Source organism: Pseudarthrobacter sp. H2 (genome assembly GCF_050157045.1).
In the GTDB taxonomy this organism is placed as follows: domain Bacteria; phylum Actinomycetota; class Actinomycetes; order Actinomycetales; family Micrococcaceae; genus Arthrobacter.
This window is the reverse complement of sequence record NZ_CP189594.1, coordinates 1701414-1927694: the sequence shown is the minus strand read 5'-3', so window position 1 is coordinate 1927694 and position 226281 is coordinate 1701414. Positions and strand designations below refer to the sequence as shown.

Genomic DNA, 226281 nt, shown 5'->3' with positions numbered 1-226281 from the left:
GGCACCGCGACGACGGAGTACTGGAACCGCCTGCTGTCCGGCCTCGCCGCTGAGCTTGATTTCTCCATGACGACCCCCTGGCAGAAGCTCTCCGCCGAGGTCCGGCAGACCGTCCTGCACGGCAAGGACCACAAAGTCGTGGTGCAGTACCGCAACCGGTTCGGCCGGGAGCGCAAGTACAGCACCGGCTTCGAGGGCGTTATCCAGTACGTGCACCGCAAGCACACCGAAACCGACTCGGACTCCGCGCGTGACCGCTACGAGGAGTACATGCGGCAGATCCCGTGCCCGGCCTGTAACGGTGCCCGGCTGAACCCGGCGTCGCTCTCCGTGCTGATCAACGGCAAGTCCATCGCGCAGGTTGCAGCGATGCCGATGCGTGAATGTGCGCACTTCCTGGACACCCTCGTGCTGACCGGCCGCGAGGCCCAGATCGCCCACCAGGTCCTGAAGGAGATCCAGGCCCGCCTGACCTTCCTCCTCGACGTCGGCCTCGAATACCTGAACCTCGAACGCCCCTCCGGCACCCTGTCCGGGGGCGAAGCCCAGCGCATCCGGCTGGCCACCCAGATCGGTTCCGGCCTCGTGGGCGTGCTCTATGTCCTCGACGAGCCCTCCATCGGCCTGCACCAGCGGGACAACCGCCGGCTGATCGAGACGCTGACCCGGCTGCGGGACCTCGGCAACACCCTGATCGTCGTCGAGCATGACGAGGACACCATCCAGGAAGCCGACTGGGTGGTGGACATCGGACCGGGCGCCGGCGAGCACGGCGGGCAGGTGGTCCACTCCGGCTCCTACGCGGACCTGCTGGAGAACACCGCCTCCCTGACCGGCGACTACCTCTCCGGCCGCAAGAAGATCGACATCCCCACGAAGCGCCGCAAGTACGACAAGAAGCGGGAGCTGAAGGTGGTCGGCGCCAAGGAGAACAACCTCCTGAACGTCGACGCGGCCTTCCCGCTGGGCCTCTTCACGGCCGTGACCGGGGTCAGCGGCTCCGGAAAGTCGACCCTCGTCAACGAGATCCTCTACAAGGTCCTCGCCAACAAGCTCAACGGCGCCAAGCAGGTCGCCGGCCGGCACAAGGCCGTCCAGGGCCTGGAGCACCTGGACAAGGTGGTGCACGTCGACCAGAGCCCGATCGGCCGCACCCCGCGGTCTAACCCTGCCACCTACACGGGGGTCTTCGACCACATCCGCAAGCTCTTCGCCGAGACCACGGAGGCGAAGGTCCGCGGCTACCAGCCCGGGCGGTTCTCCTTCAACGTCAAGGGCGGCCGCTGCGAGGCCTGCTCGGGTGACGGCACGCTGAAGATCGAAATGAACTTCCTGCCGGACGTGTACGTGCCCTGCGAGGTGTGCCACGGCGCCCGCTACAACCGGGAAACGCTTGAGGTGCACTACAAGGGCAAGACCATCGCGGACGTGCTGAACATGCCCATCGAGGAAGGCGCGGAATTCTTCGCGGCCTTCTCGCCGATCGCGCGGCACCTCAACACGCTCGTCGACGTCGGACTCGGCTACGTCCGGCTGGGCCAGCCCGCCACGACGCTCTCCGGCGGCGAAGCCCAGCGCGTGAAGCTCGCGGCCGAACTCCAGAAGCGCTCCAACGGCCGCAGTGTCTACGTCCTCGACGAGCCCACCACGGGCCTGCACTTCGAGGACATCCGGAAGCTGCTGATGGTCCTCCAGGGCCTCGTGGACAAGGGCAACACGGTCATCACGATCGAGCACAACCTCGACGTCATCAAGAGCGCGGACTGGATCGTGGACCTGGGACCCGACGGCGGCTCCGGCGGCGGCAGGATCATTGCGTCCGGCACGCCGGAGCAGGTCGCCAAGTCGACCGAGAGCTACACGGCGTCCTTCCTGGCCGACATCCTCGCCTGACGCGCGACACGCATTCTGCCCTGCGACGCGAAAATGCCCTGGCGCTACCGAAATCCGGGTAGCGCCAGGGCATTTTCGCGTCGCCAGGCGAAAACCGGCGCGGGAGGATGTATTCCCTTCGGGGCATGCGAGTTTCTGGCATCCGTGCACTCGTGAGAAACTAAGCCGGTGACCCATACAACAGTGCCCGTGATCTTTGACCTGGACGGCACTCTTGTCGATCCGGCCGGCGGAATATCGGACGGAATCGCGGCGGCCCTCACGGAACTCGGAATCGCCGTTCCCGGCCAGGCCAGGCTGGACGCGATGATCGGCCCGAAGCTCAGCCACTCGCTCGTGGACATCGCGGGCGTCCCGGCGGAGCAACTCGAAGAGGCCATCCGGCTCTACCGGGCACACTACCTTTCCACCGGGATCGCCCAGAGCCGGCTCTACCCCGGGATCCGGGCCCTGCTGGACTCCTTTGTCGACGCGGGGCGGCCGATCGCCGTCGCCACCCAGAAGCCCGAGCATCTGGCCCGCATCGTCCTGGCGCACCACGGCATCGACGCCTGCTTCGGCTTCATCCGCGGCTCGGCCGCCGACGAGGCCGGCGCCGCCTCGGGGCCGTCCGGGAAGGCCGGCATCGTCGCCGCCGCCCTGGCCGACCTCGGGACGCAGCACGCCGTGATGGTGGGGGACCGCGCCCAGGACGTGGCCGGGGCCGCCGCCAACGGCCTGGACTGCATCGGCGTCGCCTGGGGCTTTGCGCTCGACGGCGAACTGCGCGAGGCGGGCGCCGTCGAGATCGTGCACAGCACCTCGGCCCTCCATGACGCCATTGGCAGGCTGGACACCGTCCGGACCGGTGCCCTCGCGGCGAGTGCCCTGCCTGCGGGTGCCCTGCCTGCGGGTGCCCTGACTGCGAGTGCCCTGACTGCGAGTGCCCTGGCGGGCAGGGCCGTGATGGCCGAAGACGCGAAGGTGGTGCGCATCGATGGCAATGTTTGAGGCAATCCGCTGGACCACCCGGGGGCTGGTTTCCTCGACCTGCCGGCCCACGGTCATCGGCCTCGACAACGTGCCCAAGGAAGGCCCGTTCATTGTGGCGCCCAACCACCTTTCCTTCCTGGACAGCGTGATCGTCCAGGCCCTCATGCCCCGCCCCGTGGCGTTCTTCGCGAAAGCCGAATATTTCACCACCGGCGGCGTCAAGGGCAAGGTCATGAAGTCCTTCTTCGAAGCCGTGGGTTCCATTCCGGTCGAGCGCGGCGAGCAGGCGGCCAGCGTCCAGGCGCTGAAGACCCTGCTGGACATCCTCGACGCCGGCAAGGGCGTCGGGATCTACCCCGAAGGCACGCGCTCCCGCGACGGCATCCTGTACCGCGGCCGGACCGGCGTCGGCTGGCTCGCCCTCACCACGGGCGCACCCGTCATTCCGGTCGGCCTGATCGGAACGGAAAACCTGCAGCCCGCGGACAGCAAGGCCGTCAAACCGCAGCACTTCACGGTCAAGGTGGGCGAACCGCTCTACTTCGAGAAGACCGGACCGGACCATTCGCTGCCCGCACGCCGCCAGGCCACCGACAGGATCATGGACGCCATCGCGGACCTGACCGGCCAGGAACGCTCCACCAGCTACAACCAGAGCAAGAGCGTCGACTGATAGGCATTTTCGTTAGTTCGTCGGGGGTTCAGGTCCACGCGGTGGGGTGGCCGGGCTCAAGGACATGTCCCGCGCAGGGGCCGGCGGATGGGCATATTCCGGTTATATCCGGTCGCGGGCGCGGCGAGTGGACATGTCCCCCCGGCGAGTAACAGATTCCCGCAGCGGAGCCACCCGGACATGCCCCCGGATCCGGACATGCCCTCCGCCGGGGCCGACGCGTGGACATATTCCGGTTGTGCCCGGTCGCGGGCGCGGCGAGTGGGCATGTCCTCCCGGCGCGAAGAGGTCCTGGCCCCTCGAACCCCCGACGAACTAACCAAAATGACCACTGACGCCGCCGGAACGCCGGTGCCAGGACGGAACCGGCAGGTTCACGGCGGCAGGCTCAGTAGACTGGAAGAGTGGCAGATCCAGCGAGTTACCGTCCCCAGACGGGTGAGATTCCGACCAACCCGGGCGTGTACCGCTTCCGCGACCCGCACGGGCGGGTCATCTATGTCGGCAAGGCCAAGAACCTCCGTTCCCGGCTGAACTCCTACTTCGCCAATCCGGCCGGGCTGCTGCCCAAGACGTACGCCATGGTCCACACGGCCAGCAGCGTCGAGTGGACCGTCGTCGGCAGCGAACTCGAGTCCCTGCAGCTCGAATACACCTGGATCAAGGAGTTCACCCCCCGGTTCAACGTCATGTTCCGGGACGACAAGACCTACCCCTACCTCGCCGTGACGATGGGCGAGAAGTATCCCCGCGTCCAGGTGCTCCGCGGCGAACGCCGGAAGGGCACCCGCTATTTCGGTCCGTACACCGCCGGCGCCATCCGCGACACCCTGGACACCCTGCTCCGGGTCTTCCCGGTCCGCAGCTGCAGCGCCGGGGTGCTGAAACGGGCCGAGGCCAGCGGCCGGCCCTGCCTGCTCGGCTACATCGACAAGTGCTCGGCGCCCTGCGTCGGCCGCATCTCGCCGGCGGACCACCGGGCCCTGGCCGAGGACTTCTGCGCCTTCATGGGCGGGGAGGCCAGGCCGTTCGTCACGCGGCTGGAAAAGGAAATGGCAGCCGCCGTCGCGGAACTGGACTACGAACGGGCAGCCCGCCTCCGGGACGACATCGTGGCGCTCAAGAAGGTCTTCGAACGCAACGCCGTCGTCCTGTCGGAGGACACCGACGCCGATGTCTTCGCCCTGCACGAGGATGAGCTGGAAGCGGCGGTCCAGGTCTTCCACGTCCGCGGCGGCCGGATCCGCGGCCAGCGCGGCTGGGTGGTGGAAAAAGTCGAGGACTCGGCCACCCCGGACCTCGTCGAGCATCTGCTCCTGCAGGTCTACGGCGACGAGGCCGGGATCCAGGGCCGGCTGCCCCGCGAGGTCCTCGTCCCCGCCGAACCCAGCAACGCGGCCGAACTCACGCAGTGGCTCAGCGGCCTGCGCGGCGCGAGGGTCGACGTCCGGGTCCCGCAGCGCGGCGACAAGGCCGCCCTGATGTCCACGGTCCGGGACAACGCCGAGCATGCCCTGAAGCTGCACAAGACCCGCCGCGCAGGCGACCTCACCGTCCGGTCCCAGGCCCTCCAGGAGCTCCAGGAGGCCCTGGACCTGCCGGTGGCGCTGCTGCGGATCGAATGCTACGACATCTCCCACGTCCAGGGCACCAACGTGGTCGGCTCCATGGTGGTGGTCGAGGACGGACTGCCGAAGAAGTCCGACTACCGGAAGTTCTCCGTCACCGGTGCCGCCGCCGCCGACGACACCGCGGCCATGCACGACGTCCTGACCCGCCGCTTCCGTCACTATCTCGACGACCAGGCGGCCCAGGCGGAGGCGGTCCGGCAGGCGGGCCAGCCCGGCCGCGTGGCCGGCGCCGCCGCCGCCGCAGCGGGTGCGGCTGCCGCGGTCGCCGTGCAGGACACCACGACGCCGGCGCCGCGGGCGAAGTTCGCCTACCCGCCGAACCTCGTGGTGGTCGACGGCGGCAAGCCCCAGGTCAATGCGGCGGCCCGGGCGCTGGCCGGACTGGGGATTGAGGACGTCTACGTCGTCGGCCTCGCCAAACGGCTCGAGGAAGTCTGGCTGCCGGACAGCGACTTCCCGGTGGTCCTGCCCCGCGCCTCGGCCGGGCTCTACCTGCTGCAGCGCATCCGCGACGAGGCCCACCGCTTCGCGATCTCCTTCCACCGGCAGAAGCGCGGCAAGGCCATGACCGTGTCCGCGCTCGACGGCGTGCCCGGCCTCGGCGCGTCCAAGCGGAAGGCCCTGCTGGCCCGGTTCGGATCGGTCAGGACCATCAAGGCGGCCACGGTCCAGGAACTGACGTCGGCCAAGGGGATCGGGCCGTCCCTGGCCGAGGCGATCCTCCGGCACTTCGGCGCGGACGGCGCCGCGGAGGCCGGAAGCGTGCCTGCCATCAACATGACCACCGGGGAAATCCTCGAAACTTAGCTAGCACCGGCAAACTTGGTTAGGGTAAGGACTTGGACACGGCACGCGCGGGCGCAGCTGAACGATGCAGGAAACACCGCGCGGCGCCCCCAAACAGAGACATAGCAGCGACACAGCGGAACCGCACAGCAGAATGGGGCTTCACAGATGGCAGACTCGACGGCGGAATCCGGACCGGAGACGGACGGCATGACGCCGGTCAAACCCGTTGAGGCGGAACTGCTCGTGGTGACGGGGATGTCGGGAGCCGGCCGGAGCACCGCCTCGGACGCCCTCGAGGACCACGGCTGGTACGTCGTGGAAAACCTTCCGCCGCAGATGCTCGGCACCCTGGCCGAAATCGTCTCCCATGCGCCAGGCTCCATCTCCAAGCTCGCCGTCGTGATGGATGTCCGCAGCAAGGACCTTTTCGCGGACATCCGCACCGCCCTGCGCAACCTTGAGGCGAGCGGCGCCACCTTCCGGGTGCTCTTCCTCGACGCCAACGACGACGTCCTGGTCCGCCGCTTCGAGCAGGGCCGGCGCCCCCACCCGCTGCAGGGCGGCGGCCGGATCCTCGACGGCATCGGGGCCGAACGCGAGCTGGTACGCGAACTCCGGGACTACGCCGACATCGTCCTGGACACGTCGGCGCTGAACGTCCACGGCCTCGCGACCGCCATCACGGAACTGTTCAGCGAAACCGGACCGGTGGCCCTGCGCCTGAACGTCATGAGCTTCGGCTTCAAGTACGGGCTTCCCGTCGATGCCAACTTCGTGGCCGACGCCCGCTTTATCCCCAACCCGCACTGGGTGCCGCAGCTGCGCCCCCACACCGGCATGGACAAGGACGTCAGCGACTACGTGCTGGAGGCCCAGGGCGTGAAGGAGTTCGTGGAGCGCTATGTCCTGGCCCTGGAGCCAGTCCTGGACGGCTACCGGCGCGAGAACAAGCATTACGCCACGATCGCCGTCGGCTGCACGGGCGGCAAGCACCGCTCGGTGGCGGTCGCCGTCGAGCTGTCCCGGCGGCTGGCGCAGTACCCGCGCGTCACCGTGACCACCACGCACCGCGACCTGGGCAGGGAATAATGGCGCTCCTCACCGGTCCGCTGCCCCTGGTCCCGCCGGCCAGCGCGGCGTTCGCCAGCCAGCAGGACAAGGGCCCCTCCGTCGTGGCCCTCGGCGGCGGCCACGGCCTGTCCGCCTCGCTGTCCGCCCTGCGCCTGCTCACCTCCGAACTGACCGCGATCGTCACCGTCGCGGACGACGGCGGTTCCTCCGGCCGGCTCCGCGAGGAGTACGGCGTCCTCCCGCCCGGAGACCTGCGCATGGCGCTGTCGGCGTTGTGCGACGACACGGACTGGGGCCGCACCTGGCGCGATGTCATGCAGCACCGCTTCAAGCCGGGAAAGGGCCGCGGCGGGTCCCTCGACGAGCACGCCATGGGGAACCTGCTGATCGTGACCCTGTGGGAGCTCCTGGGGGACACCGTGGCCGGCCTCAAATGGGCCGGCGCCCTGCTGGGCGCCCGCGGCGAGGTGCTGCCGATGTCCAGCGTCCCGCTGACCATCGAGGGCCAGGTCCGCGTCACGGCGCCGGACGGCACCTCGGTGCTGCAGACCCTGCGCGGGCAGGCGAAGTGCGCGGTGGCCGGGTCCCTGGAGCAAGTCCGGCTGCTGCCCGAGGACGCGCCGGCCTGCATCGAGGCGCTCACCGCGATCGAACTGGCCGACTGGGTGATCCTGGGCCCGGGCTCCTGGTACACGTCCGTGCTGCCGCACCTGCTGCTGCCGGAGATCCGCGAGGCGCTCTGCAACACGGCGGCCAGGCGCTGCCTCACGATGAACCTGGCCACGGACACCAAGGAGACCTCGGGCATGTCCGCGGCGGACCATCTGCGCGTGCTGCGGGAGTACGCGCCGGAGTTCAGCATCGACGTCGTCCTGGCGGATCCGGCGTCGGTGCCGGACCTGCCCGATTTCCAGCGGGCGGCCGCGATGCTGGGTGCCGAGGTCGTGTTGGGTAAAGTAGGGGCGTCGAGCCGCCGTCCGATCCACGACCCACTGCGTCTGGCAACGGCGTACCACGACATTTTCGGGAACAGTTAGGAAAGGTGCCATGGCACTGACAGCATCAGTCAAGGAAGAACTTTCCCGTCTGGATATCAAGAAGTCCTCGGTCCGCAAGGCCGAAGTGTCGGCGATGCTCCGCTTCGCCGGCGGCCTGCACATCATCTCCGGCCGGATCGTGATCGAAGCCGAAGTCGACCTCGCCTCCACCGCGCGCCGGCTACGCGCCGCCATCGCCGAGGTCTACGGGCACCAGAGCGAGATCATCGTCGTCTCCGGCGGCGGCCTGCGCCGCGGCAGCCGCTACGTCATCCGGGTGGTGCGCGACGGCGAAGCCCTCGCCCGCCAGACCGGCCTCCTCGACGCCCGGGGGCGTCCGGTCCGCGGCCTCCCCTCGGTGGTGGTCAACGGATCCGCCGCCGACGCCGAAGCAGTCTGGCGCGGCGCGTTCCTGGCGCACGGTTCCCTCACGGAGCCCGGCCGTTCCTCCGCGATGGAAGTCACCTGCCCCGGCCCCGAATCCGCCCTGGCCCTCGTCGGCGCTGCCCGCCGCATCGGCATCCAGGCGAAGGCCCGCGAGGTCAGGGGAGTGGACCGCGTCGTGATCCGCGACGGCGACACCATCGCCGCGCTGCTGACCCGGATGGGCGCCCACGACGCCCTGATGGTCTGGGAGGAACGCCGCATGCGCAAGGAAGTCCGCGCCACGGCCAACCGGCTCGCAAACTTCGACGACGCCAACCTGCGCCGCTCCGCGCAGGCCGCCGTCGCCGCCGGCGCCCGCGTTGACCGGGCCCTGGAGATCCTCGGCGACGACGTCCCCCGCCACCTCAAGTACGCCGGTGAGCTGCGGGTGGCCCACAAGCAGGCCAGCCTGGACGAGCTGGGCCGCCTCGCGGATCCGGTCATGACCAAGGACGCCATCGCCGGCCGGATCCGCCGGCTCCTGGCCATGGCGGACAAACGGGCACAGGACCTCGGCATCCCCGGCACGGAAGCCAATGTGACGCCGGAAATGCTCGACGACTGACCGCCCCCTAGAATCGACAAGAAACTTCCGGATGCCCAACCATCCGGATGCACAATCCGAGAGTTACCAACCCCGGACAGCCGTCCACGACATTGGAGGATTTTGTGACCGAGTACGTACTGCCAGACCTCGATTATGACTATGCAGCGCTGGAGCCCCACATTTCCGCGAGGATCATGGAGCTGCACCACAGCAAGCACCACGCCGCCTACGTGGCCGGCGCCAACAATGCCCTGAAGCAGCTGGCCGAGGCCCGCGAAAAGGGCGATTTCGCGAACATCAACCGGCTGTCCAAGGACCTGGCGTTCCACACCGGCGGCCACATCAACCACTCGGTGTTCTGGAAGAACCTCTCCCCGGACGGCGGCGACAAGCCTGAAGGCGAGCTGGCGGCCGCGATCGACGACGCGTTCGGCTCCTTCGACGCCTTCCGCGCCCAGTTCAGCGCGGCGGCACTGGGCCTGCAGGGCTCCGGCTGGGGCTTCCTGGCCTACGAGCCGATCGGCGGAAACCTCGTGATCGAGCAGCTCTACGACCAGCAGGGCAACGTGGCACTGGGCACCACCCCGCTGCTGATGCTGGACATGTGGGAGCACGCCTTCTACCTGGACTACGTCAACGTCAAGGCCGACTACGTCAAGGCCTTCTGGAACATCGTCAACTGGGCCGACGTCGCCAAGCGCTTCGACGCGGCCCGCAAAAACGCGAGCGGCCTCATTACCCTCTAAGGGTGATGCAGCGCACATCCGCCTGTAACAAACTTCACATTCGCGGCTTTTGACGCCGAATCGTGGAGGGTCTGCCCCCGCACTTGCGGGGGCAGACCCCGTTAAACGTAAGATAGGTCACGGAAGGCGGTTAGCCTTCAGCAATGTGGCTGGTCGCCCTCCGATCTGTTAATCATCTCTGCCCAATGGCGTGCGGGATCTGTTAGTTGGCTTGAACGCCCGACTCAACTAGTCGTGTTCGCAAGAGCACCAAGGAGACTGAAAACGTGACCACCCGTATTGGTATCAATGGCTTCGGCCGCATCGGCCGCAACTACTTCCGCGCCGCCCTCGCGCAAGGCGCGGACCTTGAGATCGTCGCTGTCAACGACCTCACCAGCCCGGAAGCCCTCGCCCACCTGCTCAAGTACGACTCCGTGGGCGGGCGCCTGGCGGAGTCCATCGAGGTCAAAGAGGGAAACCTCGTCGTCGGCGGCAGCATCATCAAGGTCCTCGCCGAGCGCGATCCGGCCAAGCTCCCGTGGGGTGAGCTCGGCGTCGACATCGTCATCGAGTCCACCGGCTTCTTCACCAAGGCTTCCGACGCGCAGAAGCACATCGACGCCGGCGCCAAAAAAGTGCTGATCTCGGCTCCGGCCTCGGACGAGGACATCACGATCGTGATGGGCGTCAACCACGGGCTGTACGACCCGGCCGCGCACCACATCATTTCCAACGCCTCGTGTACCACCAACTGCCTCGGCCCGCTGGCCAAGGTCATCAACGACACCTTCGGCATCGAACGCGGCCTGATGACCACCATCCACGCGTACACCGCCGACCAGAACCTGCAGGACGGCCCGCATAAGGACCTCCGCCGCGCCCGCGCCGCCGCCATCAACATGGTCCCCACCTCCACGGGTGCGGCCAAGGCAATCGGCCTGGTCCTGCCGGAGCTCAAGGGCAAGCTGGACGGCTACGCCATCCGCGTCCCGGTCCCGACCGGTTCGGCCACGGACCTGACCGTCACGGTCTCCCGCGAGACCACCGTCGCGGAAGTCAACGCGGCGCTCAAGGCGGCATCCGAGTCGAAGGAGCTCAAAGGCTTCCTGACCTACACCGAGGACCCGATCGTCTCCTCGGACATCGTCGGGGACCCCGCGTCGTCCATTTTTGACTCCGGCCTGACAAAGGTGATCGGCAACCAGGTCAAGGTTGTTGCCTGGTATGACAACGAATGGGGTTACTCCAACCGTCTTGTGGACCTCACGGAGCTCGTCGCAGCCAAGCTGGGCTAGGGTAAGACACATGACATTCCACACCCTCGACGAACTGATCGCTGATGGTGTCCGCGGGCGGTACGTTCTGGTCAGAAGTGACCTGAACGTGCCGCTCGACGGCTCTACAGTGACTGACGATGGCCGCATCAAGGCCTCCCTGCCAGTGCTGGCGAAGCTGACGGACGCCGGTGCCCGTGTGCTGGTCACAGCACACCTCGGCCGCCCCAAGGGCGCCCCCGAGGACAAGTACTCGCTCCGGCCCGCCGTCGCGCGGCTGGCCGAACTCGCCCCGTTCAAGGTTTCCCGCGCGGAAGACACTGCCGGTGCGTCGGCGAAGGAACTCGCCGCCGGACTGCAGGACGGCGAAGCCGTCGTGCTGGAGAACGTGCGGTTCGATGCCCGTGAGACGTCCAAGGACGACGCCGAACGCGGCGCCTTCGCGGACGAACTGGTGGCGCTGACGGGCTCCAACGGGGCGTTCGTGGACGACGCCTTCGGCGCCGTGCACCGCAAGCATGCCAGCGTCTACGACGTCGCCACCCGGCTGCCGTCCTACCAGGGGGATCTGGTGCGCACCGAGGTGGAGGTGCTGCGCAAGCTCACCACGGACACCCAGCGCCCCTACGCCGTCGTGCTCGGCGGCTCCAAGGTCTCGGACAAGCTCGCCGTCATCGACAACCTGATCGGCAAGGCTGACACGATCCTGGTGGGCGGCGGCATGCTGTTCACCTTCCTCGCAGCCGCCGGCCATAAGGTCGCCGGAAGCCTGCTGGAAGCAGACCAGATCCCTGTCGTCCAGGACTACCTCAAGCGGGCCGCGGACGCCGGGACCGAATTCGTGGTGCCCACCGACGTCGTGGTGGCCAGCAGGTTCGCCGCCGACGCCGACCACGAGACGGTCCGTGCCGACGCGATCGAAGGCAGCAGTTTCGGCGCCCAGGGCATCGGACTGGACATCGGGCCGGAATCGGCAGCGGCCTTCGCGGACCGGATCAAGGGCGCCAAAACGGTGTTCTGGAACGGCCCCATGGGCGTGTTCGAGTTCGCCGCCTTCGCCGCCGGCACCCGGGCCATCGCCCAGGCGCTCACGGAGACCGGGGCGTTCACCGTCGTGGGCGGCGGCGACTCCGCCGCAGCGGTCCGGACCCTCGGCTTCGCCGATGACCAGTTCGGCCACATCTCCACCGGCGGCGGCGCCAGCCTCGAGTACCTCGAAGGCAAGGAACTTCCGGGCCTGAGCGTCCTGGACCGCTAAGTCCACCGGCCGGCAGGGTGCCTCCACAACGATGGGGGCGCCCTGCCGGCTGTCCACCGCACGGGCGGTTCCATCCCCACACCTTTTTGCAAGCATTCCGGTAGCAGCATTCCTGACCGGCACCTTATGGAGATCACGTGACAACGTCAACCAACGGCACCTTCGACCGCACGCCCTTCATCGCAGGCAACTGGAAGATGAACATGGACCATGTCCAGGGCATCACCCTCCTGCAGAAGCTGGCCTGGACCCTGTCCGACGCCAAGCACGACTACAGCCGGGTGGAGGTCGCCGTCTTCCCGCCGTTCACGGATCTCCGCGGCGTCCAGACGCTGGTCCAGGGCGACGAGCTGAAGCTTGTCTACGGCGGCCAGGACCTCTCCCAGTTCGACTCCGGCGCCTACACCGGCGACATCTCCGGACAGTTCCTGGGCAAGCTCGGCTGCACGTACGTCCTCGTCGGCCACAGCGAACGCCGCACCATCCACAACGAGTCCGACGGCGTGCTCAACGCCAAGGCCAAGGCCGCGTTCCGCCACGGCCTCACCCCCATCCTGTGCGTCGGCGAAGGCCTCGAAATCCGCCAGGCCGGAACCCACGTCGAACATACGCTCGCCCAGCTGCGTGCCGGCGTCGAGGGCCTCACCGCCGGGCAGGCCGCCGGACTGGTCGTCGCGTACGAGCCCGTCTGGGCCATCGGCACCGGCGAAGTCGCGGGCCCCCAGGACGCCCAGGAAATGTGCGCCGCCCTCCGCGCCGAGCTCTCCTCCCTCTTCGGCGCGGACATTGCCGGCAAGACCCGCCTCCTCTACGGCGGTTCGGTCAAGGCCAACAACGCCGCCTCCATCCTCAAGGAACGCGACGTGGACGGACTGCTGGTCGGCGGTGCCAGCCTGGACGCCGCCGAGTTTGCTAATATTGTCAGGTTCGAGAGTCACCTGTTGACGGATTAGTCCGGACACAGCGTGGCCCCCGCAATCCAAATCTTCTGAAAGGCCGTCGTGGACGTTCTTCATGTGATCCTCCAGGTGCTCCTGGGCATCACCAGCCTCCTGCTGACCCTGCTCATCCTGCTGCATAAGGGACGTGGAGGCGGCCTGTCCGACATGTTCGGCGGCGGCATGAGCTCCGGGTTGAGCTCCTCCGGCGTTGCCGAGCGGAACCTCAACCGGTTCACGATCATCCTGGGCATCACCTGGGGCGTGGTCATCATCGGACTGGGCCTGCTCATGCGGTTCAGCACCGGCGGCGATTCCTAGGAGGACGCTGATTAATCCGGCACCTTAAGGCGCGCCTTCGGGCGGATGCCCGGGGATGGTTAAGACTTGGTGCATGCAGGGTCGTGATGATGGTCAGCGTCAGCTTTTGGATGTCGATGCTCTGGCGGGGCATATGCTCCCGGCCGGGTCGGTGTTCAGGTTTCTCGCCGAGCACCGGCACGAACTGTTCCCGGATGACGCGTTCGCGGACCTGTTTGCCTCCGGTCGGGGCCGCCCGTCGACCCCGGCGGACGTGATCGCTTCGGTCATGGTCCTGCAGACCCTGCACAATCTTTCGGACCGGGAAACGGCCGAGGCCTTGACGTTTGACCTGCGGTGGAAGGCGGCGTGCGGGTTCGGCCTGGATCAGGGCGCGTTCCACCCGACGGTGTTAACGTATTGGCGCCGGCGCCTGGCGGAAAGTGACCGTCCGCACCGGATTTTCGAGGCCGTCAGGGAGGTCATCGCCGGCTCGGGTGCGCTCTCCGGGCGCAGGCGCCGGGCCATTGATTCGACAATCCTTGAGGACGCGGTGGCCCGGCAGGACACGGTCACCCAGCTGATCGCGCAGATCCGCCGGGTCGGCCGGGAAATCCCCGGCGCGGACCTGGTGGTAGCGGGTCTGGCCGGCCATGATTATGCCAAACCGGGAAAACCGGATATCGCCTGGGATGACAAGGGTGCCCGTGATGATCTCGTATCACGGCTGGTCACAGACGCGCTGGTGCTGCTGTCGACCATTGATGCGGAGTCCCTCGAGGAGGCGCAGCAGGAAACGGTGGCGTTGCTGGCCTTGGTTGCCGGGCAGGACGTCGAGCCGGCCGAAGGGTCCGATGGCACGGACGGGCGGTGGAGAATCGCCCGCAAGGTCGCCCCGGACCGGGTCATCTCCACCGTTGACCCGGAAGCCCGGCACGCGCATAAGAGCCGGCAGAAGAAGATCGACGGGTTCAAAAGCCACATCGTGATCGAGCCCGAGACCGGCCTGGTCACCGCCGCGGCCCTGACGAAAGCGGCCGGCCCGGACAACAGCGACGCGGCCCGCGGTGCCGAACTCATTGCCGCCGACACCAGCATCGGAAACGGACAGGTCGACGTTTTGGGTGATTCGGCGTATGGCAGCGGTGATTTGCTGGCCGCTCTCACGGCCGCCGGGCACGCCCCGATCATCAAACCGATGCCCCTTGGCCGTGCCGTCCCCGACGGGTTCACCGTCGATGACTTCACCATCGACGATGCCGCGAACACCGTGACGTGTCCGGCGAAGATCACCCGCCCGATCAGTGCGAAAGGACGGGCAAGTTTCGGCAGTGCCTGCCCGTCGTGCCCCTTGATGGAGCAGTGCACGACGGCGAAGACCGGGCGGAAAATGCTGATCCACCCCCACGACCGGCTCCGCCGTGAACACCGGGCCAAGGCTACTGACCCGGAGTTCCTGGCGGACTACCGGCAACACCGGCCCATGGTCGAACGCTCGATCGCGTGGATGACCCGCGGAGCCAGACGCGTCCCTTACCGCGGGGTCACCAAGAATAATGCCTGGTGGATCACCCATGCTGCCGCAATCAACCTCAAACGACTCCTCAACCTCGGATTGACCGGCCGGAACGGGACGTGGGCACTTGGATAACACCCCGGACCAGGACCGCCACGCAGAGACCGGCCTGAACGGCGGCCAGAAGCCCCGCGAGCGCCCAGGACCGGCGACGGACCAGGATTTCAGCCCCGCAGCGCCCCAACCGGCGTCCGGCTCCGGCGCAAAAAATGGCCCTCCGGAAAACCCGGGCGTCATAGATCCGCCTAAATCAGCAGGCTCCTAGGCATTTCTTCCAAAACTTCATACAGCCGCTGCGGCGGCACTCCCGGCATCGGGAACTCCGAACTAGACTGTCGCTGATGGCCTGCACCATTCCACCAGCTACGTAGCCAGGAGTTCCCGATGCTGCATTCTGCTTCCGGATTCAAGGGTGTCCGTGTAGGAGCCACCCAGGGGGCATCGCCCGGGCGCGAGCCGCTGAAGGGCACGGTCCTGCGCCAGCCCCGGATCCAAGTCGCTTACCGGTGCTCGAAGGGCCACGAGACGGCGCTGGTGTTCGCCCGGCTGCCCGAGGACCAGATCCCCGGCGTCTGGGACTGCCGCCGCTGCGGCGGTACGGCCACGCGCGACGAGGCGCAGTTCGCCCTTGAGGACATTCCCGGCGAGGGCTACAAAAGCCATCTGGAGTACGTTAAGGAACGGCGCTCCAGCCAGGACGCCGAAGACGCGCTGGCCGGAGCGCTCGAGCGGCTACGCGCCCGAGGGACCCTTCCGGACGAGCTGCTCCGGGACCCGTGAGGCGGCGTTTTCGTCGATCAGCCACAGCGTCTGGTTCCGGCCGCGCGGGCCCGCCGCGGGAACCTGCACCGGATTGGCTCCGGCCAGGGCCAGCCCCACGGCGCCGGCCTTGTCATCACCGGCCACCACCATCCAGACTTCCGCGGCCGTGTTGATCGCCGGCAGCGTCAGCGAGACCCTGCCGGGCGGGGGCTTGGGCGAATTCCGGACCCCCACCACCGTGAGTTCCTTCTCCCGGATGCCGGCCTGCTCGGGGAACAGGGACGCCACATGGGCGTCCGGGCCCACGCCCAGCAGGACGATGTCGAAGCGGGGGAGCCGGCCCGGGTTCTCCGTGCGCCCGTCGGACATGTCCGCGGCGTGCTCGGCGGCGGCCGCCTCGACGAGCCGCCGGGCGTAGTCGGCGGCGGCCTCCTCGGGCGTGTCAAAGTCATCGGCTGATCCCGGCTCATGGACCCGGGCCGGGTCCACGTCGATGTGCGAGAGCAGCGCCTCGGACGCCTGCCGGGCGTTGCGGTCGGCGTCGTCCGCGGCCAGGAAGCGCTCATCACCCCACCAGAAATTCACCTTGGACCAGTTGACGGCGGGCGCCGCCGGTGACTGGGCCACGGCCTTGAGCGAGCCGATTCCCACCGAGCCCCCGGTCAGCACCACCGTTGCCTCGCCGTGTTTGTCCTGGATGTCCACCAGCTTGGTGATCAGCCGGGCCGCGATCGCAGCCAGGAGGACGGTCGAGTCAGGATGGATGCTTACTCTGGGGTCAGCGCTCACTGGGACGGACACTCCTTAGGTTGGTACGTGGCAGTCCAATGGTAATCACTTCGCCGAACACCTCGTCGGGGTCGAGCCGGCGCAGTTCTTCGGCCAGGCAGTCCTTGAGGCTGCGGCGCGGCAGGGAGATCCGCTGCGCGGGCTGCCCGGGCTGGGTCAGTTCCGCGACGGTGAGGCCGGGCCGGAACAGCTGGATGTCGCCGCTGCTCCGGGACAGGCGCACGCGCCGGATCCCGGTGCCGGCGGGGTCCGCGACGATCGTGACGGGAGCGTCCAGGGCCATGGTGAGCCAGGCGGCGAGCAAGATGGTGCTGGGGGAGTCGGAGGCGCCTTCGACGGCGACGGCCGTGACGGGGGAGCCGTCGGCCTGGTCCAGGACTGCGGCGAGCTGGATGCGCCAGTTGGTCAGGCGCGTCCAGGCCAGGTCCGTGTCGCCGGCCTTGTAGGTTTGTCGGATGGTGTCCAGTGCCGCCTGGGGGTCGGCCTCGTTGGCCGAGTCCGTGATCCGGCGGTGCGCGATACGCCCGATGGAGGTCTGGCAGGCGTTGTCCGGGGCGCCGTGCGGCCACCACGCCACGATCGGGGCGTCCGGCAGCAGCAGGGCCGCGACGAGGGATTCGCTTTCCCGGGCGAGTTCACCGTAGCCGCGGAGCAGGATCACCTCGGAGGCGCCGGCGTCCCCGCCGACGCGGATCTGGGCGTCCAGCCGCGTCGGGGCCGAGGCGCCGGCGTCGGCGAGCACGATGATCCGGCAGGGGTGCTCCCGGCTGGCCTCGTTGGCGGCCTCGATGGCCTCCTCTTCCAGCCCCGATTTGGTCACGACCACAAGGGTCAGGACCCGGCCCAAGGCGATCACGCCGCCCGCCTCGCGCAGGGCCATGATCTTCTTGGAGATCTTCGAGGTCGTGGTGTCGGGCAGGTCTACGATCATGGCCTTCTCCAGGTTCGTCCGTCACGGGTCAGCAGCTCGTCGGCGGAGGCGGGGCCCCAGCTGCCGGGGGCGTAGGGTTCGGGCTGTCCGGGCAGCGAGGCCCAGTAGTCCTCGAAGGGGTCCAGGATCTTCCAGGACAGTTCCACTTCCGCGTGGCGGGGGAACAGCGGCGGTTCGCCGAGCAGCACATCCAGGATGAGCCGTTCGTAGGCCTCCGGGCTGGATTCGGTGAAGGAGTGGCCGTAGCCGAAGTCCATCGTGACGTCGCGGACTTCCATCTGGGTGCCCGGGACCTTGGACCCGAAGCGGATGGTGGCGCCCTCGTCGGGCTGGACCCGGATCACCACGGCGTTCTGGCCGAAGTCGTCCTCGGCGTGGTCACGGAACAGCAGGTTCGGTGCCCGCTTGAATACCACCGCGATCTCCGTCACCCGGCGGCCGAGCCGCTTGCCGGCACGGAGGTAGAACGGCACCCCGGACCAGCGGCGGGTGTGGATGTCCACCCGGATCGCGGCGAACGTCTCGGTGGTCGAATCGGCCGGAATGCCGTCCTCCTCCAGGTAACCGAGCACCTGCTCGCCGCCCTGCCAGCCGCCGGCGAACTGCCCGCGGGCCGAGTGGGCGGACAGGTCCTCGGGGAGCCGGACCGCGGCGAGGACTTTTTCCTTCTCCGCGCGCAGGTCATCGGCGTTGAAGGAAATGGGTTCCTCCATCGCGGTCAGCGCGAGCAGCTGCAGGAGGTGGTTCTGGATGACGTCGCGGGCCGCGCCCACGCCGTCGTAGTACCCGGCGCGGCCGCCGGTGCCGATGTCCTCGGCCATGGTGATCTGGACGTGGTCCACATAGTTCGCGTTCCACAACGGCTCGAACAGCTGGTTCGCAAAACGCAGCGCCAGGATGTTCTGCACCGTCTCCTTGCCCAGATAATGGTCGATCCGGAACACCGCGTCCGGCGGGAAGACCGACTCGACGATGTCGTTCAGCTGCCGGGCCGATGCCAGGTCATGCCCGAACGGCTTCTCGATCACCACCCGCCGCCACTTATCCCCCTCGGCCTGGGCCAGGCCGTGCTTCGAGAGCTGCCGGCAGACCAGTTCGAAGGCCTTCGGCGGGATCGACAGGTAGAACGCGTGGTTCCCCCGCGTTCCCCGGGTTTCGTCGAGTTCCTTGATCGTGTCGCCGAGCCGCTCGAAGGCGGCGTCGTCGTCGAACTCGCCCTGGACGAACCGGATGCCCTGGGACAGCTGCTTCCACACCATGTCATCGAACGGGGTGCGGGCGTAGGCCCGGACCGCGGCCTCGACCTCGGCGGCGAAGTCCTCGTTGTCCCAGTCCCGCCGGGCAAAGCCGACCAGGGCGAAGCTCGGGGGCAGCAGCCCCCGGTTCGCCAGGTCGTACACGGCGGGCATGAGCTTCTTGCGGGCAAGGTCGCCCGTGACCCCGAAGAGGACCAGGGACGACGGACCGGCGATACGGTTCAGCCGCCGGTCGCGCGGATCCCGGAGCGGATTACGCCCTGATTGTCCGGAACGCGTCCCGGGCCGGCTGGCGTTCTGGGTTTCTGGCATGGTGGGGTGCGTGCCTTAGCTTTCGGGGGTGGGCGCTGCCTGGCCGGCCAGCGTCGTGACGAGGTCCTGCAGCTGCTTGACGCCGGCCGCCCGGTCCGTGAGGTGCAGCCGGAGGACGGGCCGGCCGTGTTCGGACAGGACCTGGGCGTCCCCGGCGGCCTGTGCCGAGATCAGCTCCCCGAAGGTGAAGGGGCGGTCCGGGATCGCGAGATCCGTTGGTGACGCGGCGGTGACCTGCAGGAAGGCGCCGATGGCCGGTCCGCCCTTGTGGAACTGCCCGGTGGAGTGCAGGAAGCGCGGGCCCCAGCCGAAGGTGACGGGCCGGCCCGTGATGGCGGCCAGCTGGTCCCGGACGCCTTCCAGCGGGGCGTACGCGAGGCGGTCCAGGTAGGCCTGGACGCTGAGGTAGCCGTCCGGCCCGAGTTCGGCGAGCAGGGCGCTGACCGCTTCCGCTGCGGTGGCCGGGCTGCCGAGCCAGTCGCCGCCGCGGACCTCGATGGCGCCGTCGGTGAAGGCCGCCGGCACCGGTTCCGGCTGGGCGTCGAGCAGGCCGCGGGCGGCCACCTTGGCGGCCTCGACGTCGGGCTGGTCGAAGGGGTTGATGCCGAGCAGGCGCCCGGCGACGGCGGTGGCGAATTCCCACGCCATCATCTGGGTGGGCAGGCCGCCGGCGATCGCGACCTCGTGTTCGCCAAGCTCGATGTCGGCGTCCGCGGCGACGAGCCGGATGACCAGCACATCCGGTGCGCCGAGGGTGGCCTCCGGCGAGGCCGGCCCGGCGACGACCGGCAGCACGCCGGTGCCCAGCTTGCCCGTTGATTCGGCGATGAGCTGCTCGGCCCAGTCCGCGAAGCCCACGATCCCCGAGCCGTCCTCGGCGATCACGATCTTGTTGCGCAGCGGGTTGGTGCCGCCCAGGGCGGCGCCCAGGGCGAGGCCGATGTTCTCGCCGGAGTCATCGTTGAGGACCTCGGCGGCTTCTTCGGCCTCGTCCAGGAAGGCCTGGATGTCGACGCCGGCCAGGCCGCAGGGGACGAGCCCGAACGCGGTGAGGGCGGAGTAGCGTCCGCCGACGTTCGGGTCCGCGTTGAACACGGCACGGTAGCCTGCCTCGCGGGACGCGTTATCCAGCGGCGACCCCGGATCCGTGACGATGATGATCCGGCTCTTCGCGTCGACACCGGCTTCGGTGAAGGCGTGCTCGAAGATCCGCCGCTGGGAATCCGTTTCCAGGGTGGAGCCGGACTTCGAGGACACCACGATGGCCGTCTCCGTGAGCCGGTCCGCCAGGGCGGCGGCGACCTGTTCGGGGTCGGTGCTGTCCAGCACCGTCAGGTCGACGCCGGCGGTCCCGGCGATGACCTCGGGGGCCAGGGACGAGCCGCCCATGCCGCAGAGGACGATCCGGGTGACGCCCTCGTTCCGCAGCGCGTCGCGGAGCGCGAGGATGTCAGCCACGAGCGGCGCGGAGACGGTGGCCGCCTCCACCCAGCCGAGCCGGACGGAGGCCTCAGCCTCGGCGTCGGGACCCCACAGGGTGGCGTCCTTGGCGAAGATCCGGGTGGCGACCTTGTCCTCGAGCAGGGCGGGCAGGTGCTGGTCGAGCGCCTGGCGGGCTGCGCCGGAGGCGTCGTAGCTGAGAGTCGTCATGTGGTTCAGGCGTCCTTCCGTGCGGCGGCAAGGGCTGCCTCGACGTCGCCCAGCAGTTCCTTCCAGCTGGCGACGAACTTGTCCAGGCCCTCGGACTCGAGCACCGCGACAACGTCGTTGTACGAGATGCCGAGCGCGTCGAGGGCGTTGAGGGTGGCGTTCGCGTCGTCGTAGCCGCGGGTGATGGTGTTCCCCGTGACGGCACCGTGGTCGAACGTCGCGTCCAGGGTCTTCTCCGGCATGGTGTTCACGACGCCGGGGGCGACGAGTTCCGTGACGTACAGGGTGTCCGGGTACGCCGGATCCTTCACGCCGGTGGAGGCCCACAGCGGGCGCTGGGGGAGGGCGCCGGCGTCGGCGAGCAGGCCCCAGCGTTCGGTGGAGAAGAGCTCCTCGTAGATCTGGTACGCCAGGCGGGCGTTGGCGACGCCGGCCTTGCCCTTCAGGGCGCGGGCCTCGTCGGTGCCGATCGCGTCGAGCCGCTTGTCGATTTCGGTGTCCACGCGGGAGACGAAGAAGGATGCCACGGAGTGGATCCTGGAGAGGTCGTGGCCGTTCTCCTTGGCCTGCTCGAGGCCGCCCTGGAAGGCGTTGATGACGGCGCGGTACCGCTCGAGGGAGAAGATCAGGGTCACGTTCACGCTGATGCCGGCCGACAGGGTGGCGGTGATGGCTTCGAGGCCTTCAATGGTGGCGGGGATCTTGATGTGGACGTTTTCCTTGTTGACCTGGCCGTACAGTTCCTTGGCCTCGGTGATGGTGGCGGCGGTGTCCCAGGCGAGACGGGGGTCCACCTCGATGGAAACGCGGCCGTCGACGCCCTTCGTGGCGGCGGCCACCGGGGCGAAGAGATCGCAGGCATCGGCGACGTCGGCCGTCGTGATCGCGAAGACAGCCTCCTCGACGCCGGCACCGGCTGCTGCCAGTTCCTTGATCTTGGCGTCGTAGTCGTGGCCGGTGGTGATGGCGGCGTGGAAGATGCTCGGGTTCGTGGTGACGCCGACGACGTTCTTCTCTTCGATCAGCTTGCGCAGGCTGCCGGTGTTAAGGCGGTTGCGGGAGAGGTCATCGAGCCAGATGGAGACACCGGCGTCGGACAGCTGCTGGGTGGGGGTGGTAGTCATTTCACAACTCCTGGAAGTCTGGGTCCTTGAACGTGAGTCCGTGGGCCCGCGGGGGGATCGGGTGGATCAGGCCGTGAGGGTGGCGAGGGATTCCTTGGCGGCGGCGGTGACGGCTTCGGCGGTGATGCCGAATTCCTGGAAGAGCCGCTTGTAGTCGGCCGAGGCGCCGAAGTGCTCGAGGCTGATGGAACGGCCGGCGTCGCCGACGAATTCCTTCCAGCCCAGGGCGAGCCCGGCTTCGACCGAGACGCGTGCCTTGACCGCGGCGGGCAGGACCGCTTCGCGGTAGGCGGCGTCCTGCTTGTTGAACCATTCCACGCAGGGCATGGACACGACCCGGGTCGGGATGCCTTCGGCCTGCAGGGCTTCGCGGGCATGGACGGCGAGCTGGACCTCGGAGCCGGTGCCGATCAGGATGACCCGGGCTTCGGCGGTCCTGCCGTCCTTCGATGCCTCGGCGAGGACGTAGCCGCCCCTGGCGACGCCGGAAACCGAGCCGAAGGTGTCGCCGTCGGCGTCGCCGGTGCCGCGGGCGTAGGTGGGGATGTTCTGGCGGGTCAGCACGATGCCGGCGGGGTTCCCGTGGTTTTCGAGCATGACCTTCCAGGCTGCGGCGACCTCGTTGGCGTCGCCGGGGCGGACGACGTCCAGGCCCGGGATGGCGCGGAGGCTGGCGAGCTGCTCCACCGGCTGGTGGGTGGGGCCGTCCTCGCCGAGGCCGATGGAGTCGTGCGTCCAGACGTACAGGGACGGGACGCCCATCAGGGCGCCGAGGCGGATGGCCGGGCGCTGGTAGTCGCTGAAGATCAGGAACGTGCCGGAGAACGCCCGGGTCGCCCCGTGCAGGCTGATGCCGTTCACGATCGCCGCCGCGGCGTGCTCGCGGATGCCGAAGTGCAGCACCCGGCCGTAGGGGTTGCCCTTCCAGGCGTCCGTCTGCTTGGACGCGGGAACGAACGAGGCCGATCCTTCGATGGTGGTGTTGTTGGACTCGGCGAGGTCGGCGGAGCCGCCCCACAGCTCCGGCATGACCGGGCCCATGGCGTTCAGGACCTTGCCGGAGGCGGCGCGGGTGGAGACGTCCTTGCCGGCCGGGAAGACCGGCAGCGCGGCGTCGAGCCCGGCCGGAAGCTTGCGGGCCTCGACACGTTCCAGCAGCGCGGCACCCTCGGGGTTGCCGGCCTGCCAGGCCTCGAAGCTCTCCTGCCATGCGCGGCGGGTGTCCGCGCCGCGTTCCTGCACTGCCCGGGTGTGGGCGAGGACGTCGTCGTCGACCTGGAAAGCCCGCTCCGGGTCGAACCCGAGGATCTCCTTGACGCCCTTGACTTCCTCGGCGCCGAGCGCGGAGCCGTGGATCTTGCCGGTGTTCTGCTTCTTCGGTGCCGGGTAGCCGATGATGGTGCGCAGCGAGATGATGGACGGCTTGCCCGTCTCCGCCCTGGCGGCGACGAGGGCGGCGTGCAGTTCCTGCACGTCCTCCTTGTACTCCCCCGTCCTGGTCCAGTCCACGCGCCGGGTGTGCCAGCCGTAGGCCTCGTAGCGGGCCAGGACGTCCTCGGTGAAGGCGATGTCGGTGTCGTCCTCGATGGAGATGTGGTTCTCGTCGTAGATGACCACGAGGTTCCCGAGCTCCTGGTGCCCGGCGAGGGAGGAGGCCTCGGAGGTGACGCCTTCCTGCAGGTCGCCGTCGGAGGCGATCACCCAGATGGTGTGGTCGAACGGGCTGGCGCCCGGCGCGGCGTCGGCGTCGAACAGGCCGCGCATCCGGCGCTGGGAGTACGCGAACCCGACGGCGGAGGCCAGGCCCTGGCCCAGCGGGCCGGTGGTGATCTCCACGCCGGCGGTGTGCCGGTATTCCGGGTGGCCCGGGGTCAGCGAGCCCCAGGTCCGCAGCGCCTCCAGGTCCTTCAGCTCCAGGCCGTAGCCGGAGAGGAACAGCTGGATGTACAGCGTGAGCGAGGTGTGGCCGGGGGACAGGATGAACCGGTCCCGTCCCAGCCAGTCCGGGTTCGCCGGGTCATGCCGCATCATCTTCTGGAAGAGGAGGTACGCGGCCGGAGCCAGGCTCATCGCGGTGCCGGGGTGGCCGTTGCCGACCTTCTCCACCGCGTCCGCGGCCAGCACGCGGACAGTGTCCACCGCGCGCTGGTCCAAGGTGGTCCATGACAGTTCTTGCTCTTCCAAATGTGGCACGAAAACCGGGCCCCTCTCTGTGCTGACGGCGAGTGGTACGGCCGGTCCTGCCCCGGGCACAGTTCGGTGCCCGCTGCGGTTCGTACCAGCCGTTCACCATCGAAACGTTGATCTATCATTCAGTCGCACGCGCAAAGGCACATGTGCACATGCAGGGCCGCCGATTCCGGCAATCGCCCGTGTGCGCTGATCTGCAGATAGCTTAGCCCTTTTCCACTATCCGGGCAGCGCATATCTCACCTATTGGACCGGATTTTCGCTTATATGAATCACTGACCGCCGCGGCTGCGGTGAGCCCGCGTTAACCTGGCGGAATCACGGCACCCGTCTCCCGTTGTCCTGCGGACGGTTCTCCCGGCTGTTATGCGGGCGGTCATGCGGGCTGTCATGCGGCTCCGCCGGCTGCGGCACCACGGTATGATGGGTGGTGGCTTCCGACGGCGGCGAGGACACCCGCGCGCAGTGAGCGTGGACGCCCGGCCGCTGCGAAACCAGCCGGACTGAACAGCCAGACAGAACAGAGTGACTGCCACCGTGAGCACAACAGATACGCCGCTGAACGCCTCCCCTGTCCCGGGAAGAACCGGCTTCGCCCGCAAAGCCAAGGCGTATCTGGCGCTGACAAAACCCCGGGTCATCGAACTCCTGCTGGTCAGCACGCTGCCCACCATGATCTACGCGCAGCGCGGCTTCCCCTCGGTCGGGCTGATCTTGGCGACGCTCGTGGGCGGGGCCTTCGCGGCCGGCAGCGCCGGTGCCTTCAACTGCTACCTGGACCGCGACATCGACAAGCTCATGCACCGCACCGAGAACCGGCCGCTGGTCACCGGCGAGGTCACGCCGCGCGAAGCCCTCGTCTTCTCCTGGCTGCTGGGCGCCGCGGCAATCGCGATCCTCTGGTTCGGCGCCAATCCGCTCTCGGCCTGGCTGGGGCTCGGCGCCATCGTCTTCTACGTCGTCATCTACACGATGATCCTCAAGCGCCGCACCGCCCAGAACATCGTCTGGGGCGGAGCCGCCGGCTGCTTCCCCGTGCTGATTGCCTGGGCCGCCGTGACCAACACGGTTGAGTGGCCCGCCGTCGTGCTGTTCATGGTGATCTTCCTGTGGACGCCGCCGCACTACTGGCCGCTCTCCATGCGCTACGGCGAGGACTACCGCAACGCCAACGTGCCGATGCTCGGGGCGATCGCCGGCGCCAAGGTGGTCTCGGTGCAGGTGGTCCTTTACGCGTGGGCCATGGTGGCGTGCTCGCTGCTGCTGGTTCCGGCCGGCGGCGCGGGCTGGGTCTACACCGTCACCGCCGTCGCCGCCGGTGCCTGGTTCCTCTACGAATCCCACGCGCTGCACACCCGCGCCCAGGGCGGGGACGTCTCCGACAAGGGCGCCATGAAGGTCTTCCACGGCTCCATCAGCTACCTGACGTTGCTGTTCATCGCCCTGGCCGTGGACCCGTTCGTGGGTCCGGCCGTCATGGGCCGCTAGCGGTCCTCCGCCGTCCCCGGGACGCTGGCGACGCGAAACCCGCCCCACGAGGCGCCGCGCCGGAGGCCCGGGCCACAAGGTTCCGCACCGAAACCATTGACGCTCCCGCAGATCCTGCCTATTGCGGATCCGCCGCAGCGCCCCGCCGTCGCCCTTCCCGGTTCCCGCGCCGGGCCTTGCGGATCCGCCAGACCACGACGGCGGCCAGGGCGGCCAGCACGACGCCGGCGGTGACGTCCCGCCCGGCGGCCTTCGCCACGGCCTCGTAGGAATTGCCGGCAAAGAACCCGAGCAGGACACAGCCGGCCCCCCAGACCAGGCCCCCGGCGGCATTGAAGGCCAGGAACCGCGGATAGTGCATCCGTGAGCTCCCGGCCAGCGCCGGCATGACGGCCCGGAAAAAGGCCACGAAGCGGCCGAGGAAGACGGCGGATCCGCCGCGGCGCCGCAGGAAGTCCTGGGCCGCCTCCAGTTTCGCCCGGCGTTTCCGCAGGGCCCGGGAATCAAGGAAGCGCGGCCCGAGGTGCTTGCCCACCTCGTAGCCGACGGTGTCGCCGGTCACCGCGGCCAGGACCACGACCAGCATCATGGCCCAGAGGGCGGCCTCCCCGCGGCTGGCGACCACGCCGCCCAGGACCGCGGCGGTCTCGCCCGGGATCAGGAATCCGATGAAGAGGGCGTCCTCGGCGAAGACCAGGCATCCCACGATCGTGAAGGCCAGGCCGGGGCTGATGTTCAGCACGCCTTCCAGGAACGCGTTCACCGTCAGCGCCCTCCTCTGCCCATGGCTCCGGGTCCGGGGCCGGGCCCGGCGGCCGTGCCGCGGCAGTGCTGCCTCAGCGGCCGTCCGCCGGCTACCAGGCTATTTCACAAATCTATTCCACCGGGCTGGAACGGGCGAGGTCTGCGGTGTTGGTCGCGGCGCTCATCAGCAGTGCGGCGCCGAGCATGTGGGCCCCGACGAGCAACGCCGGGATGCCGTTGTAATACTGGGTGAAGCCGATGGCGGCCTGCAGCACGGTGACGCCGAGCAGCAGGAACACGGCGGTGCGGAACGGTCCCGCAATCCGGCCGCGGAGCACCAGGAACACGCCGAACAGCGCCCCGGCGGTGACCAGGTAGGCCGGCACGGCATGGATGTGCGAGAAAAGGTCCCAGTCCAGGTCGTTGCGCGGCGCATCGGCGTCGCCCGCGTGGGGGCCCGCCCCGGTCACGACGACACCGAGGCACACCGCCACGGCGGAGATGAGCGCGACGGCGGCCATCACCGGACGCGCGGCGCCCGGCAGTGCCGGCAGCGGCTGTTCCCGGAACCTGCCGGTCCGGCCGTAGGCCCGGTTGACGAGCAGCGTGGCGAGGACCACGAGCGCCATGGAGACCAGGAAGTGCAGTCCCACCACCCACGGGTTGAGTCCGGTGAGCACCGTGATGCCGCCGAGGACGGCCTGGGCCGGGATGCTCGCGAGCAGGCCGAAGGCGAGCAGGAAGAGGTCGCGGCGTTCCCTGCGGAGATTCCAGAGGTACACCAGCATCATCACCGCGACGACGGCGAGGGCGAACGTGAGCAGCCGGTTCCCGAATTCGATGAATCCGTGGATGCCCATTTCCGGGGTGTTGACGAGGGAAGTGTCGGTGCAGCGCGGCCACGTGGGGCAGCCCAGGCCCGAGGCGGTGAGCCGGACGGCGCCGCCGGTCACGACGAGGACGGTCTGGCCGGTCAGGGACAGCACCGCCAGCCGTTTCACCGTCTTGTCGACGGTCAGGGGCAACCGGGACGTGATCCGGGAGACGATCCGGGGAGGGCGGGACGCCGTGCTCACAGTTTTCTCAATTCCACTTGAACCAACGGGTTGCTGCGCCGCCGGCAAGCGCCGTCCAGAGCAGCAGGACAATGACGGAACCGGCGTTGATGCTGCCGTGCAGGAAGGCATCCCTCAGCGCCTGTCCGAGCGCGCCCGAAGGCAGGAAATGCACCACGGCCTGGGCGAGGGCGGGCAGCCGTTCGGAGGGGATGACGATGCCGCCGAGGGCCCCGAGCAGGATCCACAGCAGGTTGGTGATCGCCAGCGTCGCCTCCGGCCGGACGGTGCCTGCCACGAGCAGCCCCAGCGCCGTGAAGGACGCAGCGCCCAGCACCAGCAGCGCCAGCCCGGGCAGCCAGCCCAGCGGGTCCGGCCGCCAGCCCAGCGGCAGGGCCACGGCGGTGACCACGAGGACCTGCAGGAGCAGGACCGCCAGCACGGCGAGCACCTTGCCGGCGATGAGTCCGGTGCGGCCCAGCGGGGTCGTGGAGAGGAAACGGAGGACGCCGTACCGGCGGTCAAAGCCGGTGGAGATGCCCTGGCCCGTGAAGGCGGTGGACATGGCGCAGAGGGCCAGGATGCCCGGGACGGCGACGTTGATCCGGCTGGCACCGAGCCCGTCCAGCAGCGGCGTCACGGTCAGCCCCACCATGGCCAGCAGCGGCAGGACGACGGCGAGGATCAGCTGTTCGCCGTTCCGCAGCATCGTGATGGTCTCGTACCGGCCCTGCAGCAGGATCCGGCGCAGGAGCGGGGCCGGGGCACCGCCCGGTGACGGGCTGCCCGGTGAGGTGGTGTCCGCTGAAGAACGGCCAGGGACGGGGTTCATCGGATTTCCCTTCCGGAGATGTCCAGGAAGACGTCTTCCAGGCTGCGGGCCTCGAGGCTCATGGAGCCGGGCATGATGCCGCGCGCCGCCCACCAGGCGGTGAGGGCGGCCAGATCGGCCGGGGTGAGGGCGCCGGTGGCCGCGTAGCTTCCGGCGCGGGATTCCTTGACGTCGACGGCGTCGGGCAGCACGCCGGTGAAGTCCAGTCCCGGGTCGGCGTCGAACAGGAGGGTCCTGACGTGCTGTTCGCCGGCACCGGGCTGCAGCTCGTGCGCCAGCAGCTGCGCCACGGTGCCCTCGGCCACGTTCCGGCCGGCGTCGATGATGTAGACGTAGTCGGCGAGGCGCTGGGCGTCGTCCATGAGGTGGGTGGTGAGGATGATCCCCATGCCGCGGTCGCGGAGTTCGGCGATGAGCTCGAACACGAGCTGGCGTGACTGCGGGTCCAGGCCGGCGCTCGGTTCGTCCAGGAAGAGCACCTCGGGGTTGCCGGCCAGGGCCGCGGCGAGGGCGAGCCGCTGCTTCTGCCCGCCGGACAGGCGGCGGACCGAGGTCCGGCTGAAGCTGTCGATGCCCAGGCGCCGGATCAGGTCCGCCACCGGCCACGGGTCCTGGTACATGCCGGCGATGTGCTCAAGCAGCGGAACCGGGCGGGCCGACGGCGGGAGCCCGCCGTCCTGGAGCATCACGCCGACGCGTGCCCGGAGTCCGGCGCCGGCCGTATCCGGATCCTGGCCGAGCAGGCTGATGCTGCCGGCGGTGCGTTTCTGCAGGCCCTGGGCGCACTCGATGGTGGTCGTCTTGCCGGCACCGTTGGCCCCCAGCAGCGCGGTGATCTGCCCGCGTTCGGCAACGAGGGAAATGCCGCTGACCACCCGCAGCATCTTGCCGTCGAGGGTGGGCAGTGGACCTACATCCTTGACTAGCCCGCTGATGGACAGGACGGGGGATTCGGGGGATCGCACCAAAGCATTCTACGTGATGTAGTACGCGGCAGGCCGGGGCCGGGGGCCGCGGCCGAATTTCCCGCGTCGCTTCCCGCCGCTCTTCCCGGCCGCTCTTCCGGCGGAAGGAGGGAAGCCATGCCTTACTGGATCGCGGGAGTAAATTACGACATGATTGTGTTGTGTATTCCATGAGCCCCTCTACTTCCGGCGCCCTCGCCGGGCGCGGTGATCTGCGCGTTGTGCCGGACGCCGGCCCGCGCGGCGACCCGCGCGGCGCCCTGTCCGGCGCCACCATGGCAGCACCGGCGGCAGTTTCCGCCCCGGCCGGCTTTCCCGCGGCCGACGTCGAGGAGCGCACCAAGGACCGCGTCCTCAATGCCGTCCTGGAGCACGGCCCCATCAGCGCCGCCGAACTCGGCGACCTGCTCGGCTTCACGCCCGCGGCGGTGCGCCGCCACCTCGACCACCTCTCCCGCGACGGCGTGATCGAGGTCAAGCGGGTTGCCCGCGCCGGTGCCGGAGCGGGACGCCCGGCCCGCCGCTACGTCCTCAGTTCGCAGGGCCAGTCGTCGCTGGGCGACGACTACCTGGACATCGCCGCCTCCGCGCTGCGGCGGCTGGCCGAGATGGCCGGCCCGGAATCGGTCCGGCAGTTCGCCGTCGAGCGTTTCGCCACGATGGAACGCCGCTACGCCCCGGAAATCGAGGCGGCAGGCGCGGACATCACCGCACGCGCCCAGGCACTGTCCGAGGCACTGAGCCGCGACGGGTTCGTCGCCTCCGCGGCCTCCATCGCCGCCAAGGCCCCGCTCCCGGCGGCGCTCTCCAGCGTCCAGCTCTGCCAGGGACACTGCCCGATCCAGCAGCTGGCCGCGGAATTCCCGGTGTTCTGCGATGTGGAGACCGAACTGTTCTCCCGGCTGGTCGGCGTCGACGTGCGCAGGCTGTCCACCCTGGCGCGCGGCGGCCACGTCTGCACCACCCACATACCCACAGGCCGTCCGGCTGCCAGGGGGCCCCACGGCCCCGCAGCTGCCCCCGACCGCCTGGATGAAGTATCCAACCATCTGCAAGAAAGGCCGTGATGACGGACCAACTATCAGAGAACAAGGTTGCTGACTCTACTGTGATTTCGGAGATTCTGGAAAAGAATCCCGAACTCCACGGAATCGGCACCTACGAGTACGGCTGGGCCGACAAGAACGACGCCGGCGCGAACGCCCGCCGCGGCATCAATGAGGACGTCGTCCGCGACATCTCGGCCAAGAAGAGCGAGCCGGAATGGATGCTTGACCTCCGCCTCAAGGGCCTGAAGTACTTCGACCGCAAGCCCATGCCGACGTGGGGTGCCGACCTGTCCGGCATCGACTTCGACAACATCAAGTACTTCGTGCGGTCCACCGAGAAGCAGGCCGCCACCTGGGAAGACCTTCCCGAGGACATCCGGAACACGTATGAGAAGCTCGGCATCCCGGAAGCCGAGCGCAGCCGCCTCGTCTCCGGCGTCGCGGCACAGTATGAGTCCGAGGTTGTCTACCACCAGATCCGCGAGGACCTGGAACAACAGGGTGTCATCTTCCTGGACACCGACACCGCCCTGCGCGAGCACCCGGAGATCTTCCAGGAGTACTTCGGCACGATCATCCCGGTGGGCGACAACAAGTTCGCGTCGCTGAACACGGCCGTCTGGTCCGGCGGTTCCTTCGTCTACGTCCCCAAGGGCGTCCACGTGGACATCCCGCTGCAGGCCTACTTCCGCATCAACACGGAAAACATGGGCCAGTTCGAGCGCACCCTGATCATCGCGGACGAGGACTCCTACGTCCACTACATCGAGGGCTGCACCGCGCCGATCTACACCTCGGACTCGCTGCACTCCGCGGTCGTGGAAATCATCGTGAAGAAGGGCGCCCGCGTCCGCTACACGACCATCCAGAACTGGTCCACCAACGTGTACAACCTGGTCACCAAGCGCGCCATCTGCGAAGAGAACGCCACCATGGAGTGGGTCGACGGCAACATCGGCTCGAAGGTCACCATGAAGTACCCGGCCGTCTACCTCGTGGGCGAAGGAGCCAAGGGCGAGACCCTCTCCATCGCGTTCGCCGGGGCAGGCCAGCACCAGGACACCGGCTCCAAGATGGTCCACATCGCGCCCAACACCAAGAGCTCGATCATCTCCAAATCCGTGGCCCGCGGCGGCGGCCGCGCCGCCTACCGCGGCCTGGTCCAGGTCCGGGAAGGCGCCAAGCACTCCGCCAACACGGTCCGCTGCGACGCCCTCCTGGTGGACACCATCAGCCGTTCGGACACCTACCCCTACATCGACATCCGCGAGGATGACGTCACCATGGGGCACGAGGCCACGGTCTCGCGCGTCAGCGAAGAGCAGCTGTTCTACCTGATGTCCCGCGGCATGCGCGAAGACGAGGCCATGGCGATGATCGTCCGCGGCTTCATCGAGCCCATTGCCCGCGAGCTGCCGATGGAATACGCCCTCGAGCTGAACCGACTGATTGAACTGCAGATGGAAGGATCGGTCGGTTAATGACTGACATCACTACTGAAAAGGCCCGCATCGGCGCGCCCTCAGCCCAGCCGTTCATTAACGGTTTCACCGAGGAAGGCGAAAGCCTCTCGCCCGTGAACGCCGCGGAGTCCAAGGCACCGCTCGCGGGCGACGCCGTCAAGCGCCACTCGCACGGCGGCGGCGTCGGCATTCCGGACAGTTCCCGCGCCGGCCGCCTGACCTCCTACCAGCTGGCGGACTTCAAGCCGCTGACCGGCATGGAGGAAGACTGGCGGTTCACCCCGCTCAAGCGCCTCCGCGGACTGCACACCGACGTCCTCAACGGCGCCGCTCCGTCCGTGGCCGTCACCGCGCCGGAGCACGTCACGGTGGAAACCGTGGGACGCGATGACCGCCGGATCGGATCCGCCGGGATCCCCGAGGACCGCGTCTCCGCGAACGCCTGGGAGAACTTCTCCGAGGCCACGGTCATCACCGTTCCCGCCGAGGTCCAGGCCGACGGCGAAATCAGCGTCGTGCTGACCGGCCAGGGCACCGAGGCTTCCGCGCAGCACCTCGTCATCGTGGCGGAAAAGTACTCCAAGGCCGTCGTCGTCCTGGACCACCAGGGCACCGCCGTCGTCTCCGAGAACGTGGAGATCGTCGTCGGGGAGGGCGCTCAGCTGACCGTCATCTCGCTCCAGGAATGGAACGACGACGCCGTACACGCCTCCTCCCAGCAGGTGAAACTCGGCCGCGACTCACGGTTCAAGCACATCGTCGTCAGCCTCGGCGGCGACCTCGTGCGCGTCACGCCGTCGGCCCGCTTCACCGCCCCCGGTGCGGAAGTCGAACTGTTCGGACTGTACTTCGCCGACGCCGGCCAGCACCTCGAGCAGCGGCTGTTCGTGGACCACGCCGTGGCCAACTGCAAGTCCAACGTGCTGTACAAGGGAGCCCTGCAGGGCCGCAATGCGCACACCGTGTGGGTGGGTGACGTCCTGATCCGCAAGGAGGCAGAGGGCACCGACACCTACGAGGCCAACCGCAACCTGGTCCTGACCGACGGCGCCCGCGCGGACTCCGTGCCGAACCTCGAAATCGAGACCGGCCTGATCGCCGGTGCCGGCCACGCAAGCGCCACCGGGCGCTTCGACGACCAGCACCTGTTCTACCTGATGGCCCGCGGCATCCCTGAAGAGGTGGCCCGCCGGCTGGTGGTCCGCGGCTTCCTGAACGAGATCATCCAGCAGATCAAGGTTCCCGCCATCGAGGAGCGCCTCACGGCCGCCGTCGAGCGCGAACTCGCGGCAACGAACCACTAGTGCGCAGCACCAGAGGACACAGGAAAGCATCAGATGACTGAACAGCCAAAGGGCGAGCTGGTCTGCAACGCCAGCGAGATCCAGCTCAAGCAGGCGCTGCGGATCCTGATCGACGACTACCCGGTAGCGATCGTGAAGGACTCGATGGGGGAGATCCACGCCATCGGCGACACCTGCTCGCATGCGGACATCTCCCTTGCCGAAGGCGAGGTTGAAGGCTGCCTGATCGAGTGCTGGGGGCACGGCTCCCAGTTCGACCTGCGCAGCGGGGAGCCGCTCCAGCTGCCGGCCTATGATCCCGTTCCTGTGTTTGCCGTGACCATCCAGGGCGACGACGTCTACGTTGACGTCACCAACGTCCTGAACGGTGCCGAAGCCCCGACCTTCAGCTGACCGCCCGGGCTTCAGCTGACCGCGCTGATCAGCAGATCAAACCGGCCAGCACCGCTTAGAAAACTCAACGCCAAGAAACCGCACAGTGCCGGAGCGCACGGTGCAGAGGAGAACAAGATACATGTCGACTCTTGAGATCAAGGACCTGCACGTCAGCATTGACACCGAGCAGGGCGTCAAGGAAATCCTGAAGGGCGTCAGCCTGACCATCAGGACCGGTGAAACGCACGCCATCATGGGCCCCAACGGCTCCGGCAAGTCCACCCTGGCGTCCACCATCGCCGGCCACCCGCGCTACAACGTCACCTCCGGCACCATCACGCTGGACGGCGAGGACGTCCTCGCGATGACCGTCGACGCCCGCGCCCGCGCCGGCCTCTTCCTGGCCATGCAGTACCCCGTCGAGGTTCCGGGCGTGAGCATGACCAACTTCCTGCGCACCGCCAAGACGGCCATCGACGGCAAGGCCCCGGCCCTGCGCACCTGGACGAAGGAAGTCAAGGCCGCCATGGCGGAGCTGCGCATCGACGCCGACTTCACCCAGCGCAACGTCAACGAAGGATTCTCCGGCGGCGAGAAGAAGCGCGTCGAGATCCTCCAGCTGGAGCTCTTCAAGCCGAAGTTCGCCATCCTGGACGAGACCGACTCCGGGCTGGACGTCGACGCACTGAAGGTTGTCTCCGAGGGCGTCAACCGCGCCCAGGCCGAGGGCAACATGGGCACCCTGCTCATCACCCACTACACCCGGATCCTGCGCTACATCAAGCCGGAATTCGTGCACGTGTTCGTTGACGGCCAGGTTGTCGAAGAGGGCGGCCCGGAGCTTGCCGACCGCCTCGAAGAAGAAGGCTACGACCGCTACGCCACCGGCGCCGGGGCAGCCACGATCGCTGCCGCCACCGCGGCAGCACAGGCCTAGTTAGGACTCTGCCATGACGGAAATCAAGGAGGCCCGCACGGGCCTCGAGGATGTCGAAGAGGCGCTCAAGGATGTGATTGACCCGGAACTCGGGGTCAACATCGTTGATCTGGGCCTGCTGTACGGCCTGAAGTATTCGGACGACGACGGCGCCCTGCTGATCGACATGACGCTCACCACGGCCGCGTGCCCGCTCACCGACGTGATCGAGGAGCAGGTCGGCAAGGCCCTGGACGGGATCGTCGACGACTGGCGGCTCAACTGGGTGTGGATGCCGCCGTGGGGCCCCGAGAGGATCACCGAAGACGGCCGCGACCAGATGCGCGCCCTGGGCTTCAACATCTAAATCCCCACCGCCTCCCTAGCCTCGCTTCGCTTCGGCCAGGGAACCCTCGGCGGCGGAGGCCCCATTTAGTACGACGGCGGCCGGCCACCTTCCCTGGAAGGTGGCCGGCCGCCCGTGGTGCAGGCGGGCAGCCGATTGCCGGATATGGCCGGAATGCGGGCCCGATTGCGGCCATTTCCGTCATATGGCCGGAGTGAGAGCACGGCGCCGGTCTGGAACAGCCTCGAAACCCCATCGGTTGCTCCGCAGCTGCCCTTCTGGAGCGCCAAAACGGCACTTGTGGAGCAGTCGATCGGGCTGCTACGGCGTGGCGACGCCGAACGTGTCGCACTGGTTGATGTCGCCGGTGGTGTAGCCCCGGTTGAACCACTTCTGCCGCTGCGAGCTGGAGCCATGGGTCCAGGACTCGGGTGAGACGCGGCCGGTCGCGGCCTTCTGGATGCGGTCGTCGCCCACGGCCGAGGCGGCGGACAGCGCGTCCTGCAGATCCTTTTCCTTGAGCGGATCCAGGAACGGCTGCCCGGTCTTGGGATCCTTCGTGGTGGTGGCGTAGTGGGCCCACAGGCCGGCGTAGCAGTCGGCCTGGAGTTCCACCCGCACGGCACCGGACTGCGGTCCCTGCGGATCCTGCTGGGCACGGTCCAGGTTACCCAGCAGGTTCTGGACATGATGGCCGAATTCGTGGGCCACCACATACTCCTGCGCCAGCGGTCCGCCGGAGGACCCGAAGCGGTCCACAAGTTCCTGGAAGAAGCCCGGATCGAAGTACGCCGTGGTGTCGGCCGGGCAGTAGAACGGACCCACCTCCGAGGTCGCGGCGCCGCAGCCGGTGTTGGTTCCGCCGGTGAAGATCACGGTCTCCGGGCGGGGGTACTTCTTGTTGTACTTGGCCAGATAGTCCGGCCAGAACGCGTTGAGGCTGTTGACGGTCCCGACGATCCGGCAATCCAGGCGGGCGTCGGCATCGGCGCCGGTGCCGCAGGCCGGGGCCGTGCTTTGGCTTTGCCCCTGGTCCGCGGTGGTGCCGGTCAGTCCTTCGAGGAGCTGGGGATTGATGCCGAACAGGGCGGCGAGGAGCAGGATGACTCCGCCGCCGATGCCGCCGCCGATCTTGGTTCCGCGGCCCATGCCGCGCCGGTCCTGCACCTGTGACGGGTCCAGCTGGGCGTTGTCGTTGAAACTCATAAGGTCACAATAACCCGCACCGGCACCGCCGGCGCCCCCGGCCGGTAAAGTTGGTCCGATGCCTTTTCTCGACAGATTACAGCGCTGGGCCGACGAGCTCCCCGACGGCACCGCCGTCGCCGCGGCCGGGCAGCGCCTGGGCTGGGCGGAGCTCCGGGACGCCGCCGCTGCGCTGGTACCCGCGGCACAGATTCCCACGGTGCTGGTTCCCGCGGCACAGATTCCCGCGGCGCCCGCGGTCACCGTCCTGTCGGAACAGAACCCCCTGCGCTTCGCCGTCGCCTTCGCGGCGGCCGTGGCCGGGGAAGGCCGTTGCGCCGTGCTGGATCCGGCCTGGCCGCAGCCGCTGCGGGACGGGATCGCGGAGCGGATCGCGGAAACGTTTCGGCCCGCGGGGCGCGTGGCGGGATCCGGGGCATCCGGGCGCCCGGCGGGATCCGGGGCGGGGCCGGTCCAGGCCCGGGCGCAGGATCTGGCCGACGGACCGCCCGATTCGCCGTTCCTGATCGGCCTGACCTCCGGCACCACCTCGGTCCCGAAGGCCTTCACCCGGTCCCGGCGCTCCTGGCAGCAGTCGTTCGACGCCTCGATCGAGTTCTTCGGCCTCACCCGGGAGGACAGGACCCTGGCTCCGGGCCCGCTGGCCGCCAGCCTGAACCTGTATGCCCTGGCCGAATGCCTCTATGCCGGTGCCGAGTTCCACACCCTGGAGCAGTTCGACGTCGGCGCCGCGCACGCCGCGGTCAGCCACGACGGCATCACCCGGCTGGTCCTGGTCCCCACCATGCTCAGGCTGCTCAGCGAACGCGGCCTCACCGGCGGCGTCGACGGCTCGGGGCTCCGCAGCATCATCTGCGCCGGCTCCAAACTGGACGCACGGACCCTCGAAGCGGCACGCCGCTGGGCGCCCAACGCCACCATCTTCGAGTACTACGGCGCCTCGGAGCTCAGCTTCGTCTCCGGCTCCGGCCTGCGCCCGGGCGAGTCCCCGGAGCTGGGCGGCACCGGCATCGGGGGGCCGTTCCCCGGCGTCGAGATCCGGATCCTGGACGACACCGGCACGCAGCTGCCGGACGGACGCGACGGGAACATCTGCGTCCGCAGCGGCATGGTCAGCGACGGCTACCTCTGGGGCGACGACGGGCAGGCGCTGCGCTGCTTCGACGGCTGGTTCACCGTGGGGGACCAGGGCTACCTGTCCGGCGGGACGCTGCACATGCTGGGCCGGCGCTCGGACATGATCATCACGGCCGGCACAAACGTCTACCCGCACGAGATCGAGCTGGCCCTGGCGTCAGTCCCCGGCGTCGCGGCTGCCGTCGCCGCCGGCATGCCCGACGACGTCCGCGGCCAGCGCGTCATTGCCGGGGTGGTGCCGTCCCACGGCGCCCTGAGCGCCACCGCGCTGAAAGCCGGCGTCGAGGACGTGCTGGCACGGAACAAGCGGCCGCTGGAGTATTTCACGCTGGCCGAGCTTCCCCTGACGGACCGGGGCAAGGTCAGCAGGCAGCTCCTGCTCGACTGGGTCGCCGGCAATGACACCCGGATCCGGCGCCTTGCCTAGGCTTGGGGCCCAACCCGCATCGGGCGCCCCGCAGCTCCTCCCCGAGGACCGGCAGCCGGTGATCATCGCCGCCCGCAGGACTCCGCTCCGCCGCGCCCACGGCGCGCTGAAAGGGCTCCGCGCCCACGAACTGCTGGCCCCCGTGCTGCGCAGCCTGCTGGAAAGTGCCGGCGTGGCCCCGGAAGGGGTGGCCGACGTCGTGATCGGGAACGCCGTCGGCGGAGGCGGCAACGTGGCCCGGCTCGCGGCGCTGGAGGCCGGCCTGCCCGTCAGCGTTCCCGGCGTCACGGTGGACCGGCAGTGCGGTTCCGGACTGGATGCGATCGTGCTGGCCTCCCGGCTGGTGGCGGCCGGCGGCGGCGGCATCTACCTCGCCGGCGGGGTGGAGAGCATCAGCACCGCGCCGCTCCGGGCACACCGCGGCGGCGACGGCGCACCGGAGTTCTTCGCCCGCGCCCAGTTCACGCCGCCTGCCCACGGCGATCCGGACATGGGAGTGGCGGCTGAGAACGTGGCCGGCCGCTTCGGGATCAGCAGGGAACGGCAGGACGCCTTCGCGCTCCGCAGCCACCAGCGGGCGCTGTCCGCCGCGGCCGCCGGCGTGTTCGAGGGAGAGATCGTACCGCTGCCCGGTCCGGCGGCCGCCGGTTCCGGCGCTGTCCGGGACGCCGGGGACGCCGGGTCGGGCGTCGTCGGGGACGCCTTCCGCGACGACGACGGCCCCCGCCCGCGGCTCACTGCTGCGCTGCTGGCGCGGTTCCCGGCCGCGTTCGTGGCGGGCGGTACCGTCACGGCGGGCAACTCCTGCTTTGACGCGGACGGGGCCGCCGCCGTCGTGATCACCTCGGTGGAACGGGCGCGCGGACTCGGCGCCCGCGACGGGCTCCTGGTGCTGGGCACCGACACCGCCGGGGTGGACCCGGAACTGCTGGGCATCGGCGCGGCGGCGGCCGGGGAACGGTTGCTCGCGGTACAGGGCCTGTCCGCGGGGGATATCGGGCTGGTGGAGTTCAATGAGGCCTTCGCCTCCCAGGCCCTCGCGTGCCTGGACCGGCTGGGCATCGACCCGGGACGCGCAAACCTCGACGGCGGCGCCCTGGCCCTGGGCCACGCCTACGGGGCCTCCGGCGCGGTGCTGGTGACCCGTCTGCTGGCCCAGGCGCGCCGCGACCCCGTGGAAGGGCAGCTTGCCCTGGCCCTGATCAGCATCGCCGGCGGAATGGGCACAGCCGCGCTCCTGGGCTACCGCACGTTCCGTTAGGTTCCCGTGTGCCCACCCGGCAGCTCCGGGGGACATGCCCATTCCTTGGTGCAAGGACAGGGCATGGTGGGATTATGCCCAGTGGCCGCGGCCACGGGAGGGCATGTCCCGTGTCCCCGCAGGGCAGCTCCGGGGGACATGCCCATTCTTTGGTGCAAGGACCGGACATGGTGGGATTATGCCCAGTGGCCGCGGCCAGGGGAGGGCATGCCACGTGTGCACGTGGGCCCGCGCCCCCGCGTCCCCGCGGCCGGAAGGGCGGGCTGTCACTCGTCGAAGTCGTCGGCTTCGCCCAGTCCGCGGGCGGCGAGGGCTTCCCCGGTCTGCCGGGCGAAGGCCACCGTGGTGATGAAAACGGGCAGCACGAGCGCACGGGGGTTCCGTTCCAGCCCCCGGGCCCGGGCGGAATCCCGGACACCCGCATAGGCCCCGGCGATGAAGGGAATACTCCGCAGCATGATGGCAATGGTCAGGGCGAAGCGTTCCGGATCCGCGCCGAAACGCCGGAACGGCCGGGCCAGCGACGCCACCCCGTCCAGCAGGGCCTGCACCGGGGTGGTCGCGGTCAGGATCGACGCCGCCACCACGCAGACCAGCACGTTCAGCACGATCCGGGCCGCGGTCGGGGCTCCCAGCTGCCACCACTGGAACAGGCCGATCGCCAGGAGCACGGGCAGCAGGGGCCGGACCGCGCGGACCAGCCGGGCAGCTCCGGCTCCGCTGAGCAGGAACACCCCGCTCATCAGCGCCAGCACCCCGGCAGCGACGCCCCAATCCGCGATCAGGAAGGACGCCATGCCGCACCCGAGGACCAGCAGGAACTTCAGCCACAGCGGCGAGCGGTGGATCAGGGACTTGCCCGGCACATAACTGGCCAGCAGGAGGCTGTGGCCGCTCACCGCTGCCCCTGGCGGCGGGGCTCCGGCCGCCCCGCCTCCGGCCCGGCCGACGCAAGCCCCGGCTCCGGCCCGGCCGGCGGGAGCCCCGCCGCGGAGAGCGCCCGGTAATGGTCGACGGCGGCGGCGGCCCCGCCGTCGAACACCACTTGCCCTGCGTCCGCCACCAGGACCCGGTCCATGTCCAACGCCAGGTCGAGGTCGTGGGTGGAGAGGATGACCTGCTGGCTGAGCCCGGCCAGGGTCCGGCGCAGCAGTTCCCGGTTGCGGAGATCCAGCAGGGTGGAGGGCTCATCCAGCACCAGCACCTGCGGATCCACGGCCAGGACGGCGGCAAGAGCCAGGAGCTGGCGTTCCCCGCCGGAGAGCTCGTAGATGCTCTGGTCCGCGAGCGGCCGGAGCCCGAAGCGGTCCAGCGCCGCCTCCGCGAGGGCGCGGCGCTCGATGGCGTTCCGGACGGAGCGGCGCAGGGACAGCTCCACGTCCTCGCGGCCGGTGGGCATCACCAGCTGGGACAGCGGATCGGTGAAGACGAACCCGACGCGGCGGCGGACCTCCCGCACGGCGCGGACGGTGTCCGCACCGTTGACGGTGACCGTGCCAGCGCTCGGCGCCACGAGCCCGTTGAGCAGCCGCAGCAGGGTGGACTTGCCGGAGCCGTTGGCGCCGATGACCCCGATCCGCCGCTCCGTTAGCTCAAGCGAAAACTCTTGAAGCAGGGTCTTGGGTGCGGGGCGTCCGTCAACCGCAACACGCACGGCCACCCGGTCCAGGACGATGCTCACAGCCGGACGTCTGCCTTCCGGACACGGCGGAGCAGCAGGTCCGGGAACGCCTTGTGCAGGGACAACGCCACGGTCACGGCGAGTGCGTTCTTGATCACATCGCCGGGGTAGTAGGCGAGGTCGGCCAGGAAAGCGGCAGACAGGCTCAGCTTGGCGTTCACCATCATGCCGAGGACCCCGAGCGTGTGGACGAAGATGATGCTGCTCACCATCGCAGCGGCGAACAGCAGAACGCCCAGGATCTTCCCGGAGCGGGCCGCGGTGCGCCGGAGCACGACGACGGCCAGCCAGCCGGCGGCCGCGGCGGCCAGCGGGAAGGCGATGATGTAGCCGGCGGACGGGCCGGCCAGGACGCCGAGCCCGCTGCGTCCCCCGCTGAAGATCGGCAGCCCGGCCAGTCCCAGGAGCACATAGAGCCCGACGGCGGCGAAGGCCCGGCCCGGGCCCAGCGCCAGCCCGGTGAGCATGACGGCGAGCGTCTGGACCGTGATGGGGACGCCGAGGCCGCCGACCGGGATCGCGGCGATCAGCGCCGACGCTGCCACGAGGGCGGCAAAGACGGCGATCAGTCCAAGGTCGGTGGCGTTCCAGCGGGTCCGCCGCGGGTTCCGGGCGGTGACGGCGTTGTCGGTCTGGGTCATGGTGGATCCTGTCGCGTGAAATCGGTGGACATCGGCTCTTGTTTCCGACTGTACGGCTGGAGCAGACCGGCTTTTTTGTGGCAGGCCCACAAAACGGGGGCCGGGATGCTGGAGGGCACCGCCAAGCCCACCGGGGACGGGGATGCCGGCGCGCCGGGCGCGCCGCCGTCGTCATTCCACCTGCCCCTTGTCATCCGGCGGACGCAGGGCCGGTAGACTGGTAGAGGCCGTTCTCTCGGCCGCACTGTCCCGGCCCCCTCCAGATTCCATCCGTTGTGCCGCGGCGTTCCCTGTTGTGAAAGGCCTTAGCTGCATTGATTACCGTCCAGGATCTCGAACTGCGCGCCGGCGCCCGCCTCCTCATGGACCAGGTGAGCTTCCGGATCGACAAGGGAGACAAGATCGGCCTGGTCGGCCGTAACGGTGCAGGCAAGACCACGCTGACCCGGGTGCTCGCGGGCGAGGGCCTGCCCGCCGGCGGCAAAGTCACCCGCAGCGGCGAGATCGGCTACCTGCCGCAGGACCCCCGGACCCCGGACATGGAGCAGCTCGCCCGCGACCGGATCCTGTCCGCCCGCGGCCTGGACATCGCCGTCAACAAGCTCAAGCAGACCCATGAGGACATGGCCAGCGAGGACGCCGAGGTCCAGCGCAAGGCCATGAACCGCTACGACCGGCTGGAATCCGAGTTCCTGGCCGCCGGCGGCTACGCGGCCGAGGCCGAGGCCGCCGCGATCTGCTCCAACCTCGCCCTGCCGGACCGGCTGCTGAACCAGCCGCTGAAGACGCTGTCCGGCGGCCAGCGCCGCCGCGTGGAGCTCGCCCGCATCCTGTACTCCGGTGCCGAGACCATGCTCCTCGATGAGCCCACCAACCACCTCGACGCCGACTCCATTTCCTGGCTGCGCGAGTTCCTCAAGAACCACCAGGGCGGCCTGATCGTGATCAGCCACGACACGGAACTGCTCGAAGCCACCGTGAACAAGGTGTTCCTGCTCGACGCCAACCGCGCGCAGATCGACTTCTACAACATGGACTGGAAGCGCTACCTCCAGCAGCGCGAAACGGACGAGCGGGCACGCAAGCGGGAGCGTGCGAACGCGGAGAAGAAGGCCCAGGTCCTCTTCGACCAGGCCAACAAGATGCGCGCCAAGGCCACCAAGGCCGTCGCCGCGCAGAACATGGCCAAGCGCGCCGAACGCCTGCTCGGCGGCCTCGAGGCGGTCCGCGAGACCGACCGCGTGGCAGCCCTGCGCTTCCCGGATCCGTCGCCCTGCGGCAAGACCCCGCTCACCGCGGACGGCCTCAGCAAGTCCTACGGCTCGCTGGAAATCTTCACCGACGTGGACCTTGCCATCGACCGCGGCTCCAAGGTGGTCATCCTCGGCCTCAACGGCGCCGGCAAGACCACCCTCCTGCGCATGCTCGCCGGCGTCGACAAGCCGGACACCGGCGAGGTGATTCCCGGCCACGGCCTGAAGGTGGGCTACTACGCCCAGGAGCATGAGACGCTCGACGTCGACCGCACCGTCCTGCAGAACATGCGCTCCTCCGCCCCGGACATGAACGACGCCGAAGTGCGCGGCATCCTGGGCTCGTTCCTGTTCTCCGGCGACGACGTCGACAAGCCCGCCGGCGTCCTGTCCGGCGGCGAGAAGACCCGCCTGGCGCTGGCCACGATCGTGGCCTCGAGTGCGAACGTGCTGCTCCTGGATGAGCCCACCAACAACCTCGACCCGGCCAGCCGCGCCGAAATCCTCGGGGCCCTGAGCAACTACACCGGCGCCGTCGTCCTGGTCAGCCACGATGAAGGTGCCGTCGAGGCGCTGAACCCGGAGCGGGTCGTGCTGCTGCCCGACGGCGTCGAGGACCTCTGGAACGAGGACTACCTGGACCTGATCACGCTGGCGTAAGCCTCCGCGCCCCCACCCAAGTAGCTCGCACTTGTTGCCGTTCTGAGCGCTCAAAACGGCAACAACTGCGAGCTACTTGGGTTAATCGGCGGGTTACCGGACGGTCGTCTCTTCGGCATCCGTGATCCTGCGGAGTTCGTCGTAGCTGATGGAGAACATCGAGTTGTGGTCTCCGGCTCCGGCCCAGAGGACGGGGTGCTGGCGCAGCGAGCTGTCCAGGAGCGTGCGGATCTTCTCGGGGTGGCCCACGGGCGCCACTCCGCCGACGCGCTGGCCGGTGTGCGCCAGCACGAAATCGGCGCTGGCGCGGCGGATCGCTCCTTCCCCCAGCCCCGCCGCGACCTTGCCGACGTCGACCCTGGCGGCGCCGCTGGCCAGGATGAGCAGGGGAGCGCCCGCGAGCTCGAAGACGAGGCTGTTCGTGATCCCCGCGATGTCACAACCGAGCGTGGCGGCCGCCGCGGCCGCCGTCGGGACCGCTGCGTCAAATACCGTCACCGTGTCCTCGGCGCCTGCCGCGGTGAGCGCCCTCTTCACATTCGCTACCGGCTCAGGGTACATGCGGCCTCCTTCAGTAGCCCTGGGCGTCCAGGATCGCGTCTTCCTCTTCCTCGGCCGTGGCGTTCTTCCGTTTCCGGGGAACGGGGCGCCGGCGGCTAAGAACATCGGCCGGCCCGCTGGAGTGCAGGTAGCCGCCGTCCTCGGCCTGCGCTGCCTCGTCCTCGGCGTCGATGGCCGCGTTGCGGGCCTGCTGCCGGGCGGCGTAGCCGAAGCCGACGAACATCAGCACGCCGAACGCAAACCACTGCAGCGAGTAGGACAGGTGCGTGCCCTCCTCGGTCGAAGGCTTGGGGAACGCGACGGGCATCGCAGCCACGGAGGGACTCTCGGAGGCCAGCTGGCCGTACGCGCCGGCCAGCAGGGGGTAGCCCAGCTGGGCGGAATAGGCCGCCAGGTCGATCGAGGCCAGCTGGCCGTCCGGGGCCCCGCGCTGGAGCTCGGGTTCGGCGGGTTTGAGGCGGGCAATGACGGTCACCTGGCCCTGCGGCGGCGCCGGGACCGAGTCGGGATAGCCGGGGTTGTCGTTGCCGATCGGCAGCCAGCCGCGGTCGATCACCACCGTCTCGCCGTTGTCCAGCTTGAAGGGGACCACCACCTCGTAGCCGGGCTGGCCGTTGAGCGGCCGGTTGCGGACGACCCGCTGGCCCGCGGTGTCGTAGCTGCCCCGGAGTTCAACCTGGGTCCATTCGCGCTCGGCGTCGAGGCGGATGAACTCGTCCCGGGCCTGGGCGAACGTGACCGGGGCGGCCGAATAGTTGCTCAGGACACGGTTGATTCCGGCGAGAGTCTCGGCGCGGCGGTCCATCTGCCAGCGGCCCAGCCCCACACAGGCCGCCGCGAAAATCGCGGCCAGCAACAGATACCCCAGCCACTTACTGGAGAAAAGAAACCGGTACATTCAGCTGACCCCGTCCGGCAGCGCGTCCGGCGCCGCGGCGTCGAGGGAGAGCGTTTCCTTCCAGAGCCCGCGGGTCTGCAGGTAGTCTTCGAGCCAGGCCCGGTGCCCGCCGCACGCGAGCCAGATCTTGCGGCGCTCCGGGGTGTGGATCTTCGGGTTGTTCCACAGCAGCTGCCACTGCGCCCCGGCCCGGCAGGCCTTCCGTGAGCACACGGCACCGGCGGTCTCGACGGCGCCGCCGCCGTTTCCGGCGAGGTCAAAAAGGTTCATGAAGCGGCCCGTCCCTGTTCGCCGTTGTCCTCAATCGGTCCGTCGTCATCCTCGATCAGCTCCCCCTGCAGAAGCGTCATCGAGGCGTCTTCCTCGGCGCTCATCCCGGATCCCGAAGCAGCGCCGGAAGCAGTTCCTGTAGCGGTGCCGGCCCCGGCCTCCGGGGCGTCCAGTTCGCCCATCGGGACGTAATCCAGCAGCGCATCGCTGTGGATCTCCGCCTTGTCGCTGCCGTTGGCAATCACCACGGCGACCCAGGGGAGGAAGACGGCACCCAGGACGGGAAGGACCTTGAACCAGCCATCAACCACAAAAATCAGGATGAGGCACACCATGCGGATGCCCATCGCCACGGCGTACTTGATCATCCGCTCGCGCATCTCTTCCGAGTGCGCGGCGGCGGCGTCCGTAATGCTGTGCACCTCGGCGTCGCCGGACAGCGGCTCCGGAGTCCCGGGCGCGGACGCACCGGGTCGGTTTTTGAGTGTCAAGGCTGTCAGATCACCCTCCCAAGGCTTCCTTCAATTCTCTCACCATAGGCGGAGCCGCCCAAACGGACGCGTGCCGGGCGCTAAGATCGGAGGCAGGAAAATCCACCCCCCAGCGCGGCGTCGACCCGCCGCAGAATCCCGGAGAACCACATGTCTGAAGCATTGACCACCGGCCGCAGCGTCCTGATCACCGGCGGAAACCGCGGCATCGGCCTGGCCATCGCCGAATCCTTCCTCGCCAACGGGGACAAGGTGGCGGTCACCTACCGCAGCGAAGCCACACTGCCCGAGGGCATCCTCGGGGTCAAGGCTGATGTCACCGACGAATCCTCCGTGGACGCCGCCTTCGCCGAAGTCGAAGCCGCCCATGGCCCGGTGGAGGTGCTGGTCGCCAACGCCGGGATCACCAAGGACACCCTGCTGATGCGCATGAGCGAGGAGGACTTCACCTCGGTCATCGACACCAACCTCACGGGAGCCTTCCGCGTCATCAAGCGGGCTTCCAAGGGGATGATCCGGGCGCGCAAGGGCCGGGTGGTGCTGATTTCGTCCGTCTCGGGCCTCTACGGCGCCCCCGGCCAGGTCAACTACTCCGCCTCCAAGGCAGGCCTGGTCGGGATCGCCCGTTCGCTGACCCGCGAACTGGGAGGGCGCGGCATCACCGCGAACGTCGTGGCGCCGGGCTTCATCAACACGGACATGACGGCGGAGCTGCCCGAGGCAACCCAGAAGGACTACCTCTCCAAGGTCCCCGCCGGCCGCTTCGCCGAAGCCTCCGAGGTCGCCGACGTCGTCCGTTGGATCGCCAGCGACGAAGCCGCCTACATCTCGGGCGCGGTCATCCCGGTCGACGGCGGCCTCGGGATGGGCCACTGACCCAGGGCCCATTTGCCCTTTGCGCTTCCGCCCGGGGGAGCGTGTACTGGAGTTACAGCCCCGGACTGCGCAAGGGCAGGGGCATGGAATCAGGAGGATTATCATGGCTGACCTCAGCAAGTTTTCTCCCTCGGAAGTGCTGGAGCCGATCCGCCGCTTCCTCGAGGGCGAGCTGCCGATGACGCCGTCGATGAAGGTGGAACAGTTCCTGGACGGCAGCACCCTGGTGGTCCGGGCCGAGGTGCCCGGGATCGATCCCGACCAGGACGTCGACGTCTCCGTCAGCGAAGGCATGCTGCACATCAAAGCGGAACGCCAAGAGAAATCCGAGCACAAGAGCAAGTCAGGCTACCGCTCCGAGTTCCGCTATGGCTCCTTCTCGCGCAGCATCGCGCTGCCGGCCGGGGCAAAGGAAGAGGACGTCACGGCCACTTATAAGGACGGGGTCCTGGAGGTCCGGGCCCCGGCTCCCACGACGGCGCCGGACGCGACCGCGAAGAAGATCAGGATCGAACACGGCTGAGGCAGCGGCCCCGGCCGCCCCGGCGCCCACGTCTCACTAACGCCTGGTACCGGCGGCGGATCGCGGCAAGCGAAGCATGGCCGCCGATGTCAGGGGACTCAAGACCGATATGAGGAGACCTATCCGCTCTTCGCCGGGCAGCCCATAAACGGGACGATCAGCGGGACGGCATCCTTTGCGGCGGAACGGGTGTTCCAAGGGCCGGGTCTTACTATTGGGCGTATGAAGGTTAGTAACGTTCGGGGACGCTCAGGGCGGAAACTGCAATGACTGGTGACAGGGATCGGGATGCTTCAAGGCGCCCGCGGCAGGCCCGGCCACGTGACGCTCTTGGGCGGCCGCTGCCGTACGGAAGTGCCGGCGTCGAGCCGGTCTCGGAGGAGCCGCTGCCGCCGGCCCAGACGTTGGTCTCGGCCCGGAGCCTGGTCGAAGCCGGCCGGCCCTTCGCCGCCCATGAGGTACTCGAGGCCCGCTGGAAAGCCGGGCCGGCCGAAGAACGCGACCTTTGGCAAGGTCTCGCCCAGATCTGCGTCGGGCTCACCCACGCCGCCCGGGGGAACAGCGTTGGCGCGCTCCGGCTCTTCGAGCGCGGTGCGGCCCGACTCGAGGAGTACGGTTCCGGCGAAGGGCCGGCCTACGGGCTCGACTTGTCCGCCGTTGTGGGTTGCGCACGTGATCGGATGCGAACCGGCCGCTGAGCCGGCGGCCAGCGGCCAGCGTCCGCGCGGCCAGCGGCGGAGCGACTATTTCCGGGGGACTGCTGAAGTGGCGCGCTCTGCTGCACCACTTCTACGATCCCGTCCCGTCGTGGAGCACTACCAGAACGTCCTGTAAGTGGTCGGCCCATGCGACGGATCAGGGACTAATTCGCGCAATGGCAGCGCTGTGGGAGGGCAGCTGCGGCAACGTTCTCACCGTCCGGAGCGGTGATTGCTTCCGCAGGAGGCCCACCCTGACGTTCTGATTCGGCGATTGAACCGGGCTCGACTGAGCATCCGGATAGCACCGCTGACATGCCTACTAGGACGATTTGACGCCGTTCAGGGATCTGAACCCGCCGCCGAGTTCTTTCGCCAGTCCCTTCAGGTCCTTACCGCTTGGAGGCTCCTGAAGCGCCTCGGACATGTCCACGACCATCCAGTTTTTGCCCTCCACGATGGCCAAAGGCTGGGTGGAGTCGCTGTACAGCTGGTGCTCGGCATTTCGCGCTTCTTCGGTCTTGAACCATTCGACCTGGACACGGTTTGCACATACGGCGTAATCGGCTGTGTAACCTGCCAGTTCCGGGTTGATGATTGGGTCCGTCTTGGGCTCTTCCTCGCAGCCAATGACTTTGGCAACGGCTCGACGGGCATCGTCGATAGAGCCGAATACGGTGAGTTGCGAGGCTGCTGAAGACTGCGTGGTGGCGGACTGCTGCGTGTCCACGCCACAGGCTGTTAGGACGCAGAGCGGCCCGAGCATTGCGGTAGTTGCTGTGTATTTGAGCTTGCCTGTGATCATCATCGATACCCCATCCCCCCGGAGGTTAATTTCCCCATCCTTGCATACGACGGACGGAGCGTATAGGGATCGGCAACTAAATCCCCACCTGATTCATGCCTTAGGGTCTCTAGCAGAGACCCATTTCCAAAGAAGTGACACCCCACCATGTTGCCTAACTTGCCCATTGCCGGGTGTCAGGGACCTTGAAGTGGCTCGCCGTCGATCAGGTCAAGGGCGTGATCGTAGTTCATCACGAGGGTCGGTATGCCCACGTTCGGCCGTCTTTGAGCGACATGGATGACCGAGGCGCTTGTGTTCCTGCTTTTCCGGACGTTCGGAAAGCCTTCTTCGATGACTTCCCAGTGGGCGCCCGGGATGGTGTGCGTCAGGACGTCTCCGTAGAACATTCCGATAGCTCTGGAGAGTGCCGTCAAATCCATTTTGTCCTCTGAGCCCTCGATCAGAGAATCAAGTGCGGTGAGTCCCTGTCGCGAACGAGAAAGGGACACCCCCTTCGCCTGGGAGCGACTCATTGCTATCGACTCCCCGTCTAACGCCGCCCTAATTGTTGCCTCCGCAACAGAATGGGCATCCAGCGAAGCCCTTCGTGACACCTGGTCTCCGTCCACCGGGCCGGGACACACACAACGGTGGAACTTGCCGGACTCTTCGCGGTAGCGCGCTCAACCATCTGCCGTGCCATCAAACGCGCAGACGACGCCGCATGACCGCTGAGCGTGAATTGCCGTACCGGTTCTCCTCGGACCCTGCTTTTTTGTGGATCCCGGACAACTGAAAAGTCTCGGCCCGCTGGCATGATGGACTGCAGACCTACAGTATTTGGATGTTTGGAACAAAGGAGCTCGAATGGGACTGCTGGACAACAAGACCGCGATCGTAACCGGTTCATCGCGGGGAATCGGCGCGGAAGTCGCCAAATTCCTCGCCGCCGAGGGTGCCGCCGTCGTCGTGAACTACCGCCAGAAGGCGCCGCGGGCCAACAAGGTGGTTGCGGAGATCGAAGCCAACGGCGGCCGCGCCGTCGCTGTCGGCGCCGACCTCACCACCCAGGAGGGCGTGCAGGCACTGGCCAGCGCCGCCATGGAGAACTTCGGCTCGCTCGACGTCCTGGTGCTCAACGCCTCCGGCGGCATGGAATCGGGCATGGAAGAGGGCTACGCCCTGAAGCTCAACCGCGACGCCCAGGTCAACATGCTCAACGCCGCCGTGCCGCTCATGCCCGAAGGCTCCCGCGTGGTCTTCGTGACCAGTCACCAGGCCCACTTCATCAACACGGTGCCCACCATGCCGGAGTACGAGCCGGTGGCCCGCAGCAAGCGTGCCGGTGAGGACGCCCTCCGCGGGCTGGTGCCGGACCTCGCCGAGAAGGGCATCTCGCTGGTCGTGGTCTCCGGCGACATGATCGAGGGAACGGTCACGGCGACCCTCCTGGACCGCTCCAACCCCGGTGCCATCGAGGCCCGCCGCGCCGAAGCCGGCCGGCTCTACTCGGTGTCCGAGTTCGGAGCGGAGGTCGCCAAAATGGTGACGGCCGACGTCGCCACCGGCCACACCGAATACGTCGGCGGCGGCGACTACTTCGGCAAAAACGCCGAATAAGTTGGGCTGACCCGGTCAGCAGAACCGGCAAAGGCCGGGGCGGTTGCCCCGGCCTTTGCAGTATCCAAACGTTCAGGAAGCGCGGTCACACCCCGGCGATGTGCCGCACGGCGTCGAGGTAGGGCAGGTTCACGGCGGCGTCCGCCGCGGCGCGGACCGCGGGCTTGGCGTTGAAGGCAATGCCGATTCCGGCGGCCCCCAGCATGTCCAGGTCATTGGCGCCGTCGCCCACGGCGATGGTGTGCTCCATCGGAATGCCTTCCGCGGCGGCCCACTCGCGCAGGTACTTCTCCTTCGCCGCACGGTCGACGACGTCGCCGAGCACCTTGCCGGTCAGCGCGCCGTCGACGATCTCGAGCTCGTTGGCGATCCAGTAGTGCAGCCCGAGGCCCTCGGCGATGGGGCGGAGGATCTGGTTGAAGCCGCCGGACACCACGGCCACCGCGTGTCCGGCCGCCTTGAACGCCGCGACGAGCTCCGCCGCGCCGTCGGTGAGCCTGACCTCGGCACGGACCGCATCCACGACGCCGGCCGGCAGCCCGGCAAGCACCGCCACCCGGGCGTGGAGGCTCTGGGCGAAGTCCAGTTCGCCGCGCATGGCCGCCTCGGTCACGGCCGCCACTTCCTCCCGCTTGCCGGCATGGGCCGCCAGCAGTTCGATGACCTCCTGCTGGATCAGGGTCGAGTCGACGTCCATGATCAGGAATTTCCGCGGCGCGTTCCGCAGGGCGGCAGGAACAAGCGCGACGTCGACGCCGTCGACCCCGCTGTCCGCCACGGCCCGGCGGAGCCCCGCCAGCGCAGCGCCGTTAAGTGCGGTGCCGGACGATCCGGCGCCGGACTCCAGCGCGCAGTCCGCGGTATGCACCTCGAAGCGGCCGTCCCCGGTGCGTGTTTCCGCGTCGCAGGCAAGCCCCGCTGAGGCGAGCAGCGCGCGCAGGCGCTGCACTTCGGGAAGGGAAAGTTTCAGGCCATAGCTGACCGCGGTCACGTGCGAACTCATGGCTGCAATCCTAGCGAGCGGGCACGGGCGGCCCGAATTCGTTGCGCTTCGGGGCCGGCTGCGTGACGCTGCGGGGGCGCTGCTGCGCCTGCCCGGGGGCGGCCGCGGAACCCGCGGACGACGCCGGACTGCCGGGCCGGCGGTCCGGTTATCAGTCGTCCGCTCTTTTGTCCTAGTGTCTACTCCTATGAGTGATGTTTTGGAAATGGCCGCAGTCAGCGTTGTGCGTGGGGCAAAGACCCTCCTGGACAAGGTGGACTGGCAGGTCAAAGAGGGCGAGCGTTGGGTGATCCTGGGCCCCAACGGCGCAGGCAAGACCACTCTGCTGCAGATCGCCGCGGCGCGGCTCCACCCCACGAGCGGCATGGCCGGCATCCTGGAGGAAGTCCTCGGCGCCGTCGACGTCTTCGAACTGCGGCCCCGGATCGGCCTGTCCTCGGCTGCCCTGGCCAACCAGATCCCGGAGCAGGAAAAGGTCCTCAACGTCGTCGTGACCGCAGCCTACGGCGTCACCGGCCGCTGGCGGGAGGGCTATGAGAAGGACGACGAACGCCGCGCCTTCGGCCTCCTCAACGAATGGGGGATGGGCCCGCTGCTCAACCGGCCGTTCGCGTCGCTGTCCGAAGGCGAGCGCAAGCGCGTCCAGATCGCCCGCGCCCTCATGACGGACCCGGAACTGCTGCTGCTCGACGAGCCCGGCGCCGGGCTGGACCTGGGCGGACGCGAGGACCTCGTCCACCGGCTCAGCGAACTCGCCCTGGACGACTCCGCCCCGGCGATCGTCCTGGTCACCCACCACCTTGAAGAGGTCCCGCCCGGCTTCACCCACGCGATGCTGATGCGCGACGGCGGCGTGGTGGCCTCCGGCCCCATCGCCAAGGTCCTCAGCGCCGAAAACCTGAGCGAAACCTTCGGCCTGCCGCTGGACGTCAGCGAGGCCGCCGGGCGGTACACCGCCACCGCCCGCCGCTGACGGGCCGCTGAGCGCGTGGAGTACCTCAACAGCGTCTTCATTTTCTTCGCCGGGCTGTGGGCGGGCACCATCAACTCCGTGGTGGGTTCCGGCACGCTCGTGACCTTCCCGGTGCTGATCGCGCTCGGCTACGCGCCCGTCACTGCCTCCATCAGCAACGCCATGGGCCTCGTGGCCGGCAACGCCGCCGGGGCCTGGGGCTACCGCAAGGAACTCGCGGGACGCGGCAGGGCGCTGCTCCGGCTGCTGCCGGCCTCGCTGCTGGGCGGCATCACCGGCGCCTACCTGCTGTTGCACCTGCCCGAGAAGGTCTTCGGCTACGCGGCTCCCGTGCTGATCATCGTGGCCCTGCTGATGGTGGTCTTCCAGCCGCGGCTCCAGCAATGGGTCCGGAACCGGGAGCAGAACCCCGAGCACGCCCTCCGCGACCGCAGCCACGGCATCCTGCTCGTGGTGCTCGTCTACCTGGCCGGCGTCTATGGCGGGTACTTCGTCGCGGCCCAGGGGATCCTGCTGGTCGGCATCCTCGGTGTCTTCATGGCCGGGACCATCCAGAACGCGAACGCCATGAAGAACATCCTGGTGCTCGGCGTGAATATCGTGGCCGCCGCCTCCTACCTGCTCTTCGCCTTCGGCCGGATCAGCTGGGCGGCGGTGGGGCTGATCGCCGTCAGCTCCCTGATCGGCGGGGTAATCGGTTCCAAGGTCGGCCGGCGGCTCTCACCGGCGGTCCTGCGCGGGGTCATCTTCACGCTGGGCATTGTGGCTCTGGGCTTCATGATCGCCAACCTCTTCAAATGACGTGCCCAAACGACCTGCCCAAATAATAACGTGCTGAAATGACCTGCCCATGACCTTCCACTACCTCGACTCCGCCGACGATCCGCGGGTCTCCGACTACACGCAGCTGACGGATGTGCACCTGCGCAAGCTCAGGGAACCCGTGGAAGGGCTGTACATAGCAGAGTCCTCCCGGGTGCTGCGCCGCGCCCTCGCAGCCGGGCACCGGCCGCGGTCCTTCTTCCTGGCCGAAAAGTGGCGGGAGGACCTGGCGGACATCTTCGCGCAGTACCCGGACGTGCCGGCCTACATCGGCTCCGCGGCCCTCCTCGAGGAAATCACCGGCTTCCATCTGCACCGCGGCGCGATGGCCGCCATGCACCGCCCGGCCCCTGTCCCGCTGCCGGACCTCCTCGCCGGGGCCCGGCGGGTGGCCGTGCTGGAGGACATCGTGGACCACACCAACGTCGGCGCGATCTTCCGCTCCGCGGCGGCCCTGGGCGTGGACGCCGTCCTCGTCTCGCCGCGCTGCGGGGACCCGTTGTACCGGCGCAGTGTCCGGGTCAGCATGGGCACCGTGTTCCAGGTGCCGTGGGCGCGGCTCCAGGACTGGCCCGGGGACCTGGCGGTGCTCCGCCGGCATGGCTTCACGGTGGCGGCCCTGGAGCTGACCGGAGACGCCGTCGGCCTCGACGACCTCGCCGCCCGCCAGCCGGAACGGCTGGCCCTGGTGCTCGGCACGGAAGGCGCCGGGATGAGCGAAGGGACCCTGGCCGCCGTCGACCTCGCCGTGAAGATCCCGATGCGCGCGGGCGTCGACTCGCTCAACGTCGCGGCCGCGTCGGCCGTCGCCTTCTGGGAACTGCGGCCCCGGGACTGACGGAACGCCGGGGTGGTCGTCCGCGCTGCGGAAATCCGCTAGAATAGGTAGCTGGCTGCAACGTGCCCCCGGGCACCGAACCGCCATCCCATTCATACCTGGCAGCTGGCAAAATCCAGTTGTGCGAACAAAGGTCCCATTATGAAGTCTGATACCCACCCGAAGTACGAAGCTGTTGTTTTCAACGACCTGGCTTCCGGCGTCAAGTTCCTGACCAAGTCCACCGTGTCTTCCAAGAAGACCATCGAGTGGGAAGACGGAAACACCTACCCGGTCATCGACGTCGAAATCTCGTCCGAGTCCCACCCGTTCTACACGGGCAAGCAGCGCATCATGGACTCTGCAGGCCGCGTCGAGCGCTTCAACGCTCGCTTCAAGGGCTTCGGCGGCAAGAAGTAACATTCTTCCCCAAGGTCTTTTGCAAAGAAGCCCGCACCGTTACGGTGCGGGCTTCTTTGCGTCTGTGTTGTGCGCTGGGCGCGGCGGCTGCGCGGCGGCAGAGTGGCAGGATTGAGGGCATGACATCCCTTCCCCCGCCCCAGGACTTCCGCGGCGCTGACGACGGCGGCAGCCGCCACCACGGTGAGTACAAGGTCCCGGGCGGCAAGCTGGTGGTGGTGGACTTCGACGTCGTGGACGGGCACCTGGCCCGCGTCTCGCTCAGCGGTGACTTCTTCCTCGAACCCGACGAGGCGCTGCCGGAGATCAACCGGGCGCTCACGGGGCTGCCGGAGGGCTCAAGCGCCGCGGAGATCGCCGACGCGGTGGCCGCGGCCCTGCCTCCCGAAGCGGTCCTGTTCGGCTTCTCCGCCGACGCCGTGGCGGTCACCGTCCGCCGCGCCCTCGCGAAGGCCACCGGCTGGCACGACCACCACTGGAACATCATCGCCCCCTCGGTCCTGCCCACCCACGTCAACGTCGCCCTGGATGAGGTCCTCACCGAGGAGGTCGGCGCCGGGCGGCGCAACCCCACCCTGCGCTTCTGGGACTGGGAGGAGCCGTCCGTGGTGATCGGCAGCTTCCAGTCGGTCCGCAACGAACTCCACCCCGAGGGCGTGGCCCGGCACGGCATCAGCGTGGTCCGCCGGATCAGCGGCGGCGGCGCGATGTTCATGGAGGCCGGCAACTGCATCACCTACTCCCTCTACCTGCCGCAGACCCTCGTGGACGGCATCAGCTTCGCCGACTCCTACGCCTTCCTGGACGCCTGGGTGATGGCGGCGCTGGCGAAGGTCGGCATCAGCGCCTTCTATGTGCCGCTCAACGACATCGCCACGGAGCAGGGAAAGATCGGGGGAGCCGCGCAGAAGCGCCTCGCCAACGGCGGGATGCTGCACCACGTCACGATGAGCTACGACATCGACGCCGAGAAGATGGTCGAGGTGCTGCGGATCGGCAAGGAGAAGCTCTCGGACAAGGGCACCCGGAGCGCGAAGAAGCGGGTGGACCCGCTGCGGCGCCAGACCGGCCTGGCCCGCACCGAGATCGTCGCGGCGATGATGGACGTCTTCACCGAACGCTACGCCGCGACGCCGTCGGAACTGACCGGGGCCGAACTCGATGCCGCGCGGGCCCGGGTGGAGTCAAAGTTCGGCACCGCGGAATGGCTGCACCGGGTTCCCTAGCACCTGGACGGGAAGCCCCGGATCGTGCCGCGTTATACCCAATGCCGTTCGGTTAGGCGTTCGGGTCCAGGGTCAAGTCCCGTCGAATCGGCGTGTCCGTGGGGATATGGGTGTGGCTCCTGCTTGAGTAGTTCGGTCCACCAAGACTGATCCACCCCCACGGGAGCCACTATGCCCGATTCTGCCATCAATCACGCTCCGGGGGTATTCGCACCCGGGCATCTGGGCGAGCTGACCCGTGTCGTTCCCTTCGACATGGTTGATGCCGCGCTCGAGGCCGCCGGAGGCCGGGAACGCCGGGTGCGCAGGCTGCCCTCACGGGTGGTGATCTACCTGCTGCTCGCCGGGGTCCTGTTCGCCGACCAGGGCTGGAAGCAGGTCTTTTCACGCCTGGTCACGGGGCCGCCGGCACCGGTGAAGACACCTTCGGCCTCATCCTTGAGCCAGGCCATGCGCCGGGTGGGAACGGCCCCGCTGCGTGAGCTGTTCACCCTTCTCAAGGGCCCTGCGGTGTGCGGGTCCCGGCAGGTGACCCGGTTCGCTGGCCGGCTGGTCGTGGCCATCGACGGCACGCAGATGGCCGTGGCCGATACCGAGGCCAACCGGGCCAGGTACCCCAAGCCGCGCGGCGGCGTCAACGGGGAGGCCGGGTACCCGATGATCCGGCTGGTTGCGATCCTCACGGCCGGGACCCGTTCGGTGATCGACGCGGCCTTCGGCACCGACGCCGTGGGCGAGCTGACCTACGCCCGGCAGCTCATCTCCTGCCTGCAACCGGGCATGGTGCTGCTCGGGGACCGGAACTTCGCCACCTACGGCTTCTTCCGTGAAGTGGCCGAAACGGGCGCGGACTTCCTTTTCCGCGCCAGGACCGGTCTCAGCGCCATGAAACTGCCGGTCCTTCAGCAGCTGGCCGACGGTTCCTACCTCTCCCATGCCGCCGGCCAACGCGTACGGGTCATCGACGCCGAACTCACGGTCACCACCGAGGCCAAAACGCTCACCGCCGAATACCGGCTGGTCACCACGTTGCTCGACCCGATCCAGGCTCCCGCCCTGGGACTGGTCAGGCTCTACCATGAGCGTTGGGAGATCGAAACGGCCTACTGCGAATTGAAATCACGCATCCTGAACGGCCGGGTGCTGCGCGGCCGGCACCCTGCCGCGGTCATCCAGGAGACCTGGGCGCTGCTGTCCTGCTACCAGGTGTTGCGCACCGCGATGACCGATGTGACGCTGCGGCATCCCGAGATCGATCCGGACCGCCTGTCCTTCACCATCGGACTGAGGTCCGCCCGCGACCAGGTGGTCCAGGCCCGCGGGATCCTCAGCGGAACCGTGGTGGACCTGGTCGGTCGCATCGGGGCGGCCATGCTGGCCGAACCGTTGCCCGCCCGCCGCATCCGCTCCCGGCCCCGGGTGGTCAAACGCGCGATCTCCAAGTACCGCGCCAAGGAACGGGATGTCGACCGTCGGACCTATCCCGCGACACTCGACACCAGGATCTTGACACCGGATCCCGGCCCCTAACCGAACGGCATTGGCGTTATACCGCCGAAGGCCAGAACCTGGAGAACGGGAGTAGCGAAATGCATGTGTTGTTGTCGACGTATGGGTCGCGCGGGGACGTCGGACCCGTGGTGGGACCCGCGGTGCAGCGGCGATGACCGGGCATGCGGTGGTGATCGCCGGCGGAGGCCCGACAGGGCTGATGCTGGCGGGCGAGCTGGCGCTGGCGGGCGTCGACGTCGCCATTGTCGAGCGGCGCGCCAGCCAGGACCTCCCCGGCTCGCGCGCAGGCGGTCTGCACTCACGCACCATCGAGGTCCTCGATCAGCGCGGAATCGCCGATCGGTTCCTCTCGCAGGGACAGGTGGCCCAGGTCGCGGGCTTCGCATCGGTCCGTCTGGACATCAGCGACTTTCCCACCCGGCACCCCTACGGGCTCGGGCTGTGGCAGAACCACATCGAGCGCATCCTGGCTGGCTGGGTCGAAGAACTGCCGGTGACGATCTACCGCGGACGTGAAGTCACCGGCATCGCGCAGGACGGCACCGGCGTCGACGTCGGGCTGTCCGACGGCCGGTCGCTGCGGGCGGACTATCTCGCCGGGTGCGACGGCGGCCGCAGCCTGGTCCGCAAGGCAGCCGGCATCGGGTTCCCCGGGTGGGATCCGACCACCAGCAGCCTGATCGCCCAGGTCGAGATGACCGAGGAGCCGGAATTGGGAATCCGCCGCACTCCCTCGGGCATGCACGCCCTCGGCAAGGTCGAGTACGAGATCAAAGACGGCGAGGTCGCCTACAAGCCAGGGGGGACGGTTGGGGTCATGCTGACCGAGTCGCACGTCGACACGGGCGAGCCCACCCTGCGCGATCTCAGCGAGGGCCTCATCGCCGTCTACGGGACCGACTACGGGATCCACAGTCCCACCTGGATCTCCAGGTTCACCGACATGACCCGGCAGGCCGCGGCCTACCGCGAGGGGCGCGTCCTGCTGGCCGGCGACGCGGCGCACGTGCATTCCCCAGTCGGCGGACAGGGCCTCAACACCGGCGTACAGGATGCGGTGAACCTGGGCTGGAAGCTGGCCCAGGTGGTCAACCGGACGTCGCCGGAGAGCCTCCTGGACACCTACCACGCCGAGCGCCACCCGGTCGCCGCCCGCGTGCTGCGCAACACGATGGCGCAGGTCGCGCTCATGCGCGCCGACGACCGCATCGAGGCGTTGCGCGACACCGTCGCCGAGCTGCTCAGCATGGAGGAGCCGCGCAAGCGGTTTGCCGCGATGCAGTCCGGTCTGGACATCCACTACGACGTCGGCCATTACGACGGCGGCGAGGGTCACCCGCTGCTCGGACGCCGCATGCCCGATCTCGACCTCGTCACCCCGGGCGGTCCGCTGCGGGTCTTCACCCTGCTGCACGACGCACGGCCCGTCCTGCTCAACCTCGGTGAGCCCGGCGGCTTCGACACCACTCCGCGGCCGGACCGGGTCCAGCTGATCGACGCCCGATACGGTGGTACGTGGGAGCTTCCGGCACTCGGGGAGGTCGCTGCTCCCACCGCCGTGCTGATCCGTCCCGACGGATATGTGGCCTGGGTGGGAGACCGGGACCAGCCGGGGCTCGCAGACGCGCTCACCACCTGGTTCGGACCGCCTGCCGCGGCGTAGCGCACCGGCTTCCGAGGTCATGCTGTTAGCTGGGAGACACGTCCCAGGCCCGGCGCTGCGCGAGTGGCTGCTCCGTCAGCGGCTGTGCTGTGAGGGCCTGTGCTGTGAGGGCCTGTGCTGTGAGGGCCCGGTGCAGCATGCTGCGCTGTTCGATGATGATGCGCCGCAGGGCCCGCGGGGCGTCGGGGTGCTCCGCCAGCCACTGGTCGGTCCGGACGATCACGGCGTGCGCGTCCGGAGTCCCGCCCTGCCCGGCAAGGTCCTGCCCGGCAAGGTCCTGCCCGGCCGGGTAGAGGCCGCGGACGATCCGGCTGGCGATCTCGATGCTGCGCCCCGCCCAGACCTGCTCCAGGCACTCGAAATAGGGGTCGATGAAAGCGGCCAGCAGTGCGGCCGCCCCGGTGCTGAACCCGGCGATGGTGGCGCTGAGCAGCTGGTTGGACAGGGCCGTCCCGTGCACGGCGGCGTCCCACGCGGCGGCCTTGACCGCGGCGTCGGGGCGGGCGGCGAGGGCCGTGGCGTGGCCGGACTTGCCGGCGGCGGTGTTGTCCCGGGCGAGCTCCGCGTCGAGCTGCCCGGGGCCGGCCTGGCCGTGGGCGGCGAGCGCATGCCAGAGGTTCCAGCGGAGTTCCGCGTCCACCGCGAGCCCCTCGATCACGGTGCTGCCGTCCAGGAGGCCGCGGACCAGGTCCAGGGCGCCGGCGTCGTAGCGGCTCGTGGCGGCCAGGGTCCGCGCCCACGCCAGCTGCCGGTCCGAGCCCGGCCCGGCGGCCTCCAGCTCGGTGGCCGCCGTGGTGAGGAACCCGTGCCGCACAGCGTCGCGTTCCGCCGCGGGAACGTACCGTTCGATCGCGGTGGAGGCGTTGCCGAGGACGGTGAGCAGCACGCCGATACCCGTTTCGGCCGGGCTGAAACGTTCCACGGCGTCCACGTAGCGGGCCGCCGGCGTGACGGCGTCGCGGGCGGAGTCCCACAGCGCGGTCCAGCACAGGGCCCTGGCCATCGGGTCGCTGAGCTCATCGAGGGAACTGCGCACCGTGGCTTCGGAGTGCGGGTCCAGCCGGACCTTGGCATAGCTGAGGTCGTCGTCGTTCACCAGCAGCAGGGCCGGCCGTGGCATCCCCGCCAGCTCCGGGACGGCGGTGCGGGCGCCGTCGAGATCGGTCTCGACACTGCCGGTGCGGACCAGGGCGCCCGCGGCGTCGCGGTTGTAGAGCCCGATCCGGAGCCGGTGCGGCCGTGGTTCCTGCGCTCCGGTGACGGGGTCCTCGGCGTCCTGCACCACCGTCACGGTGCCCAGCACGGGGCCCGTGCCGCCGCCGTCGTACTCCTCGATCTCAGCGGAGAGTGTTGAGATGCCGGAGGTCTGCAGCCACTGGCGGGCCCAGCCGGCGAGGTCCCGGCCGGAGGAGGCGCCGAGGGCGGCGAGCAGCTCGGCCAGGGTGGTGTTGGAGTAGGCGTGGTCCTTGAAATACTGCCGGGAGCCGGCGATGAACGCCTCGAACCCCACATAGGCCACCAGCTGCTTGAGTACGGCGGCGCCCTTGGCGTAGGTGATGCCGTCGAAGTTCTGCTTTGCGGCCTCGAGGTCCGGGACGTCGGCGACGATCGGGTGCGTCGTGGGCAGCTGGTCCTGCACATAGGCCCAGGCCTTGCGGCTGCTGGCGAAGTTCACCCACGCGGTGTCCCAGCCGGTGGTCCGGTCCACGCCCAGCGTGCCCATGTAGTCGGCGAAGGATTCCTTGAGCCACAGATCGTCCCACCACGCCATCGTGACGAGGTCGCCGAACCACATGTGCGCCATCTCGTGCAGGAGCGTGTTGGCGCGGGCCTGGTACTGGGAGTCGGCGGCACGGGACGTGAAGACGTAGCTTTCCGTGAAGGTCACCAGGCCCGGGTTTTCCATCGCGCCCAGGTTGTACTCCGGCACGAAGGCCTGCTCGTATTTGCCCCAGGGGTAGGGGAAGTCGAAGAGGTCATTGAAGAAGTCCAGGCCGTTCCTGGTCAGCGTGAACAGCGCCCCGGCGTCGAAGGAAGCCGCCATGGACGCCCGGCAGTACAGTGCCAGCGGCACGTCCAGGGTGCTCCCGTCCTTCAGCGTGCGGCTCCAGGCGTCCTCCGCCTTGAAGTAGGGCCCGGCGAGGACGGTGGTGATGTAGGTGGACATGGCCGGGGTGGGGGCGAAGTCCCAGCGGCTGGTGGCCGGGTCGCCGGCCAGCCCGGTGCGGAGCGTCTCGGCACCGTTGGAGGACACCTGCCAGTGCGAGGGGGCCAGCACATGGAAGGTGAATCCGGCCTTGAGGTCGGGCTGCTCGAAGTTCGCGAAGACCCGGCGTGCGTCGGCGGGCTCGTACTGGGTGTAGAGGTAGCACTGGCCGTCGGCCGGGTCGAAGAACCGGTGCATGCCCTCCCCGGAGGTGCTGAAGAGCGCGGTGCCGGTGACGGTGACCTGGTTCTCGGCCTGCAGGTTGTCGAGCCGGATCCGGGAGCCGTCCACGACGTCGGCGACCGGCAGTTCCCTGCCGTTGAGGAAGACGCTGTGCACCTCGGCGGCGATGAAGTCCAGGAAGGTGGAGGCACCGGGCTCGGCGGCGGAGAAGGTGATGGCGCTGCGGCTCGGGTAGCCGGCGGTTTCCGGGTCCGCGGCGTGCCGGACGTCCAGGGAGACGTCGTAGCTGTGGGTGGTGATGAGGGCGGAGCGTGCTGCGGCTTCATCCCGGCGCAGGTTCTGGTTCGACACCCCGCTATCTAACCATGCACGCCTGCGGTCAGCGCGCCGGGAACATCAGCGCGGCTGCCGCCAGGCCCAGCACGGCAATGAGCAGCCAGGAAGCCAGCGCGGCCAGCAGCGCCCGGGCGCCGGTGTGCAGCAGCGCACCGACCCTGACGGCCGAGCCGAGGCCGAACAGTGCCATCCCCAGCAGGAGGTCCTGCAGGACGGCGGCCGCGTCCAGCACCGGCAGGGGAAGCCAGCCGGTGGAGCGCAGCGCCGCCAGGGCGACGAAGCCGACGACGAAGAGGGGCACGACCGGCGGAAGCGCGGCGCCGTCGTCGGCGGAGCGGCGGTGGTGCAGGCCCGCGGCGGCGACCATCGGCGCCAGCAGGATCACCCGGGTGAGCTTGACGACGACGGCGACGGCCAGCGCCGAGGCGCCGGCGGTCTGGGCGGTGGCGACCACCTGGCCGACGTCGTGGACCGAGGCACCGGCCCACGCCCCGAATACCTCCGGGCTGAGCCCCAGCGGCTGCACGAGCAGGGGCAGCACCCCGATGGCGAGGGTGCCGCAGAGGGTCACGAGAGCCACCGGGAGCACCGTCTCGGGCTGCCGGATCCGGCGCACGGCGGCCATCGCCCCGATGGCCGAGGCCCCGCAGATCGAAAAGCCCGTGGCGATCAGCAGCGACACCCGGGGCGGAAGCCGGAAGAGCCGGCTGATGGCGTAGGTGCCGGCGAAGGCCGCGAGGACCACGCCGGTGATCAGCAGCAGGGCCTGCCAGCCCAGGCCCAGCACGTCCACGAGGCTGACCTTCAGGCCCAGCACCACGATTCCGGCCCGCATCAGGTGTTTACCCGCGAAGTCCAGCCCCGGCCGGGCCGCACCGGCCGTCCACGCGCCCACCCCCGGCAGGTTGGCGGCCAGCAGCCCGAGCAGCACGGCAAGGGTCATCGCCGGCAGCACGGGAACCAGCGCATGGACGGCGAGGGCAAGCCCGACGGCGGCCGCGGCGGCCAGCAGGCCCGGGGCGTCGGCCAGCAGGCGCGCGGCGGCTGTCACCAGGCGCGGGGCGCCGGGCCCGGACGCTCCTGCGGGTTTCGGACTGAACGGAGGCACCTGCCTACCTTGCCGTACGCGCACGCGGAAACCGAAACGCGGCACCGCGGCGGCACCGGCGCGGCACGCGCACCCGCCGGGATGGCGCCGCCGGTCCCTCGAAATGATTTAGAAACAAAAAGATGGTTGGCTAGAACCCATGTCTGACCTTTTCCAGGATTACTCGGAGGCCGCCGGCCGCACCGGCGCCTACGACGAGATGTTCACCCCGGGGCAACAGGCCCGGGAGTCCTACGGGCAGCTTGCCGGGGCCCTTCGTGAACTCTCGCTCGCGGATGTGACCGCCCGCGCAGACTCCATGGCGCGGACCTTCCTGGACCGCGGCGTCACCTTCGACTTCGCGGGGGAGGAGCGCCCGTTCCCGCTGGACATCGTGCCCCGGGTGATTCCGGCGCACGAATGGACCGTCCTGGAGAAGGGCGTGGCCCAGCGGGTCCGGGCGCTCGAGGCGTTCCTCAACGACGTCTACGACAAGATGACGGTGGTCTCCGACGGCGTCATCCCGCGCCAGCTCGTCACCACCAGCGCCCACTTCCACCGCCAGGTGCACGGCTTCGAGCCCGCCGGCGGCGTCCGGGTCCATGTCTCCGGGATCGACGTCGTCCGGGACGCCGCGGGCACCTTCCGGGTGCTGGAGGACAACGTCCGGGTCCCCTCCGGCGTCAGCTACGTCCTGGAGAACCGCCGGGCCATGGCCAAGGGACTGCCCGAGGCGTTCGGCCAGCAGCTCATCCGGCCGGTCGAAGAGTACCCCCGGCGGCTGCTGTCCGCCCTGCGCAAGACGGCCCCCTCCGGCGTCGACGACCCCACCGTGGTGGTCCTGACCCCCGGGGTCTACAACAGCGCCTACTTCGAGCACACACTCCTCGCCGGGCTGATGGGCGTGGAACTCGTCGAGGGCCGGGACCTCATCTGCCGCGGCAACCGCGTCTACATGCGCACCACGGCGGGCGAACAGCGCGTCGATGTCATCTACAAGCGGATCGACGACGAGTTCCTGGACCCGCTGCAGTTCCGCGCCGATTCCATGCTCGGCTGCCCGGGCCTGGTCAACGCCGCCCGCGCCGGCGGCGTCACCATCGCCAACGCCGTGGGCAACGGCGTCGCCGACGACAAACTCGTCTACAGCTACGTGCCCGAGCTGATCCGGTACTACCTGGGCGAGGAGCCAGTCATCGCCAACGTGGACACCTTCCGGCTCGAGGAGAAGGAAGCCCGGGAACATGTCCTGGACCGGCTGGAGGAACTCGTGGTCAAGCCGGTGGACGGCTCCGGCGGCAAGGGCCTCGTGATCGGCCCGGACGCGTCCAGGGAGGAGCTGGAGGCGCTGCGCAAACGCGTCATCGCCGACCCCCGCGGCTGGATCGCGCAGCCCGTCCTGCAGCTGTCCACCGTCCCCACGCTCAGCGGCGACAAGTTCGGCCCCCGCCACGTGGACCTGCGGCCCTTCGCCGTGAACGACGGCGACGACGTCTGGGTCCTGCCCGGCGGCCTGACCCGCGTGGCGCTCAAGGAGGGCTCACTGATCGTGAACTCCAGCCAGGGCGGCGGTTCCAAGGACACCTGGGTGCTCGCGGACTCCCCGCAGGTGCCGGTGGAAGCACTGCCGCGCGAGGCCATCACGGTCCGCGAGCGGGTCTCGGTCTGGCCCGTGGAGAGCAACTGGCGCGACCGCCAGGCGGAGCAGCAGCAGTGACCGGCCGCACGGCGTCGTACTTTCCCCTCTTGACCCCAATGACTTCGGACGCGCAGGAGATAACCGCGAATGCTTAGCCGTATTGCCGAGTCCCTTTTCTGGATCGGCCGTTATGTGGAACGTGCCGACGGCACCGCCCGCATCCTGGACGTCCACCTGGAACGGCTCAACCATTTGCCCATGGAAGAGCAGCGCAGCGTCGCCCAGGAGCTCCTCGCCGTCATGGGCGCACGCCCGCAAAGCGAGGAGTTCGGCCTGCCCGAGCTGCTGAACGCCCTGGCGTATGACAAGGGGAGCGCCACCTCCATCGCCGGTTCCCTCGGCGCCGCCCGGGAAAACGCCCGGCGCGCCCGGGAAACGGTGTCCTCCGGGCTCTGGGAGAGCCTGAACACCACCTATTACGGGCTGAACCAGCACCGGAAGGACGTGGTGGGGACCTACCGTTTCTGCAACTGGGTGCTGGAACGCACGGCCATGGTCAGCGGGCTGGCAGACACCACCGTCAGCCACGACGAAAGCTGGCTCTTCCTGGTCCTGGGCCGGTCCCTGGAAAGGGCCGACATGACGGCGCGCATGCTCTCCACCCGCGATGTGCTCTCCGCGGGCATGTCCTGGGTGAACATGCTCCGTTGCGCCGGCGCGTACGAATCCTTCCTGCGCACCCGGCGGGCCGCCTTCGGGGACCAGCACGCCGCCGAGTTCCTGCTCCTGGACCCGCTGTTCCCGCGGTCCATCGTGTACGCCCTGCGCGACGCCGACGAATGCCTGGCCAAGCTGGACCCGTCGGCGCAGCGCGTCGGCTTCATCAACGACGCCCGCCGGATCGTCGGCCAGGCCCGGACGTTCCTGGAGTTCCACCGCACCGACGATCTGATGTCGGAACTGCCGGAGCACATGGAACGGGTGCAGAAAGCCGTTTCCCAGGCCTCGGACGCCATTTCCCGTAAGTACTTCAATCAGGCCGACGAACTCGCCTGGGTGGGAGAAGTTTCATGACCCGGCTGAGCATCATCCACAGGACGGCGTACAAGTACAACAAGCGCGTGACGCTCTCGTACAACGAGGCCCGCATGACGCCGCTGACGGATCCCCAGCAGGTAGTGCTGGAATCGTCCATGAAGGTCTCGCCCGCGCAGGCGGCGGTCAGCAGCTACCGGGACTTCTGGGACACCCGGGTGACGGCCTTCGACATGCAGATGCCGCATGAGCACCTTGAAGTGCTGTCCACCACCACCGTCGAGGTGCACCGGGTCGAGAGGATCCCGGCCGAGGCGGACATCGTCGGCTGGGACGTGCTGGCTGCTCCGGAGACCCTGAGTCAGTTCAGCGACTGGATTCCCCAGTCGCAGCTCACAGGCCCGGGCGCCGAGGTGCTGGGCATCATCCCGGGCGTCGTCGGGGACCGGAACCCGCATGAGGCCGCCCTGGCGGTCTTTGACTGGATGCGCGGCGAAATGACCTACATGCCGGGCTCCACGGGCGTCACCACCAACGCCGAGCAGGCCTGGAGCCAGCGCCAGGGCGTGTGCCAGGACCTGGCCCATCTGGCGATCGGCGCGCTGCGCAGCTGCGGCATCCCGTCCCGCTACGTTTCCGGCTACCTCCACCCGCGCTCGACGGCGGAACTCGGCGAGACGGTGGCCGGGCAGTCGCACGCGTGGCTGGAATGGTGGGACGGCGAATGGCGGAGCTGGGACCCGACGAACCACAAGCCCGCCGGCGACTTCCATGTCACCGTGGCGAGGGGCCGGGACTACCGCGACGTTCCGCCGCTCAAGGGCATCCTGTCCGGCGGCGGCGGCTCCGCCCTCAGCGTGAGCGTGGAAATCACCCGCCTCGCCTGAGCCCAACTAACTCGCAATTGTTGCCGTTTTGGACGCTGAAAACGACAACTACTGCGAGCCAGTTGGGGGTCTTCGGGATTTATTCGAGTCCGGAACGGGTGGCGTCATCCAGCGGCGTCCACCAGGTCAGGGGCGGCACCACCTTGAAGCGCCGGCCGGTGACAATGTCGGGGGTGATCCGGACGAAGTGCTCCTTCTTGCCCCCCTGCCAGGGGAACAGCAGCAGGCCCACGGTGTCCAGGAGTTCCTGCTGGTTCCGGACCGCGGCGGCCTGGCCCTTGACCACGACGCTCCAGGCGACGCCGCCGTCGGGGTCCACCCCGTCCGCTTCCACGGCGACGGGCGTATCGCCCGTGGCGGCCTGCAGCTTGGTGCCCTCTGCCGTGCGGAAAACGAGGGTCCCGTGGTCCACCTTGTAGTTGACCGGGAAGATGTCCGGATGATCGTCAACCCAGACCGCCAGCCTGCCCACCGTGACGCTGCGCAGCAGCCTCCAGCATTCCTGGTGGTCAAGGATTTCAACCTCGTGCGGCTGCTGGTCTTGTGCGCCGTGCTTCGGATCAATGCTCATGGCACCGAGCCTACGCCGCTCCGGCTCCGCAGGGCCAGCGCACCTGGATGACGCGTCTGTGCACCATGGCGGTGTCCAGTGTGTTGCCGCCGTGTGGAATGAATGCGGCACGACGGCGGGTGGAACAGGCCGACCTTATCGGGACGTGATTGGACTCGAGCTTCGGACGACATGGACGAGGACCCCGGTGGGGAGCGCCCCCTGGTTCACGGAAAGCGAGGGCAACATTCTCAACATCTTCCAGCGCCAGTAGCCGCATCATCCCGCGTCCACCGCACAGTTGAGGCTTGAGTCGACCGGGCTTGGCTTCTCCCCGTCGTTGCGGCATCCGGACTTTGGGTGTAGCAACGACCGTGTCACGTTAAAGGACAAATAGCCGGGAACACCTACCTGCAGGGGGAAGCTATGCCTACGCCGCCGTCCGTCATTGTGTTCGACGTTAATGGAACGCTCTCCGACATGTCTCCCATGGGGGCACGGTTCGCCGAAGTCGGTGCCGCTCCGCCGCTGGCCACGCTGTGGTTCGCCATGCTGCTGAGGGACGGGTTCGCGCTCACCGCGGCCGGAGACAACGGCCGGTTCGCCGACATCGGGGCCGAGGTCCTGCGCGGGCTCCTCGGCGGGGTGGCCCTGGATCGGGGCCTGGACGAGGCGGTGGACCACGTCATGGCCGGCATGGCCGGACTCGGGCTGCACCCGGACGTACCCGAGGGCGTCCGGGCACTCGAAAATGCCGGATACCGGCTGATTACCCTTACCAACGGGTCCACCACGGTTGCTGAAACCCTGTTCACCCCGGCCGGGATCCGTGACGCGTTCGACCTCCTGCTCTCGGTCGAAGACGCTCCGGCCTGGAAACCCGCCCGGCATCCTACGAGTACGCGGCCGCCGCCTGCGGGGTGGAACCGGGGCAGATGATGCTGGTCGCGGTCCACCCGTGGGACATTCACGGCGCCGCACGAGCCGGCCTTGCCACCGCGTGGATCAACCGGGCCGGGGGTGCCTACCCGACCCACTTCACGGGACCGGACCACACCGTGGAGTCCCTCGGCGACCTTGCCGTGGTTCTGGCGCGGATGTCCATGCCGTAATCCGCGCGCAATACGCCATTGTAGACGGTGCTGGCCCGGGACTTTGGAGCATGGGCCGGCCCACTCGTGGACGGCCCCGCCGGCCCGGTGGAGCCGACATCACGGCGCGTCCCTGGCGGGCAGTGGAAGAGGACTGCGCCGCCGTCATCAGCCTCGCCGCCCCTGGCGGACATGGGGGAGCCGAAGTGTTGTTCGTCCGCGCCCGGTCAGAGGCGGCGGGAAGCGCCCGGATCGAGAGCGTGCAGCGTGGCGCCTGTCACGATGCCGTAGGCCAGGTGCGGGATGATGTCGCTGGCCCAGTCTGCAGGCGACCAGGTGCGGGGGTCTGTGATGCCGAGGACGGTCATGGGGCCGTTGCTGCCAATCAGTGCGCCGGCCGCCGCGGTCAGGGCGGAACCGAGGAGTCCGGGCCGGTATCCGGCCTCCCGGGCAAGCGCGAGGACCGCGCCGACGCCGGCGCCGACGACAAGTCCTGTCAACGGGCCGAGGCCGGCTATCCGGTTCGTGCGTTCTTCCTCATTGCCGGGGATCATCACGCCGGAGACGTCGGCCAGTTTTTCCACGGTGGCCTCGGGGGTGCTGCTGGCGGGGCGGGCCCGCCAGACCATATCCAGGTAGGTGAGGGTGTTCAGTGCTGTGGTCCCGGCGGCGCCGGCTGCGGCCCCGGTGGCCAGTGCGCGGACGATTCTCATGGCTGCGGGGCCAGTCCGAGTTGGGTGAGCATGCCCAGCTGGTCGCTGCTGCCCCAGCGTTCGACGAGTTTGCCGTCTTCGAAGCGTCCGATCTGCATACCCCGGATTGTGGAGCTCCGGCCGGTGGGCGGTTGGCCCAGCAGCGGTCCCTGGGCGTGGAAATTGGCGTCCCTGGTCATGAATCCTCCGATTGTGGTTGTCAGGCCGGTCCGTGCGCAACGGTCCTAATTGTCATCTGTAATCGTGCGCGCTGGTCTGCCCGGGAGCAAGGGGAGCGGGTTCGGCCGGGCCTGCCGGAGTCCGGGACTCCAAGCCGATGGGCCCGGCGGCACGGGTGGACGTGTAGCCGGGCAGGTCGCTGCGGGTTCGCCCGGGGATTGTCAGCGCCGCGGCTGTCAGGAGCGCCGCGGCTGCTTTGGCGAGGGCGGTGAGGTTTTTGTCGAAGAACCAGACGAGTTCGTACGTGCCGGGAAAGGAACCGAACGCGGGGATCTGCAGATGCCCGCCAAGGCCATCTCCGATGCCCGGGACAGCCTCGGCGGATCCACCGACCTCGACCAGGGCATCGGCACCAAAGACACTGCCAACCTCGTCCCCACGGACGGAACGGCATCGCCTTCAGCCGCAGCGCCGGACAGGTTCTGAATATCGCTTACCTGACCCCAAGGCAGTGGGCGAAGGCGGGTTCTTCCCCAAGGGCGTCAACGGCGACATCAATACCAGCGCCGCCAGCTCATAACACCGACACCCACAAAAGAATCGCCGGGATCAGGGGTAGGCAGGCGCCCAGGGACTCAGACTTCCCCTGACCCGGTAGTCCGCTGGGCACCGCGGCCCTGGCGGTCGCCCGTTCCCAAACGACCTACCTCGGAGCCAAATACCGGCGCATCAGATCCCGCCACAGTCCGATGAAAGCCCTCGTCGCCGTGGAACATTCAATGCTCACCGCAATCTGGCACATGCTCAGCACCGGAGAATGCTATGCCGGGCCCGATTACTACACCTGCGCAGCAAAGACCAAGCCGTCCGGCAACTCGAAGCCCTCGGCTACGACGTGACCCTTCAACCGCTGAAGGCCGCAATGACGACTTCATTGCGGCCATATTCGTCAATCGGGCGTCCGCCTGGCTGCCGCGTGGCTACCGATCTAAGGGCTGGCGGGATCCGTTGCGGTTTCAGCGACTTCAACCGCCCGGGCTGCCTCAGTCGCCGGCGATCTGACGAATATGGCCGCAATGGAGTCCCTCTTAGCGGCCATATTCGGCAATAGGGCGTCGGTGGCGAGCCCAGGCCCTAATCCGCGGTGGTTTCGACGGGCTCAATCTCCGACCATGGGCTCAGTAACCGGCGATCTGACGAATATGGCCGCAAACGCAACACCCCACAGACTGCCACGAACAGCCCACCTATTTTCACCTCATTCCCGTTCGAAGTCGCCGTCGTGACCATCGCCGAAACCGGTGCGGACATGCCCGGCTCGAGACACCGGGCCGGCTCTCGTCCTGGACCGGTGTCTGTCCCGGCTTCGACGTCACCATCACCCCGGCCGCCGCAGCCTGACGCGCCTTACTTTCGTACCAGTGCCCCAGGCCGCGCCCGGATGGCACGGAGCTCCGGCTTCCAGGGTGCTGACAGCGGGACCGGGGTATGGTGGCAGCACGTCATCGGCGCGGATGTACGTCGTGAGGAACTGGGGCCATGAAGATGATTTCAATGGATGAGAGTCCGGAATTACCCGCCACCGGGCCGCAGTCCGGCACTGACCGGGACCTGTTGGGGTTTGTCTCCCGGGCCGAGGCCCTGCTTCAGTCCAAGGAGCGCATGGGCGCCCTGCTGGAAGCCGTGGTGGCGGTGGCGGAAGACCTGAGCCTGGACGCCGTCCTCGAACGCGTGGTCCAGTCCGCCTGCCGTCTGGTGCATGCAGGATACGGCGCCCTGGGCGTGATCGGCGATGACCGCGCGCTGAGCCACTTCATCACCGTCGGCATTGGCGGCGAGCTGGAACGCGAGATCGGCCCGTTGCCCACCGGACACGGGGTGCTGGGCCTGCTGATCACGGATCCCCGGCCGCTGCGGCTGCGCGACCTGCGCGAACATCCGGAGGCCAACGGCTTTCCCGCCCACCACCCGCCCATGCGGTCCTTCCTCGGAGTCCCCATCCGCGTCCGGGAGGTGGTCTTTGGAATCCTGTACCTGACGGAGAAGGATGATGGCCGCGATTTCACCGATGAGGACGAGGGCCTGGCGGTGGCGTTGGCGGCTGCGGCCGGCGTCGCGATCGAAAACGCCCGCCTCTATGACGACGCCCGGCGCCGCGCCCGGTGGCTGGAAGCCTGCATGGACGTCTCCGGGCTGATGCTCAGCAGCGCCCGCGACTACACCTCGGGCGGGCTGGACCCGATCGCCGGCCGGGCGCTGCAGGAGTCCGAGTCCGCGCTGGCGCTGATCGTTGCACCCTCCGTCACGGGCCCCGGGTACATCGTCGCGGGAGCCGCCGGCGAGCGCGGCAAGCTGTTCTCGGGCAGGTCCCTGGTCCTGGACCTGCCCGATCTCCAGGACGTCCTGGCCGGCGGTGAGCCTGTCCTCTTCGAGGACGCTTCGGTACTTTTTTCGGGACCCGACGGCGGCAGCGGCCCGGTCCTGGCGGTGGCGCTGAGCACCCAGGGAGCCCATCACGGCCTCCTGCTGCTGGTCCGTGACCACGGCTCCGTCCGCTACGCCCGCACCGACATCGAAATGGGCGCCGTGTTCGGCTCCCATGTGGCCCTCGCCCTGGAGCTGGCCCGGGTGCACAGGCTGCGCGAAGAGCTGCTCGTCTTCACGGACCGGGACCGGATCGCGCGGGACCTGCACGACCTCGTCATCCAGCGGCTGTTCGCGGCCGGGCTGAGCGTGCAGAGCCTGACCCGCTTCACCAGGGACGAACTGGCGTTCGAGCGCATCCGCCTCATCACGGGCGAGCTCGACGAAGCGATCCGGAGCCTGCGGGACACCATCTACTCGCTCAAGAGCAGCAGCGGCGAAACCGAACTGCTCAGCGGCCGGATCCGGCGCGTGACCCGCAGCTCCGCAAAATCCATGCCGTTCACGCCGCGGCTGACCATCACAGGCCCGGTGGACGCTGTCACTCCGGACAAGGCCGACAACGTGGTGGCCGTGGTGTCCGAGGGGCTCAGCAACGCCATCCGGCATTCCGGCGCCGATTCCATCTCCGTCTCGGTGGCCGTGATCAAGGGCCACGTCAGCGTGGTCATCACGGACAACGGCTCCGGCTTCACGGAGCCGGATAAGCGCAACGGCCTGGCGAACCTCGAGGACCGGGCGCGGATGCTCGATGGCGAGTGCACCATCACAAGCCAGCCCGACGCCGGCACCAGCCTCGAGTGGTCCGTTCCGCTCTAGCGACGCGACCTTGCAGGGGAGTTGCCAGCGGCCGGACTTTCCAGCGGATGGATTTTTAGCGGACGGACTTTTAGCGGACCCTGTGCGGCCGTCCGCTTTCGACGCTTGTGCTGGCGGCGGGCAGGACCGGCGCCGCGGGGCTGGCGATGAAGACCGCCGCCTGGGTGCGCCGCTCGAAGCCGAGCTTGGCCAGCAGCGACGAGACATAGTTCTTCACGGTTTTCTCGGCGAGGAACATCTCGGCGGCAATCTGCCGGTTGGTGAGCCCCCCGCCCACGAGCACGAGCACCCGGCGTTCCTGGGGGGTCAGCGACGAGGTACGCGGATCCACCTCTTCGGCTTCCACCAGGCTCTCGACGATGCCCGCAGCGACGCCCTCCTCGAACAGGGATTCTCCCGCCGCAGCGCGACGGAGCGCGCCGATCAGGTCCGTGCCGCCGATCTCCTTCAGGACGTAGCCGCAGGCTCCGGCCAGCACCGCGCCGCGCAGGGCCTGTTCGTCGTCGAAGCTGGTGAGAATGATGCAGTTCAGCAGCGGATCCACGGAGCGCACGTCCCGGCAGACTTCGATCCCGGTCCCGTCCGGGAGCCGGGCGTCCAGCACGCAGACATCCGGATGCAGGGCCGGGATCCGGCGGGTCGCCTCCACCGCGGATCCGGAGCTGCCCACCACCACGAAGCCCTCGCCCTCGAGGAGTTCCTGCAGCCCGCGCCGGACGAGTTCATGGTCATCGAGAATGAAGACGCGGAGGAGCGCCGGAATGCCGTCGGGTGCAGAGCGGCCTGCGTCTGCCCAGGCAATCATGGTTCTCCCGTCCGGCCGCTGACGCTGCCTCGTATGGTGTGCTGCCCTGCCATTCTTCTGCACACCCCTGTCCGGTACAAGGGTCCTAGGACCCGACGCGGGCCGGCGCGGCTGTTCAGTCCTTATTCGAAGGAGGCCCGGCGCGGATCCGCCAGGCGCGTGTTCCAGAGATCCGGCCTGGTGACGGTGAAACGGCGTCCGGTCAATGCCTTCGGGGCCAGGCGCACGTAGAAGTCCTTGTCGCCCGGCTGCCACGGCTCCAGGAGCCGGGCGTCCGCCGCCTCCTTCTCCGCCTGGCTTTCCATGAGCTGGGCCTCGCCGCGGGCAACCACACTCCACGCCTGCTGTTCGCGGGCGTCATAGCCGTCGATTTCGAAGGCGGCGGGTTTGGACGTCATCGCACCCCACAGCTTGGTGCCGCCCGCGGTGCGGAACACGATCGAACGGCGCTCCAGCACGAAATTGACGGGGAATATTTCCGGATGGCCGTCCACGATGAGCGCAAGCCGGCCGACGACTTCCCGGTCCAGCAGCTCCCAGCATTCGTCGATGGACAGCCGGTCATCCGCCGGAGGCGTCGTCTCTGTAGTCATGTGGACCTACACTACCCCTGCCGGAGGGTGACGCAGCGCGGTACTTACCAGGGGCTGGGCCTGTAGTCCTTGAGGAAGACGCCGTACTGGTCCTCGCCGGCCTCGCCCATGACGATCGGGTCGTAGACCCGGGCGGCACCGTCGACGAGGTCCAGCGGCGCGTGGAAGCCTTCCTCCATCAGGCGGACCTTGGTGTAGTGCGGGCGTTCGTCGGTGATCCAGCCGGTGTCGACGGCGGTCATCAGGATCCCGTCGGCGTCCAGCATCTCCTGCGCGCTGGTCCGGGTCATCATGTTCAGCGCGGCCTTGGCCATGTTGGTGTGCGGGTGCCCGGGGCCCTTGTAGGCCCGGGAGAACTGGCCCTCCATGGCGCTCACGTTCACGATGTACTTGCGCCTGGCGGTGGAACGCTTCATGGCCCCCCGCAGCCGGCTGACCAGCAGGAACGGCGCGGTCACGTTGCACAGCTGGACCTCCAGCATCTCGAGCGGGTCCACCTCGTCCACCACCTGCGTCCAGCTGTTGATGGTGGCAAGGTCCGGAACCAGGCCGCCGGCGTCGATGGCGGTGCCGGCGGCGATGCGCTCCAGCGAGGCGGAGCCGGTGGACAGGGCGAGCGCACTGACGGTGTCCCCGGCGAGGACGGGGTGTTCCAGGACCGTGCTGGCCAGGGCCAGCGGGTGCTTGTCGTGGGCGTGGCCGAAGGTGACGAGCTCAGGGCCGCCGTTGGCCGCCTGGAGCGCCGCGGGCAGGGGCTCGTCCTCGGCGTCGACGAGGGGCTTGTAGGCGTTGCCGGAGCGGCGGACGGTCTGGGCGGCGTTGTTGATGATGATGTCCAGCGGCCCGGCGGCATCCAACGAGTCCGTCAGGGCCATGACCTGGGACGGGTCGCGCAGGTCGATGCCCACGATCCGCAGCCGGTGCAGCCACTCGCCGCTGTCCTCCATGGCGGCGAAGCGCCGGGCGGCGTCCTTGGGGAAGCGGGTGGTGATGGTGGTGTGGGCGCCGTCGCGGAGGAGCCGGAGCGCGATGTACATGCCGATCTTCGCCCGGCCGCCGGTCAGGAGTGCCCGGCGTCCGGTCAGGTCCGTGCGGGCGTCCCGCTTGCTGTGGCTGAAGGCCGCGCACTCGGGGCAGAGCTGGTGGTAGAAGGCGTCCACCTGGGTGAAGTGCTGCTTGCAGACGTAGCAGGGCCGGGACTTGATCAGGTGTCCGGCAATCTCTCCTGTGGCGGAGGGCGCGAGCTTGTTGCCGCGGGTCTCGTCGTCGATCCGGTCCGGGGCCGCCGTCGCGGTCTGTGAGATCACGGCACGGTCAGCTTCGGCGATCAGGTCCCTCTTGCTGACCCGCCGGTGCCGCTTCACGGCCTTGAACATTTTTCCCGTGGCGCGGCGCACCGAGACGTAGTCCGGGTGTTCCTCGTCGTATGCGTGGATGCTGTCCAGGACCTTGAGGCAGGCCTGGATGTCCGCTGCGGTCAATCCAGCAGGGATCAGGTCGGAAGGCAGATCGGGGGAGCTCATTGCCCCAATTTTACAGCCTGCAGGGAGCCCGGTCCGACGCCGGGCTCCCTGTCCTCCCGATGCCTGTCAGGCCGTGGGGCGCTCCGCCGGAGCTTCAACGCCCACCGCGGCCGCGTGGGCCCTGACGGCCCGCTCCGCGGGCTCCCGCAGCTCGGGCCAGTTCTCCGTGGCCGCCCTGACGGCATCCGGCACGAGGTGCAGGTTGGCCGCCGAGAGGGCACGCTCCGCATCGCCGGGCTCAGGCACTGCCTGGCCCTTGGCCAGGACGGTGATGCCGGACTCGGTGACCTTGAAGCCGCGGGCCCGGTCCAGTTCAGGGTCCAGGCCGATGGCCGCGCCGGCAGGGATCTTCACGTTCTTGTCGATGATGGCGCGCTTGATGACGGCGCCCTCGCCGACGTTGACCTTGTCCATCAGGACCGAATCGAGCACCCGGCTGGACGTGCCGATGTACACGTCGTTGGAGAGAACGGAGCCTTCGACGATGCCGCCGGAAACCACGACGCCGCTGGCCACGATCGAATCCAGTGCCGTACCCACGGTGTTCCCCTTCCCGCGGACGAATTTGGCCGGCGGCGAGATGCTCTGCCGCGTGTAGATGGGCCACTCCGAGTTGTACAGGTTGAATACCGGCACGGGGGAGATGAGGTCCATGTGGGCGTCGTAGAAGGAATCGATGGTGCCGACGTCGCGCCAGTAGGTGCGGTCCCGCTCGGTGGAACCGGGGATCTCGTTCAGGGTGAAGTCGTAGACGCCGGCCTCGCCCTGGCCGACGAAGTAGGGAATGATGTCCCCGCCCATGTCGTGCTTGGTGTCCAGCCGTTCGGCGTCGACGTGCAGCGCCTCGACCAGCGCATCGGCGTCGAACACGTAGTTGCCCATGGACGCCAGGAACTGGGTCGGGTCCGCGGCCAGCCCGGGGGTCGAGGAAGGCTTCTCCACGAACGCAGCGATCTTCTGCGGATCGTCCTGGTCCACCTCGATCACGCCGAACTGGTCGGCCATGTGCAGGGGCTGGCGCACGGCGGCGACCGTCGCCTTGGCGCCGCTGGCCACGTGCTGCTGAACCATCTGTGCGAAGTCCATCCGGTAGACGTGGTCCGCGCCGACGACGACGACGATGTCCGGGTTGGCGTCGTGGATGAGGTTCAGGGACTGGTAGATGGCGTTGGCGCTGCCGAGGAACCAGCTCTTGCCCACGCGCTGCTGTGCCGGGACCGAGGCCACGTAGTTGCCCAGCTGCGTGGACATCCGCCAGGTTTCGGAGATATGTCGGTCCAGGCTGTGCGACTTGTACTGCGTCAGGACCACGATCTGCAGGTACCGGGAATTGACCAGGTTGGACAACGCAAAGTCTATGAGCCGGTAACTTCCGGCAAACGGCACGCCGGGCTTGGCCCGGTCCGCCGTCAACGGCATCAGCCGGTTTCCCTCCCCGCCTGCGAGGACAATGGCCAGAACCTTTTTTTGATGCGGCATAAGTGATCGCTCCTGAAACGCCTTTGTAGCTCCCCAAACAGTCCGGCACGCCCGAACGTCTTCACACTAGATCAGTTCCACCGTAACGACTACCTTGGGGTTTGTGCGTATAGACATAGTGACGAAAGAATTCCCGCCTGAAATCTATGGCGGCGCCGGGGTCCATGTGGCCGAACTGAGCAGGGTGCTGGCCCAGCACGTGGATCTGCAGGTGCGTGCCTTCGGCGCGCCCCGTGAACCCGGGTACCACGGAGCGACGGTCACGTCCTACGCGGTGCCCGGGGATCTGGGCGGGGCGAACGCCGCCGTCCAGACCCTGGGGGTGGATTTGCGGATCGTCCCGGACATTGCCGGTGCGGACCTTGTGCATTCGCACACCTGGTACGCGAACATGGCCGGGCACCTCGCATCACTGCTGCACGGGATTCCCCATGTGCTCAGCGCCCACAGCCTGGAGCCGCTGCGTCCGTGGAAGGCCGAGCAGCTCGGAGGCGGCTACGCCGTATCCTCCTGGGTTGAAAAGACCGCGTACGAGGCCGCCGCGGCCATCATCGCCGTCTCCGAAGGCATGCGCCAGGACATCCTGCGCAGCTACCCGGAGGTTGACCCGGCCAAGGTCAAGGTGGTCCACAACGGCATTGACGTGAGCCTCTGGAACCGGGACGAGGGCGAGGACGCCGTCCGTGCCCTCGGGATCGATCCGGAGCGGCCCAGCGTCGTCTTCGTCGGCCGCAACACCCGCCAGAAGGGCGTCCCCTACCTGCTGCGTGCCGCCGCCAAGCTGCCGGCGGACGTGCAGCTGGTGCTCTGCCTTGGCGCCGCGGACACCCCGGAGCTGGCGGCGGAGACGTCACGGTTGATCGAGCAGCTGCAGGGCCAGCGCAGCGGCGTCGTCGTGGTCGAGCGGATGCTGCCGCGCGACGAACTCGTCCAGGTGCTCAGCCACGCGACCGCGTTCGCCTGCCCGTCCATCTACGAGCCGCTCGGCATCGTGAACCTCGAGGCGATGGCCTGCGGCGCCGCCGTCGTGGCCAGCGCCACCGGCGGGATCCCGGAAGTCGTCCAGCACGGAGAGACCGGGCTGCTGGTGCAGATCGAGCAGGTCACCGACGGGACCGGCACGCCGCTGGATCCGGAGAAGTTCGTCACCGAGTTCGCCGCCGCCCTGACCGAGGTGGTGTCCGATCCCGCCCGGGCGCGCGCCATGGGCCAGGCCGGCCGGCGGCGGGCCGAGGAGCACTTCTCCTGGGAATCCATCACGGAAACCACCCTAGAGGTCTACCGCTCCGTCCTGCCTCCGGGCGTTTCCTGACGCCTCAGCCCCGGGGCGTTTCCTGACCGCGAGGCGCGGTGCGGGCAGGCAGGTTCTTCTCCTCCACGGGGGCCTGCCCGCCCGCGCGCTGGGCGCGGACGTAGTCCCGGGCCTCGTCCTGGCGGGCCTTTTCGGCGCCGGTGGCGATTTCGGCCCGGAGATGTTCCGGCCCGTAGCCGAAGGCATCCACCAGATCGAGGGCGTGCGGCCGGATCTTGGCCAGGAGCCGGTTGATGTACCGGCCCACGGTGCGTCCGCGCTGCATGGAAAGCCGGCCGTTCATGAGGTACCAGGACAGGTTCTTCTCGATCAGGGACAGCCCGAACAGGTCGCGCAGCCAGGTCAGGACCACCCTGGTGCCCGGGTCGGCGACCTTTCCGAGGGCCTCGGTGAAGGCCTCCCACTGCAGCAGCTCGGCGTGCGCCTGTGCGGCTTCGATGAGTTCGTTCTGGTGGCTGTTGAACAGGGCGGCGCCCTGTTCCCGCGGCAGCCTGCCGGCGCCCTTGAGGGCTGAGCCGACCTCGGCGACCATGGTCTGGACACGGTCGGTCAGCAGGGCGCGCTGGCTTGCTTCGTCACGGATGGCGAGGGCGGCCTTCTGCGCCGACCCGGAGTCGGCCACGAACTGCGCGACGCCGCGGAGTCCCGTGCGGTGGATGGCCGCCCCGGTGGCCTGGCCGACCACGTAGCGGGCCAGCACGCCGAAGTTGACGTTGCGGAATTCCTTGGCGTAATCGGCCAGCAGGCGCTTGGCGACGAGCTGCAGCAGGACCGTGTTGTCGCCTTCGAAGGTGGCGTAGACGTCGAGGTCGGCGCGCAGCGAGGCGAAGCGGTTCTCGATCAGGAAGCCGGCGCCGCCGCAGGCCTCGCGGCATTCCTGCAGCGTGTCCAGCGCGTGCCAGGTGCTGAGCGGCTTGAGGGCCGCGGCCAGGGTCTCGAGGTCCTGCCGGTCCGCGTCGGTGTCGTGCCGGCCGGAGAAGACGTCGTCGAACTTCTGCAGCAGCTGCTCGCTGGCGAAGCTTGCCGCGTAGGTGGTGGCCAGCCGGGTGAACAGCCGGCGCTGGTGGCGCTGGTAGTCCAGCAGCACCTCTTCCTCGGTCCGGGAGGAGGCGCTGAACTGCCGCCGCTCGGTGGCGTACTGGATGGCGGTCTTCAGGGCCAGCTTCGACGCCGTCACGGCGGCGCCGTCGAGGGATACCCGGCCCTGGACGAGGGTGCCCAGCATCGTGAAGAATCGGCGGCCCGGGCTGGCGATGGGGGAGCTGTAGGTCCCGTCGGCGGCCACGTCGCCGTAGCGGTTGAGCAGGTTCGTGCGGGGGATCCGGACGTTGGTGAAGTGCAGCCGGCCGTTGTCGATGCCGTTCAGCCCGCCCTTGACGCCGTCGTCCTCGCCGCCGATGCCGGGCAGGAATTCCCTGGTTTCCGGGTCGCGCAGGTCCACGTAGAAGGCATGGACACCGTGGTTGACGCCCCGGGTGACGAGCTGGGCGAAGACGACGGCGGCGAGGCCGTCGGCGGCGGCGTTGCCGATGTAGTCCTTCCACGCGGCGCGGTAGGGGGTGTGCACGACGAATTCGCCGGCGGCCGGGTCATAGGTGGCGGTCGTGGCAATGCTGGCCACGTCCGAGCCGTGTCCGGTCTCCGTCATGGCGAAGCAGCCCGGAATGTCCAGGCTCATGATGCCCGGCAGCCACCTGGTGTGGTGTTCCCCGGTGCCGAGGTGGTTCACGGCCGAGCCGAACAGGCCCCACTGGACGCCCGCCTTGATCTGCAGCGAGGGGTCCGCGATGACCAGCTCCTGGAAACCGGCCACGTTGCCGCCGTGATCGTCCGAGCCCCCGACGGAGGCCGGGAAGGCGCGGTGGACGGCGTCGTTCTCCACCAGGACCTTGAGCTGGCCGAAGGTGCGGGTGCGGTGCTCCGTGTGGGTCAGTCCCTCGATCTTGTGCAGTTCCGGGCGGGCGGCCAGGGCCCGGGCGTGCCGGCGGATGTCTGCCCACCGGCCCAGCAGCTGCTCGCCGAGCGCGGCCACGTCGACGGCGGGATGTACCGCACCTGCGGGTGCGGCGGACGGGGCCTGCGCCGCTGCGGAGGCCGCGGCTGCTGTCGTCCTGGTCTGGCCCGCGGCGCGGTCCGCTAGTTCAGTCATGTCGTTTCCTTCGTTGGTTCGGACAGTAGGGGCGCGTTCCTGAGCTCGGGGGCAATCCCGAAGCAGAGCCAGTCGGTGATCTGGCGGGCCATCGCTGCCTGGTCGGGCTTGTCCGCCGAGGCCGGGCTGGCGAGCCACTGTTCGCCCGCGTTCCGGACCAGCCCGATCGCGGCGTTGGGCCAATAGCCGATCACCGCCTCCTTGCCGGGACCGGCGCCGAGGTAGCTGCGCATGGGGCGGGCAATCATGTCGCTGATGGCCGCAAAAAAGTGCCCGAGGGCCCCGGCCGTGGTGCCGCCGGTGCCGGCCGTGGTGCCGCCGGCGCCGTCGGGCTCGCCGGAGTAGCGCGTGACGAAGGTGTAGACGTTCGGGCTGGTCCCGGCCATCTGCAGGTACGCGGACACCATGGCGAACAGTCCCTCGCGGGGGGTCTGGGCCGCCTGGGCTGCCTCCTGGATGCGGCGTTGCATCTGGTTCAGCACCACTTCCCCCACCGCCTGCTGGAGCCCGGCCTTGTCGCCGAAGTAGCGGTAAAACACGGACTTGGAGGTTCCGGCCGCGGCGGCGATGTCCTCCATGGACGCGTCACTGCCGAGCGCATGCACAGCCTTGCGGGCGGCCTTGATGAGTTCCCGCCGCCGCTCCGCACGATGGGCCTGCCAGCGGGAGTCGCGGCCGTCGACGGCGCCGCCGCCCGGCGCGCCGGCAGGGGACGCGAGGGAACCGGAGGGGCCGGTGGGTGGATTGTTCACGATACCGAGCGTATCAGCTACGCTGGGTATCGATAACCCGCTTTGTTCAGAAGGAGACAGCCATGTCCGTCAACGGAGAATCCGCATCCGGGCCACAGGAATCGGCCCCGGCCGCCGCGGCAGATGCGCCGTCCCCGGCACAGGGCACAGTGGAGTCCGCCGGGCAGTCCGCAGGACCGGCACCGGTGCTCCGCAAAGCCGTGGTGGTGGGCGGCAACCGGATTCCGTTCGCCCGGACCGGGGGCGCCTACACCAGGTCCTCCAACCAGGACATGCTCGGTGCGGCCCTCGAGGGTCTCATCGCCCGCTTCGGGCTGCAGGACGAGCGCATCGGCGAGGTCGCGGCAGGCGCCGTGCTCAAGCACTCGCGCGACTTCAACCTGACCCGCGAAGTGGTGCTCGGCTCCGCGCTCGCCGCCGAAACCCCGGCGTATGACCTGCAGCAGGCCTGCGCCACCGGCCTGGAAGCCGTGCTCGGGCTCGCCAACAAAATCAAACTGGGCCAGATCGATTCGGCCATCGCCGGCGGGGTCGACTCCGCCTCGGACGCCCCCATCGCCGTCAGCGAGGGCCTCCGCGAGGTGCTGCTGGACCTGAACCGCGCCAAGACGCTGCCCCAGCGGCTCCGGATCCTCAGCCGGCTCCGGCCCAAGGACCTGGCCCCGGACGCCCCGAACACCGGCGAGCCGCGGACCGGCCTGTCCATGGGCGAACACCAGGCGCTCACCACGACGCAGTGGAAGATCACCCGTGAGGCCCAGGACGAGCTGGCCCTCAACAGCCACCGGAACCTCGCCGCCGCCTATGACGCCGGCTTCTTCGATGACCTGATCACCCCCTACCGCGGCCTGGCCAAGGACGCCAACCTCCGTGCGGACACGAGCATCGAGAAGCTGGCCACGCTCAAGCCCGTCTTCGGCAGGAACCTCGGCGCCCAGGCGACCATGACGGCAGGCAACTCCACCCCGCTGACCGACGGCGCCTCGACGGTGCTGCTCGCCTCCGAGGAATGGGCCGACGCCCACGGCCTGCCCAAGCTCGCCACGGTGCTCGACGGCGAAGCCGCCGCCGTGGACTTCGTCCACGGCAAGGACGGCCTCCTGATGGCACCGGCCTTCGCCGTGCCCCGGCTGCTCGCCCGCAACGGACTCACCCTGGCGGATATCGATTTCTTCGAGATCCACGAGGCCTTCGCCGGCACCGTGCTGAGCACCCTGGCCGCGTGGGAGGACGAGGAATTCGGCCGCACCCGCCTCGGCCTGGCGGGCGCCTTCGGCAGCATCGACCGGTCCAGGCTCAACGTCAACGGATCCTCGCTCGCCGCCGGCCACCCCTTCGCCGCCACCGGCGGACGGATCGTGGCCTCGCTGGCGAAGATGCTGCACGCGAAGGGCCGGGCGGGCGGGCGTCCGGCCCGCGGGCTGGTCTCGGTCTGCGCAGCCGGGGGCCAGGGCGTCGTCGCTGTCCTTGAAGCACGCTAGGGGGAACGGATGACGGACAAATACACCCAATTCGTAAGCCGGGGCGCCGGCAGGGACATCGCACGGAAGCTCGGACTGCCGCAGCCGGTGGTCCTCCGGCGGCACGCGCCGGGCCGGCCCCTCGTCGAGGGTCCGGTGCTGGTCCAGGGGTCCGGCGCCGGGGCCGACGAACTGGCCTCCGTCCTGCTGTCCTGGCACCTGGACGTCCGGCGGCACGCCGTTCCCAAGGAAAGGCTCGGCGCGATCATCCTGGTCCTGGACGAACTCGCACACCCGGAGGACCTGGAAAAGCCGGTCCTTGGCGCCGCGGCCTCGCTGCGTGACCTGGCACCGAACGCCCGCGTGGTCACGATCTCCCGGTCCGCTGCCGGCGCCCCGGATCCGGCGGTTGCCGCGGCCCGGCAGGGGGTGGACGGGCTGCTGCGGTCCCTGGCCAAGGAACTCCGCGCCGGCGCCACGGGCAACGGCATCCTGCTCACCGCCGCTGCCGTCACCACCAGCCCCGGCACGCTGGGGGCGCTGCGGTTCTTCCTGTCGGGCCGTTCCGCGTTCGTTGACGGGCAGTTCCTGACCGTCACCTCCGGACTGGGGCAGCTGCCGGACGACGCCGGGAAGCCCCTGGCGGGGAAGGTCGCCGTCGTGACCGGAGCGGCGCGCGGGATCGGCGCCGCGATTGCCCGCACCCTGTACCGTGACGGCGCGACGCTGGTCGTCGTCGACGTCCCGGCAGCCGGCGGGGACCTGGCAAAGGTGGCCAACGAGGTGCATGGAACGGCGCTGCAGCTGGACATCAGCCGCGAGGACGCCGGGCAGCGGATCATCGGGCACGCCATGGAACGCCACGGACGCCTGGACATCGTGGTCCACAACGCCGGCATCACCCGGGACAAGCTGCTCGCCAACATGGACCAGGACCGGTGGAACGCCGTCATCGCCGTGAACCTTGCCGCCCAGCTGCGCATCAACGCGTCGCTGCTGGCCTCGGTGCACTTCCGGAACTCGCCGCGGATCGTGTCCGTGGCGTCCACGAGCGGCATCGCCGGCAACCGCGGACAGGCCAACTACGCCGCGTCCAAGGCCGGTGTCATCGGCATGGTCCGGGCCACGGCACCCCTGCTCGCGGCGTACGGCGGCTCGATCAACGCCGTCGCTCCGGGCTTCATCGAGACCGCGATGACGGCGCGGATGCCGTTCGCCACCCGGGAAGTCGCCCGCCGGCTCAACTCGCTGCGGCAGGGCGGGGAGCCGGGAGATGTCGCCGAGGCGGTCGCCTTCCTGGCCAGCGACGCCGCGGGCGGCATCTCCGGCGAGGTGCTGCGCGTCTGCGGGCAGAACCTGGTCGGAGCATGACCGGGTCCCAGCCCGTCATCCTGGGCGAGATGCCGTCCCTCGCAAAGCTGTACGTCAACGCGGCCGCCACCGCCGCGCGGCGCCGGGTCCTCGGCACCCATACGGGCACCGCACTCCCGGAGTGCAGCCACGAGGTCCGCGGCGTGAAGGCCGAGGTGACCAATCTCACGGCCTACCAGCACCTGGTCGGCGAGACGGCGAGCGACGTCCTGCCGGCCGGGTTCCTCCACGCGCTGGCCTTTCCGCTGGCCATGAGCGTGATGAACCGGGATGACTTCCCGCTGCCCCTGCCGGGCATGATCCACCTGGGCAACAGCGTCCTGCAGTACGCCCCGCTCCGATTCACCGAGGCCCTGGATCTCCGGGCGCGGGTGGAAAAGCTGCGCGGGCACCGGGCGGGGACCGCGTTCGATGTGGTGGCCGAGGTCCGCGCGGCCGGGCAGGACGCCCTGCGCTGGCGCGGTGTGTCGACGTACCTGTCCAAGGGCGTGTTCCTGCCGGGGATCGACAAGCCCACAGCGCCCACGGTGCCGGCTGCCTTCTCCGCTCCGGATCCGACGGCGCTCTGGCAGCTGGGCGTCGACACGGGGCGGGCCTATGCCGCCGTGTCCGGCGACTTCAACCCCATCCACCTGAGCGTCCTGACGGCCAAGGCGCTGGGCCTGCGCCGGTCCGTCGCGCACGGGATGTACCTTGCGTCCAGGGCGCTCGCGGACGTGGGCGCGGTGAAGGGGGACTCGTTCAGCTGGGACGTGGCCTTCGAGGCGCCGGTGTTCCTGCCCGCTCATGTGGCCCTGGACATCAGCACCGTGCAGGACAACGACGGCGGGTGGCGGCGCTCGGACTATGTCGCCTGGAACGCGCGCTCGGGACGCAAGCACTTCAGCGGATCGGTGGCGGCACTTTAGCGCCGGGATCCGGCGCGGACGACGGCGGCGGCGGGCTTCCCGGCCGCCGCCGCCGGTTCACGCGTGGGCGGATTTGATCACCCGCAGCATGCGGTGCAGGCTCAGCAGGACGGACTCGGCCGCGCTGGCGGAGGCGGTGGCAACCTCGCGGGCGGCAATGCGGGCGGTGAGATCCGTGAGGGCGGCATCCGCGGCCGCGGTCAGCTCCGCCTGTTCCGGGGCAGCCTCCTCGATGGACCGAAGAATGTCCCCCACGGCTGCCATGGCGTCGGCGAGGGGCGCCGTGTCCTCGTCCGGTATGACGAAGGGCGTGTCCGTGGCCCAGATGACGTCCGAGAGCACCTGGGTCACATCCTGGATGTGGAAGGTGATCCGCTCGAGGTCCCGGAGGTTGCGGTAGTCCAGGTCCACGTCCCGTGGGTGGAGCCGCCGCCGGGGATTTGCCCGCCGGCTGGCGTCCGCTTTTTCCACGGCCAGCCGCACCGAGCGGGCCGAAGCTGCGAGCGCATCCGACCGGCGGGACCAGTCCTCGTGCTCGGGCGGCCAGTTCTCTTTCAGTGCCTTGCCCATGTCCTCCAGTTGCCGGGCGAGCGCCAGGCGCAGCCCGGCGATGCTGAGGGCCGCGGCTTTGAAGTGCAGCGGCGGGAAGACCAGAAGATTGACCACTATGCCCACGGTGACACCGGCGCCCATCTGGACCAGGTAGCCGAAGGAGAACTCGTCCGGGTTGTGGCCGCCGACCAGCAGGACCAGGAGCGCCGCCGTCGGAATCCAGTCGCTGCCGGAGCCGATCCCGGGCAGGCCCGCGAGGATGACACCGAGCCCCATGACGATTGCGACCGTCACCGGGCTCGGGTTCCCCAGGCTGAAGAGCATGAAGGCCAGGCCGATTCCGATCGCCAGGCCCACGAGCGTCTGCGCTCCCTGGCGCATGGAGCCGGAAACGTTCTCGTACATGGCTACCAGGGCGCCGAGCGGGGCGTAGTAGGGGTAGTCGGCCGCGGATCCGGGCATGAAGGGGGCAATGTAAAAGGCGATGCCTGCGGCGAGCGCCGCCTTCACGGCCAGCTGCAGCCGGGGCCAGACAAGCGACGGGGACACGCTGCCCACAACGATCCGCCAGAGTTTTTGGACCGGTGACGGGTGTCTGCCGGTTGCCTCTTTATCGCTGCTCATCCCGGCCCACCCTAGGTGCGGTATATTGCTGCCACAAGTGGAGGAACCCCGCCGTCCGGATTTGACCTTCCGGTCAGGCCGCCCCGTGCCCCGGGGCGACCTCCTCGCCGGCCCGGACCGGTCCGGGCGGTGTTCCGTCGCCGAACGGCCGGCCGCCGAGCGCTTCCCGGCCGTGGGCGGTCAGCCAGTTGCCCAGCTCTGGCCCCTTCGGGACGATTCCGGTGGGATTGATGTCCTCGTGGACGATGTAGTAGTGCTGCTTGATCTGGACGAAGTCGATCGTGTCGCCGAACCCCGGGGTCTGGAACAGGTCGCGGGCGTAGGCCCACAGCACCGGCATCCCGCTGAGCTTCTGCCGGTTGCACTTGAAGTGCCCGTGGTAGACGGCGTCAAAGCGGGCGAGCGTGGTGAACAGCCGGACATCGGCCTCGGTGATCGTGTCGCCCACGAGGTAGCGCCGGGCGGCGAGCCGTTCCTCCAGCCAGTCCAGGGCGGTCCAGAGCCGGTCATAGGCGGCGTCGTAGGCCGCCTGGGAGCCGGCGAAGCCGCAGCGGTAGACGCCGTTGTTGACCTCGGTGAAGACCCGCTTGTTGACGGCGTCGATCTCTTCCCGCAGGTGCTCCGGGTAGAGGTCCGGGGCGCCGGGCCGGTGGTAGGCGGTCCACTCCGTGGAGAAGTCCAGGGTGATCTGCGGGAAGTTGTTGGTGACCACCCTGCCGGTGGGGACATCAACCACGGCCGGCACCGTGATCCCGCGCGGATAGTCCGGGAAGCGGCGGAAGTAGGCGTCCTGGATCCTTTCGATGCCCAGGACGGGATCCTTGCCGCCGGGATCGAGGTCAAAGGTCCAGGAGCGGGCGTCGTGGGTGGGGCCGGGCTGGCCGAGGGAGATCACGTCCTCCAGGCCCAGCAGCCGCCGCACGATCACAGTCCGGTTGGCCCAGGGGCAGGCGCGGGCGGCGACCAGCCGGTAGCGGCCCGGTTCCACCGGCCAGCCGGGTTCGCCGTTGCGGCCCGGGGCGCCGTCCCGGGTGATCCGGTCCTCGATGTAATGGGTGTCCCGGGTGAATTCCTCCCCGCCCGTGACATAGGCGCCCTTGGTGGAGTATCCGGGATCATCAGTGTGGTCTGTGCTGGTGGATGTCTGGCTCATGGTCCCAGCCTATGCCGGGAGTGGACCATGACTGGGAAGTGTTCCGAGGACCTGCGCCATCGGCTGCCAGGCGAACCACCACGAGGCCGCCACCACGGCGGCAAACAGCAGGATCCAGACCGCCGCGGGCACCCGCGTCGCGCGGTACAGCAGGTAGGCGTCCGACGTCGGCAGCTGGTCCCTGCGCCGCAAGTGCACGGTGAGCAGCTTGCCCAGGTCCCGGACGGCGGCGACCAGGAGGGCCAGGCCCAGCACGATCATCACGTGCCCGTTGAATTCCGGCGGGACGAACAGCACCAGCAGCACGGCGGCCAGCACCGCGGCGGCGGTGATCAGCAGGCCGATGCCGTTTCGCAGGAACAGGAACGATGCCAGCAGCACCAGGGTCCCGGCCGACATCGCGGCGGGTCCCCAGCCGTTGAAGCCGCACCAGACCATCGTGGCGCCGACGACGGCCGGCACCGGATAGCCCCAGAACGTGGACCAGACGGCGCGCAGGTGGCCCCGGCTGTAGGTGGTGGTGGTGCCGGAGTGGTCCAGGCTCAGCCGGATCCCGCCCAGCCGCTGGCCCGTCATGAGGGCGGCGAAGGCATGGCCGAGCTCGTGCGTGACAGTGGCGAGCAGCCCGAAGTACCGCCAGGTGGCGCGGGGGAGGGACACCGCGACGGCGAGGAGGACCACCACGGCCAGTTCCGTGGCCGTGACGTGGGGGATGGGCGACTGGGTGAACCCGGCAACGATCCGGTCCCACCAGGCCGCGGCAAGGTTGTCCGGCGCAGCGCCGGTCGCCATCGGCGGGCTCATGCGTTCCCGTTTGCGTGCCGGAGGGCGGGAAGGAGGGCGGGTTTCCGCTCGCGCTCCTCGGGAAGGAGTATCCGGAACCGTTCGACGTCAACCATAGGCTGCAAGGCTAGCGCGGACGGCCTGCCGCGTCGAAACGGCAGGGGTCAGCGTCTACAGTGGGGCCATGGCGGACGCTACGAACCACGAAAACGAGACCATCGAAGACCAGCTGCTCCGGGAACTGGCAGCAGCCCACGGCATCGGGACAGCGTTCCGCGGCTGGGACGGCGTCGAACGCGCCGTGTCCGGCACCACCCTGTACGGAGTCCTCGCGGCCCTCGGGGTCCCGGCGAACGGGCCCGACGAACTGCAGCGCTCGCTGGGCGAGACCCGGATCGCGCCGTGGCGGCGCATCCTGCCGCCGGTCGTCGTCGGACGGGAAGGGCAGGAAGTCCACGTCGACGTCCACGTGCCGCACGGCAGTCCGGTCAGCGTCTGGATCGTGGCCGAGGACGGCAGCAGGCACGACGCGGTCCGACGCGACAACGGGGACGGTCCGGTCGACGTCGACGGCGTCCTTACCGGCCGCGCGACGTTCGCCGTCCCGGACCACCTGGCCCTCGGCTGGCACACCCTGGTTGCGGACGCGGACGGCGCCACGGCCGAGTGTCCGCTCGTGGTCACGCCGCAGCGGCTGCATACCACCGGGCTGCTGGCGGGGCGGCGGAACTGGGGGCTGACGGCGCAGCTCTACTCCGTGCGGTCCTCGCGCTCCTGGGGGATCGGCGACTTCGCCGACCTCGCCGACCTCGCCACGGTTTCGGGCCGGGAGGGTGCCGGTTTCCTCCTCGTCAATCCGCTGCACGCCGCCGAACCCCGGCCGCCGGTCGAGAATTCCCCGTACCTGCCCACCACGAGGCGGTTCTTCAACCCGCTGTACCTCCGGGTGGAGGAGATTCCCGAATACGGATACCTGGACGCGGCGGGGCTGGCCGAGGTGGAACGGCACGCCGGGCGGCTGCACACGGCCAACCGCTCCGCCGGGCTGCTGGACCGCAATGCCAGCTACGACGCGAAGCTCGCCGCCCTGGAACTGGTGTTCACGGTCCGGCGCAGCCCGGCCCGCGCACGCCAGTTCGCGGACTTCTGCACGGATCAGGGGCAGGGAATGGACGACTTCGCCCTCTGGTGCGCGCTCGCCGAACGGCTGGCGCCGTCGGCCCCGGAGTGGGCGGGGGAGGCGGCTGATCCGGGAACACCGTACTGCGCGGAACAGCGGATCCGGCTCGCCGGACGGATCGAGTTCCACCGCTGGCTGCAGTGGAACTGCGACCAGCAGCTGGAGGCGGCGCAGCGCGCGGCACGGCAGGCCGGCATGGAGATCGGCGTCATCCACGACCTCGCCGTCGGGGTGAAGCTGGGAGGCTCGGACGCGTGGACGCTCGACGGTGTGCTCGCGCGGGGCGTCACGGTGGGGGCACCGCCGGACGTGTTCAACCAGCAGGGCCAGAACTGGACCCAGCCGCCTTGGCACCCCGCGCGGCTCGCCGAATCCGGCTATGCCGCCTACCGCGACATGCTGCGGACCGTGCTCCGCCATGCCGGCGGCATCCGGGTGGACCACATCCTGGGCCTGTTCCGGCTGTGGTGGATTCCGGCGGGGGCGGGCCCGGAGGACGGCACCTACGTCTACTACGACCACGAGGCGCTCATCGGCATCCTTGCACTGGAGGCACAACGCGCCGGGGCGGTCGTGATCGGCGAGGACCTGGGCGTGTTCGAGCCCTGGGTCCGTGACTATCTCGCCGAGCGGGGGATCTTCGGCACCTCGATCCTCTGGTTCGAGCACGACGCCGGCGGACCGATTCCGCCGGAACAGTACCGCCAGCAGTGTCTCACCAGCGTCAACACCCACGATCTGCCGCCGACGGCGGGCTATCTGGCCGGCGAACACGTGACCCTGCGCGAGTCGCTGGGGCTGCTGCAGCGCCCGGTGGAGGAGGAACGCGCCGCGGCTGCCGCCGAGCAGGAAGCGGTGCTGGCCCTGGTGCGGCAGCGCGGGCTGCTGCCGGCCGGGAGCCCGGATGGCCTCACAGATGTGCAGGCCACCGTCGGGGCACTGTACGCGTTCACCGCGCTGTCGCCGTCGTCCCTGCTGGGCGTGGCCCTCGTGGATGCCGTCGGCGAGACCCGGACCCAGAACCAGCCCGGGACGAGCACGCAGTACCCGAACTGGTGCATTCCGCTGGCCGGGCCCAACGGCACGGTCCTCATTGACGAGCTGGCTGCCGACCCGGGTTTCCATTCCCTCGTCGGGACTGTCCGGCATGCCCTGCATCCGGAGGCCTGAGGGAGGCGGGGGAGCCGACGACGAACTTCGCGGGAGCCATGGCCTGCCATGGCTCCTGCCGCTACCATGATCCGATGATGCCAATCGGCACACGCCCTCTTGCTGCCGGCTTTGCGCTGGCCCTATTGCTTGCGGGCTGCACGCCACCACCGGCCCCCACCCAGCCGGCGTCGTCCCCGGCGCAGACGCCGCCGCCCTCGGTTTCCAGCCAGCCGCCGTCGCCCCCGGCCCCGACCCAGCCGCCGTCGCCGCCTTCCAGCCAGCCGCCGCCGCCCGCTGCTTCCGCCCCGGGGAACAGCGGCGGGATCGAACACATCGTCATCATCGTCCAGGAAAACAAGCCCTCCTCGCAGATCATGGGTTCCGGCGACGCCGCCTATTTCAACAAGCTGGCGGACGAATATGCGGTGGCCACCAATTACCAGGCAATCATGCACCCGAGTCTGCCCAACTACCTCGCGCTGACCAGCGGAACCAACGCCGGGATCACCAGCAACTGCAAGCCAAAGGAATGCCGGGCCGACGTGCGCAGCATCGCCGATGAGGTCTCGGAGTCCGGCCGGAGCTGGAAAATGTACGCCGAGGGCATGCCTGCGCCGTGCTCTGCGGAGAACTCCGGGCGGTACGCGGTCAGGCACAACCCGTTCATGTATTACCCCTCGGTCACGGCGGACAAGAACTCCTGCGCCGCGCACGTCGTGCCGCTCACCCAGCTGGACCAGGACCTGGCGTCCGCGTCCAGCCTTCCGAACTACCTCTTCATCAGCCCGGACCTGTGCAACGACACCCACGACTGCCCGATCCGGACGGGAGACGAGTGGCTCGCCCGGCTGGTCCCCAGGATCCTCGGCTCGCCGGCGTTCACCACCCGGAACTCCCTGCTGGTGGTCACGTGGGACGAGGGCAGCGACGGCGACAACCGGGTGGCCACGGTCTTCGCCGGGCCGGCGGCCAGGAACGGGTACACCTCCGATGCGGCGTACACCCACTACTCATTGCTCCACACGATCGAGGAAGCCTGGGGGCTGCAGCCGCTGACGGGCAACGACAGGAACGCTCCCAGCATGGCCGGACTCCTCAAATAGCCGGCCAGTCCCAATCGACGGATTGCTCCACGTGCACCCCCTGGCACGCCCAAGTAGCGGCTACTCGTTCCCTGGCGGAACCTTCGCGCTACCCTGACCGGCAAAGCGCCAGCAGCCTCCGCTGCGGACGCCCGTCCGGTGCCATGGGAGAAGTCAGATGAAAACAACTGCACGCTTGGTGGGGGCCGGCCTGGTCCTTGCTGTCGGCATTTCGGGAAGTGTGGCCGGCAATGCCGGCGCCGCCACGAGTTACAGCTTCGCGGTGATCGGCGATCTTCCCTACGGCAGCACGGAACTGGGTCTGTTTCCCGGGAAAATCAAGCAGATCAACGCGGACCCTGATGTGCGCATGGTCGGCCATCTGGGTGACATCGGCACGGGCAACTGCGCCACGAGCTACTACCAGAAGATCCTGGCGAACTTCGAGACGTTTGTGGACCCGCTCGTCTACACCCCGGGGGACAACGAATGGGCCGACTGCCACCGGGCGAGCGTCGGCAAAGCGAATCCCCTGGAACGGTTGTCCGCCGTCCGCTCCGTCTTCTTCCCCACCGCCGGACGGACCCTGGGGCAGAACAAGCTGTCCGTGACGGCGCAGTCGGGCTACAAGGAGAACGTGTCCTTCGCCGCCGGCGGGCTGACCGTTGCCACGCTGCACGTTGTCGGTTCGGAAAACGATCTGCGGCCCTGGAACGGGTTGGGCTTCACGAAGGCGACCACCGCCCAGGTTACCGAGGTAACCGAGCGGGTGGCCGCCGACGCCGCCCAGATCCGCAGCGTGTTCGCCTCGGCAAAGGCGGCCAACAGCCGCGCCGTCGTCCTGATGACCCAGGCCGACATGTTTGCACCGGGCACCCAGAATGCGGGCTACCGCAACGCGTTCCAAAGCATCGTGCGCACCATCGCGAGCGAAAGCAAGAGCTTCCAGCGCCCCGTGTTCCTGTTCAACGGCGACACCCATAGTTTCGTGCAGGACCGGCCGCTGACGAGTTCAAAATGGCTGTCCTTCTACGGTGTGTCGGGGAGCGTGCCGAACCTCACCCGGGTGACCGTCAAAGGTGCAGCCGGCGTGAACGAATGGGTCAAGGCGAACGTGGTGCCAGGCCCCGAGGTGCTGCAGATCCAGCGCGTGGCGTACCGGTAGCCGGCACGTGCAGGACAACGGGGCTGAACCACCCGGCCTCCGCTATCCCGTGGAGACGGGCGTGTCCGGCGCGGGAACCGCCATGACGTTCTGGATATGTTGCCCCCGCGCTAACATGGGCGGATGAGGCGATTAGGCAGCCGCTCTGTCATTGGATGCATCGCCGTTGGCTGGCTCCTGGCGGGGTGCGGTTCGCCGCCGGCCGCGCAAGGCACAGGCGCGATCGATCATGTCGTGATCATCGTCGAGGAGAACAAACCCGCCAGCAGTATTCTCGGCGGAAGTTCCGCCCCGTACCTCAACAAGCTGGCCAACGAATACGCCCTGGCCGCCAACTACGCTGGAATTACGCATCCAAGCCTGCCGAATTATCTGGCTCTGACCGGCGGCACCACCGCGGGCATCACGGGTGACTGCAGCCCCAAGGACTCCGGTTGCACAGCAAATGTGAAGAGCATCGCCGAGGCAGTGACACAGTCCGGACGAAGCTGGAAAAGCTATGCCGAAGGCATGCCTGCGCCCTGCCGGGCAGAGAACTCCGGACGGTACGCGGTGCGGCACAACCCCTTCATGTACTACCCCGGTGTCACTGCGGACCAGGGCTCCTGCGCCGCCCATGTGGTGCCGTTTACGCAACTGGAGGCGGACCTGAAATCCGCTTCGACCCTTCCCAGTTTCGTGCTCATCAGTCCGGACCTGTGCAACGACATGCACGACTGCCCGGTGAGGACGGGGGATGATTGGTTGTCCCGGGAGGTCCCGAAAATCCTCGGGTCCCCGGCCTTTACGACGCAGAACTCGCTCCTGGTCATTACGTGGGACGAGGGCGACGACTCCACCAACCAGTCCCTCACGATATTTGCCGGTCCGGCGGCGCGGACAGCCGTCCGATCCGATGCACCATACAACCACTATTCGTTGCTGCACACGATCGAAAACGTCTGGGGGTTGCCGCCCCTGACCGAGAACGACAGAAGCGCCCCGGTCATGGCCGATCTGCTGAAGTAGCCCCTCCGCACAGGATCGGGCGGGCGCGGCAGGATTCCGGGATCCGGACCGGGCACTAGGCAAGCGGTTGCCATCCAAGAGATGAACAGTGGATTAAATCCCCTCAGCGTGGTCGTTTCCGGTTGAAATGGTGAGTGGGCGGCTGTCATTGTGGATGCTGTTCCCAACACTTGGGAACGTTCCCAATTCTGATGGATTTCTGATGTCTTCTGAATCAACTACCGTTCAACTCCGTGCCCGAGAGCACGGTCCGGCCTCCGGCCCGGGGCGGGGGGCGGCGCGAGGCGAGGCGCGGAGGCCGCAAGATGCCGGACCTGCGGCAGTCCGCGGCAGGCGCCGCCAGCTGTGGCCGGTCCTGTGCCTGGTGCCTGCGCTGGCCTTCGTTCTCGCCTTCGACTACTGGCCGTTGTTGCGCACCATCTACATGTCTACCCAGGGCACCAACATCTTCGGTCAGGCCACCGGCTTTGTGGGCCTGAAAAACTACGCGGTGATGTTCGCGTCCGCGGATTTCCAGCACACGCTCTGGGTGACGCTGGTATTCACCGTTGCATCGGTGGCTGCCAAGCTTGTCATCGGGCTGGCGATCGCGCTTCCCCTGGCGCAGCGATTGCGCGGCACCGGGATCCTCAGGGCTGCGGTGCTGGTGCCCATGGCCGTCTCGGTGGCAGTAGCGGGACTCATCTTCAAAGCGATTTACCAGCCGCAGCTCGGGGCTGGAGACCGGGTCGCGTCCTTTCTTGGCGGCGCGGAAGTCGGCTGGCTGACCAGTCCGGACATGGCCATGGTGTCCGTGGTCGCCCTGGATGCGTGGACCGGCATCGGATTCACGGTGCTGCTGCTGCTGGCCGCGCTGGATGGCGTGCCTGAGGACGTGCTGGAGGCGGCAAGCCTGGACGGGGCCGGTCCGGTCCGCAAGGCCTGCCACATCACGCTTCCACTGATCAGCCCCACGCTTTTCTTCATTGTGGTGACCCAGTCCATCAGCGGGCTGCGCGAGTTCACTGCCATCCAGATCCTCACGGGCGGCGGGCCCGCCAACGCCACGCACACACTCGTGATCGACATCTACCGCACTGCCTTTGGCGGCGGAACGGCCGACTATGGTGCCTCCTCGGCGCGCGGCGTCGTGCTGCTGCTGATCATCCTGGCGATTTCGATCGTTCAGTTCCGTGTCCTGGAGAAGAAGGTCAATTACTCATGAAGACGGCACCCTTCAAGGCGGCGCCCCGGATTGCGCTGTACACGTATGTCGTCATCATCGCGATCCTCGTGGTGTTCCCGGTGGCCTACGCCGCTGCCGGCGCCTTCCATACTGTCCCTGCCGCCGGTAACGCAGGCCAAGGGAAATGGGGTCTGGAAAACTTCGCCACGGCACTTGATCGTGCACCGCTGCTGAAACAGGGCCTCAACTCGGCACTGGTGACGCTGGCCCAGACAGGCCTTCAGCTCCTGACAGCCATGCTTGCGGCCTACGCCCTGGTCTTCGGCCAGCTGAAGCGCCCCGGGCTGTGGTTCGGCATCTTCCTGGTGACCCTCATGATTCCGGGAGAGACGAATGTGGTCGCCAACTACCTGACCATCCGCTCCGCCGGCCTGTTCGATACCCTCGTGGCGGTATTCCTGCCGTTCGGTGCCTCCGGCTACGCGATTTTCCTGCTGCGCCAGGCGTTCCTCAATTTCCCCAAGGAGATCCACGAAGCCGCCGTCCTGGACGGATGCTCGCCCCTCGGGTTCCTGTTCCGCTTTCTGCTCCCGCTGTGCCGGCCGGCCATCATGACGGTCGCCCTGACCAGTGCGATCGCGGCTTGGAACGGATATATGTGGCCGCTGATCGTCACCGAATCACCGGAGGTCCGAACCATCCAGGTCGGAGTGTCCAGCCTCGCCGATGAAGCCAGCGTTGACGTCGGATCCGTCCTGGCCGGCCTCATGCTCGTTTCAATTCCAACAATTCTTCTCGTCATTTTCGGACAAAAATTCCTCGCAAAAGGACTTACCCAAGGAGCAGGTCGATGAACTTCAAAACCAGGCACAACCAGCCCAGACGCCGGGCAGCCGCGGCCGCGGTGCTCGCCGCAGTAGCCCTCGCCGTGGCCGGCTGCGGCACGGGGAGTGGACCCGGTGCCGGGACCCCCGCCGCGTCCGCCCCCGCAGCCAGCGACGGACCCGTCGAAATCAGCTTCTGGCATTCGGCGTCAGGTGCCGCTGCCAAGGTGGTCGACGACCTCGTGGCGAAGTACAACGCCGGAAACGACGACGGCGTCACCGTCAAGGCGGTCTACCAGGGCAGCTACGAGGACGCCATCTCCAAGTTCACCAACGCCGTGACCTCGGGAGGAACGCCGGACCTCATGCAGGCCAGCGACGTCAACACCATGTTCATGGTGGATTCGGGCCTCGTCACGCCGGCACAGGATGCCATCGCCGCCTACCAGGTGCCTTACGCGGCGGACAAGCTGTCTCCGGCCGTGAAAAACTACTACACGATCGACGGCAAGCTGTGGTCCGTTCCCTTCCAGGTCTCCCAGCCCATGGTGTACTTCAACCCGGAGCTCATCAAGAAGGCCGGGCTTGATACCAACCGGCTGCCTGCCACCACGGCCGAGCTGTTCAGCTGGGCGCAGACCATCAAGGACAAGACCGGGGTATCGGGACTGACGTTCCACCTCAACCCCTGGTGGAACGAACAGTTTGCCGCCAGTGCCGGCGTCGAATACTGCACCCCGGAGAACGGCACCAAGAGCTCAAAGGTGGATGCCATCCGCTACACCGAGCCCAGCCAGCTGGGCGTGTGGAACAAGATCCAGGAACTCTACGGCTCGAAGGCCATCTTCAATGTGGGCAAGGACGGCACTGCAGCGCAGAACGCCTTCACGGGCGGCAGCGCTGCCATGCTGCTGGCATCATCGGGCACCCTGGGCAACGTGGCCAAGGCCAAGGGGGCCGACATTATTACGGCGCCGTTCCCGGTGGATGATGCCGGCAAGGGCGGCAGCGTTCCCGGCGGCAACTCGCTGTGGATCGTAGGCAAGGACAAGAGCGGGGCCAAACAGCGGGCCGCTGCCCGGTTTGCGGCGTTCCTTGCATCCCCGGAAAGCCAGGTGGCCAGCTTCCAGGGATCCGGCTTCCTGCCCGCGTCCACGGATGCCCAGGCGTCAGCGGCGAGCTCGGCAACCCCGGCACAGCAGGTGCTCCTTGACCAGGTGGCCGGCACCAAGTCCAACACGGTCACCGCGGGATGCCACAGCGGCGCCTTGAACAGCACCCGGCTGGAACTGCAGCCGGTGCTCGAACAGATTGCGGCCGGCGCACCGGCCGAGGCCGCCTTCAATCAGGCTGAAACCAAGGCGAAGGAAGCCATCGAGTCCTACAACATGCGGGCCGGAAAATGACGGCCGCAACGGCAGGAGCCGTGGAGGTGCCGGAGATGGTGGAGGAATTCGCGGACCCCTACCGGTATGGCGTTTTTCTTCGGCCGTCGGCCGAGCTGGGCAGTGCGGCCCTTGCCGCGTACGACGTCGTCACCCGCCAGTTCGGCTTCACGGCAGCGGCCGCCTACCCGCCTCATATGACGCTCGTGGGCAATTTCGCCGTCGATCCCGCACACGGCGAAGACGGCCTCGTGGCCGTGCTGAACGGCGTTCTGGAGGGGGCCCCGGCCCTGGCCATCCACAACTCCGGGCTGGGCCTGCAGTTCGGAACCTCCATCGGCTACCAGGTGGACGGCGACGGGCACGGGGGTATCAACACCGGGCTCCATGCCCTGGTCGGACGGCTCTTCGACGGCATTTCGCGCGTCCGCGTCTTCCCGGCGTCGGACCGGCGCATGGCGCAGCGGAGGCTGGAAGGCGGACACACGTTCCAGGGACACGTGACGGTCCTGGGGCACGACGGGTCCCGCAACCCGGAACTGGTCCGGGAAGTGCTGGACTACCTGGCCCCGCTCGGGCTCGACGGGCCCGCGAGCTACCGCGGGGACACCGTGACCCTGTACCGGTTCAACTCGGACAACTGGTCGGGAGACTATTGGGAGACCATGGACTGGGAAGTCATCCGCAGCTGGGCACTCAGCTGACGGCTGTGCCCGCTGTGGCTCCGGCATGGAAGCTCAGCGGGGCCAGCCTGGTTTCCGGGGCCGCAGCCGGATCCGCGAAGCGCCGGGTCAGCGCGGCCCAGGTGAGGCGGGCAATCCCACGGACATCCGTCACATAGCCCGTGAGATCCCACCGCAGCGGCACAACGGATTCATTCATGTCCAGTGCCAGGACGGTCAGCGCGGCTGGAACTGCCAGTCCGCTCGACTCGGCTGCCGCCACAGCCGCCAGCGCCGCCTCCTGGCTCAGGGCAACGACGGCCGTCGCGGCGCCCGGTCCGCACAACCGGGGGATGGCTTCGGACGCGGCCTGCAGACTGGGTCCGAAGTCATAGCCGGTCTCCACCAGATCCGTCCGGATTCCTGCCGCCGCAGCAGCATCGAGAAAAGCCGTGCGCCTGGGCAGCGCGGAGTAGCTTGACGTTGAGTCGAAGAGCAGGATCCGCCGGTGGCCTGTGGCGGACAGCAGGCGGACAGCCTCCAGTGCGGTGCGTTCCGCATCAAAACGGACGACGTCCGCCCCGGTGCCGGGCGCATCGCGCCCGATCGCGACGGACGGCAGCCGGGCGGCAACGGCGGCGATCGCTTCGTTGGGCAGGGTTCCGCTGCCGATGACCAGGCCCCCGACCCTGAGCTCCAGCAGGGTTTCCAGCGCGCGCTGTTCGCTGGCTTCGTCCAGGTTTCCGGTGACGGCCACCATGCGGTAGTCGTCCAGATTCGCGGCGGACTGGAGCTCGGACATGAGCTGTGCGTAGAACGGCGAGGTGGATCGCCGCAGCAGCACACCCACGGTGCGCGTCCGTCCCGAGACAAGCGTCTGCGCGGCAACATTGACCCGGTACCCCAGTTCGTGGGCCGAGACCAGAACCTGGGCCCGGGCAGCCGGGCTCGCCGCGCCGTTGCCGCTGAGCACACGGGAGACGACGGATTTTGAGACACCTGCATGGCGGGCCACATCAATGATGGTCGGCAATCGATTCTCAGGCATGACTACTTGTTAGCACGAAAACGACAGGAGAACGTAAATGGATCAATGGGTATTGTTCGATGTCGGAGGCGTACTGATAGACGCCCCGCTGGATTTTGACGAGTTCGCCACAATCCTGGACACGGCGGATGATGGCGCACTCCGGACAGCATTCGAACGGAACCGGGCCGCCTACGACGCCGGCGGCAGTGCCAGCGAATTCTGGGGGGCCGTTGCCGCCGATCTCCGTCCGGGACCCGTTCCGACGGAGACGGTGCTGCGGCTGGTGGCAGCCGAGTGCCGGAGATGGGTAGCCCCGTCCGAAGCTGTCACGAGGCTGGTCCACGGGCTCCGCTCGGCCGGGTACCGGCTGGCGATCCTTTCCAACGCACCCGTTGAGCTGGCGGCGGCCATGAGGGCATCCACGCTGGGCGCGGAATTTGACGTGCTGCTGTTCTCCAGCGAGATCGGAGCCTCCAAACCCGCTGCGGAGTCGTACCTGGCAGCCCTGGCGGCGCTGCAGTCCGCGCCGGAGCGCATCGTCTTCTTCGACGACCGCCCCGAGAACGTGGAATCGGCCCTCCGGCTTGGACTAAGGGCAACGCTTTGGCCGGGCGCCGACGTGGCCGCGCTGGCCCTTTAGGAAATACCGCCGCGTGACCGACGGGCAAATTTCCCGGTCCCGGCCGGAGCCGCCACCGGCCGCCCTGGTGTGCCGGTCAGCGGGGCCCGATCTGGTCCAGCGTGTAGCCATCCGGGTAGACCGATGTCCCGGTCTTCCCCGGCACGAACGAAGGCTGTGTCGGGAGCGGGCGCATGGACGCTCGAACAGCCCGGAACCGCAGCACGGCGTTGAAGACGAGCCGCAGCCAGGCCGGCGACGGTTTGAGCCCGAGGGCCGCTGCCACGCGGGGCTTGTCCATCATGAGGGCAAGAACTACCGGGGTCAGCGGGCGCAGGAACCGGTGCAGGCGCACCTTCAGTGCCTCCACGGTCGCGCCAAGCAGCGAGCTGCCCTCCGGGCTGGGCCCGAGCCACCGTTCCTCGTAGTCGTCCAGGAAGCGGCCCGCGGCCGCAAGGGTCGGCGGGGCCGGGTCAAGACCCATCCGGCGGCCAAGCTCGGCGTAGAACGCCACGGCGGCTTCCTCCTCAAGGGCGGTCAGCTTCCGCCAGCCGTGCTGGTCGACCCAGCGCAGCGGCAGGACAAGCAGTGTCATGAGCACGTAGAGGAAGTCCTCGCTGCTGCCCGGAACTCCCTGGTGCACCCGGCGCAGGAGGGCGGTCATGGCCTGGCCGCGGTCGCTGTCGAACCCGTTGGCGATGATCTCGTGGATGACGATGCCGGTGTCGTAGGAGCGCTTCATGGGGCGCTCCCGCATTTCGCCGCGGTCGGCAAGGGTCCGGGCGATCGAGGGGATGGCGAAGTTCCGGTAGTAAGAGACGAAGAAGCCCGCGTGGATCTCCTTCTGGAAGTCATACAGGACCATGGTCCGGTAGATCGCGTAGGGGTCCGCACCCGCCGGCAGGCTCTTCCGGGTCGGATGGGCCAGGCCTGAAAGGATCCGGCCGCCGAGGCCCGGGTTCACGATGTCCGCTCCAGATTGAGATCCGACTCGACGGTGAGCAGGTAGGCCCGGTCGCCGTCGGTCAGCGCGGACCGCGCCGCGCCGGCGGCCAGCTCGGCGTCCCAGATTTCCACGATCATGCGGTGCAGGCGCTCCTGCGGGCGCGCGGCGGCGTCGGTCTCGAGCAGCCTCGCCATGTCAGCATTCTTCAGGGCCTTGACCCGGATGGGTTCAATCTTCGCGATGGTCCGCAGCATGCGGAGCGAAGCAAGCCTGCGGGCGGCGCGTCCGGCTACGGCGGGGATGGTCAGGCCCACACCGACAAGCACGATGGCGAACATCTCCAGCATTTGGAACGGGGCATTCGCTGCCCCGTGGAGTGGTGTCAGCTGCGGGAACGCATGGCTGAGGATGCCCAGGGCCATAAGCACCATCGTCACGACGCTGATAACGGAGCCCAGACCGACCATGGAGAATCCGATCCGGAAGGACTGCCTCATCCGGGGTACGAACCGGCAGCATGCCCAGGCGATCTCGCCGCAGGACCACCCGATGAAGGCGATCATCATCAGCGAGAAGGGCGCGGCAAACGGGAACCGGTGGTATTCGCCCCAGGTCGCTGTCGACGGCATGGGCCCGGTGAGGAAGAAGAAGGCAGCCTGGAGTACCAGCGTGACGGCCACCGGCAGGCAGCGGATCCACGCAGCCCGCTTGTCGGCTTCCGGGGAGATCGCGTTGACGACGGCGGTGCGCAGGAACCAGAGGCCGACGATCATGAAGGTGTTCACGGCCAGCTTGGCCAGGTTTGTCCCGCCCAGCAGGGCATCCGTGAAGAGATACACGCCGGGGTTGCCTAACAGGGATGATGAACCGGCGAACATCGCGGCAAGGAACACCGGGTCCTTGCCGTTTCGGGCTACGGCCGGGACGCGGGCAAGGGCAAGCAGGAACAGGGCCCCCGCCATGAGGAAGTGCATCATCCGAATACCGCCCCGAACTTTCCGGGCTGTCCGTCAGGACGCTCAAGAGACCGGCGGATCCGGGAGGCGAGGCAGTCCGCGAGGAGTTCTGCGGTCACCTCGAACTCGTCCTGGAAGTCAGTGCGCTTCAGGGCCGTGATGACCCGCCCCGGGTCCAGATCCGGGAAGAATACCTTGGCGTAGTCATGACTCACGACCTCCTGCTCATGGCGGAGGATCATGTGGGCGAATTCGTGGAGGATGATCTGCTGGCGGTGCACCTCGGACGCGGCCGGCGCGTGAAAGATGAGATCCATGCTGTCGAGGCCGAACCACAGACCGCAGACCTTGTCTGTCGGAGTGCTGTCCATGGGCTTGATGACGATTTTGCGTCCGCTGGCCGTCTCGAGATGGGACTGGACGGACCGCAGGGACACGGGTTCCAGCAGATTCAGCTGCTCTTCTGCAGCCCGGGCCCGTTCTCGGGCGGCACGGTAGTACATATGGCGGGAATCCTCGGCTCTTTTACTTTAAGTGAGCGTGGAGCCGCCACCATCCACGGTTTGAGCGTAGCAGAGCGGCGGGGGCGTCGGCGGTCAAATGACCTGCTCAGACTCCGGTTCCATGAGTGCCGGCCAGGTGTTCGTCGATGAGGTCCCGGATCTGCAGGAGCGTCTCGGCCGACAGCCCGTCCAGCTGGCGGGCGGCGAAATTGCGGACTTTGTTTGCTTTCATCGTGGCCAGGAGCTCCAGCTGGGCCTCAACCTTCGGCGGGAGGTCCTCCTGGCCCTCCACCAGGTAGCCGCGGTTCACGCCGAAGAAGCCAGCAAGGTTCCGGAGGAGCTCAGTTTTCTTCACCTCGGGTCCGGAGCCGGCGCGCATGTAGTGCCACCGGGCGCGGGAGATGGGAGTTCCGGCCCTGTCCATGGCCTCGCGGACGTCGTTGAAGGTGATTTTCCGGCCTTCGGCCTCCGCGGAGTCCAGCAGGAGGTTCAGCTTCCGGGCCAGAGCCGCACCTGGCCGGGAGTCGCCCGAGGGAACATTTGTCATGCCTGTTCCTTTCGGTGTCGATGGTGGACGACTTGTGACTCTACCAGATTGGACATGTCCAATATCTATGCATACGCTCAGGATTCGGGAATTAGACACGTCTAATCACCGGTCCGTTGCAGTGAATGCTGGCTCCTGCCACCATCTCCGCTGGGCGGGGGGTCCGGCAGGCGGGACCCGTGGCGCGTCGTCACCCGAAGACACCGTAGTCCGGCCGGATCATTGGGGGCCGGCCGGACCACGGTTTTCCACGGAAAGCGCTGCGGTATCGCGGTGTAGCCGCCATCGCCTGGGCGGGCCGTCAGCCGTGCTGTTGAGCACCAGCCCGCGGCGGCGGCGTGGGGGAGATGCACATCACAGACGACACGCGTTGGGTCTTCCGGCTTTCCGGCTAGGGTTGATACCTGAAGAGCCCCGTTGCATCCCCCAATAGCAGCGGGGCTCTTCGCTGCCCGGAACGGTGGCGCCGGTTGGAATCCTGGGCACGCCAGCCTGAAGGTATCCGCCGGGCTGACAGGAGTTACGGCGCGTGACCTGGACCAGGCGGTGAAGCCAGGTACCGTTTCCCGCCGCGTGCTCACGGATCAGGGGCGCCCGTCGAGGCACCGTACTTCGACAGCACCGAAGCCCTCGGGCCGGTCAAGGCTGATTCAGGCGGGCTTTTCTATTCCGGCTTTTCTTTGGACAGCGCGATAATCCAGTCAGGGGTTTCATCGCCGATGAGCTTGTCCAGCGTCACGCGTGCCTTCGCGGCAGCGATCTGAACCTTTCGATCCTCAGGGCTGACCGATGCCGGACGCCGGGACGGTGCGATTGCGTCCGTCTCGGACTGAGAGGGCCTACGTCGGGTTACCGGGTGTGCCATGGCCATCGTCAACCTCCTACCTGCCTGTGTCGTCACTGGTGTCTCCCTCATTGTCGCTTGTTGCCTCGGCGGCGTCCACCCTCGTCAGGACCGCGTCGACGCGATCAGCGACGACAATCGTCCCGCCGGCTTCCGCCTGGCGCGCCCTGTCTGCCGCCTCAAGCGGGTCCTCCGTACCGATTTTCAGCAGAACACCATCTTCTGGTGTGGCCAGCTTGCTCTTGCCAAGGATGTTGATGGCTTGCTGGCCCAACTCTGCACGCGTGGGTTGGTCGGAGATGGATGCATCCAGCGCCCACTGCGCCCGCCGCCACCATTCGGCCCGGTTGTCCGCACGGCGCCTTTGCCACAAGGCGGCGAAAGCAATTGCGGCTGCAATCACGGCGGCGATCAACGGCGCGAATGCCGCCCATACCTGCCAGTCGGCAGCCGGGGCAGCATGCACGATGACGTCGAGGGGGCTCGGGGAAGGAGTTGGGTTCACCTGACCAGCTTAGGGTCGGGCGCGGACGGTATTGGGCGTTAGGCATCTGGCGTGGTGTGGCCGGAAAGCTCACGCTGAGCAGAAACCTCGCGTTCTCCTATGTGACAGAAAAAAACCCCTGGAATCCGTGGATTCCAGGGGTTTTCCCTTGTGCGCGGAGGGGGACTTGAACCCCCACCCCCTTTCGAGGACTAGCACCTCAAGCTAGCGCGTCTGCCATTCCGCCACCCGCGCAGGTGGTAATTCGGGGAAGCATTCCGCCTTTCAGCGTTTCGCTTTTCTCCGAAGCAGCGAGAAAGACTCTAACACGAAGTTTCGGGAAACATCCAATCGGGGCTTGTGGGTAGGCTGAAGCCAGCAATTGAGCCGCCTCACGAGGAGCGATACATGACCGACACCAGGCCCGAGGACGAAGTCGTCAGGATCTGCCAGGAACTCATCCGGATTGACACCTCCAACTACGGCGACGGAACCGGCCCGGGGGAGCGCGCTGCCGCCGAATACACCGCCGGGCTGATGGCGGAGGTCGGGCTGGACGCGGAAATCTTCGAATCCGCCCCGGGCCGGGCCAGCGTGGTGACCCGCCTCGCGGGGGAGGACCCCTCCGCCAGCGCCCTCGTGGTCCACGGGCACCTGGACGTCGTCCCGGCGCTGCGCGACCAGTGGTCGGTGGACCCCTTCGGCGCCGAACTGAAGGACGGCATGATCTGGGGCCGCGGCGCCGTGGACATGAAGGACATGGACGCCATGATCCTGTCCGTGCTGCGGAACTTCGCCCGCACCGGCCGCAAACCCAAGCGGGACCTGATCTTCGCGTTCTTCGCCGACGAGGAGGCCGGCGGCACCTACGGCGCCCGTTACGCCGTCGACAAGCGCCCCGACCTCTTTGAAGGCGCCACCGAGGCGATCTCCGAGGTCGGCGGGTTCTCCGCCACGATCGGCGGCCAGCGCACCTACCTGCTCCAGACCGCCGAAAAGGGCCTTTCCTGGCTGCGCCTGGTGGCGCACGGCCGGGCGGGCCACGGATCCCAGATCAACACGGACAACGCCGTGACCCGGCTTGCCGGTGCCGTCTCGCGGATCGGCGAATATAAGTGGCCGGTGGAGCTCACCCCCACCACGCGGCAGTTCCTCGACGGCGTGACGGAACTCACCGGCGTGGAATTCGATCCGGACGATCCTGACAAGATCCTCAAGGAGCTCGGCACGGTGGCCCGCTTCGTCGGCGCGACCCTGCAGAACACCACCAACCCCACCCTGCTCAAGGGCGGCTACAAGCACAACGTGATCCCCGAATCGGCCGAGGCCCTCATCGACTGCCGGACGCTGCCCGGGCAGGAGCAGCACGTCCTGGAGACCGTCCGCGAACTCGCCGGCACCGGCATCGACATCAGCTACGTCCACAACGACGTCTCCCTCGAGGTGCCGTTCGCCGGCAACCTCGTCGATTCCATGATCGACGCCCTGCACGCCGAGGATCCGGGCGCGAAGGTCCTGCCGTACACGCTCTCCGGCGGCACCGACAACAAGTCGCTGAGCCGGCTCGGCATCACCGGCTACGGTTTCGCGCCGCTGCAGCTCCCGGACGAACTGGACTTCACCGGCATGTTCCACGGCGTCGACGAACGCGTGCCGGTCGATTCGCTGAAATTCGGGGCCCGCGTGCTGGACACCCTGCTCAGCAACTACTGATCCCCCCGATTATGACACCTGTTGAAATCCTCCCCGAGCCCCTGCTGGAACGGATCCGCGGCCGCGCCGCCGGCTACGACCGCGACAACGCGTTCTTCCACGAGGACCTGGCGGAACTGGCCGCGGCGGGGTACCTGAAGATCTTCGTTCCGGCGTCCGACGGCGGCCTCGGGCTCGGGCTCGCGGCGGCGGCTGCGCTCCAGCGGCGGCTGGCGACGGCGGCCCCGGCCACCGCCCTGGCGATCAACATGCACCTGGTCTGGACCGGCGTCGCCCATGTCCTCGCCGCCCGCGGTGACAGCTCGCTGGATTTCGTCCTGCAGGACGCCGCGGCGGGGGAGATTTTTGCCTTCGGAAATTCGGAGGCCGGGAACGACTCCGTGCTGTTCGATTCCCGTACCGAGGCCGTCCCGCAGCCCGGCGGCGGGTACAGCTTCGCGGGCCGCAAGATCTTCACCAGCCTGTCCCCGGCGTGGACGCGGCTGGGGATCTTCGGCAAGGACGCCTCGGCCCGGGACGGCGAGGGGGAACTGGTCCACGGGTTCATCACCAGGGACACGCCCGGCTACGAGATCCTGCCGGACTGGGACACCCTCGGCATGCGCGCCAGCCAGTCGAACACCACGGTCCTCGACGGCGCCGTCGTTCCGGCTGACCGGATCTTCCGCAAACTGCCGGTGGGCCCGAACGCGGACCCGCTGATCTTCGCGATCTTCGCCTGTTTCGAGACGCTGCTGGCGGCGGTGTACACCGGCATCGGTGAACGGGCGTTCGCGCTGGGGGTCGAGGCGGTCAAGCGCCGGACCTCGTTCAGGAACGGCGGCCGCAGCTACGCGCAGGACCCCGATATCCGCTGGAAGGTGGCGGAGGCCGCGATGGCCCTGGACGCGCTCTACCCGCAGCTCGCCGGTGTCGCCGCGGACGTGGACGCCCTGGCCGACCACGGCGCCCAGTGGTTCCCCAAACTGGTGGGCCTCAAGGTCCGGGCGACGGAGACCGCGCGGACCGTGGTGGACCTGGCGATCCGGGTGTCCGGGGGCTCAAGCTACTTCCGCGGCTCCGAGCTGGAGCGGCTGTACCGCGACGTGCTGGCGGGCATGTTCCACCCCTCCGATGACGAGTCGGCGCACAACACGGTGGCCTACGCCTGGCTCGGGCCGCTGGAGACGCCCTGACCCGGGGGCCGCAGGCGGCCTACACGGTCCGCTGCACCTGGATGACCTTCCGGCGCAGCCAGAAACGCCGTCCGCCGCCCAGATAGAGGACGCTGCGCTCGAGTTCCCACTTGCCGTACTCGGAATGCTCCGCCAGCCGGCGGCGGGCGTCAGGCAGTGAATCCTCAGGACTGACGGTCAGCACGAGGTATTCGTACTGCTTCACATAGTCCCGCTCCCGCCGGACCGAACTGCTCAGAAAATGTTCCTTCATTGCTCTCCATTTTCGTCTTTTTCCGGCTAACGTGAAGTCATGAGCATCGATCCGCGTGTCGCGCTTGAATCCCTGACTGCCGCCTTGCAGGAGCACCTGGCCACCGCCGCCGCACGCCGTGGCGATGGGGATCCCGCGGTCGAAGCGGCCTTTTTCGCCGTTGCTGACGCCTTCGAAGTCTATGACGACTCCCTCTACGAAGCCTACGGTGAAGTGACGCCGCTGGAAGTGATCGACGACGACGGCGAGGACGACGAGGAAGAAGACGTCGACGACGAGGAAGACCTCGAAATCCTGCAGGACCAGGACTGATCCCTCAGGCCGGGTCGGAGACGTCTTCCAGCGCCTGGGCGATCTCCGGGGGGAGCGGTGCCAGCGTTGAATCCAGGATTTCCTTGAGCTGCACCGGCGTCCGTGCGCCCACGATCGCGGTGGCAACACCGTGCTGGGACAGCAGCCAGCTCAGCGAGACGTCCAGGGCAGTCCGGCCGAGCCCCTTCGCGGCCATCGCCACGGCTTCCACCACGCCGGAGGCGTCGTCCTCCAGATAGGGCTGCACGTAGCCCGCGAGCCTGTCATTCGCGGCACGCGAGTCCGCGGGGATGTGGCCCCGGTACTTCCCGCTCAGGACGCCGCGGCCCATCGGACCCCAGGCCATCAGGCCCAGGCCGGCGTCCTCGATCGCCGGAATCAGCTCCGTTTCGGGGCTGCGGTGCAGCAATGAGTACTCCGACTGGTTCGCGACCAGCGGGAATCCCGCGACCGCCGCCGCCTTGGCCGTCTGCCAGCCGTTGAAGTTGGACACCCCCACGTAGCGTGCCCGGCCGGAGCGGACCGCGAATTCGAGCGCGGACAGGGTTTCCTCGAGCGGCACGTTGGGATCCCACGCCTGGGCAAACCAGAGATCCACGTAGTCGGTGCCCAGCCGGGCGAGGCTCGCGTCCAGCCCCGACAGCAGGCCGTTGCGGGAGGTATCGACGCTGCGGCGCCCGCCCGACGTCGAATATCCCGCCTTGGTGGAGAGGACGAGCTCGGAACGCGCGACGACATCGCCCAGCATCGCGCCGAGCATCGCCTCGGCCTGGCCCTCGGCGTAGGACGCCGCGGTATCGATCAGGGTCCCGCCGCCGTCCACGAAGGCACGGAGCAGCCCGGAGGCATCCTGCTCATCGGTCCCCCGCGACCAGGACATGGTGCCAAGGGCGAGGGCGGACACGCGCAACCCACTGTTGCCGACATAACGCTGCTGCATGCCAGCAAGCTTACGGTGCTTCGCCCGGTTCATACCGTAGGGTCTGTAAACGTGAATTGGTTTGAAGCCGCCCTACTGGGCCTCGTACAGGGACTGACAGAATTCCTCCCGGTCTCCTCCAGCGCCCACCTGCGGATCGTGGGGTCCTTCCTCTCGAACGCCGCCGACCCCGGCGCGGCGTTCACCGCCATCACCCAGCTGGGCACGGAGACCGCCGTCATCGTCTACTTCCGGCACGACATCGTGCGGATCGCCAAGGCCTGGTTCGGTTCGCTGACCGGCAGGGTGCCCCGGCAGGACCCGGACGCACGGATGGGCTGGCTCGTGATCCTCGGCAGCCTGCCGATCATCGTCCTCGGGCTGCTCTTCCAGGACCAGATCGAATCGGTGCTCCGCAGCCTGTGGATCGTTGCGACCACCCTGATTGTCTTTGGCCTGTTCCTCGCGGTTGCCGACGCCGTCGGGCGCCAGGACCGCGAGCTGAGCAGGCTCAGCTACAGACACGGGATCCTGTACGGCCTGGCGCAGGCCATGGCGCTGATCCCGGGCGTGTCCCGGTCCGGCGGAACCATCACCGCCGGCCTGCTGATGGGCTACACCCGCGAGGCCGCGGCCCGCTACTCCTTCCTGCTCGCCATCCCCGCCGTCTTCGGCAGCGGCCTGTACCAGCTCTACAAGGTCCTCTCCAAGGAGGGCATCGCCGGACCGTACGGCCTCCCGGAGACCGCCCTCGCCACGGTCATCGCGTTCGCGGTGGGCTATGTCATCATCGGCTGGTTCCTGAAATTCGTCTCGACCCGGAGCTACCGCCTGTTCGTCTGGTACCGGATCTTCCTGGGCCTGGCGCTGTACCTGCTGCTCGGTTTCAATGTCATCAGCGCCTAGCATTAGGCTTGGGCTGTGAAGTCCTGGATATCCCGCCCTGTTCCCCGGCTGCCGGGCAGCATGCCTGCCCTCCGCCTCTTCGACACCGCCAAAGGCGGCCTCGTCACCCTCGAGGCAACGGGGGAGCAGTCCATGTATGTCTGCGGAATCACCCCGTATGACGCCACCCACATGGGGCACGCGGCCAGCTACCTCGCCTTCGACCTGCTCAACCGGGCCTGGCGGGACGGCGGCCAGCAGGTCTCCTACGTCCAGAACGTGACCGACGTCGACGACCCCCTGCTGGAGCGCGCGACGGCGACCGGCGTCGACTGGCGCGAGCTCGCCGCCAGCCAGATCAAGCTCTTCCAGACGGACATGGAAGCCCTCAACGTCCTGGCGCCCGACCACTACGTCGGCGCCGTCGAGGCCATCCCCGCGATCGTGCCCGCCATCGAGCGCCTCCTGCGCCAGGGCCTGGCGTACCGGGTTGCCGGCGGCGCCGGCGAGCCCGACGGCGATGTCTACTACGACGTCGAGGCGGCCGGCAAGCACTCCGCCGACGCCGTCGGCGCGTGGACCCTGGGTGCAATCTCGGGCCTCTCCGACGCCGAAATGCTGGAGCTGTTCGCCGAACGCGGCGGGGACCCCGGCCGCGCGGGCAAACGCCAGGCACTCGATCCGCTGCTGTGGCGGGTCGCCCGCGAGGGCGAGCCGTCCTGGGAGGGCGGCGAACTCGGCGCGGGCCGGCCCGGCTGGCACATCGAATGCACCGTCATTGCCCACGAGTACCTGCCGGCGCCGTTCACGGTGCAGGGCGGCGGCTCGGACCTGATCTTCCCCCACCACGAGATGGGCGCCGGGCACGCCTACTCCCTCGCCGGGGTTCCGCTGGCACGCCACTTCGCGCACGCCGGCATGGTGGGCCTGGACGGCGAGAAGATGAGCAAGTCCAAGGGCAACCTGGTCCTGGTTTCCAGGCTCCGGGCCGCCGGGGAAGAGCCGGCGGCCATCCGCCTGGCGATCCTGGCCCACCATTACCGCTCCGACTGGTCCTGGACCGATGCCGGCTTTGCCGAAGCCAAGGCGAGGCTGCAGACCTGGCGTGAGGCCCTCGCCGTGGCGCCCGCGGGCTCCGCGGCCGCGCTCGTGGCACGCATGCGCGGTGCGCTGTCCAACGACCTGGATGCCCCGGGCGTACTGGACGCCGTGGACGAATGGGCCCGGACTGCCCTCAACGGCGGCGGTACCGGCGCGGCAGGAGACGCTGCACTGGTCAGCGACGCCGTCGACGCACTCCTCGGCGTCGAACTCTAAACCGCAGAACCGGGCGGCCGGCCCTGCGGTTCTTCGAGGTGCAGGCCGGCGCCGGGCTATTGCTTGTCCTTGCCCCGCCGCTTGAGGTAACGCTCGAATTCGCGGGCGATCGATTCGCCGCTGGCCTCGGGGAGGTCTGCGGTGTCCTTGGCTTCCTCGAGCTGGCGGACATAGGCGGCGATCTCCGGATCCTCAGTGGCCAACTCGTCGACGCCGCGTTCCCAGGCGTCTGATTCCTCGACGAGTTCCGTGGTGTCCAGGGGGACCTGCAGGAGCTCCTCGATCCGGTGGAGCAGCGCCAGCTGCGCCTTGGGGGACGGCGCCTGGGCCACGTAGTGGGGCACGGCGGCCCACAGCGAGATGGTGGGCAGGCCGGCCAGCAACGCTACTTCCCCGAGCACGCCGACGATCCCCACGGGACCCTCATACTGCGACGCCTCCAGGTCCATCCGCTCACGCAGGGCGCTGTCATCCGTGGAGGCGCTCACGGGGATCGGACGGCTGTGCGGCACATCGGCGAGGAGGGCACCGACCAGGATCACGTAATCCACGTGGAGCGCCTCGGCGTGCACCAGCAGCTCCGCCGTGTAGGCGCGCCACTTGTAGGACGGCTCCGTGCCCTGGACGAAGATGACGTCCACGTTGGAGTCCGGAACGCTGGCCTTGTGGATCCGGGTGGACGGCCATTTGATCTTCCGCTCACCGGACGGGGTCCGGCGGATCGTGGGCCGGGTGAACTGGAAGTCGTAGTACTCATCGGCGTCGATCGAGGCGACCTTCTTGCCGCCCCAAAGCTTGTTCAGGTAGTGCAGCGCATCGCTCGCGGCTTCCCCGGCGTCGTTCCACCCTTCGAAGGCGGCAAGCATCACCGTGATGCGCTGGCCGTCCGGCACCGGCTGCAGCAGCCGTTCCGGTTCAGGCACGGCGCCCGTTTCCGTGGTGTCTCCGTCGAAGCTGTTCATCTCTTCACCCTACGTCCATGGGGTGGACCCGTGCATGGAATGAAGCGCCGCAAATCGCTGCCGGCGCCCCGAAACCGTCCGCAGGGCCCGGCAGCGGCCGCTGATATTCGCCAACGGCGTAGCGCGCGGCACTGGAACGGGGCCGCACCGTAGACTGGAAGGCATGCGATCCTCAGCCCCCCGGCCCCTGCTCAAAGCTGCCCTCTGGGACATGGATGGCACCATCGTCGACACCGAGCCGTACTGGATCGAAGCCGAGCACGCCCTGGTGGCCGCCCACGGCGGCCAGTGGTCGCACGCGCAGGCCATGCAGCTGGTCGGCCAGTCCCTCGTCTTCTCCGCCGGAATCCTGCAGGACGCCGGCGTGGATCTGGAGCGCCGGGAAATCATCGGCATCCTCACGGCCCACGTGATCAGCCAGGTCCGGAATTCCGTGCCCTGGCGGCCCGGTGCGCGCGAACTGCTCGACGAGCTCCACACGGCAGGCGTCCGCTGCGTCCTCGTGACCATGTCCGAGGGCCCGCTCGCCCGCGAAATCGTCGGGAGCCTGCCCAAACCGTACTTCGACTTCCTGGTCACGGGGGACACCGTCACGCACGGAAAACCCCACCCGGAGGCGTACCTGAAAGCCGTCGAACTGCTGCAACTGCAGGATCCGGGGCTGACCCTGCACGAATGCGTCGCGCTGGAAGACTCCGTGCCGGGCGTCGCCGCCGCGGTGGCCTCCGGCGTCGTGACCGTCGCCATCCCGCACATCATGCCCCTGCCGCACGATCCCCGCCGCGCCACCTGGGACACCCTCGAGGGACGCACCGTCGCCGACCTCGAAGAGCTCGTGGCCCTGCGGCACGAGTACCCGGAGGCAACCTTCGAGCTGGAAAGCGCGGGCGCCCCCAACACCAGGAGCCGGGCCATTGACTGACACCGAAACGCAGGGACCGCCACGCAAGAACCTCGCCTCCCGCAAGGAAGGCATCCCGCTGGGACGGATCGCCGGCATCCCCGTGGTGCTGGCCTACTCCTGGTTCATCATCGCGGCGTTCACCGTGATCGTCTACGGGCCGGTGCTGGCGCACAACGACTCTTCGCTGGGCCTGGGCGCCTACTTCGTCGCGTTCGCCTACGCCGTGCTGCTGCTGATCTCCGTGCTCGTGCACGAGCTCGCCCACGCGCTGACCGCCAAGATCTACCACTGGCCCACGGAGAAGATCGTCCTGAACCTCTGGGGCGGCCACACCCAGTTCGAGAGCTTCACCGCGTCCCCGGGCCGCTCGGTGCTCGTGGCGATGGCCGGACCCGCCGCGAACTTCGTCCTCGCCGGCGGCGGCTGGCTGCTGGTGTCCACCGCCGGGCTGACCGGCGTCGCCGATATCCTGGCCAACATCTTCGTCTGGGCCAACCTGCTGATCGGCATCTTCAACGTGCTGCCAGGCCTTCCGCTGGACGGCGGCCGGCTGGTCGAGTCCGCGGTCTGGAAGGCTACCGGCAGCCAGGAGAAAGGCACCGTCGCCGCCGGTTGGGGCGGCCGGATCATCGTGATCGCCCTGGCCGTGTGGTTCATCGTCCTTCCGGCGCTCAACGGGGACCGGCTGGACCTGTCCTTCGCCCTGATCACGGCCCTGGTGGGCAGCTTCCTCTGGATGGGGGCCGGCGCGTCCATCCAGCAGGCGCGCCTGCGCGGCCGGCTGCACCTGGTCGACGCCGGCGCCCTCGCCGAGCCCGCCGTCGGACTCCCGGAGTCCGCGACCGTCGCCGATGTGCTGGCCCTGGCACAGGACGGCGCCGCAGGCGCGGTCCCCGCCGTCGTGCTGTGCGGGCCCGACGGCCGGCCCGTGGCCCTGGTCGACGCCGGCGCCGTCTCAACGGTGCCGCCGGCCGCCGCAGCCTCCACCCCGGTCAGCGCCGTCGCGTATGCCCTCGGCGCCGGCGCCTACGTGCCCGAATTCTCCAGGGGCCAGGAGCTGGTCCAGTACCTCGCCCAGCTGGAAGGCCAGGAGTACGCCGTCGTGGACGGGGCCGGAAACGTGACCGGCCTGCTGCGCCAGGCGGCCGTCCTGAAGGCCATCACCGGCAAGGAGCCCCGCCTAGGCAGAGGCGCCCCCGGCAGAGCCGGAAGGCAGCCCGGAAGGTAGCCCGACAGGCAGCCCGAGCGCCGGAACCGGTAGAGTTACCTGCCGGTCGTGTATTTCCGGCCCCACGCGCAAGGCCCCAGGCAGAAGAACCCAGCCCGCCGGCAAATCCGCGGCCACACAGCTTTACAGGAGCGAGGACTATTTTCATGAGCAGCGACACCGCCGCCAACCCCAACCCGGCCACCACCGGCGAAACCACCAGCGCCGCCAACCCGGCCACCACCGGCGAAACCACCAGCGCCGCGGCCACCACCAACGCCAACCCGGCAGCCGCCGGCACCGCCGGCCAGTCTCCCGCCACCTCCGCCGGCACGCCGCCGGCAGGCCCGGCACCGATTGGCGCCGCGCGGCGCCGCGGGCCGTTCCGCGAGGGCGAGCGCGTGCAGCTCACCGACGAGCGCGGCCGGATGAACACCATCACCCTGGAGGTCGGCGGCGCGTTCCACACCCACCGCGGCTTCCTGAACCACGACGAGATCATCGGCCAGCCGGACGGCTCCGTCGTCGTCAACAACGTCGGCCAGCAGTACCAGACGCTGCGCCCCCTGCTCTCGGACTTCGTGCTCTCGATGCCGCGCGGCGCCGCGGTGGTCTATCCCAAGGACGCCGGCCAGATCGTCACCATGGCCGACATTTTCCCCGGCGCACGCGTCGTGGAGGCCGGGGTCGGCTCCGGCGCGCTGTCCATCTCGCTGCTGCGCGCCGTGGGGGACAACGGCTACCTGCATTCCTTCGAACGGCGTGAGGAATTCGCGGACATCGCCCGCGGCAACGTCGAGACGATCTTCGGCGGACCCCACCCGGCCTGGCAGATCTCCCTCGGCGACTTCCAGGAGGAAGTTGTCCGCAGCGAGGCCCCCGGCTCCGTGGACCGGGTGGTGCTGGACATGCTGGCGCCGTGGGAGTGCCTGGACGCCGTCGCCACCGTGCTGGCTCCGGGCGGCGTGTGGATCAACTATGTCGCGACCGTGACGCAGCTGTCCCGGACCGCCGAGGCGATCCGCGCCGACGGCCGCTTCACCGCCCCGGACGCCTGGGAATCCATGGTCCGCGGCTGGCACCTCGAAGGCCTGGCCGTGCGTCCGGACCACCGCATGGTGGCCCACACCGGCTTCCTGCTCGTCACCCGCAGGCTGGCCGACGGCGTCACCGGCATCTCCGTCAAGCGCCGCCCCTCCAAGACGGACTTCAACGAAGACGACGTCAACGCCTGGACTCCCGGCGCCGTCGGGGAACGCGCCGTTTCGGACAAGAAGCTGCGCCGCGCCGCCCGCGACGCCATCGCCGGCACCAACGTCAAGGACGCCCCGGAGGTCACAAACTAGCCGCTATATTTGGGAAGTCTCCAGCAGCACCCGCCTTCTTGGGGCTAAGGTCTTAACAGAAGCGCAGGAAGGGGCTGATGCACGATGGAGACTCCGAACACCGACCCGGGCCGCACACCGGCAGAGACCGCCGCAGAGGCGGCTGCACAGGCGGCCGCACAGACGGCGTCAGGACAGGCTTCGGCCGCCGACGGCGACCGTTACGCCGCGAATGAACTGTCCGTGTCCGAGCGGCAGGTCAATATCCTCCGGGACAAGCTCCGGCATATTGACCGCCAGCTCGCCTCCGCGACGCAGAACAATTCCAGGCTGGTCAGCATGCTCGAGACCGCGAAGACGGAGATCCTGCGTCTGAAGAACGCCCTCGACCAGGAGGGCCAGCCGCCGTACAGCTTCGGCACGATCCTGCAGCTCAACCCCAAGCGGCAGGCCGCCGCCGGCAGCAGCGGGCAGGCGGTCACCGAGGAGTCCGTGGACATCTTCAATGCCGGCCGCAAGATGCGCGTGGGCGTCAGCCCGCTGGTGAACATGAACCAGCTCGCGGTCGGCCAGGAGGTCCTGCTCAACGAGGCCCTCATGGTGGTTGCCGGGCTCGGCTACGAGCGGGCCGGCGATCTGGTCACCCTCAAGGAGATGCTGGGGCCGGACCGCGCCCTGGTGGTCGGCCGCGCCGACGAGGAGCGGGTGGTCCGGCTCTCCGGCGCCCTGCTGGCGCAGAAGCTCCGGGTCGGTGACGCCCTGTCGATCGATTCGCGCACCGGCTACGCGCTGGAGAAAATCCCGCGCTCCGAGGTGGAGAACCTGGTCCTCGAGGAAGTCCCGGACATCACGTACCAGGACATCGGCGGCCTCGGCCCGCAGATCGAACAGATCCGCGACGCCGTCGAACTGCCGTTCCTGCACCCGGACCTGTACCGCGAACACGGGCTGAAGGCACCCAAGGGCATCCTGCTTTACGGCCCGCCGGGCTGCGGCAAGACGCTGATCGCCAAGGCCGTGGCGAACTCGCTGGCCGCCCGGGCCGCCGAACGCGCGGGCAAGACGGACATGAAGAGCTACTTCCTGAACATCAAGGGCCCGGAACTCCTCGACAAATACGTCGGCGAGACCGAACGGCACATCCGGCTGATCTTCGCCCGGGCGCGGGAGAAGGCCTCCGAGGGCAGCCCCGTCGTGGTGTTCTTCGACGAAATGGATTCGCTGTTCCGCACCCGCGGCACCGGCATCTCCTCCGACGTCGAGACGACGATCGTGCCGCAGCTGCTCAGCGAGATCGACGGCGTCGAACGGCTCGACAACGTGATCGTGATCGGCGCCTCGAACCGCGAAGACATGATCGATCCGGCGATCCTGCGGCCGGGCCGGCTGGACGTGAAGGTGAAAATCCAGCGCCCCGACGCCGAGGCGGCGGCGGACATCTTCAACAAGTACATCACCACGGACCTGCCCTTCCACGAGTCGGACCTCGCCGAGCACGGCGGCGACGTCCAGGCCACCGTGGACGCGATGGTCCAGCGCACGGTCGAGGCGATGTACGCCACCGAGAAGTCCAACGAATACCTTGAGGTGACCTACGCCAACGGCGACACCGAGATGCTCTACTTCAAGGACTTCAACTCCGGCGCCGTGGTGCAGAACGTGGTGGACCGGGCCAAGAAATACGCCATCAAGGACCTGCTCACCGTCGGGCAGAAAGGCCTGCGCATCGACCACCTGCTCCGCGCCGTCGTCGACGAGTTCCGTGAGCACGAGGACATGCCCAACACCACCAACCCGGACGACTGGGCGCGGATCTCGGGCAAGAAGGGCGAGCGCATCACGTACATCCGCACCATCGTCCAAGGCAAGGCCGGCCAGGAGCCCGGCAAGTCCATCGAGACGATGCCGAGCACGGGCCAGTACCTGTGACGGCAGTCGTTCCCGGCACGCCGGCCCGTGCCGGCGGAGGCCTGCCCGCCGGCGGCGCCATGCGGGTGATGGGCTCGGAGACCGAATACGGCATCCACGCGCCGTCCGCGCCGGGGGCCAACGCCACCATGATGTCGGCCCGGGTGATCCAGGCCTACGCCCAGGTGACCCGGCAGCGGGCCGCCGGCGGAGCCGAAACCCGGTGGGACTATACGGACGAGGAACCGCTGCATGACGCGCGCGGCTGGACCCTGGAGCGCAGCGCGGCGGACCCGGAGCAGCTGACGGACCAGCCGCCGGTCCTGGACGCCGAGGCGGTCGCCCTCGCCTACGGCCGGCAGGAGCTGGAGGCCGACGGCGAGGACGGGTCCGGCACGCTGCTGATGAACATGGTGCTGGGCAACGGTGCACGCCTCTACGTCGACCACGCCCACCCCGAGTACTCCAGCCCCGAGGTCACCAATCCGCGGGACGCCGTCGCCTGGGACGCCGCCGGCGACCTCGTGGCCCTGGCCGCGGTGCGCCGCCTGGCCGCGGACCCGGAGCTGCCGCCCATCAACCTGTACAAGAACAACACCGACAACAAATCCGTCTCGTACGGCTCGCACGAGAACTACCTGATGCCCCGGTCCGTGCCGTTCGGCGACATCGTCCGCGGCCTGACACCGTTCTTCGTCACCCGCCAGGTCATCTGCGGCGCCGGCCGGGTCGGCATGGGCCAGGACAGCTCCCGGCCCGGCTACCAGATCAGCCAGCGCGCGGATTTCTTCGAGACCGAGGTGGGACTCGAGACCACCATCCGCCGCCCCATCATCAACACCCGCGACGAGCCGCACGCCACCGCCGACAAGTACCGCCGGCTTCACGTCATCATCGGGGACGCGAACCTGAGCCAGGCGTCCAACTACCTCAAGTTCGGCACCACCGCGATGGTCCTGAGCCTGATCGAGGCGGGCCTGGCCCCGCGCCTGGAAGTCCACGAACCTGTCGCGGCGCTGCAGGCCGTCAGCCACGACACCTCGCTGACCGCCACCGTGCGGCTGCTGGACGGACGCCGGGTGACCGCCCTGGACCTGCAATGGATCTACTACGAGGCCGCCGCGAAGCATGCCCAGGACACCGGCGTCGCCGACGCCGTGGACGGCGACGGGCACACCCACGCCGTGCTGGAACGCTGGGCTGCGACGCTCACCGGACTGGGAGGCGACCGGGCGGCGGCCGCCTCCTCGGTGGAGTGGCTCGCCAAGCTCTCCCTGCTGGAGGGCTACCGGCAGCGCGACGGGCTGGACTGGGACAGCGCCCGGCTGGGCCTCGTGGACCTGCAATGGGCGGATATCCGGCCCGAAAAAGGCCTCTACTACCGGCTGCTGGCCCGCGACCGGATGCAGCGGATCGTCGACGACGGCACGATCGCCCGCGCCATGACGGAGCCGCCGTCGGACACGCGTGCCTACTTCCGCGGCCGTTGCGTCAGCCGCTTCGGCACCGATCTGGTCGGTGCCAGCTGGGACTCCGTCATCTTCGACGTCCCCGGGCGCGGCAAGCTCCAGCGCGTCCCCACCCGTGAACCGCTGCGCGGGACCGAAGCCCTCACCGGCGGCCTGTTTGCCCGGCACCGGGAGGCCGGCCCCTTCCTCGCGGAACTCCTGGGACTCAGCCCGAGTTCATAGTAGTAAAGGGCCCCGCCGGCGGCCCGGGCGTGGCAATATTGCTACAGGATGTCCCTTGCGAAAAAGGGGACGGACAGAAGGAGAAAACAATGGCAGGCCAGGAGCAGCAGCAGCCGCAGTCGCGGGACACCGAAGTTGACGAGGACGTCCCCGCCGCGCCGCCCGCCCCCGCGGAAGCGCAGGCGTCGGCGGCCACCCAGGGCGTCGATGATCTGCTCGATGAGATCGACGGTGTCCTGGAGTCCAACGCCGAGGAGTTCGTCCGCGCCTTCGTCCAAAAGGGCGGCCAGTAGGACCGGCCGCCAGCCGCCGCACCAGCGGTCTGAGGGGCTGAATGCCGGACGAGTCGTTGATCCACCACATTGAGGAGTGCACCAGTGCAGGAAACAACAGCCAACCAGGTAGCAGCCAGTGCGACGTCCTCCTTCACCGAACATCTGCAACGCGAACGGCCCGGTTTAATGCCTCTCGGGTTCATGCCTTCCGGTTTAACGCCTTCCGGCCAGCAGCTCCCGGCCGCGGCCCTTACTGGCCACGCCGCGGCCCCCCTCCAGGTGCCCCACGGGACCACGATCGTGGCCCTGACCTACGCCGGGGGAGTACTGATGGCGGGGGACCGCCGCGCCACCATGGGCAACGTGATCGCCAGCCGGCACATTGAAAAGGTGTTCCCCGCAGACCAGTACTCGGTGCTGGGCATCGCCGGGACGGCCGGCATCGCCCTGGACATCACCCGGCTGTTCCAGGTTGAACTGGAACACTACGAGAAGATCGAAGGAACACTCCTGAGCCTGGACGGCAAGGCCAACCGGCTCGGCGCCATGATCCGCGGCAATCTCGCCATGGCGATGCAGGGGCTCGCCGTCGTCCCGCTGTTCGCCGGGTTCGACCTGCCCGCAGGGATTGGCCGGCTGTTCTCCTACGATGTCACCGGCGGGCGCTACGAGGAGCAGGAGCACCACACCGTCGGCTCCGGCTCGATGTTTGCCCGCGGGGCCCTGAAGAAACTCTGGCGGCCCAACCTTTCGGAGCAGGACGCCGTCGCCGTGGCCGTCGAGGCGCTGTACGACGCCGCCGACGACGACTCCGCCACGGGCGGCCCGGACCCGGTCCGGCAACTCTGGCCAGTGGTGTACGTGGTCAACCGGGCGGGTGCCGCACGGGTCCCGGAACGGGACCTTGCCGCCGTCGCCGGGACCATCATCGAATCCCGGGCCGTGGCCCAGCGGGAGGCCTGACATGACCCAGCAGTTCTATGTCTCGCCCGAGCAGCTGATGAAGGACCGTGCGGATTTCGCACGGAAAGGCATCGCGCGGGGGCGTTCGGTCGTGGTCATCAGCTGCCGGGAGGGAATAGCTCTGGTCGCGGAGAACCCCTCGCCGTCGCTGCACAAGATCGGCGAGATCTACGACAGGATCGCCTTCGCCGCCGTCGGCAAATACAACGAGTTCGAGAGCCTGCGCCAGGCCGGCGTGCGGTACGCGGACGTCCGCGGCTACTCCTATGACCGCGAGGACGTCACGGCCCGGGGACTGGCCAGCGTCTACGCGCAAAGCCTCGGGGCCGTGTTCACGGCCGAACAGAAGCCCTTCGAGGTGGAACTGGCCGTGGCCGAGGTCGGCTCCAGCCAGGAAGCGGACCACCTGTACCGGCTGACCTTCGACGGGTCCATCGCCGATGAGCACGGCTTCATCGTGATGGGCGGCCAGGCGGACAAGGTGTCCGCAGCCGTCGAGGCGGGCTGGCAGGGCGAACTCGATTTCGCCGGCGCCATCCGGCTCGCCCTGGCCGGACTCGTGGCGGACAAGGAAACCACCACACTGCCGGCGTCGGCCGTGGAGGTCGCCGTGCTGGACCGCCGCCCAGAAACAGGCCGCGGCACCCGCCGGGCCTTCCGGCGGCTCGAGGACGCCGACGTCGTGGCATTGCTTGCGGAGGAGAACTGACATGGACAAGCGCATTTTCGGCATCGAAACCGAATTCGGGATTTCCTATTCGAGCCCCGAATCCCGGCCGCTGGCCCCCGAGGAAGTGGCCCGCTACCTCTTCCGCAAGGTGGTCAGCTGGGGACGGTCCTCCAATGTGTTCCTGACCAACGGCTCACGCCTGTACCTGGACGTCGGATCGCACCCGGAGTACGCCACGGCCGAATGCGACGACCTGGCGCAGCTGATCGCCCATGACAAGGCCGGCGAACTCATCCTTTGTGACCTCGTGGACGAGGCCCAGGAACGGCTGGCGGCCGAGGGCTTTAACGGGACCGTGTACCTGTTCAAGAACAACACCGACTCCGCCGGGAACTCCTACGGCAGCCACGAGAACTACCTGATCCCGCGGCGCGGTGAATTTTCCCGGCTCGCCGAGATCCTGATCCCGTTCCTGGTGACCCGCCAGCTGATCGCCGGGGCGGGCAAGATCCTGAAGACCCCGCATGGGGCAACGTTCGCGTTCTCGCAGCGGGCCGACCACATCTGGGAGGGCGTGTCCTCCGCGACCACCCGGTCCCGGCCGATCATCAACACCCGCGACGAGCCGCACGCCGACGCCGAGTTCTACCGGCGGCTGCATGTCATCGTGGGCGATTCGAACATGTCCGAAACCACCGCGCTGCTGAAGGTCGGCACCGTGGACCTGATCCTGCGGATGATCGAAGCGGGGGTCATCATGCGGGACATGCGGATGGAGAACCCCATCCGCAGCATCCGCGAGATCTCCCACGATCTCAGCGGCCGGGCCCTGGTCCGCCTCGCCAACGGCCGGCAGCTCACCGCCCTGGAAATCCAGCGGGAGTACCTGGGCAAGGTGACGGCCTTCGTGGCCGAACACGGCGCCCACAACGCCCACGTGCCGCTGATCCTGGACCTGTGGGAACGGACGCTGGATGCGATCGAAAGCGGCGACACCAGCACGATCGAGACCGAGATTGACTGGGCCATCAAGAAGAAGCTGATGGACAACTACCGGCAGCGGCACGGCCTGGGACTCGACGCGCCCCGGATCGCGCAGCTGGATCTGACCTATCACGACATTTCCCGCAGCCGCGGGCTCTACTACCTGCTCCAGTCCCGCGGAGCCGTCCGGCGGGTGGCGGACGACACCGCCGTCAAGGACGCCGTGGACGCCCCGCCGCAGACCACCCGGGCCAAACTGCGCGGCGATTTCGTCCGCCGGGCCCAGGAACTGGGCCGCGACTACACGGTGGACTGGGTGCACCTGAAGCTCAATGACCGCGCCCACCAGACGATCCTGTGCAAGGATCCGTTCCGCAGCGTGGACGAACGGGTGGATGCCCTGCTGGACTCTATGGGCTGATACCCAGCTTTCCACGTTATTCTGGTGAGGGCCGTAAACTGGCCACCGCTTTCTTTGCCGCGGGCGACCGTCGGGCAAAGCGTCCATTCCCCCTCGACGAAAGTTTCCAAGTGCGCCGACTACTAGCAATTCTCCTGCCCGGACTGCTGCTGCTGACCGCCTGCGGCGGAACGCCGGCCCCGGCGCCCACCCCGGAGCCCACCAGCCAGTCCGCCGGTGAAACCGCCAAGCTGGATTCCGTCAAGCTGACGGAAAACGGCGACAAGAAGGCCCCCGGTGTGGAGTTCACCAAGCCCCTGGAGGTCAAGGAACCGTCCGTCAAGGTGATCACCGAGGGCAACGGCGACCGCGTCAAGGCCAACCAGATCGCACAGATCTCCATCGTCGCCTTTAACGGCACGGACGGCTCCACCCTCGAAGACACCTTCGCCAACGATCCCGAGCAGCTCGAGCTGAACGACGACCTCAAGACCAGCAGCTCCGTCATCTACAACGCCTTTGTGGGCGCGAAGATCGGTTCCCAGCTCGCCCTCGCCGTCCCGGGACAGGCCGCCGCCGAGGGTGCCGAAGCCCAGCCCAGCCAGCTGCTCGTCGTCAAGGTGATCTCCGCCAAGGACGCGCCGCCGGTCCTGGACAAGCCTGAGGGCGACGCCGTCACCCCGCCGGCCGGACTGCCGACCGTGAAGGACAACGACAAGGGCGTCCCCGAGATTTCCGTGGAGGGCGTCGCCGCCCCGACGGCCCTCATCTCCCAGGACCTGATCAAGGGCAAGGGCCCCGAGGTCAAGGAAACGGATACCATCACCGTCAACTACGTCGGTGTCGCCCTGGCCGGCGGCAAGGTCTTCGATTCCAGTTTTGACAGCGGCAAAAAGGCCACCTTCCCGCTCACCGGCGTCATCAAGGGCTGGACCCAGGGCCTGACCGGCAAGACCGTCGGCTCCCGCGTCCTCCTGGTCGTCCCCAAGGACCTCGCCTACGGTGACGAAGGACAGGGCGACGCCAAGGGCGATCTCGTCTTCGTCGTCGACATCCTCGGCGTCAAATAACCAACCCCACCCACCACGCACACACAGAGCCACGCACGAAGGAGCAACCATGTCTTTTGGAGAACGCAAGCTTGACCGCGAAAAGCCGGAAATTGACTTCCCCCAGGGCGACGTGCCCACCGAACTGGTCATCACCGACCTGATCGAGGGCGACGGCGCCGAGGCCAAGGCCGGCGACACCGTCTCGACCCACTACGTCGGCGTCGCCTGGTCCACCGGCGAGGAATTCGACGCGTCGTGGGGCCGCGGCGCGCCGCTGGACTTCCGGGTCGGCGTCGGCCAGGTCATCCAGGGCTGGGACCAGGGCCTGCTGGGCATGAAGGTCGGCGGCCGCCGCCGGCTGGAAATCCCGTCCGAGATGGCCTACGGCTCCCGTGGCGCCGGCGGCGCGATCGGCCCCAACGAGGCCCTGATCTTCGTCGTCGACCTCGTCGCCGTCCGCTAGTCCCCACCCGCCCCCTATCCTCGCAAGTCCGCGCCGGCTCCCCGGACAGGGAACCCGGCGGGCATGGGCCCAGGCACCCGACCGCCAAAGCGCGGTAACAATCGGAGAAGTTCTTCCGGCGGTTACCGCGCTTTCGGCATTTTCCGGCAGGGACTTTAGTACCCTTGCGGGGTGTCCGCCTCACGTACAGAACGCCTCCTGAACCTGCTCATCGCGCTGCTCAACACCCAGTACGGGCTCCGCCGCAGCGAACTGCGGCAGAAGGTCTACCACGACACCACCAGCAACGACGTCTCGTTCGGGCGGATGTTCGAACGCGACAAGAGCGAGTTGCGCCGGTTCGGCTTCGAGGTGGAAACGGTGCTGGACCTGGGCTGGGGTTCGGATGATCCCGCCACCACCCGGTACCGGATCGGCAAGGAATCCAACCGGCTCCCGGACGTCAGCCTGACCCCCGAGGAACGCACCGTGCTCATCCTGGCGGCCCAGCTCTGGGAACAGGCCGCGCTCGGTTCCGCCGCCCTGAACGCCGTGCGCAAGCTGCGGGCAGCCGGCGAACTGCCGGACGCGGAACTGCCGGCAGGCGTCCAGCCGCGCATCCGGCCGGCCGGCCAGGCCTTCGAGGACCTCGTCGCGGCCATCCATGCCCAGCACCCGGCGGGCTTCCGGTACCTCGCCGGCAGCACCGGCAAGGAGGAGGAACGCCTCGTCGAGCCCTGGGGCCTGGGCAGCCGCTTCGGCCAGTGGTACCTCGTGGGCCAGGACCGGACCCGCGGTGCCAAGCGCTTCTTCCGCCTCTCGCGCCTGACATCCGCCGTCACCATCCTGGACAAGGAGTCCACCGCCGCGCCGGCGGGATTCAACGTCCGCGCCGAACTGGCCGGCCTTCACGAGCTGCCCGTCCGGTCCGCCGTCGTCGACGTCCAGGCGGGACGGCTGCTGGGGCTGCGCAAGCGGGCCACCGCCGCCGCCCCTGCCGGCGCGCCCGGCGCGGAACGCGTCGACGGAAGCGTGGCAGGCGCGCCGCCCGGCGCCGGCCGGGACCGTCTCACCGTGCCGTTCCGGGATGCCGAGACGCTCGGTGAGGAACTCGCGTCCTACGGGCCCCGGGTTCTCGTGGTGTCCCCGCCCGAGCTGGCCACGGCCGTGCGGCGGCGCCTGGCTGCCGCGGCCCGGTTCGCCGCGGCCCCCGCCCCTGCCGTTGCCCTCGCTGAGGTTTTCCGGCAAGCGAGCCCGGCCAAGCGCGGACGCAAGCGCACCTCCGAGGACCAGCTCAAGCGGATGCTGCAGCTGGTCCCGTTCCTGGTCCATAACCAGGGCCTGCACATCAGCGAGGTCGCCGCGACGTTCGGCGTCACCCGCAAGGAGCTCGAGGAGGACCTGCGGATCCTGATCTGCTCGGGCCTGCCGGAGGGGTACCCCGACGAGCTGCTGGACATCCAGTGGGACGACGACCATGTCTTCATCAGCCAGGACCTGGAGCTGAACCGGCCGGTCCGGTTCACGGTGGAGGAGGCCTGCGCCCTGCTGACCGGGCTGGAGACGCTCAACGGCCTGCCGGAACTGGCCGAAGGCAGCGCCCTGGAGTCCGTGACGCTCAAGCTCATGGCGGCGGCGGGGAAGGAAGGGCTCAAGGCGGCCTCGTTCTCCGGACCGGAGGTCGGACCGGAGAACTCAGCCACCCTGGCCACGGCGCGCGAAGCCATCCGCACCGGCGCGCAGCTGCGGCTCACGTACTTCTCGCCGCAGCGCGACACCGTCTCCGAGCGGGACGTGGACCCGCTCCGGCTCTACTCGCTGGACAACACCTGGTATCTCGAGGCGTACTGCCACTCCGCCCGGGGGCTGCGCAACTTCCGGCTGGACCGGATCGAAACCCTGCAGCCGAACGGCCGCCCGGTGTCCCGGGCGGCCGGGCCCGCGGACGGGTTTCCGGTGAAACTCTTCACCCCGAACGACGACGACACCCTCGTGGTGGTGGAACTGACCCGCCGGGGCGCCGGCCTCGCCGACGATTACTACGCCGAGCGCACCGCGGCCCTTCCCGACGGCGGGATGCTGGCCGAGATCCGGTTCGGCAGCACGGACTGGCTGCCCATGTTCGTCGCCCAACATGGCGGCGCGGTGCGGATCCTGGCGCCCGTCGCCCTCGCGGAGGCCGCCAGGGAGTGGATCGACGCGGCCCTGGCCCAATATGAAGACTAAGCGGTACGGAGGCTAGACTACTCAGCATGCCTTGGTGGTCCTGGATCGTGATCTGGATAGCGCTCGTCGCGCTGTCGCTGTTGTTTTTCGGCGTGCTCGGCGTTCGGCTGTTCCGGGCGTTCATGACGACCGCCAGGGAACTCGGCGACGCAGCGGAGCGGTTCTCCCGGTTCCCGCCCGGCCCGGACCGGCCCGAGGCCGTGGACCCGGCGGCAGCACCCGGCGCGCGCCCTGCCCCGGGCTCCGCCGTCTTTGCCTCGCCCGCCCGGATGCGACAAGATCACCACGATGCACGGCTCGCCCGGCAGGAGGCCCGCCGCCGGCGCCGCGTCCGGCGCAAGGCGGACCGGGGCCAGCCCCAGTCGCTCCGCGACATCGATTTCAGTTAGACGTAGGATGTACTCAAACGAAAGGACCTCCCCTCATGAGGCTTGAAGGCTGGCATCTCATCATCATCATCGTTCTCGCATTGGTGCTTTTTGCTGCACCGAAGCTGCCGGGCATGGCCAGGAGCCTTGGCCAGTCGATGCGCATCTTTAAGTCGGAAGTCCGCGAAATGAAGAAGGACGGCTCGTCCGCGTCCGCCGCGGACTCCGAGGCCGTTGAAGGCAAGGTCGTGAACCACCCGAAGACCACGGGCGCCGAAAGCGGCACGGGAGACGGCGCCGACGTTCCGCCGCCGAACCGCGCCTAAGACTCCATGGCAGTAACCATGAGCCGCCGAACCAACCCCGAAGGGCGGATGGCGCTCCTCGACCACCTGAAAGAACTGCGGAACCGGCTCTTCAAGGCTGCAATCGCCGTCGTACTGGGGACCGTCGTCGGCTTCCTCGTCTACCAGCCCATGCTCACGGCGCTGATCAAGCCGATCCGTGACCTCAACGAGCATGAGGGCCGGCAGGCCACGCTGAACTTCGACGGCGTGGCCAGCTCCTTCGACCTGATGATCCAGGTCTCCGTCTTCCTGGGCCTCATCGTCGCCAGCCCCGTCTGGCTCTACCAGCTCTGGGCGTTCATCGTCCCCGGCCTGCACAAGAAGGAACGGCGACTCGCCCTGTCCTTCGTCGCGGCGGCCGTGCCGTTGTTCGTGGGGGGCGTGGCCCTGGCCTGGCTTGTGCTGCCGAACGCGGTGCGGGTGCTGACCGATTTCACGCCCTCCGGCGGCTCCAACTTCATCAGCGCCCAGATCTACCTGTCCTTCGTGCTCCGCCTGCTGCTGGCATTCGGCATCGCGTTCCTGCTGCCCGTGGTCCTGGTCGGCCTGAACCTGGCCGGAGTGGTCAAGGGAGCGCAGCTCGTCAGGAGCTGGCGCATCACCGTCTTCCTGGTGTGCCTGTTCTCCGCCATGGCCGCGCCCGGCGCGGACGCCATGAGCATGTTCTACCTAGCGGCACCCATGCTGGTGCTCTTCTTCACGGCCATCGGCCTGTGCCTGATCAACGACCGCCGCCGGGACAAGCGGGCCATCAGGCGCGCGGCGGAAACCGAGGCCACCGCGGACCTGCCGACTCCCAGCTCCGAGCTGGGGAATCTCTAGCCGCAGGCGCATTAGGCTGGAAGCATGTCCTCCATACCCGGGCCGGAGTCGCCGTCCGAACGCTACCGCGCCAGCGCCGAGCGGGCCGCCGAAGCCAAAACGTACCTGGGCGGTTTCATCCGTTCGCTCGAATTCGAACTCGATGACTTCCAGCGCGAGGCGTGTTTGTCCCTTCAGGCCGGCAGGGGTGTGCTGGTCGCAGCCCCCACCGGAGCCGGCAAGACCATCGTGGGGGAGTTCGCCGTCTATCTGGCCCTCCAGCGGGGGCTCAAGGCCTTCTACACCACCCCCATCAAGGCCCTGAGCAACCAGAAGTACGCCGAGCTGGCCGCGAAGTACGGTGCAGCCCGGGTGGGCCTGCTGACCGGCGACACCAGCATCAACGGGGAGGCCCCCGTGGTGGTCATGACCACCGAGGTGCTCCGCAACATGCTGTACTCGGATTCCGGCACCCTGGACGACCTCGGCTTCGTCGTGATGGACGAGGTCCACTACCTCGCCGACCGCTTCCGCGGCGCCGTGTGGGAGGAAGTGATCATCCACCTGCCCAGCGAAGTGCAGGTCGCATCGTTGAGCGCCACGGTCTCCAACGCCGAGGAGTTCGGCGCCTGGCTGGACACCGTCCGGGGCCAGACCGACGTGATCGTCTCCGAACACCGCCCGGTCCCGCTCTGGCAGCACGTCATGGTGGGCCGGAAAATCGTGGATCTCTTCGCCGGCGACACCACCTTCGACGAGATCGCCCCGGCCGGCGAGCCGGGTGCGGCGGCGGTGTCCGCTGCCGCCGCCGCACCCGTCGCAACCGCCAACGCCGGCACGCGGGCCGGCTTCGAGGTCAACCCGGAACTGCTGTCCATGGCCCGGGCCGAGAGCCAGATGAATTTTTCCGGCCGCTTCGGCCACGGCGGCCGCAGCCAGCGGAATCAGCGCAAGCAACACAGCCAGCGGGATGACGACGCCGTTCAGGGCGGCCCGCGGAGCCCCGTCCGGAAGGCCAGCCGTCCCCAGGTCATCGCCAGCCTGGACCGGCAGGACCTCCTGCCGGCAATCACCTTCATCTTCTCCCGCGCCGGCTGTGACGCCGCCGTGGCCCAGTGCATCGCGGCGGGGCTGTGGCTGACGACCGAGCAGGAACAGCTCCTCATCGCCCGGCGGGTCGATGAGGCCGCCCAGGACATCCCCTCCGACGATCTGGACGTCCTCGGGTTCTGGAGCTGGCGGGACGGCCTGCTCCGCGGACTTGCCGCCCACCACGCGGGAATGCTGCCCACCTTCAAGGAGGTCGTGGAAAAACTCTTCGTCGACGGGCTGGTCAAGGCCGTGTTTGCCACCGAAACCCTGGCGCTCGGCATCAACATGCCGGCCCGCTGCGTCGTGCTGGAGAAGCTGGAGAAGTTCAACGGCGAGGCCCACGTGGGCATCACCGCCGGGGAGTACACCCAGCTGACCGGCCGGGCCGGGCGCCGCGGGATCGACGTCGAAGGCCACGCGGTGGTGTTGTGGCAGCCCGGCACGGACCCTGCCGCCGTCGCGGGCCTCGCCTCCCGGCGGACGTACCCGCTGAACTCGAGCTTCCGGCCCACGTACAACATGTCCGTCAACCTGCTGGCCCAGTTCGGCCGGCCCCGCGCCCGCGAGATCCTCGAATCCTCCTTCGCCCAGTTCCAGGCGGACCGCTCCGTCGTCGGGCTGGCCAAACAGGTCAGGAGCCGGGAAGAGTCCCTCGCCGGCTTCGGCAAGGCGATGACCTGCCACCTCGGGGACTTCACCGAATACGCACGGCTGCGGCGCGCCCTCTCCGATGCCGAGAACAACGCCTCCAAGAGCAGCTCCCGGGCCAGGAAGTCGCTCACCGAGGACTCCCTGAGCCGGCTGCTCCCGGGCGATGTGGTGGACGTGCCCAGCGGCCGGGCGCCCGGCCTCGCCGTGGTGCTCAGCTCGGACCACCAATCCCGCGAGCCCCGTCCGGCCGTCATGACCCTGGACAACCAGCTGCGGCGGATCGGCGTCCACGACGTCGAGGGCCCGCTCTCGCCGATCACCCGGGTCAGGATCCCGAAGTCCTTCAACGCGAAGGTGCCCAAGTCCCGGCGCGATCTGGCCTCGTCGGTGCGCAACGCCATCCGGGACAACCGGCCGCCGGCGCCGCCCGCCCGGCACGACGACTTCGGCCGCGCCGCCGCGCTGCCGGACCAGGAGAAGAAGATCGCCGAGCTGCGCCGTGCGCTCCGCGCCCACCCGTGCCATGGCTGCAGCGAACGCGAGGACCACGCCCGCTGGTCCGAGCGCTGGTGGAAGCTCCGGCAGGAGACGGACGGCCTGGTCCGCCAGATCCAGGGCCGGACCAACACCATCGCGAAGACGTTCGACCGGGTCTGCGGGGTGCTGGCCGGCTACGGGTACCTGGAAACCTCCGAATCGGGTGCGCTCACGATCAGTACGGACGGACAGCGGCTCCGCCGGATCTACGGGGAGAAGGACCTGCTGATTTCGCAGTCCCTGCGGATGGGCGCGTTCAACGACCTCGACGCCGCCGAGGTCGCCGCCCTGGCGAGTGTCCTGGTCTACCAGGCCAAACGGGAGGACCGCGGGCTGCGGCCGCGGATGCCCAGCGTGTCGCTGGAATCCGCCGTCGACACCGTGGTGCGCGAATGGTCCGCCCTCGAAGACGTGGAGGAAGCAAACAAGCTCCCGCTCACCGGCGAGCCCGAGCTTGGCCTGGTCTGGCCGATCTTCAAGTGGGCCAAGGGAAAGCACCTCCAGGACGTCCTCAACGCCACGGACCTGGCCGCGGGCGACTTTGTCCGCTGGGTCAAGCAGGTCATCGATCTCCTGGACCAGCTGGCCAAGATCCCCGGCCTGGACCCGCGGGTGGCGCGGCTCTGCGCGGAGGCCATCAAACTGGTCAAGCGCGGCGTCGTCGCCTATTCCACCGTGGGATGACCGCCGCCTGAGTACGGCCGCACCTTTGTCCAGAACTGTCCCTCATTCCTTCCGACTGCCCCGTCCGAACGCCCGTCCGAACAGGGCCGGCACGACGCCGCCCGCCACCTCCCAGCCACAAGGAGCCCCTGCCCCATGACCGATTCACCGGCCACCCCCGCAGCACGCAAGGTCACGCTGTACCGCAACGGTTCCGTCTACACGGCAGCCGATCCCTTTGCGACGGCGATGCTGGTCGACGGCGACACGGTCGCCTGGGTCGGCTCCGAGCAGGCCGCCACTTCCATCGCCGACCCGTCCATGGACGTCGTCGACCTCCAGGGCGCACTCCTCGCTCCCGGATTCGTCGATTCCCACGTCCACCTGACCGAGACGGGCATTGCCCTGGGCACGCTGCGGCTCGGCGGAGTCCGCTCCGCCGCCGAGCTGCTTGACGCCGTCGCGGGCGCCGCCGCGGGCTCCGGCACAGACGGAACGGTGCTCGGCCACGGCTGGGATGAGACCCTGTGGGCCGATCCCGCACTGCCCGCGCGGGAGGAACTCGAACGGGCCGCGGGCGGCCGGAAGGTCTACCTGTCCCGCGTGGACGGGCACTCGGCGCTGGTTTCCTCCTCGCTCGCGTCCGCCGCCGGGCTCGAATCCCTCGAGGGTTCCGCCGCCGGCAGCCAGGTCAAACATGCCGCCCACACCGCCGCCCGGCTCGCGGCGCGGCAGCTTCCCGCCGCCACCCTCCGCGGCCACCAGCAGCGGGCGCTGGCCGAAGCGGCCGCCAACGGCTACGTCGCCCTCGCCGAAATGGCCGCCCCGCAGATCGGCAGCATCGAGGACCTGCAGCTCGCGGCGGCCTGGAGCGCCGGCCCCGACGGCGCACCGGACGTTCCTGAAATCCTGCCGTACTGGGGGCAGCTGGCCACCTCGGCCGACCACGCCCGGTCCATCCTGGCGGGACTGGGCGTGTCCGTGCTCGGCCTCGCCGGGGACCTGAACATTGACGGTTCGATCGGTTCGCGCACCGCTGCCCTCGGCGACGACTACAGCGACGCACCGGGGGAGCGCGGCAGCCTGTACCTCTCGGTCGCGGAGGCCGCGGCGCATCTGGCCGCGTGCTCGCTGCTGGGCATCCAGGCGGGCTTCCATGTGATCGGGGACGCAGGCCTCGCCGCGGCCCTGGACGCCCTGGACGAGGCCGCAGCCGAGGTGGGCGAGCAGCGGGTCCGCGCCGCCGGCCACCGCTTCGAGCACGTCGAGATGGCCGGCCCGGACGACATCAGCAGGCTGGCCAGGTACTCCGTGACGGTCAGTGCGCAGCCGGTGTTCGACGCGCTCTGGGGAACGGGGGACGGCCTCTACGAGCAGCGTCTCGGCGCCCGCCGCCGGGGGATGAACCCGTTCGGCTCCTTCTACGCCGCCGGCGTCCCGATCTGCTTCGGCAGCGACAGCCCGGTGACGCCGCTCCGGCCATGGTCCAGCGTGCGCGCCTGCCTGGAGCACAACAACCCGGACGAACGGATCTCCGCCCGCGCCGCCTTCCTCGGCCACACCCGGGCCGGGTGGCGGGCAGCCCGTTACCGGAACCCGATGGCCGGCCAACTGGTCCCGGGCGCTCCCGCCAGCTTCGCCGTCTGGGAGGCCGAGGAACTCATGGTCCAGGTCGCCGACGGCAGGGTGCAGTCCTGGAGTACCGACCCCCGGGCCCGCACGCCGCTGCTGCCGGCCCTGGACACCGGCACCGATCCGGCCTGCCTGCTGACTGTCCGGGACGGCCGGGAGCTGTTCTCCGATGGCTCCCTCGGGTCCTGAGACGGCGCCGAAACCGGGCCTTCGCGCCGGCGGCGGAGGTCAGGACCAGCCCTCCACGTCCGAACGCATTTCGCCAAGGCGTGCTCTGAGCTCAGGCAGGCTGGCAGCGGCGGTAGTCCAGATGATGTCGTAGCGGATGCCAGAGTAGTCGTGAGCCAGAACGTTCCGCAGCCCGCGCAGGTTGCGCCACGGGATCGACGGATACTGCCCCCGCACCTGCTCCGGGATCCGGTCCGCGGCGGTGTTCAGGTCGGTTCGCTTTGCCTTCTTGGCGTGAACCGCCCACCTTCGGGCATGTCTTGAGGGCCGTGATTCACAACGGGACTGCTTCGCCCAAAATGCGGTCCATCACTGAACCGGTGGACCCGGAAGGGACGATGTCCACGTCCACGCCCAGCAACTCGACCAGGTCGAGCCGAAGCCCGGCAAGGTCGAAGAGCGTCGCACCTGGCTCAAGGTCGACAAGGAGATCAAGATCGGAGCCGGGCGTGTCCTAGCCGCGTACCGCCGACCCGAAGACACGGACATTCCCGGCCTTGTGCCTTCTTGCGGCTTCCAATGTCTCGCTACGGCGCTCGGCCAGGATCTCTGAAGGCCTGCGCCTGAGGGCAGCCATAATCCGCTCCCGGGTCTCCGGCCGGGGGACGCGCTTCCCGGATTCGTATGCTGACAGATTCGGCTGGCTGACGTGTGCGAGCTCGGCCAGACGTTTTTGGCTCAGCCCGGATTGGACCCGATTCAGGGCGATCTCATTGGTCATGAAAGCGAGTATATCGACCCGATATAGCTCAGGAAAGCAGCTCAGGTCCAGTAGGTACAGACGACAGGACGCAACGACTTCCAGGTCCCCGGGCCAGGCGGCGACACGCCGCGCGCGGTGCGGACACACCGTGTTGCCGACCCGAAATCCTGGCCCCAAACACGCCCCTGACCTGCTACGACGGATGAAACGGCAGGTCACAGTGCGGTTGACAGATCAGGACGCGCCCGTAGCATTGAGGGTCAACGGAGGCTTGCGTACGGCGCAGGATCCGGTTGATCCCGGCCAGTTGCAGGTTGCCGCAGACGCGGCAGCTTTCTTTGGTCGTGACCATGGGCACCCCCCGGGGCCGGCCCACTTCGCAGCAGAAAACTCTTCCGGCGGTGCATCCCGTGGGCTTCCGGAACTGGCCCGAAGCGGGTGGACCTGCCCCGGGGGATGCCTGCGGCCGCCGAGGGGGCGGGCGACTCCCTATAATGGAGAATTGCGCCTCAGTCACTGCTGCCTGCCGGGTGCTTCGACCGCTCCCTACAAGGAAAGGCCCCGCTGTGCGTGTCCTCACCATTATCCCGACCTACAACGAGCTGGAATCGTTGCCCAAGACCCTCGGGCGCCTTCGCACGGCTGTGCCGGCTTCCGATGTCCTGGTTGTCGACGACAACAGCCCCGACGGTACGGGGCAGCTGGCGGACCGCTTCGCCGCCGAGGACAGCCAGGTCCACGTCCTGCACCGCCAGGGCAAGGCGGGACTCGGAGCGGCCTACATCGCCGGCTTCAGGTGGGGCCTCGACGCCGGCTACGACGTCCTGGTCGAGATGGATGCCGACGGTTCGCACCAGCCGGAGCAGCTCCAGCAGCTCCTCGACGCCGTCGAACAGGGCGCGGACCTCGCCATGGGCTCACGCTGGGTTGCCGGCGGCAGCGTCGTGAACTGGCCGCTGTACCGGCAGGCCATCTCCCGGGTCGGCAGCACCTACGCCCGCATCATGCTGGGCGTCAATATCAAGGACGTGACGGGCGGCTTCCGCGCATTCCGCCGGAGCACCCTGGAGAAAGTGAACCTGGACTCCGTCGATTCGGTCGGCTACGGCTTCCAGGTGGATCTCGCCTGGCGCGTGGCGAAACTGGGGCTGACGATCGTGGAACGGCCTATCACCTTCGTTGAGCGCGAACTGGGCGCCTCGAAGATGAGCGGGAACATTGTGGTCGAAGCCATGGTCAACGTCACGAGGTGGGGCCTGACGGCACGCTGGAACACGCTCACCGGCAAGCTCGGCGGCAAGAACAAGAACTCAGCCCGGCAGGCGGGCAAGGCCTAGCCAGGCAGCCGGCAAGAATAAAGGGCCGGGCCCGCACGTCGGAAGGACGTGCGGGCCCGGCCCTTTATTCTTGCCGGTGCGGGGACGCTCAGGCCGAACGGCGTTCGCCCCGGCGTTCACGCAGGATCGTGAGGCGGTCTTCGAGGATCTGCTCCAGTTCGGGGAGGGAGCGGCGTTCCAGCAGCATGTCCCAGTGCGTGCGGACTGCCTTCTCGTTGCTGTTGACGGGACGTTCGCCGTCGACCAGCAGTGCTTCCTTGCCCGTCTTCGAAACCCATACCGGGGGGATCTCCGCTTCGGAGGAGAAGGTCACGAATACCTGCTCACCGTCCGCGCAACGGTACTCGACCCGCTGGCGCGGAGCCGGTTCGACGCCGGATTCGGTCTCCATGCTTTGTGCGCCAAGGCGCATACCCCGCAGGCTGCGATCGCTCATCTTTTCTCCCTCTATTCGGTTCACAGAGCCAAGCCCTGCGTCAGCCGGGGGCCCAGGGGCCGCGCCGGACTATTGTTTGCATTGCGCTGCACCGGTGATCAGGTACCGGAAAACTTGTCAACTGGTAAAACGCTTTGCGAAGCATAATTGTTCCGGCGCACTGAACAGGCCGGACAAATACTCAAGTATACGGGCAAGCGCAGTTGCAGGTAAAGCACGTAGGCGCAGGGCAACCCGCGTCGGAACCCGCCGGTCAGCAGTGGCGAAGGAGGGGAGGAACCCGCCTCAGCGGATCCCTCCCCTCCTCACTCCGACCCCTTGGGCGGACCCGTGGGTGTCAGAACTCCCGGACGGGCGGCATGGGTCCCCGCGCGCCGTCTTCCGGGACAGCCGAGGGGACAGCCGCACCGGCAGCCGGGTCCGGGCCGGACAAGCCCTCCGGCGCCTGGGCGCCGTTGCCGCCGCCGAGGGCGTTGCCGATGCCCTTGAGGGCCTCGCCGACCTCGCTCGGAATGATCCAGAGCTTGTTGGCCGAACCCTCGGCAATTTTCGGGAGCATCTGCAGGTACTGGTACGCCAGGAGCTTCTGGTCCGGGTTGCCCTTGTGGATGGCGTCAAACACCTTCTGGATGGCCTGCGCTTCGCCGTCCGCCCGCAGGATTGCCGCCTTGGCGTCACCTTCGGCCTTCAGGATGGAGGACTGCCGCTGGCCCTCGGCGGTGAGGATGGCCGACTGCTTGGTGCCCTCGGCGGTGAGGATGGCGGCGCGGCGGTCCCGCTCGGCACGCATCTGTTTCTCCATCGAGTCCTGGATGGAGTGGGGCGGATCGATCGCCTTGAGCTCCACGCGGGAGACGCGGATGCCCCAGCGGCCTGTCGCCTCGTCCAGCACGCCGCGCAACTGGCCGTTGATCTGGTCACGCGAGGTGAGTGCCTCTTCGAGGTTCAGGCCGCCCACCACGTTGCGGAGCGTGGTGGTGGTGAGCTGTTCGACGGCCTGGATGTAGTTGGCGATCTCGTAGGTTGCCGCCCGGGCGTCGGTGACCTGGAAGTAGACCACGGTGTCGATGGAGACCACGAGGTTGTCTTCGGTGATGACCGGTTGCGGCGGGAAGGAGACCACCTGTTCACGCAGGTCCAGCAGCGGCAGCAGCCGGTCGACGAAGGGGATCAGGATCGTGAGGCCCGGGTTGAGGGTGCGCAGGTACTTGCCCAGCCGTTCAACGACGCCGGCACGGGCCTGCGGGATGATCCGCACCGACCGGACCAGCACGATAATCACAAATGCAACCAGAACCAGCAGCACAATTGCGACTGCGATATCCATACATCACCTTTTCCCCAGTTGTTGACTCTTGCTTCTGCTTGCCGGACTGGCGTTGCCCGGTCTTGCGGTCCTCTTTTTACCCGCCTGCTTTACTCGCCGGTCCTTACCCGGGTAAGGGCCCGGGCTGCGGGGCGACGACGGCGGTGGCGCCGTCGATGGCGCTGACCACGGCCTGCTGGCCGGGTGCGAGGACACCGGTTTCCGTGCGGGCACTCCAGACGTCACCGCCGATCTTGACCAGGCCGCCGCTTGCGCTGACGGCCTCCATGACCAGGGCGGACTCGCCGATCAGGCGCTCGATGTTGCTGCGCTGGTCCGCGGGTCCCTTGCGGAGGTGCCTGAGCGCCACCGGCCGCACGAAGCCGATCATGAGCAGGGAGACCACGCAAAAGGCCACGATCTGCAGCCACAGGTCCGCGCCGGCGAAGTCAGCCAGCAGTCCGGCGAGGGCACCGCCGCCGAGCATGATGAAGAAGAGGTCCAGCGTGAGCATCTCCACCACGGCGAAGACGAGGAAGACCGTGAGCCAGAGTGCCCACCAGTTCCCGGCCAGCCATTCGAACATCTGTTCCCCCTTCGTCCCGGGAGTTGCAGGCGCAGCTCCCCAGTCACTGTGGTTCCATCCTAAGCCGAAGGGCACGGGCCGGGGCGGTGCGGTGGCTGCTGCCGGGAAACGTGGCTGAGTCGTTATGCCGCGGCGTGCCTGAGGGGTTCAAAGACGCTGATCCGGAAGCGCGCCGACACGGCGGTCAGCGGCGGAAGACCGGCCGCCAGGGACGCCAGGGCCGCCCGGTCCAGGTGGTGGCCGGCCGGCCCCATGAGGGCCAGGTTCGCGACGTCGGCGGGGCCCAGGGACAGGTCCAGGTCCAGGTTCCGGGCGGCGAGAGGGGAGAAGTGCCCTTCGAGCGCGGCCGCCAGCCGCTCCTCCTTGGCCGGTTCGATCCCGAGCATTCCGGTCTGTCCGGAGACTTCCGCAAGATGGCCGGGCCGCGGCGTGACCACCACGAGGCGGCCGCCGGGCCTGAGGATCCGGGCGAACTCGGCCGCGTTGCGCGGCGCGAACACCACGGTAACGACGTCGACGGCGCCGTCCGCCAGCGGCAGCGGCTGCCAGACGTCGCCGACCAGGTTCACGGCCTCCGGGTTCATCCTGGCCGCGCGGCGCAGCGCGAACTTCGAAATATCCAGTCCGACCGCCGCCGCCGGGAACCGGTCCAGCAGGGTCCGCAGGTAGTGCCCGGTGCCGGTGCCGGCATCCAGCACCCTGGCGCCGGAGCCGGTGAAGGCGCCGGCGAGTGCGGGCGCGGCGACTTCCGCCACTGCCTCGGCGAGGGGCCGGTAGTGGCCGGCGGAGAGGAAATCGAAGCGGGCCGCCACCATGTCCGCCGCGTCAGCTTCGAAGACGGTACCCTTGCCGACCAGGAAGTTGAAGTACCCCTGCCGGGCCGCGTCGAAGCTGTGGCCCGCCGGACAGACCAGGGTCCGGGCCGCAACACCGGCCGCTCCGAGGGGGCTGCGGCACACCGGGCACAGCAGGGGGACAGTCGGGACGGGGAGCATGTGTCCATCCTAGGGGCGGCCCAGGGCTATCCCGCAGTCCCTTCGCCGTCCGGCAGGAACCCGAGTTCCTGCCGGGCCAGGGCGATGTCCGGCTGGGACCAGCGGGCCGAGTATTCGGCGTTGCTGCTGAGGGACCGCAGTTCCGCCCGGTCAAGGTACAGGATTCCGTGCAGGTGGTCGGTCTCGTGCTGGACGATCCGGGCCTGCCAGCCGGAGAAGTCCCGCCGGCCCGGTGTTCCGTCGGGGGCCGTGAATTCAAGCCGGACGGAGGCGGGACGCAGCACGGCGGCCTGCAGCCCGTTCAGCGAGAGGCAGCCCTCGTAAAAGGCTGCGGTCGAGGTGCCGAGGGGCCGGTAGCCCGGGTTCAGCATGGCGAAGAAGGGCAGCGGCTCCCGGCTGCGCACGGCGGCGACACCGGCGTCGACCTCGAACTGGTCCTCAAGGACGGCGAGCTGCAGCGGGATCCCCAGCTGCGGGGCCGCCAGCCCGACGCCGGGTGCCTTGTGCATGACGCTGCGCATGAGGTCGATCAGCTGCGCAAGCTCGGCGTCGTTCAATTGGCCGTCGTAGGGCGCGGCCCACTGCCGCAGGACCGGATGGCCGGCCTGGACAATCGCGGGAAGGATCCCGGCAGCCAGGATCTGCTGGACGGTTTCGCGGATGCGGGCGGCGCTGAAGTCTGTGGGCTGGGCATCTGCGGGCATGGGATCAGACTACTGGCGTCCGCAGGCCGATGTGACAAAGTCGTAAAGACGCCCCCGCAGAAGCCCTCCGGCGTCGACCTTCAGGATTCCTTCCCTCCCGCCGGCCCGCACCCGCAGCGGCAGCAGCGTCCCCACTTTGTCCTCGGCAACGGCGTGCGGGTCGCAGCGCGCGGGGCGGATGCGCAGCCGGAGCACGGTGGCTTGCCCCGGGCGCTGTCCGCCCGCGCTGACCGTCACTGAGCGGGGCCACGGCTCGTCCTGGTCCTCCTCCAGCAGCGTGGTGCCCTCGATCCGGTCAACGGTCAGTGTCTGTCCGCCGGCCGGGCCGGCGGGGTGCGGCGTGATCGTCAGACGCATGACGGCGGTCCGTCCGTCGGCGGACACCTCAAGGTCCGGTTCCAGCCGGAAGCCGGCGACGGCGGAGGCCGCCCCGGCCAGGCACATTTCGGCGTTGTTCCGTGTGAGGACGCCGTAGGGGTCCGGCGCCGGGACCGCGGCCTGTTGTTCCGTCCGTCCTTCCGGTCCGGCCAGCCGGAGGGACACCGTGGCGGGGCCTCCCGGCCCGGCGTCCGCTGGTCCTGGCGTTGCCGTCACTGCCGCTGCGGTCCCTGCCGCTGGCCCCGCCGGGGCTGGTCCTTGCCCGCAGTCCGGGGCGGGCAGCGGCGCCGGCAGGCTCTTGGGCTGTCCCGGCGGCAGCTCTATCCCGCCGCCCGGTGCCGGCCAGCTGATCCCGGAAGGGAAGAGCGGGCTCTCCAGCTCCGCCCCCAGCACGGTCAGAGGGCCGGCGGTGTTGTTGGTGAGCTGTATTTCGATGATCTGCCTGCTGTAGTTGTCGCGGAATTGGTTGATCCCGGCCGTCACCGGCCGGGGCGCGGCCGATGCGGGAGGGGAGGCCCCGGGGGCGGGGATGACGGCGCTGCAGGACGCCGTCGTGGCCAGCAGGAGCAGCGCGGCGAGTACCCTCGGCGTGGTCGTCCGGGCGGACGGAGCGGCGGCCGGACGCCCCCGGTGCCGCGGGAAGAGGCGGCCCATGGGAACAGTCTAGGCTGAACGTGTTCTATGGCGGCATGGGGCTGTCACTGCATGGTGAACCGGCGGGCGATGAGCAGGTTCACCGCCGGAACTGCGGCGGCGGCGGAGATTGCCCGGTTCCGGACGGCAAGGAGTGGGCCCGGCAGGGGCCGCCCCAACGCCATGTTGATTTCCGACTGCCGGACGGCCGTGGCGGCGGCCCTCAGCCGCGTCCGTTCGAAGCACCGCAGCGGCGCAGCCACGCCGCTGCCGTTGCCGTTGCCGCTGCCGTTGTGCAGGGCGGCGGCCAGGATGGGCGCCAGAGCCAGCGCGTCCAGCAGCCCGAGGTTCATGCCCTGCCCGCCGATGGGGCTGACCTCATGGGCCGCGTCTCCGATCAGTATGGTCCGGCCGTTCACCATGCGGCGGGCCAGCCGCGAGCGGACGCCGAAGCCGCTGAGCATGTTGTTCGTCCCCGGGTCAATCCCGATTCCGGTGCGTTCGGTGACCCGCCGCGCCAGCCAGCGGGCGTCCGCACCGGCCGGCACGGCAGCCAGCCGGACGACCCAGCGGCGCACCCCGCCCGGAAGGGGGAAGGACTCCACAATGCCGTCGGCTGCCAGGAACAGGGCGGCGTCCGGGCCGAAGTCCGTGCTCTCGGCAAAATCCCCCATCAGATAGCTGTCCGGATAATCCTTCGCCTTCACGGGGATGTCCTGCAGCGCCCGCACGGTGGACCGCGCGCCGTCGGCCGCCACCAGGAGCGGCGCCGAATACCGGACTGCGCCCGCGGGGGAGGCGGCCTCCACGATAACCCGGCCGCCGTCGTCGTGCAGCCCGGTGAGCCGGACACCCCGGTGCAGGGCGTCGGGGTCCAGTTCCCGGATGCGCCGCTCCAGCACCGCCTGGGTGCGTGTCTGCGGCAGCGAGAGGACGTACGGGAACATGTCGGACACCCCGGCGAAGGACATCTCGGCAAGACGCCGGCCGCCGCCGACGGCGATGCCGCGGCGGATCGCCACGCCCTGGGCCACGAGTTCCCGGGCCACGCCGGCGCCCTGCAGGGCGGCAAGCGCCGGGGGATGGATGCCGATGGCACGGGGGTGCGGGTCTGCGGCGGGCCGCTGCTCCAGGACCCGGACCGTGACGCCGCGCTGCAGCAGCAGGACGGCCAGGAAAAGCCCCACGGGTCCGCCGCCGATGACCAGGACCTCAGCCTCCCGCGGCATTCCTGCCACCCCGTTCACCGGACCGTTTGTCCGCCCGCTTGTCCAGGATCAGCAGGTTCCGGAAGGGGGAGCGGCGTGCCGCAGTCCAGCCGGGGGGAGCCACGGCCTGAAGCTCCCGGGAGGTGTAGCTGCGCCGGATCGACGTCAGCCCGTCCTGCCGGATGTAGGAGCCGGTGAACACCCAGGACCCCGCATAGAAGAGCGCATAGGCGGCGGCGCTGCGCCGCAGGTCGTTGTGGAGGACCAGGCCGCGGCACAGGGCCGCGGAGTCGGCGAGGAACGCCGGCAGCCCGTCCGTTTCCAGATGGTGGAGCACGTGGTTGGAGATCACGATGTCGTAGCTGCGGCCTTCGTCCACGAGCACGGACGCCGGGGCCTGCCGGAAGGTGACGCCTGCGGCGCCGTTCCGCTCGAGGGCGAAACGGCTGGCCCGCGGGTCCGGGTCGATGGCCGTGATCTCCAGCCGCAGCCCGTCGCTGGCGGCCCAGCGGGCGAGCCGGACGGGCACGTCGCCGCCGCCGCAGCCGATGTCCAGCAGGGTGGCGGGTGAGCCGGGGGAGAGCAGTGGCCTGATCTGGGTGCGGTAGATGCCGCGCCAGCCGGAGACGGTCCTGTTGACGAGGGCGAACTGCGCATAGGTGCGGTCCAGCCGTGCCGGATCGCAGCCGGGCAGGTCCATTTCCTCGACGGCACCGGCAGCGCGGGCGCGCAGGGGGCCCCTGCCTGCGCTCAGGCCCATGCGGATTCCGGCAGGGCGGCGGTTCCGGTCCGCCCGCCGTCGCCGTCCCGCGGCGCCCGGAGCTTGGTGAACAGGGCCGTTTCCACCGTCAGGCCGGGGCCGAACGCCATGGAACAGATCCGCTCGCCCCCGGCTGCGGAGTCGTCCTCGGGGGCGGCAGCGTCGGCCGCGTCTGCAGCGGCGGGAAGGTCCAGGATGTGCTTGAGCACGAACAGGACCGTGGCGCTGCTCATGTTGCCGAAGTTCCGCAGGGTTTCACGGGCCGGGACCAGCTGCTCGTCGGTGAGCTCCAGCCGGGACTGGACCTTGTCCAGGATGCTGCGGCCGCCCGGGTGGATGGCCCAGTGCCGGATGTCCCGGTAGGGGAGTCCGAGCAGGGTGCTGTCGCGGGAGAGCAGCGGCTCCAGGGCGCCGATGATGTGGTCGTCGATGATGTGCGGGACGTAGTTTCCGAGCACCATCTCGAAGCCTTCGTCGCCGATGTTCCAGGCCATGGATTCCTCGCCGACGGGGGTCAGGACGGTCTCGAAGTGGTCCAGCTGCAGCAGCGCCGGCGCGCCGGGGATCTCCCGGGCGGTGATGATGGCGGCCGCCGCGCCGTCGGCGAAGAGTGCCGAGCCCATGATGGTGTCCGGGTCGTTGGAGGTCCGGACGTGGAGGGAGCAGAGTTCCGCGCAGACCACCAGCACGACGGCGTCCGGATCGGCCTCGCAGAAGGATTTGGCGGCCCGCAGCGCAGGGAATGCCGCATAGCAGCCCATGAAGCCGAGGTGGTAGCGCTGCACCGCGGGGTTCAGGCCCAGGGCCCGGACGATCTTGTAGTCCGGGCCGGGGTTGAAGAATCCCGTACAGGAGACCGTCACGAGATGGGTTATGTCAAGCACGTCGATTCCGGGGCAGGCGTCGACGGCCTTCCGGGCGGCCTCGATGAAGAGTTTGCTGGCTTCGGTGGCGAAGATGTCGTTCCGGACCTTGGTGCTGGGGCTGAGCAGCAGGCCCGTGGCCGGGTCAAAGAACCGCGGATTCTCCGCGCGGCGGGCCATGGTCAGTTCCTCGACGGCGGTGTAGCGGGTGTCGATGGCTGCCGAGTCGAAGCAGGTGGCAACCAGCCTGGTGCCCAGCCTGGTCAGCCCTGGCTGGGCGGCAAACACGTCGCGCGCTTCGGACTGGACCAGGACAGTTGGCGGAACAGCAGTTTCCAGGGACCTCAGGTAGACCGTCATGGTTCATTCTCAGTGAGGCCGGCGTCAAAGACAATGGTTCCGCTTGCGGCGTGCGCGGCGGCGGGGACGCCGTCGTGCGTGGCGAAACAGGTCACCAGACCGATCAGGAACCGGGAAGCGCCGGTCACGGGCCACTGCTAGAGTGACCGCCATGGACACCACCACGACCCAGGAGTGAACATGACCGGCTCTTCCACCCAGGGAATCAAGACCGTGCTGCATCCCGTGTCCGACCTCGCCGCGGCCAAGGCGGTGTACGCCGCCCTGCTCGGCGTGCCGCCGCAGACCGACGGGCCCTACTACGTCGGCTTCGAGGCCGCCGGCCAGCACATCGGGCTGGTGCCCGGCGGCGGACCGCAGGGCATGACCTCGCCGGTGGCCTACTGGCACGTGCCGGACCTCGCGGCGAAGCTGGCCGAGGTGACCGCCGCGGGTGCCACCGTGAAGGAGCCCGCGCACGACGTCGGCGGCGGCCGCCTGGTGGCCACCGTCACCGACCCCGACGGCAACGTCCTCGGGCTGCTCCAGGACCCGTGAGGTAGACAGCGGGCTGCTCCAGTGAGGTGGACAGCGGACCGCGCCGGCGAACGAGGACCGGCTGTACCGCCCGAAGCTGGTTAGATAGAGCCAGACGACGCCGGCGGAGACCGTGAACGCGGCCGCTTAACAGATGGAGACACGATGGGTATGGCCACGAGGACGGACACGCAGTCGCCTGAGCTGCACGTAGCGGACAGCCACGATCTGATCCGCGTGCAGGGCGCGCGCGTGAACAACCTCAAGGACATCAGCATCGAGATCCCCAAGCGGCGCCTGACGGTGTTCACGGGCGTCTCCGGCTCGGGCAAGAGCTCGCTCGTGTTCGCCACGATCGCCGCGGAGTCGCAGCGGATGATCAACGAGACCTACAGCGCCTTTGTGCAGGGATTCATGCCCAACCTGGCGCGGCCCGACGTGGACCACCTCGAGGGGCTGACGACGGCGATCATCGTCGACCAGGAGCGGATGGGCGCGAACCCCCGGTCCACCGTGGGCACCGCCACCGACGCCAACGCCATGCTCCGGATCCTCTTCAGCCGGCTGGGCACCCCGCACGTCGGGCCCCCGACTGCGTTTTCCTTCAACGTCCCGACGCGGAAGGCCAGCGGTGTGATGAGCACCGAGAAAGCCGGTGGCAGGGTCGAGAAAAGCGTCGTCCAAAACGCGGTCTACCTGGGCGGCATGTGTCCGCGCTGCGAGGGCATGGGCTCGGTCTCCGACTTCGACCTCACCGCGCTGTACGACGACAGCAAGTCGCTCGGCGGGGGTGCCCTGACGATCCCCGGTTACAGCATGGACGGCTGGTACGGCCGCATCTTCAGCGGCGCCGGCTTCGACATGGACAAGCCGATCGCGAAGTTCACCAAGAAGGAAATGCACGACCTGCTCTACAAGGAACCGACCAAGATCAAGGTCGAGGGCATCAACCTCACCTACGAGGGGCTGATCCCGAAGATCCAGAAGTCGATGCTCTCGAAGGACGTCGACGCCATGCAGCCTCACGTCCGGGCCTTCGTGGAGCGCGCCATCACGTTCCAGGCCTGCCCGGAGTGCGACGGCACGCGGCTCAGCCCGGAGGCCAGGTCCTCGAAGATCCAGGGCAGGAACATCGCCGACCTGTGCGGGATGCAGATCAGCGATCTGGCCGCGTGGGTCCGCGAGCTCAACGAGCCTTCGGTCGCGCCGCTCCTCAAAGGCTTGCAGCACCTGCTCGACTCGTTCGCCGAAATCGGGCTGGGTTACCTCTCGCTGGACCGGCCGGCGGGCACGCTGTCCGGGGGAGAGGCCCAGCGTACCAAAATGATCCGGCACCTCGGCTCGTCCCTCACGGACGTCACCTACGTCTTTGACGAGCCGACGATCGGCCTGCACCCGCATGACATCGAGCGGATGAATGAGCTGCTGCTGCAGTTGCGGGACAAGGGCAACACCGTGCTCGTCGTCGAGCACAAGCCCGAGACCATCGCCATTGCCGACCACGTCGTCGACCTCGGTCCCGGCGCCGGCACGGGGGGCGGCAGCGTCTGCTTCGAGGGCACCGTGGAGGGCCTCCGGGGGAGTGACACCATCACCGGCCGCCATCTGGATGACCGGGCTGCCCTCAAGGAGTCGGTACGCTCGTCGTCGGGCGCCCTGGAGGTCCGTGGCGCGTCCACGCACAATCTCCAGGGCGTGGACGTCGACATCCCGCTCGGCGTGCTTTGCGTGGTCACGGGTGTCGCGGGTTCGGGCAAGAGCTCGCTGATCCACGGCTCGGTGGCCGGCCGCGACGGTGTTGTGGTGATCGACCAGGGTGCCATCAAGGGGTCGCGGCGCAGCAACCCTGCGACGTACACGGGCCTTCTCGAGCCGATCCGCAAGGCGTTCGCGAAGACCAACGGCGTGAAGCCGGCGCTGTTCAGCTCCAACTCGGAAGGCGCCTGCCCCACGTGCAACGGCGCGGGCGTCATCTTCACCGAACTGGGAGTCATGGCCACCGTCGAGTCCACCTGCGAGGACTGCGAGGGCAGGAGGTTCCAGGCGTCCGTCCTAGAATACACGCTGGGCGGCCGCAACATCGCCGAAGTGCTGGCAATGTCGGTGACCGAGGCGGAGGTGTTCTTCGGCGAAGGGGAAGCCCGCACCCCGGCGGCCCACAAGATCCTCGACCGGCTCGTGGACGTCGGGCTCGGTTACCTCACCCTCGGCCAGCCGCTCACCACGCTGTCCGGCGGCGAGCGGCAGCGCGTCAAGCTGGCCACCCAGATGGCGGAGAAGGGTGACGTCTACGTCCTCGACGAGCCCACCACCGGCCTGCACCTCGCCGACGTCCAGAACCTGCTGGGCCTCCTCGACCGCCTTGTGGAGTCCGGCAAATCAGTCATCGTCATCGAGCACCACCAGGCCGTCATGACGCACGCCGACTGGATCATCGACCTTGGCCCCGGTGCCGGCCACGACGGCGGCAGGCTGGTCTTCGAGGGCACACCCGCCGACCTGGTCGCCGGACGCTCCACGCTCACCGGCCAGCACCTCGCGGCCTACGTCCGCTCCTGACCGGGGATCTCGTTCTCTCATCTGGTTCGGCTCGTCCGCTCCACGGTTGATACGGCGGGGGACACGTCGAGTGCCGGCATCGGGCTGCCGCATCTGCTGTCCACGAGACCGTTGCGGAATGAGTTATGTCAAGTAGATCGATTCCGGGGCAGGCGTCGAGGCCTTCCGGGGCGTGGCCGAAGAGGTTGCTGGCTTCGGTGGCGGCGATGCCGTTCCGGACATTGGTGCTCGGGCTCCGCAGCAGGCCCGTTTGCCGGGTCAAAGATCCGCGGATTCTCAGCCCGGGTGGCCAGTTCGCGGAACAGCAGTTTCCAGGAATCTCAGGTGCACCGTCAAGGTTCATTCCCAGCGAGGCCGATGGATCCGGAGGGCCGGTGAACTTGAAGATGCGTGGATCTCGACCGGCGTCGATCGGTGGCCGCAGAGCCCCTTCCACACTCCTTGCGTTAACGCCGATAATCGACATTATGTAAACCTGGGATTCGGAAGGGGCTCCCCGAAGGGTCGTTCCTGTCCGTCAATGTCCGTTCTCACCATAGTTGTCCTGTCTCATCTAAGTTGAGGCAATCTCACTACAGATGATGCATTGGCGGTTTCTGTCTCACCACACTTAATGCATTGGCGCGGCGTGTCTCACTTCACTTAAGGCATCAGCCGGTTCCGTCTCACTACAGTTAAGGCGTGGGACACGCTGCGGCGGCGTCCAAGGCTTGTGCCAGACGCGAGATTGCTCCAGGCACCCTGACCTTCAGGGGGCAGTATTCCCCTGCACCCACGACCGGCCTTCTTGCCGAGTCCTGGATGGTCCCGTTTGAGAACTCCCTGCCGATCCGGCGCCCGGCGGCCTTCAAGGGACAGCACAACTTTGCCGGCCTCTGGTGGTGCGCCACGAACCAGCGCCACGTCGGCTTCGAGTCCTGGTGCGAACGCGATAATTTGATGTCGCTGGACTTCGACCCCAACGTCACCGGGATCGCGTCCCAACCCTTCCGCATCGCATTGTCCACCTCACTCCCCCAGCGTTCACATGTGCCGGACTACTTCATCCGGCTGGCGGATGGATCCGCAGTCGTGATCGATGTGCGGGCCGACGGCAGGGTGACTCCGCCTGATCAAGAGGTTTTTCAAGCGACCGAGGACCTGTGCGCCACCGTCGGCTGGGCCTACAGGCGCCTCGGCGGACTACCTCCAGTTTTCCTGGCGAATCTGCGGTGGCTGGCCGGATACCGGCATCCAAGATACTTTCGGGCACCTGCAACAGCCATGCTCCTGGACAGGCTCGCCCAGGACGGCCCGGTGTCGGTGCGTGACCTGGCGGCCAGAACCGGCGACGCTTTCGCAGCCCTGGCACCGCTGTTCCACCTGCTGTGGAAGCAACAGATCAGCACAGACCTGAGACGCCGGGTTCTCCATCTGGACACTGTGGTCTGGCTGAAAGGCGAGGCGCCATGACCGTCCGGTCTGCCGTATTGCGCCTCGGCGATGACGTTGAGCTCCGCGGGGTCATCTACCGGCTCACCGCTCTTGACGGCGACGTCGCCATGCTCGCCGTTGCCGGCGAAGCACCCGTCGCCATCAAGGTAGGGTCGCTCCTCGCCGATGAGACCTTCAGAATCGTGGGAACACGGCCAACGCTGCGGCGGATCACCGGCCCATCCATGCTGTTCGACTCGTTGCCAACCGACGTGCAGGAAAAAGCGCGGTGGATGGAAGGCCACATGACCGAAGTTCTGGACGGTGTCCCCTGCAACGCTGCCCCGGGCCAGACCGCCAAAAGGACCTTCGACGTCGCACGCACATCGTTGCGGCAACGTGAGCAAGCCAAACTGGCGGAGCTTCACGAGCTGGGCGAAACCATGAGCATCGGCTCACTGCAGAGACTGCGCCATGCCTATGAGAAAAAGGGCGTCCTTGGGCTGGTTGACCGGAGGCTCATCCGCCAAACGCCCCTGGCCGGCCGGACGGACCAGCGCGTCGTCGACGCCATTCTTTCAGTGCTGGAGGCCAACACCCATCAGTCCTCAGGAACCACGGACCGCCTGATGCGCCAAGTGGGCAAGCAACTCGAAGCCGTCTACGGGCCGGACATTGTTCCGTTGCCGTCGAGGGCCACCTTCCACCGCCTTATCGGCAAACTCGCCGAGGGACGCCACGCCACCGGGTCAGCCCGAACCAGACGCACCCTTGCCCAGCAGCCCGAAGGCCCTTTCGGCGCCGTCTATCCGGTCAGGCCCGGGGAGCTGATGCAGATCGACTCCACTGCCCTGGATATCGCCGTCGAACTCGACGACGGCGTCATCGGCCGCGTGGAACTGACCGCCATGGTCGACATCGCCACCCGCAGCATCCCCGCCGCCGTCGTCCGGCCCACCACGAAGGCCGTGGACGCGGCCCTCCTGCTCGCCCGCTGCCTGACCCCCGAGCTGATGCGCCCCGGCTGGGCCCAAGCGGCATCAATGGCCGCCTCCGCCCTGCCCTACCGGTCGATGAAATCCATCGACGAACGCCTCGCCGGCGCCGCCGCGAAACCGGTCATCGTGCCAGAAACCATCGTCTGCGACCACGGCAAGGCCTACCTCTCCAACACGTTCAAGAGCGCCTGCCGCAGCCAGGGCATCAGCCTCCAACCGGCCCACCCCGACACCCCCACCGACAAGCCCGTCATCGAACGCACCCTGCAATCCATCGGCACACTCTTCGCCCAATACGTCACCGGCTACCTGGGCTCCTCGGTCGAGCGACGCGGTAAGAACGCCGAGCACCAGGCCGTGTTCTCGCTGCCGGAGATCCAGGACCTGCTCGATGAATGGATCGTCACCGGCTGGCAGAACCGGCCCCACGACGGGCTACGGGATCCCTTCACCCCGTCCCGGGTGCTGACACCGAACGAAAAGTACGCGGCCCTGCTGGCCGTCAGCGGCTACGTCCCCGTCCCTTTCGGCGCGGAGGACTATCTGGAACTCATGCCCGCGGAAACGAGGGTCATTAACAGCTACGGGGTCAAAATACGCCACCGGGTCTACGACACCGCCGAACTCAACCCCTTCCGCGGCCAGAAGTCCGGGATGAAGGCCCTCAACGGAATGTGGGAAGTCAGGTATGACCCCTATGATGCCTGCTGTGTCTGGATCCGCAACCACCACGACGGCGGCTGGATCACCGCCTACTGGCGGCACCTCTCCGCCTCTCCCCAACCCTTCGGGGACGACATCTGGGAGTACGGCCGCCAAATCGTGGCCGGCCGAGGCACCACCAGCCCCTCGGAGGACGAGATCAGAACTGCCGTGGACAACATCCTCGACAAGGCCTCACCACCGGCCGAGCCGCGGAAGCGGCAGCGGAAAGACCAGCGGGCCGCCGCCCGCAACACGGCCGCCGTCACGGCCCAACGGCCACGCCCCCACCTGGATCAGCAGCAGCCGGAACATGCGCCTGCCCCGAAGCCCGACCCAGCCGCTGAGCCCCCGGAGGAACAGGAAGTGGATGCCGCAAAATTGGCGAAGATCATCCCACTGAAGATCTATGACCCCCACAAGGAGGCCGAGACATGGTGGTGACGGCTGAACTCCCCAGCAACAGCAGGGCCCCGACCACCACCTTGCAGGGCTGGCGGAGCTTCGTCACGTCCGTAGCGCCCACGATCGAGCTGCCCGATCCGGCGGAGCTGGCCGCGATGGTCGCATCCGAGCGTGAACACTACGACGAACAACGCATCAGCTACCACTCCGAACTCGTCATCGTGGAAACCTCCACCGTCCGCCAGATCACCAACCAGGGCCGGCTGTTGATGATGCTCAACCAGCGCGAGATCAGCGCCCGCCGCGGCATGGTCGTCTCCGGACCCTGGGCCTCCGGAAAAACCACGGCCATCAAACTCCTGGGCAAAACCCACGAACTGCTGATCAAACGCAAGTACCCCGACCAGGACCGGATCCCCGTCGTCTACATCACCACCCCGCCCAAGGGTTCCCCACGGAAGCTGGCCAGCGAATTCGCCAACTTCCTCGGTCTGCCCCAGCGCCCCCGGCAGAACGTGACCGACATCGCCGACGCGGTCTGCCAGGTCCTCACGAACGCCGGAACCGACCTCGTGATCGTGGACGAGATTCACAACCTGAACCTGGCCACCAGCGCCGGCGAAGACATGTCCGACCACCTCAAATACTTCACCGAGCACATGCCGGCCACCTTCGTCTACGCCGGCATCAATGTCGAAAACTCCGGCCTGTTCACCGGGCTGCGGGGCCGGCAAATCTCCGCCCGGTCCGTGCTGATGACCACCGGCCCGTTCCCGCTTACCGAAGAATGGGACGCCCTCGTCGCCACCCTCGAAAACGGCCTGCGCCTGCACGACCACGCCCCGAACACCCTCACCGTCCAGGCCCAGTACCTGCACCACCGCACCGGCGGCAGCATCAGCAGCCTCTCCCACCTCATCCGGCAGGCCGCCATCATGGCCATCCTGACCGGCACCGAGAAAATTGACCGCGGGCTGCTGGGCACGATCAACCTCGACCACGCCGCCGAAACCGTCAGCCCCCGGCCCCGGAAATCCTGAACGGGTCACCCGGATGACCGGCCCCCTGGACATCCCCGTACTCCGTCCACTGCCGCGGAAAACCCGCCCATACCCGGACGAGACAACGCCGTCATTCATCCGCAGGATCGAGATGGCGAACCACACCGGCTACGGCGCCGTCCGTCAGCTGCGCAACCGCACCGGCAGATCCTGGACCGAAACACTGGCCATCCTGTCAGGAAACACCGTGCGGACCCTGATCCTGGCCATGCCCCAGCTCAGCGCCGGAACCCTTCTCCCGGAATCCGCAGGCCGCCCGGCATCCAAGGCGACCCGCATCGCGTGTTCCCACTGCACCCTCAGCCGGGGCGCGGGCAACCACGTCATCGTCCATACAACCCACGAACGCGTCCTCTGCCCCCGCCACCGGCTCTGGACCGGCGACGGAAACGCCGGCACGGGCACGCAAGTGCGGCTGGACACATGCCCCGGGATCCTTGCCGCGCACCGGCACCACCGGAATCTGATCACCAGGTTCGGCAGACCAGCCGTCCTGGAAGCCTTCGAAGCCTCCAGCCTGATCAACTGGCAGTGGTACGAAAAGTTCGGACACTTCGGCTGCTTCACAGACAGGACCATAGCCCTGACGGCCCCCGGCGACACCCCACAGGCAGCACGCCCGGCAACCATAGCGGCGGCACTCTACCCGTCCGTCGTCGACCTGGCCTCCGCGCTGGCCTCGCCATACTGGCAAGCCGCAGCGAAGTCCCCGGACCCGGCAGCCTTCCTGGAAAAAATCAGCTCACAAATAACCGACGGCTGGATTCCCCAGGGCTTCGGTGATCCCCTCCGCCGCTGGATGACACAGGAAAGAACCATGCCCACCTTCACCGGCCCCGAGACCATCAGCCCGTCCTCACCCCAAGGAACCACGCACAACGCTCCCGCGGCCACATTCACCAATTTGGGCCAACTGTAGTGAGACAAACCGGCAAAATTTGTCTCACTACAGTTGGCCCAACCCGCGAGATTCCGGGGTATTCGTGGGTCAACTTAAGTGAGACGGGACAATAGTTGTCAGTTTTCTCATCTAATCGGTCAGCCTGCGGGATTTGGCCTCTTGTCTCATCTAACGTGTCAGTGTGGGTGTAGGTGGACTGAGGTCTTTGCCGGCGAACGCGAGACTTGGTGCATCTGCTGCTGGCACATGAAGACGAGCGTACAAGTGCGTTGAGTTTCAGCTTGCGAGCACCCGCAGCTGCCCAAAAAGAAAGGCTTTCCTTCTGGGGACCGCGTGGTCATTCGGTCATGCCGCAACCCATAACAACTTCGCATGAAGCTTTGGGCTCGGCCCTTGAGGAACTAGTGCAGCTCATCAGCAGTGGGCAACGGGAACACCGTTGCAGCGTGCAATTCGCTAGGGATGTCGTTCAGATTCTCGAATCCGAAGGCTCCCAGGACGGGCCAATCCACAATGGCGGGCAGTAGCAGCATTGCGGGGCTAATCCCAATGCCTTTCGGTTAGGCGCCGGAGTTCAGCGTCAAGTCCCACGGCGTCGGCGTGTTCTCCGGGAAAAGAGGTGTGGCTCCTGTTGAAGTAGTTCGGTCCTCCAAGACTGATCTACCCCCACGGGAGCCACGATGTCCGATTCTGCCATTAATCACGCCCCGGGGGTACTCGCCCCCGGCCACTTGGGTGAGCTGACCCGCGTGGTGCCGTTCGAGATGGTCGATGCCGCCCTCGAGACGGCCGGAGGCAAGGAACAACGGGTGCGCAGGCTGCCCTCCCGCGTCGTGGTCTACCTGCTGCTGGCCGGGGTCCTGTTCGCCGACCAGGGCTGGAAACAGATCTTCTCACGCCTGGTCTCCGGACTTCCCACACCCCTGAAGAACCCCACGGCCTCGTCGCTGAGCCAGGCCATGCGCCGGGTGGGCCCGGCGCCGCTGCGCGAACTGTTCACCCTTCTCAAGGGCCCCGCGGTGACCGGGAACCGGCAGGTAACCCGGTTCGCCGGCCGGCTGGTGGTGGCCATCGACGGTACGCAGATCGCCGTGGCCGACACCGAGGCCAACCGCGCCCGGTATCCCAAACCGCGCGGCGGACCCAACGGCGAGGCCGGATACCCCATGCTCCGGATGGTCGCGATCCTCACCGCCGGGACCCGGTCGGTGATCGAGGCGGCCTTCGGCACCGATGCCGTGGGCGAGCTGAGCTACGCCCACCAGATCGTCTCCTGCCTGCACTCGGGCATGGTGCTGCTCGGGGACCGGAATTTCGCCACCTACGCCTTCTGCCGGGACGTGGCCGACACCGGCGCGGACTTCCTCTTCCGGGCCAAATCCGCGGCCACCGCGATGAAACTGCCGGTGCTCCGGCTGCTCCCCGATGGTTCCTACCTCTCCAACGCCGCCGGGCTGCCGGTGCGGGTCATCGATGCCGAACTCACGGTCACCACGGAGAAGGGAACCACCCATGCGGACTACCGCCTGATCACCACCCTGTTGGATCCCCGCCAGGCTCCCGCCCTCGGACTGGTCACGCTCTACCATGAGCGCTGGCAGATCGAAACGGCGTACTGCGAACTGAAGGCCCTGATCCTGGGCGGCCGGGTGCTGCGCGGGCGGCACCCGGGAGCGGTCATCCAGGAAATGTGGGCACTGCTGACCTGCTACCAGGTCCTGCGCACCGCGATGACCGATGTCACCCTGCGGCACCCCGGGGTCGATCCGGACCGACTGTCCTTCGGCATCGGCCTGAGGGCGGCCCGTGACCAGGTCATCCAAACCCGCGGGATCCTGGCCGGAACCGTGATCGACCTGGTCGGACGCATCGGCGCGGCGGTGCTGGCCGAACCGATGCCCGCCCGCCGGATACGCACCCGGCCCCGGGTCATCAAACGCGCGATCTCCAAGTACCGGGCCAAGGAGCGCAACGCGGACCGCCGCACCTACCCCGCGACACTCACCACGAAGATCTTGCCACCCGACCCCGCCCTCAAACCGAACGGCATTGCGGATAACCGGGTGAGACCAGCCGACCAGAACGTTTTTCAAGCAATCAAGGCCCTTTGCGCCACGGTCGGCTGGAATACGTCGTCCCAGGCCGACGCCTCGCAGATTGCGTCCTGGCACGGCCTCCCGGTCACAGGCATCACGGCTGCAGAGCTTCGTCCGAGGCGTGCAGGTGGGCACGCTCCCCGTCGTGGTCGAAGATCGTGAGGATCTCCACGGGACCGTTATGGGCGCCGATTGCGTGCGGAACCATGGTCGAGAACTCGGCTGCGTCGCCTGCTTGGATTAACATGGTTCGCTCACCCAGTTGCAGGCGGGCTGTGCCGGACAGCACGGCGAACCACTCGCGGCCGGGGTGCACGCTCCGGTGCTCTGGCCCGGCGGGCCGCTCGGGAGTGATGCGCATCTTCGCCACGGTCGCGCCGTGGAGCGTGTCCTCGCGGGACAGGAGCCAGCTCGTCAGCCCCGGGGCGTGCTGGGGCTGCGGCCGGATCACCACGTCCTGGTCCACGGCGGACTCGACGAGCTGGTCGAGGGTGGTGCCGAGCGCCCGCGCGATGGGGACCAACTGATCGAGGGCAATCCTACGGTGCCCGGTCTCGATGCGGCTCAGGGTGGACGGGCTGAGGTAACAGCGGGCGGCGAGGGCGTCCAATGACCAGCCGCGGGCCAAGCGGAGGGCACGGATGCGTTGGCGGATCACGCCATCCAAGGCGACTTCTTGCGTCATGCGCAATATTGTATGCCAACTGCGCAGAATGTGTTTAGCCTCGAAGGCATGACACCACACTCCCATCACCACGTCGGATCCGCACACGAGCACGTGCAGCACCACGAATCCGGGCTTGCTGACCTGCTGGACCTTGATGCTGAGGTGCTCGGTCCCTACCTGGAGGAGGTGACCACATGGGTAAGGCAGCACACGCCAGACGCTCCGCGCACCATCGTCGACGCCGGTGCCGGGACGGGCGGCTACAGCCTGGCTCTGGCGCGGCGCTTCCCGGAGGCCAGCGTGGTGGCGATCGACAAGTCTCCGGTGATGCTCGAGCGCGTCCGGGCAGCGGCACTCGGGCAGGGACTGGCCGGCCGGGTGGGCACCGTGCACGCCGACTTGGACCACGCGTGGCCGGCGGTCGGTGCGGCGGACATCGTATGGGCGTCCTCCTCCTTGCATGAGGTCGCCCACCCGGGCCGGGTGTTGCGCGACGTCCATGCCGCACTGAACCCCGGCGGCCTGCTGGTGGTCGTTGAGATGGACGCCCTGCCGCGCTTCCTGCCAGACGACGTCGGGCTGGGCCGGTCCGGCCTGGAAGCGCGCTGCCACGAGGCCCTAGCACGGGCGGGCTGGAACGCGCACCCGGACTGGCAGGCCCCCATGGAGCGGGCCGGCTTCGAGATCATTGAGCAGCGACACTTCGCCATCGAAGCGCACCCGGATCCGCTGGTCGCCGGCCGCTACGCGCAGGCCTTTCTGGGCCGCATCCGTTCCGCCCTCGACGGTCAACTGGCTGCCGAGGACCTCGAAACTCTCGACCGCCTCCTCGCGGGCGAGGACCCCGGTGCCCTGCTGCGCCGCGGAGACCTGGCCGTGAGTGCCAGCCGGACCGCCTGGGCGGCCCGGCGCCCCTAACCCGCCGGACGCGGCGGGTTGCCGCCGCTCCACCCGGGGCCCGGGGTCGAGCAGCCGGCCCAGTAACACTCAACACCCCACCAGGGCCAACGCGGCTGCAGGTCCGTCTCGATGAAGGAGATCCTCCATGAACCTGGAAAAAGCGCATGATGTCGCGATCATCGGTTCGGCATAGCCACGAGGGCAGCGTCCCGCACCGTCGGAACTTATTTCCAGGCCCACTACAAGAGGATCACCTCACGCAGGGGACCGATGAGAGCACTGGTGACGGTCGAGCACTCACTAATCACGGCGATCTGGTACATGCTCACCGCCCTCAACCCACGACGACGGCCTATCCGGCCATGTGCTCCCATTACCGCCAGCCTTCGCCTCACCAGCTATTTTCACGTCAGCCGGGGACAAATTTTGTCGTGCCCTGAAGGATAAGCACCCTACCGGCCTGATGCATCGATCCGGGCTGTTAACACGGGCAACGACCCATCAACCCCGCTGCACTTAGCGCAACTCCAAGGAAGCTTTCCCACGGGGCGGCCGGCGCCCATGCCGGGGCCTCGTAGGCCCGGCGTTCGTCTTTTACGCACCGGCCCGCACCTTCGGTGCGGTCACAATCGGCGAGTGGCCTCACTCCCCCGCGGGTAACGCAAAAAAACCCTTGACAGTGGCACGTATCACTTCTACTCTAATTTTGGGATCCCAAAACGGGATCCCAAAACCCCAGGCATCGCGTGGCGTTTCCGGAACCGCCACTACAGGCCTTCGCCCAAAGGTTTTCCGCCGCCCAACCCGCGGCCGCACGTTTGAATCACCCAGTTCGTTTCCCTGTCCGTAAACTTCCCCGTGAAGGAGAAGCTGTGTCCATCCCCAATACCGAAACAGTGACCACCGAGGCTCAAGGCACCACAGAAGCCCCGGTCGACGGCAAACCCGGCAAGGACGGCGTGCAAAGGCGCACCAACGTCCGCTGGAAGCTCTTCCTGCTGCTGCTCGTCCTGGTCTCCGTCAACTACATCGACCGGGGCTCCATCTCGGTAGCCCTGCCCATCATCCAGAAGGAATTCAACCTCGCCCCGGAGCTCGTGGGCCTGCTGCTTTCCGCCTTCTTCTGGACCTACGCCCTCATGCAGATTCCCGTCGGCCTGCTGATCGACAAGTTCGGCCCGCGGAAAGTCATGACGGCATCGTGCATCGGCTGGGGTGCCGCAACCGCGGCCTCGGGCCTCGCTGGCGGCTTCCTGAGCATGTTCATCGCACGCCTCGGCATCGGCGTCACCGAAGCCGGCGTCATGCCGGCCGGCGGCAAGCTCAATGCCATCTGGATGCACAAGGCGGAACGCGGCCGCGGCGCAACCATCCTCGACGCCGGAGCCCCGCTGGGCGCAGGCCTGGGCGGCATCCTCATCGCCGGCCTCATCGCATCCACCGGCAGCTGGCGCAGCTCGTTCATCATCGCCGGCGCCGCCACGGTGCTCATGGGCCTGGCCGTGTGGTGGTACGTCCGCGACAACCCCCGCCAGCACCGCGGGGTCAACACGGCCGAAGCCGAGTACATCGAGGCTTCACACGCAGCCGAGGATGCCGAGGCCGAGCTCGACGGCAGCAAGGGCAAGCGCGCCCTGCTCCCCTACCTGAAGTTCCGTTCCTTCTGGGCCATGTGCTTTGGCTGGCTGGGCTTCAACGGAGTATTCTACGGCCTGCTGACCTGGGGCCCGCTCTACCTGGCCCAGGCCAAGGGTTTTGACCTGAAGACCATCGGCTGGTCCACTTTCGTGATCTTCGGTGCCGGCTTCGTCGGTGAAATCCTGGGCGGCACCATCGCGGACAAATGGCGGGCAGCCGGCGCCTCGGCCAACCGGGTCATGCGCACCCTGCTGGGCATCTCCAGTGTGGTCGTGATCGGCGGCTTGGTGGGCGTCACGGTGGTGGCGGATCCCACGACGGCGGTGGTCCTGCTCTCCGTGGTCATGTTCTTCCTCCGCTGGGTTGGCCTCTTCTGGAGCATCCCCTCCATCCTGGGCGGCCGGACCAACGCCGGTGTGCTGGGTGGAGCCATGAACTTCAGCGGCAACATCTCCGGCTTCGTCACCCCGATCGTGGTCGGCCTGATTGTCGGCGCCACCGGCTCCTACACCTGGGCGCTGCTCTACTTCGTGGGATCCGCCATCATCATGGGAGTGTCCGTGCTGGCACTGGACTACAACAAGCGGCTTCCTGTCTAAGCTAAACCACGCAGCACCTCCTCCCGCCGCCGGGAGCGCAATGTCACACGAGAATCCGAATGGAGCAACAATGCTTACCGCAGAAGAAACCCAGGACAAGGAACGCCCCCTCCGCGAGGCCGTCTGGGACACCCTCCGCACCAGGATTTTTGAAGGGCACTACGCTCCCGGCACCCGGCTGGTGGAACGTGACCTCGCCGCAGAATTCAATGTGTCCCGCCTGCCCGTCCGGGAAGCGCTGCGCATGCTGCGCCAGGAGGGCCTCCTCAGCGACCGCGGGGCGCGCGGCGCGGAAGTCAGCTCCCTCAGCCCCAAGGACGTCGAGGACCTGTTCGACGTCCGGCAGTCCCTCGAAGTACTGGCATGCCGCCTCGCCGCCGCCCGCGCCACACAGGAGGACCTCGCCCACCTTCAGGGCCTGCTCGACGAGGCGGACCGCTGCCTCGCCAAAGGCGCCGTGATGGAGGCGCACCGCGCCAACAGCGAATTCCACGACGCCATCACCCGGATCGCCGACAACAATTTCCTCAAATCCGCGCTGGAACCCCTCCAGGGACGCATGCACTGGCTCTTCCGCCACGTCAGCGACCTGCCGGAACTGATCCAGGAACACCGCGAGCTCTACGATGCGATCGCCAGCGGCGACCCGGACCGGGCTGCCGCGCAGTCGGCGTCGCACATCGGCAAGTACCGCGAGCAGTTCCCCGAGGACTTCCAGAAAACCGAACCCACGCTGCATCGGAAGAAAAAATGAAACTGCTCGTCATCAACCCCAACATCAGCGGCGACGTCACCGCCCTGATCGAATCAGAAGCCGTGCGCTCGGCGGCCCCGGACACCGAACTCGTGGTCCGCACGGCCGGACACGGTGTGGAATACATCGAAACCCGCTTCGAGTCCCTGATCGCGGCCGGCGCAGTCGCCGAGATCATCGCCGAATACTCCACCGAATCCAGCACCGGCGGCGTGGACGGCGTGGTGGTTGCCGCTTTCGGCGACCCTGGCATGCCGGCCCTGAAGGAACTCACGGACGTCCCGGTCATCGGCATCACCGAGGCAGCCCTCTGCGCTGCCGCCCTCCAGGGGCACCGCTTCTCCATCATCGCCATATCAGACCGGATCCGGCCGTGGTATCTGGACTGCGTGGAGCGTTTCGGCCTCGGCGGCCGGCTGGCGTCCATCCGTTCCATCAACGAATCCCTCAACGCCATCGGCTCCGTGCAGCAGGACTTCAAGGAAACCCTGCTGGCACTCAGCCGGCAGGCCGTCGCAGAGGACGGCGCCGACGTCGTCATCCTGGCGGGTGCGCCCCTCGCCGGGCTTGCCCGCGAGCTTCAGGGTCAGATCCCGGTTCCGGTGGTGGACGGCATCTCCGCCGGCATCCGCATGGCGGAGGCCGTCGTCGCGCTCCAGTCCGGGCCCCACCGTGCCGGCGCCTTCGCGCCGCCACCCGCCAAGGCCCGCAAGGGGCTTACGGAAAACCTCGACACCGCCCTCACCGCGGCCCAGAGCGCAGCGCACGCCGCCGCCCCCGCGGCCCTGTCCCACTAGCTTCCCCACTGGCTTCATCCCTTAGGAGGACACCGATGTCCAACACCCCAGAACTCGTCATTGCCAACGGCACCGTTGTCAACAGCTTCGGCCGCCGGCACGCCCACATCGTGGTGCGGGACGGCAGAATCGTCCGGCTGGTCGATGCCTCCGAACCGGTTCCCGACGCCGGGCGCACCATCGACGCCGCCGGCCGCCTCGTTATTCCGGGCGGCGTGGACGGCCACTGCCACGTGGCCCAGGTGACCGGACGCTTCCGGACCCTGGACGACTACCGCACCACCTCCACGGCAGCACTGTGGGGCGGCACCACCACCATCATCGACTTCGGCATTCCGCGCGACGCCCAGGAAACCCCGCTGGCCGCCGTGCTGCACAAGAAGGAACTGGCGCGGGACTCCCGCTGCGACGTCGCCCTCCACGGGTCGGTGGTCAGCTGGGACGAAACCGTTCCGTGGCAGCTGGAGCAGCTCGCCGCCGAGGGCGTCCGGTCCGTGAAGATGTACACCACCAACCGCGGCACCACCATGGCGGACGGGGACACCATCCTGAAGGTCATGCGCGAGATGGTGCGGCTGGACGGGCTCACCTACATCCACGCCGAGCACGATCCCATCATCGCGGACTGCACCCAGCAGCATGCCGAGGACGGCAGGATCGGCATCGAGCACCTGCACCGGACCCGGCCGGAGCTGGCCGAGGAGGTGTCCGTCAAGGAAACCCTGGCCATGGCCGAATACACGAAGGCTCCCGTGTACTTTGTTCACCAGTCGACCCCCGGAGCCGTGGACCTCGTCAACGAGGCGCGCGGCCGCGGCCTCGAGGCCTTCTCCGAGACCTGCCCGCACTACCTCACCCTCGATGACTCGGTCTACGGCTCGGCGTTTCCGGAGTGGTACGCCTGCTGCCCGCCAATGCGCAGCGCCGAGACCGTGGCCGCCCTGAAGGAACGCCTGGCCGACGGCGCCATCCACACCGTTTCCTCGGACCACTCCTGCTACGACCTCTCCCAGAAGCGCGAGCGCACGGACGACGTCCGGGCCATGCCGCACGGGCTGCCGGGGGTGGAAACGCGGATGCCTGTCACCTTCACCGCCATGATGGAATCCGCCCGGAACACGGTGGAGGACTTTGTGGAGGTCTTCTCCGCCGGGCCGGCCCGCATCAACGCGGTCCCCCGCAAGGGGACCATCGCCGAGGGCTTCGATGCCGACCTCGTGATCTTCGATCCCGCCGAACAACGAACCGTCGATGGCGCCGACCTGCACATGGGCACGGACTTCTCCCCGTTCGACGGCGTGAAGCTCACCGGGTGGCCCGGCGTCGTGGTCTCCGCCGGCCGCGTGGTGGTGGATGGTGACGGCTTCCACGATCCCGGACCCGTGGGCCGCTTCGTGGCCCGCAACGGCTTCCGCGCCCACACCGCAGCAGCACCGGAACCGACGCCCGCTACTGGCCGTGCCGCCACCGCCCCCGCAACCCGTTAGGAGCATCCATGCCATCCGCAACACGCAAGACCCGCATCGGCATGATCGTGCCGTCCTCCAACACCTGCCTGGAGCCGCAGAGCTACCGCATCCTGGGCGACCGGGACGACGTCACCATCCATTTCACCCGGATCCCCGTCACCCGGATCGCCCTGGACGATTCCTCGGACAAGCAGTTCGATCCGGCCGTCATGCGCGAAGCGGCCCGGCTGCTCGCGACGGCGGACGTGGACGTGATCGCCTGGAACGGCACCTCGGGCTCCTGGCTCGGAGCGGAACACGACCGCGGGCTGGTCGGCGAGATCACCGACGCCACCGGCATTCCGGCCACCACCTCCACGCTCGCCTACCTGGCGGCGTTCGAGTCGTTCGGCACCGAACGGATAGGACTGTTCACGCCGTACACGGAGGACGTCAACCGCGCGATCATGGCATCCTACGAGCGGGACGGCATCAAGACAGTGGGCCACCGCTGCCTGGGCCTGAGTGACAACGAGTCCTTCGGCCGGGTCACCGAGGAGGAAATGCGCCCCGGCTCGCTGGAACTGGCGGCAGCGGCGCCGGATGCGCTTGTCTACCTGTGCACCAACCTGTACGGCGCAAACATCGCGGCCGACATCGAGGCCGGCACCGGCGTTCCCGTGCTCGACTCCGTCGCCGTGACCCTGTGGCACTGCCTGAAACTTGCCGGGTCCCCCTTGCTCGCACCCAGGTGGGGCAGGCTGCTCGCGGACTGACCCCAGCCCGCTGGATTTACAGCAGCCAGGCAAGGCAGACGGCGGCGGCCCGCCCACTGGGAGCGGGCCGCCGCCGTCGACATTGGCCCAGGATTGTCCGTCGGCCCTGAGAGCCTCCTGCGGTGTAGCCGCCGAGTGAATGAATGTCGGACATCCACATCGCGAACAGGGAGTAGAAACCCCACAAGCCGCGCCCTCGCTGTGAATTCCATGGATTTTGCCTGTGGATTGTCCGTCCGCCCTTGCACGGGACTGGTTGCCTGCGGCAAACTGTTGGACACTTGATGAATCGATCAACTGGCGGTTCATCGACTCAACGAGGGGTCCGAAGACGACGGCGCCGTCGGACCTTTTTGCGGCGATGTCGCCGCCCGGGCAGGAAGCCCGCAGACCGGGAGGACACCCATGGCCGGCTTGTTTGAACTGTTCGTTGACGCGCAGTCGCACGTCAGATTCCGGCTCACAGCACCCGACGGAACGGTGATGGCCGTCTCCAAAGCTTTTGACGACAAGCCCGCAGCTGTCGCCGGCATTGCCGCGGTGCGTGAGTACGCCGGCATGGGACATATCACCGACCTCTGCCCGGCCCGCCGGTCGGACCCTGCGCCGCCGCGTTCAGATTCCGTGCCGCCTGCGCAGGCATACCGGGGCAGTGCCGGTTTCTTGCGCCGAGAGGCCCCAGCTGGCGTGCCAGAGTCCTCGGGAGACCGGCTCCGCAGCGGAACGCCCGGGCAGCTCGCGTCTTCCGCAGGAACCGGCATCCGGGTATGACAGGTATTGGGCGTCCCGTCCCGGTCACGAGGACCCCTTGAACGGGCGAAAGGTGATTGCGATGGCCGAACATCAGGAACCGGCCCCGGAACCGATGACCGCCGCAGAGGCCGGTGCCATCAGAAGCCTGGCGGCGCAACTGCGGGTGGACTCCATCCGGTGCAGCACACAGGCCGGTTCCGGCCATCCGACCTCATCGTTGTCGGCTGCGGATCTCATGGCGGTCCTGCTCGGGCGGCACCTCCGCTATGACTGGGACCAGCCGTGGCTGCCGACCAATGACCACCTCATTTTTTCCAAGGGCCATGCCTCCCCGCTGCTGTACTCCATGTACCGGGCGGCCGGCGTGGTCGAGGAGGATGAACTGATCAAAACCTACCGGCAGTTCGGCAGCCGGCTGCAGGGACATCCCACACCGGTCCTGCCCTGGGTTGATGTGGCGACCGGCTCGCTGGGCCAGGGACTGCCGGATGCCGTGGGCGTTTGCCTGGCCGGACGGTACCTGGACCGGCTGCCCTACCGCACCTGGGTGCTGTGCGGGGACAGTGAACTGGCCGAAGGATCCATCTGGGAGGCCCTGGACAAGGCCTCCTACTACAAGCTCGGAAACCTCACCGCCGTCGTGGATGTCAACCGGCTGGGCCAGGACGGTCCCACCGAACTGCAATGGGACATGGACCGGTACGCCCGGCGCGTGGAGGCCTTCGGCGCCCATGCCCTCGTCATCGACGGTCATGATCTTGCCGCGATCGACGACGCGCTCACCCGCGCACAGTCCAGTCACGACCAACCAACGGTCATTCTCGCCAAAACAATCAAGGGCAAGGGCGTGCCCGAGGTGGAAGACAAGGACGGCTGGCACGGCAAGGCACTTCCGAAGGATATGGCCGAACGCGCCGTGGCAGCCCTCGGCGGCCCCGGCAGCCTGCGGATCACCACGGCCCTCCCCGGACCGGGCACGCCTGCGATCACTCCCAACCCGCAGGCAGCCGTCAGCCTGCCCCGTTGGGAGGTGGGCGAAAAGATCGCAACCCGGGCCGCCTTTGGCGCCGCCGTGTCCGCGCTGGCCGCCCGTCCCGAAATCGTCGTCCTGGACGGCGAGGTGGGAAACTCGACCCACGCCGGCGAATTCAAAGACGCCGCCCCGGAACGGTACTTCGAAATGTTCATCGCCGAACAGCAACTCATCGCCTCCGCCGTCGGCCTCTCGGTCCGCGGCTACGTCGCGTTCGCCGCGAGTTTCGCCGCTTTCCTGATATCCCGGCCCTTCGACTTCATCCGGATGGCAGGAGTATCCCAGGCCAGCATACGGCTCGTCGGCACACACGCCGGTGTCGAAATCGGCCAGGACGGCCCATCGCAAATGGCGCTGGAGGACATCGCCGCCATGCGGGCCGTGCACACCTCCACCGTGCTCTACCCGGCCGACGCCCCCTCCACCGCCCAACTCGTCCAGGCCATGGCCGACACCACCGGAATCTCCTACCTTCGCGCCACCCGCGGCGCCTACCCGGTCATCTACGGTCCGGACGAAAAATTCCCGCTCGGCGGCTGCAAAGTCCACCACGCCGGCCCCGACGACGACGTGGCACTTATCGGTGCCGGTGTAACCCTGCACGAATGCCTCGCGGCCGCCGATGAACTCGCCAAAGACGGAATCAACGCCCGCGTCATCGACCTCTACTCCATCAAACCCATCGACGCGGACACCCTGCGCCGGAGTTGCCGGGCGACCGGGGGCCGGATCGTCGTCGCCGAAGACCACTACCCCGAAGGCGGCATCGGCTCCGCCGTCCTCGAAGCCCTCGCCGGAACAGACACCCCCGAACTCCACTGCGTCTTACTCGCCGTCAAATCACTGCCCGCCTCCGGCAAACCCCAGGAACTGCTCGACGCCGCCGGCATCTCCGCCCGCCACATCACCGCCGCCGCCCGCAGCCTCCTGCGAGCCTGAAACCACGCCAAGCCTTGGCCACATTGGTGGTAATGGCCTGAATTTGGGCTCTCCTGACTTGAATGTGGGTTCCGTTATTTCTGGTAAGACACCGGATGTGCTGGGATTTCTCGTCGGTGACATGTCCCTGACCGAGTTGGCCGAGGCGGTTGGGCGGCCTGGCGTTCTTCGCCGAGGACGGCGGCGAGTCGGGTGCGTGGGGCGCATAGCCCCGGACCCGGGCGGTCTACTTCTGCCGGTTGAGATCCTCGGCTATCCGTTCGGGGAGCTGCCGCTGCAGCACATTGCTCCACGCGATCAGGGCGAATGTCACGAGGACTGTCGTCCCAAGATAGATCAATGTCCCGGGGAGGCCGAGGGATATGCCGAGGACCTGGCCGGTGAAGACCTTCACACCGATCAGGACCATCAGCACGGCGGCAGCAAGGTAGCCGACCTTGGATCCGCGGGAAACCGTGTGCCCCTTCGGGAACCGCTCTGCGCACTCCTTGGGGCCGCCGAAAGCATCCTCAGGACGCGCCCCCGTCTCCTGCAAGTGGCTCTGGAGTTCCCGGAGCACATCAGCGACCTGGTTCTCGCTGAGCTTGCGCTGGCGGAGTCCCAGCGCCAGGGATTTAAAGTACTCCAAGGTGGTCATGCCGGGTATCCTTCCAACGTCAGTACTGCCGACACCCTTGCCGTGAAGTCCTGCCAGGCGCCGGAGGTCTCGCGCAGCCAGGTTTCCCCTTCGGGGGTGATGCTGTAGAACTTTCGGCCGGGGCCTCCCTTGCCTTCGCGCCATTCGGAGCGGAGTCGCCCTTCGGTCTCGAGCCGGTTGAGTACCGGGTAAACGGTGCCGCCGACGATGCCCGGGAGGCCCCGCGCATCCAGCTCCTGGACAAGCTGGTAGCCGTAAGTCTCGTTCCGGTTGCGTACCAGCTGCAGGATGCACGGTGCCAGGACGGCCCGGGTCCAGTCGCTGGGCCACTTCGGATCATCGCTCATGAGTAGAACTTAACACCGACTAGACTGTGTGGCAATCTATTCAAGGTGCCGCTTTCAGGACACCTCTTTGCGCCGGTTGCGCCAGAACCCGATCCCCAGCGGCAGGAGGATCCACAGGACCAGCGACGTCAGCGCTGGTGCCGCCGGTGTTCCGTCGGTCAGCGAATTAACCAGGCAGGCCGTCTGGAGGAACGGGGCACTGCCGCCCGGAATGAGACCGATGAGGGTATCGAAGAGCAGTGTCTGCAAGATGATGAAGACCATCGTCAGCGGGGCGGACAGAAGCGCCGAGGAGATAGCGGTCCGGACACGAAGCCAAGGACCGTCGCCCACAGCAGCAGCCATGCGGCTTTGCCGAGGTCTCCGGCTGCCCAGCCGAGCCCCATGGCGGGCACGAGCAGCGCGGACAGCAGCAGCGACAGTGTAAGGACGCCGAGGACAATCGCCAGGGAAGCGATGAGGGTGCCGGCAATCTTTGCCACGAAGATCTTCCATCGGCGGGAGACCAGGGCGAAGAACGTCATAGTGTCCCGGTGCCGCCAGTCACCGGTCATACCCAGCGTTTCTGAATGGAAGCGGCCCCCGGCGCGTCCGTCAGTCGACCGGGGAAACGCGGATGAGGTTTCCGTCAGGATCAGCGATCACGAAGGTTCGTCCGAAGACGTCTTCGTGCGGTTCTTCGATCACAGTGACCCCCTTGGCCGTCCATTTGGTGTAGCAGTCGTCTACGGCCGCATTGGAACCCGACAGCATGAGTCCGACCTCGCTGGTGCGGGGCGTCGTCGCCGTGACGGTGTCGCCGCGGCCAGACCACAGGGCGAATAACACACCCGGGGCGACCTCGAAGGGGACGTAGCGGGGTGTGACGGCGACTGGCGCCATATCGAACAGGTCGCGGTAGAAGCGCGTGGCGCGCTCGACGTCTGTGACGTAGATGAGGAAGAGGTTCGGGGTAGTCATGGGGAAGCTCCTGCGTTGAGGTTTTCTGGCCGGAGCCAGCCTGACAGCAATACATGACACCCTGTGTCCGGTATGGATCAATAATGATGAAATGAAGTCACAGCGCCTGCTCTCGATGATGTTGCTGCTCCAGACCCGTCACCGCATGACCGCTGCTGACTTGGCGGACGAGTTGGACGTATCGGTGCGGACGGTTCTGCGGGACGTGACCACCCTGGCCGACGCCGACGTGCCGGTGTTCGCCGAGCGCGGCCGCTACGGCGGCGTGGTTCTGCTGCCCGGATCGCAACTTGACGTATCCAAACTCAGCCCGACTGAGATCGATGCCTTGAAACTGCTGGGTCTGGACCCCGGGCAGGCACGCCAGCTCGGGGTCGACCCACGAACGCGCACCGCCCACCGGAAGCTCGCTGCGCGGCGTCCCGGGGCCGGTCACTCCTTGTTGCCGTTGTCCGAGTTGGTCGTCGTGGATAACATGCCCTGGTTCAGCCCCGAGGCCCACGGTGCCGGCGTCGCCGGCCTCGGCAGGGATCTGCAAACCGGCCGGCGACTGCGGATTCTCTATCGGAGCAGTGCCGAGCGGGGAGCCTCATGGCGCACAGTTGACCCGTACGGTCTCCTTGCGAAGGCGGGCCGCTGGTATCTGGTGGCAGATATCAACGGGGCGCCGCGGCTGTATTCGCTGGAAAGGGTCCAGAGTTGGGAGGTCCTGTCAGATGGCCGATCCCTGCGCCAGGGCGAGTCGCTGGCCAGTGTGAGCCGGCACCTCAGCGCATCGGTCGAGAACCGCAGCGGCATCACCGTGACCGCAACGCTTGCGGTCAACAGGCTCGACCTCGCACGGCGGATCCTGGGCTCACGGCTCACCGGCAGTAAACCGCTGGACGCTGGCCGGGTCGAGATCACCGTGGTCTACGACCAGCTGGAGGCCGTGCGTCAGCTGCTGCAATTCGGTGCCCACCTCCGTGTCACAAGGCCACTCGAGGCGCAGGCCGTGATGCGGGACGTTGCCACCGCCACGGCAGCACTGTACCAAGGTTAAGCAGGGAGGCTGACGATCCAAACCGCCGCGGTTCATCATCGCTTCTGGGCGTGCGTCAAGGGTGGATAGGGTGCGTGCGCCGCTGGCCCAAGGCGCCAGCCCCGGCGTATCATGGCGATCGCGGAACGGAAGGTAAGCGGGGCCGCTGAGCATGACCAACGAACGCGAACACAATGAAGCGCCGACGGGAAACGTTGCGCTCGTGACCGGTGCGAGCCGGGGCGTCGGCCGGGGCATCGCACTTGGCCTTCTGGCAGCGGGGTTTCGCGTTTACGGCTCGGGCCGCTCGATCGACCAGGCGGACCTGCCGCGGGAGATACGGCGCCTGCGCTGCGACCATCTCAAGGACGAAGGGACCGCGCGCGTGTTTGAAGCGATCCGGTCCGAGTGCGGCGGCCTCGATCTCCTCGTCAATTGCGCCTGGGGCGGCTACGAGAAGATGGTCGAAGGCGGCGCGTTCACATGGCCTGCGCCGTTTTGGGATCAACCGGCGCATCGCTGGACCGGCATGATGGACGCCGGCGTGCGCGCGGCATTTGTGTGTTCGGCGCACACGGCGCGCATGATGACGCCGCGGCACCGCGGCTTGATCATCAACATCAGCTTCTGGTCGGCGCAGCGTCACCTCGGCAACACGATCTACGGCATCGCAAAGGCGGCAACGGACAAGATGACCTCCGACATGGCCGTCGAGCTGAAACCGTTCGCTATTCCGGTCATCTCGCTCTACCCCGGCCTGGTCCGCACCGAGGCGGTCCTGGCAGCGGCGGAAAGCGGCGCGTTCGATCTCTCGACCAGCGAAAGCCCGGAGTTCATCGGCCGCGTGATCAACGCGCTGTTCCACGATCCGAACCTGATGGCGCGGACCGGCCAGGTGCTTGTCGCCGCCGCGGTTGCGAAGGAGTTCGGCGTACTGGACATCGACGGAAGTTCCCCGCCGGCGCTGACACTTGCGGACATCTAGGACGCCCGATGGGTTGCACCCCGGGACGGTTTCCTGGGCTTCCTCACCCGAAATATCATCAATCAGCGCATGGCGGCGAGCCAGGCGGCGTCGGTCTCCGCCACCTTCGCCGAAGCATCCTTCAAGGTCACCCCGACCTTGTCCGCCGGGCCGCGGAAGCTACAGGAGGGCCGGATGGCTAAAAGGCGTCAGGATTTTCCAGTTCCGGGAGAATTTGTACCGGATCACCGGCCAGGTACATGCGGCGCGGAGAGTGCCCGCGGATCCAGATCCACACAACGGATCCGTCCGGTGTCATGTTGTCGATGACACCGCTTCCCGCTGGGCGGCCGGATTCGCGGACCCTCACTTGCTGTCCGGGGCTCAAGTTGGCCCACTGGACCGGCGGTTCAGCATCGTAGTCACTTGTGGCGTTTGCATCCATTCATTCACATAATCAGGTGCGGGTGAACAGTCCGTGAACCTGGCCTGTGAAGCGCCTTAGTCCTGGCAACATCACGGACGGCGTCGCCAAGGGCCGTTCAATCCTCGTCATCGGCCTCAGCTGGAACCGCCATGCTCAATAGAAAATCACATGGCTCAGCGTTGCCTGGAAAATTTCTTTCACCCCTGGGGTTGTGGGGCCAGTCAATGCGCTGCCCATGCCGTAGGGTGACGGACATGGAACTTCGCCTCGAGGTCGTGCAGGTGCCCGTCTCGGACGTGGACCGGGCCAAAGCCTTCTACACGGACAAGGTCGGCTTCGTACTCGATCACGACGTCGAACACATCCCCGGAATGCGGGTGGTCCAGCTTACTCCGCCAGGCTCGTCCGCCTCGATCGTCATCGGAACCGGCATGCACAGCATGACCCCGGGCAGCCTCGAAGGCCTCCAACTCGTGGTGCCGGACATGGGTGCGGCCCGGCGCGAGTTGCTCCGCCGCGGAGCCCCGGTGAGTGAGGCCCATGACATGGGGGGCTTTGCCTTCGCCTATTTCAGTGATCCGGACGGCAACCGGTGGGTCATCCAGGAAATCCCGCCCAAGGGACCGCGAGCCTCGTAACCGGAGTCCCCTTCGGCGGATAACCAGGCCGCGGCCAGGTGCAGTCGCCGGTGAGGTTGATGTGTTCCCATCCCAGGGGTGAGAGGAACCGCAGGAGGCAGGAGTCCCATCTGCGGCCTCTGTCCCGGGGGACCGAGTTCACCTGAGCTAAACCCGCACGGGCTCAGTGCAGAGTCGCACTCCGATTCTGACGAGCCCGGGCGGCCCTGGCCTGGCTTCCGTCGCGCCGTACGCGGCCCTGCGAAGCCGGGCAAAGCGTCACGGGGTGGACGTGATCATGATCGGGCACCGTGGCGTCGGGCTCTCGCGGCGGACAACCGCTGAGGTCGATCTGACTGCCGATGACATCTGGCTCCGGCTAGACGAGTAATTCCAAGGGGTCAGTGGTCGTAGGCGGTGAGTGAGCGGCGGACGGCCTGTCCCGTATGGTCGTTGTGCCAGATCGCCGCGGTCATGGCCAGCAGGCGCTGGATGATCCGGGCGGTGACGCCTGCCGGGATGCGGCCGCCGTGATGTTCGAGGTCGAGCTGGCCTTTGAGGGTGTCGTTGATGGATTCGATGATCTGCCGCAGGGGCTTGAAGAACCGGGATCCTGCCCGTGGTTCTTCCCCCGTGCGGGCAGGGCGGAGCAGCTCGATCCCGGCCTGGTCGATCGTTTCTTCGAACCCGGCACCGTAGTAGTTCCTGTCCCCGATGAGGATCTGGCGGTGCCCGTCGGCACGGACCCTGGCCATCGCCGGGGTCCCGGCGAGGATGTCCAGGAAGGTCTGGCGTTCGTCGGCCTTGGCCCCGGTGAGGGCGTACCCGATGGGCAGCCCGTGCAGGGTGCAGACCAGGTGCAGGCGCAGGCCCCAGAAATACCGGCTGTGGGAGGCGCAGTAGCCGTATTCGGCCCACCCGGCCATTTCCGAGCGGCGGACGGTTTCCTTGGACCGGGCGCATTCAACCGGGGTCGAATCGACCACCCAGACATCGTCACAGCAGATGTCATTCCATTCCGTCAGCACGCCAATGAGCCAGTTCATGGTCGGAAAGAGCCGGCGCAGCCGCTTGTTGTACCCGGACTGGCCCGGCAGATACGGGAACATCGTGCGCAGGGCTGTGCGGGCATGGCGCAGCCACCGGGCCTCGCTGGTAAAGCCAAGCAACGCCTGCATCACGGCCAGCGTGATCAGCTCGGCATCGGTGATCCGCGGGCTGATCCCGATCCGGGGCCGGGCCGGGACCCGTTCCGGATGCGCCTTCAGCAGGTCATCGGCGGCGGCATAGAATGCTGTTGCAAGGGTGTCCAGATCGGTTTCCACGTGAGCCTCCAAGTTCGACGTAGGGTACGCCGATTCTGGACACCCTTGCCCGCTACCGTCAAAGCCACGCCAGGAAGACCCCTTGGAATTACTCGTCTAGTGGTCGAGGACATCCGCGCCGTCCTGGGAGCAGAACAGGTGCCTCCGGCAGTCCTGTATGGCTCCTCGTACGGCACGTAGCTAAAGCACTGGCGGCGCCCCAGTAACGCCGGTGTAACGGCCGCCGGTGTAGCAGTGTGCGGATCACTACTACTCACTACTGCGGCAGGGGGCCCGCGCCATACCCACCGTCTACAAGATCCACCCCGCGGTCGGCGTCGCGCGGGCGCCCACGGGGCGCAGACCTCAACGATGGCGTGCGGACCCGTGACCGCGGCCGCGATGGCCGACGGGCTCAGGCATCACCGAGCCCGAGACGTGTGCACGTGGTGGGTACACGGACTTCTGCGGATACTTCTACGCAGGCCGGTCGGTCGTCATCAATTGAGGTGTCCCAATGCTCGTCGAGCTCGACGTCTTCAGCGGGCGAGCGAACCCGCGGTGGCGGCTCGACGCCGACCAGGAGCAGCTATCAGTGCTCCTGGGCGGCTGACGGGACGGGCAACGGACCGAGTTCCGCCGACCGGGGCGGGTTGGCGCCCTGCCGGGAGCAGGTGATCGCCGCGGCGCGGTTGGCGTAGGCGGCGAGTGCACGCAGCTGATCCAGGGCCAGGGTCCGCAGCCGTTCTCTGCCTCCGGCCCCGAGCGCTTCCAGTTGGGCGAGCCCTGAGATGAGCCCGGCCATGAAGGAGTCGCCGGCGCCCACGGTATCTGCGACGGTGATGGGTTCGGCTGCCACCTCCACCTGCCCCTTGCCGGAGAGGATGACCGGCCGGGCGGCTCCGCGGGTCAGGGCTATGATCGCCGGCCCGAGTTCCAGCCAGGCTTCCAGGGTTTCCTCCGGGGTCCGGTCCGGGTAAAGCCAGCTCAGATCTTCGTCGCTGGCTTTGACGATGTCGCTGGCGGCCACCAACACTTCAGCCTGCTGGCGCGCCGCGGCCGCATCGGGGCCGATTGCTGGCCGGAAGTTGGGGTCATAGCTGATGGTCGCGTGCTCACGGGCCGCCTCCACGAGGACAAGGGTGGCCTGATCGCCCGGCGCGAGCAGGGTAGCGATTGATCCCGTGTGCACGTGGGTGGACGCTTCGACGGCCGCCAGGGCAGGCAGGGACGCCCCGTTGATCTCCCAAGTGATGGAGAAGGCGTACTCGGCGGCACCGCCGGGACCCAGCATGGCGAGGGCCGTCGACGTCGGTCTGCTTCCGCCGTTGATCACCTGAACGCCGTTCGAGCGCAGGTGTTCTTCGATCATGAGCCCGTGCCGGTCTTCGGCGTAGTGGGTCACCAGGCTCGTCTGCAGGCCCAGGCGGGCAGCCCCCACGGCCACGTTGAGGGGGCTTCCGCCGGGATGGGCCTGGGTTGCCGCCGGCCCGCGGGGATCACTGATGATATCTACGAGGGATTCGCCGATGACAGTCAGGATGGTGTTCCCGACGGCGGGGCGGGGCGGGGACTGCCCGGCGGCCGTGGCGTGCATCAACGGCCCGGGTACACGACGGCCTTGAGCTGCCCGGCCTGCTTGCCCGCCTTGAGCGCTGCTTCAGATTCGGCCAGGGCGAACTTGCCGGTGACCAGGATGTCCAGGTCCACCTTGCCGTCGGCGATCAGCTGGATGGCCAGCGGCCAGGTGTTGGTGTAGCGGAACACGCCGGAGAGCCAGATCTCACGGTTCTGGATGTAGGAGACGGGGAGTTCGACGTCGTCGGCCCCGAGCCCCACCAGGATGACCCGGCCGGCCGGTCCGACGGCCTTGATGCCGGAGCGGACGGCCTGCGGGGCACCGGAGGCGTCGATGAAGGCATCGACGTCCAGTCCTTCGACGCTGTCGGTCCTGGCGTTGAGAGCGTGGGTTGCGCCGTGGTCCAGTGCGAAGGCCAGCCGGTCCTCGGCGATGTCGGTGATGTAGATTTCGGTTGCGCCGAAGGCGCGGGCGGCCTGGGCGGCGATGATGCCGATCGGGCCGGCTCCGGCGATCAGCACGCGGCTGCCCGGCCGGATGTCGGCGCGCTCGCAGGCCCAGAGCCTGACGGAGAGCGGCTCGATGAGGGCGGCCGCCTCGTCGCTGACGCTGTCCGGGATGTCGTAGGCGAAGTCGCCCTGGATGGTCACGTATTCGGCGAAGGCCCCGTCGATCGGTGGGGTGGCGTAGAACTCGATGTCGGGGCAGAGGTTGTACCGGCCGGCCTTGCACTGCTTGCATGTGCGGCACGGCCGCTGGGGTTCGACGGCGACCCGCTTGCCGATGCGCGCGGGGTCAACGGCGCTTCCGACGGCGGCGATCCGGCCGGAGAGTTCGAGGCCGGGCATGTGTCTCTGGTGGGATCGGGTCTGCCACACGACTGGGTCAGCGACCTGGAGCCCGGCGAAAAGCTGGAGCGTCGGGATGCTGTGATCCAGTTCGACGCGAAGTGGGTCCAGCAAGCGGCCTCCATCCTTCCTGAACTGGCCGAGGTCAAGCCCCTGCTGGAACAATCCGCACGCGGGATCGAGTTCCTGGGGCACTCGGCCGAGACTGCGGCCGCAGCCATCGAGGCGATGGGCGCCTCCACCGGGCTGGAGCGGCTCCACCACCTCTTGGAGCTGTTTGCGATTCTTGCGCGGGCACCGCAGGAAGAACGGCGCTACCTTGCCGACGAATGGTTCAGGCCGCAACTGGACGGCCAGGCTGCGGCTGTGGTGGACCTGGTCCTCGAGTACGTGTTCAGCAATCATGCCGGCAGCGTCAAGATGTCCGAGGCCGCGGTTCTGGTGGGAATGTCCGAGCCGACGTTCTCGAAATACTTCAAACGCGCCACCGGCCAGAACTTCAGCGATCTGGTCCGCAAACTTCGCCTGGCCCATGCACGGCGCCTGCTGGAGCGCAGCAACAAAGCCATCGCCGAGATTTGCTATGAAGTCGGTTTCTCGAACCTGTCCAATTTCAACCGGCACTTCCTCAACGACGCCGGCGAAACCCCACGGCACTATCGCCAACGGGTCCAGGCCTGACGATCCGGACAGGCGACGATGCCCGCTGGCGCCGGCGGACGACGGCGGTCCGCCCGGCTTCAGTGCAGGGCGTCCTCGATGGCCGCGGCGGCTTTCCTGACCCTGGCGCCGACCTCGTCGCCGGACAACCCGCTGCGAAGATACACCACCGCGAGTGCAGCCGGCAGCTGCCCGGGCACCCGGATCGGCGCACCGACGGAGCTTACGCCCGGGATCACTTCGTCCCGGCTGAGCGCATAACCCCGCAGGGCGGCCGCGCGGGACTCCTCACGGTAGGGCTGCCCGGGCGCCAGCGTCTCCCATTCCGCTTCGGTGAGGGCGGACTGAATGGCGATGCCGGGAGCCCCGGCACTGAAGGAATGCCTGGTGCCGGGCCGCTGCACCAGTGTGCCTTCGCCGTGCGGCGGCTCAACGGCCACGAGTGTCACACACTGGCGCTGGTCCCAAACCGCGATGAAGGCCGTCATCTGCAGGTGGCCCGCCAGCGCGGTGAGTACGGGAAGCGCAGCGGACTGCAGGTCCCGGGCCACTCCCCGCGCCAGGGCGGCCAGGCCTGGGCCGCACTGGAACTTTCCGGCGTCATCGCGTGCCACCAGAGAATGGTCCTCAAGGGTCCGAAGGATGCGGTAGGCAATCGATCGATGAAGCCCCGACCGCTCGGAAATCTCCGCAATCGTCATGGGCGACTGGGTGTCAGAAAGCAACTCCAGCACGCGGATCCCACGGGACAGTGTCTGTGATTGCGCCTGGGCCGGAAGCTTCTGCGCCGATCCGTCGGGAGGCACCACCGCGCTTTTCAGGTTCATTCCACTCATCTTAGGCGCATTGGCACCCATCCGGGGCCGCACGGGGACAGGCGGCACGACGCCGGGAACCGCACCCTGTGCCGACGCGCTATTGGCAGCTGCCACGTCATTTACTTGGCCCCGGCACGGGGCTACATTTGGTCCGGACGGTCTCTTTGCCGCGGGTGTGGGCAGGCGTCCGGATATCCAGCGTTCCGACGTTCCAGCGACGAGGCTGTGCCGTGTGTGCAGCCGGCAAGGAAGCGAAAATGAGCCCTACCCCAAAACAGCCAATCACCGATGCCAGCATCAAAGTCCGCCAGCTCAGCCACTACCAGTTCAGCTGGATAGCCGGAGAAGCCGGCAGCCCGGGCACGTGGACGCTGCAGCTCGTGCTGGATGAAGGCGCCTGGGAAGAAATCCTGACCATCGACGCCGACGACGCAGACACCCTGCAGGATCTCCTGTCCACCGCGGAGACCGTCTTCTACGACGTGCCCCGGAAAACCCTCATGTTCGGAACCACTCCCGTCGGCCATCACTGACCGGCCCGCATAGGCGCCCGCACCCGGTTCACCGGAAACCCGGTGCACCAGCGGCGCGCATCACAACTCCCGCGCGGTGGTTTCAGACTGCGAAAGCGGCCGGGGGCCATATCACCCAATGCTGCAACGGGACTCAGCAGCAGGCATCCGGAGCCACTCATCCGGCTGTTGACGGGATTCCAGTGGACCAGGCGACCATCGTCGGCTACGCCCTCGGCTACATCGTGACAATCAGCGTCATTTTTCTTATGTACCTGCCCTCCCTCATCACCTTTGTCCTGCTCCTGCTCTCGGCAGGCGCGGTTCAGCTGGTGATTCTCCTCCTGAAAGCCGTGGCCCTCGTGGCTGTCAGGAGCCTGGCCAGGCTCCCCCGGCGTCGGGCCGGCGACAAGTTGGCTCCGCACTGAACGCTCCCACGGCCGCGCTGCCTTCCGTCCGCTTCCCTGGGCAGTGTTCCGCCATCGGCAGCCCGGCCGTCAGGTCCTCGTGGCAGGAGGGGTGGCGGTGGCGGGCACCGGTTCGTGCCGCAGGTAGCTCCGGCGGAAGCGGCCGCTGCCCGCGGTCAGCGCCCGCAACTCGATCCCGTACCGCAAGAGTTCCTGGTCCGGAACTTCGGCGCTGATTTCGGTGCCCTCTCCCCCGACGGATGATGTTCCCGTCAGACGTCCGCGGCGGGAGGACAAATCACTCATGACCGCCCCCACATAGTCGTCCGAGACGCTGATCGTCACGGCGGAGACCGGTTCCAGCAGCTGGATGCGGGTGGCGGCGGCGGCCTCCCGCAGGGCCAGCGCACCTGCGGCCTGAAAGGCCGCATCCGAGGAGTCGACACTGTGGGTCTTGCCGCCGACCAGGGTCACCTTGATGTCCACCACCGGGAATCCTGCGGACACCCCTTTCTGCATCTGCGACCGCACCCCCTTCTCCACCGAGGTGATGAAGGGCCCGGGGATGACCCCGCCGACGGTCTTGTCGACGAATTCGAACCCGGCGCCGCGTTCGAGCGGTGCGACCTCGATGTCGCAGACGGCATATTGGCCGTGGCCCCCGGACTGTTTGATATGCCGTCCGTGGCCGGCCGCCGCGGCAGTGAAGGTCTCCCGCAGCGGCGTCACCACCTGAACGGTCTGCAGGTTCACGCCCTGGTCGCGCAGCCTGCCCAGGACCACCTCGGCGTGGGCCTCGCCCATGCACCACAAGACCAGCTGGTGGGTTTCCGCATTGCGTTCCACCCGGAGTGTCGGGTCACCGGCAGTGACCTTGCCGAGGCTCTTGGCCAGGGCATCCTCATCCCCGTGCGAGGCCGCTTCGACCGCAACAGGCAGCAGCGGCTCGGGCATGTCCCATGGCTCGATCAGCAGCGGCGTCTCCCTGGCCGAAATGGTGTCGCCGGTCTCCGCGGTTCCCAATCTGGGGAGCGCGCAGATGTCGCCGGCCACGCAGTACGGCACCGGACGCAGGCCGGATCCCAGCGGGGAATACAGGTGCGCGATCCGCTCGTCGCTGTCATGGTCCTCATGGCCCCTGTCCGCCAGGCCGTGGCCGACCACATGCACGGCGGAGTCTTCCCGCAGCGTGCCCGAAAAGACCCGGACCAGGCACACGCGGCCCAGGAACGGGTCGATGGTGGTGCGCACCACCTCGCCGAGCAGCGCGCCGGCGGGATCACAGCCCAGCCGTCCGGCCGGCGTGCCGTCGAGGCCGGTCACGGCCGGCAGCTCCCGCTCGACCGGGGACGGGAAGGCACCGCTCAGGACCTCCAGCAGCTCCGCCAGCCCGACGCCGGTCTCTGCCGAGGTGGCCAGGACCGGATAAAAGGACCCGCGGGAGACCGCCGTTTCCAGATCACTGACCAGGACCTCCGGAGCGATTTCCTCGCCACCGAGGTAACGGTCCATGAGCGTCTCGTCCTCGCTCTCAGCAATGATCCCTTCGATCAGCGCGCCCCGTGCGGCCTCCGACGCCGCACGTTCGACGTCGTCCGCGTTCCGGTTGGCGGGCGCCGGGGCTCCCGGATCGTGGTGCGAAACGGTGCCCGACAGCAGCCCCAACAGTCCCGTCACGGCGCCGCCGGCACGGACCGGCAGGTGGAGCGGCAACACCGAATCGCCGAAGGCGGCGCGGCATCTGGCGAGAGCGGCCTCGAAGTCCGCCCGGGGGTGGTCGAGCCGGCTGATCACCACCGCCCGCGGCATCCGGAGCCGCTCGCACTCGGCCCAGAGCGCCGTCGTCGCCGCGTCGATGTCGTCAATCGCCGACACGACAAACAACGCCGCGTCCGCCGCACGCAGCCCGGCACGCAGTTCGCCGGTGAAATCCGTATAGCCGGGGGTGTCGAGCAGGTTCACCTTGACGCCGTCGACGACCACCGGCACCACCGAGAGCGAGACGGAGCGCTGTTGGTGGATCGCGGACGGATCGGAGTCGCTCACGGTGGTGCCGTCGGCGATGGAGCCCTTGCGGGAAATCGCGCCGGTGGCGGCGAGCAGCGCCTCGGTCAGCATCGTCTTGCCTGATCCTGAACGGCCAACAAGCGCAACGTTGCGGATCTTTTCCGGCCGCTCCGGCGGCGCCGCGTCGGAAGCGTCGGATCGCCGGAGGTCAGAGGTGCCCCGGCCGGGATTCCGGACCGGGACTTTTGCGCCTTTCGCCGGCATGAGTACCTCCTGGCGTCGTCGCCATCATCGGCGTTCGTGGGTTGCTGGAGCCTTCTGTAAGGATTTGACACCCTGGGGCCACCGGACAGCAAGAGGCCGCCTGCTGCGCGCCACGACCGTGGCTATTTCTGGCCCGTCAGCAGGGTGCCCTGGATCGATGTCAACGGCACAGCTCCGAAGTCTCTGGAATCAATCGATACGCCGCGGTTGTCCCCCAGGACAAAGACGCTTCCGGCCGGCACCGTCACGGGTCCGAAGTAAGTGGCGTCAATGCGGCTGTGGTCGACGAACGGCTCAACGACGGCGACATCATCGACGAACAATTCCGAGTCCCGGATCGCTATGCTCTGCCCCGCCCCCGCAATGACGCGCTTGATAACGGTCCGGCCGTCGATCGGGCTGCCGAAGGCCACCACTACGCCGTTGTGGATCCAGCCGGCAGCAGCTGCCGGCTTGTAGAGAAGCACAACGCTGCCCGACGGAATGGTCGGGGCCATGCTGTCCGATGAGACGGTCACAGGCTCCACCAGCCAGCTGCGGACAGCAAGAACAGCCAGGACAGGAATCAGCGTGGCCGCGAGGAGCCGGGCGCGGCGGCCTGTGTCTGACGGCACCGTTGTCCAACGCCGGGCGCGGCGCGGGAGCGCCCGCCTGCCATGCCCGGCCCCTCTCGTGTGTTCACTCCGGGCCATCGTCCCAGACCGCTCTGGCCGCCGTCATGGGATCATCCACGTCCACGTCGTTTTCCTTCAGGCCCACCCGGAACTGGACCATCATGTCGTGGTCCTCGTGCGGCAGGTTGTGGCAGTGCATCATGTAGAGGCCTTTATGGGGCGTGAACTTCATCAGCAGGCGCACCGTCTCGCCTTCACCCACGTACACCACATCCTTGGGCCCGCGCTCGTAGGCGAAGGATGCCTTACCGTTGCGGCTAAGGATCTGGAAGTCCACCAGGTGGATGTGGACGGGGTGGAACCAGCCGCCCGATTTATTTTCGATTTCCCAGATTTCCACCGAGTTGAGTGCTGGTTCGGCACAGACTTTCTTGTAAGCGCTGGCGATCACGTCCTGCCAGCTGTCATCGTTGATGGTCCACATCCCGGTGCTGTCATTCCTCATGACCCGGAATTTCCGCGTTGCCACGGATTGCCCCGTCCGCAGCGACATGGCTTCGCTGGTGGTCAGCGTCGTCGGGATCCGGTTCCAGGTGGGGTCCGAGGTGTCCACGGGCTCGTCCGTCACGTCAAACGCCATGATCTTGCTGGTGAAGTCGTAGTCCACATTGTTCTTGTTGGACAGGTTGCGCAGTTCGATCCGCTGCCCCGTCTTGTACTTCCGGAAATCGATGAGGACCTCATAACGCTCCGCTCCACCATGCCGCCAGTCCGCCACGGTCTGCGCCACCGGGACCAGACCCCCATCCGTACCCACCACCACCACGGGATCGGCGGTGCTGAGCGCCGGCCGCAGCGAGCGTGAGATGGAGCAGTTCAGTACCCGGAAGCGGTAGACGCGTTTCTGCACCTTCATGACGGGCCACGGCTTACCGTTGACCAGGATCACATCCCCCCAGAGCCCAGAGTGGGTGTTGTCGTCGTAGCCCAGGGACCCGTCGGCTGCGAACATGGCGTCGCTGACCGTCAGCGCGACGTCGAAGCGGCCTTGCGGGAGAAGCTCCCGTTCCATCGGATCATGCATGTGGTACTGCGCCGCGAGCCCGGAATAGGCGTTCAAGGCGGTGAAGTGGACACCGTGGTCGTGGTACCAAAGCGTGCGCGCCGGCTGGAAGTTGGGGTAGTGGTAGTCCTTGTAGAACCCCGGGTTGGTGATATCGCTGGCGTAGCCGTCGTATTGCGGCCGCGATGCCGAACCATGCAGGTGGGTGGACGTGGACAAGGCGTGCCCGTCCAGTGCGTGCACGGCCGGCAACTTGTTCCGTATCCTGAGCACGGCTTTTGTTCCCTGATCCAGGCTGATCGTGGGTCCGGGGAATATGCCGTTGTAGCCAAGGATGGGTGTTCGCAGGCGGGGCAGGATGTTTGTCATGGCGGCCATTTCCGTCAAGGTGTAGTAGTTGACGGGCGATCCGTCCTGGGGGTCAGTGCCGGTGGTCCGGGGCTGAAGAATGGGAGCCTGGACAAAATCCGCCTGAAATGGGCGGGGCATCTCCTGGGAACTGATCCGGCTGGCTGACTTGGCCTCGACGGACCCGGTGGGCAACATGGCGCCACCTGCGCCGAGGACTCCCAACCCCCCGATCAACAGAACCTGACGGCGTGAAATGGACATGGCCGGTCTCCTCTCTTTGTCCGGTAATCCGAGACTGCAGCACCCAGCTTGGGGATATCCTGCTCCCGGTGTACCAACCTTGGAAGAAACCTGTGAACACGCGCCAACAGTCAGCGGGGCACCGGAAGGCGGGAGAACAGCCGCGCCGTGACCGTGGTGCCGACGCCGGGGGCGCTGAGGATCGCCAGGGCTCCGCCGGCTTCGCGGATGGTGTCCTTGAGAATCCGGAGGCCCAGGTGGCCGTCGGCCGGGCTCCGCGAATTGTCGAATCCCTGACCATTGTCCGAAATGCTGATTTCCGAGCCGTGCTGGTCCGTCCGCAGTGAAAGCACCACCTCGGTTGCGCCGGAGTGTTTGGCACTGTTTGACAGTGCTTCCCGGGCCACACGGTAGAGCAAAGCCGAAGAGCCGCCGTCCAGCCGGGCACCGTCCGGAATGAACAGACGCACGGCGAGACCGCGTTCCTGATGTGGCTCCACGAGCCGTTCCAAGGACGTTTTGAGCCCCAGTTGTTCAAGATCGGGCGGATATAGCTCGCTCGTCATGGCCCGCAGTGCCCGGACGCTGTGCTGCAGTATTTTCCGGGCTCCGCTGAGCATGGACTGCTGCTCGGGCGGACCGTGGAGCTGTTCGGATTCAAGTGCGTAGCCCAGCCCGGACAGGTCCTGGATCACTTCATCGTGCAGGTCACGTGCGATCCTCCGGCGTTCCAGATCCGAGGCCTCGACAGCACGCTTGAGCAACCGGTTACGGGTCGCCTGGTGGTACTGGATCCCCCGGGCCAACCGGACCGCAGGGGGCAGCTGGGCGAGCTGCAGCGCCGCCAGCGAGAGCAGGAAGGGCGGAATCATGCTGTAAAGGACCGCCTGCTGTTCGTCGCGCACCGGGTCGTCGTCGTAATAGGCCTCGAAGATCAGCCGGGTACCGTCAGCAGCCGCCGAGCTGACGTAGACCTCCACCAGCTCTCCCGAGGCTGACTCGTACTCATTCTCCAGCTCCTGCTGGTTTTCCAGGGACGCTGTTCCCGGGCCCCCCGCCAACAGGTCCCGGCCCCACTGCGGCAAGTCGAACCTCTGGCCCACCAGCGAGCGCACGTCCGAATACACCACACGGCCATCCGCGTCCCAGATCTTCATGCGCAGCACGGAGGCGTCGTTGCGCCATGGCTGCAAGGCGCTGTCCAATGCCTCCAGCGCAGAGGGGTCGCCGGCCAGCACCGCTGCGTTCACCAGCGGTTTGATGGCAAGGTCCGCCACGCGTTGGGTGAGCAGGACGGCATTATCGAGCGCGTGCTGTTCCGCGGCCGCACGGATCCAAAAAGCGACCGGGGTCGCCACGACCAGCAGGGCAAGAAACCCCATCAGGAGGAATTTAGCCACGGCGCCCCGGACTTGGAACCGTTCAGCCGCGCCCGGATGCCCCGGCGTCGCATAGTTCGCCGCGTCAGAAGGCCTGGACATGGGATTTCACGCTCAGGATGCCCCGCAGTTCCGCCTCTGCCATGGCCTCGCTTTGCGAGTGGGAGCCGAGCTTGGAAAAGATGGTCTTGACGTAGCCGCGGCAGGTGTGGATCGAGATGCCGAGGCTGTTTGCAACCCCCCGTATCTCCTGCCCTTCCGCCATCAGACGCAGGACGTCCAGCTCGCGGGGACTTAGGGGGGGCCCAAGGGGGGCCCCGGCCGGATCCGGGGCCGTAACCCCCATCTGTGCCACTAATGATGGATGCACCACCATGTTCCCTGTCCGGGCATGCCGGAGAGTGTCGAGCATAGTGGCCAGCGAGCCGTCTTTGGGCAGGAACCCGCATATTCCTATACCCGCCGCCCGCCGGAGGAGGTCCTGGGACGGATCTCCCGTCAGCATGATGATCCGGGTATCCGGGGCGTCCTGCAGAATGCGGGTTGCCGCGGCGAGCCCGTCACCGTCCGGCAAGTGATAGTCCATGACGACAACGTCGGGTGCCAGTTCACGGCACAACCGCACGCCACTCTCCACGGAAACCGCCGAACCGACAGTACGGAAGTCAGGCTCCCGGTCGAGTGCACCGGCCAGCAGCTCAGTGAACGTCCTGTGGTCATCTACGATCAGGATCCCCAGGGCGGTCCCGTCGGCTGGCGGTACGCTCCGGGTGCCGGCTGCCAAGGGCCTGGTCGCCGATGCTCCGGTTGCAGGTAACGGTGCCGGTACCGGCGTGCCGGTTTCCCCGGTCAGCCGCAACAGGCGGGCGTGCGCGGCGCGCAGCGGATTTCCCGGGCTGCACCCCAACTCCCGGTCCAGGGTCCGCCGGCACTGTTCAAACGCCCGGAGCGCTTCCAGCGGCTGCCCGGACTCCTCCAGCCCCAGGACGAGCGAAGTCCAGGCCTTCTCATTGAGGTGGTCGCCCGACAGGGCCTCCCTGGCCAGGGCGACTGCGTGGTCGGGCTCGTGCAGGGACAGCGCCAATTCGGCGGCGAGCGCCCTGGCCCGGCAGACCCGGAGCTCGTGGCGGCCCCGTTCCTCCTCCGCCCAGGACGCGAGCAGCTCATCCCCGAGCAGGGGCGCAGATGCCATATCCAGCGCCTCCTGCAGGAGCTCCAGGGCCTCCGTGGGCCCGCAGTGCGAGGCCCGGTGCAGCAGGTCATTGAAGCGGCTGATGTCAAGGTCCACAAGGACAGGGTCCATCATGTACCCGCCCGTGACTGTCCGCAGGGGACCGGCTTTGCCCCGGCCCGGCTGAAGATGACGCCGCAGGACGCTGACGTAGCTTTCCAGCGTCGGAAGCGCCTCCGCCGGAGGCCGGCCGTCCCACAAGACGTCAATGAGACGGTCCTTGGACACTGGCGTGCCGAGATTCAGCAGCAGGAATTCCAGGATCTGCCGGGGCTTGGGACCGCCGAGCTCGCCGGCTTCCAGGACGGCGCCGTCGCGCCGGATCCGCAGCGGACCCAGGAGCCTGACCTCAAGGACGCCCCGCGGCGGCAGGTCCCCTTCCATGGTGGAGGGGCCGGCAGCTTCCTTCGTCGGGATAGGGGGCATCGGAGACCTGCCATTCAAAGAGAAACTTTTGCTCCCAAGCCTTTTCCATCCAGCAACCCCGGGCACGAGTATTGGGTACTCGTTTTCCGCCAGGTCGGCTACCCGTAGATGCGAGGACAGGCCCGTCAGGTGCGTCCCCTATGGTGTCCGGCCCCCAGGGACAGCCCCTGCCCCCCTGACAGGTCGAGGGTCAGATCGATGGCCCGGTCGGGGAGCTCGAACACGAGCGTGGCGTTGATGCTTTTCCCCTGGGCCGCGATCGCCGCAGCGGGCGAAAACCAGAGCGCTCTCCACATCCCTGCGCCCAGGCCCGACACGGAGTAGCTGGACGGATCAAACGGGAGACCGCCTTGTTCGAGCGCGGTCAACTCCACCAATACCCGTACCCGGTGGAGTCCCTCGCCGGGCGGCTTGGCGAGCGCCGCAGAAGCGGTGTCGGGCCTCCACCCGTCGACGTCGGCCGGTATGACCCCGTTGATGCGTGCCAGTCCGCCGTCGACGCGGGCTGAAGCTCCCAACGGGGCCGGCGGTGTGCGCGGCGCCCTCATCATGACGCCGGCGACCAGGCTCCCTACAAGGAGGAGCAGGATTGCCGGAACAAGGATTTTCGCGCGCCGGAGCGATCGTGGCTGTGACATGTTGGCAAGTTTCCCGCCGGCACACTAGGGAAACCCTTGGAGAAAACCGCCGTGCCCCCCCCTCTGAGGGGGACCTCTGAGGGGGGCCGCACGGCGGTCTGGACGACAGGATATTTACAAGACGCTGTCCATACCGTGACGGTCATGAGTGCGCCGGCCGGTGCACCCCGTTCCTTCCGCCAGGGCGGAGGGGGCGAGAAAAAGCACAGGATGGATATCGTCATGAAACGGATACTTGGTTTCTTGCTCGCAATTTTCGCGGTCGTCTCGCTGGCCGGCCTGGCTTCGGCCGCCGTCGGCCCTCCGGGAGTCAACGGGCCAGGACTCGCCGAAGTGGGTCCCGTCGATGCGACGGACGGCTTCCCGGTCTGGTACCGCGACAAGAACGGGCTGAGGCTGGAGAAGTGCATCGAGCAGGCCGATCCGCTGTGCCCGGCCCGCGGGCCGCTGCCCGATGAGGCCGCGCCGGTTTCCTTCCCCGGGAACTACCCGGATGAAGGCTTCTATTCCCTGACCAAGGGCACGATGGACACGGCGGGTGGTGGAACAGCGCTCGCCGCGATCGCCCTGGAGCAGGCGTTCGGCAGCGGTCCCGTTGCCGACGGCGACCAGGTCACCTTCGCCCGGCTCCGGCTGAAAATCACGAACGCCAGGGACGGCGTCGATTACAAATTCACCACGCCGGCGGGCACCAAGACCGTCCGGACCTCCAAGCCGGGCATCGTCTTCGACACCGAGGACATCGGCATCGGCGGAAAGGGTGACTTCTCGGGCGCCCTCGGTGGAAGGGTCGGACCGTTCCTGACGTGGGACACCTACCCCACCGATCCCGCCCTCAAGCCCGACGCCAACGGCAAGAACACCTACGTGGGCGATGGCACCACCCCCCACAAGATCACCGGCAGCCCGTACGGGTCCAACATCTTCCGCATCGAGGGTCCGGGCATCAATCCGAGCGCCACGGCGGATGCCTGCCCCACCGTTCCGGGCCCGCTGGCGGACTGCGTGGAGACCGACCTCTTCACGGTGCAGGGAAAACTCGCGACCAACAGCGGGGTGACCGCAGAGCGGGCGACGTATTCCAGGTCATCGCTCGGATCAGGGACGGTGGACGTCTTCGCATCGAGCGAATCCGGACCGCAGTCAATGCAGCTCTCTGATGCTTCGGCCGGCACCGCGGTCTTCAGCCCCACGGCGCTGGAGGGATCCGGCGGCAGGTACTTCGCCAGGATCGCTTTTGATGGGCCCCGGCCGCCGGCCTCGGTCACCGTCACGAACTCGAGCGACGTTCCGGCGTCGGCGAAGAAGATCGACGTCGTTGACAAGGTCAGCGGGAAGGCCACCTTCAACACCGACAGCGGTGTCCTGTCGGTCGAAGCGGTGTCCAGCGACACAGCAGGTGCGCGGACCCTGACCGCCGTGGGCTTCGGGGAGCTCGCAGCGGGCTCCCTGGCAGCGGGCCCTCTCCCGGCTCCTCCGGTTTCCGTCACCGTGAGATCAGACGCCAAGGGCGAGGTTGTCATCCCGGTTGAGGTGACGGGAAATGCCCGCTCTCCCATTCCGGTGGCGGCCCAGGCCGGCCCCGATCAAACGGTCCAGGCAGGCCAGAACGTACTCCTGGACGGATCCGCCTCCAGCGGTCCGGTGTCCACCTACTCGTGGAGCAGTCCGTCCGCGGTTGTCCTCAGCGACCCCAACGCGGTCCGGCCCAGCTTCACCGCACCCGCACCGGGGGAATATGCCTTCTCCCTGACAGTCAACGGGCCGGGCGGGCCGAGCACGGCGACAGTCACCGTGACGGTCACAGCCGCCACCGCCGCCGTAGCCAACGCCGGACCCAACCAGCAGGGCGCGCAGCGCGGCGCCAAGGTCACCTTGGATGGCAGCGCCTCCAGCGGCGCAGCCACCTATTCCTGGACGCAGATTGTGGGCCCGGGCGATCCCAGGGTCGCCCTCACCGGCGCCAGTTCCGCCCGTCCCGCGTTCACGTTCCCGCTGTACAAGTACCCTGCGAGTTCGGGCGCGCTGACCTTCAAGCTGACGGTGGGAAGCCCGGACGGGTCCTCAAGCGACGCCCAGGTGACGGTCACCCCGCGGGCGGACACCGTGGCGGTTGCCTCAGCCCGCTACACGGCCAGCAAGCGCGAATGGCGGGTGGACGGGACCAGCTCCATGCTGGCCGGTCAGACGGTCACCGTGCACCTCGGCGGTCTGGACGGGACCATCCTGGGTACGGCCGCCGTGGACGCCACGGGGGCGTTTTCCGTCCGAGGTTCGTCGACTGCTATCGGCCGGGCAGGCCAGACCGTGAGCGTTGAGTCTGCGCTGGGCGGCACCGCCGCCGGCTTCGCCGTCCGTGTCCAGTAACCATCCTGGCGGTGGATCCCTGAGGGTGGCAGTCCTGGCTGCCGCCCTCGGGGGCCACGGAGCCAGGCACATGGCCGCCGCGTGGCGGGGTGCCCCCAGGAGATTGAGATCCGTCAGGGCGTGGGTGCTGACGGCCCAGTTGGCGCTCATTTCCTCTGCGATGCTGGTCTCCGGGGCTGCGGCCCGCGCCGTGCAGCCCAGGCTTCCGGACGGCCGCGTGAACGGCGACTTGTTGCCGTCCCTGGGCATGTACGGCATTACCTCCCTGCTCACCCTCCTCGCGGCCGGTGCCGTCGGCGTCGTGGTGGCGGGAAGGCTGCGCCGCCCCATCCGGCGTCTCCGGGACGCCACCGAACACCTGTCCCTGGGCAACCCTGGGCAGCGGGTCGCGTTGCCCTCCCCTGCCGACGACGACGTCGCCGTGCTCGCCGCCCGGTTCAACGCCATGCTCGACAGGCTGGAGCGCGGAGTCGTGGAGCGCCGCCAATTCCTGGGCGATGCCGGCCATCAGCTGGGCGCCCCCCTCGCCGCCATCAGAAGGCACGTCGAACAGCTCAGTACCCACGCCCCGGGAGACGTCACGGGGACGTGCAACCGGCTGCTGGAGGAAGTGGACGCCATGCAGCGGCTGGTCAGCGACTTTCAGGTGCTTGCCGGAAGCGGCCTCCCCGGTCTAATCCGCGCCGAATGGATCGACATCGATCAGTTCCTGGAAGACGCCGTCCAGCGGGCCCTGATCCTGGGCGGGCGGCGCTGGATCCTCGGCCTCAAACCGGGCGGCTGGTTGCTTGCGGACCGGCAGTGCCTGTCCCGCGCGGTGGATCAGCTCGCCGCCCATGCCGTGGGAACGACGTCGGAAGATGACACGATCTCCGTCGGCGGCCTCTGGACCGATTCTCCCGCCCTGACAGTGCGTAGCAGCGCAGCTGCCACAAAAGCCGGGTCTGCCCTGATCGGAGGACTGGATTTGTGGGTCTCGGACACGGGCCCGGGGATTCCCGCGGAAGAGCACCAGCGGATATTTGAACGGTGTGCACGGTCCGGTCCTGCGTCCGCGGCGCACGGAGCCGGCCTCGGGTTGCCGATCGTCAAAGCAATCGCTGAGGCGCACGGGGGCAGCGTCCGGGTCCAGTCTGCAGCGCGAGGCGGGAGCAGATTTACCCTGTGGATCCCGGCGCGGCCGGACAACGTCCGTCAACATAGTCCGGCCGGCCGGGCACTCCTGGTCCCAGGGCACAGATAGGAGACCGGCGATGCACTACGAAGGAGCAGACACCGCGTCGGCCGCGGCCCGGAGGGCTTCCACCTGGGCCGCTGCCCTCACGCGGCAATACGGAGAAGCGCCATGATCCAGCGGGACGGCCCCTTCCGGGATCCCGGCCCGCGTGGCGGGCCCCCGTCCGGATACGGACCGGCTCCGCAGGAAACAGCCTCCGTAACGGCTTCCGAACAGTACGCCGGCACATCGCTGCGGTTGCAGGTGCTCGAGATCATCGACAGCCTCCTCAACAGCACCGGGCCCGAACTGGAAGGGGTCCGGATCCGTTTGCAGCGCCATGTCAAAGAACACCCCTGGAGTCCGGAAACCGCCCTGTTGCATCACCTTTGGGACCGCGAGCAGTATCTTGCCGCCCTGAACGAAGGGGACACCACCCCAGGTCAACCGCCAGACGGCAACGCACGCCCGGCGCTCCGGCCCGGGCCGCCGCCCGTTGATATGTCTGCCGGGGGTCCTCGTCCGGGATAAGCCGGCTGTGCCGCACCGAAGCCCCAGCGGCCGGTATCTGCACGGGGACAGCGGCATGGGGCGCGGCCGCCGCCGTCGGCGCTTCAGCGCTGCTCGCCGCCTCGGAAACTGCCTTCACGGCCCTGAAGTTCGCGGGCGCCGGCTATATGGCCTGGCTGGGCATCACCATGTTCCTGAAGAGCTTCAGGGAAGGCTCGAGGCCAGGCGCCGAAGCCATCGCCGGGGCGCCCGGCATCCGGACGAACTGGCTCAGCGGCGTGACCACCAGCCTGCTGAACCCCAAGGTCGGAGTGTTCTACATGGCGATGATTCCCCAGTTCCTGCCAGCCGATGCCCCACCTCTGCTGATGGGGGCCCTCCTCCCCCTGGTCCACAACGCAGAAGCCATGCTCTGGTTCGCGGCCATCATCGTCGCTACCCACCGTGCACGGCGCTGGTTCCAGTCCCCTGCGGTAGGCAAGGCGACGGACCGGGTTGCCGGCGTCTTCCTGCTGGCGTTTGCAGCAAAAATCGCGGCCACGAGGGCCTGACGCCGCCACGTCGCGGGCGGTGCCGGGCTAGGCTGGTAAGCATGTCTTCGTCACCACCGCCGCTCCGCCGCCCGTCCATACCTGCGCCCCCGAAGGTGCGGACAGCGGTACTGGCGGCGGCCGCTGATCTGGCGCTGATCCTGGCCTTCGCCGCGATCGGCCGGGATGCCCACCAGCGCGGGGAGGTTATCACCGGGGTCCTCGCCACCGCCTGGCCGTTCCTCGCCGGGGCCGCCGTGTCCTGGCTGGCGCTGCGGGTGTGGCGTGCTCCCCTGGCGCCCTGGCCCGCCGGCGTCGTCGTCTGGCTGGGAACGGTGGCCGTCGGCATGCTCCTGCGGGCCGCGACCGGGCAGAGCGTGGTGCTCCCGTTCATCATCGTGGCACTCCTGAGCCTGGCGGTGTTTCTGCTCGGCTACCGGCTCGTGGTGGCGTGGGTGCGGCGGTTCGGGACGAGCCGCAAACAGGCCTGATGTATTAGGCTTGCAGGCACATGGCACGGCCCGGACGGGCCGGCAACGGCGCAACAGATCCGGAAAGGTTCACACGTGGTCACCGCTATCGTCCTGATAAAGACAGAGGCTTCCCGGATCCCGGAAACTGCGGAAGAAATCTCCGCCATCCAGGGCATCAGCGAGGTCTATTCGGTAACGGGGGAATGGGACCTGATCGCCATCGCCCGGGTGGCCAAACATGAGGACCTCGCGGACGTCATCGCGGACAAACTCTCCAAGGTCCCGGCGGTTGTTCACACCACCACCCAGATCGCCTTCCGCGCCTACTCGCAGCACGACCTCGACGCGGCCTTCGCCCTCGGCTTGGAGGAGTAACCTGCCTGCGGCATAACAGAAGATGACAGAAGCGGGCCCGGCAGAATCTGCCGGGCCCGCTTCTGTCATGCCGGACCTGTCCGGATCCGGGCCCGCCGGGGCTCAGCCTTGCGACAAGGCCACCCACCGGTCCAGCACGGCGGCCGCGGCACCGGAGCCAATCGATTCCTCGGCCCGCTTCATCGCCGCCGCCATGCGCTCGGCGAGCGGGCCCACGGCGTCGAGGTCGAAGGCCACCAGCCCGGCGGCGGCGTTCAGCAGCGCGGCGTCGCGTGCCGCACCGGGGGCGCCGGACAGGACGGCACGGACGACGGCGGCGTTGGCGACGGCGTCGCCGCCGCGCAGTTCCTCCAGGGTCGCCTGGCGGATCCCCAGCCCGCGCGGATCGAAGATCTCCTCCGCGACCTCCCCGTTCCGGATTTCCCAGACGTGGGAAGGGCCGGTGGTGGTCAGTTCGTCCAGGCCGTCGTTGCCGCGGAACACGAGTCCCCGGCTCCCGCGCTTGGCCAGCACGCCGGCCACCAGGGGCGCCATCTTCTCGTTGGCGACGCCGACGGCGGAGGCCTGCACATTGGCGGGGTTGATCATGGGGCCCAGGAAGTTGAAGGCAGTCGGCACGCCGAGTTCGCGGCGGGCGACGGCGGCATGGCGCATGGAGGGGTGGAAGACCTGGGCGAAGCAGAAGGTGATGCCGGCCTCCTCCGCGTTAAGGGCGACGCGCGGAACCGGCAGGTCCAGCCGCACGCCAAGGGCTTCCAGGACGTCGGCGGACCCGGAAGTGGACGATGCCGCGCGGTTGCCGTGCTTAACAACTTTGGCCCCGGCGCCGGCAGCGATCAGGGCGGCCATCGTGGAGATGTTCACGGTGTTCTGCTGGTCTCCGCCGGTTCCGACGATGTCCAGCTTCTCGCCCGCAATTTCAATCGGGCTGGCGTTGGCGATCATTGCCTCGACCAGCCCCGCCAGTTCATCCACGGTCTCGCCCTTGGCGCGCAGTGCCACCAGGAAGCCGGCCACCTGTGCGGGGCTGGCCTCGCCGGACATGATCGAGTTCATCGCCCACTCGGTATTGCCGGCGGTGAGGTCCGTCCCGTTGATGAGTGCGTTGATGAGCCGCGGCCAGGTGTTGCCTGCCGCCTGTTCCGATGCCTGAGAAGTCACCTCCTGATGCTATCGAGGTGGGCGCCGCGATGACCAATGTGAACGGGGTCGGGAACTTTTCCGCGCGAATTCGCGTCTTTGTAGAAAAAGTCCTCCGAAAACGCGTTTTGCGTTGGGCACCGGGGAGTTTTATAGACATAATGTCTATGTGACATCTGTGACCCATGCCCCCAGTACCCCGGCGCACCCGACGCTGAATCGCCCGAACATGGTTTCTGTTGGAACCGTGGTCTGGCTGTCCAGTGAGTTGATGTTCTTCGCCGGTCTCTTCGCCATGTACTTCACACTCCGTTCGACTTCCGGACAGATGTGGGCCGAGGAGACAGCCAAGCTCAACTTCCCCTTTGCGCTCGTTAACACCATCGTCCTCGTGGCAAGTTCCTTTACTTGCCAGATGGGCGTCTTCGCCGCTGAGCGGCTCCAGCCGCGCCGGAGCGGAGGACGCCTGAGCTTCACCCGGTGGGGAATGAACGAATGGTTCACCCTGACCTTCATCATGGGTGCCTTCTTCGTTGCCGGGCAGTCGACTGAGTACTCCATGCTCGTTTCCGAGCATGTTTCACTCTCCTCCAATGCCTATGGCTCGGCGTTCTACATCACGACAGGCTTCCACGGCCTGCACGTTATCGGCGGCCTGGTTGCCTTCCTGCTCATCATCGGCCGCTCCTTCGCAGCGAAGAAGTTCGGCCACTTTGAGGCAACCTCAGCGATTGTCACCTCGTACTACTGGCACTTTGTCGACGTCGTGTGGATCGGCCTCTTCCTGGTCATCTACGTCCTCAAGTAGCCAAGAATTGACTCTTTTCGCACAAGAGGCAGATTTTCAAGAAGCGGCTCCCGGAGCCAACGCAGGATCGAAAAAAGGAACCACCACGTGAAGGCACTCTCGCAGAAGCGACGACACCCGCTGGCAGCAATCGCACTGCTGCTGATGGGCCTCTTGGTCACTGGTGGGCTGTACGCCGTTGCCACCACCGTCAACCAGGCCAAGGCCGACACCACAAGCTTCAGCGCAAGCGACGTAGAGGAAGGCGGCAAGCTCTTTGCCGCCAACTGCGCCACCTGCCACGGCATGGGTGCCAGCGGCTCGCAGGCCGGACCGTCGCTTGTGGGCGTCGGCGCGGCCGCTGTTGACTTTCAGGTCGGCACCGGCCGTATGCCCATGCAGATGAACGGCCCGCAGGCCTACAAGAAGCCCGCCCAGTTCAACGAAACCCAGACCACCGAGCTGGCAGCGTATGTTGCCTCGCTCGGCCCGGGCCCGTCCATCCCCGAAGCGGGTGTCCTCGACGAAAAGGGCGACGCCGCCAAGGGTGGAGAGCTCTTCCGCACCAACTGCGCCATGTGCCACAACGCCGCAGCCGCCGGCGGGGCACTCACCCGGGGCAAGTTCGCCCCGGCCCTGGCGGATGTCTCCGGCAAGCACATCTACGAAGCAATGGTCACCGGCCCGCAGAACATGCCGGTCTTCAATGACGCCAACGTCTCCCCCGAGGGAAAGCGCGACATCATCACCTTCCTGAAGCAGATCGAAGCCAACGGTTCACCCGGTGGAGCTGATCTTGGTGGTTTGGGTCCCACATCCGAAGGTCTGTTTGTCTGGATCGCCGGCCTGGGCGTCATCATCGCCTTCACCATCTGGCTGACGTCCCGTACGTCCTGACAGACCCTGTTGCACCTGTAAGAATTTACTGCTGACCCGTCAGCAGTTTGAATTGAAAGCTAACTCGGCGTATGTCGAGACGAGAGAGGGATGAGGCGAATTATGGGCAACCATAGTGACGGCAGTCCGAACCACTCGGGCACCGTAGCTACGGCTGGTCAGAATGAGGTGGAGAAGTTCCAGGACCCTGGAATTCCCCCGCATCGTTTGCGCCTGGCTGACACGGACCCGAGGGCCGCAAAGCGAGCAGAACGGCAGGTAGCCCTTCTATTCGGGACTTCGGTCGTTGGCACCTTGATATTCCTGGTGGCGTACTTCGCCATCGATCTGGGAGATGGCTCCTCGATCGCCACCATCCGGCTGCAGAACGCCCTGCTGGGCATCGGCACCGCCTTTGCCATGCTGGGCATCGGCACCGGCATCGTCCACTGGGCCAAGGCCCTCATGCCGGACCATGAAGTCTCGGAAGAGCGCCATGGGATCCGCACCGAGGAGGACCGCCTGGCCGCCGTCCGCATTGTCGATGACATTGTGGAGGAAACCGGCATCAAGCGCCGGCCGCTGATCCGCAACACCCTGCTGGGCGCCGTCGCGCTGGCTCCCCTGCCTGCACTGGCCGTCTTCGGTGACCTCGGTCCCCGCCCGGACGACAAGCTGGCCCACACCATGTGGGCACCGGCGGGCGGCAAGCTCAAGCGGCTCACCCGCGACCCCGATGGCACCCCCATCAAGGCCACGGATGTCACCATCGGCTCGGCCTTCCATGTGATCCCGGAAGGCCTCAACGAGCTGCACGAAGGCAAGCTGAACGAAAAGGCCAAGGCCGTCGTCCTGCTGATGCGCCTGAACCCGGATTCCCTCAAGCCTTCCGCAGGCCGCGAGGACTGGAGCTACAACGGCATCGTTGCCTACTCCAAGATCTGCACCCACGTCGGTTGCCCTGTTGCCCTGTACGAGCAGCAGACCCACCACCTGCTGTGCCCGTGCCACCAGTCAACCTTCGACCTGACCCAGGAATGCAAGGTTATCTTCGGCCCGGCCAGCCGCCCCCTCCCCCAGCTGCCCATCGCAGTCGACGCAGAGGGCTACCTGGTCGCTACCAGCGACTTCCATGAACCTGTTGGACCGAGCTACTGGGAGCGTGATGAGCATGAGCGCACCGTCAACAGCTGAAGCCCCCGCTTTCGTCGCCAAGACTAAAGGCGGCAGCATTACCAACTTCGTCGACGAACGCGTCGGCGGATCCGGAATCCTCCGTGAATTCGGCCGCAAGGTCTTTCCGGACCACTGGTCATTCATGTTTGGCGAAGTGGCCCTGTACTCCTTCGTCATCCTGCTCATGTCAGGCACCTTCCTGACGTTCTTCTTCGATCCGTCCATGGTGGAAACCCACTATGCGGGCTCTTACACGCCGCTGAAGAACGTCGAAATGTCTGCCGCGTTCAACTCATCCCTGAACATCTCCTTTGATGTCCGCGGCGGGCTGTTCATGCGCCAGGTCCACCACTGGGCGGCACTGCTGTTCGTGGCGTCCATCGGTGTTCACATGCTCCGTGTCTTCTTCACCGGTGCCTTCCGCAAGCCCCGGGAAATGAACTGGGTCGTCGGCGGAGTCCTGCTGATCCTGGCCATGGCTGAAGGCTTCACCGGGTACTCCCTTCCCGATGACCTGCTCTCCGGCAACGGCCTGCGCATCATCGACGGCGTCATCAAGGCAATTCCGGTCATTGGAACGTACATTTCCTTCTTCCTCTTCGGCGGAGAGTTCCCCGGTACTGCCATCATTGGCCGCCTCTACATGCTGCACATCCTGCTGGTGCCGGCACTCATCCTGCTGATGATCGTGCTCCACCTGTTCATGGTGGTCGTGCACAAGCACACCCAGTACCCCGGCCCCGGACGCAACGACGGCAACGTCGTCGGCTACCCGCTCGGCCCGGTGTACGCGGCCAAGGCCGGCGGCTTCTTCTTCATCGTCTTCGGCGTGATTGCGCTCATGGCCGGCTTCTTCACGATCAACCCGATCTGGAACTACGGCCCCTACGACCCCTCCCCCGTTTCGGCAGGCACCCAGCCTGACTGGTACATCGGTTTCGTTGACGGTGCCTTGCGCCTGATGCCTGGTGTCATTGGAAACTTCCATTTCGAGTACGTGATCTTCGGCCACGTGCTGACGCTGAACGTGCTGCTGCCGGCGCTCGTACCGGCAGGCATCATCTTCACGGTGCTGTTCACCTACCCGTGGATCGAACGGTGGATCACCAAGGACAACCGGGAGCACCACGTCCTGGACCGTCCGCGGAACGCGCCGACGCGTACCGCGATCGGCGTGGCCGGCTTCACCTGGTACTGCGTCATGTGGGCCGCCGCCAGCTCGGACCTCATCGCCACGAATTTCCACGTGTCCCTGAACGATGTGACCTACTGGCTCCGGGCACTGTTCTTCATCGGACCGGTCATCGCCTTCTTCGTGACGAAGCGCGTTGCCCTGGCCCTGCAGCGCAAGGACCGTGAGATCGCCCTCCACGGCCGTGAAACCGGCCGCATCGTGCGCCTGCCGCACGGTGAGTTCATCGAGGTCCACGCCCCGCTGAGCGAGTACAAGCGCTACAAGCTGGTCGGTTTCGAATCCCCGGTTCCGCTGCCCGCGGTTCCCAACGAGCACGGGATCGTGGACCGCAAGGAGAAGCGCCGCGCGATGCTTTCCCGGTTGTTCTTCGAGGACCGGGTAGCCCCGGCAACCCCGGCCGAGCTCGAGGCGGCCCACGGCCACCACGGCGGGCACGAGGCCATTGAGTCGGCAGAGGCCCAGAAGACCCTCAGCCACTAGCAGCCCCAAGCAGTAAACGCGGAAGACCCGGCCCCTCTTGGGACCGGGTCTTCCGCGTTCCACCCGCGCTGCTCATCTACGGGCGGTACCCCGACGCGTAGTTGCGGGTCGGCCGGACGCCGGGACGCTGCAGCGGCACCCAGAGCTTGTAGCGGTCGGCGCGGTAATAGGACACCGAGTAGTCAACCATCGCCCTGGCGACAAAGGCGTGCCGCTGGATCTTCAGGAGCGGTGAGCCGATCTCGACGTTGAGCAGTCGTGACGTCGACGGTGACGCCGCCGTCGCCTCGATCATGTCCTCGCCCCACTCCATCACCAGCCCATAGCGTTCGCTGAGCACGTTGTAGAGCGAGGTGGGCGGCTCGCCGTCGAGCAGGCCGGGCACACGGTGGGCGGGGATGAAGTTCTCGTCCACGCTCATCGGCTCATTGTCGGCCAGCAGCAGGCGCCGGAACCGTACGAGGGGCGTCCCCTCTTCCAGCTGGAGTTCGCGGGCCAGGAACGGGCTGGCCGCGATCTGTTCGAAGCTGAGGACCCTTGCCGCCGGGACCATGCCGCGGCGCTGCATCTCTTCGCTGTAGGACGTCAGTTTGACCTGGAGATCCAGCTTCGGCTTCCGGACAAAGGTACCGAGGCCGACGACCCGTTCGATGACCTCCTCCCCCACGAGCGCGTCGATGGCCTGGCGGACGGTCATCCGGGCTAGCCCGAACCGCTCCGCCAGGTCCCGCTCGGACGGCAGCGCCGATCCGGGCGGGCACGAACTCGCGATGTGGGCCCGGAGGATTTCCCGCAGCTGGACATAGATCGGTGTGCCGCTGTGCCGGTCGATCTCACCGGCCATCCGCGAGGCATTAGAACCCATGGTCCGGCCTCCTGTATTCGTTCATACACCAAGGGTAGGGTAATTCGGAGCAGGTCTAGACCACTGGGGCGTCTTGGTTCGCCCGGCACTTCGCCCGCGGCTAGGCTTTACCCAAGGTACGACGGCGGGCAGAGCCGCCGGAAGATCCGCGAGATCAAGGCTGAGAGCAAAGGAGCCCCGTTGCCAGTTCGGAAGGCAATCGTCAAGGCGGCCGTTGGCCTGCATGCACGGCCGGCGGCGGCGTTTGTGCGGGCTGTCACCGGCACGGGACTGCCGGTCACCATCAGCAAGGAAGGCAGGCGCGGAGTCGATGCCCGCTCCCTGCTGGAAGTCATGACCGAAGACTTCCACTGCGGCTGCGAAGTGGAACTGGCGGTGGCCGCGGACGCAATACCGGCCCGCTACAGCCTCCCGGATGCCGAAAAGGCCCTCGACCTCCTCTGCTCCCTGCTGGAGTCAGCGCAGGCCCGCTAGGAAGCATCCGGCGACCCGGCGGTTCCGCGGCACGCGCCTGTCCGGGCGCACCGGACCGGATGCGGCCGGCCGGCCCGTGCCCCAGGCACGACGAACGACGGCGGGCCCCACCATTGGTGGGGCCCGCCGTCGTTCGTGCAATCAGCCTTGCGCTGTTTCCTGCCGGAACCTAGTGCGCGTGGTCACCACGGCTGTACTCGTAGACCCAGCCCACGAGTGCGACGACCGCGAGGCCGCCGGCGATGAACACAATCCAGAATCCGATGGCCATGCCGAGGAATCCGGCGGCGCAGGACAGGCCCAGGACCAGGGGCCACCAGCTCCACGGGCTGAAGTGGCCCTGCTCGCCGGCGCCTTCGTGGATCTCGGCGTCAGGCCGGTCCTCGGGACGCATGCCGACGCGCTTGCCGGTGAAGCCAAGGTAGGCACCGATCATGCCGACGAGGGCGCCCACCAACAGGAGGCCCAGGGTGCCCACCCACTCGTTCCAGTGGTTCAGGAATCCGTATACCGCCGCGACGGGGATGAAGAAGAAGACTCCGGCTCCAAAAATCCATGATTCGATTCTCATTTGGCGGTGTCCTTCTGGTCGGCGTTACCGAGCACCGCTGCCGCGGCGGCCGGAGACTCAACGGTGTGCGATTGGGAAAGCTCCGGGTGGTGCAGGTCCAGGGCCGGGCGTTCCGAGCGGATGCGCGGCAGCGAGGTGAAGTTGTGGCGCGGCGGTGGGCAGGACGTGGCCCACTCGAGCGAGGCGCCGAAGCCCCACGGGTCATCGACTTCCACCCGTTCGTTGCTGCGCCAGGTGATGTACACGTTCCAGAAGAACGGGATCATCGACGCGCCCAGCAGGAACGAGGAGTAGGTGGAGAACTGGTTCATCCAGGTGAAGTTGTCCTGCGGCAGGTAGTCCGCGTAGCGGCGGGGCATGCCCTCGACGCCGAGCCAGTGCTGGATCAGGAAGGTGCCGTGGAAGCCCAGGAACAGCATCCAGAAGTGGATCTTGCCGAGCCGCTCGTTGAGCATCTTGCCGGTCCACTTGGGCCACCAGAAGTAGAAGCCGGCGAACATCGCGAACACCACGGTGCCGAAGACCACGTAGTGGAAGTGCGCCACCACGAAGTAGGAGTCCGAGACGTGGAAGTCCAGCGGCGGTGAGGCCAGGATGATGCCGGTCAGGCCGCCGAAGAGGAACGTGGCCAGGAAGCCGATGCTCCACAGCATCGGGGTCTCGAACGTGATCGACCCCCGCCACATGGTGCCGATCCAGTTGAAGAACTTCACGCCCGTGGGCACGGCGATCAGCATGGTCATGAAGGAGAAGAACGGCAGCAGCACCGAGCCGGTGACGTACATGTGGTGGGCCCACACGGTGACGGACAGCGCGGCGATCGCGATCGTGGCGTAGACCAGGCCCTTGTAGCCGAAGATCGGCTTGCGGCTGAAGACCGGGAAGATCTCGGAGACGATGCCGAAGAACGGCAGGGCGATGATGTAGACCTCGGGGTGGCCGAAGAACCAGAACAGGTGCTGCCAGAGGACGGCGCCGCCGTTTTCGGGATCGAAGATGTGCGCGCCGAAGCGGCGGTCCGCGCCGAGGGCGAACAGCGCCGCGGCCAGCGGCGGGAACGCCATCAGGACCAGGATGGACGTGACCAGCGCGTTCCAGGTGAAGATCGGCATCCGCCACATGGTCATGCCCGGGGCACGCATGCAGATGATCGTGGTGATGAAGTTGACCGCGCCGAGGATGGTGCCGAAGCCGGAGAGTGCCAGGCCGAAGACCCACAGGTCCCCGCCGATCCCGGGGCTGAACGTCGTGTTGGACAGCGGCGCATAGGCGAACCAGCCGAACGACGCCGCACCCTGCGGGGTGATGAACCCGGACACGGCGATGGTGGAGCCGAAGAGGAAGAACCAGAAGGCCAGCGCGTTCAGCCGCGGGAAGGCGACGTCGGGTGCCCCGATCTGCAGCGGCATGATGACGTTGGTGAAGCCGGCGAACAGCGGCGTCGCGAACATGAGCAGCATGATGGTGCCGTGCATGGTGAACAGCTGGTTGTACTGTTCCTTGGTCTGCAGGATCTGCATGCCGGGCTCGAACAGCTCGGCACGGATCAGCAGCGCCATGATGCCGCCGAAGCAGAAGAACACGAAGGACGCGATCAGGTACATGTACCCGATGGTCTTGTGGTCAGTCGAGGTGATCCAGTTGACGACGATGCGTCCCTTGGATTTGGGCACTACGGGAGCCTCAAGGATCCCGGTGGGCTGGGTGTAGGTGGTTGCCACGTCGCTTCCCTTACTTCGTTGCGTTCAGGTTCGGGTTGCGGTCGTACTCTTCGCCGAGGAGGCCGGTGTTGCCGTCCTGGCGCAGCTTGTCCAGGTGCGCTGCGAACTCCGGTTCGGAGACAACCTTGACGCGGAACAGCATTTCGGAGTGGTACTCGCCGCAGAGTTCGGCGCACTTGCCGTCGTAGGTGCCCTCCTTGGTGGGGGTGAACCTGATGTAGTTGGTCTTGCCCGGGATCATGTCCCGCTTCTGCAGGAAGGCGGGAACCCAGAAGGAGTGGATCACGTCGCGGGAGTTGAGCTCCACGTCGACGGACTTGTTCACCGGCAGGTAGAGCGTGGGCAGCTTTTCCTTGTCGATCTCTGCACCGGTGAGGTGCGCCTGGACACCGGCTTCGTGTACATCGCCGGTGACGACGTCACCCTTCTTGTAGTTGAAGTCCCATGCCCACTGCTTGCCGCGGACGTCAACGATGACGTCGGCGGGCTTGGAGCGGTCATCGATCGCCTGCTGGTCACGGTCGGTGAAATAGAAGAACACCAGGACCATGAACACCGGGATCGTGAGGTAGAAGACCTCAAGGGGCAGGTTGAAGCTGTTCTGGCGGGGGAACCCTACGGTTCCCTTGCGCCGCCGGTAAGCGACGATGCACCAGATCATCAGGCCCCACGTAATGATGCCGACGACCAGCGCGGCTATCCATGAGTTGACCCAGAGGTCCATGATGCGGTCGGTGTGATTGGTGGTGCCACGCTCGGTGGGCAACCAGCCTCTCTCTACCTCTGGTGAACATCCAGTCAAAGCCAACGCGCCGGCAAGTGCCAAGCCAGTGATCGTAGTGATCTGTTTGCGTCGGCTGCCGGTTCGGTTCTGCGAACTCACAGACGGCCCTTCCTACTTGTTGCTGTCGCCCGGCCCGCCGGTGGCGGTCCGGGCACACGAAAAGTTTTACTACTCGGTGTAGAGCTTACCGCTCCGCCGGAGTTTTCGCCCACATGTCCGCCCGTGCGTCGGGACCTTTTTAACTGGCCTGCTCGTTGACGATTCCGCGGCACTGAGGCCGGGCAGTTTGCCCGGCCTCAGTGGAAGGAATCCTAGTGGAAGGAATCACCGCAGGCGCAGGATCCGCCGGCGTTCGGATTGTCAATCGTGAAGCCCTGCTTGGAGATGGTGTCCTCGAAGTCGATGCTGGCGCCGCTGAGGTACGGGACGCTCATCTTGTCGACGACGACTTCCACGCCGTCGTAATCGCGCACAGCGTCTCCGTCGAGAATCCGCTCGTCGAAGTAGAGCTGGTAGATCAGGCCGGAGCAGCCGCCCGGCTGCACGGCAACGCGGAGGCGCAGATCGGTGCGGCCTTCCTGCTCCAGGAGGCTGCGGACCTTGCCGGCGGCGACGTCGGTCAGCTTGACCTCGTGGGTGGCCAGCTCCTCGGCCGCCGTGGCGGTGGTGTCGGCGCTGTTTTCATTGGTTGTAGTGCTCATGGCCTACCTTCTGACGACGGTTGTGGCGGCCCCGTTTTCACGGTGCGCGACCCTGCTGATGCGGTATGGGCTATTACTACATGCTACGTCGGTCAGCCCTGTAGCTCTAACTCCTGACGTAACCGCCGGAACGGGCTGGATGTTCCCGGGGGACGCCCGTCCCGCCGGTCAGGCCAGCCCTTCCGCGTTAAGCCGGGCCAGCAGGAGCGCTTCGGCGATGATCGCGTTCCGGAAGTCTCCCAGGTGGAGCGATTCGTTCGCGCTGTGCGCACGCGAGTCGGGATCCTCCACCCCGGTGACCAGGATCTGCACCTCCGGGTACACCTCGGTGAGGTCGGCAATGAAGGGAATCGAGCCGCCGATCCCCATTTCGACGGCGGGCACGCCCCAGGCCTCCCCCAGCGCCCACAGGGCAAAGCCGGCCGCCTTCGAAGCGGTGTCGGTGCGGAACGGGTTGCCGCTCTCCCCCGGGGTGAAAACGACCCGGGCGCCAAACGGCGCGTTGGCTTCGACATGCTTCCGGACAGCCTCCATGGCGGCCGCCGGATCCTGCCCGGGGGCGAGCCGCAGGCTGAACTTGGCACGCGCCCGCGGCAGCAGTGTGTTGGCGGCGACGTCCACCGCGGGGGCGTCGAAGCCGATGATGGAAAGCGCCGGCTTGGTCCACAGGCGCGAGGCGATGGTCCCGGTGCCGGCGAGCCGCACGCCGTCGAGCACGGAGGCGTCGGCGCGGTATTCCGCTTCGGTCAGGTCCACGCCCACGTCATCGCGGCTGAGCAGCCCGGGGATCGCGACGCTGCCGTCGGCGTCGTGCAGCGTGGCAATGAGGCGGGCGAGCAAGGTCGGGGCGTCCAGCACGGGCCCGCCGAACATGCCGGAGTGGACCGCGTGGTCCAGGACCTGGACCTCGATCGTGCCGTCCACCAGGCCTCGCAGGCTTGTGGTCAGGGCCGGGACGCCGACCTTCCAGTTGCTGGAGTCGGCCACCACGATCACATCCGCGCGCAGCAGTTCACGGTGGGTCTCCAGGAAGGACCTGAACGTCGGTGAGCCGGCCTCCTCCTCGCCTTCGAAGAAGACGGTCACGCCGAGGCCCAGGTCGTCGCCCAGGACCCGGGTCACCGCCGAGTACGCCGCGATGTGGGCCAGGATTCCGGCCTTGTCATCCGCCGCACCGCGGCCGAAAAGCCGCCCGTCACGTTCGACGGCGGTGAACGGCTCCGTTTCCCACAGCGCCGGATCGCCGGTGGGCTGGACGTCGTGGTGGGCGTAGAGCAGGATGGTGGGTTTGCCCGCGGCGGCGGGCCGGCGGGCGACGACGGCGGGGCCGCCGGGGGTGCCGTCTTCCTTGTCGCAGCGCAGGATGCGGACATCGTCGAAGCCGCCGGCACGCACCAGCCCGGCAACGGCGTCGGCGCTGGCGTTCAGCGGGGCGGGATCGAAGCTGGGCCAGGCGATGCCCGGAATGGCAACGAGTTCCTTTAACTGCCCGACCGTTGCGTCAAACGATTCGGTCACGGCCTGGCGGAGGGCCTCGGCGTCGAAGTTCCCGGCGCGGGCGGTGGCGGTCTGCGGGTTCCCCGCGGGTGTTGAAGTCATGGCCAAAACACTACCCGTGTCCCCCATCACCACCAACGGGGCCCCGGGCGCTGTGGGCCGGGTCTCGCGCCCGTACGCGCGGGGTATTCTTTAGGGGTGTTTGGACGTAAAAAGGAAGCGCCTTCGGCGCATGACGTAGTTGACCAGCAGGCGGCCGAGGCCACGGCCCGGGACGCCGCCATAGGCAAGGGCGCGCCCACGCCCAAGCGCAGTGCGCAGGTGGCCGCCCGCAAGCGGCCGCTCGTGCCGGAGGACCGCAAGGCTTCCAAGGCCGCCGAACGCGCGGCCGTGCAGGAGCAGCGGCTCAAGATGCGGCAGGCGATGGACACGGGGGACGACAAATTCCTGCCGCTGCGGGACAAGGGCCCGCAGAAACGCTTTACGCGCGATTATGTCGACGCCCGCTTCAGCCTTGGTGAGTACCTCATGTTCGGCGCCCTGGTCTTCGTCGTCATCTCGCTCCTCGTGCCGGCCTCCAGCGAACAGATGATCTACGTCCTCGGCGGTTTCTGGGTGATGTTCCTGGCGGTCTTCGTGGATGTCTTCATCCTCTCCCGCAAGCTCAAGAAGCGCCTGGCCGAGAAATTCAGCGACGTCGAGCGCGGCACCGTCTGGTACGGCTCCATGCGTTCGCTTCAGTTCCGCCGACTTCGCCTGCCCAAGCCCCAGGTCAAGCGTGGAGAGTTCCCCGCCTGATCCGACCCCACTTACGAGGAAGCCCCCGGCAGCATGCTGCCGGGGGCTTCTTTGTGTCCTCGCTGGCCTGGCGCCCCGCCGGCGGCCGGCCGGCTCGCGATACGCAAATCGCCTCGCGACGCGCAAAATGCCTGTCGACAAAGGAATTCCGGCGTCGTCAGGCATTTTGCGCGTCGCAGGGAAAGCTGGGCGTCGCGGGAAGGCGGACGCGCCTAGCGCCGGGACGGGTGTTTCGCGAGCATCCGGTTGATGCGCGCGGCCCAGAAAGGGCCCTCGTACAGGAAGGCCGTGTACCCCTGCACCAGGGTGGCGCCGGCGTCGAGCCGTTCCTGGACGTCCTGCGCCGACTCGACGCCGCCGACCGAGACCAGGCTCAGCTCGCCGCCGGTTACCGCCTTGAGCCGGGCCAGCACCTCGAGGGAGCGCTTCTTCAGCGGCGCCCCGGACAGGCCGCCGGCCCCGCAGGCTTCGACCTTGTCCGGACCGGAGGCGAGCCCGGTGCGGGAAATGGTGGTGTTGGTGGCGATGATGCCGTCCAGCCTCAGGTCCAGCGCCAGGCGCGCGACGTCGTCGATGTCCTCGTTGCTCAGATCCGGCGCGATCTTGACCAGCAGCGGAACGTGGCGGCCGGCGGCCTTGTCCGCTTCCTGCCCCACGGCCGCCAGCAGCGGGCGGAGCGTCTGGACGTCCTGCAGCAGCCGGAGCCCGGGGGTGTTCGGCGAGCTGACGTTGACCACGAGATAGTCCGCGGCGGGCGCGAGGCTCCGGGCGCTGGTCAGGTAATCTGCGGCGGCATCCTCGAGCTCCACGACCTTGCTCTTGCCGATGTTCACCCCGATCACGGGCCGGACGCCGGGATGGCGGCGCTGCAGGGCGGCCCGGGCGGATTTCAGGCGGGGGGCCACCGCGGCGGCGCCGTCGTTGTTGAAGCCCATCCGGTTGATGACGGCCCTGTCCTCGATGAGGCGGAAGAGCCGGGGTGCCGGGTTGCCGGGCTGGGCCTGTCCGGTGATGGTTCCTACTTCCACGTGGCCGAATCCGAGCTCGGCCAGGGCCTCGATGCCGTGCCCTTCCTTGTCGAAGCCGGCCGCGAGCCCGAAGGGCGAGGGGAAGGTGAGCCCGAAGGCCTGGGTCTGCAGGGAGGCCGCCGGGGCCGTGAACTTCTGCAGCGCCCGTCCGGCGCCGCAGCTGTGGACGAGCCGGATGGCCTTGAAACCGATCCGGTGGGCGCGTTCGGCGTCCATCCATGAGAAGGCCAGCCGGAAGAAGGTGGGATATACGCGCATGGTCCTAGTTTTCCGGTTCGGACCCTTCAGACCAAACCCGCACGCCGCAAGTCCCGGTATGACCGCCGGGATGCGCCGTCTGTGCGCACCGTCCGGGAACAGCGGCGCGGACGCCGGCGGCCCGCGGCAGCGTCGCCGGGCGTCAGCAGGAAGCGGCGCTAGCATGAAGCCATGACCAGCGACAAGGGAGCGGCCGGCGCGCCGTCGGCACGTGGCCGGCGTGCGCCGGCGCCGGCCGCCGGGGGGCAGCCGGTGGAATGGCAGAAGGACATCCTCGGCGACGATTTTGAGGCCTGTACCTTCGGCGCCGCCGGTGCGGACGGCGTGGAGCGGACGGCGACCCTGGTCCGCCACGTCCCCGGGGCGCGCCGCGCACGCGAAGCAGCACATAAAGCAGCACGCGAAGCACCAGACGAAGGACGCGGCGACGAACTCAGCGACGAGCCGTACCGTGCCGCCGTCCGGCAGCCACGACGGGCCGTGCTGTTCCTGCACGGCTGGAGCGACTATTTCTTCAACGCGGAACTGGCGGCATTCTGGACCGGCAACGGCTTCGACTTCTTCGCCCTGGACCTGCACAACCACGGGCGGAGCCTGCGTCCGGGCACCCATGGCGGCTATGTGGCCGACCTGGACGACTACGACGCCGAGATCACGGCGGCGATCGGCATCATCGGATCGCCGGGTCCCGGCGGTTCGGCCCCGCCGCTCCTGACGCTGATGGGACACTCCACCGGCGGCCTCATCGCGGCGCTGTGGGCCAGCCGCCACCCGGGCGTGGCCGCGCAGCTGGTCCTGGACAGTCCGTGGCTGGAAATGCACGGCAGCCCTGCCGTCCGCCGCGCCGCCCGCACCATGGTGGAGCCGCTCGCCCGGTTCCGGCCCGAGTCAGTGATCCGGCTGCCCCCGCGCGGCTTCTACTGGCGGAGCATCAGCAGCGCTGCGGAGGGCGAATGGGCCCTGGACGACGCCTTCCGGCCGCCGCGCGCCTTTCCCGTCCGCGCCGGCTGGCTCAGCGCAGTGCTCGACGGGCAGGCCCGGGTTGCGCGGGGCCTGAACATCGAGGTGCCCATCCTCGTGCTGATCTCCGGTGCCAGCGCCAACGGGATGTTCTGGAAGGAATCCATGCGCCGCACCGACGCGGTCCTGGATGTGAACATGATCGCCCTCCGCTCCCTCAGCCTGGGCCGCACCGTGACGCTGGAGAGGATCGACGGCGGCCTGCACGATGTGTTCCTGTCCGCGCCGCAGGTCCGCGCGGACGCGTACGCCCGGCTGGCACGGTGGATCGGCGCCTATGTCCGCGACGACGGCGCGTGATGACCGCTCCCCCACCCCCACCGCAGCAGCGGGGCCATGGAGCCGCGCCCGCCAGGACCAACACGCTTGCCATTGCCGCGTTTGTCTCATCGTTCATTATCGGCATGACCGGCGTCATCCTGGGGCACATCGCCCTGACCCAGATCAAGACCACGGGTGAAGGCGGCCGCGGGTTGGCCATCGCCGCACTGGTCATCGGCTACGCGTCCACGGCCATCATCGCGTACCTCACCATCGGCCTCTTTTCGGCAGAGGGCCACAACGGCTGATCCTCCTCACCCGCCACGCCCCGACTCAGCCGGGTAGGGCCTTTTCTCCCGTTCAACGACTTGGAAACCGGTCGGCGGACCGCGGTGGGGAGACGTCTTCCAATCCCAGGATGCCGGATTCCGCCCGCGACGCCTGTCCCCTACCGGGCCCGGCGGTAGCCCCGGTCTATCAGGCCGCCGAATATTCCTGCGATCGCACCCGGCAGGGCGACGAGGGCAACGAGGTGCCGCAGCATGCTGTACGGCCACACCAGGGCAACGCCCCCGACCACGACTGCAGGCGCCGCCACGCACGCCGTAACCCAGTGCGGATGGCCGCGCAGGAACGACCAGACGGCTGCTGCCAGCGATGCTGCGGAGCCACCAAGTATGTAGACGCTGCCGACACGTGCGTCCTCCTCAAGACCCGGCACCGGGTGGTATCCCCCGATGAAGAATGACCTCCACAGGCCAGTGGCCATCAGGACGACGGACGCCACAACCAGGATCGACCAGAGGATAACGCCAGGCCACCCCCGACGGCGGACTGAAGCACGTACCTGGCTCATCGTCGGCGCTCCTTTCCCCGTCACCGGACGAACCTGAACATGGCCTGGTGTGAGCTGCCATCGTTCAGCGTCATGTCGAACGTCCTGCATGTTCCGGCCCAGCTGGCCTCAGTCTTCCACACGTCGTTGTACGTCTGGGCGGCCGGGTCGAAGCCCAGGGAACCGGCGCGGGCGTCGTCAGGTACTACGCGGACGGGCTCCCCGCCGCGGGAGCGGCGTCGACGGCCCCGCCGTAGCGGCGGTCCCGCTGGGCATAGATCTCGACGGCGTCCCAGAGAGTGCGCCGGTCCACATCGGGCCAGAGGGTGTCCATGAAGACGAACTCGGCGTAGGCGGACTGCCAGAGCATGAAATTGGAGAGCCGCTGTTCCCCGGAGCTGCGCAGGAACAGGTCGACGTCCGGAAGATCGGGTTCGTCGAGGTACTTCTGGATGGTCTTCTCGGTGATGGATCCCGGCTTGATCCGCCCGGCGGCGACCTCTTCCGCGATGGCGGACACGGCGTCGGCGATCTCGGCCCGGCCGCCGTAGTTGACGCACATGTTCAGGGTGCAGGTGCTGTTGCCGCGGGTGAAGTCCTCGGCCTCCTCCAGCTCGCGGATGACGGACCCCCACAGCTTCGGCCGCCGGCCGGACCAGCGGATGCGGACCCCCCACTCATCCAGCTGGTTCCGCTGGCGGCGCAGCACGTCCTTGTTGAAACCCATCAGGAAGCGGACCTCCTCGGGGGAACGGCGCCAGTTTTCGGTGGAGAACGCGTAGACGCTCACGTGCTCGATGCCGAGCTCGATGGCGCCGGCCATCACATCCAGCAGGGCCGGTTCCCCGGCCCTGTGCCCTTCAATCCGCGGCAGTCCGCGCTGGTTCGCCCACCGCCCATTGCCGTCCATGACGATCGCGACGTGCCGGGGAATGAACTGCGCCGGGATGGCCGGCGGCACGGCACCGGAGGGGTGCGGATACGGCCTCAGCACCGGCGTGCTGCGCTGCCCGGCGGCGCCCGTCCCGCTTCGGATCTTGCCTTGCCCGGTTTTCGCCTGGGTCTTCCCCAGGCCTCTTCCCAATGCCACGGTCAGGTTCGCTCCACATGTTTGAGGGACTTCAGCACCCGTTCCAGGTGCCATTGCAGGTAGCTGGCCACCAGCCCGGCCGCTTCGCGCCGGTGGACCGGCAGGGACGCGTCCGCCGCCGTCCAGTTCCCCGTCAGCAGCGCGCCGAGCAGGACGACTGTCTCCGCGGCGGGGGCCGGGGAACCCGGCGGCCGGCACTCGTGGCACACCATGCCGCCGAGGGGGGCCGAGAAGGCGGTGTGCGGGCCCCGCGCGCCGCAGCGGGCGCAGCCGGTGAAGCTGGGGGCCCAGCCGCCGGTGGACAAGGCGCGGAGCAGGTAGGAATCAAGGATGAGCTCGGGGGTGTGCTCCCGGCGGCTCAGCGAGGCCAGGGCGCCCACGAGCAGGTGGTACTGGGCCGTTCCGGATTCGCCGTCGACGTCGGTGAGCTTCTCGGCGGTCTCCGTCATGGCTGCGGCCACGGTGTAGCTGCCGTAGTCCGCGGCGATGCTGCCGCCGTAGGCGCCCTTGGCGACAGCCTGGGTGACAATGTCCAAAGTGCGCCCGGAGACCAGTTGGAGATCAGCGACCATGAAGGGCTCGAGCCGGGCGCCGAAGCGGCTGCTGGTGCGGCGGACACCCTTGGCCACCGCCCGGACCTGGCCATGGTGCTTGGTCAGCAGGGTGATGATGCGGTCCGCCTCACCCAGCTTGTGGGTGCGCAGCACGACGGCGTCGTCACGGTAGGCGCGCGATGCAAAGGAAGAAGGTTGGGCCACGGTTAATCTTCGCACTGTCTGCGGGTAAACACTGTCATACGGCAAACACCGTCTTCGGTATAGCGCAGCCTTCGGTACAACACAGTCTTCGGGACAGCCCCGTCTTCGGGACAGCGCAGTCTTCGGGACAGCACCGCGCCGCCGGATGATCCGGCGGCGCGGTGCGGAGCAGCCGCCAAAGGCTTAGGCGCGGGCGTCCCGGATGACCCGGTTCACGGCCGAGATGACGGCCTTGAGCGAGGCCATGCTGGTGTTGGCGTCGATCCCGACGCCCCACAGGACCCGCTCCCCCACGGCGGCTTCAACGTAGGCCGCGGCGAGGGCGCTGCCGCCCTCGGACAGCGCGTGTTCGCTGTAGTCCAGCACGCGGACGTCAACGCCGTCTTCGCGCAGGATGCTCAGCAGCGCAGCGATCGGGCCGTTGCCGGTGCCGGTCCGCCGGGCCTGGGCGCCGTCGACCTTCAGCGCGGCGGTCAGCGTCATCATGCCGTCCTCGTCCGATTCGGTGCTGACCGAGCCGAGCGCGTAGTGGCCCCACTGCTGGTGGGCCGAGCCGGAGGGCAGGTACTCGTCCTGGAAGACCTGCCAGAGCTGGCCGCCGCTGACTTCGCCGCCGACGGCGTCCGTCTGCTTCTGGATGACGCCGGAGAACTCGATCTGCGCCCGGCGCGGCAGGTCCAGGTTGTGCTCGTTCTTGAGCAGATACGCGACGCCGCCCTTGCCGGACTGGGAATTGACGCGGATGACGGCTTCGTAGCTGCGGCCGAGGTCCTTCGGGTCAATGGGCAGGTACGGGACCTGCCAGAGGTAGTCGGAGACGTCCTTGCCGGCGGCCGCGGCGTCCTTCTCCAAAGCTTCCAGGCCCTTCTTGATGGCGTCCTGGTGGGAGCCGGAGAAGGCGGTGAAGACGAGGTCTCCGCCGTAGGGGGCCCGCTCGGGGACGGGCAGCTGGTTGCAGTACTCCACGGTGCGGCGGACATCGTCGATGTCGGAGAAGTCGATCATCGGGTCGACGCCCTGGACGAACATGTTCAGTCCCAGGGTGACCAGGTCGACGTTGCCGGTCCGCTCGCCGTTGCCGAACAGGCAGCCTTCGATCCGGTCCGCGCCGGCCAGGTAGCCGAGCTCGGCGGCGGCGACGCCGGTGCCGCGGTCATTGTGCGGGTGCAGGGACAGGATGATGCCTTCACGGGGGTGCAGGTTGCGGCTCATCCACTCGATGGAGTCGGCGTAGACGTTCGGGGTGGCCATCTCGACGGTCGCGGGCAGGTTGATGATGACCTGGCTGTCGGCGGAGGCCTCAAACACGTCGGCGATCGCGTTGCAGACCCGGAGCGCGTAGTCCAGTTCGGTCCCGGTGAAGGATTCCGGCGAGTACTGATAGGTGATGTGCGTGTCCACGAGAGTCTCCTCGTACTTCTTGCACAGACGGGCACCCTGCAGGGCGATGTCGAGGATGCCGTCCTCGTCCTGGTTGAACACGACGCGGCGCTGCAGGACCGACGTCGAGTTGTAGAGGTGCACGATGGCCTGCCTGGCGCCGGCCAGGGACTCGTAGGTCCGCTCGATCAGGTGCTCCCGGGCCTGGGTCAGCACCTGGATGGTGACGTCATCCGGGATATGGCCGCCTTCGATCAGCTGCCGGACGAAGTCGAAGTCCGTCTGTGACGCGGAGGGAAAGCCGACCTCGATCTCCTTGTAGCCCATCCGGACCAGCAGCTGGAACATCTTCAGCTTGCGGGCCGGGCTCATCGGGTCGATCAGGGCCTGGTTGCCGTCACGCAGGTCCACGGCGCACCAGCGCGGTGCCTTGGTGATGACTTTGTCCGGCCACGTGCGGTCCGGCAACTCCACCGTGATCAGGTCCTGGAACGGGACGTAACGGTGGACCGGCATTCCTGAGGGCTTTTGTGCGTTTCGCATTACTATCGGGGCCTTTTCTGTGATTCTTTGATGAAAGGGTGGCCGGGCAACACAAACTCCGCAGCGAGGGTGGGCCTTGCGCTAGATCGCGTCTGAGGCCTCGCCGCGGCAGCTAAGAAGAAGCAGTTCTGCGCGCACCTTTTTACAGTAACACGGGTGCGTAAGATGAAGGAGCCATACCACCGCTATGTCCGTTATGCAGACCTGCCGCCGTCGCCAGCTTCGGTGCCGGGCTGCCTCTCAAAGGAGCATCTGTGCCACTTTCGGGGATCGACCTGTCCACTATCGACGCCGGCGTCCGGCCGCAGGATGACCTGTACCTGCACGTCAACGGCGGCTGGCTCAAAAGCACCACGATTCCCGATGACCGCCCCCTGGAGGGCACCTTCACCGCTCTGCGCGACGGCTCGGAGCTGGCCGTGAAGGCCATCATCGAGGAAGCGGCCGGCCGCGGCGGGGCAGCCACCGGCATCGAGCGGAAGATCGGGGACCTCTACAACAGCTTCATGGACGAAGCCGCGGTGGAGGCCAAAGGCCTGGAACCCATCCGGGAACGGCTCGCCGGCGTGTTCGCCACGACCTCAATCACGGAACTCATCGCGCTGGCCGGGCGCCTGTTCCGGGCCGACGTCCCGGGGCTCTTTTACATCTATCCCGCCCCGGACGCCGGCAACCCGGACCGGGTCCTGCTCTACACCGGCCAGGGCGGCCTGGGCCTGCCGGATGAGTCGTATTACCGGACGGAGAAGTTCGCGCCGGTCATCCAGGCCTACCGCGGGCATGTGCAGACCATGCTCGGCCTGGCCGGGGTGGCCGATCCGGAGGGCGCCGCCGGCCGCGTGGTGGCGCTCGAGACGGCCCTGGCGTCGCACCACTGGGACAACGTCACGCTGCGCGATCCGCAGAAGACCTACAACCTCAAGTCCGCCGCGGAGGCCACCGGGCTGTTTCCCCTCCTCGCGACCTGGTTCGAGGCCGCCGGCATTGTCCCGGAGAAGCGCGGGGAACTGATCGTGAGCACGCCTGACTTCTTCGCCGGGGCGGCAGCGCTGCTGGACACGGAACCGTTGGCCGTCTGGCAGGAGTGGCTCGCCCTGCGGGTCGTCAGCGCCGCCGCACCGTATCTGCCTGCGGCGTTCGTCGACGCGAATTTCGCCTTCTACGGGACCACCCTCAGCGGCACGCCGCGGAACAAGGACCGCTGGAAGCGGGGCGTCGGCGTCGTCGAGGCCGCCCTCGGTGAGGCCGTCGGGCAGATCTACGTGGCCCGGCACTTCCCGGAGACCCACAAGGCCCGCATGCAGTCCCTCGTGGCGAACCTGATCGCGGCGTACCGCGACTCCATTACGGGCCTGGCGTGGATGGGCGAGGAAACGAAGCTCGAGGCGCTCAAGAAGCTCGGGTCCTTCCGCGCGAAGATCGGCTACCCGGACCAGTGGATCGACTACTCGGCGGTGCAGATCGACCCGGCGGACCTGCTCGGCAACGTGGAGCGTGCCCACAGCGCCGACGTCGACCGCCACCTCGACGAGGTGGGCAAGCCCGTGGACCGTGAGAAGTGGCTCATGACCCCGCAGACCGTGAACGCGTACTACCATCCGCTGCTCAATGAGATCGTGTTCCCCGCCGCCATCCTCCAGCCGCCGTTCTTCACCGCCGACGCCGACGACGCCGTGAACTACGGCGGCATCGGCGCCGTGATCGGCCACGAGATCGGCCACGGCTTCGATGACCAGGGCTCGCAGTACGACGGCGACGGCCTGCTCCGGAACTGGTGGACCGAGGCTGACCGCACCGCGTTCGAGGCGTTGACCGCCCGGCTCGTCTCACAGTTCGATGCGCTCTCCCCCGGCGCCGCTCCGGGCCACCACGTCAACGGCAAGCTGACCCTGGGGGAGAACATCGGCGACCTGGGCGGCCTGACGATTGCCTACAAGGCGTACCTGATCAGCCTGGACGGGCAGGAGCCGGCCGTGCTGGACGGTTTCACGGGGGTCCAGCGGTTCTTCGCCTCCTGGGCGGCCGGCTGGCGGCAGGTCATCCGGGGTGAGGAAGCCATCCGCAGGCTCGTCACGGACCCGCACTCGCCCAATGAGTTCCGCACCAACGCGATCGCGAAGAACCTGGATGCGTTCCACGCGGCCTTCGGCATCACCGGGCAGGACGGCATGTGGATGCCGCCCGGGGAGCGCGTCAGCATCTGGTAGGAGCTGCAGGGAAAACTGTGAATACGGAAGGGCCGGCCATCGGGATTCACCCGATGGCCGGCCCTCCGCCGCTTGCGGCCGGCCCGGGTCAGCGGGTGATCAGCGCCGGGTTGGCCTGCTGGCAGACCGTGTCCCCGGCCGTCTGGTTGACGATGTCGGACGGCAGCTGCACCGGGGCGGCGCCGGTGGTGGCTGCCGGGACCCCGCCGGCGAAATCAGTGCCCACGTAGACCTGGACGCCGGCGACCCCGGCCGCCGGAAGGACCTGGGCCGCGGGAACCCCGAGCAGGGCGGCGACGTCCGCGGCGACATCGGCAAACCCTGCGCCGTAGTAGACGGCCGTCGTCGCGACGGTCCGGGCGGTCAGCTGGCCGTGCTGGGTGAAGCCCCCGGCCGTGAGGGCCTGCAGGATTTCCTGGGTCCGCGCCGGGACGCCCGAGCCGTTGGCCACCGTGACGGGCTGCAGGGTCTTGTCATACGCCGGGGCGGCGGCGCTGGCGGTCGGCTCCGCGCTGGGGCCGGCGCCGGGTTCGGCGGACGCGTCCGGCGCCGCCGTCGGGTCGGTCAGGTCGATGTTCTTGCGCATGGCCGCGAAGAGCTGCGAGGCGGCAGGTTCGGCCATCTGCAGCCGGTTGGGGTCGGTTTCGGCCGGGACGGTCGGCACGGCGACAAACGCGACCTTGCCGACGTCGATGTTCTTGAGCCGGTTGCCGACGGCCAGCAGCGTGGGGATGGACGCCAGGCCGTCGTCGATCGTGAGGTTCTTGGTGACCGCATCAGCGATCCCCAGCATACTGGCCGGGTTGGACAAGGTGCCGTCGTCCTTGATCTTCCGGGTCAGCGAGGACAGGAAGCCCTGCTGCGCCTTGATCCGGCCCAGGTCCCCGCCGTCGCCGAAGGCGTGCCGGGTGCGGACGAACGACAGCGCCTGCTCCCCCTGGACGGTGGACGTGCCCTTCGGGAGCCGCAGCTTCGAATCCGGGTCGTACACGGCATCGCTGATGCAGACCTGCACGCCGCCCACGGCGTTGGAGAGCTCCTTGACCGCGTTGAAGTCGGCCATCATGAAGTGGTCGATTTCCAGGCCCGTGAGCTTGTTGACGGTGTCCACGGCGCAGCCGATGCCGGCCTCGGACATCGCCGCGTTGATCATGACGCCTTTCTGCGCCGGGTACGCCGTGTTCGTTTTCGGGTCCTTGCACTTCGGGATGTCCACGAGCAGGTCGCGGGGGAAGCTGACGACGTTGACGCGTTTGTTGTCGGCAGAGATGTCCAGCAGCATCATGACATCGGAATGCCCGTAGCCGGTGGCGTCGTCGGCGCTGCCGTATTGCGAGTTCTTCCCGTCGCGGGTGTCCGAGCCGAGGACCAGGATCTGCATGCGGTCCGTCGAATCGTTGACCGCGCCCTCGGACTTGGTGCTGCCGGCTCCCAGCGACCCCGTGGTGAGGTTGCCCTGCAGCCGGACCGCCCAGTAGGCCCCGAATGCGATGACGCCCACCAGCAGGACGGAGACGACTGCCGTGCCGATTTTCAGCCAGCCGGGTGTCCGGCGGACGGCCCCGAGGTGCCGGGCCGGGCCAACGGAAGGATCTTCCGTGTGCCGGGCAGCGGCGCCGGACCGAACCGGCGGGCCGGTTCCGTCTGCACGGTCTTCACGGGGTCGAGACAATTGTTGAGCCTTCCTTCACGAACGGGAGTCAGCCCATTTTAGTGTCCCCGTCTGGGAAAACGCCGATGGACGCGACGATGGGGGCGGCGGGCGCCGGAAACCGCTCAGAAACCCAGCTTGACGAGCTGCTTCGGGTCCCGCTGCCAGTCCTTGGCGACCTTGACGTGCAGATCGAGGTAGATGCGGGTGCCCAGCAGCGCCTCGATGCCCTTCCGTGCGGTGGTGCCGACTTCGCGGAGCCGGGCGCCGCCTTTGCCGATGATGATGGCCTTCTGGGAGGGCCGTTCGACGTACAGGTTGACCCGGACGTCCAGGAACGGGCTGTCCTCCGGGCGGCCTTCACGCGGCACGATCTCGTCGACGACGACTGCCAGGGAGTGCGGCAGTTCGTCGCGGACGCCTTCCAGGGCGGCTTCGCGGATGAGTTCGGCAACCATCACGGCCTCCGGCTCGTCGGTCAGGTGACCGTCCGGGTACAGCGGCGGCGACGGCGGCATGTAGCCGATCAGCACGTCCGCCACGGTTTCCACCTGGAAGCCGTCCGCCGCGGAGACCGGGACGATGTCCTTCCAGCCCTCCTCGCCCAGGACCGAACGGCCCAGCGCCGCCACGGCGAGCAGCTGCTCGGTGAGGGCCTGGCGGTCCACGAGGTCCGCCTTCGTCACGATCGCGATGACCGGCTTGTTTCCGACGGCGGCGAGCTGCGCGGCGATGAATTTGTCGCCGGGGCCGATCTTCTCGTTGGCCGGGAGGCAGAAGCCGATGGCGTCCACCTCGGAGAGGGTGTCGGCCACGAGATCATTGAGGCGCTTGCCCAGCAGCGTCCGGGGACGGTGCAGCCCCGGCGTATCCACCAGGATCAGCTGGGCGTCGTCCCGGTGCACGATCCCGCGGATGGTGTGCCGGGTCGTCTGCGGCTTGGCCGACGTGATGGCGACCTTCTTGCCGACGAGGGCGTTGGTGAGGGTGGATTTGCCCGCATTGGGCCGTCCCACCAACACCGAGAAACCGGCGCGGTAGCCGCCATAGGCCGCCTCGCCGTCGGACTTATTCTGCTTGCTCACGTGGAACTCCCTGTTGGATTGGTGCGGCCTCGTCGAGAAGGTCTTCAAGGTCAGTTTCATTCGGAACGGCGGCCTTGGCAACGGCCGCCGCAATGATGTGGCTGACGCGGTTCCGCCGCCCCTCCAGCCGGTCGGCCCGGAGGGTCAGCCCGTGGACGTCAACGGTGCTGCCGACGATCGGCACCCGTCCGAGCGCCTTGGCGAGCAGGCCGCCGACGGTGTCCACTTCGTCGTCGTCGAGCTCCAGGTCGAAGAGTTCGCCGAGGTCATCGATGCTCATCCGCGCACTGACGCGGTAGCTTCCGTCCCCCAGCGCCACGGCCTCGGCGCTTTCGGTGTCGTACTCGTCCACGATCTCGCCGACGATCTCCTCAATGAGGTCTTCGAGGGTGACCAGCCCGGCGGTTCCGCCGTATTCGTCGATCACGATCGCGACGTGCGTGGATTCCTTCTGCAGTTCGCGCAGCAGTTCACTGACCGGCTTGGAGTCCGGCACGTAGCGGACCTCGCGGGCCAGTTCGTCGACGACGGGCGGTTCCTGCCCGGGGCCCAGGCGGTGCAGCACGGCGGCGACGTCCTTGAGGTACACGATCCCGAGGACCTGGTCCGTGTCCTCGCCGATGACGGGGATCCGCGAATACCCTGAGCGCAGGAACAGCGACATCGCCCGGTGCAGGCTGGACCCGGAGTCGATGCAGAGGATGTCGGTCCGGGGCACCATGACCGAGCGGACCAGGGTGTCGCCGAAGTCGAAGACGGACTGGATCAGCTCGGCCTCGTTGTCCTCGATCACATCTGACTCGGTGGCACGGTCCACAAGTTCGCGGAATTCCTCTTCGCTGAAGAACGCCTCGCTGTCGGCCGGCGCGCCGGGCGCCACCGCGCTGCCCAGGGTGACCAGCCAGCCCGGGATGGGTCCCAGCACTCCACAGAGCCCATGGATCAGCGGGGCGCTGAAGCGGACCAGGGCGGCGGAGTGGACGCGGCCAAGCTGCCGCGGGGACACCCCCACGATCACGAAACCCACCAGCGCCATGATCCCGGTGGCCAGCAGCCCGGCGAGCCAGACGTTGTCCAGCACGCTGTGCAGCAGCACGGTCACCGCGACGGCAGAGGCCATCTCGAACCAGATCCGCCAGAACCGCAGGGCGCGCATATGGGCCATGGGCTGGGCCATGACGCGTTTCAGCGCGGTGCCGCGGCTGTGCAGGATGGCCTGTTCGGCATCGTGCCGGGGCAGGTAGTTGAAGGCGGACTCCGCCGCCGTCAGCAGGGCGGCAAAGCCGAGGAACACCAGCGCCATGCCGGCAAGGATCGGTGGGGTCACTGAATCGTCTCTGAGGGGGCTTCCTTGCCGGTGAAGGCGGCCAGGAGTTCACGCTGCAGCCCGAACATCTCTTCCTTCTCCTCCGGCTCGGCGTGGTCAAAGCCCAGCAGGTGCAGGATGCCGTGGGTGGTGAGCAGCAGCATCTCGTCCTGGGTGGAGTGTCCCGCGTTCTTCGCCTGGACCTGGGCCACCTGGGGGCAGATCGCGATGTCGCCGAGCATCCCCTGCGGGGTCGGTTTGTCCGGGGTGCCCGGGGTGAGCTCGTCCATCGGGACGGACAGCACGTCGGTGGCGCCGGGCTCATCCATGAGCTCGATATGCAGCTTCTCCATGGCCGGTTCGTCCACCAGCAGGATGGACAGCTCCGCCTGCGGGTGGATGAAGAGACGTTCGAAGATGAACCGGGACAGCGACACCAGCGCGGCTTCGTCGACGGCGATGCCGGACTCGTTGTTGACCTCGATGCTCACGCGCGCTCTCCCCGCTTGTCCCGGGCCACGGAGTGCTTGACCCGGTTTCTCTGGATCTCATCCCAGATGCCGTATGCATTGACGATGTCGCCCACCAGCCGGTGCCGGACGACGTCGGAGGCATCCAGCACCGAGAAGTTGATGTCTTCGATGCCCTGCAGGATCTCCTCGACGATCCGCAGCCCCGAGCGGGTGCCGAACGGGAGGTCCACCTGGGTGACGTCGCCGGTGACCACCATCTTGGAGCCGAAGCCCAGCCGGGTCAGGAACATCTTCATCTGTTCGGGCGTCGTGTTCTGCGCCTCGTCCAGGATGATGAAGGCGTCGTTGAGGGTGCGCCCGCGCATATAGGCCAGCGGGGCGACTTCGATGGTGCCGGCGGCCATCAGGCGCGGGATCGACTCGGGGTCCATCATGTCGTGCAGGGCGTCGTAGAGCGGGCGCAGGTAGGGGTCGATCTTGTCGCTGAGGGTCCCCGGGAGGAAGCCGAGCCGCTCCCCCGCCTCGACGGCCGGCCGGGTCAGGATGATGCGGCTGACTTCCTTCTGCTGCAGGGCCTGCACGGCCTTGGCCATGGCCAGGTACGTCTTGCCGGTGCCGGCCGGGCCGATCCCGAAGATCACCGTGTTGGCGTCGATCGCGTCCACGTAGTTCTTCTGGTTCAGTGTCTTCGGGCGGATGGTCCTGCCCCGGGTGGAGAGGATGTTGGTGGTCAGGACTTCGACCGGGTTCTGCAGGGACTGGCTCCGCAGCAGCGACACGAGCTGCTGCAGCACGGCGGGGGTGATGACGGTGCCCCGTGCGACCAGGCCGCGCACCTCGTTGAGCAGGCGCATGATCCGCGGCACGTCGGCGGAGGACCCGCTGATCGAGAGCTCGTTGCCGCGGACATGGAAGTCGACGGCCGGGAACTGGTTTTCGATGAACCGCAAGGCCTCGTCATGGCTGCCGAGGGACTGGACCATCTGATCGGAGTCATCGAACAGGACCACCTCCGTCCGCAGCCCTGGTAGGGAGTGGGGAAATTCACCTGCGGCGCGCCCGCCGGCGCTGATCCGGGCCTTGCCGTTCGTTGCTTCAGTCATGATGTTGGCCCGCGGGCCTCTGGTCCCCTCCAGTTCGGAAATGGTCTGCCCACTGGTCCGGTCCGACGGGGCTTGCCTTTTCGGTGCTTGCCTTTGCGTTCCGGGATTCAGCGGGTTCTTCCATCTTACGCCAGCACGGCGTGCCGCCGTTTTAGGTATCAACTTCGTATCGGCCTCATATCGTTCCCGTTGCAGTTGGTCCCCCGGACGGAAAACACGGCCGCCGGTCCGCGCCGGTGTGCCATGCTGGAAATCGGCCGCCGCCGGGGCATCCCACGCAGGAACCCGGCCGTGGGCACGGCAGGAATCGCCCCAGGAAAGGACAGCGGCCATCAGGCAGCGTGGAGTTGGACAAACGGCAGCAGGCGCGCGCACGCGTCGGGCCGTGCTGGGCGTCATCCTGCCCGCAGCCCTGTTCCTCTCCGGCTGCGTCGCCACTCCCCAGCCGGGTATCACGAACTCCGGCAGCCCCTCACAGGCCATCTCCGGCGAGGTGTCGGCCGGTGCCCCGACCACCAGCGCGCCGCTGGAAACCACCCAGGCCGCCAACAAGGCCCCGGTCTACTGGATCGGCCGGAGCAACGACAGCGTGTTCCTCTACCGCGAGTTCCGTGATGTGCCGGAACAGGACAACCCCGTCACCCGGGCCCTGAAGGTGATGATGTCCCAGAAGCCGCTGGATCCGGACTTCTTCACGCCGTGGCAGAACCCGAAGAAGCTGGCCACCTCCATTTCCGGCAAGAACGTGATCACCGTGGACGTGTCAGCTGACGCCTTCAACTCCAATGTGGACGCGGCGATGGCCGAACGCGCCGTCCAGCAGCTCGTCTATACCGCGACGGCGGCCGGAGCCAGCGCCGGCCTCATCGACTCCGGGCAGCAGATCCAGGTGGTGGTGCTCGTGGACGGGCACACCGACTACCTCGCCTTCAACCACGTCCGGCTGGGTTCGCCGACCTCCCGCCGGATGGGGATGGTCGCCCCGGTGTGGATCATCGATCCCCAGGAGGGGACGTCCGTGGACGGCGGAGCGGTCAAGATCAATGGCCGGAGCACCGTTCCGGGCGGGAAGCTGCATTGGGAGGTCCTGCGCGTCGATGGCGGCAACGCCAAGACCCCGTTCCTGGACGGCAGCGCCAGCGCCTCCGCCGACACGGCCCGGCCCGGCGCGTTCACCCTGCCGGTGAACCTGGGCCCTGGAACTTACGAGGTCCGGGTGTCCCAGCTTGACGCGGGAAACCCGGCCCAGGACCCCACCGCCGACACCCGCGGCTTCACCGTCAAATAGCCGCCGGCCGTCCGCCGGCCGTCTGCCGGATAGCCGCGAGCGGCCTTGAAACAGCCTCGGGCTGCTGCCAGCGTGTTACCAGCGGCCGAGGATGTCGCTGGCCAGCGCGGTCGCGGCCGGCCCGGCGGTGGATGAGCGCAGCACATGATGGCCCAGCAGCGCCGTGACGGCGCCGGCGCCGCACAGCCGTGTCACTTCCCGCGGGCTGATGCCGCCTTCCGGGCCCACAATCAGCAGGATCTCGCGGGGCTGTCCGGCGGGCGAGCCGCCGTCGTTGTCCCCGCCCGGCCGGCTGTCCAGCCAGGCCTCGAGCACCTGGCGCAGCGGCCGGACGGCATCCTCGTGCAGGATGACCGCGAGGTCCGCGGCGGCCACGGCCGCCTGCAGCCCGGGGCCGTCGACGGCGGCCCGCACCTCGGGGATCCAGGCCCGGCGCGCCTGCTTGGCGGCCGCCGTGACGACCGACTGCCATTTCGCGTGCGCCTTCGCGGCGCGCTCGGCCTTCCACCGCACGATCGAGCGTTCCGCCTGCCAGGGGATGACCGCGTCGATGCCGAGCTCGGTGGCGGTCTCCGCCGCGAGCTCGTCGCGGTCGCCCTTGGCGAGGGCCTGCACGAGGACAAGGCGGAGCGCCGGCCGGGGCTCCACGGCGACGTCCAGGCACTCCACCGTCAGCTCGCCGGGCGCCGCGGCGGTGACGGTGCCGGTGAGCCGCCTGCCCGCGCCGTCGGCAATGTCGACAGTCTCCCCCACGGCGAGGCGCTTCACCGTGACCGCGTGGCGCGCCTCGGCCCCCTCAAGGACGAAGGTCGAACCGGGGACCTGCGCCTCGAGGGTGCCAGGGGCCGTGAAGAAAACCGGGTTGCTCACCGCTACAGGTTACCGAGCCGGTCCCGCAGCTTGGCGAAGACGCCGCCGCTCGCGGCCAGCTTGCCGTCGGTGAACTGTTCGCCGCGCAGCTTCGCGAGCTGCCGGAGCAGGTCCTCCTGGGCGGCGTCGAGCCTGGTGGGGGTGTCCACCTGCAGGTGGACCTTCAGGTCCCCCCGGCCGTAGCCGCGCAGGTGGGTGACGCCGAGTCCGCGCAGGGTGATGACCTCGCCCGACTGGGTCCCTGCCTTGACGTCGATCTCCTGCAGCCCGTCGAATGTGTCGAGGCTGACTTCGGTGCCGAGGGCGGCGGCGCTCATGGGGATGTTCAGGCTCGCGTGCAGGTCGTCGCCGTCGCGCACGTAGGTGGGGTCGTTGTTGACCCGGATCTCCACGTAGAGGTCGCCGGCGGGGCCGCCGGCGGGGCCCGCCTCGCCCTGGCCCGACAGCTGGATGCGGGTTCCGGTGGCGACGCCGGCCGGAACCTTGACGGTAAGCGAGCGGCGGCTGCGGATCCGGCCCTGGCCGCTGCACTCGTTGCAGGGATCCTTGATGACGGTGCCGAAGCCCTCGCAGCTTCCGCAGGCGGCGGTGGTCATGACCTGGCCGAGGATGGAGCGCACGGCACGCTGGACCTGGCCGCTGCCGCCGCAGATGTCGCAGCGTTCCGGGCGGCTGCCCGGGCGGCAGCAGGATCCTTCGCACGTGGGGCAGGTGACGGCAGTGTCGACTTCGAGCTTTTTGTTGACGCCGAAGACGGCGTCGCGGAGGTCGATCCGTACGCTGATCAGGGCGTCCTGGCCGCGGCGGACCCTGGACGCCGGCCCGGCCTGGCCGCCGGCGCCGAAGAAGGTCTCGAAGATGTCCTGGAAGGCGAAGCCCTGGCCGGCGTAGCTGCCCCCGCCGAAGCCGTTGTCGGTGCCGTTCTCGTTGCCGGTGGTGTCGTAGATTCGGCGTTTCTGCGGATCGGAGAGCACCTCGTAGGCGTGGGTGACGGCCTTGAACCGGTCCGAGGCGTCGTGCCCGGGGTTCACGTCCGGGTGCAGGGTCCGGGCCAGCTTGCGGTAAGCCTTCTTGATCTCTTCCCCCGTCGCTTCGCGGGAGACTCCAAGAACGTCGTAATGGCTGCTCAAGATTCGTTTCTCTTCCTCGTTGTACTGCCGGTAAGTGGTACTGCCGGTTAGGGGCAAAAGCCTCGGGTGCGACGGCCACGGGTCGGTCCCCGGTCTGTCACGGGGCTTCAGGAATGGTTTTTCACGGTCCGAGGATCCTCGAAAGGTAACGGGCCACCGCGCGGACGGCCGCCATGGTGGTGGGATAGTCCATCCGCGTGGGGCCCAGAACACCGACCTTGGCCGTCGCATCCGGGCCGTAGCCCGTCGCCACCACGGAGGCCTCGGCGAGTCCGTCGTACGGGTTTTCCCGCCCGATGCTCACCGTCACGCCGCGGGGGTCCTGGGCCATCTCGCTGAGCAGGCGGAGCATGACCACCTGTTCCTCCAGCGCTTCCAGCACGGGGCCGATGCTCAGGGGAAAATCGACGTTGGAGCGGGCAAGGTTCGCTGTCCCGGCCATGACCATGCGGTCTTCGCGGCTGCTGGCGGCGAGGGCTTCAAGGCCGCGGGCGAGCGACTGGGCCGCGGGCCGCCGGAGCGGCTGGCAGCTCGCCACGACGGCCTGCAGGTTGTGCGGCATCAGGGTCAGCGGGGTGCCGGAAAGACTGCCGAGGAAGTGGCTCCGCAGCTCTGCGACGGCGTCGTCGGGCAGATCCTGGGCGATGTCGATGATGCGCTGTTCCACCTTGCCGGTGTCCGCGATCAGGACCGAAAGGACCTTCCGGGGCGCGAGCAGCACGAATTCGATGTGCCGTACCCGTGCGCGGCCCAACAGCGGATACTGCACGACGGCGACCTGGTTGGTCAGCTGCGCGAGCAGCCGCACGGTCCGGTCCAGCACGTCGTCGAGGTCGTCGGAACCCTCCAGCAGAGCCTGGATCGCGCGGCGTTCCGCCGCGGAAAGCGGCTTGACCGCCGAAATCTGGTCCACGAAGAGCCGGTAGCCCTTGTCCGTGGGGATCCGGCCGGCGCTGGTGTGCGGGGCCGTGATCAGGCCCTCGTCCTCCAGCGCCGCCATGTCGTTGCGGATGGTGGCGCTGGACACGCCCAGGTGGTGCCGTTCCACGAGTGCCTTGGAGCCAACGGGCTCGCGGGAATGGACGTAGTCCTCCACGATGGCGCGCAGCACTTCGAGTTTGCGCGGTTCGCTCACGCTCCACCTCCAATCGGCTGTCCCGCATGCGGTGCCGGCCGCTGGCGGCCGGCAAAAGCGGCCTGCGGTTAGCACTCGACATACCTAAGTGCTAACCAGTCTAATATGAGCCGCCGCGTTGTTAGCATTGGATTCGCTCCAGGTGCCGCTCCCGGCTCGTGTTTCCGGGCACAGCTGTTTCCGGGCACAGTTGTTTCCGGGCACAGCCCTGCGGGGCCCCGATCGTTTCCTGACCCCCGTACATTCCGAGTGCAAGGCAGTGTGTAAGAGATGTCGTACCAGAACTGGGGACCCCAGGACCTGTCCGCCCCCGCCGCGAAGCAGTTGCCCGAGGTCCCGGTGGAGCGGGGCATGGTGCTCGAGGAAGTGCAGACCGGCTGGGTCGGCGCCGTCACGCGCGTCGAGAAGTCCGGCGGGATGCATGTCGTGGCCCTGGAAGACCGCCGGGGCAAGTCCCGGTCCTTCCAGCTCGGCTTCGGTTTCCTGCTCGACGGCCAGCCCATCCGCCTGATGCCGCCGGCACCCCGGAAGAGCCCGGCCCCCGCCGGGGCCCGTACCGCGTCGGGTTCGGTCCGGGTGGAGGGCCAGCGCGCCCAGGTGGCGAAGGCGAGCCGGATCTGGGTGGAAGGCAAGCACGACGCCGAACTCGTCGAGAGGGTCTGGGGCGACGATCTCCGGGTGGAGGGCATCGTCGTCGAGCCCCTGCACGGAATTGACGACCTCGCGGGCGCCGTGGCGGCGTTCCGCCCGGGCCCGGGCCGCCGGCTCGGCGTGCTGGTGGACCACCTCGTGCCGGATTCCAAGGAATCCAGGATCGCCGACGCCGTCATGGCATCCCCCGGCGCTGCCGGAAACGTGCTGATCGTGGGCCACCCCTACGTTGACGTGTGGCAGGCCATCCGCCCTGCCGTCCTGGGCATCGACAAATGGCCGGTGATCCCCCGCGGCATGGACTGGAAAACCGGCATCCTGAGGGCCTTCGGCTGGCCGCACAGCACCAAGGAGGACATCGGGCTGGGTTGGCAGAAGCTCCTCGGCGCCGTCCGCAGCTACGCAGACCTGGAACCGTCCCTCCTGGGCCGGGTGGAAGAGGTCATCGACTTCCTCACCGTGCCCTAGCGACCCGGCCTGTGCACCGTCCCGGGCGGGCCCTGATCTTCTTTTCACGGCAAGGCAAGTATTCTTGGTACGGGCCGCGCTCCATGCGCGCTCCGTCTCGTCCAAGGCACCAACGCATCACCGCAAATCCGAAGGAGGCAACCGTGGCAGATAACGCACGCGAACACACGGGCCACCAGGCCGGCCATGGCCAGCCCCCGTACCATGGCGTTCCCGCAAATGCGCTGCCACTGACGGCGAACGAGGACCGGCAGTGGGCCACGCTGGCGCACTTCGGCGGCATCCTCGGCTGCGTTCCGGCGCTGCTGATCTACCTGATTTTCAAGGACCGCGGGCCCTTCACGGCGCAGGAGTCCAAGGAAGCGCTCAACTTCACGCTGCCCCCGACCATCGCCGCGGTGCTCGCCAACATCCTGGTGTTCATTCCGGTGGTGGGCAACCTCTTCGCGGTCCTCGCCACCGTGATCTGGATTGCCGTCACGTGCTTCTCCGTCGCCGCGGGCATCCACGTCAACCGCGGCCAGCCTCACCGCTACGAGTTCAACCTGCGCTGGATAAAGTAGGGCCGCCCCGGCTCCGGCAGGGGCTCAGGCAACCGGACCAGGCAGGAGGCGGCCCCGGCCGCCGGGGGGACGGCTGCTAGTCCGGCAGGATCCGGCGGACGACGGCGTCGGCGAGCAGCCGGCCCTTGAGCGTGAGGACCAGCCGGCCCTTGAAGGCCGCGGCGGGATCCACGAGGCCGTCGGCAATGAGCCCGGCCACGGCGTGGCGCCCGGTGTCCCCCAGTCCACCCAGGCTGGCGATCTCCAGACCGGAGTCCAGCCGGGCTTCGAGCATGATGCGCTCCACGTTGCGGGTTTCGGCGTCGAGCGTTTCGCGTCCGGCCGCGGGCGATACCCCCGCACCGAGCCGTCCCGCGTACGCGGTCGGGTGCTTGACGTTCCACCAGCGCACCCCGCCGACGTGTGAGTGTGCGCCCGGGCCGATCCCCCACCAGTCGTCCCCGCGCCAGTAGGCGAGGTTGTGCCGGCAGGCCTGGTCCGGCGTGCGGGACCAGTTGCTGACCTCGTACCAGCGCAGCCCGGCGGCGGTGATCAGTTCGTCGGCGAGTTCATATTTGACCGCGTGGTCGTCGTCGTCGATGCCGGGAACTTCGCCGCGGCGGATCTGGGCGGCGAGCTTGGTGCCGTCCTCCACGATCAGCGCGTAGGCGCTGATGTGGTCCGGGCCGTAGGAGAGTGCGGTCTCCAGCGAGCAGCGCCAGTCGTCCAGCGACTCCCCCGGGGTGCCGTAGATCAGGTCCAGGCTGACGGCGAGGCCGGCGTCCCGGGCCCACTGCACCGCCTGCGGCACTCGGCTGGGGGTGTGGGTGCGGTCCAGGACCTTCAGGACGTGGGGCACGGCGGACTGCATGCCGAAGGAGACGCGGGTGAACCCGGCGTCGGCCAGCATTTGCAGGGATGCGGGCGTGACGGAATCCGGGTTCGCTTCCGTGGTGACCTCGGCGCCGGGCTGCAGGCCCCACGCGGCGATCGCTGCGGCCAGGATCCGGGCCAGGTCCTCGGCGGGGAGCAGGGTGGGCGTTCCGCCGCCGAAGAACACGGTCCCGAGCGGCCGCCCCGGCAGGCCGGAGTCCAACAGGGCCCTGGCGGCGAAGTCCACTTCCGCGACGGCGGTGGTGGCGTAGGCATCCTGCGATGCCCCGCCGCCCAGCTCGGTGGCCGTATAGGTGTTGAAATCGCAGTAGCCGCAGCGCACGGCACAGAACGGGATGTGGACGTAGAGCCCGAAGGCCCGTTCCGCGGCACCCTCCAGCGCCTGGCCGGGCAGCAGCCCGTCCGGCGGCGCCGGGTCGCCCAAGGGAAGAACGCTAGGCATGGCTACTTCTTGGCCTTGTCCTTGGACTCGTCCGTGGTGAGGGCGGCGATGAAGGCTTCCTGCGGGACCTCGACGCGGCCCACCATCTTCATCCGCTTCTTGCCTTCCTTCTGCTTTTCCAGCAGTTTGCGCTTCCGGGTGATGTCACCGCCGTAGCACTTGGCGAGCACGTCCTTGCGGATGGCGCGGATGCTTTCGCGGGCGATGATCCTTGAGCCGATGGCGGCCTGGATGGGCACCTCGAACTGCTGCCGCGGAATGAGTTCGCGCAGCTTGCCCGTCATCATCACGCCGTAGGCGTAGGCCTTGTCACGGTGCGTGATGGCGGAGAAGGCATCCACCTGCTCGCCCTGGAGCATGATGTCCACCTTGACCAGATCGGCGACCTGCTCGCCGTCGGCCTTCCAGTCCAGCGACCCGTAGCCGCGGGTCTTGGACTTGAGGATGTCGAAGAAATCGAAGACGATTTCGGCCAGCGGCAGGCGGTACCGGATTTCCACCCGGTCCTCGGAGAGGTAGTCCATGCCGCCCATGACGCCGCGCCGGCTCTGGCACAGCTCCATGATGGCGCCGACAAACTCGTTCGGCGCAAGGATGGTGGCGGACACCATCGGCTCGCGGACTTCAGCGATCTTGCCGGTGGGGTATTCGCTGGGGTTCGTGACGTGGACGATCTTCTTGTCCTCCAGCGTCACCTCGTATTCCACGTTGGGGGCGGTGGAGATCAGGTCCAGGTTATATTCGCGTTCGAGGCGCTCACGCGTGATTTCCAGGTGCAGCAGGCCCAGGAAGCCCACGCGGAAGCCGAATCCCAGCGCGGCGGACGTCTCCGGCTCGTACACGAGCGCGGCGTCGTTGAGCATCAGCTTCTCCAGCGCATCGCGGAGCACCGGGTAGTCGGTGCCGTCCAGCGGATACAGGCCGGAGAAGACCATCGGCTTGGCGTCCGCATAGCCGGGGAGGGAATCGGTGGCCGGCTTGGCAAGGTTGGTGACGGTGTCGCCCACCTTGGACAGGCGGACGTCCTTCACACCGGTGATGAGGTAGCCGACTTCGCCGACGCCAAGGCCCTTGGAAGGGGTGGGTTCCGGGGAGCTCACACCGATCTCGAGGAGTTCGTGCGTGGCACGGGTGGACATCATCTGGATGCGTTCGCGGGGGTGCAGCATCCCGTCCACGACGCGGACATAGGTGACGACGCCGCGGTAGGTGTCGTAAACCGAGTCGAAGATCATGGCGCGGGCAGGGGCGGCGGGGTCGCCCACCGGGGCGGGAAGGTCGCGGACGATCTTGTCCAGCAGCAGTTCGACGCCGGCGCCGGTCTTGCCGGACACGCGCAGCACGTCCTCCGGGTCGCCGCCGATCAGGCTGGCCAGTTCGGCGGCGTACTTCTCGGGCTGCGCAGCCGGGAGGTCGATCTTGTTCAGGACCGGGATGATGGTGAGGTTGTTTTCCATCGCCAGGTAGAGGTTGGCGAGGGTCTGGGCCTCGATGCCCTGGGCCGCGTCGACCAGCAGGACCGCGCCTTCGCAGGCGGCCAGCGAGCGGGAGACCTCATAGGTGAAGTCGACGTGGCCGGGGGTGTCGATCATGTTCAGGGCGTAACTGGTGCCGTCGAGTTCCCAGGGCATGCGGACGGCCTGGGACTTGATGGTGATGCCGCGTTCGCGCTCAATGTCCATGCGGTCCAGGTACTGGGCCTTCATGTCACGGGACTGGACGACGCCGGTGTACTGAAGCATCCGGTCGGCCAGCGTGGATTTTCCGTGGTCAATGTGCGCAATGATGCAGAAGTTCCGGATGATGGCCGGATCTGTTGCGGCAGGCACCGGGGCGGTGCGGGCCATGGGAGACACGCAGGGTCCTTACTGTTGGCAATTGACGGCTTTGCACGGAACGGCGTTTCGCCATCGCGCGGCACGCCGCATATCTGAACCACCAGTCTCCCACGTCCGGACCCATGGGAGTGCATCCGGAGTGCATCCGGATGCACTCCGGATCCAATCCCGGGCGGTCCTGCCGGTATGGTTTCCCCATGGCCCTGAACCTACGCTCGATCGGCAATGCAGTCCGCAGCGCGCTGCGCTTCCTCGACAAGGCCGGCGCCGGCAAGCCTGGCGGCTCCGCGCCGGCCCCCTCCCGCCGGCCCGCCGGGAAACCGCGTCCCGGGCAGCCTGCCGGCGCGGGTGCGCCTGGCGCCCTCGCCGGACTGACCGGAACGTACCCCGGGGACTTCCGGGGGACCGCGGCCGTCCGGTACGCGCCCGCTCCCGACGGCCGCCCGCAACCGGGCGAGATCGTCTGGACCTGGGTCCCCTATGAGGAGGACCATTCCCAGGGCAAGGACCGGCCGGTCCTGCTGGTGGGCAGCAGCGGCCGCTACCTGCTGGGCCTGATGCTGACCAGCAAGGACCACGACGGCGACTCCCGCAGCTCGGACGACTACGTGGACATCGGCACGGGCCTCTGGGACCGCCAGCGGCGCCCCAGCGAAGCGAAACTGGACCGCGTCCTGCAGATCAACCCGGCCGACGTGCGGCGTGAAGGCGCCATCCTCGACGCCGCCCGGTTCGGCCTCATCGCCGCAGCCCTGCGGGCCAGGCACGGCTGGACGTAGTTGGCGGGGCGGCGGCTCTGCTACCATTGACAGCTGTGTGTCCGTGCAGGTCGACGGCCACAGATGGTTGGTCGCCATAGGTATCCCCACGCCGCTCAGTCAATGGCCAATCTGAAAGCCCTCTAGACCATTTTCCGCATTGAAAAAGAGAGTTCACACGTGGCTAATATCAAGTCCCAGAAGAAGCGCATCCTGACCAACGAGAAGGCCCGCCTGCGCAACAACGCAGTCAAGTCCGAGCTGAAGACGGCCATCCGCGCCGTCAACACCGCCGTTGAGTCCACCGACAAGGATGTTGCGGCCGCTGCCCTGCTTAACGCCAGCCGCAAGCTGGACAAGGCTGTCAGCAAGGGCGTTCTCCACAAGAACAACGCCGCAAACCGCAAGTCGGCGATCTCCAAAAAGGTCAACGCACTCTAAGGTTTCCAGTTCAGCTGAACTGATGATTGTGGCCGGCACCCTCGAGTGCCGGCCACTTCCAGTTTAAGCGCGTCCGCGCCTCGTCATGCGGGCCGCCCGGGCACGCAGTCCGGTGTCAGCGGCGGACCGAACCCGCAATCACGGTCACGACGTGCTCCACGGCGTAAACCGGATCCCTGGCGAGGCCCTTGACCTGGGCGTCGGCCTCCGCCGTGGCCTGGATGGACCGCACGAGCCCCTCGGGAGTCCAGCGCCGGACCTCACGCTGGGCCTGCTCCACGAGCCAGGGCTGCATGCCCAGCTGCTTGGCGATCTGTGCAGAGGAGCCCTGCGCTCCGGCCACCTTGGTGAGGGAGCGCAGCTTCGATGCCAGCGCCGCGACGATCGGAACGGGGTCGGCCCCCGTGTCGAGGGCGTGGCGGAGCGTGGACAGCGCAAGAGGCGCGTTGCCTGCCATCGCAGCATCGGCGACCTTGAAGGCGGTGGCTTCCACCCGGCCGCCGTAGTACCGGTCCACCATCGCGGCGTCGACTCCGGTGCTGGCGTCGGCGATCAGCTGGCTGCAGGCCGCCGCGAGTTCGGCCAGGTGGGCGCCGACGGCGTTGACCAGCGCGTGCATGGCGTCCGGATCGATCCGCCGGGACGCTGCCCTGAATTCGGCCGCAACGAAGGCAATTTTGTCTGCGTCCTTCTTCAGCGGCTGGCAGTCGACCACGGGCCAGCCGCCGGCCTTGACGGCGTCCAGCAGCTTCTTGCCGCGCACTCCCCCGCCGTGGCGGAGGACCAGGACGGCGTCCGCCTCGGGGTGCGCCAGATACTTCAGGGCATCGGCAAGGAAGGCATCGTTCATGGCTTCGAGCCCCTCGACCTCGATGAGCTTGTGCTCGCCGAACAGCGACGGGCTGACATTCATGGCCAGCGATCCCGGTTCATAGCTGCCGGCGTTGAGCCGGGTTACCTCGACGTCGGGTTCCGCCGCGCGTACCTGTGAGCGGACGCGGTCCATGGCCCGGCTGCCCAGATATTCCTCCGGTCCGCCCACGAGCACCACGGCGGCCGGGGTCACGTCACGCCAGGTGGCCGTGTTCGACGCCGACGTCCTGGCGCGTTGGGTCTGGGCAGCAGCCACTGACGATTCCTCCCGGAAGTTGGTTTGCAGACTCTAAGCGTGCCACGCCGGGACCGGTCCACCAAGCCGCGGCGGCGGCCTCCCCGCGGGCCGCGCCGGCCAGGCGGCCCGGCCGGCATCCGGTCGAGGAAGGCCACGGTGCGCGAGTGCGCCGCAACGGCCAGCCGGAGCGCCGCGGCGGGGTGCAGGGCCAGCCGGAGCGCCGTGAGGCAGACGACGGAGAACAGCGCCATCGTGGAAAGGCCGAAAATTCCCTCCGGCCAGGGCAGCGCGGCCCCCGGGAGGCCGGCGAAGAAGCGGGCGACACCGGCCACGCCGCCGGCGCAGGCGCCCGCAGCCGCCATCAGGGCCGCAGCGGGGGCCGGGACCAGCGGTACCAGCGGAACGGCCGCGGTCCCGAGCAGCGTGACCGGGGGCACCAGCACAGCAGCGGCCAGGTTGGCGGGCAGCGCGTAGGCGGCGAACTGGGGTTGCAGCAGCACGATC

The 226281-nt window shown here is 68.0% G+C and carries 216 protein-coding genes, 1 tRNA gene and 2 pseudogenes (2 of these 219 running past the window's edge); 119 read left to right on the top strand and 100 right to left on the bottom strand.

The window, feature by feature from the left end:
- The 14 genes from uvrA to ACQCSZ_RS09050 all read left to right on the top strand — a co-directional run.
- On the top strand, window positions 1-1893 hold the 3' portion of the coding sequence (uvrA, locus tag ACQCSZ_RS09115; RefSeq protein ID WP_427008292.1) for an excinuclease ABC subunit UvrA. 1023 nt of this gene lie to the left of the window's left edge; 1893 of the gene's 2916 nt are visible here — the last part of the coding sequence; the start codon falls outside the window, past its left edge; its stop codon occupies window positions 1891-1893.
- A 168-nt stretch (window positions 1894-2061) separates the two neighbouring features.
- Window positions 2062-2883 carry an HAD hydrolase-like protein gene (locus tag ACQCSZ_RS09110; protein ID WP_427007689.1) on the top strand — a complete coding sequence of 274 codons (822 nt, stop codon included), beginning with the start codon at window positions 2062-2064 and terminating at the stop codon, window positions 2881-2883.
- Window positions 2870-3538, top strand: coding sequence for a lysophospholipid acyltransferase family protein (locus tag ACQCSZ_RS09105; RefSeq protein ID WP_427007688.1), 669 nt, complete (start codon window positions 2870-2872; stop codon window positions 3536-3538). The genes ACQCSZ_RS09110 and ACQCSZ_RS09105 overlap by 14 nt, the downstream gene beginning before the upstream one ends.
- Before the next feature lie 404 nt (window positions 3539-3942).
- Window positions 3943-5976 carry an excinuclease ABC subunit UvrC gene (gene uvrC, locus ACQCSZ_RS09100; RefSeq protein WP_427007687.1) on the top strand — a complete coding sequence of 678 codons (2034 nt, stop codon included), beginning with the start codon at window positions 3943-3945 and terminating at the stop codon, window positions 5974-5976.
- Window positions 5977-6123: 147 nt separating this feature from the next.
- Window positions 6124-7047 (top strand): RNase adapter RapZ, encoded by a 924-nt coding sequence (gene rapZ, locus ACQCSZ_RS09095; RefSeq protein WP_427007686.1) that lies wholly within the window; start codon window positions 6124-6126, stop codon window positions 7045-7047.
- A complete protein-coding gene (locus tag ACQCSZ_RS09090) occupies window positions 7047-8066 on the top strand; it encodes a gluconeogenesis factor YvcK family protein (RefSeq protein WP_427007685.1) in 1020 nt (339 codons plus the stop codon). The genes rapZ and ACQCSZ_RS09090 overlap by 1 nt, the downstream gene beginning before the upstream one ends.
- A gap of 10 nt (window positions 8067-8076) precedes the next feature.
- Entirely contained in the window at window positions 8077-9057 is a 981-nt protein-coding gene (whiA, locus tag ACQCSZ_RS09085) for a DNA-binding protein WhiA (protein WP_427007684.1), read from the top strand.
- Window positions 9058-9161: 104 nt separating this feature from the next.
- Window positions 9162-9785: a superoxide dismutase gene (locus ACQCSZ_RS09080; protein WP_427007683.1), complete on the top strand. Its 624-nt coding sequence runs from the start codon at window positions 9162-9164 to the stop codon at window positions 9783-9785.
- A gap of 266 nt (window positions 9786-10051) precedes the next feature.
- The gene (gene gap / locus ACQCSZ_RS09075; RefSeq protein ID WP_427007682.1) at window positions 10052-11062 is read left to right on the top strand and encodes a type I glyceraldehyde-3-phosphate dehydrogenase; all 1011 of its coding nucleotides are present in this window, start codon (window positions 10052-10054) and stop codon (window positions 11060-11062) included.
- A gap of 10 nt (window positions 11063-11072) precedes the next feature.
- Window positions 11073-12299: a phosphoglycerate kinase gene (locus tag ACQCSZ_RS09070; RefSeq protein ID WP_427007681.1), complete on the top strand. Its 1227-nt coding sequence runs from the start codon at window positions 11073-11075 to the stop codon at window positions 12297-12299.
- Window positions 12300-12436: 137 nt separating this feature from the next.
- The gene (gene tpiA / locus ACQCSZ_RS09065) at window positions 12437-13252 is read left to right on the top strand and encodes a triose-phosphate isomerase (RefSeq protein WP_427007680.1); all 816 of its coding nucleotides are present in this window, start codon (window positions 12437-12439) and stop codon (window positions 13250-13252) included.
- A 48-nt stretch (window positions 13253-13300) separates the two neighbouring features.
- Entirely contained in the window at window positions 13301-13558 is a 258-nt protein-coding gene (gene secG, locus ACQCSZ_RS09060; protein ID WP_427007679.1) for a preprotein translocase subunit SecG, read from the top strand.
- 73 nt (window positions 13559-13631) lie between these two features.
- Window positions 13632-15188 (top strand): IS1182 family transposase, encoded by a 1557-nt coding sequence (locus ACQCSZ_RS09055; RefSeq protein ID WP_427007678.1) that lies wholly within the window; start codon window positions 13632-13634, stop codon window positions 15186-15188.
- A gap of 309 nt (window positions 15189-15497) precedes the next feature.
- Window positions 15498-15893 (top strand): RNA polymerase-binding protein RbpA, encoded by a 396-nt coding sequence (locus ACQCSZ_RS09050; RefSeq protein ID WP_427007677.1) that lies wholly within the window; start codon window positions 15498-15500, stop codon window positions 15891-15893.
- Here ACQCSZ_RS09050 and pgl read toward each other — a convergent pair.
- From pgl to tkt, 6 genes are all read right to left on the bottom strand, one after another.
- Window positions 15846-16664 carry a 6-phosphogluconolactonase gene (gene pgl / locus ACQCSZ_RS09045; protein WP_427007676.1) on the bottom strand — a complete coding sequence of 273 codons (819 nt, stop codon included), beginning with the start codon at window positions 16662-16664 and terminating at the stop codon, window positions 15846-15848. The genes ACQCSZ_RS09050 and pgl overlap by 48 nt on opposite strands.
- Window positions 16654-17595, bottom strand: coding sequence for a glucose-6-phosphate dehydrogenase assembly protein OpcA (locus tag ACQCSZ_RS09040; protein WP_427007675.1), 942 nt, complete (start codon window positions 17593-17595; stop codon window positions 16654-16656). The genes pgl and ACQCSZ_RS09040 overlap by 11 nt, the downstream gene beginning before the upstream one ends.
- Window positions 17592-19163: a glucose-6-phosphate dehydrogenase gene (zwf, locus tag ACQCSZ_RS09035; protein WP_427007674.1), complete on the bottom strand. Its 1572-nt coding sequence runs from the start codon at window positions 19161-19163 to the stop codon at window positions 17592-17594. Before zwf ends, ACQCSZ_RS09040 begins: the two co-directional genes overlap by 4 nt.
- Before the next feature lie 15 nt (window positions 19164-19178).
- Window positions 19179-20813, bottom strand: a complete 1635-nt coding sequence (locus ACQCSZ_RS09030) for a glucose-6-phosphate isomerase (RefSeq protein ID WP_427007673.1) — start codon at window positions 20811-20813, stop codon at window positions 19179-19181.
- 5 nt (window positions 20814-20818) lie between these two features.
- Window positions 20819-21937 carry a transaldolase gene (gene tal, locus ACQCSZ_RS09025; protein WP_427007672.1) on the bottom strand — a complete coding sequence of 373 codons (1119 nt, stop codon included), beginning with the start codon at window positions 21935-21937 and terminating at the stop codon, window positions 20819-20821.
- A gap of 66 nt (window positions 21938-22003) precedes the next feature.
- Window positions 22004-24121, bottom strand: a complete 2118-nt coding sequence (gene tkt, locus ACQCSZ_RS09020; protein WP_427008291.1) for a transketolase — start codon at window positions 24119-24121, stop codon at window positions 22004-22006.
- A 531-nt stretch (window positions 24122-24652) separates the two neighbouring features.
- Between tkt and ACQCSZ_RS09015 the strand changes: the two genes are divergently transcribed.
- The gene (locus tag ACQCSZ_RS09015; RefSeq protein WP_427007671.1) at window positions 24653-25615 is read left to right on the top strand and encodes a heme o synthase; all 963 of its coding nucleotides are present in this window, start codon (window positions 24653-24655) and stop codon (window positions 25613-25615) included.
- Window positions 25616-25733: 118 nt separating this feature from the next.
- Here ACQCSZ_RS09015 and ACQCSZ_RS09010 read toward each other — a convergent pair whose 3' ends face one another.
- From ACQCSZ_RS09010 to ACQCSZ_RS08995, 4 genes are all read right to left on the bottom strand, one after another.
- Window positions 25734-26378, bottom strand: a complete 645-nt coding sequence (locus ACQCSZ_RS09010) for a DedA family protein (protein ID WP_427007670.1) — start codon at window positions 26376-26378, stop codon at window positions 25734-25736.
- A 112-nt stretch (window positions 26379-26490) separates the two neighbouring features.
- Window positions 26491-27435, bottom strand: a complete 945-nt coding sequence (locus ACQCSZ_RS09005; RefSeq protein WP_427007669.1) for a COX15/CtaA family protein — start codon at window positions 27433-27435, stop codon at window positions 26491-26493.
- A gap of 7 nt (window positions 27436-27442) precedes the next feature.
- Window positions 27443-28246, bottom strand: coding sequence for an ABC transporter permease (locus tag ACQCSZ_RS09000; protein ID WP_427007668.1), 804 nt, complete (start codon window positions 28244-28246; stop codon window positions 27443-27445).
- Window positions 28243-29211, bottom strand: coding sequence for an ABC transporter ATP-binding protein (locus ACQCSZ_RS08995; protein ID WP_427007667.1), 969 nt, complete (start codon window positions 29209-29211; stop codon window positions 28243-28245). The genes ACQCSZ_RS09000 and ACQCSZ_RS08995 overlap by 4 nt, the downstream gene beginning before the upstream one ends.
- Before the next feature lie 275 nt (window positions 29212-29486).
- Here ACQCSZ_RS08995 and ACQCSZ_RS08990 point away from each other — a divergent pair, with 275 nt between their 5' ends.
- The 6 genes from ACQCSZ_RS08990 to ACQCSZ_RS08965 all read left to right on the top strand — a co-directional run bounded on the left by ACQCSZ_RS08990 (window position 29487) and on the right by ACQCSZ_RS08965 (window position 34685).
- A complete protein-coding gene (locus ACQCSZ_RS08990; protein ID WP_427008290.1) occupies window positions 29487-30278 on the top strand; it encodes a helix-turn-helix transcriptional regulator in 792 nt (263 codons plus the stop codon).
- Window positions 30278-31741: a Fe-S cluster assembly protein SufB gene (sufB, locus tag ACQCSZ_RS08985; RefSeq protein WP_427007666.1), complete on the top strand. Its 1464-nt coding sequence runs from the start codon at window positions 30278-30280 to the stop codon at window positions 31739-31741. The genes ACQCSZ_RS08990 and sufB overlap by 1 nt, the downstream gene beginning before the upstream one ends.
- Complete coding sequence (gene sufD, locus ACQCSZ_RS08980; protein WP_427007665.1) at window positions 31741-33027, top strand: Fe-S cluster assembly protein SufD; 1287 nt, start codon at window positions 31741-31743, stop codon at window positions 33025-33027. The genes sufB and sufD overlap by 1 nt, the downstream gene beginning before the upstream one ends.
- A gap of 33 nt (window positions 33028-33060) precedes the next feature.
- Window positions 33061-33420, top strand: coding sequence for a non-heme iron oxygenase ferredoxin subunit (locus ACQCSZ_RS08975; protein ID WP_427007664.1), 360 nt, complete (start codon window positions 33061-33063; stop codon window positions 33418-33420).
- 121 nt (window positions 33421-33541) lie between these two features.
- Complete coding sequence (sufC, locus tag ACQCSZ_RS08970) at window positions 33542-34339, top strand: Fe-S cluster assembly ATPase SufC (protein ID WP_427007663.1); 798 nt, start codon at window positions 33542-33544, stop codon at window positions 34337-34339.
- A 13-nt stretch (window positions 34340-34352) separates the two neighbouring features.
- Window positions 34353-34685, top strand: a complete 333-nt coding sequence (locus ACQCSZ_RS08965) for a metal-sulfur cluster assembly factor (protein ID WP_427007662.1) — start codon at window positions 34353-34355, stop codon at window positions 34683-34685.
- 300 nt (window positions 34686-34985) lie between these two features.
- On the opposite strand, the gene ypfJ is transcribed toward ACQCSZ_RS08965, so the two are convergent.
- Window positions 34986-35870 (bottom strand): KPN_02809 family neutral zinc metallopeptidase, encoded by an 885-nt coding sequence (gene ypfJ / locus ACQCSZ_RS08960; RefSeq protein ID WP_427007661.1) that lies wholly within the window; start codon window positions 35868-35870, stop codon window positions 34986-34988.
- A gap of 58 nt (window positions 35871-35928) precedes the next feature.
- On the opposite strand from ypfJ, the gene ACQCSZ_RS08955 reads away from it, so the two are divergent.
- Window positions 35929-37434, top strand: a complete 1506-nt coding sequence (locus tag ACQCSZ_RS08955) for an AMP-binding protein (RefSeq protein WP_427007660.1) — start codon at window positions 35929-35931, stop codon at window positions 37432-37434.
- Window positions 37406-38695, top strand: coding sequence for a thiolase family protein (locus ACQCSZ_RS08950; RefSeq protein ID WP_427007659.1), 1290 nt, complete (start codon window positions 37406-37408; stop codon window positions 38693-38695). Before ACQCSZ_RS08955 ends, ACQCSZ_RS08950 begins: the two co-directional genes overlap by 29 nt.
- A gap of 266 nt (window positions 38696-38961) precedes the next feature.
- Here the strand turns inward: ACQCSZ_RS08950 and ACQCSZ_RS08945 are convergent, their stop codons facing one another.
- From ACQCSZ_RS08945 to ACQCSZ_RS08935, 3 genes are read right to left on the bottom strand one after another with little or no spacing between them, the layout of a single operon-like run.
- A complete protein-coding gene (locus tag ACQCSZ_RS08945; protein WP_427007658.1) occupies window positions 38962-39594 on the bottom strand; it encodes an energy-coupling factor transporter transmembrane component T family protein in 633 nt (210 codons plus the stop codon).
- Window positions 39591-40376, bottom strand: coding sequence for an energy-coupling factor ABC transporter ATP-binding protein (locus ACQCSZ_RS08940; protein ID WP_427007657.1), 786 nt, complete (start codon window positions 40374-40376; stop codon window positions 39591-39593). Before ACQCSZ_RS08940 ends, ACQCSZ_RS08945 begins: the two co-directional genes overlap by 4 nt.
- Window positions 40373-41017, bottom strand: coding sequence for a biotin transporter BioY (locus tag ACQCSZ_RS08935; protein ID WP_427007656.1), 645 nt, complete (start codon window positions 41015-41017; stop codon window positions 40373-40375). Before ACQCSZ_RS08935 ends, ACQCSZ_RS08940 begins: the two co-directional genes overlap by 4 nt.
- Window positions 41018-41331: 314 nt before the next feature.
- On the opposite strand from ACQCSZ_RS08935, the gene ACQCSZ_RS08930 reads away from it, so the two are divergent.
- Complete coding sequence (locus ACQCSZ_RS08930; RefSeq protein WP_427007655.1) at window positions 41332-42930, top strand: ABC-F family ATP-binding cassette domain-containing protein; 1599 nt, start codon at window positions 41332-41334, stop codon at window positions 42928-42930.
- Between the two features lie 93 nt (window positions 42931-43023).
- Here the strand turns inward: ACQCSZ_RS08930 and ACQCSZ_RS08925 are convergent, their stop codons facing one another.
- From ACQCSZ_RS08925 to ACQCSZ_RS08910, 4 genes are read right to left on the bottom strand one after another with little or no spacing between them, the layout of a single operon-like run.
- Window positions 43024-43491 (bottom strand): YbaK/EbsC family protein, encoded by a 468-nt coding sequence (locus ACQCSZ_RS08925; RefSeq protein WP_427007654.1) that lies wholly within the window; start codon window positions 43489-43491, stop codon window positions 43024-43026.
- A 10-nt stretch (window positions 43492-43501) separates the two neighbouring features.
- Window positions 43502-44389: an SURF1 family protein gene (locus tag ACQCSZ_RS08920; protein ID WP_427007653.1), complete on the bottom strand. Its 888-nt coding sequence runs from the start codon at window positions 44387-44389 to the stop codon at window positions 43502-43504.
- Complete coding sequence (locus ACQCSZ_RS08915) at window positions 44390-44659, bottom strand: hypothetical protein (RefSeq protein ID WP_427007652.1); 270 nt, start codon at window positions 44657-44659, stop codon at window positions 44390-44392.
- Complete coding sequence (locus ACQCSZ_RS08910; RefSeq protein WP_427007651.1) at window positions 44656-45150, bottom strand: DUF3099 domain-containing protein; 495 nt, start codon at window positions 45148-45150, stop codon at window positions 44656-44658. The genes ACQCSZ_RS08915 and ACQCSZ_RS08910 overlap by 4 nt, the downstream gene beginning before the upstream one ends.
- Before the next feature lie 150 nt (window positions 45151-45300).
- Here ACQCSZ_RS08910 and ACQCSZ_RS08905 point away from each other — a divergent pair, with 150 nt between their 5' ends.
- The 3 genes from ACQCSZ_RS08905 to ACQCSZ_RS08895 all read left to right on the top strand — a co-directional run bounded on the left by ACQCSZ_RS08905 (window position 45301) and on the right by ACQCSZ_RS08895 (window position 47247).
- Window positions 45301-46026: a beta-ketoacyl-ACP reductase gene (locus ACQCSZ_RS08905; protein ID WP_427007650.1), complete on the top strand. Its 726-nt coding sequence runs from the start codon at window positions 45301-45303 to the stop codon at window positions 46024-46026.
- Between the two features lie 103 nt (window positions 46027-46129).
- Window positions 46130-46549 (top strand): Hsp20/alpha crystallin family protein, encoded by a 420-nt coding sequence (locus ACQCSZ_RS08900; RefSeq protein ID WP_427007649.1) that lies wholly within the window; start codon window positions 46130-46132, stop codon window positions 46547-46549.
- A 266-nt stretch (window positions 46550-46815) separates the two neighbouring features.
- A complete protein-coding gene (locus tag ACQCSZ_RS08895; protein WP_427007648.1) occupies window positions 46816-47247 on the top strand; it encodes a DUF309 domain-containing protein in 432 nt (143 codons plus the stop codon).
- A 322-nt stretch (window positions 47248-47569) separates the two neighbouring features.
- On the opposite strand, the gene ACQCSZ_RS08890 is transcribed toward ACQCSZ_RS08895, so the two are convergent.
- Both ACQCSZ_RS08890 and ACQCSZ_RS08885 read right to left on the bottom strand, forming a co-directional pair.
- Window positions 47570-48055, bottom strand: a complete 486-nt coding sequence (locus ACQCSZ_RS08890) for a hypothetical protein (RefSeq protein ID WP_427007647.1) — start codon at window positions 48053-48055, stop codon at window positions 47570-47572.
- A gap of 173 nt (window positions 48056-48228) precedes the next feature.
- Window positions 48229-48567: a DUF6278 family protein gene (locus ACQCSZ_RS08885; RefSeq protein ID WP_427007646.1), complete on the bottom strand. Its 339-nt coding sequence runs from the start codon at window positions 48565-48567 to the stop codon at window positions 48229-48231.
- Window positions 48568-48901: 334 nt separating this feature from the next.
- On the opposite strand from ACQCSZ_RS08885, the gene ACQCSZ_RS08880 reads away from it, so the two are divergent.
- The gene (locus ACQCSZ_RS08880) at window positions 48902-49654 is read left to right on the top strand and encodes an SDR family oxidoreductase (RefSeq protein WP_427007645.1); all 753 of its coding nucleotides are present in this window, start codon (window positions 48902-48904) and stop codon (window positions 49652-49654) included.
- An 85-nt stretch (window positions 49655-49739) separates the two neighbouring features.
- On the opposite strand, the gene serB is transcribed toward ACQCSZ_RS08880, so the two are convergent.
- Window positions 49740-50657: a phosphoserine phosphatase SerB gene (gene serB, locus ACQCSZ_RS08875; RefSeq protein ID WP_427007644.1), complete on the bottom strand. Its 918-nt coding sequence runs from the start codon at window positions 50655-50657 to the stop codon at window positions 49740-49742.
- A gap of 187 nt (window positions 50658-50844) precedes the next feature.
- On the opposite strand from serB, the gene ACQCSZ_RS08870 reads away from it, so the two are divergent.
- The 7 genes from ACQCSZ_RS08870 to ACQCSZ_RS08840 all read left to right on the top strand — a co-directional run bounded on the left by ACQCSZ_RS08870 (window position 50845) and on the right by ACQCSZ_RS08840 (window position 58090).
- On the top strand, window positions 50845-51630 hold the full coding sequence (locus ACQCSZ_RS08870) for an ABC transporter ATP-binding protein (RefSeq protein ID WP_427007643.1): 786 nt from the start codon (window positions 50845-50847) through the stop codon (window positions 51628-51630).
- 15 nt (window positions 51631-51645) lie between these two features.
- The gene (locus tag ACQCSZ_RS08865) at window positions 51646-52431 is read left to right on the top strand and encodes a sulfite exporter TauE/SafE family protein (protein ID WP_427007642.1); all 786 of its coding nucleotides are present in this window, start codon (window positions 51646-51648) and stop codon (window positions 52429-52431) included.
- Between the two features lie 49 nt (window positions 52432-52480).
- The gene (locus tag ACQCSZ_RS08860) at window positions 52481-53290 is read left to right on the top strand and encodes a TrmH family RNA methyltransferase (protein WP_427007641.1); all 810 of its coding nucleotides are present in this window, start codon (window positions 52481-52483) and stop codon (window positions 53288-53290) included.
- 141 nt (window positions 53291-53431) lie between these two features.
- On the top strand, window positions 53432-53689 hold the full coding sequence (locus ACQCSZ_RS08855) for a type B 50S ribosomal protein L31 (RefSeq protein ID WP_024365679.1): 258 nt from the start codon (window positions 53432-53434) through the stop codon (window positions 53687-53689).
- 119 nt (window positions 53690-53808) lie between these two features.
- Window positions 53809-54915, top strand: a complete 1107-nt coding sequence (locus ACQCSZ_RS08850) for a lipoate--protein ligase family protein (protein WP_427007640.1) — start codon at window positions 53809-53811, stop codon at window positions 54913-54915.
- A gap of 171 nt (window positions 54916-55086) precedes the next feature.
- The gene (locus tag ACQCSZ_RS08845) at window positions 55087-56445 is read left to right on the top strand and encodes an IS4 family transposase (RefSeq protein WP_427004280.1); all 1359 of its coding nucleotides are present in this window, start codon (window positions 55087-55089) and stop codon (window positions 56443-56445) included.
- A 133-nt stretch (window positions 56446-56578) separates the two neighbouring features.
- Window positions 56579-58090, top strand: a complete 1512-nt coding sequence (locus tag ACQCSZ_RS08840) for an FAD-dependent monooxygenase (protein WP_427007639.1) — start codon at window positions 56579-56581, stop codon at window positions 58088-58090.
- Window positions 58091-58115: 25 nt separating this feature from the next.
- Here the strand turns inward: ACQCSZ_RS08840 and pepN are convergent, their stop codons facing one another.
- Window positions 58116-60830, bottom strand: coding sequence for an aminopeptidase N (gene pepN / locus ACQCSZ_RS08835; protein ID WP_427007638.1), 2715 nt, complete (start codon window positions 60828-60830; stop codon window positions 58116-58118).
- A gap of 28 nt (window positions 60831-60858) precedes the next feature.
- Entirely contained in the window at window positions 60859-61923 is a 1065-nt protein-coding gene (locus ACQCSZ_RS08830; RefSeq protein ID WP_427007637.1) for a YeiH family protein, read from the bottom strand.
- Window positions 61924-62062: 139 nt separating this feature from the next.
- Here ACQCSZ_RS08830 and ACQCSZ_RS08825 point away from each other — a divergent pair, with 139 nt between their 5' ends.
- The 3 genes from ACQCSZ_RS08825 (at window position 62063) to ACQCSZ_RS08815 (ending at window position 65463) form a co-directional block, all read left to right on the top strand.
- Entirely contained in the window at window positions 62063-63619 is a 1557-nt protein-coding gene (locus tag ACQCSZ_RS08825) for a circularly permuted type 2 ATP-grasp protein (protein ID WP_427007636.1), read from the top strand.
- A gap of 69 nt (window positions 63620-63688) precedes the next feature.
- Window positions 63689-64615 (top strand): alpha-E domain-containing protein, encoded by a 927-nt coding sequence (locus ACQCSZ_RS08820; protein WP_427007635.1) that lies wholly within the window; start codon window positions 63689-63691, stop codon window positions 64613-64615.
- The gene (locus ACQCSZ_RS08815; protein WP_427007634.1) at window positions 64612-65463 is read left to right on the top strand and encodes a transglutaminase family protein; all 852 of its coding nucleotides are present in this window, start codon (window positions 64612-64614) and stop codon (window positions 65461-65463) included. Before ACQCSZ_RS08820 ends, ACQCSZ_RS08815 begins: the two co-directional genes overlap by 4 nt.
- Before the next feature lie 79 nt (window positions 65464-65542).
- Here the strand turns inward: ACQCSZ_RS08815 and ACQCSZ_RS08810 are convergent, their stop codons facing one another.
- Window positions 65543-66034 carry a pyridoxamine 5'-phosphate oxidase family protein gene (locus tag ACQCSZ_RS08810; protein ID WP_427007633.1) on the bottom strand — a complete coding sequence of 164 codons (492 nt, stop codon included), beginning with the start codon at window positions 66032-66034 and terminating at the stop codon, window positions 65543-65545.
- 405 nt (window positions 66035-66439) lie between these two features.
- Between ACQCSZ_RS08810 and ACQCSZ_RS08805 the strand changes: the two genes are divergently transcribed.
- Together ACQCSZ_RS08805 and ACQCSZ_RS08800 are read left to right on the top strand one after the other, a co-directional pair.
- Window positions 66440-66952, top strand: coding sequence for an HAD family hydrolase (locus ACQCSZ_RS08805; RefSeq protein ID WP_427007632.1), 513 nt, complete (start codon window positions 66440-66442; stop codon window positions 66950-66952).
- On the top strand, window positions 66949-67125 hold the full coding sequence (locus ACQCSZ_RS08800; RefSeq protein WP_427007631.1) for a hypothetical protein: 177 nt from the start codon (window positions 66949-66951) through the stop codon (window positions 67123-67125). Before ACQCSZ_RS08805 ends, ACQCSZ_RS08800 begins: the two co-directional genes overlap by 4 nt.
- Before the next feature lie 206 nt (window positions 67126-67331).
- Here the strand turns inward: ACQCSZ_RS08800 and ACQCSZ_RS08795 are convergent, their stop codons facing one another.
- Complete coding sequence (locus tag ACQCSZ_RS08795; RefSeq protein WP_427007630.1) at window positions 67332-67817, bottom strand: hypothetical protein; 486 nt, start codon at window positions 67815-67817, stop codon at window positions 67332-67334.
- On the bottom strand, window positions 67814-67996 hold the full coding sequence (locus ACQCSZ_RS08790) for an ester cyclase (RefSeq protein ID WP_427007629.1): 183 nt from the start codon (window positions 67994-67996) through the stop codon (window positions 67814-67816). The genes ACQCSZ_RS08795 and ACQCSZ_RS08790 overlap by 4 nt, the downstream gene beginning before the upstream one ends.
- A gap of 319 nt (window positions 67997-68315) precedes the next feature.
- Here ACQCSZ_RS08790 and ACQCSZ_RS08785 point away from each other — a divergent pair, with 319 nt between their 5' ends.
- From ACQCSZ_RS08785 to ACQCSZ_RS08775, 3 genes and pseudogenes are all read left to right on the top strand, one after another.
- Window positions 68316-68462, top strand: coding sequence for a hypothetical protein (locus ACQCSZ_RS08785; protein WP_427007628.1), 147 nt, complete (start codon window positions 68316-68318; stop codon window positions 68460-68462).
- Window positions 68463-68638: 176 nt separating this feature from the next.
- A pseudogene (locus ACQCSZ_RS08780) lies at window positions 68639-68892 on the top strand (IS110 family transposase); the annotation flags it as partial.
- Between the two features lie 629 nt (window positions 68893-69521).
- Window positions 69522-71219: a GAF domain-containing protein gene (locus ACQCSZ_RS08775; RefSeq protein WP_427008289.1), complete on the top strand. Its 1698-nt coding sequence runs from the start codon at window positions 69522-69524 to the stop codon at window positions 71217-71219.
- A 70-nt stretch (window positions 71220-71289) separates the two neighbouring features.
- Here ACQCSZ_RS08775 and ACQCSZ_RS08770 read toward each other — a convergent pair whose 3' ends face one another.
- The 4 genes from ACQCSZ_RS08770 to glgC form a co-directional block, all read right to left on the bottom strand.
- Window positions 71290-72024: a response regulator gene (locus ACQCSZ_RS08770; protein ID WP_427007627.1), complete on the bottom strand. Its 735-nt coding sequence runs from the start codon at window positions 72022-72024 to the stop codon at window positions 71290-71292.
- A gap of 122 nt (window positions 72025-72146) precedes the next feature.
- Window positions 72147-72617 carry a pyridoxamine 5'-phosphate oxidase family protein gene (locus tag ACQCSZ_RS08765; RefSeq protein ID WP_427007626.1) on the bottom strand — a complete coding sequence of 157 codons (471 nt, stop codon included), beginning with the start codon at window positions 72615-72617 and terminating at the stop codon, window positions 72147-72149.
- 44 nt (window positions 72618-72661) lie between these two features.
- Window positions 72662-74140 (bottom strand): SDR family NAD(P)-dependent oxidoreductase, encoded by a 1479-nt coding sequence (locus ACQCSZ_RS08760; protein ID WP_427007625.1) that lies wholly within the window; start codon window positions 74138-74140, stop codon window positions 72662-72664.
- A 66-nt stretch (window positions 74141-74206) separates the two neighbouring features.
- Window positions 74207-75619 carry a glucose-1-phosphate adenylyltransferase gene (glgC, locus tag ACQCSZ_RS08755; RefSeq protein WP_427007624.1) on the bottom strand — a complete coding sequence of 471 codons (1413 nt, stop codon included), beginning with the start codon at window positions 75617-75619 and terminating at the stop codon, window positions 74207-74209.
- Between the two features lie 103 nt (window positions 75620-75722).
- Here glgC and glgA point away from each other — a divergent pair, with 103 nt between their 5' ends.
- Window positions 75723-76931 carry a glycogen synthase gene (gene glgA, locus ACQCSZ_RS08750; RefSeq protein ID WP_427007623.1) on the top strand — a complete coding sequence of 403 codons (1209 nt, stop codon included), beginning with the start codon at window positions 75723-75725 and terminating at the stop codon, window positions 76929-76931.
- A 4-nt stretch (window positions 76932-76935) separates the two neighbouring features.
- On the opposite strand, the gene ACQCSZ_RS08745 is transcribed toward glgA, so the two are convergent.
- Window positions 76936-79080, bottom strand: coding sequence for an acyl-CoA dehydrogenase (locus ACQCSZ_RS08745; protein ID WP_427007622.1), 2145 nt, complete (start codon window positions 79078-79080; stop codon window positions 76936-76938).
- Window positions 79077-79832, bottom strand: coding sequence for a TetR/AcrR family transcriptional regulator (locus ACQCSZ_RS08740; RefSeq protein WP_427007621.1), 756 nt, complete (start codon window positions 79830-79832; stop codon window positions 79077-79079). Before ACQCSZ_RS08740 ends, ACQCSZ_RS08745 begins: the two co-directional genes overlap by 4 nt.
- A 62-nt stretch (window positions 79833-79894) precedes the next feature.
- On the opposite strand from ACQCSZ_RS08740, the gene ACQCSZ_RS08735 reads away from it, so the two are divergent.
- The 3 genes from ACQCSZ_RS08735 to ACQCSZ_RS08725 are packed head-to-tail and all read left to right on the top strand — an operon-like array spanning window position 79895 to window position 83571.
- On the top strand, window positions 79895-81313 hold the full coding sequence (locus tag ACQCSZ_RS08735; protein ID WP_427007620.1) for an acetyl-CoA C-acetyltransferase: 1419 nt from the start codon (window positions 79895-79897) through the stop codon (window positions 81311-81313).
- A 9-nt stretch (window positions 81314-81322) separates the two neighbouring features.
- Complete coding sequence (locus ACQCSZ_RS08730) at window positions 81323-82663, top strand: 3-oxoacyl-ACP reductase (RefSeq protein WP_427007619.1); 1341 nt, start codon at window positions 81323-81325, stop codon at window positions 82661-82663.
- A complete protein-coding gene (locus ACQCSZ_RS08725; protein WP_427007618.1) occupies window positions 82660-83571 on the top strand; it encodes a MaoC family dehydratase in 912 nt (303 codons plus the stop codon). Before ACQCSZ_RS08730 ends, ACQCSZ_RS08725 begins: the two co-directional genes overlap by 4 nt.
- A gap of 57 nt (window positions 83572-83628) precedes the next feature.
- Here the strand turns inward: ACQCSZ_RS08725 and ACQCSZ_RS08720 are convergent, their stop codons facing one another.
- From ACQCSZ_RS08720 to ACQCSZ_RS08710, 3 genes are all read right to left on the bottom strand, one after another.
- A complete protein-coding gene (locus tag ACQCSZ_RS08720) occupies window positions 83629-84747 on the bottom strand; it encodes an FUSC family protein (protein ID WP_427007617.1) in 1119 nt (372 codons plus the stop codon).
- A 73-nt stretch (window positions 84748-84820) separates the two neighbouring features.
- The gene (locus tag ACQCSZ_RS08715) at window positions 84821-85900 is read right to left on the bottom strand and encodes a glutathione S-transferase family protein (RefSeq protein ID WP_427007616.1); all 1080 of its coding nucleotides are present in this window, start codon (window positions 85898-85900) and stop codon (window positions 84821-84823) included.
- A 9-nt stretch (window positions 85901-85909) separates the two neighbouring features.
- Window positions 85910-86692 carry a M50 family metallopeptidase gene (locus ACQCSZ_RS08710; RefSeq protein WP_427007615.1) on the bottom strand — a complete coding sequence of 261 codons (783 nt, stop codon included), beginning with the start codon at window positions 86690-86692 and terminating at the stop codon, window positions 85910-85912.
- A gap of 175 nt (window positions 86693-86867) precedes the next feature.
- Here ACQCSZ_RS08710 and malQ point away from each other — a divergent pair, with 175 nt between their 5' ends.
- From malQ to ACQCSZ_RS08670, 8 genes are all read left to right on the top strand, one after another.
- Window positions 86868-89033, top strand: coding sequence for a 4-alpha-glucanotransferase (gene malQ / locus ACQCSZ_RS08705; RefSeq protein ID WP_427007614.1), 2166 nt, complete (start codon window positions 86868-86870; stop codon window positions 89031-89033).
- 74 nt (window positions 89034-89107) lie between these two features.
- A complete protein-coding gene (locus ACQCSZ_RS08700; RefSeq protein WP_427007613.1) occupies window positions 89108-90118 on the top strand; it encodes an alkaline phosphatase family protein in 1011 nt (336 codons plus the stop codon).
- Between the two features lie 157 nt (window positions 90119-90275).
- The gene (locus ACQCSZ_RS08695) at window positions 90276-91262 is read left to right on the top strand and encodes a hypothetical protein (protein ID WP_427007612.1); all 987 of its coding nucleotides are present in this window, start codon (window positions 90276-90278) and stop codon (window positions 91260-91262) included.
- A gap of 123 nt (window positions 91263-91385) precedes the next feature.
- On the top strand, window positions 91386-92270 hold the full coding sequence (locus tag ACQCSZ_RS08690) for an alkaline phosphatase family protein (RefSeq protein ID WP_427007611.1): 885 nt from the start codon (window positions 91386-91388) through the stop codon (window positions 92268-92270).
- 364 nt (window positions 92271-92634) lie between these two features.
- A complete protein-coding gene (locus ACQCSZ_RS08685) occupies window positions 92635-93474 on the top strand; it encodes a carbohydrate ABC transporter permease (protein ID WP_427007610.1) in 840 nt (279 codons plus the stop codon).
- Window positions 93471-94289 carry a carbohydrate ABC transporter permease gene (locus ACQCSZ_RS08680; protein WP_427007609.1) on the top strand — a complete coding sequence of 273 codons (819 nt, stop codon included), beginning with the start codon at window positions 93471-93473 and terminating at the stop codon, window positions 94287-94289. Before ACQCSZ_RS08685 ends, ACQCSZ_RS08680 begins: the two co-directional genes overlap by 4 nt.
- Complete coding sequence (locus tag ACQCSZ_RS08675; protein WP_427007608.1) at window positions 94286-95665, top strand: extracellular solute-binding protein; 1380 nt, start codon at window positions 94286-94288, stop codon at window positions 95663-95665. The genes ACQCSZ_RS08680 and ACQCSZ_RS08675 overlap by 4 nt, the downstream gene beginning before the upstream one ends.
- Complete coding sequence (locus ACQCSZ_RS08670; RefSeq protein ID WP_427007607.1) at window positions 95662-96348, top strand: 2'-5' RNA ligase family protein; 687 nt, start codon at window positions 95662-95664, stop codon at window positions 96346-96348. Before ACQCSZ_RS08675 ends, ACQCSZ_RS08670 begins: the two co-directional genes overlap by 4 nt.
- On the opposite strand, the gene ACQCSZ_RS08665 is transcribed toward ACQCSZ_RS08670, so the two are convergent.
- On the bottom strand, window positions 96341-97354 hold the full coding sequence (locus ACQCSZ_RS08665; protein ID WP_427007606.1) for a LacI family DNA-binding transcriptional regulator: 1014 nt from the start codon (window positions 97352-97354) through the stop codon (window positions 96341-96343). The two genes, ACQCSZ_RS08670 and ACQCSZ_RS08665, sit on opposite strands and share 8 nt — an antisense overlap.
- A 37-nt stretch (window positions 97355-97391) precedes the next feature.
- Between ACQCSZ_RS08665 and ACQCSZ_RS08660 the strand changes: the two genes are divergently transcribed.
- Window positions 97392-97976 carry an HAD-IA family hydrolase gene (locus tag ACQCSZ_RS08660; RefSeq protein WP_427007605.1) on the top strand — a complete coding sequence of 195 codons (585 nt, stop codon included), beginning with the start codon at window positions 97392-97394 and terminating at the stop codon, window positions 97974-97976.
- A gap of 76 nt (window positions 97977-98052) precedes the next feature.
- Here ACQCSZ_RS08660 and ACQCSZ_RS08655 read toward each other — a convergent pair whose 3' ends face one another.
- From ACQCSZ_RS08655 to ACQCSZ_RS08625, 7 genes are all read right to left on the bottom strand, one after another.
- On the bottom strand, window positions 98053-98919 hold the full coding sequence (locus ACQCSZ_RS08655) for an oxygenase MpaB family protein (RefSeq protein WP_427007604.1): 867 nt from the start codon (window positions 98917-98919) through the stop codon (window positions 98053-98055).
- The gene (locus tag ACQCSZ_RS08650; RefSeq protein WP_427007603.1) at window positions 98916-99878 is read right to left on the bottom strand and encodes a hypothetical protein; all 963 of its coding nucleotides are present in this window, start codon (window positions 99876-99878) and stop codon (window positions 98916-98918) included. The genes ACQCSZ_RS08655 and ACQCSZ_RS08650 overlap by 4 nt, the downstream gene beginning before the upstream one ends.
- Window positions 99875-100360: a hypothetical protein gene (locus tag ACQCSZ_RS08645; RefSeq protein WP_427007602.1), complete on the bottom strand. Its 486-nt coding sequence runs from the start codon at window positions 100358-100360 to the stop codon at window positions 99875-99877. The genes ACQCSZ_RS08650 and ACQCSZ_RS08645 overlap by 4 nt, the downstream gene beginning before the upstream one ends.
- 106 nt (window positions 100361-100466) lie before the next feature.
- Window positions 100467-100907 (bottom strand): hypothetical protein, encoded by a 441-nt coding sequence (locus tag ACQCSZ_RS08640; protein WP_427007601.1) that lies wholly within the window; start codon window positions 100905-100907, stop codon window positions 100467-100469.
- 664 nt (window positions 100908-101571) lie between these two features.
- On the bottom strand, window positions 101572-101778 hold the full coding sequence (locus ACQCSZ_RS08635) for a hypothetical protein (protein ID WP_427007600.1): 207 nt from the start codon (window positions 101776-101778) through the stop codon (window positions 101572-101574).
- A gap of 10 nt (window positions 101779-101788) precedes the next feature.
- Window positions 101789-102256 carry a hypothetical protein gene (locus ACQCSZ_RS08630; RefSeq protein WP_427007599.1) on the bottom strand — a complete coding sequence of 156 codons (468 nt, stop codon included), beginning with the start codon at window positions 102254-102256 and terminating at the stop codon, window positions 101789-101791.
- Between the two features lie 151 nt (window positions 102257-102407).
- Window positions 102408-102490, bottom strand: a tRNA-Leu gene (locus tag ACQCSZ_RS08625).
- A gap of 153 nt (window positions 102491-102643) precedes the next feature.
- Between ACQCSZ_RS08625 and ACQCSZ_RS08620 the strand changes: the two genes are divergently transcribed.
- Window positions 102644-103948, top strand: coding sequence for a M20/M25/M40 family metallo-hydrolase (locus ACQCSZ_RS08620; protein ID WP_427007598.1), 1305 nt, complete (start codon window positions 102644-102646; stop codon window positions 103946-103948).
- Window positions 103949-103959: 11 nt separating this feature from the next.
- Window positions 103960-105123: an acyl-CoA dehydrogenase family protein gene (locus ACQCSZ_RS08615; RefSeq protein WP_427007597.1), complete on the top strand. Its 1164-nt coding sequence runs from the start codon at window positions 103960-103962 to the stop codon at window positions 105121-105123.
- A 19-nt stretch (window positions 105124-105142) separates the two neighbouring features.
- On the opposite strand, the gene ACQCSZ_RS08610 is transcribed toward ACQCSZ_RS08615, so the two are convergent.
- Window positions 105143-105376: a DUF5703 family protein gene (locus tag ACQCSZ_RS08610; protein WP_427007596.1), complete on the bottom strand. Its 234-nt coding sequence runs from the start codon at window positions 105374-105376 to the stop codon at window positions 105143-105145.
- 39 nt (window positions 105377-105415) lie between these two features.
- Here ACQCSZ_RS08610 and ACQCSZ_RS08605 point away from each other — a divergent pair, with 39 nt between their 5' ends.
- Complete coding sequence (locus ACQCSZ_RS08605; protein WP_211881084.1) at window positions 105416-105688, top strand: hypothetical protein; 273 nt, start codon at window positions 105416-105418, stop codon at window positions 105686-105688.
- Window positions 105689-105692: 4 nt separating this feature from the next.
- On the opposite strand, the gene ACQCSZ_RS08600 is transcribed toward ACQCSZ_RS08605, so the two are convergent.
- Window positions 105693-106628 carry an aldo/keto reductase gene (locus ACQCSZ_RS08600; RefSeq protein ID WP_427007595.1) on the bottom strand — a complete coding sequence of 312 codons (936 nt, stop codon included), beginning with the start codon at window positions 106626-106628 and terminating at the stop codon, window positions 105693-105695.
- A 51-nt stretch (window positions 106629-106679) separates the two neighbouring features.
- On the opposite strand from ACQCSZ_RS08600, the gene ACQCSZ_RS08595 reads away from it, so the two are divergent.
- The gene (locus ACQCSZ_RS08595) at window positions 106680-107513 is read left to right on the top strand and encodes an undecaprenyl-diphosphate phosphatase (protein ID WP_427007594.1); all 834 of its coding nucleotides are present in this window, start codon (window positions 106680-106682) and stop codon (window positions 107511-107513) included.
- Between the two features lie 15 nt (window positions 107514-107528).
- Window positions 107529-108809: a cysteine--1-D-myo-inosityl 2-amino-2-deoxy-alpha-D-glucopyranoside ligase gene (gene mshC, locus ACQCSZ_RS08590; protein ID WP_427007593.1), complete on the top strand. Its 1281-nt coding sequence runs from the start codon at window positions 107529-107531 to the stop codon at window positions 108807-108809.
- 56 nt (window positions 108810-108865) lie between these two features.
- Here the strand turns inward: mshC and ACQCSZ_RS08585 are convergent, their stop codons facing one another.
- A complete protein-coding gene (locus ACQCSZ_RS08585; RefSeq protein WP_427007592.1) occupies window positions 108866-109771 on the bottom strand; it encodes a PAC2 family protein in 906 nt (301 codons plus the stop codon).
- Between the two features lie 163 nt (window positions 109772-109934).
- On the opposite strand from ACQCSZ_RS08585, the gene ACQCSZ_RS08580 reads away from it, so the two are divergent.
- The 17 genes from ACQCSZ_RS08580 to ACQCSZ_RS08500 all read left to right on the top strand — a co-directional run bounded on the left by ACQCSZ_RS08580 (window position 109935) and on the right by ACQCSZ_RS08500 (window position 130098).
- Complete coding sequence (locus ACQCSZ_RS08580; protein ID WP_427007591.1) at window positions 109935-110693, top strand: HAD family hydrolase; 759 nt, start codon at window positions 109935-109937, stop codon at window positions 110691-110693.
- Window positions 110686-111903: a site-2 protease family protein gene (locus tag ACQCSZ_RS08575; protein ID WP_427007590.1), complete on the top strand. Its 1218-nt coding sequence runs from the start codon at window positions 110686-110688 to the stop codon at window positions 111901-111903. The genes ACQCSZ_RS08580 and ACQCSZ_RS08575 overlap by 8 nt, the downstream gene beginning before the upstream one ends.
- Before the next feature lie 146 nt (window positions 111904-112049).
- The gene (locus tag ACQCSZ_RS08570; protein ID WP_427007589.1) at window positions 112050-113228 is read left to right on the top strand and encodes a tRNA (adenine-N1)-methyltransferase; all 1179 of its coding nucleotides are present in this window, start codon (window positions 112050-112052) and stop codon (window positions 113226-113228) included.
- Window positions 113229-113312: 84 nt separating this feature from the next.
- Complete coding sequence (gene arc / locus ACQCSZ_RS08565) at window positions 113313-115136, top strand: proteasome ATPase (RefSeq protein WP_427007588.1); 1824 nt, start codon at window positions 113313-113315, stop codon at window positions 115134-115136.
- Entirely contained in the window at window positions 115133-116806 is a 1674-nt protein-coding gene (dop, locus tag ACQCSZ_RS08560) for a depupylase/deamidase Dop (protein ID WP_427007587.1), read from the top strand. Before arc ends, dop begins: the two co-directional genes overlap by 4 nt.
- A gap of 89 nt (window positions 116807-116895) precedes the next feature.
- On the top strand, window positions 116896-117099 hold the full coding sequence (locus ACQCSZ_RS08555; protein ID WP_211881074.1) for a ubiquitin-like protein Pup: 204 nt from the start codon (window positions 116896-116898) through the stop codon (window positions 117097-117099).
- An 84-nt stretch (window positions 117100-117183) separates the two neighbouring features.
- Window positions 117184-118044 (top strand): proteasome subunit beta, encoded by an 861-nt coding sequence (prcB, locus tag ACQCSZ_RS08550; protein ID WP_427007586.1) that lies wholly within the window; start codon window positions 117184-117186, stop codon window positions 118042-118044.
- Between the two features lies 1 nt (window position 118045).
- A complete protein-coding gene (prcA, locus tag ACQCSZ_RS08545) occupies window positions 118046-118753 on the top strand; it encodes a proteasome subunit alpha (protein WP_427007585.1) in 708 nt (235 codons plus the stop codon).
- 1 nt (window position 118754) lies between these two features.
- Window positions 118755-120119: a Pup--protein ligase gene (pafA, locus tag ACQCSZ_RS08540; RefSeq protein WP_427007584.1), complete on the top strand. Its 1365-nt coding sequence runs from the start codon at window positions 118755-118757 to the stop codon at window positions 120117-120119.
- A 110-nt stretch (window positions 120120-120229) separates the two neighbouring features.
- On the top strand, window positions 120230-121168 hold the full coding sequence (locus tag ACQCSZ_RS08535; protein ID WP_427007583.1) for an FKBP-type peptidyl-prolyl cis-trans isomerase: 939 nt from the start codon (window positions 120230-120232) through the stop codon (window positions 121166-121168).
- Window positions 121169-121217: 49 nt separating this feature from the next.
- Entirely contained in the window at window positions 121218-121613 is a 396-nt protein-coding gene (locus ACQCSZ_RS08530) for an FKBP-type peptidyl-prolyl cis-trans isomerase (protein ID WP_427007582.1), read from the top strand.
- Window positions 121614-121784: 171 nt separating this feature from the next.
- Complete coding sequence (locus ACQCSZ_RS08525) at window positions 121785-123818, top strand: helix-turn-helix transcriptional regulator (RefSeq protein ID WP_427007581.1); 2034 nt, start codon at window positions 121785-121787, stop codon at window positions 123816-123818.
- A gap of 26 nt (window positions 123819-123844) precedes the next feature.
- Window positions 123845-124207 carry a hypothetical protein gene (locus tag ACQCSZ_RS08520; protein ID WP_427007580.1) on the top strand — a complete coding sequence of 121 codons (363 nt, stop codon included), beginning with the start codon at window positions 123845-123847 and terminating at the stop codon, window positions 124205-124207.
- Window positions 124208-124242: 35 nt separating this feature from the next.
- Window positions 124243-124512, top strand: coding sequence for a Sec-independent protein translocase subunit TatA (tatA, locus tag ACQCSZ_RS08515; protein WP_211881061.1), 270 nt, complete (start codon window positions 124243-124245; stop codon window positions 124510-124512).
- A gap of 48 nt (window positions 124513-124560) precedes the next feature.
- On the top strand, window positions 124561-125355 hold the full coding sequence (gene tatC / locus ACQCSZ_RS08510; RefSeq protein WP_427008288.1) for a twin-arginine translocase subunit TatC: 795 nt from the start codon (window positions 124561-124563) through the stop codon (window positions 125353-125355).
- A 24-nt stretch (window positions 125356-125379) separates the two neighbouring features.
- Window positions 125380-128298: a DEAD/DEAH box helicase gene (locus tag ACQCSZ_RS08505; RefSeq protein WP_427007579.1), complete on the top strand. Its 2919-nt coding sequence runs from the start codon at window positions 125380-125382 to the stop codon at window positions 128296-128298.
- A gap of 135 nt (window positions 128299-128433) precedes the next feature.
- Window positions 128434-130098 (top strand): amidohydrolase, encoded by a 1665-nt coding sequence (locus ACQCSZ_RS08500; protein WP_427007578.1) that lies wholly within the window; start codon window positions 128434-128436, stop codon window positions 130096-130098.
- Window positions 130099-130137: 39 nt separating this feature from the next.
- Here the strand turns inward: ACQCSZ_RS08500 and ACQCSZ_RS08495 are convergent, their stop codons facing one another.
- The 3 genes and pseudogenes from ACQCSZ_RS08495 to ACQCSZ_RS08485 all read right to left on the bottom strand — a co-directional run bounded on the left by ACQCSZ_RS08495 (window position 130138) and on the right by ACQCSZ_RS08485 (window position 130858).
- Window positions 130138-130314: a HepT-like ribonuclease domain-containing protein gene (locus tag ACQCSZ_RS08495; protein WP_427007577.1), complete on the bottom strand. Its 177-nt coding sequence runs from the start codon at window positions 130312-130314 to the stop codon at window positions 130138-130140.
- Window positions 130315-130411: 97 nt separating this feature from the next.
- Window positions 130412-130576, bottom strand: a pseudogene (locus ACQCSZ_RS08490) (nucleotidyltransferase family protein); the annotation flags it as partial.
- A 15-nt stretch (window positions 130577-130591) separates the two neighbouring features.
- Window positions 130592-130858, bottom strand: a complete 267-nt coding sequence (locus tag ACQCSZ_RS08485; protein WP_427007576.1) for a helix-turn-helix domain-containing protein — start codon at window positions 130856-130858, stop codon at window positions 130592-130594.
- A gap of 548 nt (window positions 130859-131406) precedes the next feature.
- Here ACQCSZ_RS08485 and ACQCSZ_RS08480 point away from each other — a divergent pair.
- Window positions 131407-132177, top strand: coding sequence for a polyprenol monophosphomannose synthase (locus ACQCSZ_RS08480; RefSeq protein ID WP_427007575.1), 771 nt, complete (start codon window positions 131407-131409; stop codon window positions 132175-132177).
- A gap of 88 nt (window positions 132178-132265) precedes the next feature.
- Here the strand turns inward: ACQCSZ_RS08480 and ACQCSZ_RS08475 are convergent, their stop codons facing one another.
- From ACQCSZ_RS08475 to ACQCSZ_RS08430, 10 genes are all read right to left on the bottom strand, one after another.
- Window positions 132266-132613 carry an RNA polymerase-binding protein RbpA gene (locus ACQCSZ_RS08475; protein WP_136322768.1) on the bottom strand — a complete coding sequence of 116 codons (348 nt, stop codon included), beginning with the start codon at window positions 132611-132613 and terminating at the stop codon, window positions 132266-132268.
- Window positions 132614-132950: 337 nt separating this feature from the next.
- Window positions 132951-133940: an SPFH domain-containing protein gene (locus ACQCSZ_RS08470; RefSeq protein ID WP_427007574.1), complete on the bottom strand. Its 990-nt coding sequence runs from the start codon at window positions 133938-133940 to the stop codon at window positions 132951-132953.
- A gap of 103 nt (window positions 133941-134043) precedes the next feature.
- Window positions 134044-134505, bottom strand: a complete 462-nt coding sequence (locus tag ACQCSZ_RS08465) for an NfeD family protein (RefSeq protein WP_427007573.1) — start codon at window positions 134503-134505, stop codon at window positions 134044-134046.
- Window positions 134506-134627: 122 nt separating this feature from the next.
- Window positions 134628-135500, bottom strand: a complete 873-nt coding sequence (locus ACQCSZ_RS08460; protein WP_427007572.1) for a methyltransferase domain-containing protein — start codon at window positions 135498-135500, stop codon at window positions 134628-134630.
- A gap of 26 nt (window positions 135501-135526) precedes the next feature.
- Window positions 135527-136204, bottom strand: coding sequence for a peptide deformylase (locus ACQCSZ_RS08455; protein ID WP_427007571.1), 678 nt, complete (start codon window positions 136202-136204; stop codon window positions 135527-135529).
- A gap of 9 nt (window positions 136205-136213) precedes the next feature.
- Window positions 136214-137236 (bottom strand): hypothetical protein, encoded by a 1023-nt coding sequence (locus tag ACQCSZ_RS08450; RefSeq protein ID WP_427007570.1) that lies wholly within the window; start codon window positions 137234-137236, stop codon window positions 136214-136216.
- A gap of 44 nt (window positions 137237-137280) precedes the next feature.
- The gene (locus tag ACQCSZ_RS08445) at window positions 137281-138444 is read right to left on the bottom strand and encodes an FAD-dependent oxidoreductase (protein ID WP_427007569.1); all 1164 of its coding nucleotides are present in this window, start codon (window positions 138442-138444) and stop codon (window positions 137281-137283) included.
- Window positions 138428-139183: a class I SAM-dependent methyltransferase gene (locus ACQCSZ_RS08440; RefSeq protein ID WP_427007568.1), complete on the bottom strand. Its 756-nt coding sequence runs from the start codon at window positions 139181-139183 to the stop codon at window positions 138428-138430. Before ACQCSZ_RS08440 ends, ACQCSZ_RS08445 begins: the two co-directional genes overlap by 17 nt.
- Window positions 139174-140406 carry a type III polyketide synthase gene (locus ACQCSZ_RS08435; RefSeq protein ID WP_427007567.1) on the bottom strand — a complete coding sequence of 411 codons (1233 nt, stop codon included), beginning with the start codon at window positions 140404-140406 and terminating at the stop codon, window positions 139174-139176. Before ACQCSZ_RS08435 ends, ACQCSZ_RS08440 begins: the two co-directional genes overlap by 10 nt.
- Window positions 140403-140534, bottom strand: coding sequence for a hypothetical protein (locus tag ACQCSZ_RS08430; protein ID WP_427007566.1), 132 nt, complete (start codon window positions 140532-140534; stop codon window positions 140403-140405). Before ACQCSZ_RS08430 ends, ACQCSZ_RS08435 begins: the two co-directional genes overlap by 4 nt.
- Window positions 140535-140586: 52 nt before the next feature.
- Here ACQCSZ_RS08430 and ACQCSZ_RS08425 point away from each other — a divergent pair, with 52 nt between their 5' ends.
- The 7 genes from ACQCSZ_RS08425 (at window position 140587) to ACQCSZ_RS08395 (ending at window position 151219) form a co-directional block, all read left to right on the top strand.
- Window positions 140587-140943, top strand: coding sequence for a VOC family protein (locus ACQCSZ_RS08425; RefSeq protein WP_427007565.1), 357 nt, complete (start codon window positions 140587-140589; stop codon window positions 140941-140943).
- Window positions 140944-141087: 144 nt separating this feature from the next.
- On the top strand, window positions 141088-143481 hold the full coding sequence (locus ACQCSZ_RS08420; protein ID WP_427007564.1) for an ATP-binding cassette domain-containing protein: 2394 nt from the start codon (window positions 141088-141090) through the stop codon (window positions 143479-143481).
- A 681-nt stretch (window positions 143482-144162) separates the two neighbouring features.
- Window positions 144163-144933 (top strand): TnsA-like heteromeric transposase endonuclease subunit, encoded by a 771-nt coding sequence (locus ACQCSZ_RS08415; RefSeq protein WP_427007563.1) that lies wholly within the window; start codon window positions 144163-144165, stop codon window positions 144931-144933.
- Window positions 144930-147038 (top strand): Mu transposase C-terminal domain-containing protein, encoded by a 2109-nt coding sequence (locus tag ACQCSZ_RS08410; protein ID WP_427007562.1) that lies wholly within the window; start codon window positions 144930-144932, stop codon window positions 147036-147038. Before ACQCSZ_RS08415 ends, ACQCSZ_RS08410 begins: the two co-directional genes overlap by 4 nt.
- On the top strand, window positions 147029-148039 hold the full coding sequence (locus ACQCSZ_RS08405; RefSeq protein ID WP_427007561.1) for a TniB family NTP-binding protein: 1011 nt from the start codon (window positions 147029-147031) through the stop codon (window positions 148037-148039). The genes ACQCSZ_RS08410 and ACQCSZ_RS08405 overlap by 10 nt, the downstream gene beginning before the upstream one ends.
- A gap of 112 nt (window positions 148040-148151) precedes the next feature.
- Entirely contained in the window at window positions 148152-148979 is an 828-nt protein-coding gene (locus ACQCSZ_RS08400) for a hypothetical protein (protein WP_427007560.1), read from the top strand.
- 662 nt (window positions 148980-149641) lie between these two features.
- Window positions 149642-151219, top strand: coding sequence for an IS4 family transposase (locus ACQCSZ_RS08395; protein ID WP_427007559.1), 1578 nt, complete (start codon window positions 149642-149644; stop codon window positions 151217-151219).
- Here ACQCSZ_RS08395 and ACQCSZ_RS08390 read toward each other — a convergent pair.
- Window positions 151152-151742: a helix-turn-helix domain-containing protein gene (locus ACQCSZ_RS08390; RefSeq protein ID WP_427007558.1), complete on the bottom strand. Its 591-nt coding sequence runs from the start codon at window positions 151740-151742 to the stop codon at window positions 151152-151154. The two genes, ACQCSZ_RS08395 and ACQCSZ_RS08390, sit on opposite strands and share 68 nt — an antisense overlap.
- A 48-nt stretch (window positions 151743-151790) precedes the next feature.
- On the opposite strand from ACQCSZ_RS08390, the gene ACQCSZ_RS08385 reads away from it, so the two are divergent.
- The 8 genes from ACQCSZ_RS08385 (at window position 151791) to ACQCSZ_RS08350 (ending at window position 161361) form a co-directional block, all read left to right on the top strand.
- Entirely contained in the window at window positions 151791-152642 is an 852-nt protein-coding gene (locus ACQCSZ_RS08385) for a class I SAM-dependent methyltransferase (protein WP_427007557.1), read from the top strand.
- Window positions 152643-153496: 854 nt separating this feature from the next.
- Complete coding sequence (locus tag ACQCSZ_RS08380) at window positions 153497-154861, top strand: MFS transporter (protein ID WP_427007556.1); 1365 nt, start codon at window positions 153497-153499, stop codon at window positions 154859-154861.
- Window positions 154862-154931: 70 nt separating this feature from the next.
- Complete coding sequence (locus ACQCSZ_RS08375) at window positions 154932-155615, top strand: GntR family transcriptional regulator (protein WP_427007555.1); 684 nt, start codon at window positions 154932-154934, stop codon at window positions 155613-155615.
- Window positions 155612-156412, top strand: a complete 801-nt coding sequence (locus ACQCSZ_RS08370) for an aspartate/glutamate racemase family protein (protein ID WP_427007554.1) — start codon at window positions 155612-155614, stop codon at window positions 156410-156412. The genes ACQCSZ_RS08375 and ACQCSZ_RS08370 overlap by 4 nt, the downstream gene beginning before the upstream one ends.
- Window positions 156413-156447: 35 nt before the next feature.
- On the top strand, window positions 156448-157899 hold the full coding sequence (locus ACQCSZ_RS08365; protein WP_427007553.1) for an amidohydrolase family protein: 1452 nt from the start codon (window positions 156448-156450) through the stop codon (window positions 157897-157899).
- A gap of 8 nt (window positions 157900-157907) precedes the next feature.
- Entirely contained in the window at window positions 157908-158636 is a 729-nt protein-coding gene (locus ACQCSZ_RS08360) for a maleate cis-trans isomerase family protein (protein WP_427007552.1), read from the top strand.
- Window positions 158637-159041: 405 nt separating this feature from the next.
- The gene (locus tag ACQCSZ_RS08355) at window positions 159042-159407 is read left to right on the top strand and encodes a YegP family protein (RefSeq protein ID WP_427007551.1); all 366 of its coding nucleotides are present in this window, start codon (window positions 159042-159044) and stop codon (window positions 159405-159407) included.
- Between the two features lie 61 nt (window positions 159408-159468).
- Window positions 159469-161361 (top strand): transketolase, encoded by a 1893-nt coding sequence (locus ACQCSZ_RS08350; RefSeq protein WP_427007550.1) that lies wholly within the window; start codon window positions 159469-159471, stop codon window positions 161359-161361.
- A gap of 226 nt (window positions 161362-161587) precedes the next feature.
- On the opposite strand, the gene ACQCSZ_RS08345 is transcribed toward ACQCSZ_RS08350, so the two are convergent.
- The 5 genes from ACQCSZ_RS08345 to ACQCSZ_RS08325 are packed head-to-tail and all read right to left on the bottom strand — an operon-like array spanning window position 161588 to window position 163305.
- Window positions 161588-161998: a hypothetical protein gene (locus ACQCSZ_RS08345; protein ID WP_427007549.1), complete on the bottom strand. Its 411-nt coding sequence runs from the start codon at window positions 161996-161998 to the stop codon at window positions 161588-161590.
- Entirely contained in the window at window positions 161995-162345 is a 351-nt protein-coding gene (locus tag ACQCSZ_RS08340) for a PadR family transcriptional regulator (protein WP_427007548.1), read from the bottom strand. Before ACQCSZ_RS08340 ends, ACQCSZ_RS08345 begins: the two co-directional genes overlap by 4 nt.
- Before the next feature lie 54 nt (window positions 162346-162399).
- Complete coding sequence (locus ACQCSZ_RS08335) at window positions 162400-162609, bottom strand: hypothetical protein (RefSeq protein WP_427007547.1); 210 nt, start codon at window positions 162607-162609, stop codon at window positions 162400-162402.
- A gap of 2 nt (window positions 162610-162611) precedes the next feature.
- On the bottom strand, window positions 162612-162899 hold the full coding sequence (locus ACQCSZ_RS08330; protein ID WP_427007546.1) for a hypothetical protein: 288 nt from the start codon (window positions 162897-162899) through the stop codon (window positions 162612-162614).
- Between the two features lie 40 nt (window positions 162900-162939).
- Window positions 162940-163305, bottom strand: a complete 366-nt coding sequence (locus ACQCSZ_RS08325; RefSeq protein ID WP_427007545.1) for a VOC family protein — start codon at window positions 163303-163305, stop codon at window positions 162940-162942.
- Window positions 163306-163396: 91 nt separating this feature from the next.
- Between ACQCSZ_RS08325 and ACQCSZ_RS08320 the strand changes: the two genes are divergently transcribed.
- From ACQCSZ_RS08320 to ACQCSZ_RS08310, 3 genes are all read left to right on the top strand, one after another.
- The gene (locus ACQCSZ_RS08320) at window positions 163397-164347 is read left to right on the top strand and encodes a helix-turn-helix transcriptional regulator (protein ID WP_427007544.1); all 951 of its coding nucleotides are present in this window, start codon (window positions 163397-163399) and stop codon (window positions 164345-164347) included.
- Window positions 164348-164498: 151 nt separating this feature from the next.
- Window positions 164499-165311, top strand: a complete 813-nt coding sequence (locus tag ACQCSZ_RS08315) for an SDR family NAD(P)-dependent oxidoreductase (protein ID WP_427007543.1) — start codon at window positions 164499-164501, stop codon at window positions 165309-165311.
- Between the two features lie 660 nt (window positions 165312-165971).
- Complete coding sequence (locus ACQCSZ_RS08310) at window positions 165972-166355, top strand: VOC family protein (RefSeq protein WP_427007542.1); 384 nt, start codon at window positions 165972-165974, stop codon at window positions 166353-166355.
- Window positions 166356-166735: 380 nt separating this feature from the next.
- Here ACQCSZ_RS08310 and ACQCSZ_RS08305 read toward each other — a convergent pair whose 3' ends face one another.
- From ACQCSZ_RS08305 to ACQCSZ_RS08295, 3 genes are all read right to left on the bottom strand, one after another.
- Window positions 166736-167659 (bottom strand): IS982 family transposase, encoded by a 924-nt coding sequence (locus tag ACQCSZ_RS08305; RefSeq protein ID WP_427006534.1) that lies wholly within the window; start codon window positions 167657-167659, stop codon window positions 166736-166738.
- A gap of 571 nt (window positions 167660-168230) precedes the next feature.
- On the bottom strand, window positions 168231-169235 hold the full coding sequence (locus tag ACQCSZ_RS08300) for a carbohydrate kinase family protein (RefSeq protein WP_427008287.1): 1005 nt from the start codon (window positions 169233-169235) through the stop codon (window positions 168231-168233).
- Window positions 169235-170065, bottom strand: a complete 831-nt coding sequence (locus tag ACQCSZ_RS08295) for a zinc-binding dehydrogenase (RefSeq protein WP_427007541.1) — start codon at window positions 170063-170065, stop codon at window positions 169235-169237. Before ACQCSZ_RS08295 ends, ACQCSZ_RS08300 begins: the two co-directional genes overlap by 1 nt.
- Before the next feature lie 9 nt (window positions 170066-170074).
- Between ACQCSZ_RS08295 and ACQCSZ_RS08290 the strand changes: the two genes are divergently transcribed.
- Window positions 170075-170746 carry an AraC family transcriptional regulator gene (locus ACQCSZ_RS08290; protein ID WP_427007540.1) on the top strand — a complete coding sequence of 224 codons (672 nt, stop codon included), beginning with the start codon at window positions 170075-170077 and terminating at the stop codon, window positions 170744-170746.
- A 59-nt stretch (window positions 170747-170805) separates the two neighbouring features.
- On the opposite strand, the gene ACQCSZ_RS08285 is transcribed toward ACQCSZ_RS08290, so the two are convergent.
- Entirely contained in the window at window positions 170806-171552 is a 747-nt protein-coding gene (locus tag ACQCSZ_RS08285; RefSeq protein ID WP_427007539.1) for an IclR family transcriptional regulator, read from the bottom strand.
- A gap of 248 nt (window positions 171553-171800) precedes the next feature.
- On the opposite strand from ACQCSZ_RS08285, the gene ACQCSZ_RS08280 reads away from it, so the two are divergent.
- Together ACQCSZ_RS08280 and ACQCSZ_RS08275 are read left to right on the top strand one after the other, a co-directional pair.
- Window positions 171801-172076 (top strand): hypothetical protein, encoded by a 276-nt coding sequence (locus ACQCSZ_RS08280; protein WP_427007538.1) that lies wholly within the window; start codon window positions 171801-171803, stop codon window positions 172074-172076.
- 182 nt (window positions 172077-172258) lie between these two features.
- Window positions 172259-172483 carry a hypothetical protein gene (locus ACQCSZ_RS08275; RefSeq protein ID WP_427007537.1) on the top strand — a complete coding sequence of 75 codons (225 nt, stop codon included), beginning with the start codon at window positions 172259-172261 and terminating at the stop codon, window positions 172481-172483.
- 69 nt (window positions 172484-172552) lie between these two features.
- Here the strand turns inward: ACQCSZ_RS08275 and ACQCSZ_RS08270 are convergent, their stop codons facing one another.
- The 6 genes from ACQCSZ_RS08270 to ACQCSZ_RS08245 all read right to left on the bottom strand — a co-directional run bounded on the left by ACQCSZ_RS08270 (window position 172553) and on the right by ACQCSZ_RS08245 (window position 180675).
- Window positions 172553-174733 (bottom strand): elongation factor G-like protein EF-G2, encoded by a 2181-nt coding sequence (locus ACQCSZ_RS08270; RefSeq protein WP_427007536.1) that lies wholly within the window; start codon window positions 174731-174733, stop codon window positions 172553-172555.
- Window positions 174734-174855: 122 nt separating this feature from the next.
- Window positions 174856-175347, bottom strand: coding sequence for a signal peptidase I (gene lepB, locus ACQCSZ_RS08265; RefSeq protein WP_427007535.1), 492 nt, complete (start codon window positions 175345-175347; stop codon window positions 174856-174858).
- 64 nt (window positions 175348-175411) lie between these two features.
- A complete protein-coding gene (locus tag ACQCSZ_RS08260) occupies window positions 175412-177022 on the bottom strand; it encodes a multicopper oxidase family protein (RefSeq protein WP_427007534.1) in 1611 nt (536 codons plus the stop codon).
- Window positions 177023-177132: 110 nt separating this feature from the next.
- Window positions 177133-178383 (bottom strand): sensor histidine kinase, encoded by a 1251-nt coding sequence (locus tag ACQCSZ_RS08255; RefSeq protein WP_427007533.1) that lies wholly within the window; start codon window positions 178381-178383, stop codon window positions 177133-177135.
- A gap of 82 nt (window positions 178384-178465) precedes the next feature.
- Window positions 178466-180037, bottom strand: coding sequence for a response regulator (locus ACQCSZ_RS08250; RefSeq protein ID WP_427007532.1), 1572 nt, complete (start codon window positions 180035-180037; stop codon window positions 178466-178468).
- 125 nt (window positions 180038-180162) lie between these two features.
- On the bottom strand, window positions 180163-180675 hold the full coding sequence (locus ACQCSZ_RS08245) for a hypothetical protein (protein ID WP_427007531.1): 513 nt from the start codon (window positions 180673-180675) through the stop codon (window positions 180163-180165).
- A gap of 243 nt (window positions 180676-180918) precedes the next feature.
- Between ACQCSZ_RS08245 and ACQCSZ_RS08240 the strand changes: the two genes are divergently transcribed.
- From ACQCSZ_RS08240 to ACQCSZ_RS08220, 5 genes are all read left to right on the top strand, one after another.
- Window positions 180919-183042: a PKD domain-containing protein gene (locus ACQCSZ_RS08240; protein WP_427007530.1), complete on the top strand. Its 2124-nt coding sequence runs from the start codon at window positions 180919-180921 to the stop codon at window positions 183040-183042.
- A 103-nt stretch (window positions 183043-183145) separates the two neighbouring features.
- Entirely contained in the window at window positions 183146-184285 is a 1140-nt protein-coding gene (locus tag ACQCSZ_RS08235; RefSeq protein WP_427007529.1) for a sensor histidine kinase, read from the top strand.
- Between the two features lie 500 nt (window positions 184286-184785).
- Complete coding sequence (locus ACQCSZ_RS08230; RefSeq protein ID WP_427008286.1) at window positions 184786-185319, top strand: LysE family translocator; 534 nt, start codon at window positions 184786-184788, stop codon at window positions 185317-185319.
- Window positions 185320-185360: 41 nt separating this feature from the next.
- Window positions 185361-185789 carry a DUF3054 domain-containing protein gene (locus ACQCSZ_RS08225; RefSeq protein ID WP_427007528.1) on the top strand — a complete coding sequence of 143 codons (429 nt, stop codon included), beginning with the start codon at window positions 185361-185363 and terminating at the stop codon, window positions 185787-185789.
- Window positions 185790-185864: 75 nt separating this feature from the next.
- The gene (locus ACQCSZ_RS08220; protein ID WP_427007527.1) at window positions 185865-186146 is read left to right on the top strand and encodes an Lrp/AsnC family transcriptional regulator; all 282 of its coding nucleotides are present in this window, start codon (window positions 185865-185867) and stop codon (window positions 186144-186146) included.
- A gap of 102 nt (window positions 186147-186248) precedes the next feature.
- Here ACQCSZ_RS08220 and trpD read toward each other — a convergent pair whose 3' ends face one another.
- Window positions 186249-187307, bottom strand: a complete 1059-nt coding sequence (gene trpD / locus ACQCSZ_RS08215; RefSeq protein WP_427007526.1) for an anthranilate phosphoribosyltransferase — start codon at window positions 187305-187307, stop codon at window positions 186249-186251.
- Between the two features lie 208 nt (window positions 187308-187515).
- Here trpD and ACQCSZ_RS08210 point away from each other — a divergent pair, with 208 nt between their 5' ends.
- The 4 genes from ACQCSZ_RS08210 to ACQCSZ_RS08195 all read left to right on the top strand — a co-directional run bounded on the left by ACQCSZ_RS08210 (window position 187516) and on the right by ACQCSZ_RS08195 (window position 191800).
- The gene (locus ACQCSZ_RS08210; protein ID WP_427007525.1) at window positions 187516-188094 is read left to right on the top strand and encodes a cytochrome c oxidase subunit 3; all 579 of its coding nucleotides are present in this window, start codon (window positions 187516-187518) and stop codon (window positions 188092-188094) included.
- An 87-nt stretch (window positions 188095-188181) separates the two neighbouring features.
- On the top strand, window positions 188182-188970 hold the full coding sequence (locus ACQCSZ_RS08205; protein ID WP_427007524.1) for a c-type cytochrome: 789 nt from the start codon (window positions 188182-188184) through the stop codon (window positions 188968-188970).
- A 102-nt stretch (window positions 188971-189072) separates the two neighbouring features.
- A complete protein-coding gene (locus tag ACQCSZ_RS08200; protein WP_427007523.1) occupies window positions 189073-190143 on the top strand; it encodes a Rieske 2Fe-2S domain-containing protein in 1071 nt (356 codons plus the stop codon).
- Window positions 190121-191800, top strand: a complete 1680-nt coding sequence (locus ACQCSZ_RS08195) for a cytochrome b (protein ID WP_427007522.1) — start codon at window positions 190121-190123, stop codon at window positions 191798-191800. The genes ACQCSZ_RS08200 and ACQCSZ_RS08195 overlap by 23 nt, the downstream gene beginning before the upstream one ends.
- 76 nt (window positions 191801-191876) lie before the next feature.
- On the opposite strand, the gene ACQCSZ_RS08190 is transcribed toward ACQCSZ_RS08195, so the two are convergent.
- Window positions 191877-192665 (bottom strand): GntR family transcriptional regulator, encoded by a 789-nt coding sequence (locus ACQCSZ_RS08190; RefSeq protein WP_211880349.1) that lies wholly within the window; start codon window positions 192663-192665, stop codon window positions 191877-191879.
- 180 nt (window positions 192666-192845) lie between these two features.
- Between ACQCSZ_RS08190 and ACQCSZ_RS08185 the strand changes: the two genes are divergently transcribed.
- On the top strand, window positions 192846-193139 hold the full coding sequence (locus ACQCSZ_RS08185; RefSeq protein ID WP_427007521.1) for an HPr family phosphocarrier protein: 294 nt from the start codon (window positions 192846-192848) through the stop codon (window positions 193137-193139).
- Between the two features lie 169 nt (window positions 193140-193308).
- On the opposite strand, the gene ACQCSZ_RS08180 is transcribed toward ACQCSZ_RS08185, so the two are convergent.
- From ACQCSZ_RS08180 to ACQCSZ_RS08160, 5 genes are all read right to left on the bottom strand, one after another.
- On the bottom strand, window positions 193309-193710 hold the full coding sequence (locus tag ACQCSZ_RS08180) for a cytochrome c oxidase subunit 4 (RefSeq protein ID WP_427007520.1): 402 nt from the start codon (window positions 193708-193710) through the stop codon (window positions 193309-193311).
- Window positions 193707-195431: a cytochrome c oxidase subunit I gene (ctaD, locus tag ACQCSZ_RS08175; protein WP_427007519.1), complete on the bottom strand. Its 1725-nt coding sequence runs from the start codon at window positions 195429-195431 to the stop codon at window positions 193707-193709. Before ctaD ends, ACQCSZ_RS08180 begins: the two co-directional genes overlap by 4 nt.
- A 10-nt stretch (window positions 195432-195441) precedes the next feature.
- Complete coding sequence (gene coxB / locus ACQCSZ_RS08170) at window positions 195442-196314, bottom strand: cytochrome c oxidase subunit II (protein WP_427007518.1); 873 nt, start codon at window positions 196312-196314, stop codon at window positions 195442-195444.
- Window positions 196315-196526: 212 nt separating this feature from the next.
- A complete protein-coding gene (locus ACQCSZ_RS08165; RefSeq protein ID WP_211880339.1) occupies window positions 196527-196916 on the bottom strand; it encodes a HesB/IscA family protein in 390 nt (129 codons plus the stop codon).
- A 168-nt stretch (window positions 196917-197084) separates the two neighbouring features.
- Window positions 197085-198515 (bottom strand): dipeptidase, encoded by a 1431-nt coding sequence (locus tag ACQCSZ_RS08160; RefSeq protein WP_427007517.1) that lies wholly within the window; start codon window positions 198513-198515, stop codon window positions 197085-197087.
- A gap of 96 nt (window positions 198516-198611) precedes the next feature.
- Between ACQCSZ_RS08160 and ACQCSZ_RS08155 the strand changes: the two genes are divergently transcribed.
- Window positions 198612-199211, top strand: coding sequence for a DUF3043 domain-containing protein (locus ACQCSZ_RS08155; protein ID WP_427007516.1), 600 nt, complete (start codon window positions 198612-198614; stop codon window positions 199209-199211).
- Window positions 199212-199423: 212 nt separating this feature from the next.
- On the opposite strand, the gene ACQCSZ_RS08150 is transcribed toward ACQCSZ_RS08155, so the two are convergent.
- The gene (locus tag ACQCSZ_RS08150; protein WP_427007515.1) at window positions 199424-200497 is read right to left on the bottom strand and encodes a quinone-dependent dihydroorotate dehydrogenase; all 1074 of its coding nucleotides are present in this window, start codon (window positions 200495-200497) and stop codon (window positions 199424-199426) included.
- 252 nt (window positions 200498-200749) lie between these two features.
- Here ACQCSZ_RS08150 and ACQCSZ_RS08145 point away from each other — a divergent pair, with 252 nt between their 5' ends.
- Complete coding sequence (locus tag ACQCSZ_RS08145) at window positions 200750-201817, top strand: alpha/beta hydrolase (protein WP_427008285.1); 1068 nt, start codon at window positions 200750-200752, stop codon at window positions 201815-201817.
- Complete coding sequence (locus tag ACQCSZ_RS08140) at window positions 201817-202086, top strand: DUF4190 domain-containing protein (RefSeq protein WP_427007514.1); 270 nt, start codon at window positions 201817-201819, stop codon at window positions 202084-202086. The genes ACQCSZ_RS08145 and ACQCSZ_RS08140 overlap by 1 nt, the downstream gene beginning before the upstream one ends.
- Before the next feature lie 140 nt (window positions 202087-202226).
- Here ACQCSZ_RS08140 and ACQCSZ_RS08135 read toward each other — a convergent pair whose 3' ends face one another.
- The 5 genes from ACQCSZ_RS08135 to leuA form a co-directional block, all read right to left on the bottom strand.
- Window positions 202227-202634: a hypothetical protein gene (locus ACQCSZ_RS08135; RefSeq protein WP_427007513.1), complete on the bottom strand. Its 408-nt coding sequence runs from the start codon at window positions 202632-202634 to the stop codon at window positions 202227-202229.
- A 20-nt stretch (window positions 202635-202654) separates the two neighbouring features.
- The gene (locus ACQCSZ_RS08130) at window positions 202655-202909 is read right to left on the bottom strand and encodes a PxKF domain-containing protein (RefSeq protein ID WP_427008284.1); all 255 of its coding nucleotides are present in this window, start codon (window positions 202907-202909) and stop codon (window positions 202655-202657) included.
- A complete protein-coding gene (locus tag ACQCSZ_RS08125) occupies window positions 202819-203649 on the bottom strand; it encodes an isoprenyl transferase (RefSeq protein WP_427008283.1) in 831 nt (276 codons plus the stop codon). The genes ACQCSZ_RS08130 and ACQCSZ_RS08125 overlap by 91 nt, the downstream gene beginning before the upstream one ends.
- 56 nt (window positions 203650-203705) lie before the next feature.
- Window positions 203706-204461, bottom strand: a complete 756-nt coding sequence (gene recO / locus ACQCSZ_RS08120) for a DNA repair protein RecO (protein WP_427007512.1) — start codon at window positions 204459-204461, stop codon at window positions 203706-203708.
- Window positions 204462-204644: 183 nt separating this feature from the next.
- Complete coding sequence (gene leuA, locus ACQCSZ_RS08115; RefSeq protein WP_427007511.1) at window positions 204645-206384, bottom strand: 2-isopropylmalate synthase; 1740 nt, start codon at window positions 206382-206384, stop codon at window positions 204645-204647.
- A gap of 254 nt (window positions 206385-206638) precedes the next feature.
- On the opposite strand from leuA, the gene ACQCSZ_RS08110 reads away from it, so the two are divergent.
- Window positions 206639-208591 carry a M13 family metallopeptidase gene (locus tag ACQCSZ_RS08110; RefSeq protein ID WP_427007510.1) on the top strand — a complete coding sequence of 651 codons (1953 nt, stop codon included), beginning with the start codon at window positions 206639-206641 and terminating at the stop codon, window positions 208589-208591.
- An 88-nt stretch (window positions 208592-208679) separates the two neighbouring features.
- Here the strand turns inward: ACQCSZ_RS08110 and ACQCSZ_RS08105 are convergent, their stop codons facing one another.
- The 5 genes from ACQCSZ_RS08105 to ACQCSZ_RS08085 form a co-directional block, all read right to left on the bottom strand.
- Window positions 208680-210263 (bottom strand): LCP family protein, encoded by a 1584-nt coding sequence (locus ACQCSZ_RS08105; RefSeq protein WP_427007509.1) that lies wholly within the window; start codon window positions 210261-210263, stop codon window positions 208680-208682.
- 104 nt (window positions 210264-210367) lie between these two features.
- Window positions 210368-211327: a GTPase Era gene (era, locus tag ACQCSZ_RS08100; RefSeq protein ID WP_211880319.1), complete on the bottom strand. Its 960-nt coding sequence runs from the start codon at window positions 211325-211327 to the stop codon at window positions 210368-210370.
- Window positions 211311-212654: a hemolysin family protein gene (locus tag ACQCSZ_RS08095; RefSeq protein WP_427007508.1), complete on the bottom strand. Its 1344-nt coding sequence runs from the start codon at window positions 212652-212654 to the stop codon at window positions 211311-211313. The genes era and ACQCSZ_RS08095 overlap by 17 nt, the downstream gene beginning before the upstream one ends.
- Window positions 212651-213124 carry an rRNA maturation RNase YbeY gene (gene ybeY / locus ACQCSZ_RS08090; RefSeq protein ID WP_427007507.1) on the bottom strand — a complete coding sequence of 158 codons (474 nt, stop codon included), beginning with the start codon at window positions 213122-213124 and terminating at the stop codon, window positions 212651-212653. The genes ACQCSZ_RS08095 and ybeY overlap by 4 nt, the downstream gene beginning before the upstream one ends.
- Entirely contained in the window at window positions 213121-214209 is a 1089-nt protein-coding gene (locus tag ACQCSZ_RS08085; protein WP_427007506.1) for a PhoH family protein, read from the bottom strand. The genes ybeY and ACQCSZ_RS08085 overlap by 4 nt, the downstream gene beginning before the upstream one ends.
- 385 nt (window positions 214210-214594) lie before the next feature.
- Here ACQCSZ_RS08085 and ACQCSZ_RS08080 point away from each other — a divergent pair, with 385 nt between their 5' ends.
- Entirely contained in the window at window positions 214595-215497 is a 903-nt protein-coding gene (locus tag ACQCSZ_RS08080; protein WP_427007505.1) for a GerMN domain-containing protein, read from the top strand.
- Between the two features lie 75 nt (window positions 215498-215572).
- Here the strand turns inward: ACQCSZ_RS08080 and ACQCSZ_RS08075 are convergent, their stop codons facing one another.
- From ACQCSZ_RS08075 to hrcA, 3 genes are all read right to left on the bottom strand, one after another.
- On the bottom strand, window positions 215573-216367 hold the full coding sequence (locus ACQCSZ_RS08075) for a 16S rRNA (uracil(1498)-N(3))-methyltransferase (RefSeq protein ID WP_427007504.1): 795 nt from the start codon (window positions 216365-216367) through the stop codon (window positions 215573-215575).
- A gap of 2 nt (window positions 216368-216369) precedes the next feature.
- Window positions 216370-217497, bottom strand: coding sequence for a molecular chaperone DnaJ (gene dnaJ, locus ACQCSZ_RS08070; RefSeq protein ID WP_427007503.1), 1128 nt, complete (start codon window positions 217495-217497; stop codon window positions 216370-216372).
- 121 nt (window positions 217498-217618) lie between these two features.
- The gene (hrcA, locus tag ACQCSZ_RS08065) at window positions 217619-218632 is read right to left on the bottom strand and encodes a heat-inducible transcriptional repressor HrcA (protein ID WP_427007502.1); all 1014 of its coding nucleotides are present in this window, start codon (window positions 218630-218632) and stop codon (window positions 217619-217621) included.
- A gap of 270 nt (window positions 218633-218902) precedes the next feature.
- Here hrcA and ACQCSZ_RS08060 point away from each other — a divergent pair, with 270 nt between their 5' ends.
- Both ACQCSZ_RS08060 and ACQCSZ_RS08055 read left to right on the top strand, forming a co-directional pair.
- Complete coding sequence (locus tag ACQCSZ_RS08060) at window positions 218903-219751, top strand: DUF3097 domain-containing protein (RefSeq protein ID WP_427007501.1); 849 nt, start codon at window positions 218903-218905, stop codon at window positions 219749-219751.
- Window positions 219752-219894: 143 nt separating this feature from the next.
- Window positions 219895-220314 carry a DUF4870 domain-containing protein gene (locus ACQCSZ_RS08055; protein WP_427007500.1) on the top strand — a complete coding sequence of 140 codons (420 nt, stop codon included), beginning with the start codon at window positions 219895-219897 and terminating at the stop codon, window positions 220312-220314.
- Between the two features lie 76 nt (window positions 220315-220390).
- Here ACQCSZ_RS08055 and hemW read toward each other — a convergent pair whose 3' ends face one another.
- Window positions 220391-221629, bottom strand: coding sequence for a radical SAM family heme chaperone HemW (hemW, locus tag ACQCSZ_RS08050; RefSeq protein ID WP_427007499.1), 1239 nt, complete (start codon window positions 221627-221629; stop codon window positions 220391-220393).
- A gap of 2 nt (window positions 221630-221631) precedes the next feature.
- Complete coding sequence (lepA, locus tag ACQCSZ_RS08045) at window positions 221632-223485, bottom strand: translation elongation factor 4 (RefSeq protein ID WP_427007498.1); 1854 nt, start codon at window positions 223483-223485, stop codon at window positions 221632-221634.
- A gap of 179 nt (window positions 223486-223664) precedes the next feature.
- Between lepA and ACQCSZ_RS08040 the strand changes: the two genes are divergently transcribed.
- Both ACQCSZ_RS08040 and rpsT read left to right on the top strand, forming a co-directional pair.
- The gene (locus tag ACQCSZ_RS08040; RefSeq protein WP_427007497.1) at window positions 223665-224246 is read left to right on the top strand and encodes a type II toxin-antitoxin system PemK/MazF family toxin; all 582 of its coding nucleotides are present in this window, start codon (window positions 223665-223667) and stop codon (window positions 224244-224246) included.
- A gap of 159 nt (window positions 224247-224405) precedes the next feature.
- Window positions 224406-224666, top strand: coding sequence for a 30S ribosomal protein S20 (gene rpsT / locus ACQCSZ_RS08035; RefSeq protein WP_211882935.1), 261 nt, complete (start codon window positions 224406-224408; stop codon window positions 224664-224666).
- Window positions 224667-224781: 115 nt separating this feature from the next.
- On the opposite strand, the gene holA is transcribed toward rpsT, so the two are convergent.
- Together holA and ACQCSZ_RS08025 are read right to left on the bottom strand one after the other, a co-directional pair.
- A complete protein-coding gene (gene holA, locus ACQCSZ_RS08030; RefSeq protein ID WP_427007496.1) occupies window positions 224782-225795 on the bottom strand; it encodes a DNA polymerase III subunit delta in 1014 nt (337 codons plus the stop codon).
- On the bottom strand, window positions 225729-226281 hold the 3' portion of the coding sequence (locus ACQCSZ_RS08025; protein ID WP_427007495.1) for a ComEC/Rec2 family competence protein. Its footprint extends 1550 nt past the window's final position; 553 of the gene's 2103 nt are visible here — the last part of the coding sequence; its start codon lies beyond the right edge, outside the window; its stop codon occupies window positions 225729-225731. Before ACQCSZ_RS08025 ends, holA begins: the two co-directional genes overlap by 67 nt.

Coding starts and splice junctions, on each gene's coding strand:
- ACQCSZ_RS08465 (WP_427007573.1), bottom strand. CDS start 134,505: ATGTTCGAATGGCTGGCCGGGAACTGGTGGGCACTCTGGCTCACGGTC.
- ACQCSZ_RS08295 (WP_427007541.1), bottom strand. CDS start 170,065: ATGCCCGGCCTCGAACTCTCCGGCCGGATCGCCGCCGTCGGAAGCGCC.
- ACQCSZ_RS08570 (WP_427007589.1), top strand. CDS start 112,050: ATGAGCAGCGACACCGCCGCCAACCCCAACCCGGCCACCACCGGCGAA.
- ACQCSZ_RS08470 (WP_427007574.1), bottom strand. CDS start 133,940: ATGGATATCGCAGTCGCAATTGTGCTGCTGGTTCTGGTTGCATTTGTG.
- ACQCSZ_RS08280 (WP_427007538.1), top strand. CDS start 171,801: ATGAGCCCTACCCCAAAACAGCCAATCACCGATGCCAGCATCAAAGTC.
- ACQCSZ_RS09030 (WP_427007673.1), bottom strand. CDS start 20,813: ATGACGACTCTCAGCTACGACGCCTCCGGCGCAGCCCGCCAGGCGCTC.
- ACQCSZ_RS08365 (WP_427007553.1), top strand. CDS start 156,448: ATGTCCAACACCCCAGAACTCGTCATTGCCAACGGCACCGTTGTCAAC.
- arc (WP_427007588.1), top strand. CDS start 113,313: ATGGAGACTCCGAACACCGACCCGGGCCGCACACCGGCAGAGACCGCC.
- ACQCSZ_RS08225 (WP_427007528.1), top strand. CDS start 185,361: ATGTCTTCGTCACCACCGCCGCTCCGCCGCCCGTCCATACCTGCGCCC.
- ACQCSZ_RS08870 (WP_427007643.1), top strand. CDS start 50,845: ATGAGTGATGTTTTGGAAATGGCCGCAGTCAGCGTTGTGCGTGGGGCA.
- ACQCSZ_RS08765 (WP_427007626.1), bottom strand. CDS start 72,617: ATGACTACAGAGACGACGCCTCCGGCGGATGACCGGCTGTCCATCGAC.
- ACQCSZ_RS08300 (WP_427008287.1), bottom strand. CDS start 169,235: ATGCACGCCACGGCCGCCGGGCAGTCCCCGCCCCGCCCCGCCGTCGGG.
- ACQCSZ_RS08085 (WP_427007506.1), bottom strand. CDS start 214,209: ATGACTGAAGCAACGAACGGCAAGGCCCGGATCAGCGCCGGCGGGCGC.
- ACQCSZ_RS08670 (WP_427007607.1), top strand. CDS start 95,662: ATGACGGCCGCAACGGCAGGAGCCGTGGAGGTGCCGGAGATGGTGGAG.
- ACQCSZ_RS08700 (WP_427007613.1), top strand. CDS start 89,108: ATGATGCCAATCGGCACACGCCCTCTTGCTGCCGGCTTTGCGCTGGCC.
- ACQCSZ_RS08330 (WP_427007546.1), bottom strand. CDS start 162,899: ATGACCGGTGACTGGCGGCACCGGGACACTATGACGTTCTTCGCCCTG.
- ACQCSZ_RS09090 (WP_427007685.1), top strand. CDS start 7,047: ATGGCGCTCCTCACCGGTCCGCTGCCCCTGGTCCCGCCGGCCAGCGCG.
- ACQCSZ_RS08320 (WP_427007544.1), top strand. CDS start 163,397: ATGAAGTCACAGCGCCTGCTCTCGATGATGTTGCTGCTCCAGACCCGT.
- ACQCSZ_RS08475 (WP_136322768.1), bottom strand. CDS start 132,613: ATGAGCGATCGCAGCCTGCGGGGTATGCGCCTTGGCGCACAAAGCATG.
- ACQCSZ_RS08450 (WP_427007570.1), bottom strand. CDS start 137,236: ATGGGCCGCCTCTTCCCGCGGCACCGGGGGCGTCCGGCCGCCGCTCCG.
- ACQCSZ_RS08855 (WP_024365679.1), top strand. CDS start 53,432: ATGAAGTCTGATACCCACCCGAAGTACGAAGCTGTTGTTTTCAACGAC.
- ACQCSZ_RS08820 (WP_427007635.1), top strand. CDS start 63,689: ATGCTTAGCCGTATTGCCGAGTCCCTTTTCTGGATCGGCCGTTATGTG.
- ACQCSZ_RS08405 (WP_427007561.1), top strand. CDS start 147,029: ATGGTGGTGACGGCTGAACTCCCCAGCAACAGCAGGGCCCCGACCACC.
- ACQCSZ_RS08965 (WP_427007662.1), top strand. CDS start 34,353: ATGACGGAAATCAAGGAGGCCCGCACGGGCCTCGAGGATGTCGAAGAG.
- ACQCSZ_RS08640 (WP_427007601.1), bottom strand. CDS start 100,907: ATGACAAATGTTCCCTCGGGCGACTCCCGGCCAGGTGCGGCTCTGGCC.
- ACQCSZ_RS08140 (WP_427007514.1), top strand. CDS start 201,817: ATGACCGCTCCCCCACCCCCACCGCAGCAGCGGGGCCATGGAGCCGCG.
- ACQCSZ_RS08635 (WP_427007600.1), bottom strand. CDS start 101,778: ATGGCCATGGCACACCCGGTAACCCGACGTAGGCCCTCTCAGTCCGAG.
- hemW (WP_427007499.1), bottom strand. CDS start 221,629: ATGCCTAGCGTTCTTCCCTTGGGCGACCCGGCGCCGCCGGACGGGCTG.
- ACQCSZ_RS08400 (WP_427007560.1), top strand. CDS start 148,152: ATGGCGAACCACACCGGCTACGGCGCCGTCCGTCAGCTGCGCAACCGC.
- ACQCSZ_RS08210 (WP_427007525.1), top strand. CDS start 187,516: ATGGTTTCTGTTGGAACCGTGGTCTGGCTGTCCAGTGAGTTGATGTTC.
- ypfJ (WP_427007661.1), bottom strand. CDS start 35,870: ATGAGTTTCAACGACAACGCCCAGCTGGACCCGTCACAGGTGCAGGAC.
- ACQCSZ_RS09105 (WP_427007688.1), top strand. CDS start 2,870: ATGGCAATGTTTGAGGCAATCCGCTGGACCACCCGGGGGCTGGTTTCC.
- ACQCSZ_RS08460 (WP_427007572.1), bottom strand. CDS start 135,500: ATGCTCCCCGTCCCGACTGTCCCCCTGCTGTGCCCGGTGTGCCGCAGC.
- ACQCSZ_RS08335 (WP_427007547.1), bottom strand. CDS start 162,609: ATGGTCTTCATCATCTTGCAGACACTGCTCTTCGATACCCTCATCGGT.
- ACQCSZ_RS08260 (WP_427007534.1), bottom strand. CDS start 177,022: ATGTCCATTTCACGCCGTCAGGTTCTGTTGATCGGGGGGTTGGGAGTC.
- tatA (WP_211881061.1), top strand. CDS start 124,243: ATGAGGCTTGAAGGCTGGCATCTCATCATCATCATCGTTCTCGCATTG.
- ACQCSZ_RS08160 (WP_427007517.1), bottom strand. CDS start 198,515: ATGACTTCAACACCCGCGGGGAACCCGCAGACCGCCACCGCCCGCGCC.
- ACQCSZ_RS08060 (WP_427007501.1), top strand. CDS start 218,903: ATGTCGTACCAGAACTGGGGACCCCAGGACCTGTCCGCCCCCGCCGCG.
- prcA (WP_427007585.1), top strand. CDS start 118,046: ATGACCCAGCAGTTCTATGTCTCGCCCGAGCAGCTGATGAAGGACCGT.
- ACQCSZ_RS08250 (WP_427007532.1), bottom strand. CDS start 180,037: ATGCCCCCTATCCCGACGAAGGAAGCTGCCGGCCCCTCCACCATGGAA.
- ACQCSZ_RS08785 (WP_427007628.1), top strand. CDS start 68,316: ATGCCCGCCAAGGCCATCTCCGATGCCCGGGACAGCCTCGGCGGATCC.
- ACQCSZ_RS08585 (WP_427007592.1), bottom strand. CDS start 109,771: ATGAACAGCTTCGACGGAGACACCACGGAAACGGGCGCCGTGCCTGAA.
- ACQCSZ_RS08485 (WP_427007576.1), bottom strand. CDS start 130,858: ATGACCAATGAGATCGCCCTGAATCGGGTCCAATCCGGGCTGAGCCAA.
- ACQCSZ_RS08325 (WP_427007545.1), bottom strand. CDS start 163,305: ATGACTACCCCGAACCTCTTCCTCATCTACGTCACAGACGTCGAGCGC.
- ACQCSZ_RS08770 (WP_427007627.1), bottom strand. CDS start 72,024: ATGATTGCCTGGGCAGACGCAGGCCGCTCTGCACCCGACGGCATTCCG.
- ACQCSZ_RS08150 (WP_427007515.1), bottom strand. CDS start 200,497: ATGCGCGTATATCCCACCTTCTTCCGGCTGGCCTTCTCATGGATGGAC.
- ACQCSZ_RS08165 (WP_211880339.1), bottom strand. CDS start 196,916: ATGAGCACTACAACCAATGAAAACAGCGCCGACACCACCGCCACGGCG.
- ACQCSZ_RS08695 (WP_427007612.1), top strand. CDS start 90,276: ATGAAAACAACTGCACGCTTGGTGGGGGCCGGCCTGGTCCTTGCTGTC.
- ACQCSZ_RS08345 (WP_427007549.1), bottom strand. CDS start 161,998: ATGACCACCTTGGAGTACTTTAAATCCCTGGCGCTGGGACTCCGCCAG.
- ACQCSZ_RS08885 (WP_427007646.1), bottom strand. CDS start 48,567: ATGAGTCGCTCCCAGGCGAAGGGGGTGTCCCTTTCTCGTTCGCGACAG.
- ACQCSZ_RS08600 (WP_427007595.1), bottom strand. CDS start 106,628: ATGCAGCAGCGTTATGTCGGCAACAGTGGGTTGCGCGTGTCCGCCCTC.
- ACQCSZ_RS08410 (WP_427007562.1), top strand. CDS start 144,930: ATGACCGTCCGGTCTGCCGTATTGCGCCTCGGCGATGACGTTGAGCTC.
- ACQCSZ_RS08690 (WP_427007611.1), top strand. CDS start 91,386: ATGAGGCGATTAGGCAGCCGCTCTGTCATTGGATGCATCGCCGTTGGC.
- ACQCSZ_RS08200 (WP_427007523.1), top strand. CDS start 189,073: ATGGGCAACCATAGTGACGGCAGTCCGAACCACTCGGGCACCGTAGCT.
- sufC (WP_427007663.1), top strand. CDS start 33,542: ATGTCGACTCTTGAGATCAAGGACCTGCACGTCAGCATTGACACCGAG.
- ACQCSZ_RS08500 (WP_427007578.1), top strand. CDS start 128,434: ATGACCGATTCACCGGCCACCCCCGCAGCACGCAAGGTCACGCTGTAC.
- ACQCSZ_RS08375 (WP_427007555.1), top strand. CDS start 154,932: ATGCTTACCGCAGAAGAAACCCAGGACAAGGAACGCCCCCTCCGCGAG.
- ACQCSZ_RS08860 (WP_427007641.1), top strand. CDS start 52,481: ATGACCTTCCACTACCTCGACTCCGCCGACGATCCGCGGGTCTCCGAC.
- whiA (WP_427007684.1), top strand. CDS start 8,077: ATGGCACTGACAGCATCAGTCAAGGAAGAACTTTCCCGTCTGGATATC.
- ACQCSZ_RS08505 (WP_427007579.1), top strand. CDS start 125,380: ATGTCCTCCATACCCGGGCCGGAGTCGCCGTCCGAACGCTACCGCGCC.
- ACQCSZ_RS08520 (WP_427007580.1), top strand. CDS start 123,845: ATGCCTTGGTGGTCCTGGATCGTGATCTGGATAGCGCTCGTCGCGCTG.
- ACQCSZ_RS08725 (WP_427007618.1), top strand. CDS start 82,660: ATGACCGGGTCCCAGCCCGTCATCCTGGGCGAGATGCCGTCCCTCGCA.
- ACQCSZ_RS08955 (WP_427007660.1), top strand. CDS start 35,929: ATGCCTTTTCTCGACAGATTACAGCGCTGGGCCGACGAGCTCCCCGAC.
- malQ (WP_427007614.1), top strand. CDS start 86,868: ATGGCGGACGCTACGAACCACGAAAACGAGACCATCGAAGACCAGCTG.
- ACQCSZ_RS08610 (WP_427007596.1), bottom strand. CDS start 105,376: ATGAAGGAACATTTTCTGAGCAGTTCGGTCCGGCGGGAGCGGGACTAT.
- ACQCSZ_RS08810 (WP_427007633.1), bottom strand. CDS start 66,034: ATGAGCATTGATCCGAAGCACGGCGCACAAGACCAGCAGCCGCACGAG.
- ACQCSZ_RS08420 (WP_427007564.1), top strand. CDS start 141,088: ATGGGTATGGCCACGAGGACGGACACGCAGTCGCCTGAGCTGCACGTA.
- ACQCSZ_RS08735 (WP_427007620.1), top strand. CDS start 79,895: ATGTCCGTCAACGGAGAATCCGCATCCGGGCCACAGGAATCGGCCCCG.
- tatC (WP_427008288.1), top strand. CDS start 124,561: ATGGCGCTCCTCGACCACCTGAAAGAACTGCGGAACCGGCTCTTCAAG.
- ACQCSZ_RS08680 (WP_427007609.1), top strand. CDS start 93,471: ATGAAGACGGCACCCTTCAAGGCGGCGCCCCGGATTGCGCTGTACACG.
- ACQCSZ_RS08850 (WP_427007640.1), top strand. CDS start 53,809: ATGACATCCCTTCCCCCGCCCCAGGACTTCCGCGGCGCTGACGACGGC.
- ACQCSZ_RS08890 (WP_427007647.1), bottom strand. CDS start 48,055: ATGATGATCACAGGCAAGCTCAAATACACAGCAACTACCGCAATGCTC.
- ACQCSZ_RS08675 (WP_427007608.1), top strand. CDS start 94,286: ATGAACTTCAAAACCAGGCACAACCAGCCCAGACGCCGGGCAGCCGCG.
- ACQCSZ_RS08745 (WP_427007622.1), bottom strand. CDS start 79,080: ATGACTGAACTAGCGGACCGCGCCGCGGGCCAGACCAGGACGACAGCA.
- ACQCSZ_RS08775 (WP_427008289.1), top strand. CDS start 69,522: ATGATTTCAATGGATGAGAGTCCGGAATTACCCGCCACCGGGCCGCAG.
- sufB (WP_427007666.1), top strand. CDS start 30,278: ATGACGGACCAACTATCAGAGAACAAGGTTGCTGACTCTACTGTGATT.
- ACQCSZ_RS08350 (WP_427007550.1), top strand. CDS start 159,469: ATGGCCGAACATCAGGAACCGGCCCCGGAACCGATGACCGCCGCAGAG.
- ACQCSZ_RS08355 (WP_427007551.1), top strand. CDS start 159,042: ATGGCCGGCTTGTTTGAACTGTTCGTTGACGCGCAGTCGCACGTCAGA.
- ACQCSZ_RS08805 (WP_427007632.1), top strand. CDS start 66,440: ATGCCTACGCCGCCGTCCGTCATTGTGTTCGACGTTAATGGAACGCTC.
- ACQCSZ_RS08360 (WP_427007552.1), top strand. CDS start 157,908: ATGCCATCCGCAACACGCAAGACCCGCATCGGCATGATCGTGCCGTCC.
- ACQCSZ_RS08715 (WP_427007616.1), bottom strand. CDS start 85,900: ATGAGCCAGACATCCACCAGCACAGACCACACTGATGATCCCGGATAC.
- ACQCSZ_RS08440 (WP_427007568.1), bottom strand. CDS start 139,183: ATGGGCCTGAGCGCAGGCAGGGGCCCCCTGCGCGCCCGCGCTGCCGGT.
- ACQCSZ_RS08915 (WP_427007652.1), bottom strand. CDS start 44,659: ATGAACCTTTTTGACCTCGCCGGAAACGGCGGCGGCGCCGTCGAGACC.
- ACQCSZ_RS08660 (WP_427007605.1), top strand. CDS start 97,392: ATGGATCAATGGGTATTGTTCGATGTCGGAGGCGTACTGATAGACGCC.
- ACQCSZ_RS08245 (WP_427007531.1), bottom strand. CDS start 180,675: ATGTCACAGCCACGATCGCTCCGGCGCGCGAAAATCCTTGTTCCGGCA.
- ACQCSZ_RS08925 (WP_427007654.1), bottom strand. CDS start 43,491: ATGTACCCTGAGCCGGTAGCGAATGTGAAGAGGGCGCTCACCGCGGCA.
- ACQCSZ_RS08340 (WP_427007548.1), bottom strand. CDS start 162,345: ATGAGCGATGATCCGAAGTGGCCCAGCGACTGGACCCGGGCCGTCCTG.
- ACQCSZ_RS08270 (WP_427007536.1), bottom strand. CDS start 174,733: ATGCCGGCGAAAGGCGCAAAAGTCCCGGTCCGGAATCCCGGCCGGGGC.
- ACQCSZ_RS08310 (WP_427007542.1), top strand. CDS start 165,972: ATGGAACTTCGCCTCGAGGTCGTGCAGGTGCCCGTCTCGGACGTGGAC.
- ACQCSZ_RS08390 (WP_427007558.1), bottom strand. CDS start 151,742: ATGACGCAAGAAGTCGCCTTGGATGGCGTGATCCGCCAACGCATCCGT.
- ACQCSZ_RS08895 (WP_427007648.1), top strand. CDS start 46,816: ATGACTGGTGACAGGGATCGGGATGCTTCAAGGCGCCCGCGGCAGGCC.
- ACQCSZ_RS09050 (WP_427007677.1), top strand. CDS start 15,498: ATGCTGCATTCTGCTTCCGGATTCAAGGGTGTCCGTGTAGGAGCCACC.
- ACQCSZ_RS08825 (WP_427007636.1), top strand. CDS start 62,063: ATGTCTGACCTTTTCCAGGATTACTCGGAGGCCGCCGGCCGCACCGGC.
- ACQCSZ_RS08935 (WP_427007656.1), bottom strand. CDS start 41,017: ATGACCCAGACCGACAACGCCGTCACCGCCCGGAACCCGCGGCGGACC.
- ACQCSZ_RS09070 (WP_427007681.1), top strand. CDS start 11,073: ATGACATTCCACACCCTCGACGAACTGATCGCTGATGGTGTCCGCGGG.
- ACQCSZ_RS08530 (WP_427007582.1), top strand. CDS start 121,218: ATGTCTTTTGGAGAACGCAAGCTTGACCGCGAAAAGCCGGAAATTGAC.
- serB (WP_427007644.1), bottom strand. CDS start 50,657: ATGAGTTCGCACGTGACCGCGGTCAGCTATGGCCTGAAACTTTCCCTT.
- ACQCSZ_RS08840 (WP_427007639.1), top strand. CDS start 56,579: ATGACCGGGCATGCGGTGGTGATCGCCGGCGGAGGCCCGACAGGGCTG.
- ACQCSZ_RS08555 (WP_211881074.1), top strand. CDS start 116,896: ATGGCAGGCCAGGAGCAGCAGCAGCCGCAGTCGCGGGACACCGAAGTT.
- ACQCSZ_RS09040 (WP_427007675.1), bottom strand. CDS start 17,595: ATGATCGTAGACCTGCCCGACACCACGACCTCGAAGATCTCCAAGAAG.
- ACQCSZ_RS08605 (WP_211881084.1), top strand. CDS start 105,416: ATGAGCATCGATCCGCGTGTCGCGCTTGAATCCCTGACTGCCGCCTTG.
- ACQCSZ_RS08315 (WP_427007543.1), top strand. CDS start 164,499: ATGACCAACGAACGCGAACACAATGAAGCGCCGACGGGAAACGTTGCG.
- ACQCSZ_RS08255 (WP_427007533.1), bottom strand. CDS start 178,383: ATGGGGTTTCTTGCCCTGCTGGTCGTGGCGACCCCGGTCGCTTTTTGG.
- ACQCSZ_RS08990 (WP_427008290.1), top strand. CDS start 29,487: ATGGCAGCACCGGCGGCAGTTTCCGCCCCGGCCGGCTTTCCCGCGGCC.
- ACQCSZ_RS08815 (WP_427007634.1), top strand. CDS start 64,612: ATGACCCGGCTGAGCATCATCCACAGGACGGCGTACAAGTACAACAAG.
- ACQCSZ_RS08665 (WP_427007606.1), bottom strand. CDS start 97,354: ATGCCTGAGAATCGATTGCCGACCATCATTGATGTGGCCCGCCATGCA.
- ACQCSZ_RS08730 (WP_427007619.1), top strand. CDS start 81,323: ATGACGGACAAATACACCCAATTCGTAAGCCGGGGCGCCGGCAGGGAC.
- rapZ (WP_427007686.1), top strand. CDS start 6,124: ATGGCAGACTCGACGGCGGAATCCGGACCGGAGACGGACGGCATGACG.
- ACQCSZ_RS08195 (WP_427007522.1), top strand. CDS start 190,121: ATGAGCGCACCGTCAACAGCTGAAGCCCCCGCTTTCGTCGCCAAGACT.
- ACQCSZ_RS09000 (WP_427007668.1), bottom strand. CDS start 28,246: ATGAACCCCGTCCCTGGCCGTTCTTCAGCGGACACCACCTCACCGGGC.
- ACQCSZ_RS08905 (WP_427007650.1), top strand. CDS start 45,301: ATGTCTGAAGCATTGACCACCGGCCGCAGCGTCCTGATCACCGGCGGA.
- ACQCSZ_RS08580 (WP_427007591.1), top strand. CDS start 109,935: ATGCGATCCTCAGCCCCCCGGCCCCTGCTCAAAGCTGCCCTCTGGGAC.
- ACQCSZ_RS08385 (WP_427007557.1), top strand. CDS start 151,791: ATGACACCACACTCCCATCACCACGTCGGATCCGCACACGAGCACGTG.
- ACQCSZ_RS08370 (WP_427007554.1), top strand. CDS start 155,612: ATGAAACTGCTCGTCATCAACCCCAACATCAGCGGCGACGTCACCGCC.
- ACQCSZ_RS08845 (WP_427004280.1), top strand. CDS start 55,087: ATGCCCGATTCTGCCATCAATCACGCTCCGGGGGTATTCGCACCCGGG.
- ACQCSZ_RS08135 (WP_427007513.1), bottom strand. CDS start 202,634: ATGAGCCAGGTACGTGCTTCAGTCCGCCGTCGGGGGTGGCCTGGCGTT.
- ACQCSZ_RS08900 (WP_427007649.1), top strand. CDS start 46,130: ATGGCTGACCTCAGCAAGTTTTCTCCCTCGGAAGTGCTGGAGCCGATC.
- ACQCSZ_RS08285 (WP_427007539.1), bottom strand. CDS start 171,552: ATGAACCTGAAAAGCGCGGTGGTGCCTCCCGACGGATCGGCGCAGAAG.
- ACQCSZ_RS08615 (WP_427007597.1), top strand. CDS start 103,960: ATGACACCTGTTGAAATCCTCCCCGAGCCCCTGCTGGAACGGATCCGC.
- ACQCSZ_RS08040 (WP_427007497.1), top strand. CDS start 223,665: ATGGCCCTGAACCTACGCTCGATCGGCAATGCAGTCCGCAGCGCGCTG.
- ACQCSZ_RS08710 (WP_427007615.1), bottom strand. CDS start 86,692: ATGGCGACCGGCGCTGCGCCGGACAACCTTGCCGCGGCCTGGTGGGAC.
- zwf (WP_427007674.1), bottom strand. CDS start 19,163: ATGCCAGAAACCCAGAACGCCAGCCGGCCCGGGACGCGTTCCGGACAA.
- ACQCSZ_RS08720 (WP_427007617.1), bottom strand. CDS start 84,747: ATGAGCAGCGATAAAGAGGCAACCGGCAGACACCCGTCACCGGTCCAA.
- ACQCSZ_RS08795 (WP_427007630.1), bottom strand. CDS start 67,817: ATGAGAATCGTCCGCGCACTGGCCACCGGGGCCGCAGCCGGCGCCGCC.
- ACQCSZ_RS08455 (WP_427007571.1), bottom strand. CDS start 136,204: ATGCCCGCAGATGCCCAGCCCACAGACTTCAGCGCCGCCCGCATCCGC.
- ACQCSZ_RS08790 (WP_427007629.1), bottom strand. CDS start 67,996: ATGACCAGGGACGCCAATTTCCACGCCCAGGGACCGCTGCTGGGCCAA.
- ACQCSZ_RS08880 (WP_427007645.1), top strand. CDS start 48,902: ATGGGACTGCTGGACAACAAGACCGCGATCGTAACCGGTTCATCGCGG.
- glgC (WP_427007624.1), bottom strand. CDS start 75,619: ATGCCGCATCAAAAAAAGGTTCTGGCCATTGTCCTCGCAGGCGGGGAG.
- ACQCSZ_RS08800 (WP_427007631.1), top strand. CDS start 66,949: ATGATGCTGGTCGCGGTCCACCCGTGGGACATTCACGGCGCCGCACGA.
- ACQCSZ_RS08760 (WP_427007625.1), bottom strand. CDS start 74,140: ATGAGCTCCCCCGATCTGCCTTCCGACCTGATCCCTGCTGGATTGACC.
- ACQCSZ_RS08180 (WP_427007520.1), bottom strand. CDS start 193,710: ATGAGAATCGAATCATGGATTTTTGGAGCCGGAGTCTTCTTCTTCATC.
- ACQCSZ_RS08975 (WP_427007664.1), top strand. CDS start 33,061: ATGACTGAACAGCCAAAGGGCGAGCTGGTCTGCAACGCCAGCGAGATC.
- ACQCSZ_RS08395 (WP_427007559.1), top strand. CDS start 149,642: ATGTCCGATTCTGCCATTAATCACGCCCCGGGGGTACTCGCCCCCGGC.
- ACQCSZ_RS08435 (WP_427007567.1), bottom strand. CDS start 140,406: ATGACGGTCTACCTGAGGTCCCTGGAAACTGCTGTTCCGCCAACTGTC.
- leuA (WP_427007511.1), bottom strand. CDS start 206,384: ATGCGAAACGCACAAAAGCCCTCAGGAATGCCGGTCCACCGTTACGTC.
- tal (WP_427007672.1), bottom strand. CDS start 21,937: ATGACTACCACCCCCACCCAGCAGCTGTCCGACGCCGGTGTCTCCATC.
- ACQCSZ_RS08650 (WP_427007603.1), bottom strand. CDS start 99,878: ATGATGCACTTCCTCATGGCGGGGGCCCTGTTCCTGCTTGCCCTTGCC.
- sufD (WP_427007665.1), top strand. CDS start 31,741: ATGACTGACATCACTACTGAAAAGGCCCGCATCGGCGCGCCCTCAGCC.
- ACQCSZ_RS09055 (WP_427007678.1), top strand. CDS start 13,632: ATGCAGGGTCGTGATGATGGTCAGCGTCAGCTTTTGGATGTCGATGCT.
- ACQCSZ_RS08950 (WP_427007659.1), top strand. CDS start 37,406: ATGACACCCGGATCCGGCGCCTTGCCTAGGCTTGGGGCCCAACCCGCA.
- ACQCSZ_RS08425 (WP_427007565.1), top strand. CDS start 140,587: ATGACCGGCTCTTCCACCCAGGGAATCAAGACCGTGCTGCATCCCGTG.
- pafA (WP_427007584.1), top strand. CDS start 118,755: ATGGACAAGCGCATTTTCGGCATCGAAACCGAATTCGGGATTTCCTAT.
- ACQCSZ_RS08920 (WP_427007653.1), bottom strand. CDS start 44,389: ATGTACCGGTTTCTTTTCTCCAGTAAGTGGCTGGGGTATCTGTTGCTG.
- ACQCSZ_RS08445 (WP_427007569.1), bottom strand. CDS start 138,444: ATGCCGCGGGAGGCTGAGGTCCTGGTCATCGGCGGCGGACCCGTGGGG.
- ACQCSZ_RS08190 (WP_211880349.1), bottom strand. CDS start 192,665: ATGGGTTCTAATGCCTCGCGGATGGCCGGTGAGATCGACCGGCACAGC.
- ACQCSZ_RS08645 (WP_427007602.1), bottom strand. CDS start 100,360: ATGTACTACCGTGCCGCCCGAGAACGGGCCCGGGCTGCAGAAGAGCAG.
- ACQCSZ_RS08620 (WP_427007598.1), top strand. CDS start 102,644: ATGACCGACACCAGGCCCGAGGACGAAGTCGTCAGGATCTGCCAGGAA.